This is a genomic window from Ferruginibacter paludis (assembly GCF_030409685.1).
Lineage (GTDB): Bacteria > Bacteroidota > Bacteroidia > Chitinophagales > Chitinophagaceae > Ferruginibacter > Ferruginibacter paludis.
This window is the reverse complement of the sequence record NZ_JAUFQJ010000014.1, coordinates 57,672-288,357: the sequence shown is the minus strand read 5'-3', so window position 1 is coordinate 288,357 and position 230,686 is coordinate 57,672. Positions and strand designations below refer to the sequence as shown.

Here is a 230,686-nt window from a genome sequence, read left to right as displayed (position 1 = left end):
CGCATTTCAAATTTTGAAATAGCGGCTTTGCCAGAAAATGAATATTTATTTCACCAGCACCAGCTTATTGGTTTGTTCAAACTGTTGTTCATTTGACGTGGCAATTATTTTCAGTAACAACAAGCCCTTATTCAAATTACCTGCATTAAAATTGATGGTGTACACGCCTGCCTTTTTGTAATCATTCACCAGCACAGCTACAGGACGTCCCAATACGTCGTAGACTTTTATGGAGACTTGACTATCGAAGTGAATCTGATATTGTATAGTACAAGTGGAAGTAAACGGATTTGGATAATTGATAAAGCTGTAGCCCTTCTTAATGGATTGCTCTTTGGCCAATAATTTCTCATAATCTGTGCCGCAGGCATTATTGCATGGTCCTAACGCCCATCCTTGCCGTAGTTTTTTATCGATCTCCTTTACTTTTACACATTGTGGTTTTCCATTGTGGCACATTACCACTCTTTCGTCCCGCCCTTTGCCCGGCCTGTCAACATCTTCGCAATCATAATTGTTGGTTACGTAACCGGCAGGTGGTATGCATTCACAAACACTGATGGAATTGCTGGCATCTCCAAAACCATCTCCATCCGCATCCCGGTAATAAGTAACAGGGGCATGAATGGTGGCGTTATTGTCATTGCAATCGGTACTGTTTTTTACGTAACCTGTGGGTTTGGTACATGCTCTTAACGAATCATTTAAATTGCCATGGCCATCGTTGTCCACATCGCGGTAATAGGTGGTATCGGCAGTGCAGTCATTGACTTCAATAAATGCAGAACCGTAATATGGATTGGCTCCGTTTTCACCGTTGTAGTCTTTTAGTTTTGTATAGGTTCCTGTTACAGGATCGAATGAAAATATTACGCCGAGACCGTTAGTTCCACCTTCGTGTGTCATGCCATAAAGTTTTCCATTACTCGCCTGCATAAGGTTGCCCTGTGGATTGCTGCCGTCAGGTCCATTAAAATTATTCAGGACTTTATATGCCGACGTAATGGGATCAATAGAAAAAATAACTCCTTTGTAAAATGGCGCTCCTCCGATGGGAGTGGTGCCATAAAGCTTACCATCCGATGCCTGTAACATACTCCCTACAGGACGATAACCATCGTAGTAATTAAACGAATGGAGCGTTTTATAATCGAGTCCAGAAGTGTCAAGGGAAAAAATAGAACCAGCACCCGATTGCTTATAAATTCGTCCGCTGGCCATGCCATAAAGCCTTCCGTCAAGCGTCTGTACCAGGCTGCCATAAGCACTGCCGCCTAAATAGTAAAAATAATCATAAAACTTTGTAAACGATGAAGTCGAAAGGTCAAAAGAAAAAATACCGCCGCAACAGGCTCTTCCACTATATGACATTCCGTATAACTTCCCATTGCTTGCTTGTATAAGGCTGCCATAAGCATTACCGCCAGTATTTCTGGTAAAATCCAAAAGCTTTATGTAGGTAGAAGAAGTTGGAGAATAAGAAAACATAACACCGTACTCACCATAATCACTGTTACCACCATAGGTCGTCATGCCATAAAGTTTGCCATCGCTTGCTTCAATCAGGCTGCCATAAGGGTGAGCTCCATTAATACCATTAAAATCCACCAACTTTGTATATGTAGAAGAAGCTGGTGTATAGGAAAAAATAACGCCGCGACAATTGCTGCCACCATTAGTTGTCATTCCATATAACTTTCCATCAGTTGCTTGCACCAGGCTACCACTTGGGTTTGCCCCATTAACACTGTCAAAATCCCACAGTTTTATATAAATAGATGTTGCAGGATCATACGAAAACATAACTCCATAGCCTTTGGCTCCTCCTTTGGAAGTCATACCGTATAACTTTCCATTGTATGCATGGTTGAAATTGGAGTAGAGGGGATTGGATGCAACGCTGGCAAGGATTAAAGTATTAGTAGCAGGAACAAACTTATTAATTTCGCCACCGCCATTTTCGCCTCCGTTAAATGTTACACCGTACAGGGTTTGTGCCTGCATAAAAAATATCCCAGCAAAGAGATAAGTTAAAGTGGATAAAATCTTTTTCATTGTATCTTTTTTAAATAATGTAATATGGCTATTAGCACATTTGATTTTCGAAAGAGAAGGTTGAATTGATTTTATAAAATTTCTTTTATGCAATCACCGGCTGGTGTAATATGGTAATTCACAGCCGTAGAAGCAATTCATTTCAGCACCATTAAATAGCAGAGAAGTAGCATGTTTTAATTGAATAAAATTATTTCACGTGAAAATGGAATGCTATGATAGTTGTCAAAAGGCGTGATGACGGACATCATTAAAATTTACAGGTACAACAATAGAATACAATGAGAAATGGCAATGGAAGCGTTTGAAGTCTTCAGGAAATCTAGTGACTGTTAAGGCAAACCAGTTGCTGATACCGAAATCAGTATAAACATTTATGATTTGAAACAGTATTACCGCTGTAATAGGTCCTCGTGTTTTTCGCCAGTATCAAAATTGCTTCAAAAAACTAACCTTTAGCAAAGCCTGGTCCTGTGTTTGTGTCTTTGCGGTCAGGTCCTGGAAATCGCGGTGGTTAAGCACTACATAGATATAAGATAGTGGGCGGTACTCCCATGAAAGACGAATATTGTAATTCTTGGAATCATTCTCAGCATTCACCTGGTAAAAGCCAATCAGCTGAACACGGGGATTAACGGCGAAGCGTCCTTCAATTGAATAGAGGTCAATTTTTGTAGACGTATTGAGTTCCCCCACCTTTAAAAAATTGTTGCGGTTAAAACGGCCCGATAAGGAAAAATGAGGTGATGGTGCATACTGCAATGTCCAGTCACCACTGCGCAGGCGGCCATTAAAATAAGTGCCCCACCAGTAGATGGTTTGCAGGTTTAATTTGCGTGCCGGATCAGTGCTTGCGTAAATTTTCTGACGGGTATATTTGTATGGTCCGGCTAAGATTTTTACTCCCAGCGGTTGAAAATTTTCTGTGAGAAACTGATACGTTGGCGTGGCACTGTAACCAAAATAAGCACCGCTCTGCAGGTTCAGCCAAACAGGATAAATCGTCCAGCTACGCTCCACTAATTTGCCTGTGCCCACCTGGTGATAAAACTCAGGGAATACACTTGGTTCATACGCCCGCAACCATTTTTTAAAGGGCAGGTGTTTGCCACGATACCACCAGAAAACACCGGGCGTAGTACCGATTACATTGGTACGGGATACAAAACCCATTTGCGGATCATAGTCTTTTGTAACGATGGATTCTGTCCACCACATTTTTAATTTGTTACTGATAAAGTAGTATTGTGCGTAAGCAGACATACCGCGTTTGCCGGTGTTGGTTGTGTTACTGGCTGACACCATCGTGCTTACGGAATGTGATTCTGCCAGGCGAAAAAATCCATCAACAGAAGCAACTGTATTGTTACCCTGCGGCTGATTTTTAACCGTAACCAAAGTGCCGATGCGGTTTTGTTTTCCAAAATTTTCTGAATAGCGGCCAACAAAAAAGTTGGTGCCCGGCGATGCCTCCAATTCTTTTTGCCGCATCATCATGGCGCCGTAATTTCTTTTGGAAGATCGGTATACAAAACGGCCACCATACTCCAACGGTATCTGGTTGCCGTTATCATCCAGCCCGATACGCCTGCTGAAAAAAGGTTGTATCCGCATCAAACCGCCCGACTCATCCGGGCTCTGACTTACACCGATGCCAAACAGGCTGGCGTTTTCTAAAAAGAATTGCCTGCGTTCAGGGAAAAAAACAGAAAACAGCGTGGTGTTGTTTACCTGCCTGTCTGCATCGGCCTGCGCAAAATCAGTATTGGCAGTAAGGTCCAACACAGCATTGGGATTGATGGCCCACTTAATTTCGCCACCGGCTTTTAGTTTGGCATCGCTTGCTATTTTAACGCCGTCAACTTTTTGTTTATCGTACGAAGTAATTAAATAGGGTTGTACCCTGATATTGGTTTTTGGTGGTGGCGGTTGTAAATTCCTTAACATGCCTGCATAATCCATGCGCATTGAAGTAAACGAGCGTGGATAGGGTGAAAAAGCTGTTACTTCATTCGTAAGCCGGCGATTGCGGTAAATATTAAAGCCCCAGTTTTGCACACTATCGGTAGTTTTTGGGTAACGCAATGTTTGCCATGGAATAGCAATCTCAGCTATCCAGCCAGAGTCCGTCCTGGTTGTTCGAACCTTCCAAAGTCCATCCCAGTCAAGATCATAATAGATATCATCAAACGACAACAAGTCCCGCTGTACGCCATAAGCATTCGTTGCAAGCGACATGGAATTTCGTTTGTCATTAAATCCATCAAATGATAGCATGACCAAATCATGCTGCAGTACATTGAAGTCGCGTTTAAAATCGGTAGCACGTATGGCATTTTTACCAAGCGAGTCCTGCGAGAAAACGCCGAAGTATAAAAACTGTTTGTTGTACAATACCTTAACCTGTGTTTGAAAGTTAGGTGCTGTGCCTTGCAATGGTTCTACCTGTATGAAGTTAGCAGAAGGTCTTGCCAGTTGCCACTCTGGCTCTTTCAATTGTCCGTCTATATGAAGGGTAGTTTGTATTTGCACCGCTTCCAGGCTCCGGCGCACCGAATCGGGTTTAAACATATCGTTGTCCTGGGCAAAAGAATAAAAAGAATTGAGTAGCAGCAGTATCGTTAGTCGTTTCATGTATTGTAATAAGCGGGCTAAGATATTGAAAATATCAGCAATCGCGGCAACCTGGCATGCAGACGGTAACAATACAGCCGCATAAATTACATCCCTGTTAAAAAAAATATAAAGCATACATGATGTTGTATTCGTACGAAAAAATTCCTACCTTAGTTTTGTGAAAGAGAAATCAGACCGGATAATCAGATCAAATGTTGGGTGCATGTAAACAAAAATAATCCAGCACTGATATAGCAGATCAAATGCAAATGGAATAAGACAGAGAATAATTAACCTTTCAAATTGTTGTATGGAATTTCTTTTTTCAACGCCGGTTGTTGCAGAAATGATCCAGGCATTCGCCTCGATGCTGGTTCATTCTTTATGGCAAGGCATGCTGCTGTCTATAATTGCAACCATTATTATTTTTTCAACCAGAAGCACAAGTCCGCAGGTACGGTATAATTTATTATTGGGCGCTTTACTTGTATTTATAATGGCTGTTGCCACAACATTTAGCCTGCAGTTGATCAAGGCAAAACAATTGATAGATACCACACCATTTACACCAGCAGTTCAAACACAAGTAACAGCACCCGCTTTGAAAAAGGTATTGACTGAAAACAAAATATCCTTAGTTGATGCGATGATTGCTTTTATTGATGCGAATGCCCGGGCAATAGTAATAGTATGGCTTTTGATAATAGCAGTACAATTTATACGGCTATTGGCCGGACTGCACAGGGTGTATAAATTAAAAGACAGGCAGGTGTTCAATGCAGGCGATTGGTGGAATGAAAGAATTGTTGAACTAAGCAGGCAACTGCACATAAACAAAAGAGTACAACTTCTTCAATCAGCGATTGTGAAAATGCCTGCGGTGATTGGGTATTTTAAACCGGTTATTTTATTCCCCGCAGGTATGCTTGCATCGTTGCCTCCGGAAGAAATAGAAGCCGTGTTATTGCACGAACTGGCACATATCCGCCGGCAAGATTTCCTGGTAAACCTGTTGCAGCAACTGGCTGAAATCATCTTCTTTTTTAATCCTGCTGTATTGTGGGTTTCATCTTTAATAAAATCGGAAAGAGAGAATTGCTGTGATGAAATAGCTGTGCAGCAAACGAAAAGCAAACAACAATACATCAATGCCTTATTATCTTTTGAAGCCTTTAATTTACCGCAGGCTGCAACATTGGCTACAGCCTTCAACGGTGAAAAAAATCACCTGATGAACAGAATAAAACGAATTATTTATAACAACAACAAAACCTTAAATAACATGGAAAAGAAATTTTTAGCAACGGGTATTATTGTAACCAGTGTATTGATTTTTTCATTCACATCTAACAACGCCCAAACACAAACTCCCGGTAATAATAGTGCGACTGGCATAACTATTCAAACAGACACGGTTCCTGTTCCTTCGGCAACTGATCAAATGATCAATGGTACCATCAATTCAACCCAAAACGGGAAAAAATACACGCTGGTAACAGAAAACAACCAGGTAAAAGAACTGTATGTGGATGGCAAAAAAATACCGGAGGAAAAAATGGACAATTATAAAAAAGTTACCGGTAAAATATTGACTGACACTAAAATTGAGCTGGAGCAAGCACAAAAAGAAATGGTCGAATCTGCGAAAGAAATAGAGCAATCCAAAAAGGAAATAGAAGAGGCAAAACTGGAAATGGTGCAATCTGAAAAAGAGATGGCTGAATCTGCAAAGGAATTAGAGCAATCCAAAAAAGAAATGGACGAAGCCGCAAAGGAGATGGCACTGGATAAAGTGCAGGCTGACAACGATATCGAGCAATCAAAACGGGATATTGCGCAATCGAATATTGAGATGGCCGAGGCAAAAATTGAAATGGAAAAGGCGGAAAAAGAAATGAAAGAAGATTTGAAGCAATCCAAACTGGATATGGAAGAGGCCGCTAAAGATATGGCGCAGGCAAAGAGGGACATGGAGCAGGCCGCAAAAGATGAAGTCCCGGCAAAAAAGGACGAAGAGCGGGCGAGGTTGTTGCAGGAAAAAATAATTGCGGGCCTTATCAAAGAGCATATTATTACAGATAAAAATGAACTGAGCTCTTATAAATTAAGCAATAATGAGTTGATTGTAAATGGGGTTAAACAACCAGATGAAATTTTCAAAAAATTTAAGGATCAATATATCAAAGAGAAACATTTTTCAATGTCGTACAATAGAGAATAGTACAATAACGAACAGGCTTGCTAAAAAATAAGCGCAGTGCTAACCGCCATTTATCAACTGGTTAACACTGCGTTTATTGTTGCTGTTTACAATGCAACACCCAAAACAACATTGGCATAAAAGCCCTGCGTATTTGTTTTGGGTCCGCCATTCAACGCAGTGGTATTTGTTTTCCATTTAGGGTTTCCAATGCCGGAAAAATAGCCTGCCTTAAAACCTACCACGGTATTATGCAAAAGTTTTTTATCGATTAACGGCATACAAGAAACATGCAAACCAACGTTGCTTACAAATCCGTTATAGGAAATATGTTGCTGGTTGGCGGTTCCGTTTAAATAGGAATTAAACGACTGAGTGCCGGCCAGCGTTTTTGAAATTCTTGCACCAAACCACGAGTAGCTGACGCCAGCGAAAGGAATGATAAATGTGGTAGAAGATCTTAGCAATGAAATGCCCAAGGATGTGCCGACCGTAGTACCACGCAATGAATTTTCTGCATTGCCATCATCTTTAGTGGCGGTATAGGTTTGATAGTTGGTTAATGTGGCCAACCTTATTTGCGGGAACACGGTAAAGAAGCCAGCACCTCTGGTGAAGTAGGTTTTATTCAATTTCATAAAGCCCGCCGCTGCCAGTTGCTGATTCAGGTTATCAAAATCGGGACTTTGAAAACCGAAGGCACTATGCAACACCATTCTCTTTGGTACCAATGGTTTTGTGCGCTCTTTGGCAGCTGCAATATCTGCCGGACTCGGGCTGTACACCAGACTGGTAGCTGAGGTTGCGTTAGGTGCCTCCGCAGGCATTTTATCCAGCAGCATCAAATAGGGTTTGTGCAGATGATGGATAAAAATGTTACTGGTATCGTTCGGGAATTCTTTGTAGTAAGCGTCATCGGGTAACAATACAATGGTAGTGCCTGTTCTTACATAATTGTTGCTGTTGTAATAATCTGGTGCGTTAAAACCCGGGATAGATTTACTTACCATTTTAGATGCTACACCGCCCAGATATTTTTGAAAATTACGCTGCGCTTTTTTTGTAGGTTTATCTAATTGATTGTAGGCATATTTTATAGCAATCCTGTTGATTAAACTTTGCTTCTTAATCATGTCGCCGATCCCCGCAAAAGGGTTGGGACGATTAAAATCATTGGTTGTTTGAATAGAAAAAGGCACTTCCGGCACCCAGTCTGCTGCGTTCACCACATTGTAACCCCAGCCCCCCTGGACCATCGCTTCGTATTCGTAGGCATAATACAAATTGCCCGGCTTGGGGCCGGCACTACAATATGTTTTAAAACGGATATCCGCTGGTAGTTCATTTATTTTTTGCAGGTTGTATAAATAAGAGGTCATTAAAAAAGCAATGGCACCACCCTGGCTATGACCCATAATTAAAAACTCTTTAGTGCCTTTGCTATAGAGCTCTTTTATTTTTGGCAGTATGTCTTTACTTAAATAAGCCGTGCTCAGTAACCAGCCAACATGCACGGCTGCATTAGGGTTGGCCGCCAGCTGGTAGTTGAAAACTTCTTTGTCGTTGATTTGAATCTTGCCTTTTGCCGGTACCATGGCGGCATAAAAATTTACCAGCCAACTCTCCGGCTTTACGGTGGTACCTCTTATGCTGATAACGGCGGCATTGTTGGGTGCGGTCCACAGATCCCATAAATTATCAAGACCAATTACAGCAGAACGATAGATCATTTGATAATCTTTTGGTGCTTCAAAGTCCTTTGCATATTTTTCATTGGCGGCGGTTCTTACATTCAATAACATTAATTGTCTATACTCTTCTTTATCAAAACCGGGCTTAAGATGCTGAGCGCCGGCGGTAAGCAAAAATACAACTGCGGCAAGGGTAAGCGTTGATTTTAAAATCAGGTTTGCAGTCCAAGTAATGAATCTCATAATAGTTGTTTGAAGTGTTTGGAATAAAAGATTTTTGCGGGGTAAAGACAAGTCTCGCACAGTGTGTACAATAGTTACTGTGCTAAATTTATTGGTTTAACCGGCGCTGCAGTTAACCTGGCCAATAATATTTTATCATTGTTCAGCAGCAGTTGGTTATTAACAATGCTCCAGTTATTTACCTGGCCCAGTGCCTCCGTGAATTCCTGTTCCCTGGTGGCTTCAATACAGGCCATGCGTGTTGTTACGAGCGGTGAAAAATGTATGAAGTTTACGCCTGTCAAGTCAAAAGTGCCGGTAAGGTTGTTACAGCCTGCATTGCCGGATACCCTGCTAACCTGGCCTGGGAAAAAAAGTAAGCGGGCTTTGCCTGAGGTTACCGGTGTGCTGTTCAGTTCTATAAGATTCCATTGGTTGGCATACAGCAGTTCGCTGCCACCTGTAAAAGCAGTTTGTTTTTTAGTGCTGGAACAATTGGATAACAGCATGAGCAAAACAATTGCAATAAAGCATCGGTTTAAATTTTTCATAATTAAAAGTTTAAAACAAATGGATGATGAGAGCTATGATTTAGCCGAAGTATTTACTGAATAGAGCACTCTGTTTTATTAAGCAGTACACTCTTCGTAAAATCGGTTTCCTGCAGATTTTTGAAGACCATTTTGCCGTTCCGCTCTTCCATTTCGCCATACCCTTCCCGGGCCGTATCGTTTTTAATTAAAAAGATGATTTGCCTTACAGAGGTCACTCCTTCCGATAAAAATTTGTAATCGGCAATCAGCGTGTCGCCATGCAATACCCCATCGATGTCCCCGGTATTACTATCCTTTTCATACAATTTATACATCAACTTGCCGGTGACTACATTCGGAAATTTTTCCAGTTTTAAGTACACGGAATCTTTGCCGCCCGGGTTTGAATAACAATAAGTGTTTGGAATCATTATTTTCATTTCCCCGGTTTTTGAACTGTCTGTTACTGCGGTTGCTGTTGCAGATTTTTTTGTTTCGCGGCATGACGTAGCGTTGACAAGAGTCGTCGTAATTAGTAGCAGCAATAGATATCTCATAGTGTGATTAGTTGTTTGTTTATTTTAAACCTGTTGCAATGCTGGAAAAATAAAAAGGCTAACGGGAAAAATTTACTACAATACCCATGCTGATTTTTTATTACATAGACTTTTGTTGAAGAACCAGGCATTGATAATTGTATGAGGATAGTTTATGGTTTAGACGTGTTCAGATATAAATCGCTATTTCATTCAAATCGTTACACAAAATTTAATCAATTAATAATTTGCGGGTATGAACAAGGCGAAATATAAATGTAGCGGTGGGCAATTTTTTGCACAATTTCTGCCAGGGCTGCGGTTTAAAAAAAATAAAATAAATACCAGCAGACATAGCAAGATTCGGGTTTTACAAAATGGCAGGGCATACTACTTTTATAAAAAAAATAGCAAGATGAAAACAAATTTTTTGATGAAGTCTTTAAACGAAAATGAATTCAGTTCCCTGTTTGATCTGATCGATGATCAGCTGGCTGAAACAGGCGCTGTAAGAATGATCGTGGATAAGGAACGCGGGTTTCCGTGCAGGGTAAGCCTGGATAATCCTGCCATAGGAGAAGAAATTTTATTACTCCCTTACCAGCACCATAAAACAAATTCACCCTATCAATCCAGCGGACCCCTCTTTGTAAGAAAGCAGGCAACAACAGCTGCAATGGCAGTCAATCAAATTCCGGTGATATTGATGAACAAGCCACTTTCTTTAAGGGGGTATGATGAAAAAGGTTTTATGAAAGAGGCAGCTGTTACAGAAGTTGACGCATTGAGTGATCAGATTGACATTATGTTTTCAAATCCTTCCATCACTTATATCCATATTCACAGCGCTAAACAAGGCTGTTATAATTGCTCGGTTGAAAGGGTGTAAGTATAACAGAAACCTGGTGTTTTGTACGACCATCGGAAACATTTTTTCATGCGGTTTAAATGAATGACGAATTTATTGCAGGCAGAGATTTATTGAAATTGTTGTCAGATGAATTCCATTCAATTGCAGTAATTTCAATTCAGTAAATTATCAGCCACATGAAATGTATGTTGTTCCTGCACTCTTTCTTTTTTAAAGTAATTACCTGTTGCGGTTTTATTATTTGTTTTATCGTTGTTGACAGCACCGATGTATCAGCGCAAACCAACACGGATGGCTTGTATAAAGTTTTAACGCTCATCGGCGAAAAACAGGCGGCACGTGACTTGCCGCAGGATCATGGTGTAACAGGGCTATATCAAAAATTACTGAAACTTACAACTACTGCCAGTGCGCTACATACCCAGGCACATCCTGATGATGAGGCTGCTGACCTGGTGACTTATCTTGGTCGCGGCACTGGCGCCCGTACTGCTTTGCTGTCGTTGAACCGCGGCGAGAGTGGTGGAAACGTGGTGGGTGTAGAAGCATTTGATGCATTAGGATTATTAAGAACAGAAGAATTTTTATTGGCGGCCAGTTATTATGGTTTGGATGATTTGTATTTTACAAAACTGCTTGATTACGGATTTTCAAAAAGGGTAGAAGAGGCCTACGATAAATGGGGTAAAGAAAATGTATTGCGGGAAATGGTAAAAGTGATCCGCATCAACAGACCATTGGTGATTGTGTCCCGTTTTTATGGGTCGGCAAGAGACGGGCATGGCAATCACGAGGCAGCGGGCGAAATAAGTCAGCAGGCTTTTTTACTCGCCGGCGATCCTTTAGCATTCCCTGAACAAATTACCAGTGAAGGGTTACGGCCCTGGAAGGCGCTTAAATTTTACCGCGGGGGCGTAGAGGAAAATGAGCATTGGAATATCGGATTGAATACCGGGGAATATAGTCCATGGCTGGGCAAATCGTATAAAAATTTTGCTGCGCTGGGTTATAGCTTTCACCGCTCGCAGTTTGGCGGGCAAATCAATGAAGTCAATGGCCCCACTGTTCAGTATTATGAACGGCTTTACAGCAATGTAACAAGCAATGAAAAAGAAAATAGTTTTTTTGATGGAATAGATACCACTCTTACCTGCATCTTTACCATAACTGGTGAAACGGCACCCACAGGAGTAATGCCTCTGCTGACGGACATTGCAACAGATGTGACTCAAGCCATTGCCGCACTTCGTATTAATACACCTGCAGCCATTGTTTCCCAGCTTACGGATGGCTTGTCGAAAACACGGACTGCCATTCGTTTACTTCCGCATCAGTCTGAAGCAGCTTTTTTATTGCAGGTTAAAGAGCGCCAGTTCACGGATGCTATCAATACTGCGCTGGGTATTCATTTGCAAGCCGTCGCCGTGCCGGAAAATACAAGCGATACCCGCAACTTCTGGGAACCACTTGCAACGATGGGGTTTGCTGTTGCTGGCAGAACTTTTAAGGTACAAATTGAGTTGGTAAACAACAGCACGGTGTCAATTGAACCTAAACAGATCCAGGTTAACGGCCCGGCCGGAACTGGGTTGATCGGTAGTGAGGCCATGTTCAATCTGTTGCAAGCCAACGAAAAAATAACGCAGACATGTGATGTAACCCTTCCTGAAAATGCACTTTATTCGCAACCCTATTTTTACCGCGATTCGCTGCAGCAGAATCAATATTTTTTAAAAAACTCAGCATACGAGTATTTACCATGGGGAGCCCCGGCAATGAATGTTTCAGCCAGTTATACCATTAACGGAGAAGCAATTGAACTACAAATGCCGGTGCAGGTAAGGCAGGTCAATCTGCCTTACGGTTATAACGACTATACGCTAAAAATAGCGCCGGCAATCGCCGTAAATATCCAACCCCGGCAAGGTATTGTTCCGCTGAGTAAGAAAGCTAAGAGCATCGATGTAACTATAGAACTGGTGAATAATTATGATAGTGTAATTACCGGAACCCTGGCTTTGCAGGTACCTGCAGGCTGGAAAACAGTTCCGCAACAAACACCTTTTACATTCAGCAGGGCAGGCGAAAGAAACAACTTTACAATAAAAATGTTAATGCCAGCCATCGAAGAAAAAAGCTACTCCATACAGGCGACTGCAACGGCTAACGGCAAAGCCTATACGGAGGGCTATGAGCTAATCAGTCACCGTGATATGGACCAGGCTGTACTCTATCATGCAGCTATCGCCAGCATAAAAGGGATAAATGTCACAGTCACGCCAGGCATACGTATTGGCTACGTAATGGGTGTAGGTGACGAAGTACCACGTTGCCTTGAACAGCTGGGAGCCGCAGTACAATTACTTAACACCAGTGACCTTTCATCGGGTGTGTTAAGCAGGTATGATGTAATTATGCTCGGCACGAGAGCTTACGCCGTTCGAGCCGATTTAAACACTTACAATCAGCGGCTGTTGGATTATGCCAACAATGGCGGACACTTAATTGTGCTGTTTCAAACGCCGGAATTTATGCCACGGAAAATGGCCCCCTATCCTGCGGTATTACCGGATAATTCAGAAGAGGTTTCTGAAGAAGATTCCCCCATTCAGCTGCTGGCTGAGCATCACCGGGTGTTGAATTATCCAAACAAAATTAGCTTGAAAGATTTTGAGCAGTGGCAGGAACAACGAGGCTCTAAATTCTTCTCCACCTGGGATACTGCTTATACGCCTATCATTGCTGCTTACGATAAAGGCCAGGCACCGCAGAGCGGCGGATGGCTGATGGCTAAAGTTGGAAAAGGTTATTATACGTATTGTGCTTATGCATTTCACCGGCAGTTGCCAAATGGTGTAACAGGCGCTTACCGTATTATGGCGAATTTAATTAGTTATGGAAAAAAATAAGTCCTCGTTGCACAAGACTGCTATTTTTTATCTCCGTTCAGCCACACAACTTTTTGTTCCGGCTGATGTTCCATGCCAATGATATCCCGGTATAAATCAGGTCGTCTTGCTTTTATATACCGATAGCCACCCGCTTCCGTTAATTTTTGCTGTGTAAAGGTAGCCGTTACAAAACTATCATCCAGCAAACGGCATTCGGCAAGCACATCGCCAAACGGATCAATGATCATAGAACATCCATTTTTTAACTGGTCATCATCCATACCAATCGGATTACTGAATACAACGTATACCGCATTGTCGTACGCCCTGGAAGGCAGCCACTTCATCAGCCAGCTGCGGCCTTTCATGCCATCGAATTCGAGCCTCAGAGAAGTAGGGTCGTTTTCACGGTTGAGCCATAATGCCGGATCAACAAAACCTGCACCCGGCCTGGTAGACGGCGTACACATGGTTACGTGCGGCATAAAGATAATGTCGGCCCCCAGCAGTTTGGTAGCCCTTACGTTTTCTATAATGTTGTTATCATAGCAAATCAAAATACCGCATTGCCAACCTTTGATTTCAAAAATGCAATACGCATCGCCCGGTGTTAAATGCGGATTGATAAACGGATGTAATTTTCTGTACTTGGCCACCAGCCCTTTTTCATCTACACATACATATGCTTTGAATAAGTTCCCCTGTTCATCTTTTTCAAACAGACCCGCTAAAATAACAATACCATGTTTTGTTGCTATCGCAGTGAGCGCAGCAATACTTTCACCACCCGGAATAAATTCTGCCAGCTCCAGCATTTGTTCTTTTGAAAGATGACGGGCAAAACTATAGCCTGTGACAGAGCATTCATGAAAGGCAATAACATCCGTCCCGCCGGCAGCTGCCTGTTGTGAAAGGGAATCGATAACAGACAGGTTATAACTTTTGTCACCGCTTTTATTTTCAAACTGGGCGGTAGATATCCTGAGATTATTCATGATAATGATTTTAGTTGTTGCACAAAATTATGCAGCAGGGGATTAATAAAATTGTACAATTCCGACACGGCACTTTAATTACATTTCAGCAAATTCCACAAAATTGGAAGCTAGTTTTTGCGCTTTGCCCAGGTATAGTTTCGGCGTAATACCAGTATGTTTTTTGAAAGTCTTGATAAGATGTGACTGATCAGCATAACCTGCGGCATACGCAACAGCAGTAAGGTTTTCACCCTTTTTTAATTGTTTTAGAAAGCAATGTAGTTGTACAATGCCGGCAAATTTTTTTGGAGCAATACCGACAGATTCAATAAATTTTCTTTCAATGTGCCGTTCTGAATAACCGGTTAATTTTACCAAATGGCGAATTGGAACAATACCCTTGTTTGATACAATACAATTAACGGCTGCGTTCACCATTGTAATGTCAATAAATGATTTTCTTACAAGAATGTCCATGAAAAAACTATTCAGCAGATGAACCGCCTTGCCGGGAGAAAAATTATCTGCTAATTTTTCCTGCAGGCTGATTGCCTTTTTGCCAAGCAGGTCTTCTGTTTGTACAATGGCATCCTGCATTTGGGCAATATGCGTTCCAAGCAACTGATATAAGCCGGTTGGTTGAAAAACTACAATTATCAGGGCTGTTTCGTTGAACATATGAATGTCCCTGAAATTAGTTAACTGACCGTATAAAAATGAACCCGGTAAATATTGCGGCAGCCCGTTATCGTTGCTAAAATCAGCCAGGTTGTTTCTAAGGGAAAGTACCATTGCGGGATTACCATCAGAAAACAAGCGCAGCTTTCGTATCTGCGACTGATTGCTTTCTAAAAAAAGGTAATGTTTTATTAAACCGGATAATTTGTCGGCAGGTGAAATTTGCATAATAAAGGATTTTCAGCCTACCCAAATATAGCGGATAGTTTTGGATAGAAAAATGCTGAAAAGCGAACCGGGAATTATGTGTAAGCTAATGCAGCACGGGAAGAAAATCAGGAGACCGCTGACAAAACAAACTTATTGACCACAATCATTTTTTTCACTAATAATTGTCATTGACAAACCTTAAAGCCATGTCTATTTTTGGTTTAACGTTTGACCATTGTTGGTAAATTCAATCTGACGGAATTCATAGTGCAGCATGATAAGGTAAACTGAATGGTGTGTGCCACGGAAAAGAGGATAAAGTTGGTTTACCCTGATAAATTTCTTTCGCAGAATTGTATAACACTGTTTTTACTTTTTAGCATTTTTTGCAAATGCCACATCAGCATGCTGATCGTTTTGCAGATTTTACCAATTACAAGTCAGCAAAGTTATTATTTGGTTGACCATGCGGTCACACACAATGATACACGGTGAAATCAATTTGGCAACAGCTCTTTTGGCTATTAGTTTTGGTATTGAACAGTTTCCGGAAACACTGTATTTTAAGTCTTATAAATCTTATCGATTCCCAACATCGGGTACTATTTTTCATCATTTAAAATCTATAAAATGAAACTCAAACTATGGATGCTTGCAGCAGTATTAAGCCTGTTTGTTTTGTCCTGCAAAAAGGAATTTACCAGCCAAGAAACGCTGTCTTCTAAATACAACCAGGCGGACGACGGATTGCTAAAAGACAATCCCCACCTTACCATTGCTGTCGTTTCCGACATACATTACATGCACCCGTCTTTATTGGTGAACAACGGCGCCGAGGGCGTAGCCTTTCAAAGCTACGTAGCCCAGGATCCTAAACTGGTGCAATTCAGTGATCCCATTTTCAGGAATGTATTGGCTGATTTAACAGCACAGCGGCCGGATATTCTACTTGTTCCGGGCGACCTTACAAAGGATGGCGAAAAGATTGGCCACCAGGCGATGGCGGCTTTTTTTAACCAGTTGCAAAGCGGTGGTACCAAGGTGTACGTTATGCCCGGCAACCACGATATTAACAATGCCAAGGCAAAGAAATACGATGGTAACAACGACTACCCCGTTGAGATGACGACAAAAACTGATTTTGAAACCATCTATGGCAATTTTGGATACAACAATGCTATTTCCAGGGATGCGAACTCATTAAGTTATGTGGTACAACCAAAAGCAGGATTACGCATCATTGCAATTGATGCCAGCAGGTATGAAGAGTACGGTCCCTCCGGCGACATTGCTGCCGGTAGAATTAAACCGGCAACCCTTGCATGGGCACTAACGCAATTAGCACTGGCAAAGCAACAACACATCACTGTCTTTGCCATGATGCACCACAATCTTGTAGAGCATTATGCAGGGCAAACACAGATAGACCCCGGTTATGTAGTGGAGGATAATATCAACATAGCCAATAGCCTGATGGACGCTGGAATAAAAATCATTTTTACCGGTCACTATCATGCCAATGACATCACCGCCTACACCCACAATGGAAAGGAACTCTTTGATATTGAAACAGGTTCGCTGGTAACCAATCCCAGCCCATACCGCATTATAACAATGAAAGAAAATACACTGGATGTAGATACAAAAACAGTACAATCTATTGCGGCTCCCTTGCCCGGTGGTTTAAGTTTTACCGCCTATTCAAATATGTTTCTTACCCAGCACCTGGATGGCTATTTTAATTATTACCTTACCACACTATTGGGTGCGCCAGCGCCGCTTGCTTCCTTTGCAGCACCATTGTTCAGAAACGCCACTATAGCCCATTTTGCAGGGGATGAAAAAATGCCGCCTGATCAACGTAAACAAATTGACCAGCTGGCAACCATGTCCCAGCAGCTGGCTGGTATTGCGACAACATTGTGGACAGACCTTGGTGTAAAGGATAATAAAACACCGATTAAATTTCAGTAAATACAAAGCGGGGTTTCCTTAAAGGGTTATGCATCATTATAGCATGACCCTTTTTTATTTGATGCAGATAAGTTCTTAGTCAGGCACCATACGGTATTTCCCTTTTACGTTTTGTATGTAATAGGTAACGGTTACTTTGGCGGTTTTAAATTCCGTCCACACTTTCAGGGGAACGCCTTCAAGAATGTGTTCTGTTCTGTCCTGTGTTGAGTATACCAGGTAGCCAAAATAATTATCACAACTGTAGTACGCCGCACTTAAAAACCAGGAGCTTTTACCGAAGGGAAGTTCATCGGAGAGTACGAAGGACGTGTTTTGTATTGCGCGGGTGGCCTCATTGTACGACCGGAAATTAGCCGGCAAATCATCGCATGTTTGGGCCTTTGCAGTTGCTTGAAATATCAGCGCCAGCACCAAAACTAAAAAAATATTTTTCACCTGGGAACGTTTTATTGATACACAGCCATTTCGTTTTAATGGCGTATTTTTTTAGCAGAACAAATTCAAAGCAGCACTGCACCATTTTTATTGGGCAGGTTAAAGACCACCGGCGTCAATTATTTGCTCTTCTTTTAAGCAGTGCCTTCAACGCACCTGTTGACCATAGTGCCCAAAGCACCAGCAGGGGTTGAAAGAATAACCTGGTTAATCTTTTAGCATCGGTATCGAGACCAAAAGCATTTACACCATTTACATATTGCGCAATGTTACCCGGAAAAATCAATACATAAAATATTGTCAGTGCGATACCAACTCTTACTCTTTCTTTTTTCCAAAAGATCATAGCAAGGCCCAACAGCAGTTCCACAACACCTGAGAGCAACACGACCAAATCTTTACTCATGGGTATCCAGTCAGGAACCTGCGCCTGGAATGCAGCCCGCTGAAATGTCATATGCCCGGCTGCGGCCAACACCATAAAAGTGCCGAGCATTACTCTTGCTATTTTTTGAAAACGTGTTGTTTCAATTTCTCTATTCACCGGTTGATTGTTTAATGGATGTTATTAAATTGTGTTGATATAAACGTAGTGTTTAATTTTCAAAAGCTTCAAATTATTTTTGTTTTGAGCGAGGGGTACACCGGTCGGCACCAAAGGTCAGACCGGTGTAATTACGAAACGGGAAGTAAATAAAAAGATATTTTCAGCAATATCGGTAATAGAGTAATCAAGCATTTGCTACCCACTTGCATCTGCATTTTATTATACTTATATTAGATACAGTATTTATTTTTTCATTTTTAAACAAAAGGAGGTAAGTATGAAATTTATGGTTACATGGCGTACACACGCCGACAAAAGACAGGCTGTTTTTAACGCCTTTTCTCAAATGACCGCCGAAGATGATAAAAGAGACATGGGCGACAAAATCAGGCTGATTGGCCGCTGGCACGACCTTAGCCAGTTTTCAGGCGTTGCTATCTGCGAATGTGATGATGCATTGGCAGTAGCAAGCTGGGCGCTTAACTGGAATAATGTGCTGGACCTGCAGACAGTAGTTGTACTGGATGACGAAGAAGCCAGGGCTGTTGGTAGAAACAAATTAGCAGCGGCTGCGCAGGTAAAACCAGCTCCGATTGCTAATTAAAGGGATTTAAAACTGGCATATTACGGATATTTTTCCGTACAGCATATCCTTGTTTTATGCCAGTTGTTTTTAACATGCTGCCAATACCTCTGCACCAAATAATCTCCGTTGCTTCTTTTTTGCCCATATAAATAAATTGTACCAGAAAATTTTAAAGTGCAGGTTGTGCAAATGAATAAAATTGTGCCGGCAAAAAATGCTGATCATGCATTACCATTATTTCCAAAAGCTCTGGCGGCTGGTTTGTTGTTCTTGTCATTTACTAAAAGAAATTCCGGTTCCTTATCATTAAAAAATTAAAGTTGAATGTGCGCTCGCTTATTCAAAGCCCGGCTATTGTGATCCAATGCGCTTTCTTTAAAATAGTGCTTGAGAAAACCATTAGTAAAGAATTGAACTGGGATGACTTTTCAACTAACTCTAAAGTTGCTGAGTTAACCGAAAGTACATATGCCTTTATTAAAAAAATAAGACGTTATTTGAAAATGCATTTCAGTTATCGATTCCGCCATCCGCGTCAATGAAAGTCCCAAAACGGCATGCGGTAAAAGTGTGCGACGCAACGATGCCGCCATAAAAAATACTGATGGTTACATAAAAAAAATTACCACGCTAAATCCCCAGTACTTCTTTCAATTTAGCATAGCCGGCTTTGCTTACAGGCAAACGTGCGCCGGTGGTTAGCAAAGCAAGGTGACTGTCTTTTTCGTACGGATCTATGCGGGTGATGAGTTGTGCGTTGACAATATAGCTGCGGTGTATGCGGATGAATTCCTGTGGTGGCAGCATGTCTTCAAAATGCTGCATGGTTTTCTTTTTCAGGAAGCTACCTTCGGCCGTTACGATTTTTACATAGTCGTCGGCGGCTTCCAGGTATTGTACCTGTGCTACGGGGATGATTTTTATTTTACCATTGTCTTTTACTACAACGCGGTTGCTTTGCGTGGCTGCCTGTAACGCAGTTTCTACAACGGCTTGTGCTGCGTTGTTGTGAGGTTGCTGCAGTTTTTGCATGGCTTTATCAAAGCGTTCTTTGCTGAATGGCTTTAATAAATAATCAGCGGCATGGGCATCAAACGCTTTGATGGCGTACTCTTCGAAGGCCGTGGTAAAAATTACCTGCGGCGGATTATCGATGAGCTCCAGCATTTCGAAGCCATTTATTTTGGGCATTTGTATATCCAGGAAAATTAAATCGGGCTGGTGTTGCTGGATGGCCTTCATGCCTTCGAAACCATCGTTGCATTCCTGCACCACTTCAATGTGCGGATAAGCCTGCAGGTATTCTTTCACCATCATTCTTGCCAGTGGTTCGTCGTCAATTATGATTGCTTTCATTTTGTTGCGGTATGCTGATTGTTGTAATAAATTGTTGTGCTTCTTTTTTTATCTGTAATAAATCGTGCCTTGCAAATAACAAAAATAAACGTCGCCGGATGGAAGACAAACCAAAGCCCGTTCCTTTTACCGGCGCTGAGGTAGTTTCGTCGAAAGGGTTTTGTACGCTGACTTCCAGCAAGTCGTTCACTTTTTTTGCCCGTATAAAAATAGTGACTTCGCCAATGGTATCATACAGTCCGAACTTGATGGCGTTTTCAACCAACGGCTGTAATAACATAGACGGAAGATGCATTTGCAAGGCAGCAGGTTCTGTTTCAATCTGTGTTTGCAGGCGGTAACCAAAGCGTACTTTTTCTATGTCGAGGTACAATTGCAGGTATTGCAGTTCTTCTTCAAAACTGGTCCATTGCTGCTGCTCTTTTTTTAATGTGCCGCGTAAAAAATCACTCAGCTGTTGTATCATGTGCCGGGCTTTTTCTGGCTGGCTTCCGGTAAGGGCGCTGATGGAGTTTAAACTGTTGAATAAAAAATGCGGCTGCAATTGCTGGCGTAATTTATTCAGTTCTGCTTCTCTTGCCAACCGTTCCATGGCCTGCTTCCGTTCGCTATCGGCTTGCTGATCCTGCTGCGAATACCAGAGCAAACTTAACACGGTACAACAACCGATGATCAAAAAAGCAATGGCAAACCGGATGAGGGAAGTATGGCCAAGCATTGTTAAATACGCCGTATCATTTTTAAACACCCGCCATAAAATGATGCGCAATAACAAGAGCCATAAAGAACTTAACCCAAAGCTGATGATGAGTGTGTACCAGTATTTTTCTTTTTTGGGAAGGTAGTACCTCATGTTGTTGATGATGAGCAAACAGAAGGCTTCGAGCAGTAAATTGCTGATGACAGAATCTGTGATGGCACGGGATACAGGGATGCCGAAATCCAGCAACACATTTACCTGCAGCGTGCTCCATATCCCAAACCAGGACAGGAAAGTGATAAAGAAAACCAGTACGCTTTTTTTCTGTGATGAGGTATTACGAGCCAATGGACATGCTGTTTAAACAAGTGAACTGATGCAGGCTTCGCTGGAACAATTGCGACGCCATTTTCTGTATGCTGCGAATGTACGCCTCTGCATTTGCTTCTTCTTTTATCGTAGAAAATATCTCTGCGCCATCGGTGGATTGTGCAAGCAAATGCAGCTCACATACATCAATGAATTTCCATTGCACGCCTATGAGACTTCCTTCTTTTAAGCAATCACCTTCTCCCAGTAATCTGGCTTTGTGAAACGCATGCAATTCATCATCTGCATAAATCAGGCGGACCTGTTCTTCAAATTGTGCGGTATGCGTACCCGATCCGCAAACAATTCTGAAAACCAATTTTGCAAGGAACCAATTCATGAGCTGTAGTTTTGTTATGGTCAATAGTGAATGGTCAATAGTCAATGGTGAGTTGTGAGCGCTCAATCGTCAATGGTCGTTGGTGATTTTGTTTTTGTGGGCCCTATTCACCACTCACTATTCACCATTCACCAACTCGCTAGTAGCTTCTAATCTCCACGCCACCGAATACCGCAGAACCTTTTAGTATCAATATTTTTCCGGGATTGATGGTGGCATCCGGATTGAATCTTCTCTTATCATCGATGCCATGAAAGACACCTTCGATGTCATTTTGCACAGACCAGTGTGGAGGTATTACCAGTTTTACACCGCCGAATACGGCTTCCAGTTTTAATATCACCGTTCCGTTAATATCGGCCTGGCTCAGGTCAATTTCTGCACCGCCAAATACGCAGGAGATGCGGCCACCCTGGAAATTTTTTGATACTATATTTTTTACTACGCCGCTGAACACGGAACGTACATTCAGGAAGTCTGAGCTGTCGATAGAACCTGCTACAACCGGCGATTGGGGAACGCCGTATACGTCGGTTGTGCTGGTTGTTTGTTTATTGATATTAATATCGGCATTAAAATCAACCCAGCTTTTTTTGTTGGGCCTTAGTATAAACAATATTCCCACGCCTATTATCACCAGCGGCCAGAAAAGAGGCTGCAAGCCAAGACTGGGAATAAAATCGCTTACCAAAAAAAAGCCGCCTACACCGACTAAAATTATCCACCCATTGTTTCTGAAATTATGTTTTACGCCGGAGTAAATACCTACCAGTATTAAAATCATTGGCCAGGAAAATAACCAGCCTGGCAGCCAGAAGCCCATGTTACGCAATAATAAAAAAGCACCCACGCCCACCAGTATCAATCCTGCTACTACTCTTCCTCCATCATAGTTTCTTGTTCCTTTACTGTTTTCCATTGTGTTTAATTTTATAACACAAATGTATAGTAGCGCAAATACTAATGAAAATGGCATTAGGCAATTGCAGGTGGAAAGGCGGTAAACGCAGGTATTTTGTAGGTGAACGCAGAAGGTTTAAAGCTTAAGGCTGAACGCTGAAGGCAAAGACAGAAAGCAGTAGGCAAAAGGCAGGAGACAAAAGGCTTAATGCTTAAGTAAAAAGTAAAAATTGGGGATGGTCTGTGCCTGGCCTTTTTTCGCCATTCCCAGAGAAGTATTCGTGTTATTTCTTTTCTCCGGTGATGATGCTTCTGTTGCCGGTGGTGTGGGTTTCTCGTATGTTTACAAAACCGGCAGCTTCCAGCAGCGGAGCCAGTTCTGTAATGGAATAACATTTGCCCCAGCAGGAAAACATCAGCAGAATAGAATACTCGGCCGTTGACAGCGGGCCTGATTTATCCGGGTTAACATGGGCATCATGAATCATGATTACGCCACCTTTATTCAGGCTGTTGAATGAGTTGTTGATCAGGATTTGGTTTTGTTCCAGCGTCCAGTCGTGCAGTACATGCGAAAATAAATGGATGTCGAAACCTGCGGGGATGGACTGAAACATATCGCCTTCGATGACTTTTACAGATGCTTCTTTTTCTTTATTTCGGATAGAAATTTCAGCAATTTTATCTACAGGTGATTTTTCTAAAATGCCACCGGTGAGGTTGGGGAAATGATCAATGATGGAACAAACATACACACCGGAAGCACCACCGATATCAAGCATTGTATTGTATTTACTGAAGTCGAATTTTTTTGAAATAGCCGGAGCCATTAATGCCGCACGGCTATCCATACCCGCTGTGAACATCGCTGCAAAATCAGGTCTTTCCATGGCTTTCGCCCAGTCCAGCTCATCTTTTTTAGCGCCCCAGCTTTGTGGCTTTCCGGTCTTCAATGCATCCAGCATTTTTTCAATAATCGGCCGCTCAAGCAGGTTGGAAAAATAGGGGATCAGGTTCCATGTTGAAGTAGATAACAAAAACTCGGACGTCTTTTTAGTAACTACATAGTGACCATTTTCGATGGATATCAGGCCCAGTGCAACAAAATAAGTAAGCATTACATCGGTGCACCGACGGTCTGTTTTAAAGTGATTGCAGATGCCTTCGAAATCCAGTTCGTATTTTTCAATGGCTGTAAAAAAATCGAGATGGCCAAGCGCAGTGATCAACAGGTCTGTAGCGTAAACGCTGTCTCTTAAACCAATCAAATCAGCAGGGTCAGTTTCTGGCAGGGCAATCGTATCGTTTGTCATTTCAGGCAATTTATTTTAGTTTACATAAGGAGCAAAAAGCAATGATTGTTTAAGACACAGACTTTAATATTTCCAGTATGGGCGCATCCACATGTCCAAACAAGGATACACCGGCTGCACCATTTTGCATCGCAATTTCAATGCCTTTTTTTATATCATCATTGCTTTTAAAATCGGGTAAATACAACCCGGCGTACAACGGAAATTTTCCGCCAATTCCTTTAACTCCTTCAGCTACTGCATCGCCGATCCATCCAATATCTTCTTTATAAAAGCCATGATAGATCATCGGGCAAACAGCATCCAGGTTCCAGTTCGTCCAGTCTTGCCGCACATTTCTTTTAGCCACTTCCGGTGTTGGGAAAACCGCTGCTGTAATGGGTTTCTTAAAATCATGGGCTACAGCAGACAGCCTGTTTACAATTCTTGTTATGTTATTGTAACGGAACCTGCGCCAGGATAAATTCTGTTCGGGATACATTACAGACAACGGATCAACGCCTTTTTGTAAACGAAAATTTTCCCGGCAAACATCACAGTAACAATAATCGTATTCAGGCAATTCTTTGGTTTGTTCAATCCCATAATTATCCCACAAATTCAATGGCAAAATAACATCGCAATAACGCACATAATCCAGGTGAATACCATCAACATAATCTTTGCTGAGTATGCTTTTCACATCAGCTTCCAAATACTGGTACACTTCTTCTTTGGATGGACAAAGCCAGCGGTAATAACTCACATAAGGCGGGTTTTCAGCGCAGGATTCCAGCTTGCGGTTTACCGCATACCATTCGGGATGTGCTGCCAGCAATTCCTTTTCACCACGGTTCATGGTCCACATCCAGCGATGAGCTGCGATGTTATTTTTCTTTGCCAGCCGGTAATGTTTTTCACTGTCGGCTTCAAAAAATATACCGCGGATACCTGCATCATGATAAGCTGCATACAAGGCATCAATGACTGCATCTGTATCTTTTGGATTGGGATTGATCCATACCCAATGCTTCCATTTCTTTTTATTCTTTTTTAAATATCCATCACCTGCGGTAGCGGTTAGGGAGAGCTGTGCGCTTGCTACACCTGCTACCAGCGCTGATTTTAAAAATTGTCTTTTGCTGATCATGGATTGATTGCTTTACTTATTTTACCATCCTGGTCTATCTGCCACCGTTCCCCAATACCGGCAGGCTGCAGGATTGCTATGTATTGAAGCCCTGTTGCCACCAGTTCGATATGGCAATTTAAGCCAGCACTTTCAATTGTTGAAGGAAAATTTAACAGCGGTAAATCGGTTGCGTATTGGAGATGTTGCTGCCGGTATTGCTGTTGTTTATAAAACAGTAACCACAAATATTTTTTGTATGTTTCGGCCGCAGGCAACGGCATATTTATTTTTGATGAACCTGCGTTTTGCGTGCTGAACTGCAGGTAACCCCAGCGTTCGGGCATGTGCATGTTGATTGGTCCCTGCTGCGACCAAACCCAGTTGTGTTCGGGCAGCGGACGTTTTGAAACAGAATCCACTTTCTTAATATAATTACCATGAACGATTTCAGTTTCATATTCAACCCTTGAAAAATTGATGCGCCAGAAACTTCCATCTGCAGGCACCTGTTCTTTAAAGCCGGTAGCAATGGAACGCAATGGAATGGCCATTTCAACAAACCATTTTTTATCAATGTCCCTGGTGTTATTAACAGAACCTTGCACGGATACAGCAGACTTCAATTGCTGTACATCCCAGTTGATCAGGGCGACGCCACCATTGCGGTAGGGTTTGGTTAAAAACAAATCGAAAATGGTATTAAGCGCATTTACTTCGATCTCAAAATAGTTGTGCATATCGCCATCCGGATCGATGAAAATTTCAAAATCATTGTCATTGAAAATGATGTCATCATGGTGTTTCAGTGTGGCCCAGGTGTTGGGCTCTTCCAGCTCAGCAGCGATGTATACATATTGCGTATCCCAAAGCATTTTAAAACGCGTTTTCAATGGAGGAACGGGTTTTTTATTGCCTTCAATGTCAACAAAATCATCTGACCACCCTGCCTTGCTCCACGATGCTTCTTTTAATTTGCCATCAATTTTCATAGGGTCTTTTGTTTTGTAAATGGTGTATTGCAGTGGGGTGGTAAATAACTGTTCGTAGCCCCTAAAAAGGTCCTGGGCATTGACGGGTTTGACAGAAATAGAAGTAATGATAAATGCAATGCAAAAAATACAGCGATTCAAAATCAAAGTGGTTTAAGGTTGGTGGTTCAACAATTAAATAATAATGGTAAGTTAATTCAATTGTTGATTCGCAACGCTTTGCTGCAGGAGTTTATCCCGCTTATTTTTTGTACATTAAGCCTTTAAAATAGCTCTTTGCTTTAATCCATCCAAATAGGTCGAGTTTCTTAAAAGACGAACTTCTTTTCCCCGCGTCATATTATTTAGCCAGTGTTGCTTCCATGTCAATCAACAACCCTTCTGGAGGAAGAATGCCTCCGGAAGATTCAAAGGCAACTTTATTTGGCCAGCTTTTTACTGCCATTTTTTCTGCAATTTTTCGGTCGCCGGTCTTTTCAAAAATTAATTGTTTAATGGTAGGTTCAGGCGCCCAAATTTTTGCAGTGGCAGGAATACCAAATTCATCCCATGAAGGGGTAATACCATATTTTTCTTTGAATGCATTTTCGCCGGGGCAAATAAAATAGATGGAGGTGATACCCGGCTGATATTGTTTTGTAATGACATTCTTAAGCAGGCTATATTCCACCTGTAACGGATCAATAAATTGTTTATGGTAATTATACCAGGCATTCATTAAAAAGAGAATGCTAAACCCGCCTGCAACAATGTTACTGGTGTTTTCTTTTTTAATCAGAGAAAAAATTGTTTCCGCTACAAGTAAAAATGCAATCATATCCAGAGCAAACAAGGTGCGGTTGGAAGAATAATTTTCCTGCACGATAAGAGAAGGCAGATCGGCGAACATGGCAAAAACAATCAGCCCCAATAAATACACCAGGTTATCTGCCGATGATTTTGTGCGCTGCGTGATTAGAGTAGCCGCCAGCCATCCGAATAAAACAGTTCCGTAAACAATCAGTCCCTCAACACTTTTTTCTGTAAAAATATACGTAAAATGAAAAGCCGTTGCCAGCGGCATTGAGAAAAAAAACAACAATTTATTCACTGGATTAGTGGCGAACGCCCCTCTGCTGCTGGCTGGCAATGCATACACATTCAGCGAGTATTTAAATGCCAGGTAATACACAATAAAGATTACCAGGGAAAAAGCAAAGCCGATATAAATGGTTTTGCTGATTTTTTTTGTGGCGATAAAATGAATAAAAAAAGGGATAAAAAAGCAGCCAAAACAATGTTGATAAATGAACAATGCAGTTACACCTGTAATAATGGATAGTGCTATCCGTTTAGATGATACTTCTACCAGTTCACCATTGTAGCTTATACCTTGATATAACACAAACCCAGACAGCAGCGCACTTAAACAGGCTATAAACATTTCCATACAGGCGCTCCATCCAATGTAAATAATAAAGGGTGGCATGCAGATAAGATAAACCATTGCCAGCAAGACAAGCTGTTTGGGTAAACCGTTTTTAACAACCAGGGTACTGATAATATAATACCAAACCGGCAAGCACAGCATCCATCCAAAGAAAGAAAAAAGGCGGGCATAAATAACCTGGTGAACAGTGTGTATGTGGCTGAATACCCATTCAAAAATTTTGTAGGTAAGTAATCTTCCCTGTGGAACAGATGTTTCAAAATTCAGCCTGGTTGCGGCATCCCAAAGCTGGTTGGCTTCATCTGTATAGAGGAACTCGGCAGTAAAAACCGGGTAATAAATAATAAGTAGAGCAGCTGTTAAAAACAATAGTAGAATAACACTCGTACGGTTCATAATGGAGATTCATTTTTTTACACTCAGCTGAAGTTAATTGTAACCAGCACATCATTTTAAGTGCCGATATTAACGGTGGTAGTAGTTTTACCTACACCGCCCTTGATATTGTAAAGCGCAATTTTATTCAAGAAGGTAATTTAATAATTAGAAAGTTACTACTGTATTAATTTCGCCACAAGCCTATTCCATGCCGTTATCAGACTTCGTATTACGGTCATAAATGACACCAGCAAAACGTTTTGGGGTGTTGCCAGTGTACCGCAGTCCGCACCAGCCACCTTTATGAATGTTTTCAAATGGACTGAACAGCACCAGCCAGCCAGCACCTGTCTCCAGGAAGAAATACTCAAAGGAAACGAATGTTTAAAAATTTTGTTGCGAAGTATTGGGGACTGAAAATTACGTTGATTGGCGGGAGAGATATCGAATAAAGTGCGGTGGTGAGTAAAATAATGCCCACTGAATTTTTAGAGAGCGTTTTCGCCGTTGCATAAATCCGGCACATAATTTACTCACCATTGTTTTTGATTTCACTATTTTTTAGCTAGAGAAATTTAGCGGATAAAATGCAAATGCTACGATGAACAACATTAGAACTATATCTTACGCCCAGCAACTTAGTTTTCAATTATTACTGATTTTATTAATCGGTATTTTCATTTCTGTTGGTCATGGCGTGCTGGTACCTATTTATTTTTCTATTCTTTTATCGATATTATTGTTACCCGTTACCAACCTGCTGCAAAAATGTTACCTGCCGGCAACAATGGCCAACCTTGTGGCGGTTATTTTAGCCCTTGCGGTAATCGCCACAATTGTCTATTTTATTTCAGCGCAGATGATTGGCTTTTTAAACGATGTTCCTGCCATAAGGGAACACCTGGCCGGGCATATTACTTCACTGCAAAAATGGCTTGAACAAAAAGTGCATATCAGCACTGAGGTACAAAAATCTTACATCGACGATATCCGGGAAGGGGTTCGGCATTCGGGCGGCCAGTATATTGGCCAAACTTTTCTTACGGTATCGCAAACAGTCATGTTTACAATTATAGTAGCTATTTATTCTTTTCTGATTCTTTGCTACCGGCAATTAATCAGGCGGTTTTTGTTTGCCGTTTTTAGCAGCCAGCACAAAGAACGGTTGCAGTTTGTATTGCTCCAATCAAAACAGATTATTCAAAAATACATGACTGGGTTGCTGATAGAAATGGCTATTGTAGCAGCCTGCAATTCAGCTGTGTTGTTGATTATCGGGGTGAAGTATGCTGTATTCTTGGGCGTCTTTGCAGCGGTGCTAAATATTGTGCCGTATATAGGATTGTTTACAAGCCTTGTTTTTACCGTGCTTGTAACCCTGGGTAATTCATCAAGCATGAATGAAATTATCTGGATCATTGTCGGTATGGAAACGATCCATTTTTTAGATGCGAATTTTTTGATGACCAAGATTGTCGGATCAAAAGTAAAGATTAATGCACTGATGACGATTGTGGGCGTTGTAATTGGCGGTTCTATGATTGGGTTGCCCGGTATCTTTTTAGCGCTACCCACCATTGCCATTGTGAATGTGATTTTTTCCCAGATAGATGCATTGAAACCGTGGTCAATACTGCTGAGCGATGACAATGAAAATATTCCTGAAAAGCGCATCTTGCGGCATCTTAAAAAACTAAGTGATAAAAGAAAGGCGGCTGTTGTACTTACTCAGGCAAATAAATCTAACGCCACGGATCATTAGCAAACGGCTATTGAAACCAAACGCAAATATCCACCGTTGAATGACCGTACCGGTTGACAGCGCCATCCAATCAAAATTTGACATATACTCAATGAACTCATTTAAAAACTGTCCCACTGATCTGCACTCCGTAATTTTGCATTTCAAATAAACAGCTTGTATGAAATCCTGTCTACTTTTTTCACCATTATTTTTATTGATATTGCTTGTTACACCTTTTTACAATGCCATAGCGCAAAAAAAGAGCCTTGATCAAAAGGTAGATTCTGTTTTACGCCTGATGACACTGGATGAAAAAATAGGCCAAATGAACCAGTACAACGGCGACTGGGCGGCAACTGGTCCTATAACGAAAGACGGCGATAAGCAGGAGCAGATAAAGAAGGGCATGCTGGGTAGTATGCTGAATGTTACCGGTACAGATCATACAAGAACACTGCAGCAATTGGCAATGCAGTCCCGAATGAAAATTCCCCTGTTGTTTGGGCAGGACATAGTACACGGTTACAGAACGATTTTTCCCATACCGCTGGCAGAAGCGGCCAGCTGGGATCTTCCGGCCATTGAATTGTCTGCACGGGTGGCGGCAACAGAAGGCGCTGCTGCCGGCATTCACTGGACCTTTGCGCCGATGGTAGATATAGCAAGGGACCCACGCTGGGGCCGCGTAATGGAAGGCGCAGGTGAAGATACTTACCTGGGCAGTTTAATTGCCGCAGCAAGGGTGAAAGGTTTCCAGGGAAAAGGATTGGGCAATACAGATGCCATGATGGCCTGCGCCAAACATTTTGCCGCTTATGGTGCAGCAGTGGCAGGCAGGGATTACAATAGTGTTGACATGAGCAACCGCCAGTTACTGGAAACTTATTTACCCCCATTTGAAGCGGCCGCAAAAGCAGGCGCTGCCACCTTCATGAATTCCTTCAATGATCTGAACGGCGTACCGGCCAGTGGAAATGCCTACCTGCAAAGAACCATTTTAAAAGGCCAGTGGGGCTTTAAAGGTTTTGTGGTGAGCGACTGGGGAAGTATTGGTGAAATGATCAACCATGGTTTTGTAAAAGATAATTATGAAGCCGCTATGGCCGCTGCCAATGCGGGCAGTGACATGGATATGGAAAGCCGCAGCTACATTCAAAATTTAGCCAAATTGGTGAAGGAAGGTAAAGTGAAAATAGCGGTGATTGATGATGCCGTAAAAAGAATACTGAGAAAGAAATTTGAGATGGGCCTGTTTGATGATCCGTTCAGATTTTGCAATGAAGCAAGAGAAAACGAACAATCCAATAACCCTGCCCATATCACTGCGGCAAGAGAAGTGGCAAAAAAAAGTATCGTGTTACTGAAAAATGAAAAGCAGTTATTGCCGCTCAGTAAAGATGTTAAAAACATTGCGCTGATTGGTCCGTTTGTAAAAGCAAAATCTGATAACCTCGGATTCTGGAGTTACGACTGGCCGGATGATACTGCCCGCATTGTTACATTGTGGGAGGGTGTGAAAAGCAAGCTGGCTGCCGGTTCCAATGTATTGTATGCAAAAGGTTGCGAAATAAAAGATACCAGCCGTGCAGGTTTTAGTGAAGCCGTTGCAGCCGCCATGCAGGCGGATGTTGTAGTGATGACTGTAGGCGAAGCAAGAGACATGACCGGTGAAGCAAAAAGCAGAAGTGTTATCCGCCTGCCGGGTGTGCAGGAAGAGCTGGTGAAGGCCATCGTGGCAACGGGTAAGCCCGTTGTGGTACTGATGAGTGCCGGAAGGCCGCTGGTGTTTAACTGGATCGCAGACAACGTTCCCGCCATTGTGTATACCTGGTGGTTGGGTACCCAGGCGGGTAACGCCATCGCCGACGTATTATTTGGTGATTACAATCCTTCTGCAAAATTGCCCATTAGTTTCCCCAGAACAGAAGGACAAATTCCGATCTATTACAATTATTACAACACCGGCCGCCCCGCTAAAAATGATAGCGATTTAAACTATGTTTCATCTTATATCGATTTGCCCAACAGCCCGAAATACCCGTTTGGCTTTGGATTGAGCTATACCAGTTTTTCATACGGCGATATTGAATTAAGCAAACCCGTTTTTAAACCAACAGAAAAACTGGTAGTAAAATGTACGGTTATCAATACGGGTAATTATGACGGTGAAGAAACCGTGCAATTGTACATCCGCGATTTGGTAGGCAGCGTTGTAAGACCGGTAAAAGAGTTGAAAGGGTTTAAAAAAATACAGCTGAAAAAAGGAGCCTCCACAACGGTTGAGTTTATCCTTACTGCAAATGACCTTCGCTTTTACAATGACAAACTACAGTATATTTTTGAACCGGGCGATTTTAAAGTGTTTGTTGGTGGAAGTTCTGCGAGTGTGAAGGAGGCGGGTTTTACTTTGGTCAAGTGATGAGCAGATTGTTTAATGATGCAACTTAAAACCTGCGCCAGCTGAGAAGAAAGGAAAAGAACAAAAGAAATTATTTACGTGTTCTTTTTATTATAAATTAAGCCTCCAACGATTGAAGCTGGTGCAAAAATAATAATAGCGAGCAGTTGTGTCCAATGATTACCGGCTGATTTGACTAATGAGAAAGTGGCAAAACCTGCAATAATAAAAGCGAGGATATAATTTATTATAAGGCTTTTTGTTCGGGAAATCATTTGTGTAACAAGCCCGGCGATGAAGGAAGTTACTGCTCCATAAATCGCTGTTAGTATTACAAAAGTAGTTGTTGGATCAGCATGCGGTTTTTGTCCTGAAAACTTAAAAAGCGCCAGGGCTGTAATCACAAAAATTATATAACCTGCGATGACACTTACAATTTTTCTTCCCATTTTTTGTACTTTGTTTATTATGCGGGTTGCTATACAATTTACGGCAACGTTTTGCTTTGTGCAACTAAAAATAAATGATTGTATCAATGCAATCAAAAGCAGCTGCTAAATGAGTTCATCGTGCAATTATCGCAGCTAAATTCAATGCTATAAGTATAGTGGGTGAATTTTTTGGATTGTGGTATTAGTAACGCAAGGCATCAGGGCAGGAGCCCTGCGCCAGGAGCTTGCATCCCAACCCAATGTTGTGTGTTCGTGTTTCTAGCCGTCGAATAAGTTATTTTGATTAGTCCCTTCGATTTTGTCGGGTGGAATAACTTCTAGCACTTGTAATGCTTCGTAGGTTACAATAGGTTTTAAAGTGTTGTTATTTGTAGTGTAAGTTATTTTTAAATCAACTTTCAAATAGTCATTGGGCTGAATAACAATTTTTCTATTATGGTAATCTTCCAGCCATTCCTTGTGAAGAATTTTTACTTCAATTTGTTTCCCTTGTCGAATGAGTTTCCAACTTGCTTTGTCTGAAAGCAAATCCAATGTCTTAACTTTTAGAGTTTCAATTCTCTGTTGTTCCAAAGTCTGACCACCAAGTTCATAAAGCAACTTGGCCATGTTTACAGAACTACCATTTCCAATCCTTGCATTTCCCACCTTCGATTTATATTCAAAATATTCTTCTTTTTTTAACCCACGACCTTCAATACTTAATTCATTGATAGCATTTAAAATAAAATAGTTATTGACTTCTAGAATGATGATTGTCGTTGTGGGTAGTTTCTTAATTTCACTATTAATGTCGTTAGTAACCTTTTGCAAACTCTCAACCGATTGAACCTCGTTAGTCTCGGTCGCTTTTATAAGTCGCTTTTTAATATAAACTAAAAGGTGTCCAAATAACTTTCCTGGATTTAATATGTCTTTTAAAATGTCGTCGGGTATTGATTTTAAAATCTGATTAACCTTGGACTTTATGGAAGAATATTCTAAGTCAATGAGTTCATACTCCAATTTAGCACTCGGCAAAATGCTATATAAAATTTGCTGGTCAATAGACAACAATCTTTCATACATTTTTCCAATCTGTCAAAACGCTTCAACAGGATTTTTTTGTCCCGAAAATATCAGGTCAAGTTCAAAGTCAAAATCCTTTGTTGATTTACTCATTGCAATAAAAGTTTTTGGTTTCGTTAACTGTCACGATAAAATGACGCACAACGCTCTGCTTTGGGCATCTAACTTAACCTATTGCGTCAATCCAACCAAACACATTATATTGCTGGATAAAGTGTAAATCTTATACGCACCAATAAAGCTCCCCAAAACCAAAAAAGCACAAGGGGGCGATGCAACGATGTTCCACATTGCTTCTTAGCGTGGACCAAAAAATATTTACAAACTCTGCATCAGCAAGGTGTTAAAGTTAGCCAGCGAAGAAATTTTTAAATCGGCGGCATTGAACTTTTCATTTTTTCTGTCGTGCGGGGCCGGTACTACCACGCATTTCATGCGGGCGGCTTTGGCAGCGATGAGGCCGTTGAAAGAATCTTCAAAGCAAATACACTGCGTTGGCCGACTTTCCAGCGCTTCGGCACAATTTAAATATACCTGCGGGTGCGGTTTGCCATAGGGCAGGTCTGCAGCAGATGCAATAGACTGTAAAAAATTGCGGATGCCCAGCTTATCTACCACTACATCAATCAATGGCTGTCCGGAGGAAGTAGCCAGACCGATTTTGAAATTGCGCTCAATAAAAAAATTGAAGATGTGCTCCACACCGGGCATCGGTTTGGCTTTGGCGGCTACCTTTTCTACCACGCTTTTTAAGATGGCGCTTTCTGCATCGGCCATGTGGCGGCCTTCAATTTTATAATGGTTAAACCACCACTCAACGAACTCTTTGGTACGCATGCCTGTGGTGGTGGCATACTGTGCGGCGGTTAACTGAAAGTTATAACGGTTAAAAACTTCAACTGCTGCTTCGCCCCATAAGGGTTCAGAGTCTACGAGCAGCCCGTCCATATCAAAAATTACGGTGTTTAATTGCATAGCGGTAAAGATATTAACTTATTAGCGGAGCATAAAACGGGAGCCGTCACCTGCCCTCGTCACTGATGGGTTGACAACCCCATGAATTACCTGGAGGCATGCTGCAAAACCCAATCGTTAAAGATGATTTTAAGGCAGTTATAAAAATGATAATTCCGTATATTGCAGGGGAGATTGCGGCTAAAAAAATTACATGACAACATTTTTTACGAAGTTTAAAGAGAGCAGATTTGTTAAGGGAATCGTATATGCTGTTATTGGAACCATTACCTACCCTGGCATTAATATTTTTAATAAGCTGCAGATTACGGGCATGGAGAATTTGCACAAACTGCCCAAGAAAAATGTGCTCTTTGTGAGCAATCACCAAACCTATTTTGCCGAAGTAATTACTTTTATACATATTTTCTGCGCCGTAAGCTGGCGAAAAAAGCATGGCCTGGGAATACCTTATTACCTGCTGTGGCCATTTACAAAAATTTACTATGTGGCGGCCGAAGAAACCATGAAGAAAAACTGGATCAGCAGAATACTGAGCCTTGGAGGTGCTATTACCGTAAAGCGTACCTGGGTAAAAGATGGAAAAGAAGTGCGCAAAAGTTTAGACCCCAGCGATACCCGTAAAATTGAACGGGCGCTGAACGACAACTGGGTCATTACGTTTCCACAGGGAACAACCAAACCGTTTGCACCCGGGCGCAAAGGCACGGCATTTATTATAAAACACCATCAGCCCATTGTAATACCGGTTGTAATAGGCGGCTACTGGCGTGCCTTTGATAAAAAGGGTTTGAAATTTAAAAAGAGAGGTACCCGGCTAACCATTACTTTTAAAGCCCCGCTGCAAATTGACTACAATGATACCAGTGAAAACATACTGGAACAGGTGATGGATAGTATTGAACAAAGCAAACAATATATGCTGAAAGGCAGGCACCACGTAACCAATTGAACCCAGCGATTAACTATGCATGTACCATACCCAAAAAATGTTTGCTCCTTCATTCTGTCCCTGTTTTTTATTTTACAAACGGCCACTGCGCAGGTAAGTTTTACAGGTAAGGTGATTGATGAAAACAGCGACGCTGCTATACCAAATGCTACCGTGTATTTCAACAATACTACCATTGCTGCCGAAACAAATGCGCAGGGCGAATTTAGTTTTCACAACATCCGTTTTTTTAATACTGATGTTGTGATTATCAGCCCGGGATATGAGTTGTTTTCGTTTAAACCAGCCGCGGCAAAAATGGGGAGTAACAAATTTGTGTTTAAAATGCGCAAAAAAAAGGCTGGTAGTTTACCAAAAGATGCTATGGAAACGGCTAACACGCAGGCTTACCGGCAAGCTTTCCTGCAAGGGTTGCTGGGGATTACAAATGAAGCAGTTCAAAGCACGGTGAGCAATTTAAAAGATGTTTATTTTGAGAGGGATACTTCCTTCGAAGGATTTATTGCCACAGCAGATACCACACTGATAATTGTAAATAAACTTTGCGGATACAAAATGTATTATAACCTTGTGAGTTTTTATTATGATACATATACCAGGCAATCCTATTTTTCAGGGTATTGCCATTACGAGTCCCTGGCAGATGGCAGTCAATTTCAAACCGCCCGCAACCATTGCTATTTTGGAAGCAGCCAGCATTTTTATCGCAGTCTTATAGCCAACAAATTGTACCAGGAGGGGTTTGGTGTATTTGTAAAGGACACTGTACCTGCAGCCGGTGCCCGGCATCCCGGCGATGAGGATCTCTACAGACCACTAACTGCCACCCAGGTTTTGTGGATTGACAGCACCAATAATTATTCTATAGGCATAAAAGACAAGCTTATTATTCAATACAACAACAATCCGGCAACAAAAAATTACCTGCGGACTGTATTGGAGTATATAGATGGGGATTTAAAAAAAGGGATAGAAGCAAGCATAGAAATTAAACATGCGCCGGTGGAATTGACAACCATTGGTGTGCCTGTGGATGACAGTGAATTGGAATACGGTGGTTTTTGGAGCTATGAGAAACTGGCCAATACTTTGCCGCTCGACTATCAACCTGATCCGAAGCCTTTAAAATAGTACAACGTTCCGGCATTGCGCATGCAGGCCATTTTTAAATTATTGATTATTGCAGCCTGCTGCTACATGAAGCCATATGAGATGTATAAACTGTAAAATCAACCTGCTTTTTTTTATTGCCTTATTCGCAGGTGCATTGAGTGCCGTTGCACAAACCGTTATACGCGGTAAAGTGGTGAATGAGGCCACCGCTCAGCCTTTGCAGGGTGCCAGTATATATTTCAACAACACATCTATCGGCACCAGCAGCAATGCAGAAGGTGTTTTTTCAATTCCGTTGCCGGCAATGGAAAATGCTGAGTTGATTATTTCCAGCGTGGGATATGAACGACTGGTGTATAAACCGGATGCTTCAACAATTCAGCACAATACGATTGTATTTAAACTGGCACAAAAAGCCGAACAGTTAAAAGATGTATTGATATTAACAGATGCCGTAAGAAAAAAATACCTGGCGATTTTTGAAAAGGAATTTTTAGGTATTACGGAAGAAGCAAGTCGCAGCAGTATTCAAAATAAAAAAGACATTTATTTTACCAACGGCGGCAGTAAAAATTCTTTTAAAGCTTACAGCGACACACCTTTGGTGATAACAAACAGAATGATGGGCTACAAAATAAGTTTTGAGCTGGTGGAGTTTTTTTATGATGAACAAAGCGGTCGCACCTCATATTACGGCTATACCCGCTTTGACGAAATGGGGGTTAAAAACAAATGGAAAAAGAACCGGCAGCATTGCTACTATGGCAGTACCATTCATTTTTACCGGGCGCTTATTAGTAACCGGTTAAAGGAAGAAAATTATCATATTTATTTGATAAAGCCGGTGCGGATGACCAATGATACCAGCAAAAAAAGCAGCAGGGAAGAGATGGATATGGCGTACGAAGTAACAGCAGCACAAATCATATCAGCTGATACCAGTAACACCAGTAATTATAACGTCGTTATTCCCGGCAAGTTGATGGTACAATATGGAAAAAATCCTTCTTCAAAAAGTTACTTAAGCAAAAATACTTTTTTGCAGGGCGGGCTTCCGGTTGGGTTCCGGGCCTACGTAACTGTTACGTCCCCAGCCATCAGTCTTAACAATGCGGGCATCATTAACAACCCAATGGATGTACTGTATGCGGGCTACTGGATATACGAAAAGGCAGCGAATATGCTGCCTTACAATTATGTGCCGGAATAATTTATTTACGCAAACAGCGCTTTTAATTCTTCTGCCTCCGAGGCTTTCATTTTGCCACCCAGTACCAGTCTTAATTGCCTGCGTCTTAATGCGCCTGCATACAATTCTATTTCTTCTGCCGTTTCAGCAATCAGCTGGTTTACCGGTTTGGGTTTGCTGTTGGGGTCAAGGGCTACGAAGGTAAAATAGGCTTCGTTACTTTTGTATTTATATTGATGTAATGCATCTTCTCCCCACACTTTTAAATGCACTTCCATACTGGTTTTAAACGCTCTGCTTACCTTGGCTTCAATATGCACTACATTGCCGAGCCGGATAGGGTTTTCAAAAGAGATGTTATCAACCGAAGCGGTTACAACCGGAGACCCGCAGTGTTTCATTGCTGCCAGGGCAGAAGCGATGTCCATCCAGTACATTAATCGTCCACCCATCAGGTTGCCAAAAGTATTGGTATCATTAGGTAATACCAGTTCCGTCATCACTACCAGCGATTCGCTTGCTTTTTTGTCCATGTAAAAATTTTGGCAAAGATAAGTTGGAATGGCTGATGTCGGATATAGGATGTTGCAGCATACATTGTTAAAAGGTTTTTTGATCCGGGCATTGAACCATGGTTGGGCTTCATTGGCGTCGCACCCTTTAACTGGTTGCTGCTATTTGGCTTCAGCTTCCTGGTTGAAAACTATGCACTGAATTCAGCGGCTTTGTAAATTTGTTATGTAAGTAAAAAATAGCACGCTGCTGACCAGTAAAATAAACAGCGAACGAAAGCAGCTATCTTTTACTGATCTTATTTAGTGTTATCGCCCGCTGGCTTTTGCATTTAAAGCGATTGACTGAATTGCCCCGCAAAGCCGCATGTTTAGTGCTTCTTCCGTGATGACGTTTGCGCCACATTCTGAAACTCGATGCCTTCATTTCTTTGCGCATCAGCTCAATCACATCTTTCTCTTTTAACCCAAATTGTACTTCAATGGCTTCAAAACTGGTGCGGTCTTCCCATGCCATTTCAATAATGCGGTCTGTTTCAATAACGGTAAATATTGTCGCCGGTGCTTTTTCATTGATGCCGGGCCGGTGATTATTTTGCGCTAATTCATGTATGTTATTCATCCAGTTTTTTTAAAAAGTTTTCCGCTGTTTCAATATGCCTGTTTCTTTTTTCTGCCGGCATTTTATCCAGGGTTTTTATCAGCAGGCCAAGGCGGGGGTTTTGTAAAAAGAAGCCCCGGTGCACTTGCATAAAACGCCAGAACAATCCATCCCAGGTTTCCGTCCATTCACCTTTTTTATAATCGCCCATCTTTAATAAATAATTGCTGCCACTGATGTAAGGCTTGGTTGTCATCAGCCCACCATCAGCAAACTGTGTCATCCCATACACGTTTGGCACCATCACCCAATCATAGGCATCCACATACATTTCCATAAACCAGCGGTATACTTCATCCGGATCAAATTCGCAGAGCAACATAAAATTGCCCATCACCATCAGCCTTTCAATATGGTGGCTGTAGCCTGTCTGCAATACCTTTTTTATTACGTTGTCCACGGGTACAATACCCGTTTCACCTGACCAAAAACTGGCGGGAATTTTCCTGGTAAATCCCCAGTAGTTGTTGGTACGCTGGTGGCTGCCTTTCCGCTCGTACACAATGCGTACAAACTCACGCCAGCCAAGGATTTGGCGTATGAATCCTTCCAGCGAATTCAGTGGAATGTTATATTGGGCTGCGGCCTTGATTACCTTGTTTATAATTTGCTGTGGCAATAATAAACCTATGTTCAGCATGGGCGTTAGTACGCCATGGTGCAGGTAATGTTCATCCGCAACAATCGCATCTTCATACACGCCAAATTTTTCAAAACGCTGTGCTAAAAATTCATCCAGCCATTTTTCAGCATCCTTAAAATTGACGGGATAAATAAAATTTTTTCCATCACCATAGTTGGATAAAAAATGAACGGATACATATTTTTTTGCTTCCTGCACATAGCCATCTTCCTTTGCCGGATTGACAATGGGCGCCTTTTCTGTTTTCGGAAATCGCTTGCGGTTGTCTGCATCAAAACTCCATTGACCGCCTTCGGGTTGCCTGTTGGCATCCAGTAAAATATTGCGTTTTTTACGCTGAGCTATATAAAATGCTGTTAGAAAATAGGTTTTGCTTTTATCAAAATAATCTTTCACCTCATCCATTGTATTGATGAAACAGGGTGTTGGATAATTTACAATTTGGATGGCATATTTTTTACAGGCTGATGCCAGTCGTTTGCACAACCAGTCATCTGTAACATCGGCCACATGGATGCTGGTAATTGCCTGGTGATGAAGCTGCGCCAGTAACTGTCTTATGTCTGATAAAGGGGAATCAGCTTCGATGTATTCCACTTTAATTTCCTGCTGCTGCAAAAAATCAGCATAACATTTCATACTCGCCCGGTGCAATATTATCTTTTGCTGATGAAAATTATACTGTTTAAAAAACAAGGTTTCTTCAACCAGTACAACCTTGCGGCCGGCATTAACAGCAGGATGCTGTTTAAAAAGCTGGTGCGGAAATATGATGGTGACTGATTGCATATTGCAGTAGCTTTCAAACAAAATGGTTGCCACATTGTTTGAGGAAGCAAACATTTTATGATGGAAACTTTAAATGGGAAAAATATATTACTGGCCGGGGCCACCGGCGGCATTGGATCAAAACTGGTGAAGCTGTTAGCAGGCAGTGGTGCCAATTTATTTCTTGCGGCACGTAGTCAGGAAAAGTTGCAACAACTTGCTGCAGCGAATAATATTTCACCGGAAAGGATCGCGGCACTGGACATATCAAATGCTGGTGCTGTAAATGATTTAAGGGAAAAATATTTTTCACAGATGATTTCCATCGATATCCTCATCAATGCAGCGGGCATCGGTATTATAAAGCCAATGGATGTATTAACAGAACATGATTTTCTGCAATCACTCAACACCAATTTAGTTGCATCCTTCCTGTTGGTAAAAGCTTTTTTGCCTGCTATGAAAGAAGTAAAAAAGGGACTCATCATCAACATACCAGGAATATTGGGCAAGGTGCCCATGGCCGGTGCTGCCGCTTATTGCGCCAGTAAATACGGCCTGGTTGGCATGATGCAAAGTGTAAGGGAAGAAGTAAAAAGAACAGATATCCGCATCACCAATTTATTCCTGGGCGGCGTGGACTCTCCATTTTGGGATACCATTGATTTAAAAGTTCAAAGGGAAAAAATGGTACAGGCACACGAAGCGGCAAAAGCCATCTGGTTTTTATGCCAGCAGCCTGCGAGTGGCGTTATCAATGAAATGGTTTTGCAGCCTTTTAATCACCAGGTTATATAATTACCGATAACTGTTTAAAAACTCTGCAATTAAAATAATATGCCGTTAAACATACGGCGCACTGAACCAGGTCAGGTAAACGGTGAAACAGTATGCTGTATATTTGGTAAATTTTTTCCATTTTTATGAACGGCAATCACTTTATTTCTTTCGATAATACTGAGTATGCTTTTGCGTACAAAAAAAACAGCGAACTAACAAATGCCCATTTTCTTTTCAGCGCTATGGGCAAGCCATGGCTCGTAAACCTTGGCCTGAAATTCACTCCACTCGCAATTAAATGGAAATTGCCTTTTACAACGCCGGTAATCCGCAATACTATTTTTAAACAGTTTGTAGGTGGCGAAACGCTGGCAGAAACTTCTGCCGTTGCAAAAAAATTAGGCGAGTATGACGTGCAAGTAATTTTAGATTATGGTGTTGAAGGTGGGGATGATGGAGAGCATGGATTTGATCATTCCACTGAAGAATTTATACGGGTGATAGAATATGCTGCAACGCAGGCTAACATTCCTTTTATGAGTGTTAAGGTAACAGGGCTGGCCCGGTTTGGATTACTCGAAAAAATGGATCAGCTGATGTCGGAAGCATCCGGTACACTGATGCGACGTTATTTATCTGTAATAGAAAATTTACCCGCCAACGAAAAGGAAGAGTGGCACCGGGTTAGGGTTAGACTGATGCGGCTTTGTGAAGTGGCGGCGGAAAAAAAAATTGGCGTATTGATAGATGCAGAAGAAACCTGGATACAGGATCCGGTAGATGCCCTTACCATTTTGATGATGGACGCCTTTAATAAAAACAGGGTGGTGGTGTACAATACCTTGCAACTATACCGCCACGACCGGCTCAAATTTTTACAGGATAGTTATGAAGCCGCTGCCGAAAGAAATTTTATCCTCGGTGCAAAGCTTGTAAGAGGAGCTTATATGGAAAAAGAAAGATTGCGGGCGGCGGAAATGAATTATCCTTCTCCCATCCAACCAGATAAACAAAGTACTGACCGGGATTATGACGCGGCCGTACAATTTTGTATCGAACACCTCGATATCATTGCCGTAATTGTGGCGTCGCACAATGAGCTAAGTAATTTGTTGACCACACAGCTGCTGCAACAAAAAAATATTCCGCTTAATCATCCGCATGTGCATTTTTCCCAACTGTTTGGCATGAGTGACAACATTACTTTTAACCTGGCAAAAGCGGGCTGTTCGGTTAGTAAATATTTACCATTTGGCCCCATCAAAGATGTTATACCATACCTGATGCGGAGAGCAGAAGAAAACTCATCCGTGGGCGGCCAAACAGGCCGTGAGTTGGGGTTGATAAAGAAAGAAGTAGCAAGGAGGAAGGCCTTGTAATTGTATTGCTTTGCAACAATGAAATTAAGGCCACGAAGTATTCTGTGGTTTTGCATAACAAATCATCGGCAAAAAAAATTACAGAGCATATAAATCTTTTGCAGTTCTGAATGTATTGCAATGGGCATCCACAATTATTTTTACATCCGCACTATAACCGCCGCCCATAGAAACGGCACATGGAATATTGTGCTGCAGCAAGCTGGTAAATATAAATTCATCCCGTTGCTTACACCCATCCGGAGTTACCTGTAATTTACCATAGCGATCTGTATTCAAAATATCAACACCGGATAAATAAAAAGCAAAGTCTGGCTCTGTTTTATCGATGAGTGCAGGCAGGGTTTCTTTTAATAAGGTAAGATAGGTTGCATCATCCATACCATCTTTTAAAGGCAGGTCCAAATTACTTTTTTCTTTGTGAAAAGGATAATTGTGTTCACCATGCATGCTGAAAGTAAATACCCTGTTTTCGGCTTCAAATAATTTTGCCGTACCATTGCCCTGGTGCACATCCAGGTCAATAATTAAAACTTGTTTCGCCAGCTTTTTATGCAACAAATAATTGGCTGCAATTGCGATATCATTCAGCATGCAAAATCCTTCGCCATGATCTGCAAAGGCATGGTGGGTGCCGCCGGCTACATTTAACGCCACTCCATTTTGCATGGCGTAATAACAACATTCAATCGTTCCCTGCGCAATCATCAATTCCCTGGTGGTTAATGCAGGTGATTGCGGAAAACCAATATGACGCTGCTCTTTAGGTGATAAGTTTTGGTTATGCAACCGATCCAGGTAATCTTTCTCATGCGTCCATAGTACAACTTCATCCGGGCAAATAGAAGGTGAAAAAATATTTGCTGATGTGATTGTTCCTTCATGTATTAACTGGGCTGGTATCAATTCATATTTCAGCATCGGGAAACGGTGACCTTCAGGTAAAGGATGCGCATAAATTGGGTCGTATGCGATTTTTAAAATTTTATCCTGCATTAAAATGAGATGATGGTTTGCTTCACCAATGCAAAAACGTTTTCACCCGCTTTTGGTTCAATGGTAAATGTGCCGGTAAATTTGCTGAAGGCGGGCAACACGGCGTATCGCATGCCAAAATAAAAGCAGGGAAAACTTAACGATTGCTTACCCAAGCCACGGATAGTTACAGCAGGATGTATATGGCCACTGAAAATATAGCCGTGATCCGGCACGGTACAATCCACCACATCATGTACAAAAACAAAATCGCCGATTAGTAATTCGCAGGTATGTATGGTAATGTCTGCCAGTGCATACCATTCCTTTTTTAAAATATCATGATTGCCTTTTACCAGGTGAATGGGTAAAGATGCAAAGTCCTGCCTCCATTTTAAAAAGAACTCATGTTCCTTATTGCTTTCGCTGTGAAACATATCCCCGATGATGATAACCTGTCGCGGTTTGAAAGATTGCAATTGTGATACGAGCCGTTGCATATCCTCTTTAAAAACTGCCTGCGGAATGGCAATACCAGCTTTTCGGAAGTGACCGGTCTTGCCTAAATGGAGATCAGATAAAATCAATATTTTTTCTTCTTCCCAAAAAATACATCGGTCAGCCGACAGCAAAAAGGTATTGTTGTATATACGGTGTGGAATTACAAATGACATTGCTGCAAAGTTAACCCGATAACAGGTTTCTGAAAAAAGAATGGTTTTGAAATGAAAGAATAAGTGTATACTTTGGGTAAAAATTTATAGTATGAATGAAACTAACTCAACTTCTGATGTTTTGGATTTTGCCGGCGAAAAGCGGGAACTTCCTTCAGGCTTAAAGACACTAACCATTTTAACTTTTATTGGCTGCGGTCTCCTCTTACTTTATACACTGTTAGCGCCAATGCTCAACAAATTTTTACTTGGCATTATGGATAAGGCGGCTAGCTCCGGTCAGGAAATGACTGCCAAACAGTTGGAAGATATGCAAAAAGGCAGGGCTGCCATAGAGCTAATGCAGAACAATCTCGTTCCTATTTTGGTGATAAGCATTGTCTCATTGGTGCTTTGTTTTGTTGGTGCATTATGGATGCGCAAATTGAAAAAGGACGGATTTTGGATTTATTCGGCCGGAGAAATTTTACCAGTGATTGGAAATTTTATTTTGTTAGGAACCAAACAGTTCACGGGTGTAACCAGCGTAATCCTGGGCGTTGGTGTTCCCATATTGTTTATTATACTATATGCAAGGCAAAGAAAATATCTTGTGGTATAATCGCCAGAAGATGACCTGCTAAAGTTATATTTTTTCCAGCTGGACCTGCATTCTTTTTATCCTGTCTTCGAGTTGCTCAGATGAAAGATTTTCTCTCATGCTGTCTACTTTTAAAGGGAAACAAAAAGGAGTAAGCCTGGCCGGAAATTGTATTTTAATATTGCCTTTTTGTATGCGTTCCAGCATATTGCGCAAACGCACTTCTTCCATCTGCTGATCCAGCACTTCCTGGTAGGCTTGTCTTAATAAAATATTCTTCGGATCATATTCGGTAAACACATTGAACAGCAGACTGGCACTGTTTTGCAGGTGTTTTGTTTTTACATACTCGCCCGGCGTTCCCTGGAAAATCAGGCCGCCGATAACGGCAACATCCCTGAATTTTCTTTTGGCCATTTCAACACTGTTTACAGAACGCTGAATGTCTGCAAACAAATTATCAAGACTAAACAGTTCATACACGTTGGTATCATCCACCGGTATCGGCTGATCGCTTAATAATTCAAAGCCATAGTCATTCATAGCAAAGCTAAAAGTGATGGGCGTTATCCGGCTGATGCGATAGGCCAGTATTGCCGCCATGGCTTCATGTACAAGCCGGCCTTCAAAAGGATATACAAATAAATGAAAGCCGTCTTTTGTTTCTATGTGTTCTACCAGCAGTTCATTTTCTTTTGGAATATGCGACAAACTTTCCTGCAAATCGAATAGGGGTTTCAGCACCGATAACTCCGGGTTATCCTGTCTTTCTTTTTTTACAAGCGTGCGGCCATTCATCTCAAAAGCTTTGTCAAATGTTCTGCGCAGCATCAGTCCAAGGTTGGCGCTTAGTGGCATACGACCACCATTCCAACTGGGGACAATTGATTTTTTGGAGGTCGATTTTTTTACAATCGCCGTCATATCTTTTATCATCACATATTCCAGGTTTCTGCCGGCTAATGTAAACACATCACCCGGTTGCAACCTCGAAATAAAATACTCTTCGATTACACCCACATAACCGCCGCTCATGAATTTTACTTTTAGCATGGAGTCACTTACAATGGTACCGATGTGCATGCGGTGCCGCATGGCCATGCGCCGGTTGGTGATACGGTAAACGCCCTCTTCCACTTCTATTTTTTTGTACTCATCATATTGCTGCAAGGCCGCACCACCTGCGGTTAAAAAGAACAACAATTCCTGCCATTCATCTTCAGTAATTTGATTATAGCAATGCGTCTTTTTTATTTCTTCAAAAATTTCAGCAGGTGCAAAACCGTCTGACACTGCCAGCGTGCACAGGTACTGGGCCAGCACATCGAAGCACAACAGCATGGGTTCCCGGCTTTCAATAAAGGTTTCGCTGATGGCTTGTTTTAAGGCAGCGGCTTCTACCAGCTCCAGCGAGTGCGTGGGCAAAAAATAAATTTTACTGGTGGCATCCGGCTGGTGACCACTGCGACCTGCTCTTTGTAAAAATCGGGCCACCCCTTTTGGCGAGCCGACCTGTATCACCGTGTCCACGGGACGAAAATCAACGCCCAAATCAAGGCTGGCGGTGCATACCACTGCTTTTAATCTGCCGGTATGTAAATTATCTTCTACCCATAAACGCAGATCCTGTTCAATACTGCCGTGGTGCAATGCGATGGCGCCTGCTAATTCGGGTGCTACATTCAGCAAAGCCTGGTACCAACGTTCCGTCATGCCGCGGGTGTTGATGAAGATGAGGGTTGTTTTATTGTTTTTGATAATCGGTACCACTTTGTCTACCAGCTTCAACCCAAGGTGACCAGCCCAGGGATATTTTTCTATTTCATCCGGAATGATGGATTCTATCTCTATCTTTTTGTTGACTACGGCTTTGATAATTTTTCCTGCAGCTCCCTCTTTGGATTTTAAAGAAGCCAGAAGCACTTCTTTTGCCTGTTCCAGATTACCGATGGTTGCAGAGATGCCCCAGATGGAAAGTTTTCTGTCTTCAGTTGTTGGTTTGTTGAGCTTCTTTGCTTTTACCATTACTGCGCCTTCATTTGTATTTTCAAGAACCGCTTCCGGCACTTCAATTTTTTTGGACTGTTTTTGCCGGTGACAGGCTAATATCCTTGATACTGCCAGCTCTACCTGCACACCACGTTTGCTGCCGAGCAATTCGTGCCACTCATCTATGGCCAATATTTTTAAGGTGGCAAAAACTTCTGCGTAACCTTTTTGTGCAAGTAACAAATGCAGACTTTCGGGTGTTATAATGAGCACTTCGGGCATCTGCCTTTTTTGTTTTTGCCGATCGCTCATGGTAGTGTCGCCATTGCGGATGCCTACTTTCCAGCCCATGCCGAGCTCCATAATAACTTCTTCCATGGCACGGCCAATGTCTTTTGCCAGCGCACGCAGGGGCGTTATCCAAATCAGTTGAAGCCCGTTTTTTATTTTCGTTTGATAGTTATCCGGATGATGATTGATGAAGTCAATCACTGCGCCTAAAAACACAGAAAAAGTTTTACCGCAACCCGTCGGCGCATTCACCAGCCCGCTTTTACCCTCAATAATTTCCTGCCAGGTTTGCTCCTGGAAAAGAAACGGATGATGGCCTTTTGCAGCCAGCCAGTCGCTGATAATATTATAACCTTTGGTGGATAGTAGTTTCAAAAAATAGTCTCCTTTTTGTTATTTGTGTGGTTGGAGTGGTGAAAATTATTGTCCCGGCTAAGAAGCTTTGTGGAACTGCATCCGATAGCTATCGGATGGCGTCACACCTTGTACTTTTAAAACTTTGCTGAACTTCAGCTTACTGGTTGAATCAATTATATAAAAACGATGCTCTGATAAAATCGCCAGCTTTAAACATGTTATTCACTGGATTTATTTTAGAGAAAATTTAAGCGAATAGAATACTATTTGTAAACCTAAAATGTAATGGTTGTTTGTAACAAATCTGATACAATCGATCCTGTTGCTGTTTGTTTTTCTTCAAATTTTTTATTCTTTAAAATAAAGCTTTGTACCAGTTTCGTATCGGGATGCACAATGAAATATTCCTTCACTCCGTATTGTTCGTACACATCTTTTTTTTCGCCTAAATCAATATGTTTGTTTCCAGGTGACAATACTTCAATGGCAATATCCGGTGCGCCTTTTAAACCATTGGCTTCAATTAAATGCAGGTTATCGTTGGAAATAAAAATTAAGTCTGGCTGAAAAATATTGCTTTTGGAAAAATGCACGTCGTAAGGCGCAATCCTGACCTTCCCCAATTTGTTTTTCTTAACATACACAGCGAGTGCAATATTGATGTCGTTCAATACTGCCTGGTGAACATCCAGTGGTGATGGGCTCATGATTAGATTATTATTGATTAACTGGCAAAGTGTTCCTTCCGGCAAACTTTCCCAAACATCATAAATAGTCTTTGGCGGATGGAGGATGGTATTCATGATCATTTATTTATTGTAAGTTACAACAGGATTTTTACATTTTATTATACCCTTGCTATTACAAAATTGGTTGCTTATGCTTTAACCGCCGACGGGGCTTATAGCCGCCGTCGGGGTTGTTGAAGTGTGTACTAATTTGAACCTGACTGCCGGATCAATGCTGGCAAATTTTGCATCTGCTTCGCTTTGGTAAAAGCTTAATTGAAATACAAATGTTCAACGGAGCATCGCCACTGAAGTTCAACCAGGGGTAGTGGCTGGTGACAAAATTATTTTACAAAGTTTTTAAATATTCAATCACCGAGCGACGTTCTGTGTCGGATAATTTATCGCCAAAATAGTGGCCCTGGTTGCTGTATCCTTTTTGCGTTGTGTTGTAGACTTCGCTGTTGCCGGGGGCATCTTTTACCTGGTATTTATAACCGGGTATTTCATAGTTGTAATCTATTTTCGCAAAATCCCTCTGCCAGTATTTAGGTCGTTTTTTACTGTTTAACAATGTTTCCAGATCGGGCACAGAACCATTGTGCAGGTAAGGTGCGGTGATCCAGACGCCATCCAGCGGAGGGGCAATATAGCCACGGTAAGGCACCAGCTTTGCAGGATGATCGCCGCTGCTGAACCAGCTGTTGTTAAACCAGTTGACCATTTGCGGGTTGCTGTAATTAGCGGTATACAAAGCAGAATCCGTTTTAATGATCGACTCGGGAATTAACAGGTTGGGATAGCTTGCACTATCGCCATAACTGCCATGGCATTTTTTACAGGTGGCCGAAAAAACAGCTTTGCCCTGCGCAGCCATCGCGGCATCAATGGGCTTTGGATATTTAGGTGCTTCGATGGAATTGATAAAGGCCAGCACATCATTGAAATGGCTGTCTACCTCAGCGGCTTCGGCTGTATCCGAAACGGTTAATAAATTACTGCCCATTAAAAATCTTCCAAAATCACCCCGACCAAAACCATTGTAAAACATGGCGTTCTTTTTTTTCAGCAACCACCAGGCGGGTACATCGGTGGGTATCATTTCTGTAGGTAATGTAAAAGAGTTTTTATCGCTCCATCGCAGGGTTTGCGGATCCCTGTGCGACACAAGCAATGCTGCCAATGCATCGGCCAGGTTAACCCCTTTTGTAGTAGTAATCAATTCCGGGGAGACTGCTTTGATGGCCTGAATAAAATTTTTAGCGGCATCGTATTTTTTGGCTTCTTCGCCTTTCAGGTTCTGCAAAAACTTTTCGGCAAACAACGCTGTGCCTTGCCGGTTCTGGGTAAAATCACTCAGCGAGTTACCGAGGCCAACAATCAGTCTGCCATCGAACACCTGCCCATGACATTGCAGGCAATTGGGTGCTGCTACCAGCACACCATTGGGCGCCTTAACTGCGGTAAAACTGTAGTTCAGATTCTTATTGTAGCCATCCCTTTGTAAAAAATTGGTAGTGTCTTTGCCGGTGCCCAGCATAAATAAATTAAAAGGAATGCCACTTTTCAGATAATCGCCGGTAATTAAATATTGATAGCCTTTTGCAACATCGCCTGTTCTTTGTTTGCTTGGTGCAATAAATTCCGGGTTTTCATTCAGGCGATTGGTAAGGCTTGCAAATGCAAAACCGGTGATAACCATCGCCAATAAAATGCTTAACTTTTTCATAGTGTTTTCCTTATCTAATTTATGCAATTATTGGTGCGTGCATATAAAAATTTTAAAGGTCAGTCGCTTCCACAACGCCCTGCTGATTGTATATTTTCAGCATTTCTTTCAGGTCTTCCAGCGTATTAATTTCGTCTGCTTTTTTATCGGTTCGCCAACGGCTCATGCGGGGGAAACGCAATGCTACACCGCTTTTGTGACGGTTGCTGGCTGCAATGCCTTCAAAGGCAATTTCGAAAACCAGCTCTGGTTTTACGGTACGTACCGGGCCAAACTTTTCAATGGAATTTCTTTTTACAAATGAATCTACCTGTGCAAATTCCTTATCAGTCAATCCGCTGTAGGCTTTTGTAAACGGCACCAGTTTGTCGCCGTCTTTTACGGCGAATGTATAATCGGTGTACAGGTTGCTTCTGCGGCCGTGGCCTTTTTGCGCATAGATCATTACGGCATCAATGGTGAGCGGATCAATTTTCCATTTCCACCAGTCACCTCTTTTGCGGCCCGACTGGTAGGGTGAACTTTTTCTTTTGATCATGATGCCTTCGCTGCCCATATCCCTGGATTTTGTCCGGGTAACGCCCAATTCTGCCCAGGTGTTAAATGAAATAACAGGAGAAATATGCAGTGCCGGATAATTGGTTTTGGCGATCACCCGCTCCAGCAATTGCCTGCGTTCTTCCATGGATTTATAGCGGATATCTTCACCTTCAAACTCCAGTAAATCGTAGGCTATAAAACCAACGGGTGCTTCGGTTAATTGTTTTTTGGTAATTGTCTTTCTGCCAATCCTGGTTTGAAGGGCGGCAAAAGGCAAGGGCTTAAAAACACTTTCGTCTGCCGGTGCAGCAAGACTGATAATTTCACCATCTATCACTGTGCCATCCGGCAGCTGGTCTTTAAAATGATTGTACTCCGGAAACTTTTCTGTCATCAATTCTTCGCCCCGGCTCCATACAAAAAAATCTTTGTTGCGCTTGATGATCTGCCCGCGGATGCCATCCCATTTCCACTCTGCCTGCCATTGATCTTCTTCGCCCAGCTTATCTAAATCTTCATCAACGGCATAAGCAAGATAAAAAGGGTAGGGCTTTGAAAAGTCCGTTGCAGCAACGGTTTCACTGAGCAAATCATCGAACGAGGTGGTGGCAGGATCCCAGTTACCAGATATGCGGTGCGCTATGATGGAAGACGAAACTTTCACCGTTTTTGCGAGCGCATTTACCATCATTGTCTGTGACACACCAATTCTGAAGCCGCCGGTGATGAGCTTGTTAAAAACAAATTTTTCATTGCGGTCCATTTGTTGCCAGCTGCTGGTAATAAAATCTTTTTTTACCTGCTCGGCTTCTTTTTCAATGCGGATAAATGTTTGTAAGTAATAAGACAAAGTATGTTCATTGCCGGTTTCATTCTGTGTTTCCTGTTCGGGTAATAAGAGTGCAATGGTTTCACCCAGATCACCAACGGTATGGTAACATTCATCAAACAACCAGGGTTCAATGGCGGCAATTTCCAGGCACCAGCCCGCAAGAATGGTGGAGTTGATAATGCGCTTGGGACGCCTGCCGCTAAAGATGGCAATTACCCATACCTTATCCTGGTCTGAAGCCACTTCAAAATAATCCTGCAAAGCCTGCAGCTTATCATTTGTTTTGGTGCTGGTACCGAGTATGTTTACAAGTTTTGCGAATTGTTTCATGGTTGTTCCCGTATTCCCTAAAAGGGGGTAATTTGTTAATGTTTACGCTGGCAGCCGGTTATTATTAATTATTAATTTTTAATTATTAATTCCTCATTCTCCCCGACCGTTTTACTCTCTTCCTCCTCACCACCATACTCTGTTTTTACTTCGCCGGCTTCTATGCCCTGTTCATTTAAAAACCTGCTGAAGGCAGATTGAAAGCCATGTGTGGCATATACTTTTTGTGCGCCGGTTGCTTTTACTGCCTGTAACAACCCATCCCAATCAGCATGATCGCTCAGGGCAAAACCTGCGTCGGTATTGCGTCTTCTTGCATTGCCCCTTACCTGCATCCAGCCGCTGCAAGTGCCTACGCTGTAGGGATAAAAATTTTTCATCCAGGGCGTACCATCTGCGCTGGGTGGCGCTATTACAATATTACCAACCAGGTCTTCTTTGGGCGTGTCGGGTTGAACCCGTTTTACTTCAGGTAATTTCCAACCGCTGTTTACCAGAGCCTGGTGTACGTTCCAAACGGCGCCGTGCACGTACACCGGCAAGCCCATTTCGGAGAGCGGCATTAGTACTCTTTGTGCCTTACCAAGGCTATAGGCAATCAGTACACTGGTTTTTTTATTTTCTTTATTCTGTGCTACCCAGTTTTTAATATCTTCAAAAATATCCGGTTGCTTTTTCCATTTGTAAATGGGCAAGCCAAAGGTTGATTCCGTTATAAACGTGTTGCATTGTACCGGCTCAAAGGCACCGCTGATGCCGTCATCTTCTGTCTTGTAATCGCCACTTGCAACCCATACTTCACCTTCATATTCAACACGTATTTGTGCTGAGCCAATGATATGTCCTGCAGGATGCAGTGAGACTTTCACGCCGTTCATAAAAACCGGTTCATTCCAATCTACCGATTCATACAAGTTATCTCCCAATCGCAGCTGCAGCAATGGTTTGGTAAGATGGTGGCACAGATAATACTTGCTTCCCCAACGAGCATGGTCGCTGTGCGCATGGGTGATGATGGCCTTATCCACAGGCTTCCAGGGATCAATGTAAAAATTGCCCTGTCTGCAGTAAAGGCCTTTGTCGGAGAATTCGATTAACGGCATTTTTTTAATGGATAATTTTTTTAATGGATAATTGATAATGAAATGCAGCGTTTGCTGCTTTTTGGCTCTTCATTCCAATTCAAGAATGCAACCATTTATCTTGTTTACTTCAATCCGGAGGCTGAAGATCCACAAGGGTATTTTGCTGAACGGAGCGTCGCCAATATGGTTCCACATTGCTTGCTCGCCCGGGCAATATTTCTTTCTTATAACAACGACCTGTTTTACTTAGATGCCTTGTTACTTCTGCACCTTTCACTGCAATACTTTACCTCATCCCAATTTTTCTGCCACTTTTTTCGCCAGGTAAAAGGGAGTTTGCAAACAACACAAATTTTAGCAGGAAGATTCCCTTTTTTATGCGCCATCACATATACAAATACATTCAATACTAATTACAAACAAAGCGGATATATGTTTGGCTGACGATGGCCGGATATGCAAAAAGCCTGTTAATACAGGCTTTTACTAATTTATTTATTGATGCCTGTTACCAGGCTTTGGAAATGGTGCCGTTCATGATACGTACAAAATACAGGTGCTTGTTTTCGTAGTAGTCAGTAACAGGTGAATCTTTTTTCAACATCACCGGGCGGAAATTATAATCCGTGATCAACTTAAAAGATTTGTCGTTTAAATGGCTGATAACATTGCCCGGAAATTTGGTGAGCAATTTGGTAAAAAGCCAGGTGCACTCAAAGCCTTTAAAAACCATGTCGGTAGCCCGGGCTTTGTATTTTTTTGCATACACGTTATTTACCATTTTGCTGTAGTCATCCCATTTGGTATTAAAATAAGGACTGGTAAAAAACACCGGGAAATCTACCAGGGCATCTTTATTCATCAGGGCTTTAAAGCTGTCCCAGTTGGGCATGCCCAGCAACGTGATGGGGTAAGATTCGTGCAGTTCGTAACAGGCCATGGTTAATTTGGTGGCGAAAGTTTCATCCAGTGAGCCGCCGATGATGACTGTTTGGCGGTTACTGTCCAGCCTGTTTTTTAATAAACCAGGTGAAACGATGCTGTCAAAATTCAGGGTCTGAATATCCAGCAGGGGCTTGCCATCCTGCGCATTGATCATTTTGAAATAAGCCGCTACTTTATCTTCCTGCGGTCCTTTCTGACGGCATAAAAATATTCTGTCCGTACCATGGCTTTGTACCAGGTAACTGAATATAGCTTCACAATGTGCTTTTAGTGTAGAGTTTACAATCACTAAAGAAGGGTTGGCAGTAACGCCGCCATCGTTTGGATAGGTGGCCGAAATAAAAGGAATGTTTTTGCTCAACGCAAAATCTGCCAGTTGCCTGAAATCCACATCTTTTACCGAGCCAATGATGATGTCCAGCGTATCTAATTTTTTATCTGAAATTAAGCGGGGAATTGTTTTAGTGTACGATTTGGTATCGTAAATAAAGGCTTCTACATTCTCATTCGGCAGCTTCATTGAGTCCAGTGCAATCTGTGCACCATGCACAAATTCAAGCCCGGGCGTAATAAATTTGGGGATGGCGTCTGTAAAGCGGATGGTACCGGTATTGGTGAAAATCGTATCCAGGTAAAGCGGGGCAAAAATGCCAACGCGGTAAATTCTGGTAACGGGCTGCACTGTATTTTGTGCGGTTGCAGGTAAAATAAAACAGCTGAAAACAACAGACAAAACAACAAGTGTTGTCCACGTTTTTTTTACCTTTTCTTCTTTCATAATATTATATGTCTGATTTCTTTAGGGTTGTTACTTGTTGTTTTACAACGCTGGATGAAAAAGTATTTTTATTCGTTCTGATTTCTAAAGTCTGCAAACTAACGATCCTAATTCTATAGCTAATCCGCTGCCTATCCCGAATTAAAAAAATCAGGCATCCAAATTTTATTCCCACTCAATCGTAGCCGGTGGCTTACTGCTGATATCATATACCACCCGGTTAATTCCCTTTACGTTATTGATAATCTCGTTAGAAATATCGGCTAAAAATTCATACGGTAAATGCGCCCAGTCGGCCGTCATCCCATCTACAGAAGTTACTGCCCTTAAAGCAATCGTAAATTCATAAGTTCTTTCATCGCCCATTACCCCAACACTTTTTACGGGTAGTAAAATGGTACCGGCCTGCCATACACTCGCATAAAGGTTTGCTTTTTTCAATCCATTGGTATAGATCGCATCTGCATCTTGCAATAACCGTACCTTTTCCTCGGTAATATCGCCCAATATCCGGATGCCCAAACCCGGTCCGGGAAAAGGATGGCGAAACAACATATCATGTGGTAAACCCAGTTCTACTCCCACTTTCCTTACTTCATCCTTAAACAAAGCTCTTAAAGGTTCTACCAGCGAAAGCTTCATGGTGGCAGGCAACCCGCCTACATTGTGGTGACTCTTAATAGTTACCGAGGGACCATGCACGGAGGCAGATTCAATTACATCCGGGTAGATGGTACCCTGGCCTAAAAAATCAATATTTTCAATGCGTTTGGCTTCTTTGTCAAATATTTCAATAAAGCCGCCGCCGATGATTTTTCTTTTCTCTTCCGGGTCGGTTTTGCCGGCCAGCTTGGTATAAAAATGTTCTTTTGCATCCACGCCTTTTACATTCAGGCCCAGTTGCTCATACATTTTGAGTACGTCTTCAAATTCGTTTTTACGCAGTACGCCATTGTCTACAAAAATGCCAAATAAGTTGGTGCCGATGGCTTTGTGAATGAGGGTGGCGGCTACCGTACTGTCAACACCGCCACTCATCGCCATGATTACCCTTTTATCGCCAATCTTTTCTTTTAATGCGGCCACGGTATCGCTGATAAAATGTGCCGGTGTCCAGTCCTGGGAACAGCCACAAATATCTACCAGGAAATTCTTCAAAATGATTTTACCCTCGGTACTATGGTACACTTCGGGGTGAAACTGGAGCCCGTACAAGGGAAACCCTTCAGTGGTACGAACAAACGCAGCCACCGGAATACTTTCTGTTGTACCCAGTATATCAAAACCGTCCGGTAATTCTTTTACCGTATCACTATGGCTCATCCAAACCTGGCTGTGCGGCGATACGTTTTGCAATAAAATATTATCTTTTACTTTTTCCAGTTTGGCCCGGCCGTATTCTCTTTTGTCGCTCTTTTCCACTTTTCCTCCAAATAGTTTGGCCGTAAGCTGTGCTCCGTAGCATACGCCCAATACAGGTACCCTTGATGCGATGGCAGCGATATTTACTACCGGCGCATTTTCTTCGTTTACCGAAAAAGGCGAGCCTGATAAAATCACCCCTTTCAATTCGGGACCAAACACAATTGGTTTATTGAAAGGGGTGATTTCGCAATAAACACTGGCTTCCCTTACGGCTCTTGCAATTAACTGGGTGTATTGAGAACCAAAATCTAGTATTAAAATTTTTTCCGTCATTTGCGTGCGAAGGTAAATAATTCCATTATCTGCCCAATATAATTACGGCCGGCCCGGGGTAAATTATTTTGGTCCGTGCCGGGGATACGCTGATGAACATCGTTGCATCGCCCTCTTTTACGGCATACCTTTTTGGTTCTTTCCCCATTATACAGGTAAAAACAAGCCACTACTGTTCCTACAATCCAAATCCTATCTTTGTCGCCGATGAAAAAAGCCTTGTTCCAGTTGCATGCAGCCGTTTTTTTAGCCGGGTTTACCGGCATATTGGGCAAACTGATTGGTTTAAATGAAGGCTTGCTCGTTTGGTACCGCATGCTGCTGACGGTGCTCACATTGGGCGTGATCTTATTTTTGAGAAAACAGCTGCAACGCATTGCGTTTAAAGACGCCCTTAAAATAGGCGGCGTCGGCTTAATAGTGGCCCTGCATTGGGTAACATTTTATGGCAGTATTAAATATGCCAATGTTTCCGTGGCCCTTGTCTGTTTTTCGGGCTCTGGCTTTTTCACTTCTTTTTTTGAACCCCTTATTTTTAAAAGAAGCATTAACCCCCGGGAGGTATTGCTTGGCCTGCTTGCCATCGCAGGTATTTATATCATCTTCGATTTTTATCCCCAGTTTAAAACCGGTATTATTTTCGGCGTTTTATCAGCCATTGGCAGTTCACTGTTTCCCATTTTTAATAAAAAATTGCTGGTAAGGTTTAGTCCGGCCACCCTTACGCTGTACGAACTGGGAGGCGGGTTTCTGTTTCTATGCCTGTTTGTGCCGGTGTATCTAATCCGTTTTCCGGCGGACTATTACCTGCCTACGCCGTCAGACTGGGTGTGGCTGCTGGTACTGGCCTGGCTTTGTACCGTACTTTGTTTCGATCTTCAGCTAAACGCATTAAAAAAAATATCTCCCTTTACCGCCAACCTCACTTATAACCTGGAGCCTGTGTACGGCATCATTCTGGCCTTTCTTTTTTTTCATGAAAATAAATCGCTTTCCAGGCACTTTTATGCAGGTGTTGGGTTAATTTTGCTGGCAGTTATTTTACAAATGTGGAGACTTTGGTATAATAGCAGCCGGATTTTGCGGAGGTAAAAAATATTTTTTGAAGGTAAATGCACTGATTGCAGTGTACGTTTAAAAAAAATCAATTCTTATCTGCTAAAAATCAAATTTCTTCCTTACCTTCGCCGTCCAAAAAATTAGTACAATGGCTAGAGTATGTCAGGTTACAGGTAAGAAGCCTATCACAGGTAATAAAGTATCGCATTCAAACATAAAAACCAAGCGCAGGTTTTTGCCCAATTTGCAAACCAAGCGTTACTTTTTAGCTGAAGAAGATAAATGGGTGGTGCTGAAAGTTTCTTCAGAAGCTATCAGAACGATCAACAAAAATGGTCTGTTTTCAGTTGTTAAAGAACTAAGAGCAGCAGGCGAAAAAATTTAAACCCACCCATTCTCTTTTGAAGGAGACGGGTAACAAAATAAATAACAATGGCAAAGAAAGGTAACAGGGTTCAGGTTATTTTGGAATGTACTGAGCATAAAACCAGTGGCAAACCAGGTACCAGCCGCTACATCACAAAAAAGAACAAAAAGAATACGCCTGAGCGTTTGGAGTTGAAAAAATTCAACCCGATTTTAAAGAAAGTAACTGTACACAAAGAAATCAAGTAAATTTCTTCTTGTGCAAATACGAAATGTGAAAATGGGCTGTGCAAAAAGTACTTATCATTTTCAGATTTTTAAATTTTCAAATTTTCAAATTAAATAGTCATGGCAAAAGCAGCTTCAAAGAACGCGAAAATTAAGGATACCAAGGCCGCAGCAGATGCAAAAAACTGGACAAAAGTGATTCGTGCGGTTCGTAGCCCTAAAAGCGGTGCTTATACTTTTAAAGAGTCAATCGTCCACAAAGACAAGATCAAGGAATATTTAGCTCAATAGTTTAAATGCACCTGGATTTACTATATTCAAGCTGTTCTGGTTAATATCGGAACAGCTTTCTTAATTTTACCCAAATCCAATTGGATTCGGGTAGTTTTATTTTTATAATAATCACAAATCAATATCCCTAAAGGGATTACAGGTATGGGACTTTTTGATAAACTCTTCGGTAAAAAGCAACAGCAGGAAACGCTGGATCAGGGATTGCAAAAAACCAGGGAAGGTTTTTTCAGCAAAATAACCAAAGCTATTGCCGGCAAAAGCACTGTGGATGAAGAGGTGTTGGATAACCTGGAAGAAGCATTGGTAAGTGCAGATGTAGGTATTGAAACGACAGTAGAAATTATCAATCGCATAGAAAAGCGGGTAGCAAAAGACAAATATCTTAACACAAACGAATTAAACTCCATCCTTAAACAGGAAGTAGAAGATATACTGGTGGCTTCGCCATCGGATACCAGTTACGAAAATTACGAATTACCTGCAGGCCATAAACCACATGTGATTTTGGTAGTAGGTGTAAACGGTGTAGGAAAAACAACTACCATTGGTAAGCTGGCGCATAATTTTTCAAAGGCGGGTAAATCGGTGTTGCTGGGTGCCGCAGATACTTTCAGGGCGGCTGCGGTAGACCAGTTAACAATATGGAGTGAGCGAACCGGCGTGCCGATTGTAAAAAAAGAAATGGGTAGTGATCCGGCATCAGTAGCTTACGATACGGTGATTAGCGGCGTAGCCAAGGACGTGGATGTGATCATCATTGATACGGCAGGCCGTTTGCACAACAAGGCTTACCTGATGGATGAGCTGACCAAGATAAAAAGGGTGGTTCAAAAAGTAATACCCGAAGCGCCCCACGAAGTGATGCTGGTGCTGGATGGAAGTACCGGGCAAAACGCACTGGAACAGGCTAAACATTTTACCGCCGCAACGGATGTGACTGCCTTAACAATTACTAAATTAGACGGCACGGCGAAGGGTGGTGTAGTGCTGGCAATTGCCCACCAGTTTAAGATACCGGTTAAATTTATCGGCGTAGGCGAAAAGGCAACAGATCTGCTGGTTTTTGATAAACACCAGTTTGTAGAAGGATTGTTTGCACCTGTTGCCTAAAGAACTATTTCCCCGTTTCCCAAAGGGATTATTGTTAAGAATATTTCATTGCGGGTAACATAAGTTAAAAAGTGGTTCCGGTAAAAGGGCCAGTTTTTAATTTTCACTTTTTATTTTTTAATTCTCTCCCATGGTAGAAGTAGGTAAATACAATACATTAAAAGTTATACGGGCGGTAGATTTTGGGGTGTACCTGGATGACGGGGCAGAAGGTATTTTATTGCCTAAAAGATTTGTGCCAACTGCAACCGCAATTGGAGATGAATTGAAAGTTTTTTTGTACCATGATGGTGAAGACAGGTTGATTGCAACTACGCAGGAACCGAAAGGCATATTGGGTGACATTGTAAAGTTAAGGACAGTGACAGTTACTCCCCACGGTGCATTTTTAGATATGGGTTTGATGAAAGATATTTTCGTTCCCAAAAGCAAACAAATATTCGAGATGCGGGTAAACGGTGAATACCTGGTGAAGATTTACCTGGACGAACAAACCGGACGCATTGCAGCTACAGAAAAGCTGGAGCCGTATTTAAGCAATGAAGAATTAACCGTAAAGGAGCTTGAAGTAGTAGACCTGATTGTATACCGCCGTACTGATATTGGTTATGTGTGTATCATCAACAACCAGCACACAGGTGTATTGCATTTTAATGAAATTTACCGTAACATAGGTGTAGGAGATAAATTTAAAGGGTTCATCAAAAAAATATATCCCGTAAGCAATGACAAAGATGATCGTTTTCGCATTGATGTGGCTGCAGGCAAACCAGGCTATAACAGGGTAGAAGATGAAGCTGGAAAATTGTTGCGCCTGTTGAGGGAAAACGATGGCTACCTGCCTTACAATGACAAAAGCAAGCCGGAAGATATTTATGATTTTTTCGGTATGAGCAAGAAGACCTTTAAAATGACAACCGGAAATTTGTATAAAGAAAGAAAAATAGCTTTCGAAAAAACGGGCATCAAGCTCCTGGAAGAGTAGCTTGATGGGTCACCCCAAAAAGGGTGGCTCACCCGGATATTATGCCGGTTAAGGAATAAGCCAGTTTGCAGTAAAACTCCCATCTTCCAGATAAGTAAATGTGGCCCTGCGGTGGCCGCTGCTGTTAAGCCACAACCATTCCATCCATCGCACCCTCGTGATTACAACGCCAAAATTTTTTCTGCCATCAGTACTTTCTTCAGGCGTTGGATCATTTGTTTCAAATACAGCAGGCAGACCACTTAGAGGGAATTCAACCACGGAGGAAGGCCGTTCTCTTCCTGAATAATTTTTTCTGTTGTTCATGGTAGTGCCATCCCAGCTTTCAGCTGCAATGCCATCATCATGGTGCAATGTTACATCCCCGCTGAGTCGTATTTGTATGCATTTTGCGGCATCGTAAAACAACCAGCTGATGTTATTTTGCAGGGCAAGTTCTTTCCATTTGCCACTCCTTTTATCGGTATAAAAGGCGAGTTGTTTTTGAGGTGGCCACACTTTTCGCAATACCACCGTGCGCATGTTTACGCCATCTGTATTGACATTGGCCACAACAGGATTGTGCAGCGCATCTTTATAACTAAGTGCTCCTTTTTCCAACCGTTTCCACACCTCCTGTTCCAGTTCCTTAAGGGTAAAGCTTGTGTCGTTTATCAATACCGTATTCATGCTTGTCACAACAGATTTTTCAGGCCTTTGTTGCACGCAGCAAATGAATTTGTTCAATGATTACTGTAAAAAATCCCGCCACCAGTAACCTGAGTTTTTGATAGTACGTAATTGTGTCTTCAGGTCCACATGTACCAAACCAAAGCGGGGATGGTAGCCTTCACTCCATTCAAAATTATCCATCAGCGTCCAGGCAAAATAGCCCCTGATATTGACACCTTCTTTTTTTGCTTTTAATACCGCCTGCAGGTGTTGTTTAAAATAGGCAATCCGTTCCGCATCATCAATAACCCCATGTTTAATTTCATCTTTAAACGCGGCACCATTTTCTGTTATGATGATTTCTTTTACGCCTCCATACAACCATATTTTTTTTATAGTGCGGTAAAAACTATCGGCGTTAATTTCCCAGCCCATGGCAGTAACCGGTAATTTTCTGGAAGTTGGTTTTACCTGGGTTGCCTGTACTATCGGTACATAACTATTGTGCTTAACCATTACCGGAAAATAATATTGCAGCCCGATAAAATCAAAATCAAAATGCAGCCGCTCTGTATACTTCCAGGTTTTATTATGCAGTTGTAATTTTTCTAAAAATTTAAATGAATCATCTACGGGATAACCCTTTCCCAGTGCAGGTTCAATAAACAAACGGTTCATTAAAATATCAATGCGGTTAGCAGCGGCCAGGTCTTCTTTTCTGTCGGAATAAGGAATGATCTGTGAGCAGGAAAAGGTAGTTCCAATATGGGCAGCCTCCACCATTCGGCGAATGATTCTTCCTCCTTCTGCCTGCGCCATAGCTGCATGATGAATGGCGGGTATAAAATTACTGAGCCCTTTTTTACCCGGCGCATGCTTGCCCAGCATATAGCCGAGGGACGTAAATCCAAACGGTTCATTTAAAATGATCCAGTGCTTAACCTTATTGCCATAAGCCTCTGCGCAAACAGATACAAAACGGCTGAACCATTTGATGATTAAATAATTCGTCCAGCCGCCCCTGTTTTCAAGCTCCTGCGGAAGATCCCAGTGGTAAAGGGTTATATAGGGTGTAAGTCCGAGTTTGATGCACTCATCAATTACCCGGTGATAAAAAAGTATGCCTTCTTTATTGATTTTACCGGTGCCGTCCGGCAGTATTCTCGCCCACGAAATGGAAAAGCGGAATACGGAAAATCCAAGGGCTTTCACCAGCAACAGATCATCTTTGTACCGGTAATAAAAATCGCAGGCCGTGGTAAGTTTGGCGCCGCCTTTTATATTACTGCCGCTCCGCGAAAAAGTGTCCCAAATGGTTTTGCCTTTTCCATTAATGTTGGTGGCACCTTCGTTTTGAGCCGCTGCAATGGCAACACCCCAGCTAAAATTTTTGCCGAAGTCTTTGGCTGTAATTATATGGTTGCTATTGTCTGTCATCATTCTTACATGAATTGTAAAATTGAACTTTTAAAAAAGCGTTCCATATTATCCTTTTGTTATTTTTGAGAAGGTGAGCTAATTCCACCGGTTAAAAATTACGCAAACAGGCTATTGCGAATGCCAATTAATCTCTATAGTTTTAAAGGCTGATAATTCAACCTGCGAAATCCCCTCCTCTTTACTGCAATGTTTTTTTAAATGGGTACCAACTCATGATGGTTTTTAAATTTCATGCTGCTGTAATACCTCTGTAAACTATACTCCATGCGGTATTTCTCTTTTACAAAAAATTACAATGATGTGTTGGTCACCCTGTTGTTCCTGATTTTTCTGGGCGCTGGTTATTTTTATTTGTATGTGCCGCAAAATGAAAAAGGTGTACAGGAACAACGTTTCAGGTCGTTGCAGAATATTGATAAAAATATTCATGCCAAGATAGACAACAGTATTGCGCTGATGCATAACCTCCTGGTAGCATACAAAGACAGTATTGCTAAAAGACCTGCACTGCTTGCATATATCAAAGGATACAACTCCAGCAATTTTACCTTGTCTGTGCCCGATAGTCAGTATACAAAAGATAATCCGGACAGTAATTTCAACATCATTGTAAACAACAACAGCCGCCAAATTACATTGCTGGCAACGGTGCAATCCGGTAATAAAAAAGATGACAGCCTGCATTACAGCATGCAGATGAAATTTACTTTTGAACAGTTCATAAAAAACCTGTTACCGGCCAATGTGTTTGATCAATACATCGTTTTCAGCGACGGGCAGGTGGTGTATGAAAATTTTTCTTCCGGTATCGGTTTTTTGAATGATAGCTTATCCGGCAAAAAAGGAGGCATCACCAGTTCGGCCGTCAAAAGCCTGAACGTAAGTGGCAAAGATTACAAGCTGTTTTTTCAGCCGGTAAGTTTTACTGCCGACAGGCAGTTGGTGGTAACCGGTCTGTTATCCAACAAACATTACCAGCAGGAAAAAAATCAATTACCCTCACAGGGCGTATTGCTGCTGCTGACAGTTGTACTCATTACCATAGTTGCCTATCCCTGGATAAAGCTGTACCAGATGGGCAACACAGACAGGCTTACTGTAACGGATGGTATTGCCACGATTGTTGTTTCCATGCTGCTGATGTCGCTGTTATTTTTTATGCTGGTTAAATACAATCTTTTTTTCAAGCCCGATAACAGCCCTGATTCCAAGGCAGTGCTGGCCACGCAAATTACCGGTGCGTTAAAAGATGAAATTGACAGCGTATATGAAAAAATTACATCGTACGACAGCCTTGTGTCGTCGGATACGGCCCGGTACAAAAAGGACATTGTTAACTTAAGCAATGCAGAAACTATTGCAGACGCGTCAGGCAACAAAAATGAAGCGCTGAAAAAGCTGGCCATTATTGCCCAAACCGGCAGTATTAACCAGGTTTATTGGTTAGGCAAAAATGGTGATGAAAAAATAAACTGGATTAGCAGCGATAAAAATGCGCCACATGGGAATTTCAGCCAGCGGGCTTATTTTAAAAACATTTCCCAAAATAAGCCTTATCATCTCCAGCACGCGGCTACTCAGCCGTTTTATCTTGACCAGATTATTTCCTGGACCACCGGTACTTTTACCTCGGTCATTTCCATTCCCTCAACAGTGCCTGGCACAACGGTTGCGGCTATGTCTTTTAACATGCAAAGCCTTCGCCAGCCTGTGACACCGGTTGGCTATACATTTGCCATGATTGATGAAGCAGGCAAAGTTTTATACCATTCCGACTCTGCCAGGAACCTGAATGAAAATTTACTAAGTGAATTATCCGAAAATGAAAAATTGCGCAGCTGCATAGAAGCCAGGACCAGCGATGCTTTTACCAGCAGTTATTTTAGCAGGGACTATTCAGTTAGTGTGCAACCTGTAAATAACCTACCCTATTTTATTGTAATTTTTAGTGATAACAGTTTTAAAGAAACCAGGGATGTTGAAATTTACAGTTTTACTTTTTCAATGATGCTGCTGTTGTTTTTATTTTTGGTGTTCCAGCTTTTTAGCGTGTTCCTTGTGTCTTCGCAGCGCTCATTTTTCAAAAGGCAATTATTTGATACCAGTTGGGTTGGCCCAAAAATATCTTCTGTAAACCAGTACAATGTTGCAGCGCTTACCAATTGCATTGTACTTGTCCTGATGGTTATTTTTTTCAATTTCAGTTCCGTTTTAACCTATTTTTTTATACTTTTTTTCTCTGTGATATTTACTTCTCTTTTTTTAAATTCATTGTTTGCATACAGGTATAAAAAATCAGGGCAACGTGAAAACTACCGTTTTAAAATAACTACCATCCGCTGGCTTTACCTGTTTATCACGTTGTTAAATCTTGGCGCTCTCCGGGTGCTGGATGGCAAGAATATGATGGTATTTACGCTCTATGAATTATTGATATTTTTCGTTGGCTGGCTCTTGCTGCGGTGCGGCAGGACGGCGGTATACTTTTTATACAGCCGGTCTATGCGTAGGATTTTCGCTGGTAATTATGCGCATAGTTTTACCTTAATGGCTTTAACAAGGCTGCTGCTTACCAGCGGTTTGCCGATACTGTTTTTTTATGTTACGGCTTACAATTTTGAGCAGCATATCGGCACACGTTACGGCCAGTTACAATACGCAAAGCGTTTGCCTGCCACACTTACAAATGACCAGTTGGTAAAAGTAAATCAACACAACAATGTTGGGGGCGTTTGTTATTATTATGACGACGCATGGATTAAAAACATTGCGTATAGAAAATTGCCTTTGGAAGCAGGCTATACAAAAGAGGAAAAATTTACAGCGACCCTGTTATCCATGTTCAGAATCGACATCAGCGACAAAGCAGTGCTGGAAGATAAAATGTATATGACTGGTGCGGCCGATAGCTCCTTTTTTTACAGTCCGCTTTTAAAAAGGGCAGGAAAAGATGACAGCGTTACCGTTACCACGCTTGCAGCAAATCGTGGCGATAGCAGTCTTTCAATAACAGCAGCCAACCTTAATTACAGGCTGCCAAAACTGTACGGCGAAAAATTTTACAATGGCTGGCTATTTTGGATTTGCCTGTTGCTGCTGCTGGTGATGTTTTACTTTATTATTTACAATGTGCTGAAAAAATTATTTTGCCTTGATCTTCCCGATCTCAGTTTGTGGGGAACAATAGATGACTCAATTTTGAACAATGAAAAAGTAAATAACCTGTTGTTTGTTATTGGGCTGCCAGGCTCAGGCAAATTGTCGCAGGTGCTGGAGAAAATAGCCGACGGAACATTAGCCAATGGCAACACACCCTTTGTTTATAAAGAAAGTGATCCTCAAAACAATGTGGTTATAGCAGACCTGATCAATATTCCTGATATAGGAAACGACAGGGAAAAAGATGATGCATGGAAACTCTTCACTGCTAAACTAACGGATGCGAAAAACAAGCTCATTATAGTAAATCATTTTGAATACAATATCCAGGACGCCGTAACCAACCGTATTAAACTGAATTTGCTGGAACAAATCATGCTGCAAAACACCAGCAAGGTAATCATCCTTTCTACCATTCACCCCGTTGCATTTCTTGATTCGGTACTGGATCAGTCTGTTGCTGAAAAAGGTATACCGGGCCAGGATTTGGAAAGATGGCATGTGTTGCTGGGGCATTACCGCATTGTAGTTTTTCCACTGCAAAGCTCGGTAGCAGAAGCTACGGAAGAATATAAAGTGATCCTGAAAGAAACAGCGCATACGCATTTCTTAAATAAAATGAGAGAATGTGCAATGACTGTTGCCCGCTCGTTGCCAGAAAATGAAAGAGCCCAAAAAGCAGATGAAATGGTTTTTAAACTGCAGGTGATGTCGCATTATTTTTATATGTATATCTGGCAATCGTTAACCAAGGAAGAAAAGTTTTTACTCTATGATCTTGCTGAAGACAACCTCGTCAATTCTTTTGATGATTACAACCTTACCATGTTATTGGCAAAGGGTGTCATCATCAGAACAGACGGCACATTAAAGCTTTTCAATAAAGGCTTCCGCAATTTCATTTTAACGGCTATAGGCAATTCAGAAGCCATGAAAATTAAGAGGCTCATCAAGGACAATGGCAACTGGAGCAGGTTAAAAAAACCGCTGATGATGGTTATCGTAGCCATTCTTGTTTTCCTGCTGATCTCCCAGGAAGAAGCTTATTCCAAACTAATTACCTATATAGCCACGCTGGGCGCTGGTATTCCTGCCCTTGTTAAATTGTTTTCTATTTTTGACAACAGCAATTCAAAGTCTTAACATTACACGCCGGTTATATGGTTGGGTCCATTAATTTACAAGGTTTTTACAATAGGCCGTTAAAAGTACTCCGCCTAAACTGCTTACCTTTGCCAACATTTATATGAAGACAAAATCGTTACATAAGGATAAGGTAAACATCATTACGCTGGGGTGCAGTAAAAACATGGTGGATAGTGAAGTGCTGAGTGGTCAGCTCATTGCCAATGAAATTGATGTGGTGCATGAAAGCGGTAAAAAGGACCACAACATCGTAATAATAAACACGTGCGGTTTTATTGAAAAAGCAAAGGAAGAAAGCATCAATACCATTTTAGACCAGGTGGAATTAAAGCGCCGCGGAAAGATAGATAAAGTCTATGTAACCGGGTGCCTCAGCGAACGATATAAAAATAATTTAGAGACGGAGATACCGGAAGTGGATGCCTATTTTGGTACAATGGAATTGCCCGGCATGCTGAAACAATTTAATGCTGATTACAAAGCTGACCTGATAGGCGAGCGGTTACTGTATACGCCGCAGCATTATGCGTACATGAAAATCAGTGAGGGCTGTAACCGCACCTGTTCGTTTTGCGCCATTCCGTTAATGCGTGGTCAGCATGTTAGCCGAACAATAGAATCGCTGGTAGATGAGGCCAAACGTTTGGTGGACAGAGGCGTAAAAGAGGTAATGCTGATTGCCCAGGAATTAACCTATTACGGGCTGGATATTTATAAAAAAAGAGAATTGCCAAAACTGTTGCATGCGCTCGCGGATGTAAAAGGTTTGGAATGGATACGCTTGCATTATGCTTACCCGTCTAAATTTCCGATAGAAATTATTGATGCCATTAAAGAAAGGGAAAATATTTGCAATTACCTGGATATGCCTTTGCAGCATGCAGCCAATAACATGCTGCAACTAATGAAGCGGCAGATAACAAGGGAGGAGATGGAAGATTTGATTGGCGAGATACGCAACCGTATTCCGGACATATGTTTACGCACTACGTTGATAGCGGGCTTTCCCGGCGAAACAAGGGATGATGTGGAAGAATTAAAAATATTTTTGCAGAAGATGCGGTTCGACAGGATGGGCATATTTACCTACAGCCACGAGGAGGGAACCAGCGCCCACAGCATGATTGACAATATACCCGCAGAAGAAAAGGAAGAACGTGCGCAGGAAATAATGGAAGTGCAGCAGGAAATAAGCCTTGAAAAAAACCAGGAAAAAGTGGGGAAGGTTTTTAAAGTGCTGATTGATAAAAAAGAAGCCGGACGATATTTGGGCCGTACCGAATTTGACAGTGTGGAAGTAGACAATGAAGTGATTATTGAGAGTAAAAAGAAATTAACTATTGGTGAATTTGTAAACGTAAAAATTACCAAAGCATACGATTATGACATTGAGGGAGAAGTAGTGGTTGCTTAATAATTTTCGAACGATTTTTTACACGCTTTAAAATTTGTTATTACAGCAGTAATTTTATTTTTAAATGAATACAACAGCGCAGTTTATTCCTTACCGGCAAACTGGTTTTTTTTCTTCAATGGTTGCTGATTATATAAGTGAAGCACCACGGCTGCAGCCATTTTACATGCACCCTGTTTCATTGGATGGCATTAAAGCATCAATTGAGCAACGCAAATCATTCGCTACCGATAGGGCATTGCTGGTTGACATTCTGAACGAACAATATGAAACAACTCCGCTTACAGAAAAGCAAAAAAAATATATCCATCAGTTAAGCAGCGACAATACATTTACTATTTGCACTGCCCATCAACCTAATATTTTTACAGGGCCTTTATATTTTATTTATAAGATACTGCACGCCGTTAAACTTGCGGAGGAATTACAGGCAGTAATACCCGAAAATAATTTTGTGCCTGTTTATTACATGGGTAGCGAAGATGCTGACCTTGATGAACTGGGGCATGTTTTTATAAACGGCGAAAAGTATGAGTGGGCCACCAAGCAGACTGGTGCGGTAGGCCGGATGATAGTTGATAAGACGCTGGTGCAATTGATAGAAGCCATCAGCGGCCAGTTACTGGTCCTTCCATTTGGTGCTGAAATAACCGGCTTGATGAAAGATTGTTACCAGCCTGGAGTAACCATTGAGCAGGCTACTTTTAAACTGGTAAATGCACTGTTTGCAGAATACGGCGTATTGATTTTATTGCCGGATAGTGCCGAAGTAAAAAGGCGTTTCGCGCCAGTTATAGAGAAGGAACTGATGGAAGGATTTTCTCATCCTGCAGTACAGCAGACCGTATCACAGTTTCCGGAAGAATACAAGGCGCAGGCTAGTGGCAGGGCCATTAATTTATTTTACCTGGTGGATGGTAAAAGGGAAAGAATTGAACAAGCAGGCGATGATTTTTTGATTGTGAATATGCAGCTGAAATTTAGTAAAGCTGCTATGCTGCAAGAACTGCAGGAACATCCTGAACGCTTTAGTCCCAATGTAATTTTAAGGCCGGTGTTACAGGAAACAATTTTACCCGACATCGCTTTTATCGGCGGTGGTGGCGAGATTGCCTACTGGCTTGAATTGAAAAAAGTATTTGAAGCGGTGCAGGTTCCTTACCCCATGCTGATTGTTCGCAACTCGTTTATGATTGTGAATACTGTTATGCAGGCCGCTACAAAAAAATTACAGTTAGAATATGCGGGCTTATTTGCGACAGAACTGGAGCTGGTGAATCATTTGGTGAAACGGGACAGCACTATACAGTTAAGCCTGGAAGAAGAAAAAGAAAATATGATCGCTCTATATGATCAGATAAAAAAAATCGCCGGCGATATTGATACCTCTTTAAAAACACATACCAATGCGTTACAAACTCAGGCGTTGAAAAAAATTACGGCACTGGAAAAGAAAATGTTCCGTGCACAAAAAAGAAAATTTGAGGCGCAGCAAAGACAGCTGGAAAAATTAAAAAAAGAATTGTTCCCCAACAACAGCCTGCAGGAACGTGTGGATAACCTGATGCCTTTTTACGCCAGCCATGGCAAAGAGTTTATCAAAATGATTTACAGCCATTCAAAAGGATTGCAGCAGGAGTTCGGCGTGATACTCGAATAATGGTGTTCCTCCAGTCGCTTCTGTAAAAGTTCAGCAAAGCTGTCAGGTACAAGCGTGCGACGCCACTGAAGTTGATGCGTGTTTCCCTGCCTGGTACAAAAAATAAAAAATTATTTTTCGAAGGTATCAAACTCATTTGTAAAGCCGAGGTACTTTACATTTTTTACGCTTTCCATTACGATATCGTCCTGGTATTCTTTGTATGCTTCCAGTTTCCCTGCAATGGATGGATCGTGCAGGGCGAGAATTTGTGCGGCCAGAATGCCGGCATTTTTAGCGCCATTTAAAGCCACTGTAGCTACCGGTACACCATAAGGCATTTGCAAGATAGATAAGATAGAATCCCAGCCATCGAGTGAATTGGAAGATTTAACAGGAACACCTATTACTGGCAAAATAGTTTGGGCGGCTACCATGCCTGCTAAATGTGCGGCGCCCCCGGCTCCTGCAATGATTACCTTCAATCCTCTTGACTTTGCCTTGCTGGCATATTCACGCAACCGTTCGGGTGTGCGATGGGCAGATACAATGGTTAGCTCGGGTTCAACTTCAAACTGGCGAAGCATTTCCGCTGCACCTTTCATAATTTCAAGATCGCTTTCGCTGCCCATGATAATACCAACAAGAGGAGTCATGTTTTATAATTTTACGCAAAGAAAAGGTAAAATTATAAATAGCGCCATTGATATTTTAAAAAAATCGCTGTTGAAACATTGGATTGATGTTTGAAACAATCACATGCTGATAACAATTACAGATCAATGCAATATATTATTACCAGCCATGTATTGTACTTTTATGCACAGGCTAAACCACTTATATTTGTTTTCTTTATTAATACTTAATATATAATGCTAAACTCGTTTACCAGGATTTGCTATTGTGTTACCTTTTCCCTTTATGTATTAATTTTCTCCGGTTGTAAAAATAAATCTACAGCACCCTCCCCCGCCAAAAGTGAAAAAACAATTCCAATTGTGGATATTATTATAGCAGCGCCGGAAACTATCAGTAATGTGGTGGAGGCCAATGGAACAGTGATAGCAGAAGAGTATGTAGAGTTAAGACCAGAAATAAGCGGCCGGCTTACTTACTTGAATGTACCGGAAGGTAAAAACATTGCCAAAGGAACCGTTATAGCAAGGGTAAACGATGCAGACCTGAAGGCACAGATTGCCAAAAGCAAGGTGCAGCTTGATCTGGCACAAACAACCGTAGACCGGTACAAAAAATTACTGGATATCAATGGTCTTAACCAGGCGGACTATGATGCGGCTGTAAACCAGGTAAACAGTTTAAGAGCAGACATTGTTTATTCACAGGCGCTGGTTGACAAGACCGTTATACGGGCTCCCTTTAGCGGGGTGGCGGGCTTAAGGGGAATTAGTCCTGGGGCCTTTGTATCACCCAGCACAGTAATCGCCACGCTTCAGCAAACAAACAAGGTAAAGATTGATTTTACGTTGCCGGATATGTATGGCAATATCATAAAAAAAGGAATGTTGGTTACAGTTGAAGTAGATGCTGCATCCAAAGACATTCGCAAAGCTATTGTTGTGGCCACCGAACCGGGTGCCAATACAGACACCCGCAATTTAAAAGTACGGGCATTGCTGCAGGGCGGTACTGCCAATCCGGGTGCTTTTGTAAAAGTGCATATTGATGCCGGTCAAAGCCGTACGTCTATTAAAGTGCCAACCAATTGTATTATTCCTGATGATAAAAACAACCAGGTGGTATTGGTAAAAAATGGAATGGCCAGTTTTGTAAATATAAAAACGGGTATACGCGAAGCAAGTATGGTTGAAGTGGTACAAGGTATTAAAGCAGGAGATTCTGTTGTGGTAACGGGCGTTTTATTTGCCAGGCCAAAAAATCCCGTTCAGGTAAGAAGTGTTAAAACCCTGCATGATGTGAGTGATACCAGTGCGGCGAAATAGATAATCTGTTTAATGTATAGCAACGAATTTTAAAATAATTTACCCCGTTTTACTGCATGAATATTTCTGAATTTTCTTTAAAGCGGCCTGTTTTTGCCACGGTATTAAACCTGATGATCATCCTTTTTGGTGTAGTAGGCTATACCTTTCTGGCCATCAGGGATTATCCCGCCATTGACCCGGCTATTATTACTGTAACCACTTCTTATACCGGAGCCAACCCGGATATTATGGAGAGCCAGGTTACAGAACCATTGGAAAAACAGATCAATGGGATACCAGGTATTAAAACCATTACTTCATCGAGTACCCTGGGTAACAGCAATATTACGGTTGAATTTGAACTGGGTGTTGACCTGGAAGCTGCGGCAAGTGACGTACGTGATAAAGTAGGCCAGGCAAGCCGGAGTTTGCCGCAGGATATTGATGCACCGCCGGTGGTTACAAAATCAGATGCCAACAGTGATTTTATTTTAATACTGGCTGTACAAAGTAAAACCAAAGGTCTGCTGGAATTAAGTGATTACGCTGAAAACGTGTTGCAGCAACAGTTTCAAACCATCAACCAGGTTAGTGCGGTAAATATTTTTGGTCAAAAAAGATATGCCATGCGTATCTGGATTGATCCTGATAAAATGAACGCCCAGGGTGTTTCATTCAGTGATATCAGAACATCGCTGAACAATGAGAATGTGGATTTACCGCCCGGAAAAATTTATGGCAACAATACGGAATTAACCATTAAAACGCTGGGCAGGTTAACGAGTGAAAAAGATTTTCAAAACCTCATCATTAAAGAAGACAGCACAGGTATTGTAAGATTGAGCAATGTTGCCAGAATAGAATTAGGTCCGGAGAATTTGGAACAAAGCTGGAAATACAATGGCGTAAATGCTGTTGGTATTGTATTGATACCACAGCCCGGCGCCAACAATATCCAGATCGCAGACGATTTTAATAAGAAGCTGGAGTCCATCAAAAAATCAAACAAGTCGGATATTGAAATGAATGTGTTGCTGGACAACACTACCAATATCCGCAAGTCGATAAAAGAAGTGGAAGAAACGTTGGGTATTTCTTTTGCCCTGGTGGTGTTGGTAATATTTTTCTTTTTCAGAGACTGGCTGATTGCGATCCGTCCATTGATAGACATTCCGATTTCGTTAATTGCCACTTTCTTCATCATGTATTTTTCCGGATTTTCTATCAACATTTTAACCTTGCTGGGCATCGTGCTGGCAACCGGTTTGGTGGTGGACGATGGGATAGTAGTAACAGAAAATATTTTTAGTAAATTTGAAAAAGGGATGCCCATTAAACAGGCAGCATTGGAAGGCAGTAAAGAAATATTTTTTGCCGTAATCTCCACCTCAATTACACTCGCCATAGTTTTTTTACCTGTAATATTTTTAGAAGGATTTATCGGCCGGCTCTTCAGGGAGTTTGGCGTTACGCTGGCGGCAGCCGTATTGATCTCTGCACTGGTTTCATTAACCATTACACCGGTTTTGAACGTAGTGTTGAGCAGAAAAAAGGCAGGTCATGGCAAGTTTTACAATAAGACGGAACCGTTTTTTACGGCAATGGAAGATGGCTATGAACGATGGTTACACGCATTTTTAAGAGTTAGATGGATGGCCTGGGTATTGATAGCAATCTGCGGCGTGATAATTGGTCTCGTTATCACTAATTTAAAAAGTGAGCTGGCGCCTCTTGAAGACAGAAACAGTATTCGTTTTACTGTGACCGGAGCAGAAGGTGCCAGCTATGGAAGCATGGTGAATATTGCAGATAATATCGCCAATTACCTGTACGATTCTATACCTGAAAGGGACTTTGTTTTTGCACGTACACCCGCTGGCCCAATCAACAGCAGCCAGCCAAGGTTGGGATTGGTTGATCCGGATCAGCGAAGCAGGAGCCAGGCACAGATAGCAAGTGACCTTCAAAAAAAATTAGTGCGCTTTAACGATGCAAGAATTTTTGCTGTACAGGAGCAAACAATCGCAGTAGGCGCTGGCAGTAAGGGCGGATTACCTGTTCAGTTTGTATTACAGAATCAAAACTTGGATAAGTTAAAAACGGTGATTCCGAAGTTTTTAGAAGAAGCAAGAAAAGATAAAACTTTTGCCAACGTGGATGTAAATCTGAAATTCAATAAACCGGAGATTCAGCTAACGCTCGACAGGATGAAAGTGAAAGATCTTGGCTTATCATCCCAGGATGTGATTGCTGCTTTGCAAGCTGCCTTCAGTGGGGGCCGCCTGGCTTACTTTATAATGAATGGATTTCAATATTCCGTAATTGCCCAGGTGGATAGAGGTGACAGAAGTGCACCGGACGACATCTCAAAATTGTACGTACGTAACAATAAGGGTCAGCAGATACCCATTAGCGCAGTGGTGAAATTGGAGGCCAGCAGCAGCCCTGCTACCTTGTTCCATTTCAACAGGTATAAATCTGCTACCATATCAGCTTCGCTTGCGGATGGTAAAACCGTAGGTGACGGTGTAAAGGCAATGGATGCCATTGCAAAGAAATTGCTGGATGAAAGTTACCAGACTTCGCTGACCGGGCCATCAAGGGATTATGCCGAAAGTTCCTCCAATATTGCATTTGCTTTTAGCCTTGCATTGATGCTTATCTACCTTATTCTGGCTGCCCAGTTTGAAAGTTTTGTAGATCCGCTTACCATTATGATTACTGTACCATTGGCGTTGGCCGGTGCTTTGCTAAGCTTATTTATATTTAATCAAACCTTAAATATTTTTTCTGAGATAGGAATGATTATGCTGATAGGGCTGGTGACTAAAAACGGGATATTGATTGTAGAATTTGCCAATAAGAAAAGGGAAGACGGGCACGATAAAATGGAGGCGATACTGCATGCTGCCCAGCAAAGGTTGCGACCCATTTTAATGACAAGCCTTGCCACTTCATTGGGAGCATTGCCGATTGCATTGGGTCTGGGCGCTTCATCCACTAGTCGGGTGCCGCTTGGTATTGCGGTGGTAGGAGGAATTATCTTTTCTCTGATTCTTACCTTATTTGTTATACCCGCCATTTATACTTATCTATCCGGCAAACACAAAGGCACGGACAAAGCGTATTCAACAACGGCTGTACTTGCTGAAGAAACCGGAAAAAATGAAAGTGATACAAAACCCGAAATTGGATAAACCACAAAAGAATGAAGCAAACAGTTGTATCTATTTTTTTATTTTTCAGCATGCTTTGTGTAAAAGCACAAAATATATTGCGCTTACCCGATGCTGTAAATATTGCCCTTAAAAATAGCCTGGATATACAGTTAAATAAAAACCTGGTAGAAGCCAATACCGTACTCAACAATTACGGCGTGGCGGGCGGCCTTCCGCTGGTTACCGGATCATTGACAGACAATGAGCAAATTGCCAGCATCAATCAAAAGTTAAATACCGGCGTGTCTATTCAACGCGATGCAGCTGCTACCAATAACTTTGCATTGGGTGTTACGGGCAGCATTTTATTATACAACGGCAATAGGGTGATTGCAACAAAGGCCCGGCTGGCAACATTGGTAAAACAAAGTGAACAGCAATTGAATGCACAGGTACAAAATATCCTGGCGGATGTTATGGTTGGGTATTATGATATCGTGCGCCAGCAGAGTTACATGAAGACGATCGAAAAATCAATTGATGCATCCAATCAGCAATTGCAAATTGTGCAAGCCAGGCAATCAGTAGGGCTGGCGAATAATGCAGATCTTTTCCAGGCGCAGATTGATCTCAACGCCCTGGTGCAGGCGCAGCAATCGCAGCAATTAATTATCGACCAGGCTAAAACAGAATTACTCAGGCAACTTACTGTTAATTCGGATTCTTCCATTGCAATACAGGATACTATTATAGTCGACAGAAATATACAATTGGATAATGTGTTGAATAAGCTGAATAAAAATGCAGACATTATCGCAGCACAGGACCAGGTACAAATAAACGAACTGCTGGTGAAGGAAACTGCGGCTTTGCGCTATCCATCCATCAGGGCAACAACAGGCTACAATTTCTCCAGGAATAAGGCTGCTGCCGGCCAGATATTATTGAATCAGAATTATGGTCCATCAGTTGGTGTTAGCATTGGTATACCTATTTACAACGGATCAATTTACAAACGCCAGCAAAAGGTAGCGGAAATAAATGTAAATAATGCTGTACTGGATAAGCAAATATTGATGCGGGATTACAGTGCGCAAGTAGTTAAATCTTTTCAATCGTACACATCTACATTAAAACAGTTGGAAACAGAACAGCAGAATTACAATTTATCCAATCAATTGCTGGAGCTGGCTTTACAGCGTTTTCAATTTAAGCAGGCCACCATTGTTGATGTAAAAAATGCACAACAAAGTTTTGAAGCCTCCGGCTATCGCCTGGTAAATCTGAATTATGCAGCAAAAACTGCCGAGATTGAATTGAAGCGCCTGGCTAATGAATTGAATTTACAAATACAATAATTGCTGAAACGCATTTTATTAGTTTCAACCTGGTATTCTTCTTACATAATACATCACCAAAAATTGTGAACTTTAAAATAATCCCGCTTTAGGTGACAGGGGCAGTTACTACTTTCAATGTATTTTTTATCCTGTTTGCCTGGTGCACCAGTTCCTGTTTTTCTTTACTCAGTATTGTGACATGCCCCATTTTACGGCCGGGTTTGGTTTGTTTTTTTCCATAAATATGTACAAACACATTTTCCAGTTTAAGAATATCATTTAATCCTTCATAACTTGCTTCACCACTATGGCCTTCTGCACCAAGCAGGTTTACAATAGCTGCGGGCAAAATGGCTTCTGCACAACCCAGCGGGTAGCCTAACATTACTCTCCACAACATATCAAACTGCGAAGAATAGTTGCCTTCAATGGTGTGATGCCCGCTGTTGTGTACCCTTGGGGCAGTTTCGTTTACCAGTACATTGTCATCCTTGTCTATAAATAATTCAACGGCAAAAATGCCGGCACTGTTTAAATTTTGTACCAGCTTGGTAGCAATTGCTTCAATTTTCCACAATACTTTCTCTGTCAGTTCCGCGGGACTTAGCTGGTACTCCAGCAGATTTAAACGCTGGTCAAAAACCATATCCACAGCAGGATACATGGCATGCTCACCCTTATCATCCACCGCAATGATTACGGCAATTTCCTTCTTGATCGGCACCATTTTTTCCAGCACCGAAGGAGCATCAAAACCTTTATCAAGGTCTGCAGCAGTTTTAATTACCTGCACGCCCCTTCCATCATAGCCGCCCATTGCCAGTTTATGCACGGCAGGCAAATAGCCGGCATGTTGTTGCAGTTCCGCTGCATTTGTGGTAATGATAAATTCGCTGCTGGGTATCTGGTGTGCTTTATAAAATTGCTTTTGCAGTATTTTATTTTTGATGATTTTTAATGCAGCGGGTGAAGGATATATTTTAACACCTTCCTTTTGCAGCACTTCAAGTGCATCTTCATTTACGTTTTCAATTTCAATGGTAATGGCATCCATCCCTTTTCCAAAATTGTACACGTCATCAAAATTGGTGATGTCGCCCTTGGTAAACTGGTGGCAAAGGTGCGCTGCGGGGCATGCAGCATCATTTTCCATTACAAAAGTATCTACAGGGTAATTGGCTGCAGCCTGTAATAACATTCGTCCCAATTGTCCGCCGCCTAAGATGCCAATTTTTTTTGTACTCATGGCTGCAAAATAAATCATTCCTGTCATTTTTATTAGTTGATATTTTTAAGGAAATATCCTATGGCGTTTAATTTTTCAGGGAACAGTTCCGGTGCAGGCATGTGATAATTTCAATCAAAATAGTTAACTTTATAAAGCGATTATGCAGCCGGATTATCCACATAAAATATTTTCTGACAAACGCATCAGTTATACATTGCTGATGGACGCTCTTGCTATGGGTTCGTGTTGCTGTTTATAATTTTTTTATAACAGTAATTTTTTATCAGTAAAATAGCAAGATGGACACTACTATTCAATCCGCCACAGTTATAGATTCCACAACAGATTTTTTGCCATTACTCGGCACCGATTACATAGAATTTTACACGGGAAATGCAAAGCAGGCAGCCCATTTTTATAAAACTGCTTTTGGTTTTCAGTCGCTGGCATATGCAGGTCCGGAAACGGGCACGATGGACAAAGTCAGTTACGTGGTAAGGCAAAACAAGATAACATTTGTATTGACAACACCGCTGCGGCCGGGCAACGCCATCGCAGATCATATTTATAAACATGGCGATGGTGTAAAAGTACTCGCACTAAAAGTGGAGAATGCCACGGCGGCATATAGTGAAACCATTAACCGGGGGGCTAAACCATTTCAGGCACCCGTTATCCTTAAAGATAGTTCAGGTGAAGTTACGATGAGTGGTATTCACACTTATGGCGAAACCGTACATGTATTTGTTGAAAGAGAACAATACAATGGAATTTTCATGCCCGGTTTCAGGGAATGGAAAACGGATTATAACCCGGCCCCAACGGGGCTTTTACATGTAGATCATTGTGTGGGCAATGTTGGGTGGAACCAGATGAACACCTGGGTGAAATTTTATGAGGCAGTAATGGGTTTTAAAAATATTCTCAGTTTTGATGATAAAGATATTTCCACGGAATACTCTGCTTTGATGAGTAAAGTGATGAGTAATGGTAATGGCTATGTGAAGTTTCCAATCAATGAGCCTGCACAAGGAAAGAAAAAAAGCCAGGTGGAAGAATACCTTGATTTTTATAATGGTGAAGGCGTTCAGCATGTAGCCATTGCAACAGACAATATTATACACACTGTGACCCAATTAAAAAGCCGGGGCATCGAATTTTTATCCATACCTCAAAGCTACTACTCCAATATACTCGATAGGGTAGGTACGATTGATGAAGACCTGGAACCGATAAGCAAACTTGGAATATTGATAGACCGGGATGAAGAAGGGTACTTGTTGCAAATATTCACCAAACCAATTCAGGACCGGCCAACCTTATTTTTTGAAATCATCCAGAGAAAAGGCGCCAGGAGTTTTGGAAAAGGCAATTTTAAAGCGCTGTTTGAGGCGTTGGAAAGGGAGCAGGAGGCAAGAGGAAATTTATAACACCAACATAGTATTTAAAATACATCAGTTGTGAAAGTATGCTTATCAATCATTATTCACTCTCAGCAAATGGGTTACAAATATTAATTCAAGGACCTTAGGCCCACTTTTGCCGTTTTTTATATTTTTTTCAGCCTAAAAAACATAAAACGGTTGTTTTAATTGTCATCTTAACTTTTGTAATGATTTTAAGTAATGTCAATTTGAAGGCAGTATATAAAGGTCTATTTTAGTAGATGTTTAAAAATATAACCGTTTTGTAAAGTATTTCTAATTTTTTGTAATTATAAATTGGTTTAGGCGGACAATTAATATTTCTGTAGGTTTTAACAACCAAAATAAAATCAAAATATAGCAGTGTTTTTTTTGCAATGTTTTAACATTTGTATTGTAAAAACTTTTATCTTCGGCTCATTATTCACAAAACGACGCTGCTATATGTCAAAAAAACTCTTATTGGGGATATACGCATTTATATGCTGTATACTCCTCTCTTCTCAAATTTATGCACAACAAAAAACAGTAACTGGTGTAATTACCAATGCTAAAGACAATTCTCCAATTGTAATGGCGACAGTAAGTGTAAAAGGAACCAAGGTTGCTGCTGTAACAGGTGCTAATGGAGAATTTTCCATCACCGTGCCTTCAGGTAAAAATCTACTGGTTGTCTCTTCAGTAGGATATGAAGAAGATGAAGTAAGCATCGCTAACACTTCATCTGTAAAACTTTCATTGAAAGAAAGAACAAGTGCCCTGAATGAGGTAGTTGTAACCGGCTATAGTGCCCAAAGAAAAAAGGACATTACAGGATCTGTAACTGTGGTAAATGCTAAAGAACTGGTTGCTAATCCAGGATCAAACGTTGAAAGTTTGCTTCAGGGTAAAGCATCTGGTGTAACTGTTGGTACATCCGGTGTTCCGGGCGCTGGCGCGTCTATCAGGATCAGGGGGTTTACTACCTTTAATCAAAATGAACCATTGTATGTGGTGGATGGTGCCAGGGTAGGTTCTATCAGTGATCTTAACCCCAATGACATCGAATCTTTGCAGGTGTTAAAAGACGGTTCTTCGGCTGCTGCTTATGGTGCAGCTGCCGCCAATGGTGTAATTATTGTTACCACAAAAAAAGGTAAAGGAAAATCTAAAGTTACCTATGATGCCTATTATGGATCACAGTCTCTGATTAAGAAATTTGATCTTTTAAATACGCAGGAATATGGTCAGTATCTGTTGAAACTGCAACAGGGAATCCCAGGTCAAACTGCTACTACATTTAATCTTGGCCAATATAACGGCGGGCAAACAACAACATCCACTCCAGTAATTCCCGAATATATTTTAGCAGGAACAGCAAGTGGTGTACAGGCTGGGGATCCTGCTGCCGATCCATCTAAATACAAATTAGATTTGAATGATGTAAATGGAGACGGTACTTATTTAATTGTAGCAGCTAATAAAACAGGTACGGACTGGTTGGGTGCCGTTACGCAGGCCGCTCCCATGCAAAGTCACAACGTGTCTGTTTCCGGCGGCAGTGAAACGGGTAATTACCTTTTAGGCCTAAACTATTACAATCAGGATGGTATTGTTGATTTCACAGGGTACAAAAGATATTCGGTTAGGGCTAATACCAATTTTATTATAAAAAATAAAGTTCGTGTAGGGGAAAATCTCCAGGTTAGTTACATAGACAAGCATGGCTTTAATAATCAGGATGAAGGCAATGCGATCTCAATGGCCTATCGCATGCAACCAATTGTACCTGTATTCGATATCAAGGGAAATTTTGCAGGTACACGTGGATCAAACCTCGGTAATGCTGAAAATCCCTACGCAAGTCTTTACCGCGGCCAAAATAATAAGGATAGAAAAGTCGGTATTATAGGATCTGCTTATGCTGAGTTCGATTTCTTAAAATATTTCACCGCTAGATCAGTAATTGGTATGGATTACGGAACAAGTTACTATTATAACTTTGGCGTTCCTTCCTACGAAAACGCTGAGGGTCGCGGTGGTGTTGGTACGTTTAACGAAGGTCAAAACTTCGGCTACCAGATGACCTGGTTTAATACAGTAAGTTTTAAAAAGTCGTTTGGTAAACACGATATCAAAGCCCTGGTAGGTACTGAAATGGTTGAAGGTGCAGGTCGCGTGCTGGATAATTCCAATAACACCTATTTTTCTTTTGACAGAAATTTCTGGCAGATCAATTCAGGGTTAAGTACGACTCCTGCGGGACATAGTTACGAATATCGTTACAGGAAGTCCTCCCCTGTAATTGCTAAACTGGATTATAACTACCAGGATAAATATCTTTTGAGCGGAAGTTTCAGAAGAGATGGATCTTCAAACGTTTTTGGTCCAAACAATAAGTATGGTAACTTTAGTTCGTTGAGTGCGGGCTGGCGTATTTCTGAAGAGGCATTTCTTCACAATAAATTCAACTGGTTGAATGATCTTAAGTTACGGGTTGGTTATGGTATTCTTGGAAACGATAATACCAAGGATTTCGGTTTTATCACGGCTTATAAATTTGACAATAATGCAGGTTACCCTATAGACGGAAGCAATACTGGTTTTACGCAGGGCTTAAGGTTATTTGCGATAGGAAATCCGAGCATTAAATGGGAGCAGTCTGCTACTACCAACGTTGGTATAGATGCAACGATGTTTAACAACAAACTAAATATTGTTCTCGATTTATATACCCGCAAAACAACTGATTTATTGTATGAGAAGCAACTAGATCCGATTTTATTTGGTAGCGTTGATCGTCAGCCAACCAATATTGGTGAAATGACCAATAAAGGAATTGATCTTGCTGTTAACTATCGCACTACTTTAGGAAGAGAATTTAAGATTGATGCGGGATTGAGTTTTTCTTTGTATAGAAACAAAGTAGGATCCATAGGGGATCCATTCCTGGAAGGTAACAGATCCCGTATTGATCCCTTCAACCGATCTGTTACAGGCAGACCAATGTCTAGCTTCTTTGGCTATATCATTGATGGATTCTTCCAAAACCAGGCAGAGGTGGATGCATCTCAACAATCAGATAAAGGTATTGGCAAATGGAGATACAAGGACCTCAGCGGTCCGGGTGGTAAACCAGACGGGTTGATTACTCCAGATGACAGAACTTTCATGGGTAGTCCGCATCCAAATTTTACAGCAGGAATTAACCTGAATGCTTCTTATAAAAACTTTGATATCGCTACATTCCTTTACTGGAAAAACGGTGGACAGTTAATAAATTATGTTCGCTACTGGACTGATTTTAATACTTTCCAGGGTAACAGAGATAGGAGAGTATTATACGACAGCTGGACACCGGAGCACAGAGATGCCAAACTACCAGTGTTGGACGGTGCTGACGGAAGTAGTGGACAGGTTCCGGTGAGTTATTATGTTGAACCAGGAGGCTATTTAAGACTTAAGAATTTATCAATAGGGTATACATTACCTGCAGAATTATTGCGGAAAATTGGCGTCGACAAATTGCGTTTTTATCTACAGGCTCAAAATCTCTTTACAGTTACAAAGTACACTGGATTGGACCCTGAACTTACAACTCAGCAGGTGGGAAAGGCTGATTATAGACAAGCCAAGTCTGACGCCAACAGTTTAGGTGTTGATTATGGTAACTTTCCAACCCCAAGAATTGTATCTCTTGGCTTAAACCTGACATTTTAATTAAAAGATTTAAATCATTAAGTATATGAAAAGAAGTAAAATGCGTGTGCTGGTGTTAGGCTGTACCGTAATAGCGGGCACACTAATACTACAGGCATGTAAAAAAAGTTTTTTGGATGCCCAACCGTACGGACAGTATAGCTCCGACCTGGTAAATAACAAAAAGGGATTGGAAGCTAAACTGGTGGGTGTATATGGCGTTTTAGATGGCCAGGGGGTAACCAGTACGTGGGCGCCATCCGCAAGTAACTGGGCGACAGCCGGAGTATGCGCAGATGATGCGTATAAAGGTACAGATGCCAATGACCAACCGCAGATGACGGAAGTTGAGCAATATAAGTCTCAGCCGGCAAACCCTTATTTTTATGATAAATGGATTGCAGTATACGAGGGTATTGCAAGGGCAAACGTTGTTATCAAAGATGCGAATGACCCCAACCTGGTTTTGGCTGATGCTGATAAAAAGAACATCGTTGCGCAGGCTCGTTTTTTAAGAGGGCACTACCATTTTGAAGCCAAAAAGATGTGGAATAAGGTTCCGTATATTGACGAAACCACTACTAGTTATACCAATGCCGATCAAATATGGTCAAAAATTGAAGACGATTTTAAGTCTGCATACGATAATCTTCCTGAAGTACAGGATGCAGCTGCAAAAGCTAACAAATGGGCAGCAGCATGTTATCTCGCCAAAACTTACATGTACGAAAAGAAATTTACTGAAGCAAAGGCTTTGTACGATGTGATTACTGTAAGTGGCAAAACATCAAATGGCAAAACTTATGGTTTACAGGATGCATACTGGAAATGTTTTGATGCCAATTATGATAACAATGAAGAAGAAGTATTTGGAGTAGCCATGGCAGCTTCCGGTTCAGTAGATCAGAGTGGTGAAAGCTCCTTAGGGCTTGCATTTCCCTATGGCGGCGACTTTGGATGTTGCGGTTTTTTTCAGCCGTCTCAAAATTTAGTAAATGCTTATAAAACAAGCCCTGCCGGTTTACCTTTATTTACAACATTTAACGATGCTGATCTTAAAAATGACCAAGGCCTTAAAGATGCAGATCCTTATACAAACGACATTACAACTCCGCTCGATCCAAGGTTAGACTGGTCAGTTGGTAGAAGAGGTGTTCCTTATTGGGATTGGGGTCCTCACCCCGGTTATTCCTGGATAAGGGATCAGAACTATGCAGGTCCTTTCAGCCCTAAAAAGCACGTTTTTTCTAAAAAAGATGAAAATACACTTACATCTTCCGGCTGGAAAAACATTACAGCAAAAGACATATACCTCATTCGTTATGCAGACGTATTACTAATGGCTGCAGAGGCTGAAATTGAAGTAGGTTCTTTGGCAAAAGCGCAGACTTATATCAACCAGGTACGTGCAAGGGCTAAAAACCCTGCAAGCTGGGTACAAGGAGCGCCTGCTAACTATGTAATTAATGAATATAGTACTCCGTTTGCTTCACAGGCTGAAGCGAGAACAGCTGTGCGTTTTGAAAGAAGATTGGAATTGGCTGAGGAAGGCCATCGTTTCTTTGACCTGGTGCGCTGGGGTATTGCAGCGGAAACATTGAACGCTTATTTAGCAAAGGAAAAACTGAAAAGAACTTACAAGTCAACAGCCAGTTTCACTGCTGGAAAAAATGAATATTTCCCTATTCCGGCAAGTATCATTGATGTAGCTGCCAAGTATGGTAATACGCTTACACAGAATCCCGGCTATTAACCGATCGTGATCTGGAATTATTAAAGAATATTTAGACTAAAAAGGCAGAGTTAATTCTCTGCCTTTTTTATATACCAGAATTTACTACATTTCCATAAAATTGCCATATGCGATCGCTTACTTTTTTACTTGTCTTTTGCGGTATTTGTATGCTTCTTTCATGCCATAACAGGACTCTTTTCGTGGAAGTATCCCCGGGGCATTCGAATATTCACTTCAATAATTTAATACAAGAAAATGATTCTATTAATCCGATAGATGTTACTAACATTTACAACGGCGGCGGTGTGGCGATAGGCGACTTTAATAACGATGGTTTGCAGGACATTTACTTTAGTGGCAATCTTGTTTCAAATAAACTCTACGTTAACCAAGGAAATTTAAAGTTTGAGGACGTTACAAAAAAGGCGAATGTTACCGGTGAAGGTCGCTGGTGTCGGGGCGTTGCGACGATTGACATAAATAATGACGGGCTGCTTGATATGTATGTCTGTGTGTCTATGGAAAAAGATCCGTCTAAAAGACAAAACATATTGTATATAAATAAAGGTATTGATAAAGACGGGGTTCCTCACTTTACTGACATGGCGGAAGCATATGGCCTCAATGATACTACGCATTCCACTATGGCCAGTTTTTTTGACTACGATAACGATGGCGACCTCGACATGTACCTGGTGGTGAATGAAATTTTAAAAAATGATAACCCGGGTTCCTTTCGTCCAATCATTACCGATGGGTCCCATCCAAGCACAGGTAGATTATATCGAAATGACTGGGATCCAAACCTGAAACATCCGGTGTTTACAAATGTGTCAAAACAGGCAGGAATAACCATTGAAGGCTATGGCCACAGCGTAAATATTGCTGATTTTAACAAAGACGGATGGAAGGATATTTTCGTCACAAACGATTTTAATTCCAGTGATATTTTATACATCAATAACCATGATGGAACGTTCAGTGATAAAGCCAGTGTTTATTTTAAACATACATCTGCCAATGGAATGGGACAGGATGTGATTGATATCAATAACGACGGACTTTCAGATGTGGTAGAGTTGGATATGAATCCCCAGGACAATCTCCGGAAGAAAATGATGATGTCTGCCAACAGTTATCAAAACTATCAAAACAGTGATCGTTACGGTTACGAATATCAATATGTACGCAATACGTTACAACTTAACCAGGGGCCAAGGATTAATCAACAAGATTCAATAGGAGACCCTGTTTTTAGCGATATTGGTTTTTTTGCAGGCATAGCCGAAACAGACTGGAGCTGGACGCCGCTGGTGCAGGATTTTGACAATGATGGCCTCCGGGATATTGTTATTACAAATGGTTTTCCAAGGGATGTTACCGATCATGATTTCATTGCCTTCCGGCAACGGTCATTTAAAATTGCCAGTACCGAGTACACATTATCCCAGGTCCCCATGGTTAAAATTCACAATTATGCCTATCACAATAATGGTAACACCAACTTTACCGATGAAACCAGTAACTGGGGTCTTGAAAAGCCAACTTTTTCCAACGGAGCCGCCTGCGCAGATCTTGATAATGATGGTGACATGGATATGGTTATAAACAATATCGATGATGAGGCACTTGTGTATGAAAATACATCAATGAACAGGAAGGAAAACAACAATCATTACCTGGCTGTAAAGCTTGTGGGAGATTCACTTAACCGCAATGGAATAGGCGCCTGGATTGAGTTGCACTACGGTGGTAAACAACAGGTTGTTGAGCAAACTCCTTACAGAGGGTATTTATCTTCTCACCAGTTGGAGGCTCACTTTGGCTTAGGCAATATTGCCAAGATTGATTCAGTGATTGTTAAATGGCAGAATGGCACAATGCAGGTTTTAAAAAATGTAGCGGTCGACAAAACCATCACCATTAATAAAAAAGACGCCATTGAAAAATTTGATTGGGCCCAACCTGTTATTGCCCAGCATACTTTTTTTACGGAAATTTCAGATGCTGTCAATGTACATTACCAGCATAAGCAAAATGATTTTATCGATTTTAATGTGCAAAAATTATTACCTCATAAGTTCAGTGAATATGGACCTGCACTTGCATGTGGCGATGTGAACGGGGACGGATTGGACGATATTGTAATCGGGGGTTCTGACAAACAAGCGACCACGCTGTTACTGCAACAGCGGAACGGCTCCTTTTTACAAAATAAATTATCTGATAAAGCCGACAGTACCGGTACACGATCAATGGATATGGGGATTGTTTTATTTGATGCAGATGGTGATGGTGATCTGGATTTATTTGCAGCCAGCGGCGGTTACGCAGACCAGGCCGAAACCTATCCCTACCAGGATAAATTTTTCATTAATAATGGCAAAGGCAAATTCACTGCCGACTCAATGGCTATTCCAAGGAACTTTACAAGCAAGTCGTGTGTAAGGGTTGCTGATTATGACAACGACGGCGACCTTGATTTATTTATTGCCGGCAGGGTTGAACCCTGGAAGTACCCGATGCCGGTATCCAGTTTTATTTACCGCAATGACTCTGAAAAAGGTGTTGTGAAATTTACTGATGTAACCTCCACTGTTGCGAAATCTTTAATTAAAGCGGGACTTATTTGCGATGCAGTTTGGACCGATTTTGATAATGATGGCTGGCAGGATCTGATATTGACCGGAGAGTGGATGCCAGTGACATTTTTAAAAAATACCAGGGGGATATTCACAGATGTTACTTCCTTCTCCGGGGTTCAAAATAAAAAAGGCTGGTGGACGAGTATCGTGCCGGGGGATTTTGATAATGACGGCAAGATGGATTATATAGTAGGTAACCTGGGATTAAATTCCTTTTATCGTGCCACTGAAAATTATCCCGTAAAAATTTATGCAAAAGACTTTGATAACAATGGAAGTTTTGATGCAGTACCGACCTTGTTTTTACCATCTTCCCAACTGGATACTATTAAACGGGAATTTCCGGCACACACCAGGGACGATATGGTAAAGCAAATGATTATGTTCAGATCGAAATTTCAAAATTATAAATCATATGCAACAGCAACTATTGATTCGATGTTTTCAAAAGCAGAGCTCAAAAACGCATTAATATTAACTGCTGATTATTTTGCCAGCAGCTATTTAAAAAATATGGGTAATGGCAGGTTTCAATTAATTCCATTGCCAGCCCAAGCCCAGTATTCGTGCATTAATGGAATGCTTGTGGATGATTTTAACGGAGATGGTAATCTGGACGTGCTGATGAATCAAAATGATTACAGTACCGAAGTTTCGGTTGGCAGGTACGATGCCGGTAACGGGCTTTTATTAACGGGTGATGGTAAAGGAGATTTTTTCCCGGTATCCATTTTAAAAAGTGGCTGGTTCATTCCCGGCAATGGTAAAGCACTTGTAAAATTAAAAACCGCTTCAGGTAAAACTATCATAGCTGCCAGCCAGAATAAGGGTAAGTTGAAAGTTTTTGAGTGGAAGTCAAACCAAAAAGTGATCGCCCTGAAACCGCTGGATGTAAGTGCTCTTATCACGTATAAAAATGGAAAAAAGCAAAAGATGGAAACCAATTATGGAGCTTCCTTTTTATCCCAGTCCGCAAGGTTCCTGAATATCGGCGATGATGTCCTGTCTGTTCAAATTACAGATTCCAGGGGGAAGGTTTATACTGCCAATTTGCAATCCTTGTGAATAACACAAAGTCAATAACTAAGGCTAATATGGAATTTTGACTGCTTTATTGAGCACCTAAAATTGAAGCTATCCTCACTCATAGATATCATTGAAGCATCACTCATGTAATATAAATTTTAAACCGAAGCAATATCAGGCTTCCATTAATTATATGTATTCGAATTTTGTATTATTACCAACAATCCCTAAATGAAATACCTTTCAATGTATAAGTTGGAAAGAACTCGGGATTAAGGAAATCTATACCATTCGATGGTAAAATAGTGCTAGTTGTATTTACTACGTATTAATGAAAAAGACTTCGTCCATGTAATAATACAAACTTCTTATATCTTTTAAATTTTACAGGTTTAAAAAAGCACTATCCAGAATTGGCGGCATTTTGCTTGAAATAAGCCATCAAAAGATTTAATAAAAATTTTTAAACGGGCAGTTAGGCTGATTGTAATCAGTATTATAATATATCAACCCGAATTTTGCAATAATCGGATAAAATAATACCAGTAATGTGCATTTTTATTTTTGAAATTGTTAAAAAAAACACCCACATTTGCCTCATCATTAACCAAATACGCTGCTATATGTTAAAAAGACTTCTCCCGGGAATATATGCGCTGATGTGCCTTATATTTCTCTCCTCACAAATTAGTGCACAGCAAAAAACAATTACAGGGACGGTCACCAATTCAAAGGATAATACTCCTGTTGCGCTGGCTACTGTAAGTGTAAAAGGATCTAAAGTTGCCGTGAGTTCTGACGCCAACGGGCAATTTTCTATCAGTGTGCCAGACGGTAAATCAACCCTGGTTATTTCTTCAGTAGGTTATGGCACCGAGGAAGTGAGTATTTCCGGTAAATCTAATGTGCTTGTCACATTGAAGGAAAATACATCATCCCTCAATGAAATAGTAGTAACAGGTTATACTGCTCAAAAAAAGAAAGAAATTACAGGAGCCGTATCAGTAGTTAATATTAAAGACCTGAAACAAACACCTGTGGGTACTGGCGAAGAAGCGTTGCAGGGAAGAGCTTCTGGTGTTACAATCATTTCCTCTGGCCAGCCTGGTGCAGCAAGTGATATCCGGATCAGGGGTATTACCGCTTTCGGTAATAACTCTCCTTTGGTTATTGTAGATGGCGTACGCGGTGATTTGCATAATATTAATATACCTGACATTGAGTCAATGCAGGTGCTAAAAGATGCTTCTGCAGCGATTTATGGTGTTGCCGGTTCAAATGGTGTTATTATTATTACTACAAAGCGTGGTAAATCAGGAAAGGCAAAAGTTAGTTACGATGCATACTACGGTCGTACAACGCAAGGTAAAGGATACGAGATGGCAAACAGCCAGGAAGAAGCAAACGCTATCTGGCTGCAGCAGCGTAATTCAGGTATTGCCAATCCCAGCAGTAACCAGTTCGGTAAGGGCCCCAATCCAGTTATTCCGGATTATATAACGCCTACTGCAGGAATGACCGGTGATCCCAAAACTGATCCGGCGACCTACAACATCAATTCCAATCAAATTACAAAGGCAAATAAAATAGGGACCAACTGGTATAATGAAATAACCAGGAATGCTCCTGTTCAAAACCACAATATCTCTGTCAGTTCTGGTTCAGAAAGGAGTTCTTACTTCTTTTCACTGGGTTATCTTGACCAACAAGGTATTGCCAAGTTTCAATACAATAAACGATATTCTTTAAGAGCGAATACACAATTTAATATAAAGGATAAGGTTCGCATTGGTGAAAACGCGTACATTTTCTATAAACAAAATCCCACTTACGGCAACCAGGGAGAAGGAAGTCCGTTTACTACGGTCTATCGTGAGTCTGCTGTTATCCCGGTGTATGACATCATGGGTAATTTCGCCGGTACCAAATCCAATGATTTCGGTAACGCCCGTAACCCATACGCAGATATCTATAGAACGAAAGACAATAAAGGTTCAGAGGTATCCATACAAGGAAATGTTTATGCAGAAGCGGACATCTTAAAACATTTTACAGCACGTAGCAGCTTTGGAGGCACGCTGTCTAACGGGTACAACTATAGCTTTGGTTATGTAGGGTATGAAAATGCCGAAGGAAATACCGGATCTAATTCTTTTAGTGAAGGAGCTAATTACGATAACCAATGGACTTTTACCAATACGTTGGCGTATAACAACACCTTCGGAGATCATAGTGTTAAAGTGCTGTTAGGCACTGAAGCGGTTAGTTATTTTGGACGCGGGGTAGGTGCCGGGAGAAGTAATTATTTTTCAGAAAATCCTAATTATTGGACAATCGGAACAGGAACAGGAGCACAGTCAAACTCTGGTTATGCCTATCAAAGTTCTCTTTGGTCGCAATTTGCACGCCTTGAGTATGGTTATAAAGGCAAATACCTCATCAACGGAAGTCTTAGAAGAGATGCATCGTCAGTATTTGTAGACAGTGTTAGAACAGGATATTTCCCTGCAGTATCAGCAGCCTGGAGAATTTCCGAAGAGAATTTTTTCAAAGGCATTACTTTTATTAATGACCTTAAAATCAGGTATAGTTGGGGTAAACTGGGGTCTATCAGTAACGTAAATGGTACCAATCCGTTTAATTTGTATGGAACAAGGTTTGGCCGTTCTTTCTATTCTGTAAATGGTAGCAGTACTTCACCAAATGGTGGTTTTTACAGAAGTAATATTGGTAACCCCGCAACAACCTGGGAAGGCGATATCATCTCTAACATTGGATTTGATGCGGTATTCCTGAATAATAAATTTGATTTAACGGTCGACTACTATAAAAAGAAAGTGAGTGGCTTGTTATTTACTGCGTCAGGTATTCCTTACGACAGGGTATTTGTGGGTGATGCAGATCTTCCAAAAGTAAATATCGGCGATATGCAAAATACGGGTATCGACGGTAGTTTAACTTACCATGGTGCGGTGGCCAAAGATTTCCATTTTGATATCACGGCTACATTTACATCTTATAACAATAAGATTGTAGACATACCGGGTTTACCTTACTTTAACGGCCCTGGCATTAGAAATATAACACCAACACGTAACCAGGAAGGTCATCCCGTAGGTGCATTTTATGGATACCAGGTGCTGGGATTATTCCAGAGCGCAGATGAGGTTGCAAAGGCACCAACGCAAATTGATGCAGCTCCTGGTTTGTTTAGATATAAAGACGTTGATGGAAACGGCAAAATCGATGATAACGACCGCACTTTCATAGGTAATCCAAATCCTGATTTTACGTATGGTCTGAATATTGGCTTCAATTATAAGAATTTTGATTTTTCTACCTTCTTTTTCGGAATGAAAGGAAATGATATTTTTGATAATACAAAAACCTTTACGGATTTTCCTGATTTCTTTAAAGGCGGTATGAGAAGAGAAGCAGCTGTCAATTCATGGACACCTACCAACCCCGGTGCCACTGTGCCTAAATTGCGTACTACAGGTGGATTCAGTTCTGACGCAGTTGCAAACAGCTATTTTATCAGTAAGGGGTCTTACCTGCGTAATAAGCAAATGCAGATCGGCTATGTATTGCCTGGCAGGTTGCTGTCAAAATTTGGAGTTGAGCGTCTGAGGATTTATATCCAATCTGCTAATATGTTCACCATTACCAAGTACAAAGGACTGGATCCGGAATTACAAAGTACTTCTTCAAATAATGGAAAAACAATCGATAATACAACTCAGTTTGGTATCGATCAGGGGAACTATCCACATACGCCATCTTACCTGATTGGTATAAATCTTAATTTCTAAAATTGACTCAATTATTTTTTTATGAAAAGTATCAAATATAAATTTTTAATTTCCACGGCTATCGTTGTAATAGTACTGGTGGCGTGTAGTAAGGAGTTTTTAAATAAGCCTCCGTTAGGAACGCTCAACCCTTCGATTGTAGCCACAGAAGCTGGTGTTCAAGGCCTGCTGATCGGTGCGTATTCGTTGGTGGATGGAAATGGATCCTCTGGTGATGGTAACTATGGGTCGGCTGCGTCTAACTGGGGGTATGGTGGCGTAGCAAGTGACGACGCATACAAAGGTTCTGATCCGACGGATGTAAACGACTTTGCACCCTTCGAAAAATTCATCTCATTAACACCAACCAATGGAGCTGTTCCACAAAAATGGAACCTGTGTTACAATGGTGCACAGCGTTGCAATGATGTGATTAATACATTGGCAATTGCCCCGGGTATATCAGCAGCTACCCAAACCACTATCACAGCACAGGCCCGTTTTTTAAGAGCCTTCTTTCACATGGAGTTAAAGAAGGTGTTCAACAACATTATCTATGCTGATGAAACGGTGTCTCCCGCCAACACTGATGTTACCAATGAAACTGATGTTTGGCCAAGGATTGAAGAGGATTTAAAATATGCGATAACAAATTTGCCTGAAACATGGAGTGAGGTTGGAAGAGTTAATAAATCTGCAGCGAAGGCGTTTTTAGCGAAAGCATACATGTTCCAGAAGAAATTTACAGATGCTTATCCTATTTTGCAGGATCTTATAGCTAATGGAAAAACTTCTGGCGGAACGAAATATGCTTTACTTCCACATTTCTATTCGAATTTTAATCCTGCCCAGAAGAATAGTTCAGAATCGGTGTTTGCTGCGCAAACCTCTGTTCAGGATGGCTCTTCAGTTGATTGGGGCGGTTCTCCTAATGGTAACTACGGTGATATCTTAAACTTTCCTTACAATGGTGGTCCGGGTGCATGCTGCGGTTTTTATAACCCTTCACAGGATCTTGCTAATGCATTCAAGACAGATGCTAACGGACTTCCGCTACTTGATGAGTCATACGCAACTGGTGCAAAAGTAGGAGACCCTACTGCTCCTTACACAGGTACATTAGATCCCCGTATTGACTGGACAATCGGCAGGAAAGGTATTCCTTACCTGGATTGGGGCAACCATCCGGGAGACGCATGGATAAGAAACGTTTTGAATGACGGGCATTTTAGTCCTATGAAAAATGTTTATGCGGCCTCTCAGAAAGGTGCATTCACAGACGTGGGAAGTTCTTATTGGGGACCAACCGAATTGGTAGCCAATAATGTTAACCTGATACGATATGCAGACATATTGTTGTGGGCTGCCGAATGTGCCGTGACTGCCGGCGATATTCCTACTGCGATGGGATATGTAAACCAGGTTAGATCAAGGGCAGCAAACCCAACTGGATGGGTGTACAAATATCCTGTAGTGAATGGCGTTGCTGATGTTACCTCCTATGATGCTCCTACTGCTACTTTTAAAGATCAGACTACTCCAGCTTCTAATTATAAGATTGGTTTGTACACTGCAGCGACATTCACGTCGGAGAATGCAATTAAAGCCATCCAGTTTGAAAGACGTCTGGAACTGGCAATGGAAGGTCATCGTTTCTTTGACCTGGTAAGATGGGGAATTGCAGCGCCGACAATTAATACTTATATCGCAAGAGAAAAAGATGCCAGACCGTTAAAACAGGATGCGAATTTTGTTGCAGGTAAAAATGAATACTTTCCAATACCGTTGGGCACGATTGACAACTTAAATTCAGACGGCAAAATCAGGGTTAAACAAAATCCTGGTTATTAATACTTATTGTGCATTTTAAATAATAGAAAAGAGACAGGCCAACCCCTGTCTCTTTTTTTGTAATTTTAACAACTTATATTAACCTTGCTGAAAAGTAATTGTATGAAACCGAACTGTGGAATTGCTTTTTTATTATCTGTCGCCTCTTTCTGTTTTTCCTGCAAACAAAAAACTACCCTTTTTCATTTAGTTTCAGCAGATAAATCGGGGATATACTTTAATAACAAAATAGTTGAAAACGATTCCATAAACCCAATTGACATAACCAATATTTATAACGGTGGTGGCGTGGGAATAGGAGACTTTAATAATGATGGTTTGCAGGATATTTATTTTACAGGAAACCTGGTATCAAATAAATTGTACCTGAACAAAGGCAAAATGCATTTTGAAGATGTTACAAATGCAGCTGGCGTAAATGGAAAGGGTAAATGGTGCAGGGGAGTGTCCGTAATAGATATTAATAATGATGGCCTGCAAGACATGTATATATGTGCCTCCATGGATAGAGATCCGGAAAAACGAAAAAATCTGCTTTACATAAACCAGGGACCGGATAAAAATGGGATCCCGGCATTTAAAGAAATGGCTGCAGCATATGGCTTAGATGACACTACCCATTCTACCATGGCAGCTTTTTTTGATTATGATAACGACGGCGACCTGGATATGTACCTGGCAGTTAACCAGATTTTAAAAACAGTCAATCCTGCTATTTACAGGCCTAAGATAACAGATGGTACATTCGCCAGTACCGGCAGGCTGTATAGAAATGACATGAATGCTACCTTAAAACATCCTGTATTTACAAATGTGACCAAAGAAGCCGGGCTTACTATTGAAGGATACGGGCATGGGGTTTCCATCGCTGACATCAACAGGGATGGGTGGAAAGATATTTTTGTAACAAACGATTTTAATTCTAATGACCTGTTGTATATAAACAATCATGACGGAACTTTTACAGATAAAGCATCATCCTATTTTAAACATACCTCGGCAAATGGTATGGGACAGGATATTATCGACATCAATAATGATGGTTTATCTGATCTGGTAGAACTGGACATGAATCCTGAAGATAATTATCGAAAAAAAATGATGTTGAGCGCCGGCGGTTATCAAAATTACCAGAATAGCGATTATTTTAATTATCAGTATCAATACGTAAGAAATACCCTGCAGGTGAACCAGGGCCCAAGGATAAACAGAAACGATTCTATTGGCGACCCTGTTTTTAGTGACGTTGGCTATTTTGCCGGCATAGCAGAAACAGATTGGAGCTGGTGCCCGTTGGTGGCCGATTTTAACAATGATGGCTATCGTGACCTGGTAGTTACCAATGGATATCCCAAAGACATTACAGATCATGATTTCATCGCTTTTCGTCAACAGTCATCTGCAATAGCTTCCAAGGAATTTACCCTGCAGCAAATTCCCCAGGTTAAACTGCATAAATATGCATTTCAAAATAGCGGAAATCTCACTTTCAATAATGTGTCATCCAGCTGGGGTCTTACTAACGTATCTTTTTCAAATGGGGCTGCATACGCAGACCTGGATAATGATGGCGATTTAGATATGGTTATTAACAATATCAATGATGAGGCTTCTGTTTATGAGAATACATTCAGGGATTTAAGACCAACAGAAAGCCACTATTTAGGTGTACAACTCACAGGTGATTCGTTGAACAAAAACGGATTAGGGGCGTGGATAGAAGTTTATTATGGAGGTGGTATGCAGCAGGTTTATGAAGAAACACCGTACCGTGGATATTTATCATCTGTACAAACAAATGCTCATTTCGGCCTGGGTAATTACATGGCCATTGATTCAATTGTTATTAAATGGCCGGGTAACAAAAAACAAGTATTGAAAAATGTAAAGACCGATCAAACAATTACAATAGACATAAAAAACGCAACAGATACCTACTCGTGGACTCAAGACATATTTGCACGGAACAATTTATTTAAAGACATAACTGATAACCTGGGTATTCATTTCGTTCATCAGCAAAAAGATTATGTTGATTTTAATATTCAGAAATTATTGCCTCATAAACTTTCAGAGTATGGCCCCTCACTCGCTGCCGGAGATTTAAATGGCGATGGCCTGGATGATATTGTTGTTGGCGGTAATTCTATGGCTGGTGCAACTATTTTACTGCAAAAAAGCAATGGCGCATTTTCGCGAGATACTTTGCCCAAACCCCTTCAAGATATAGCTATGCAGTTTCAGGACATGGGAACTACATTGTTTGACGTGGACGGCGACGGCGACCTGGACCTTTATTTATCTCATGGTGGTTTTGAAAGCAAAGCTAATACAGCAGCCTACCAGGATAAATTGTATATCAATAACGGTAAAGCGGGCTTCACTCTTGAATCTCTTGCATTGCCTCAAAACTTCACCAGCAAATCCTGTGTAAGGGCAATTGATTATGATAAAGATGGTGATCTGGACCTTTTCATTGCAGGAAGAGTTGACCCGTGGAATTATCCCAAACCGGTCTCTAGTTTTATTTACAGAAATGATTCCAAAGACGGGCACGTAAAATTTACCGATGTGACTTCGCTGGTGGCTAAAGATTTAAATAATATCGGCCTTGTATGCGATGCAGTTTTTACGGATTTTGACAATGATGGGTGGTTTGATTTAATACTGGCAGGAGAATGGATGCCGGTAACTTTTTTAAAAAATGACAAAGGAACTTTTAAAAACATAACGACAACTACTGGTATTGCAAACCAAATAGGGTGGTGGAACAGCATCGTTGCGGGTGATTTTGACAATGACGGTGATATAGATTATGTAATTGGAAACTTAGGAAAGAACTCATTTTATAAAGCAACGGACCAAACACCCGTTTCAATTTATGCCAAAGACTTTGATAATAATAATAGTTATGACGCATTTCCATCGATATACCTTCCGGTAAGCCAGCAAGATACCACCAAAAAAGAGTTTCCGGCACAAACCAGGGATGACGCTGTAAAGCAAATGATAGGGATGCGATCCAAATTTCAAAATTATAAATCATATGCTGTTGCCACCATGCAACAACTGTTTTCGAAAGACCAATTGAAAGATGCTTTAATTTTAAGGGCAAATAATTTTAATTCTTCCTTTGTACGGAATGATGGCGGAGGCAAATTTACACTTGTGCCATTGCCAGTTCAGGCGCAGCTATCAGCCTTAAATGGCATGGTAGCAGAAGATTTTGATGATGATGGAAACCTTGACCTGGTTATTAATACCAATGATTACTCAACTGATGTAACTGTTGGCCGTTATGATGCATTGAATGGATTACTCCTGAAGGGTGATGGCCAGGGAAATTTTAAACCACAGTCTATTCTGGAAAGTGGTATATATATTCCGGGCAATGGAAAGGCATTGGTAGAATTGAGAAGTGTAAATGGAAAATACCTGCTTGCTGCTGGCCAAAACCGGGGCCCGCTAAAAGTATTTGAACTAAAGAAAGATGCTCGCTTTATTTCTTTGGAGCCGGGCGATGAAAGTGCAGCGATCTTATTTAAGAATGGTAAGAAACAGAAAAAAGAATTGTATTATGGCTCGTCTTTTCTTTCTCAATCTGCAAGGTTTTTAAAAGTGAATGCCAATATGACCAATGTAACAATTACAGGCAGAAACGGAAAAACGAGGGTGGTAGCCACCATGCCATGAACAATCTTATGTACACCCGTTGCCGTTTTGATAATCACCTGATACTATAGACGGACCACCAATACGGCGTGGACATTTGCTGGTATTTAAAAGCTGGTAATTTAAGAATTTTAATTGTCGAAAATGATTTCATTATATCAGGATATTTTTAAAATCAGGTGTTTTTTATGGGTGTTAACTTTCCTTGTTATGCTTTCCTGTACTGATTTTAAAAAGAATCACGCACACAAAAACACACCGGATGCTGATATCGCCAGAGGAAAAGTTTTAGCCGGCACCTATTGTAAATCATGCCATCTGTTACCAGATCCTTCATTGCTTAATTCCAATAGTTGGGCAAACGGGGTGTTACCGCAAATGGGGCCCCGGCTGGGAATTTTTTATTATGGAAATAAAACATACCCTTCCAGCAAAAATGATCCCGCGTTACCGAAAAATTTTTATCCCGAAAAGCCATTAATCAGCACACAGGAATGGCAGTATATTATTGACTATTATACTGCATTGGCACCCGATACGTTAACTCAGCAAAAAAGCAATGCTGTTGTAAAAGATGGAGCTCAGCTATTTACGGTTGCAATGCCTGAATACAGGCGGTACATACCCACTACCACTTTCGTTCAGATAGATACTGTATTTAACCCACATCGGATAATGATGGCGGATATGGCCACAAAAAAAGTGTATAGTTTCAATAATCAATTGCAGCTTACTGATTCCATACCGGCCTTAAGCCCGGTTGTTGATTTAGAAAGAAATGAAAAAGGTTTTATAACGTGTAACATAGGTATAATGAATCCAAATAATGGTAAGTTTGGAAGCGCTGCATTTATAGTTACCGATGTAAAAGGAAAGTTGAAAACCGACACCAGCATCAGCTTTAGCAACCTGGCAAGACCTGTACAAGTTACCACTGCTGATTTTAACAACGATGGCCACAAAGATTACCTGGTTTGCGAATATGGAAATTTGGTTGGCGCTTTATCATGGATGGAAAATAAGGGAGGTGGTAAATTTGAAAGGCATGTAATAAGGGAAGTTCCCGGAGCCATAAAAGCGTATGTACGGGATGTAAACCAGGATGGATTGCCTGATATTTGGGCATTGTTTGCACAGGGTGATGAAGGCGTTTTTCTGTTTACCAATAAAGGTAAGGGCAAATTTGATCAGGAGCAGGTATTGCGCTTTCCGCCCATATATGGTTCGTCTTATTTTGAAATGGCAGACTTTAATAAGGATGGTAAACCAGATATTGTTTACACCTGTGGGGACAACGCGGATTACTCCATCGTATTAAAGCCATATCACGGAATCTATATTTTTTTAAATGATGGCACCAATCACTTTAAACAAACCTGGTTTTACCCAATGCATGGGTGTTTTAAAGCCATTGCGAGAGATTTTGACGGAGATGGAAATCTGGATATTGCAGCAATTTCTTTTTTTGCCGATTATGTAAAGCAACCGGAAGAAACTTTTATTTACCTTGCAAATAAAGGTAACCTCGATTTTCAACCATACAAAATACCCGGCACATCTGCCGGAAGATGGCTAACGATGGATGCAGGAGATTTAGACGGTGACGGAAAAACAGACCTGGTGTTGGGAAATTTTTCCATTGCACCAACTTCAATTAGGTCAGCTGCCAATTGGAAGGAGGGCCCCCCATTCGTTGTACTAAAAAATACGATTAAAAAATAACAGCATATACCAATTACATTTTGTCCAAAATATACAATTAAATGAAAAGCTTATTCAAAAAATCCGGTTGCTATATATTTCTCCTTATTTTGATTACCGGTTGCCATCAAAAGAAAGCGGTACCAAAAATTTCCGATGCTGAAATACTGCATCAGAACGAGGATCTCCTTACGCAGATTATAATCTACGATGTATTTACGCCACCGGTAGCCAGCAGGATATATGTGTATTCTTCACTTGCTTCCTATGAGGCCATAAAATACAGTAAGGAAGGAACTCCTTCAATAGCGGAAAAATTAAAGGGTTTTGGTAAAATACCTGCACCTGAAAAAGGTAAAAAGTACGACTTTACGCTTGCTGCTACCAAGGCCTTTTTTACGGTGGTTAGAAATGTAAAAGTCTTTTCGGTGGATTCGCTAAAAAGCTATGAAGAAAACGTATACACGAATTTTAAAGAAAGCCTGGATGATTCAGTTTATGAACGTTCTGTTGCACTGGGGGATACGATTGGCAAAGTAATACTGGCCAGGGCAAAAACTGATGGCTATTTGCAGTCGAGGGGAAAGCCTAAACATCTTGGCAGCGAAGAGGCCGGCAAATGGAGACCCACACCGCCGGATTATTCAGATGGAATAGAGTGGTGCTGGAATACAATGAAGCCCATGGTGTTAGATTCTGCTTCTCAGTTTATGCCGCCAAGGCCGCCTGCATTTAGCACCGATACCAACAGCGTTTTTTATAAAAATACCCGGGAGGTTTACAATATCGCAATAAATTTAACGGAAGAGCAGAAGGCAACGGCCCGTTACTGGGATGACAATCCGTTTGTAATTGAACACTCCGGACACATGATGTTTGGTAATAAAAAAATTACACCGGGCGGCCACTGGATGGGGATTACTGCAATTGCCTGTAAACAAACACACGCGGATCCGGTAAAAACGGCACAGGCCTATGCGCTTACTGCCATTGCCATGTACGATGCCTTCATATCCTGCTGGGATGAGAAATATCGCAGCAATGTTATCCGGCCAGTCACTGTAATAAATGAATCAATAGACCAGGGATGGACACCTTATCTGCAAACACCCCCTTTTCCTGAATACACCAGCGGGCATAGTACCATCACCCGTTCGGCTGCAGTTGTGTTAACAAAATTATTCGGCGATAATTTTGCTTTCCAGGATACCAGTGATCTTCGTTATATCGGCATGCAACGTCACTTTAATTCATTTGTACAGGCAGCGGATGAAGCTTCCATCAGCCGTGTGTATGGGGGCATCCATTACCGTAATAGTGTGGATGAAGGTGCTAATGCCGGAAGAAAAGTAGGAGAATATATAGTGGAGAAAATTATAAAATAAAGAGCAGTGTTTTTTACAGGGTCTGTATCAACGTAATTCAGGCCCTTTTTTTACGCGGATAAAGGATTGTAAATATTGTTGCATGAAAACTATTCTGCAGAACATCGTTTTCACTATATGCGTTTTTTATCTTAACAACATAACAGTTCCTTTGCGGATTATTTTTTTATTGGATGCAGTACGTATTTCAACATAGTAAACATAAGCTCCCGTGGCCTGAAGCTCAGATTTGTATCTGCCATCCCAGTAGCTGTTGATATTGGTACTTGAGTAAAGTAATGTACCCCATTTATTAAAGATGAGTAACTTAAATTGTTTGTAATTATTTGCAGCTGTTACCTGGAACTTATCATTTCTGCCGTCATCATTAGGGGTGAACGCGCTGGGTATAAAAATATCTCTAAATACTTTTATTTTGGCAGATGAGGTACCAGAACCACATCCAACCGTTGAATTTGCGTTCAATGTGTATACGGCATCTTCTGTAGGGTACACTGTGGGAGTTACCAAATGACTGTCATTAATGAATGTAGCTGGTGACCAAAAAAAATCAACCAGCGTTCCTGTAACGGTGGCATTCAATATTACAGAATCGCCCAGGTTTATGTTATGATCGGGCCCTGCATTAACATACAGGTTTTGGAGCACCGTTACTTTAACCCAGGCAGAATCCCTGCACCCAAAAGCATTGCTGATGGCAACGTTATATATAGTGGTGTTATTGGGGGATGCTATTGGATTTGCAATAGTGGAGCTGGATAAGCCGTTGGACGGTGTCCATTGATATTGTTCGCCACCTGCAGCGGAAAGAACCACAGACTTTCCCTGGCAAATTGATGCTTCGGGCTTGTTGATGGAAATGGTAACTCCCGGAAAAACCCCCAGGTAGAAACTATCTAATGTGCTGCAGCCAGAATTATAGGATTGTGCCAGCTGGTATAAACCAGTGTCGGCAAATTGCACATTTGGAACAATGGATAAACTGTTATCAGACAGGTATCCATTTGGCCCGGTCCATAAAGCCGAGGTGGCAATGTCTGACCGATAGGGGAGGACCACATCTTTTCCAAGGCATCCACGAATACTTTTTGGAGCTAAATGCGCAGGCAGGGGATGAACATTGGTCACGATAAAGTTAGAAGTTATCCAACATTTTGCAGAACCCATATTGGATCTTTCTGCCAGCAATATCCTGTACAGCACCATACCTGAATCCCTTCTTGGAATCGAATAAGCTGAATAGGTAGCCCCGGTGATATTTTTCCATGTTTTACCGCTATCAATACTATTTTGCCATTGCGTTACAGGGTCAGTAAATCCGGGCTCAAAAGACGCACCTAATATAAATGGATTTGAATAGCCTGCACATACATTTACAGGCTCAGCACTGGTATCCAGTGTAGCCCTTATCGCCGGACCACACATTGCAAATGTTATGTCATCTATTGCAAAGGCGCTTCCACAGCCATATGCGGGAGTTGTTTGCATGATAATTTTTACATCGTTGATATTGGCCGGCATTACAAAGGATACCCCATATTGTTTCCATACTTTATCGGCTGTAACGGGTATATTACCGGTACTGCTACTGGCTAAAATAGTTCCCGACAGCGTTTCAACGGTAAAATTTATATTAGGCAATACTGCGGTACCCCCGCAGGTAATTGGCTGCATTACGTTTGTAATCCATGCGGCAAATTGATAATTGGTATTACCACACAATTCATGAACAGTATCGGTGTAAATTACTCCTGGTGTACTTTCTGCATTTACTACCATATAGGCACCCCCCTCATCCTGGGTGTGGTCGCCTGCTAATAAAAACCATGTATGGTCACCACAGCCCAGCAAAAAATTGGTAACACTGTACGTTCCTTTACCAGGGCAACCGCCGGAATAATCAAAGGATGTGGCTGAAGCAGGCAATTTTGAGCTCTTTACACCAAATGTAACATTTACAATGGGGTCACCCAGGTTACCGTTGCAAAGTTGCGCTTGTAAACCAAATGGGACAAAAAGCAGGCAAAAAATAGCAAAGCAAATTTTGTCAGTCAGGTATACTCCCCGGTTGCAAGTCAATATTATTTTCAATACCTGAGTGTTTAACAATATGGAGCTAATTCGTTTTTGATAATAACGTTCTTCAAAAAGAAGAGATCGTAAAATGGTCCCTCCTGAATATGCTATGAAATTAGGTACTTATTTTTTATTCTCTCGCTTTACCCAGTACTAATTTCCTGCAACTTACTGCCTGTATTTATTGATTTTTATGCATTGCGATGAAGGGTAGATTTACAAGAATGATGCTAAGCAGGTCCGGAGAAGATTGCACCAGGAAACATGTAGCCAAGGCACTTTGCAGCCGGAGTGTTTATCTGCTGTTTTCTATGGGGTATAAAGAAGAATAAGATTATTTTTCTTCATTTAATTATGGGGAAGCCTGGCAGCAAGACAAAATATTGCTCAAAAAAATAGTCCTTCCGTAGAAACGGAAGGACATTAACGATTGCTTGCCATATGAAAATCTTAAAAAAGTAGAATTGATCTCTTCAATATCTCACTGCACATTAGGGCTTGTTATCTTTTTCTCCCGGCTTTTTGTATGTGCCCTTATTTCTTTTGTAAAAGTAGTCTGTACACCTGTGTGTAAAAAACTATCTTATAAGATGTTTAATGACCGTTAAGTATATACATATCAAGGAAAAGGCCTGTTGTGTTTGATTCACACCATGTTTTTTTAATGATGGCCAACATAAATGTGGTGCCTGAATTTGTCCTGCGAAAAAATTCTACCGACCGTTTGCAGACAGTATTCCAATAAACGGCATGGAGGAATTGCAGCAATCGGTTCACAAAGCAAATACTATTATTGCTTAATTGCAGGCAAATCATCTTATATAAATCGAAAATAGTAGCCGGAAAATGCGCAAAAAATGAGGTTATGGTTCTCGAGATAATACCATGGCAGTATGCGTGAACTGGTGTTTATCCTCACAAACTGCATTGAAATTATTGAGAAATACTAAGGTGATGAACAGGATGCCCGGTCTTCACAAAAAATAGGCATCCCTATTTTTTTCCGGTATAAGCTTATATATACATTAAGAAAAGGCAATCATGCAGAAAAAAGGAATGACCACAAAAAAATAGTCCTTCCGTAGAAACGGAAGGACTTTAACGATTGCTTGCCATATGAAAATCTTACAAAACTGTTAAAATTATTTTATTATTAAATTGTTACACTTTATATTTGCGTAGTACTAACGATTGATTGCCTTTTTCTCGAAATTACCGCTTAACAACAACGCCCATATTTCTTTTGTAAAAGTAGTATGGGCGTTTGTATATAAAAAATTAAATTGACTGCAATTTAATGATGGTTAAACTACTTTTAAATTTATAAAGTATTGTAGTACAGAATTTAGCACCTACTTTTATCATGATATCCAAAAGCTTTTCTTTTTTATTATAAAAAAAATTATTTTGATTTAATTTACTAGAATAAGAAAGATATTTCCATTTTATAGGTAAAATAAATGTATTATATATTATTTAATATAAAAGTCGGAAGCGGCAGTGACTGATAAAGAATAAAAAAGCAGGCTGTGGAATAAGGCATAAACAGCGGTGTAAATGAAATTACTCTTCCATATTATCTTTTAATTCTTCCGATATCTTCACCAATAACTTGTCAATTCGCTGGCCATCCATGTCAACAATTTCAAATTCAAAACCCCGCCAATCGAATGTATCGCCGGTTTTAGGAATTCGTTCCAGTTCATGCAATACAAAACCCGCCACGGTATCAAATTCATGTTCACCTTCATTCATCCATTCTGTCTTTTCAAAATGGCTTAAAAAATCGTAAAACGTAATCTGGGCGTCAACCAGGTAGGTTCCGTCAGCACGCTCAGTAATTTCATACTCTTCCTGGCCGGTCTGCGGTACGTCTCCTACAATAGCTTCCAGTATATCATTCAGGGTAATCATGCCTTCCAGTGTGCCATATTCATTTACTATAAAGCAACTATGAATTTTTGTTTGCTTTATCTTTTCAAGCAATTGGTAAGGGCTGTTATTTTCGGGTACAAACAGTGCCGGTTTGATAAGTGCTTTCAATGGGGTTGCCGGTGCGGCTTTCAACAGGTCTTTAATATAAATAAGCCCCTTGATATCGTCTACCGTTTTCTCGCAAACAGGGTAAGTCGAGTAAGTAATCTGGTCAAATTTTTCAGTAACTGTTTGTACCGTGTCATCAATATCAAACCAAGCAATTTCAGTACGGTGCGTCATTAAAGAAGTAATATTACGGTCACCCAAATGAAATACCCTTTCAATGATTTCTTTCTCCTCTGTTTCAATAGTGCCGTGTTCGCTTCCCTCGCTTATCATAGCTTTAATTTCATCTTCCGTTACCGCATTATCGCTGGCTACTTTAACGTTGAAAATTTTAAAGATGATGTTGGTGATGGTATTCAGTAACCATACAATGGGGTAAACTATGGTAGAAAGGATGTTCATTGGTCCCGCTACCAGCCGGGCAATTTTTTCCGCCCTTAGCATTCCCATTCTTTTAGGTACCAGCTCTCCTAAAATAATTGACAAAAATGTCACCAGCATTACTATCAATACCGTAGAAATAGTAGTAGCATAGGGCTTAAGCAAATCAAATTTTTCCACAAATGGCTTCAAGTGCATACTGAATTTCTCGCCCGAGTATACACCCGTCAAAATGGATATTAATGTAATGCCAATTTGAGCGGTAGATAAAAATTTCTCCGGATTAGCTGCCAGGTCCAATGCGGCTTTTGCCTTCTGATCTCCTTTATTACCAAGGCTTTCCAGTCTTCCCTTGCGGGCACTCACCAAGGCAATTTCACTCATTACAAAAAGCCCGTTTACAATAATAAGGGCCAGTAAAATAAATATTTCTGTCATAAAATTTAACTAAAACCGCCGTTTGAGAACAGCGGTAGTTGATGCAAATATCTACATTCTAATCTAAAACACGGATTTAAACGTTAGGCAAACTGCTTATGGTGTTGGAATACAGCATTATTTTTTTGATAGCTGCTTAGCATTTACATTTGCCCGGTCGTTATGGATAAACAGAAAATTGCCATCATTGGTGCCGGCCCTGCTGGACTTACAGCAGCCTACCAGTTAGCCAAAGCGGGTCAGGAAGTAACTGTTTTTGAAGCTGATGCGCAGTATGTTGGAGGCATATCAAGAACCGAAAATTACAAGGGGTATTTATTTGATATCGGTGGTCACCGTTTTTTTTCCAAAAACAAAGAAGTGGAAGATCTATGGACAGAAATTTTGCCCAACGATATGCTGGAAAGACCAAGAAGCTCCAGCATTTTTTATAAACACCTTTTTTTTTCTTACCCGTTAAATGCCATTGAAGCATTGCGTAAACTCGGGGTAGCTGAATCGATACACTGTGTATTGAGTTATCTAAAAGCAAAAATGTTCCCGGTAAAAAAACCACTCAATTTTGAAGACTGGGTCAGCAATCATTTTGGCAGGCGGTTGTACAGCATTTTTTTTAAAACCTATACAGAAAAAGTTTGGGGTATACCCTGCAGGGAGATATCTGCAGATTGGGCTGTTCAACGCATTAAAGGATTGTCGTTGAGCAGAGCCATTATAAATGCCGTTATAAAGCCGTCCGCTGGAAGTAAGAGGCCCATCATTAAAACGCTGATTGATACCTTCCGCTATCCCAGGCTTGGGCCGGGAATGATGTGGACTGCCTGTGCTGAAAAAAGTAAAGCGATGGGAGCAAGCATCCTGATGAATGCAACAGTTAATGCAATTTCGTTACAGCAAAACAAATGGCAGCTTACAACTTCAACAGGTGCTACTTTCGGAGGTTTTGATTATGTTTTATCCTCTGCTGCAATTGCACAATTGCTGCCGGCAGTTGCGCCGGCGTTACCAGCTGCCGCATTACAGGCAGCCAAGCAATTAAAGTACCGCGACTTCATCACCGTTATTTTAATTTTAAAAGATGAGCATACATTTAAAGAGAACTGGATTTATGTGCATGATCCTGCAGTAAAAGCAGGCAGGGTACAAAATTTTAAATCCTGGAGCCCGGATATGGTACCAGATAAAACCATGGCTTGTTATGGCCTGGAATATTTTTGTTTTCAAGGAGACGGGATGTGGCAAAGCAGTGATGCCGAATTAATTATGCTGGGCAAAAATGAAATTGAAAAAATTGGACTTGCGCAGGCATCGGCGGTGAAAGACGGATATGTGGTGAGGCAAAAAAGGGCTTACCCTGTGTACGATCACAGCTATAAAGAAAACATAGCGCTGGTAAAGGAAGCATTGCGTCAATACCCGGGTTTATATTTAATGGGCCGCAACGGAATGCATAAATATAATAACCAGGACCATAGCATGATGACGGCGATGCTTGCAGTGAAAAATATTCTTGCGGGAGAAGAACTATATGATTTATGGAAAGTAAACCAGGATGCGGAATACCACGAAGAGGGCGAAAGTGCAGCCCACAAAGGAGGCAGAATGATACCTGAAAAATTATAATTGTATGTTTAGGATTTTATCCCAATCCAAATTTTTGATTAAATATTCTGCCTGCTAAATAACCAACCCCAAGACCAATAAGCGTACCACCTAAAATATCTGTCGGATAATGAACCCCGATGTACAACTGGGCATACGCAACTCCAAATGCCCAAACAAAAAACAACCCTGGCCAGGTTTTGAACTCCCGGGATAAAGTGATGTAAAAAAACATCGCCATACCAAAATGATTGGCAGCATGCGACGAGACAAAGCCACTGCTTTGTGGCAGGTAAATGCCTTTAAATAACCGGATCCATCCGCCTACTGCGGGGTCATTGCAGGGCCTTAACCGCACGATGTGTTCCTTTAACAAATCACTGCTGATGTAGTTGCAAACAACAACGGTAGCCAGGGCAAGCAGTATCCATTGCCACCAGGTTTTTTTATAATTGATGATTATAAATAAAAACAAAAAAAGATACAGTGGCAGCCAGGTATTGGGATTGCGCATGGCTGGAAGCAAGCCATCTAAAAAGCTGTTATGCCACTGCGCATTGATGTGATGTAATACCATCCGGTCCCACTGCTGTATTGATTGCATTTGTTAATTAATTATAGCCAAAAATAATTAATCTATTTTTGCAGGCAGTTTAATTTTATTACAATGAGTTTTTATAAAAAGTTACCAGGGTTGGTTAGATGGATTATTGCCGTGCTGCTCGTTTTTTTATTTGTAATGACTGCTTACCGTTTTTTCTTTTTCTTTAAATATAACCCGCCGGGAAAACCTTTTTCGGGATCTGCTTTTTTAATGGGGCTAAGGTTTGATATAAAGTTCGTTTCTATTTTAGGAGTGGTAATGCTGGCGCTGTGCGGCCTGCCTTTTGTAAATCCATTGCGGAATAAAATCGCAAAAAAAATATGGATGGTGTTATTGTCTGTGATATTGATAGTAGTGCTGTTGTTTTATGTGGTGGACTATTTTTATTATGATTACCTGCAGCAACGCTTAAACGCTTCTATACTCAATTATTCCAGTGATGCCAGCATATCAACACACATGGTGATGGAATCTTATCCTGTGTTCAAGACACTGTTTGTTGTGTTACTCATTGCCTTGTATGCTTTTTATATATTTAACCGGATGCTAAAAAATCATCCGGCGACGGAATTGCCTAAACGAAAATTTTCTATCTTTTATATTCTTTTTTTCTTGTTGCTCGCATTGGGTGTATTTGGTAAACTGGGGCAGTTTAACCTGCGCTGGAGCGATGCGTTTTCACTAAGTGATAATTTTAAAGCCAACCTTTCACTCAATCCGTTTCAGAGTTTTTTTAGTACGCTTAATTTTAAAGATACAAGGCCTGATATAAAAAAAGTACGTGCTGCTTACCCCGAAATAGCCAGGTACCTGAACGTGCAGCAACCAGACAGTGTTCATTTAAATTATGAAAGAAATGTAGTTACAAATAATGTGACCGGTAGCCACCCCAATGTGGTAATTGTTATTTGTGAAAGCTTTAGTATGTACCGCAGCAGTATGAGCGGTAACCCGTTAAACACAACACCTTACTTTAATTCGCTTTGTAAAAACGGTGTTTTTTTCGACCGCTGTTTTACGCCTTCTTATCCTACTGCCCGTGGCGTATGGGCCACGGTTACGAGTCTTCCGGATGTACTGGGCGATAATAACCGTTCTGCAAGCCGCAACCCTGAAGTTGTCAACCAGCAGCTTATCATCAACGATTTTAAAGGGTATGATAAATTTTATTTTTTAGGCGGCGATCCTTCCTGGGCCAATATTAAAGGCGTGCTACTGAACAATATTGACAGCCTGCATTTATACAGCCAGGAAAATTTTAAAGCAAAGAAGTTGAATGTATGGGGCATTGATGATAAGAATTTGTTTTTAGAAGCCAACAACACATTGGCCAAGCAGCAACGTCCGTTTTTCGCCATAATTCAAACAGCCGATAATCACCGGCCTTATTCAATACCAGCGGGCGACCTTGGCGAGTTTAAAAAAGTAAATTATACAGATGACAGTATTCATAAATATGGCTTTGAAAATATTGATCAGCTGAACGCTTTCCGCTATACTGATTTTTGTTACCAGCAATTTTTTGAAGCGGCTAAAAAGGAAAAATATTTTGACAACACCATTTTTGTTTTTGTAGGCGATCATGGCATCGCGGGCAACGCTAGTGCGCTTTATCCTTCCAGCTGGACGGAGCAGCGGCTTACACAGGAACATGTACCCTTGCTTTTCTATGCCCCCAAATTATTGCAACCCAAACTGGTTCATACTGTGTGTTCTCAGGTAGATATCGTTCCTTCTGTTGCTTCTTTATCTAACCTTTCTTACCACAACAATTCCATGGGCAAAAATTTATTTGATACAATTGACAATGCAGCGAAATATGCATTCATCATTGATCATGACACAAAAAACATAGGCGTGGTAAACGACCGCTATTTCTATTTAAAAAATTTAAGTACTAAAAAGGAAACGATTGTTTCTGTAACAGATAATAACCCGGTGCCGGTTACGGCAACTACAGACAGCATTAAAAATAATATGGCGAAACTAACAACGGCATATTACGAAACTGCACGGTACCTGTTATTCAACAATAAAAGAAAATATTAGCATATTCAAGCTGGTTTCGGTATCTGTCCAATAAATAACAACTGTAATTATGTTCACCCGGTGGCGCTTTCCCAAAACAATCCAATGGATAATAAACTTGTTTATTATCTACTTATCCATATTTACGGGCTTTCGCGTTATTACATTAATTTGCTTTAAACCTGCTGCCACAAAGGTTGCAGACCTGTTACCCTCTTTTTGGCTGGGCTTACAATACGATTTGCGCTGGATTGGTATTGTGCTGCTGCCAATAGCATTTATATCCTTGTTTCCCAAATTTTCTCCTTTCTATTCTGAACGGTGTAAAACCGGCTGGGCCATTTACCTGGCAGTAGTAACCTTGTTGGTGTTATTTTTTTTCGGTGCCGATTTTGGGCATTTTGCCTACGTAAACACCCGGTTAAATGCAAGCGCTCTAAACTTTGCAGAAGATGCTAAAATATCTTTTGAAATGTTATGGCAAAGTTACCCGATGGTTTGGATTTTTGCCGCCTTGGTAGGCGCCGTGGGCATGATGGGCTGGATGTTTTCCAGAACACATGTAAGCGTGGAGGAACGCAATATCAACATACATAAATTTAGTTATAACCGCCGCTGGCATGGCGCAGCCATTATTTTATTGCTTTGGTTTTTGTTTGGCTTTTTAGCTTTTAAACCACTGCGCTGGCGGGATGCATTTTCGCTGAACGATAATTTTAAAAGTTATCTGGCATTAAACCCACTGCAGAATTTTTTCACCACGCTGCAGTTTCGCAAGCCGGCGCTGGATGAAGGAAAAGCCAAACAGTATTATCCCGTCATCAGCGATTTTTTACAGCTGAATAAAACGGGTGCGCCTGCAACTGGTTACGAACGCACCATCAACCCCGGCAGCCGCTCGCTCGAAAGCCAGCCGAATATTGTGCTGATAATTTGCGAAAGTTTTAGCATGTACAAAAGCAGCATGAGCGGCAATCCCTTAAACAGTACGCCCTTTTTCAATGAGCTAACGCAACAGGGCATTTTTTTCGACCGTTGCTTTTCGCCCACGTTTGGAACTGCACGTGGCGTGTTTGCTATCCTGACCGGCATACCGGATGTACAGCTCTCCAAGTTTAGCAGCCGCAACCCCCAGTCGCTCAATCAGTACAGCATCATCAATAATTTTGAGGGCTATGATAAATTTTATTTTCTAGGTGGCAGCAGCGACTTTAATAATTTTCGTGGGCTTGTTTCCACCATTAATGATGTGCATATTTACGAGGAAGGAAAATTTAGTGCGCCCAAGTTAAATGTGTGGGGTATCAGCGATAAAAATTTATTTTTAGAGGCCGACAAAGTGATGAAGCAACAAAAGAAGCCTTTTTTCACCATCATACAAACATCAGATAATCACCGCCCTTATTCTATACCGGAAGAAGATAGGGATTTTGTAAAACGTACGGTACCGGTTGAAGAGTTGCACAAATATGGCTTTGAGTCCCTGGCAGAATTCAACGCATTTTGTTATACCGATTATTGCTACAGTAAATTTATAGAAGCCGCAAAGCTGTCGCCCTATTTTGACAATACCATTTTTATTTTTATGGGCGATCATGGCGTGGAAGGCGATGCCGACGCCATGTATCCCAAAGCCTGGACTGATCAGCGGTTGAATGATGAGCACATTCCTTTGCTGTTTTATGCGCCGGCATTGCTGGTGCCGCAAAAAATTACTACAACGGCTTCGCAAATTGATGTATTGCCCACGTTGGCGGGAATGATACACCAACCCTATACCAACAAAACACTTGGAAGGGACTTATTGCATTCAAAAACAAAAGAAAATGCTGCCTTTATTATTCACCATGACGAGGGGAAAATTGGTATTGTAAATGACGATTTTTTTTACATTAAAAACTTATGGATCAGCCAGGAAGAACTGGTTCCCGTTCGCAATGACGCACCGTTGCTTTCGCCCCAAGAAACAGATTCTGTCAAGCGGCATTTGTCTCAATTAACCAGTGCCATGTATGAAACCGCAAGATGGATGCTGGTGAACAATCATGCGAAACAGTGACCTTGCTTTTATTTAAGTTACAAATAGCAACAGTGTATGCAACCTGGAAGTGCTGACCGAAGAACAAAGCGTACCAGAGGGCGATGCAAGGATATTGAACAATGGTTTGTTGACTGGACAAAGAGTTTTTGTTTTTGTCCGAACAGCTTGCCCTGATTGCACTTCAGTGGCGTCGCACACTTATACAACATATTTTTATGGCAGCTTTATTGAAGCGTGGGTATGATTGCGGTGCTTACACTTTTTTTGCAATCATAATTAAGCGGGGTGATTTTTTTACGTCGTATTTACCAAAGTTATAATCGCCATACACTTCCTGTATTTGCAAACCCTGGTAGGCAAACATGTCTGTAAAATCACCAAGCGAAAATTTGGCTACTTTTTCCTGGTAAACCAATGGTTCAGGGAGGGCCTCATCTTCTACCGTTATTTTTTTATAGAAATGTGTTTCATCAAACCATTTGGTGATGAAATAATTTACGCCATCGATTTCCTTGTCAAACTGGTGCACCAAATGGTCTTCTGCATAATGAACGTTTAAATAATCCAGCACAAAACGACCTTCTTTTTTTATTGCCTGGGCAATGGTTCGTATGGCATTGTCGTGTTCCCGCTGTGTGGCAAAATAGCCAAAGCTGGTAAAAAAATTAAAGGCATAATCAAAGTAGTTGATGCGGAAAGGGAGGCGCATATCATGCAAATAAAAATGCAGGTTACCGGCCTCGTGCTGCAAAGCTTCTTTAATACTGTCTTCGCTTAAATCAATACCAATTACTTCAAAACCTTTTTCAGCCAAGTGTATAGAATGCCTGCCCTTACCACAGGCTACATCCAGCATATAGGCACGGGCAGTTGGTTTCAGGTGATCAATTAAAGCATCAATAAACCTGGCGGCTTCCTGTTCGTCCCTGTTAAAGTAGAGCTGGTGGTAATAAGGCGAGTTAAACCAATCTTTAAACCAGGGGTGCGATTGCATAGTAATGATTTGTTAACCGAAAAATTTAATGAGCAATGCGGTGATAGCGTAGATGACCGTTACCAAAAAAATTCCTTTGGCAGTTTTATCTATCCTGGCATTTACATACAAAGTAAACAACAGGGCGTTGGCGAACAGCGACACACTTATCCAGGCGGTTATCAGGTTATGATTAAGGGTCATCCACTGGTACATTTCCTTCAGCGAAAACATGCGGTATTTCAGCAGCTTGAAAATGCCAAAGCCTGCAACGGGACCAAGCAGGCCCAGCACAATGCCAAGGCCATAATTATCTTTTTTAAATATCATTTTATTTTCCAGGTTTTTTCAAGCTGTGCTTTTAAAGGATAGTTGGTAAGGTCGAAAATAACAGGTACAACACTGATGTAATTATTTTCCAGCGCCCATACATCGGTGTCTTTTCCTTTATCAAAATTTACAAAGGCACCCGTTAGCCAGTAATAGTTTTTGCCATGCGGATCTTTGCGTTGTTTAAAATCTTCTTCGTATTTGGCATACGCCTGTCTGCAAACTTTTACACCTTTTATCAGTTCCATCGGTATATCAGGAATGTTCACATTCAGCAGTAAATGCTTGTCCATTTTTTTCTTTAGTAACGACTCTACAATTTGTCTTACATAATGCCTTGCCGGTGCAAAATCGGCCTCGTAGTTATAACTCATCAGCGAAAAACCAATACTTGGAATGCTCTCAATACAAGCTTCCATGGCCGCACTCATGGTACCGCTATAAATTACATTGATAGAATGATTGGCGCCATGGTTAATGCCACTCAGGCAAAGGTCAGGCTTGCCATGCAGTATTTTATCTACGGCAAGTTTAACACAGTCTACAGGCGTGCCGCTGGTATGCCAGGCTTCCACCCCTTCAAATAAATCGCTCTTGCTCATTCTTAACGGCTGACCAATGGTGATAGCATGCCCCATGCCGCTTTGGGGTTTGTCGGGTGCCACCACTACAATTTTGCCAAGGCCTTTTACCGCCTCTACCAAATTGCGTATACCCGGCGATGTTATACCATCATCGTTGGTGATAAGTATAGTTGGAAGTTTAGTTTTTTTAGCAGCAGCCATCGTTTGTTTCTTAATTGATAATTTATAAATGGATAATGGATATTTTTCAATTCAGAATTATTTAATGGATAATTAATGTTGTCATTATCAAATATCCATTCAATAATTATCCATTAAAACTAGCTTGTTCTAAACAGCGGCCTTGCAATCGCTTCGCGGAAGGGCCATGGAATAGAGGCCAGAATCAATATAATAGCCAGGCCAAAAAAGATCAGCATTTTTTTGTGTTTTGCCACATCTGTGCCGGCTTTTTTAACGGTTGCCCTGCCCACATGCACCAACACCCATGCTACCAACATCATGGTTAAATGTTCCATGGTAAAAAAACGGGTATAAGGATCTTTCATGTTATTGCCCAAATCTTTCAGCCTGGCAAACCAGCCATTATTGAAATACAAAATCAACCCTACCAATAACTGTATATCACAGCTGATCATAAAAAACAAGTTGCTGCGGTTATCATTGGCAGTAAAAGAGCGCTTGCCAAAATAACCTGTCAGGCCGTTGATTAAAGTCCAAACCCCAAATAGTACCACTGCCCAGCGCAGTAAATTATGAATTACCAGTATTGCTTGCATAATATTCGTTTTTTTACAAAAGTAAGGGCAAACCCCTTCATCTATAAAAATTTGTTCAATAGTTTAAAGAAGATAAAAGCGGGCAGGAGCAGTGCAAAAATTGCGGACTGATTGCAATGCGATTTTTAAACGATGGAGCAAGTGTTTTGTTGTTTGCAGTAAAATTTTTCAGTAAGTGACTCCCGTATTAGTGGGGCTTATAAACGCAATGTATTTGCCTGCGGCAGGGTGGGTACCTTCTATTCTTAAATTTTGCTGTGGAATGTATTCGAAGGTCTCCCTGTTAGCATCAAACATGGTCGGCAATTCGTTCACGGTAATTTCGCGGGTTAACAAATATACAATACCCCTTTTACCTGGATAACTGGTAACAATATGTACCTCACTCTCTATTTTTATATTACTACCTCCAACAATAAAGTCAACGGTGGCTTCAAAACAATCTGCACCTAAAGGGTTGGTAAGTTTAAAATCCTGTATAAAATCACGCAGTGGCGGGCAGGCATACTTCATAGGTCGAAAGTAGAGACATATTTTTAAAAAGCAAAATATTTTAACGCAAAGGACCCTACGAAAAAATTTCACACAACGGCCGATGAAAAAGTTTTACATAGCGGGCACAACTAAAGCAAAGTAACAAAGTAATTATGCGTTGTTTTCTTTGATCCTCTGTTCGCTTTGTGTGAAATGGCTTCGTGTGAAACAAAATCGATTTATCTTTAGCTCCTATTAAATACGTTGCAATGACTAAGCCTGCTATATTTTTTTTCTCTTTATTATTCCTGGCGCTATCGATAACAGCACAACAAAAATCGCGGCCTGTTACCAGCGGCAACCCCTTATTTCCCGGCTGGTATGCCGATCCGGAAGGGGTGATTTTCGGAAAGCAATACTGGATTTATCCCACCACTTCAGATAAGTATGACAAGCAGGTTTTCTTCGATTGTTTTTCATCCCCCGATTTAATTACCTGGAAAAAGCATGACCATATTTTAGATACTTCGGCTGTACACTGGGCCAGGCGTGCTCTGTGGGCACCAGCGATTGTAGAAAAGGGCGGCAAATACTATTTATTTTTCGGCGCCAACGATATTCAAAACAACAATGAAAAAGGTGGTATTGGCGTGGCAGTGGCCGACAAGCCCGAAGGCCCGTTTAAAGATTATCTGGGCAAGCCACTGATAGACCAGTTTTATAATGGAGCCCAGCCCATTGATCAGTTCGTGTTTAAAGATGTTACCGGACAGTATTATATTATTTACGGCGGCTGGCAGCATTGTAACATTGCCCGGTTAAAAAGCGATTTTACTGGCCTGGAAACTTTTGAAGATGGTACCACCTTTAGGGAAATTACTCCCGGTGGCTACGTAGAAGGGCCCCTGATGTTTATCCGTAAAGGGCAGTATTACCTGATGTGGTCGGAGGGCGGATGGACAGGCCCGGACTACAGCGTAGCCTATGCTGTAGCCAAATCGCCTTTTGGTCCGTTTAAACGGATAGGTAAAATATTACAGCAGGATCCCTCTATCGCTACCGGCGCAGGACATCATTCAGTGATACAGGTTCCCGGTCAGGATAAATGGTACATTATTTACCACCGGCGGCCGTTGACGGAAACTGACGGCAATTCAAGGGAAACCTGTATTGAGCGAATGTATTTTGATACACAGGGACTGATCAAAAAAGTAACAATCACCAAAGCCGGCGTTGAAAAAAACAGGCTGAAATAAAAGTAATTCCATAGGCATTTAAATAGGCATTTCCCCCAAAAATAAACCGCCCGGATGCGGCACCCCTGCCCGTATGTTTTAAAGCATATCAAAATATGATTATCATCACAGAATAATTTTTTGATAGCGGCTAAATTGCAGCCGTTCTGACTTGCCCTGGCAAGGAGAGTTGTGTATTGTTGCAGGTATCCGTTAATCAAATACCACTCAGCAAACACAGATCAAACATATTCAGTTGTCTAAGACGTTATACCATGAGCAATTCAATACTTCCTTTATTAAAAAAATATGATGTACCAACGCCAAGGTACACCAGCTACCCCACCGTACCCTACTGGGATTTTTCTACCATCAATGAAGCAAGCTGGAAACAGGCTGTGCTGGAAACATTCGCTGAAGAAGCTGGGGAATTGTGCATTTATGTGCATCTTCCTTTTTGCGAAAATCTTTGTACTTTTTGCGCCTGCACCAAGCGTATTACTGTTAATCATTCCGTTGAAGATCCTTATATAGCAGCCGTTTTAAAAGAATGGCAAATTTACCGCTCGCTGCTGTCTGCCGCGCCGGTCATTAAAGAAATACATCTTGGCGGCGGTACACCCACTTTTTTTAGTCCGGAAAACCTGGTGCAGCTGATTAACGGCATTACAAAAGATGCGGTGGTAAATGCGGATCACGAATTTAGTGTTGAGGTACACCCCAACTATACAACAGAAGAACATTTGAAAAAGCTGGCAGAGGTGGGCTTTAACCGCATCAGCCTCGGCGTGCAGGATTTTGACCCCGTTGTTCAATTCGCCATCAACAGGGTGCAATCTTTTGAGCGTACCAAAGAAGTGGTTGACTGGGCAAGAAAATACAATTACAACAGCATCAATATCGATTTGATTTATGGCCTGCCGCATCAAACCGTACAAAGCGTGCAGTTTTCGGTTGAGAAAATTACAAGCTTAATGCCTGACAGGATCGCTTTTTATTCCTATGCGCATGTGCCCTGGAAAAGCAAGGGACAAAGAAGATACACAGAGGCCGACTTACCAGCTGCAGAACAAAAGTGGGAGATGTATAATAGGGGTAAAGAATTACTGGAAGCAGCAGGTTTTATAAGTATCGGCATGGACCATTTTGCTTTAAAGGATGATAAATTATTTACCGCTGCGGCGAGCGGGCAACTGCACCGCAATTTTATGGGTTATACCACCACCCAATCAAAACTCATCATTGGCTTGGGCGTTTCCAGCATAAGCGATTCATGGACTGCTTTTGCACAAAATGAAAAAGAAGTGGAAGCCTATGAAGAAAAAATCAACCAGGGAATATTACCGTTGGTAAATGGTCATTTGTTAAACGAAGAAGACCTGGTGATCCGTAAAAAAATACTTGAGCTGATGTGTGAAAGTAAAACCAGTCTGCACAAAGAATTGGCGAATGCAGATTTTAAATTGCATGTTTTTTCGGCATTGAATGCACTGGAAGCCGACGGCCTGGTAAAGATCACAGGCGATGATATACAGGTTACACCGAAAGGAAACTCATTTATCAGGAACATCAGTGCAGCGTTGGATATAAAACTATGGAAAAATGAAAGCACGGCAAAGACGTTTAGCAAAGCGATTTAACAAGTAAAAAATAAAAAATCAAAAGTAAAAACAAATGGGTCGGGGAGTTGATAGAAAGAACTGATTTCACCCGGCGAAATAAAAGCTTTATCAGCATCAAAAAAAGGTAGCGCAAAGAAATAAATCAGACATCAGACATAAAAATATATCGGTCATAAAAAATCACATCATCCATAATGACAAACCTTCAACCACACAAATTTCATATCCCGGTAATGGGCCTCGCTTTTACTGTTGACTCTCCAATAAAAGTTGCCCGTTTTGGTATCTCGTCTGTTATATCAATTGTAGAAGACCGCTTGATGGAAATGATGCGTAAACAATATTATCCTCTCATCAACCAACCCTACTTTGAGATCAGCAATCATGAAACAGATTTTCGTGCAAAGCGGGTTACCGATTACCTGAACCTGGTAAATACAATTGTACACAACCAGCTGGAAGCACTAAAAAAACTGCCTTTTGAAAAAGGGTCAGAAATAGTGCAGTATTTTGAAATGTTGCCCGATGACAACAAGCTGAAAGAACAATACCTGCAGATGCTGGCTTGTGAAAATGCAGAAGAAAAAGTAAAACTCGAAAATTACCTGAGAAGCCATATTTTGGCCGGCAGTATTGATGTAAACATCATGACGAAATTAGACCGCGAAAATGCCGGTAACACCGGTGCGGCTGCGGAAGACAGTTCAGATGCAGTAGCAGCGCTGAGAGGCTATGCGAACAGTAATCTTAAAAATTCATCCATTGTTTTTTCCGCAGGCTTAAATCCGCGGTTATACAATTACCTGGAAAAATGTTCCGCCTTTGAAGTAAATGAAGACGGCGGTTTTAATAAAAAAGTAATCATCAAAGTAAGCGACTACAGGTCGGCGCTGATACAGGGTAAATACCTGGCGAAGAAAGGAGTATGGGTAAGCGAGTTCAGGATTGAATCAGGCCTGAATTGTGGCGGGCATGCATTTGCCACAGATGGATTTTTGCTCGGCCCGATACTGGAAGAATTTAAAACAAAAAAGCAGGAACTGATTGATACATTGCTCGAAATTTTTAATGCTGCTGTACAAAAGAAAACAGGTAAAATATTTGTGTATCCACCTAATCAAATTATCAGTGTCCAGGGTGGCATTGGAACGGCAGGTGAAGATCATTTTTTACATAGCTATTATGGCGTAGAAAGTACCGGTTGGGGCACGCCTTTTTTACTGGTGCCCGAAGCAACTACTGTGGATGAACATACCATGGAGCTGTTGTGCAAAGCAAAAAAGGAAGATGTTGTATTAAGCCATAACTCTCCGCTGGGTGTGCGTTTTCATTACCTGAAAGGCACTACCAGTGATATCGAAAAACAGCAACGAATTCAAAAAAATAAACCGGGCAGCCCCTGTACAGAAAAACACCTGGCATTTAATACCGAGTTTGGCCCTGAACCCATTTGTACCGCCAGCCGTAAATACCAAAAGCTGAAAATCGCCGAACTGCAATCCATGGCGCTGCCCGAAAAGGAATACCAGCAACAACTGACAGGTGTATTAGCTAAAGAATGTTTATGTGTTGGATTGAGCAACGCCGCAACCATTAAATACGAACAGTTGTTTGTAAAAAATATGGATGCGGTTACTATTTGCCCCGGGCCGAATATCGCTTACTTCAACAAGGTGGTGACGTTGCAAACTATGACGGATCATATTTACGGTCGCACCAATATTATGGATGTTGCAGACAGGCCCAACCTGTTTGTAGCAGAACTGGGTCTTTACCTCAACTTTATAAAAGAGCAACTGGAAAATGAAAATGGAAAAGAGCCAGACGTCAAGAGAAAACGATACTACACTGAATTTTTTAAGAACCTCCATGACGGAATCAGTTATTATAAACAATTACCAGCCACACCGGAACTGAATTATACAGCCTTTATGCAGGCCATGCATGCGGCAGAACAAAGTGTAGGCTTGCTGGAAAATGAGCTGCAGGAACTTGCTGCGGAGAAAGGATTGGTGCAGGCCTGAGCGGGGAAATTTGAGTGCTGTAACAATTAGACAAATAGGTGCGAGCCTTTTGTGCGATTGCATGTCAATGTTATTTAAGTTGTTTAATTATGGTTAGGAACCCAGAAGCCTGCAACAATTTAAGATTTACCGGGAGAGAACGTATACGTGTTGATACACAAAACAAAAATGAGAGTTGATCTTATTGAAAGCTACTTCTGCAACCAGGCTAGTTCTGTATATTTCAAATTCAGCCTTATTAAAATACTTCCCCCAAATTTAAAAACACCCCTCTCGAACCATTCATGCCAAAGCCATAATCAATACAAAGATTGGTGTTGGAAAATTTGTTGAGCTTTACCCGCAGACCGGCACCAAAGCCCGGGGCGAGTACTGCCAATTGGGTAGCAAGGTTTTTTGAAAAGGATTGCACGTTGCCAAATACCACACCGCCGAGCAGGCCGTTACTTGCTATGCCAAAACGATATTCTGCTTCTGCATAAATCATGTCTTTCGCCCGGAAACGGCTCTGGATATAGCCGCGGCCGGTATTGTAAAAATCATCCCAGCCGGTGCTGGGCAGCAACAGATAGGGAGGCTTTGATTTAGCCAGAGTGAGCCAGTTAAAGCTCCACAGGGCAAGAATATTTTTGTCGCTGCCAAATAATTTAAAATATTTGCGAACGTCCATTTGCAACGACTGCCAGTTGTTATCGCTGCCCATAAATCTAAAATTGGGCCGGTATACAATATTGGCATAAGCGCCATTGCCCGGGTTGATCTGGTTGATGCGGGAGTCGTATAATAGTTTGAGCGCAATACCCGAAGCGGTTTCTGTCTGGCTAACACCATATTTTTGAAAAGAAGTTCTTACACCGGCGGGTGGATTTACTTCGGAGATGTTCCAGATATGGTCATAATAAATACCGGCACCAGCATACAGGTTCCGGTAAATTTTTGCCTGGATGGTTTGGTGCAGCTTGACATAATTATAATTTAAGGTATAGGCATCATCGTCTGTTGTTCTTGCGCCAAGTCCGTACGTTGTGGATGGGTATTTGATGAAACGGTAATCCAGCACGATGTTTAGTTGATTGTGCTTCGTCCAGAAATTAGCCAGCATGGGAAAAAGTATCTGGTGGTATTGGGTATAAGCAACGCTGGTAAGTATGCTGGAAATTTTTTGGTCGCGGCTGGTATCGGTATAAAAAGCGAGTCCTTCGCTTACAATAACTGCAAAACCCGTTTGCAGCGTATAGCCCGCCATGGGGAAAAAGCTGTTGTATATTTTATTTTTTTGCTGCCCTGTTTCGTCGTCAACAGCTGGGTTACTTTTAAATATTTTTTTAACTACATCTTTAATATCCTGTTGCGCCGGTGTGGCAGGTAAAGTGTTGTTGACCGTATAGGCTGAACGCTGCTCCGCACTGTCTTGTAACTGTTGCGCAGTAAGCAACGTGCAAACTGCAAGGCAAAGAAAAATTATTGGTATACTTTTTTTTAGAAACATTCTTTTTATTTCAATCCGGCAATTTTTGAAGTTGATAATAATGGCGCAAATAGTGCGGCCAGGCTTTAACAAATACTACCTGTTTCTCAGCAACGCTGCTACCAAACTACTCCATCCTGTTTGGTGCGAAGCGCCAACACCTCTTGCCGTATCGCCATGATAGTATTCATAAAATAAAATAAGGTCTTTATTTTCAGGTCGCTGATAAAACCAGCTTTCATCACCATTTACGGGGCGCATACCATTGCTGTTTACCTGGAATATAGAAATGATTCTTTCCGCCAGCCCGTCGGCTATTTGCTGCAAAGATGCCATATTGCCCGAGCCGGTTGGGTAGGGTAATTGTAAATTTTCTCCATAAAAAAAGTGCCGCTGTCTTAATGTTTGTACCAGTAGAAAATTAAGTGGCATCCATACCGGTCCACGCCAGTTGCTGTTGCCGCCAAACATGCCATTATCACTTTCACCGGGTACATAGCCGATGGAAAAATCAGTGTGATTGAATTGTAAATGAAAGGGATGTTGCTGATGATATTTTGACAAAGCCCTGATACCGCCTGGTGACAAAAATTCGTTCTCATCGAGCATTACGCCAAGCAGTTGTGATAACCTTTCCTTGTGTGATAATGACAGCAGGATATCACCCTTTTCGCTTACCTGTTCGCTGGGTAAAAAAAGGTTGTTTTGCAGCCGGTACTGCTTAATGTAATTCATTCGCTTTTTAAAATCGGGTAACTTTTGCAACGCCTCGTTAGTAATGATACCGGCGCCAAACAAAACACTCAGGCCAACAAGTGACCTTACTTTCAGTTTAATACTGCTGCCGTCTTCTGTATGCAGACTGTCGTAAAAAAACTGCTCATCTTCATCCCACAACGCTTCGTTCAGCGACCCAGCAATCAATACAAAATGTTCATAAAATTTGGTCACTACATCTTCGTAAGTAATATCCGTCTGCGCTATCTCCAGCGCCATTTCCATCATGTTCAAAGCATACATACCCATCCAGGCAGTTGCATCTACCTGCTCCAGAAAAGTCCCGGGGGGCAGACTGTTACGGTCTATCACACCGATATTATCCAGGCCTAAAAATCCACCTGTAAAAACATTGTTGCTGTTGGCGTCTTCCCGGTTGGCCCACCAGGTAAAATTCAGCATCAGTTTTTGAAAAATGCGTTTTAAAAAGGCGATATCAGTAGTGCCGTGAATTTCTTTTTCAAGCCGGTAAACCTGCAATGCAGCCCAGGCTTGTATCGGCGGGTTCACATCACTGAAATTCCATTCGTAAGCCGGTACCTGGGCGGTGGGGCTCATGTACCATTCTCTGCACAATAATATCAATTGGTTTTTTGCAAACACAGGATCAACCATGGCCAGGGGAATACAATGAAAACAAAGATCCCAGGCGGCAAACCAGGGATATTCCCATTTATCGGGCATAGATAAAACATCGGCTATTTTCAAATGCTCCCAGCCTGCATTGCGGCCGTGTTTTCTTTCTTCAGGCGGATGAATATTATGAGCATCACCGTTTAACCAGCGTTCAATATCGTATTGATAAAACTGCTTGCTCCACAATAACCCCGCAAAGGCCTGTCGTTGTATAATTGCATCATCTGTTGAAGCGTTTTTGGACAACAGCTTATCGTAAAATTCATCTGCTTCTTTTTTCCGTTCGGAAAAAGTCGTATGAAAGCCGGCGTCAAAAGGTTGCTGCAATTCATCTTTACTCAGTCTTAAAACAACTGTTTGTGATTCACCTGCCGGAATATTCAAACGATATACCGGTGAGTATTTTGTACCCCTTTCTTTATCCTGTAACAGTTGTTGTAAATCACTTTGCTCATAAACAATGGCGTCATGAAAAGCATCTTTTACCAAGGGGGAAGTGTTGGCGTAACCAAATACTTTTTGCGTATTGGTTTCATTTTCTGTCATCAGCGTTTCGGCAGTAAGCTGGTGGTATAAAAAATAGCTGCCTAATCTTTCGTGCGTAGCTTTTACAACACCAGCTGTTGGCAGCGGAGACTGTTTTTTCAACAGTGGCTTTTCATCTGTATCTCCAAACAACCAGCGGTTACGAAACCACAAAGTGGGCAATACAACGATAGGTGATGTGTTGTTACCATGGTTGATGATTGTTATTTCAATGCAGATATCTTCTGAATTATTTTTTGCATATCGTATGTTAACATCAAAATAATCATTGTCATTAAATATTCCGGTGTTCAGCAATTCAAATTCTGGTGCTGTTTTGGGTAGACTTCCATTGACTTCCACCAGCTGTTCGTAAGGAAACGCCGCCTGCGGATATTTGTACAAATAATGCATGTACGAGTGCGTTGGTGTATTGTCAAGGTAATAATACAACTCCTTTACATCCTCGCCGTGATTGCCTTCTATATTGGTCAATCCAAATAATCGTTCTTTTAAAATCGCATCTTTTCCATTCCACAAGGCGATAGCAAAACACAAATTCTGGTGCATATCACAGATGCCGGCAATGCCATCTTCGCCCCAGCGGTACACCCTGCTGCGGGATTGTTCGTGCGTAAAATAATTCCAGGCATCCCCATTGGCGCTGTAATCTTCCCTAACGGTTCCCCATTGCCGTTCACCCAGGTAAGGCCCCCATTTTTCCAGCGGCACTTCTTTTAATGCATTGGCATTTAACCGCCGCTGCTCTGCAGTTATATTTTGTTCTGACATGTATTTATTTTGTTTACCAGCAGTTGTTTTTCATGGCATCAACGTTGCGTCGCCCTCTTGTACTGCAAACCATTTTTGAACTTTATCCGCATTATTTAAACTGTGCTTTTTATTCTCCATCTTCTTCTCACAGTTCCCCCTTTATAAGGCATTAGCCTCCTGTTGAAAATCCTTCAAATACCGTCATGCCACCATCAATAAATATGCTGGCTCCGGTAATATAATCACTGTCATCACTTGCTAAAAAAACCGCCAGTTTGCCGATGTCTTCCGGTACACCAATGCGGTTATACGGTATCAGCGTCATCAGGCTGTTGTAGGCCTCAGGTGTATCCCAGGCTGATTTATTAATGGGTGTTTTAATGGCGCCGGGGCAAATGCTGTTCACACGAATTTTTTGTCCGCCATATTCCTGCGCCAGGCTTTGCATCAGCATCTTAATACCACCTTTACTGGTAGCATAATTCGCATGACCGCCCCATGGTATTAACTCGTGCACGCTGCTCATGCAAATGATTTTACCGAGGGCAACAGAACGATCGGCCACCATGCCCCTGCGCAAAAATTCTCTCACAGCTTCCCTTGCACATAAAAATTGCCCGGTCAAATTAATGTCTATCACCAGTTGCCATTGCGCCAATGTCATTTCATGAAATTTGGCATCTCTTTGCAAGCCCGCATTGTTTACCAAAATATCAATGGTACCAAACTGTTGCACGGCCTGCTGAAACATGCTGATCACCTGGTCTTCTTTGCTAACATCCGCCTGTATCGCAACGGCATTGCCCCCGGCTGCTTTTATCCGGTCAACTACTGCATTGGCTGCATCAGGATTTACTACATAATTTACTACCACATTGGCACCAGCTTCGCCCAGAGAAATGGCTACTCCTTCTCCGATGCCTGAATTGGCGCCCGTTACAAGTGCTGTTTGTCCGCTAAGTTTTTTTTCTGCCATAAGTTTTATTATTTTTTTAGAAGGATTTACTTGTACTTTATTTTATAAACAAGAATGATGCATGCAAAAATGAGTGTGACCGTATTGGCTACAAGAACGGGCATATTACCACTAAACAATCCAAACAGCAACCACAACAAGGTACCCAGCGCAAAGAGCGAATACATAAACAATGAGATGCCGCTGGTATCTTTTGTTTGAATGGTTTTAATAGCCTGCGGTAAAAAGGAACCGGTGGTGAGCGCCGCGGCAATAAAGCCTGTAATGGTAATAATATTCATTTGTGAAATAATTTTTTGCTGATATACGAAAGAGGTATAAGCCGCTTTCAATGTACAGCAGAATTAGGTTAATGACTAGTTATTGCAAAAATATAACAGATGAAGAAGTGGCTGACATGAGTGCGCACGATTAGCATAAACGTAATATTGATTAAAAGAGTAGTGATGAATAGCTTCTTATATCTTTGAGTCAACAAATAGCAAGCCATGAAAAAATTTTTTCTGCCAGGCATTTTATGTGTACTCTCTGCAATCGCTTACGGTCAGTTGGGAGTTCAGTATGATCCAACGATTCAGGCCACTAAAAACCTGCAGTACTTTAAGCCAAAAGGCGATTTGTTTGTGGGTGATTGCATCCCGTTTTCAAAAGATGGTACTTACTATTATTATTGGTTACTCGATTCGGCCCATCATAAAAGTTTAAATGGATTGGGTGGCCATCAATGGGTATTGAGTACCACCAACGATTTAAAAAACTGGAAGCAATATCCCATTGTACTGGGGATTGACGAACCCTGGGAAAAGTCGATCTGTACCGGTTCGGTAGTATTTTACAAAAATACTTATTATGCGTTTTATGCTACCAGGCTCATCAACCGTGAGGGTAAGGTGAACGAACAATTAAGTTACGCCACCAGTGCTGATGGTATTCATTTTCAAAAGCAACAACCCAATCCATTTTATACCTCAGCGCCAGGTTACAGCAAAAGGGAGTTCAGGGATCCAAAAGTTTTTGTAGATGAAAAAACGGGTGAGTTTCATTTGTTTGTTTCCAGCTGGCAGCAGAACACGGTGATGCAAAATGCGGGAGGTTGCCTGGTACATCTTACCTCAAAAGATTTAAAAACCTGGAACGTGCTGCAACCCGTGTTAACGGGGCAATCCTCCGTGCCGGAATGCCCGGATTATTTTTTGTGGAATGGCTGGTATTACCTGGTATACAGCCATGATAGTGAGACCTATTATGTAAAGTCACGAAGTCCATATGGCCCCTGGATTGAGCCGCCTTACCAGGCTTTGAATGAGTCGTGGGCCAATGTGGTAAAGACTGCTTCGTTTAAAAACGGCCGTCGTATTGCAGCCGCGTGGGTACCTTCCCGCAAGGACAACCTGGATGACAACGATGAAATCTTTGGGGGCAATTCCATATTCCGCGAAGTGATGCAATTGCCGGACGGTACATTGACTGCCAAATTTCCGGCAGAGATGATACCTGTAACAGCACCGGCAATGCCCTTTAAAATTGAAGCGGCATTGAATGCAACGAATGCAGGTAAAGACGCCGTGCAAGTCAACGCACCCAATGGTGTTGGCTCTGCCAGTATAAAAGATATTCCTGCCAGATGCCGCATAACATTGGAGATAACTCCGCAGGGACCTACTCAAGAATATGGCTTGTATTTGCGCTCGGACGATAAAGCCGATATTGGCTACCGGCTTAATTTTAGTGCCAATAACGCAATGGTTGATTTGGGTAACACCAACATAAAGGCGGTGAGCGGGTTAAGTAAAACAATTAAAGTGGACATCATTTTAAACGATGATATCATAGATGTTTGTATTGATAACCGTCGTTGCATTGTAAATCGTATGCCCGAACAAAAAGGACGTGTTGTTTGGTTATATGCCAAACATGGTGCAGTTCAATTTAAATCAATCAAAATAAATCCTATTGTAGACAACAATTAAAAAATTGATATGCTTTTAGGTTTCGATATTGGCGGTACCAAGTGCGCCGTTGTGTTGGGTACACTCGATGCAACAGGGCAGTTGATGGTAACAACTGCTACAACAGTTGCAACAGACAGACCCGCTTATGAAATGATCCGTTATTTATTTGCAGTGGCAGAGGAGCTGCTTGCCAAAAACCAGCTATCAATTGATGTTGTTGAAGGCATCGGTATCAGTTGTGGTGGCCCGTTGAGCAGTAAGAAGGGGCTCATTTTATCGCCGCCTAACCTGCCTGGCTGGGATAATATACCCATCGTTCAAATGACAGAAGAGCGATTTAATAAAAAGGCGTTTTTACAAAATGATGCCAACGCCTGTGCAGTGGCTGAATGGAAATATGGTGCAGGAAGAGGTTACAATAACCTAATCTTTTTAACCTTTGGTACAGGCATGGGTGCCGGGTTAATATTAGATGGAAAATTATATTCCGGTATTTCAGACCTGGCTGGTGAAGTTGGTCATTTACGCTTGTCGGATACAGGACCTGTCGGTTTCGGCAAATCAGGGTCTTTTGAAGGCTATTGCAGCGGTGGCGGCATTGCACAACTCGGCCAGATGAAAGCAAGGGAAAAAATACAGATGTGCGAGCCTGTAAGTTTTTGCAGTGGCATGGCAGACCTGGCAAACATTACCGCAAAGTCAGTTGCGGAAGCGGCCATGGAAGGCGACCCTGTGGCAATTGATGTGTATACAATATGCGCCAGACAATTGGGCAAAGGGCTTGCATTGTTAATTGATATTCTAAATCCGGAACTCATCATACTCGGCAGCATTTATGGAAGATCGAAGTCGCTGCTGGAGCCCGTGATGATGGAAGTAATACAAAAAGAAGCTATCCGGGATTCTGTTGATGCCTGTAAAATTGTGCCTGCCGGTCTTTCGGAAAATATCGGTAATATGGCGGCGCTCTCTTTGGCATTGATGAGCAAAGAAAAATAGGCTGCTCATATAGAATTAAGGTATTGGTGAATCGTCAATAGTGAATCAATGTCGTTTACTTAAGGAAATTCAGTTCCGGGGAAAAGGTGGTCGACCTTATTAAAAACTGATAACTATAAAAAGGTCGACCACCTTCATTCGCTAAGTAAACGACATTGAATAGTGAATGGGCGATGGCCTGACTTCTATCTTTTAAATGTCATAATTACTATTATTAATTTTGTTTGTCTTACCTTTCTTTTTTATCCTGAAATACAAATAACGATAAGCCATATTTTAAACCCTTAATCATCATAAATTTCCATTAAAACCGGAAATAAGAATGACAGGTGTTTAACTCATCAAAACCGGAACATTTTTTATGATTCTTACATATTCCCGCCAGGGTTTTATCCTGTTTTTCGCAATGCTTTTGCAAACGCTGCAAACCAATGCACAACAAACAGCATCCAAAACAAATTTTAATCAGGGCCCAACCTGGACTTCAGATAACGGTAATGGCACCTTTACCAATCCATTGTTTTACGATGAATTTTCTGACCCGGATTTAATAAGGGTAGGGGATGATTATTACCTCACCGGTACTGCCATGCATGCCATGCCGGGCCTTCCGGTTTTGCATTCAAAGGATCTGGTAAACTGGGACTTTGTTTGTTATGTTGTAGACAAACTCGATTTTGGCCCGGCGTACCGGCTGGAAAACGGACTGGATATTTATGGCCAGGGTATATGGGCACCCTGCCTGCGTCATCATAACGGGCAATTTTATATTTTCACCAATGTAAATGGTCAGACAACTCAACTCTTTACTGCAACCAACGCTGCCGGTCCGTGGACACAGACTAAAATGAAAAAATCATTTCATGACTTGTCTGTTTTGTTTGATGATGATGGTAAGGTATATGTTGTATGGGGATATGATGAAGTGCACCTCGCAGAGTTAACAGCAGACCTGACCGACACCAAACCCGGCACAGAGCAAGTGATTGTTCCCAAAGGAAGCGGTGCCGGCGAAGGTTGTCATTTCTATAAAATCAATGGCAGGTACTATATCACCAACACCAATTACGATCCGCTGTGTTACCAGGTTTGTCTGCGTGCTGATAAGCCAACAGGGCCGTACGAAATAAATGTGATGAGTGCCAAAGAAAACCTGGGTGTAGGCACGGGCTGGCAACACAAAAATATCCGCAAGGGGCCGCCTTTTGAGCTGATGCCCCCGGTTAAAAATTTTGTAGGCAGCATCCCGATGCACCAGGGCGGCATTGTACAAATTCAATCCGGTGAGTGGTGGGGATGGTCTATGCTGGATCATAATTCGGTAGGCCGCGTTACGGCATTGTCACCTGTAACATGGAAAGATGACTGGCCGTATTTTGGACTGCCGGGCAATTTAACACGTTCACCCAGAACCTGGATAAAACCCAGTACCGGATTTTCATCACCGCCGCATGCACCCTATCAACGATCTGATGATTTCGCCGCAGGTAAGTTGCAACCCATCTGGCAATGGAACCATGTGCCGGTTGATAAAAAATGGTCGCTGGTAAAACGCAAAGGATATCTGCGGTTGCAATCGCTGCCGGCACCGGATTTTTGGACAGCCCGTAATTCCCTCACGCAGCGGGCCATAGGCCCCGAGTCTGTAGCAACAACATCGATTGAAACCGGCGGATTAAAGAGCGGTGATGTAGCAGGACTGGCATTGTTAAACCTGCCTTATGCGTGGATAGGCATTAGCAAAGAAGACGGTACAACTAAAATAAAAATGTTTGATCATCAAACCGGGAAGGTTACTATTGCAAAAGCAACAGCCTCCAGGTTATGGCTTCGTGTGCACTGCGATTTTGATACGGAAAAGGCGGTGTTCAGTTACAGCAGCGACGGAAATATTTTTCGTGATTTGGGCGATACAATCATCATGGTATTTCAGCTCAGAACATTCCAGGGCGTTCGGTTTTCTCTTTTCAATTTCAACACAAGCAACATTGAAGGTGGCTACGCCGACTTTGATGATTTTATTGTACAGGAGCCCCGGCCACATGGACTCACGCAGCCCATTCCTTATGGTAAAGTCATCACGTTAACCAGCCTTGCAGATAGTACTCTTTTGGTAAACTGGAAAGATTTTGTGCGGCCTCTGCCAGGCAAAGATCGTTTTGCAGAAGGCGGGCATGCCCATTTTCGGGTACTTGACCGGGGTAATGGGCGCATCGCGTTACAATCTTTAGTTGACAGTGGTTTTGTTACCGTGAAAGGCTTGGGTGGTATGGCAGAAGTAAGGATTGAAAAGGAAGAGAAAGGTGAAGCATCCCTGTTTCAATGGCAGGATATGTTACGCGGCGACCTGATGCTAATGTCAATTGCGACACACAGGTATCTTATTGCTGATCCCAATGCCAAAAGTCTTACCTCGGCAGATGCAGCAGGTACAAGGCCGGACAGAAAAGATGGCAGTTGTTTTACATGGAAAATTATTGAGTAATAAATATTGATTAAAAATGATGAGAAAGTTGAACGCAACGGTGGGTGGCTTACTGCTTTTGTTGGCAGGACAGTTAACAATTCAGGCGCAGGCGCAAAAAAAACTAACAGGTAAAAATTACACTGCCTACCTGTTCGCTTATTTTACAGGCAATCAAAAAAGCGAAGAGGCCATCCATTTTGCATTGAGCAATGATGGGTACAATTTCAGGGCATTAAATAATGATCACCCGGTGATTGCTTCGGAAAAAATCAGTTCGTCCGGCGGCGTGCGGGATCCACATATTTTACGGGGTGAGGATAGAAAAACTTTTTATATGGTGGCAACGGATATGGTTTCGGATAAAGGCTGGAATTCAAACCGGGCCATGGTTTTATTAAAATCAACAGACCTTGTCAACTGGACGTCCAGTGTGGTGAATATTCAAAGCCGCTTCCCCGGAAATGACAGCCTGCTTAGGGTATGGGCGCCGCAAACCATCTATGATGCCAAAGCCGGGAAGTATATGATCTACTGGTCGATGAAATATGGCAGTGGTCCTGATAAAATTTATTATGCTTATGCCAATACTGAATTCACCAACCTTGATACATCGCCTGAACAATTGTTTTACAGCCCCACCAACAGTTCGTGTATTGACGGCGAAATAATTTTTAAGGATGGCAAATATCATTTGTTCTTTAAAACTGAAGGCACTGGCGATGGAATTAAAATTGCTGTATCGGATCAGCTGACAAAGGGATATACATTGCAGGATAAATATGTGCAGCAAACCAAAGACCAGGTAGAAGGTGCGGGCGTCTTTAAACTGAACAATGGAGAAGGATACATCCTGATGTATGATGTGTATGTAAAAGGAAAATACCAGTTTACAAAAACAAAAGACCTGGAACATTTTACCGTGGTGGACCAGGCGGTAACGATGAACTTTCATCCCCGCCACGGAACGGTAATGCCCATTACAACACAGGAGGCAGAAAGATTAGTTGGTAAATGGGGAACTGCAGCAGATATCATCGGTTCAGCCAATGCCAGCAAAATCAAAAAGATCAATATAAAGGCAGACACTGCAAAAAGTACTTTATTCCTGTCTGTAAAACCGGGAACAAATTTAGATGCCTTTAACCCATCTTTTATTGCTTTTCCGGGGGCGAAAATAGCACCGGCTGGGCTGCAGAATTTCACAAAAGGGCCGGTTGAATATCAAATTACAATCAAAGGACAGGCGCCGAAAAAATGGTTTGTATCGGTAGCAGAAAACCACAATCCTGTCCTGGATGGTTTTTATGCGGACCCTGATATTTTGTATTCTCACAAAACAAATAAATTTTATCTCTATCCTACAAGTGATGGTTTTAACAACTGGTCGGGCACTTATTTCAAAACATTTTCATCAACCAATTTAGTTAATTGGAAAGATGAAGGTGTGATACTGGACTTGAACAAAGATGTAAGCTGGGCCAAACGAAATGCCTGGGCGCCTTGTATACAGGAAAAGAAAGTGGGGAACAGCTACAAATATTTTTTCTATTTTACCGCTGCACAAAAAATTGGAGTAGCTGTTGCAGATGATCCTGCCGGGCCATTTGTTGACTCGGGTAAACCACTTATTGATAAGTTGCCGGAAGGCATTAAAGGTGGGCAGCAAATAGATCCCGATGTATTTGCAGACCCGCAAACAGGCAAGACCTATTTATACTGGGGCAATGGTTATATGGCCTGCGCCGAACTCAATGACAATATGATTTCGTTGAAACAGGAGACCGTAAAAGTAATTACGCCAGACAATACATTCCGCGAAGGCAGCACTGTTTTTTTCAGAAACGGACAATATTATTTTCTTTGGTCAGAGGACGATACAAGAAGTGAAAATTATAAAGTACGGTATGGTACAAGCAGTTCTCCCACCGGGCCGATATCTATACCAGCAAAAAACCTGGTGATAGCAAAAGATACGGCTGCAGGTATTTACGCTACAGGGCACAATAGTGTTATACAAATTCCGGGTAAAGACGAATGGTACATTGTTTATCACCGTTTCAATTATCCCAATGGAATTAAGATGGGCGATGCGGCAGGTTATAACCGGGAAGTATGTATTGATAAACTGCAGTTTAATATAGACGGATCTATAAAGCAGATAACACCCACACATAAAGGTATTAAAGCGGTTATGTTACATTGATGTGCTTTAAAATAATGTTCAAAATCCATCAAATCGTACCTTCTGAAGAAGCTTTTGTTTGCGACAAAAAAAATTGATTGTATGACAAAAAAATTATCACTTTTTTGCTTCTTATTCTTCAAAATAATGCCTGTTTGTTTTGCCAACAAACCCGATTCAGTTTACCTTCTTTCTTATACCACCAGCAAAAGCAATAATACCAACGGATTACATTTTGCCTGGAGCCAGGACCTTACAAAATGGGAAAGCGTCGGCAATGAATTTACTTTTTTATGGAGTGATTATGGCCGGTGGGGTACTCAAAAAAAGATGATCAATCCCTATGTAATATTGGGCAGGAACAATGAATGGGAATGTGTGTGGCAATTGAATGAACAGGATCATGCATTTGCACATGCTTCATCCAATGATCTTGTTTACTGGGGCAGGCAGAGTTATCCCGTTTTAAATAAGGGTGTTAATTGCCTGCAGCCAATCATCTGGTATAACGCTTCAGCTGACAATTATACCGTTGTCTACAAAAGCAATGACGGTAAATGCTATGCGGTTTCAACCACTGATTTTAAATCCTATACACCAGCTGCCGAAGTTGCCCCAGCTGCTTATAATGATGAAAGTATTACTGCGATAATTGATGGGGTAACTGTAAAAGGTCAGATGCATAAAGTAGCATGGGCCGTGGTTCAAAAACTCAACCAAACATACGAAGCATCCTCTTTTAAAAGGACGGAAAACAGTGAGACAACAGTACAGCATGCACAACGTTTTGCAGAGTTGAAACTGGTGGATGTAAAACTGAGTTTACTTCCCGCAAAAGCAAAAGCCATCAGTGATATGTTGCTCGGTATTTTTTTTGAAGACATTAATTATGCCGCAGATGGAGGGTTGTATGCAGAGCTGATTCAAAACCGTGATTTTGAATATTCGCTTGCAGATAAGGAAGGAAATGATACAGCCTGGAACAGTACCAATTCATGGTCTGTAAAAGGTACTGGCACAGCATTTACTATTGATTCCGTTTCGCCGGTTCACAAGAATAATTTACACTACGCAGTTTTAAAAACCGTAACTACGGGAGCGGCTTTAACCAATACTGGCTTTGATGGTATCAATGTAAAGAAAGGAGATCAGTACAACTGTTCCCTTTTTGTAAAAAGAAATATTGGTCGTGGAAATTTATTGATAAAGCTCGTTGGTAACAATAATGTGGTGCTTTCGGAAGCTGTTGTTAATGCATCCACTTCATCATGGAAAAAGATTTCGGTTGTACTTACCTCCAGCGCAGACGCAAAGGATGCATATATTGCATTACTACCATTGTCAGCAGGAAGCCTGTCGCTTGATATGGTTTCGCTGTTTCCCAAAAATACATTTAAGGCAAGACCCAACGGGCTTAGGGCTGATCTTGCCCAAACCATCGCCGATATACATCCACGTTTTGTGCGCTTCCCGGGTGGTAGTGTGGCGCACGGTGATGGCCTCGGCAATATCTACCGCTGGAAGAATACCATTGGTCCGCTGGAATCAAGGAAACCACAACGGAATTTATGGGGCTATCACCAGAGTGCGGGCCTTGGCTACTTTGAGTATTTTCGTTTTTGCGAAGATATTGGTGCAGAGCCTGTGCCGGTGCTTGCCGCAGGCGTTCCATGCCAGAATTCAGCAGTTGGCGGTGGCGGCCAGCAGGGCGGTATACCGATGAATGAAATGGATGAATATGTGCAGGATATTCTGGACCTGGTAGAGTATGCAAACGGGCCAGTTACAACAGAGTGGGGGAAGAAGCGTGCTGCAGCCGGTCATCCAAAACCATTTAATTTAAAATACATCGGAATCGGCAACGAAGATTTAATTACAGATATTTTTGAAGAACGCTATACAATGATCCTTCGTGCAATGAAACAGCAGCATCCGGAAATAACCGTCATCGGTACGGTGGGCCCGACCTTTGAAGGAACGGATTACGAAGAAGGCTGGCGGCTTGCAGATAAGCTTTCCATTGCCGCAGTGGACGAACATTATTACCAGTCGCCCGGGTGGTTTATCAACAACCAATCCTTCTACGATAAATATGACCGCACCAAATCAAAAGTATACTTGGGCGAATATGCGGCTCATCTTCCCGGCAGGCCAAGCAATATTGAAACGGCGCTGGCAGAAGCCTTATATCTAACTGCACTGGAACGCAATGGCGATGTGGTTACCATGTCATCGTATGCACCGTTACTTGCCAAAGAAGCCCACACGCAATGGAAGCCCGACCTGATTTATTTTGACAATGCGGTAGTAAAAACAACAACAGATTATGAGGTGCAAAAGTTGTTTGGACAAAATTCGGGCAATGAATATCTGCCTGCGGAGGTAATTATTTCCAGCAGCCAGGATGCTGTAAAGAAACGGATCGCCACGTCAATTGTCCGAGACACAAAAACGGGCGATGTAATTGTAAAAATGATTAACCTTTTGCCTGTTGCAACAACAGTTACGATTGATTTAAAAGGAATCAATATTGCGAATACCAGCGCAATAAAAACAGTGCTCGCAGGTAAGCCGGCCGATACGAATAGTCGCCCGATTGTATCGTCTATCAGCATCGGGCAAACCTTTACAGCTTCGTTGGCTGATTATTCATTTACTGTTGTCCGTATTAAAACAAGGGAGTAATCACTTTAAATTTCTATTCAGGTGCATCGGCTGCTTTTATAGGGTACAGCCACAGGATATCCGTTCGCTTTTCATCTTTAAATGGTCATGCCGATATCTATCCCCTTTATTTTCCGGTATAAATCTGTGGCATAATTATCTGTCATACCGGATACATAATCCAGCACACCCATTACCATCTCATACTTGCTTCCTTCTGCATATAAAAACTGGGATGGTATCAGTTTAATGGCTTTCGTTTCAGATTTCGACCGGCTGCTTTTATCTTTAATGATGGGTGGAACAAAATGCATCAACAACTCATACATCACATTATAACCTGCATTTTCGATCTCTAAAACCGAGCGGTGATTGTAGATGTTTTCAATAGAAAAATCTGTTATCAGTTGCAACGCCGGGCATTCTTTTTTTACCTGGTTAAACAAAGGTGTTATAAATGATCCGTCTAAAATGGCTTCAAAGTGATCTTCATAAATGGCTTTTGATTTCATGGTTAAAGAATAAATAGCCTTGGCCCTTAAATAAGATACCTGGTCGTTTTTATCTCTAAAATTGTCCAGTCGCTTTTTTACTTTGGCAATATTGTCTATGCCGATAGATCCAATTAACGCAACCAGTAGATCCCTGCATTCATCATGACCAATAATGCCCAGTCGATGCGCATCTTCCAGATCGATGATATTGTAGCAGATGTCGTCGGCTGCTTCTACCAGCCAAACAAAGGGATGCCTGAAATAGATTAGTGGATCTGTTTGATCCAGGATCATGGAGGTGGCCGTTGCTACATCGCTAAACGTTTTTAATTCTGACTGAAAGAAGCCGAATTTTTTTCTGTGTGTGAAGGCTTTGCAGGATCCTTCAGATTCACAGGGATATTTTGCAATGGCTGATAAGGTGGAATAGGTAAGCATCATACCCCCTTCTGTTTTTCCATTCTGCTGGTGCGTTAGCACCCGGATGGCATTCGCGTTGCCTTCAAAATTGATAAAGTCCAGCCATTCCTTTTTTGAAAAATGAGATTTTAAGCTGCTTTCATTTTTTATAAAAAAGTTGGAGATGGCATCTTCACCTGAATGACCAAAAGCCGGGTTACCGATGTCATGGCAAAGGCAGGCGGAAGAAATTACATTGGACAAACCATAATTAAAAAAGCCTTTGCTCTGATCTGACAATGAACTCGCATATTTTTTTATGATAAAGTCGCCGATCAGCGTACCCAGCGAACGGCCGACTGAAGCTACTTCCAGCGAATGCGTGAGCCTGTTGTGTACAAACACACTGCCGGGCAATGGAAATACCTGTGTTTTATTTTGCAGCCGCCTGAAGGAAGAGGAGAAAATAATCCTGTCAAAGTCTCTTTGAAAATCTGTACGTACATCAATATTGGCAGACTGCATCACAGCGCCGGTTCTTGTGTCGGAATAAAGTTTATTTAGATCCATGGTTAAAGCTGTAAATCCGGTCATTTAGTTTTATTTCCTGGTGCTTTAATAACCGGGTAAATGAAAAGGAAACTTTTTAACGGAGGCATAAAAAAACCTCACATTTCTGTGAGGTCTTTGTGGGAGCACACGGGTTCGAACCGCGGACCCTCTGCTTGTAAGGCAGATGCTCTAAACCAACTGAGCTATGCTCCCTTTACCGTTTTTTCGGATGGCAAAGATAAGGGTAAAATGTTTGTACCAAAATTTTTTTCGCTTCTTATTTTATTTTTTTTGCAAAATGGTTACTCCTGCCTTTTTAATGAAGCTATTTCTGTGCGGTAGGTGTCGCCTACCGGCAGTTCCAGGTTATTAGGTAACCCAATTTTACGGTATTGTAAAAAAGTAATTTTATCAATGGCAACAATATAACTGCGGTGAATCCGGATGAATTGTTTTTTAGGTAGCTTCTCGAGGATTTTTTTCATCGAAATCAATGTGAGGTATGACTGTGTGCCGGTCACTACTTTTACGTAATCATCCAGGGCTTCCATATAGATGATGTCAGCAAAAGGTATTTTAACCATCTTATAATCCGCATGAATGTATAAATATTGAGATGGTGCTTCTTCCTTGTCTTTACTGGTTTCCCTGGCGATGGCTTTTGCGACTGCTTTTTCAAAGCGGGCCAGGTTAAATGGTTTCAATAAATAATCAATGGCATCTACTTCAAAACCCTCTACAGCAAATTCTTTATAAGCCGTTGTAAAAATTACCATGGGTTTTTCTGTTAAATCTTTATAGAGCTGAAAGCCATTGATGTCGGGCATCTGGATATCCAGGAACAACAGATCAACCTGGTTTTTTTGCAGATAAGCCAATGCATCAATTGCATCAGAAAATGTCATCAGCAACTGCAGGTTGGGCAACTTCGAAATGTATTTTTTTAATACTTCCAGTGCCAGTGGTTCGTCGTCTATGGCTACACAGTTTATCATGCTAAGTCTAATTGTAAAAATACACCATACAAATTGTCGTTTTCATCTATGGTGAGGTTATGCTTTTTAGCATATTGCAAGTGCAGTCTTCTCAACGTGTTATTGGTGCCGGTAAATGTACTTTGCTCTGCTGTAACTACCATTACCTTATTCTTTACAGTTAGCGTAAGCTGGCGTTCGTTTATAAGAATATGAATGTTGATAAAACAAGGCTCGTGATTGCTTACGCCGTATTTAAATGCATTTTCAATAAAATTAATCAATAGCAGGGGAGCAATGCTATTGGTGCCTGCTTCGCCGGTTATAGTAAAGTCTACGGTTAGTTTATCATTGCTGCGCAGTTGCTGCAGGGTGATATAATTTTCCAGGTAATCGAGTTCCTTTTGCAATGGAACAGTGGCCGTGTTGGCATCTTCTGTTACATACCGCATGATGTCGGATAATTTTAATATCGCTTCCGGGGTTTGATCGTGTTGGGTAATGGCCAACGCATAAATATTATTCAACGTATTAAACAAAAAATGCGGGTTGATCTGTGCCTTTAAATAAGACAATTCAGCATCCAGTTTCTGCACCCTCATTTCCTTGTTCTTTTGCTCCATCTGCCGGTAGCGGCCGGCAAGGTGAATGATACTGCTTAAAAACCAGATGATTAAAAAATGAAGAAAGCCGAAGACACTTCCTATCGTGTCCGGACCTCTTCGGGGCACACCCAAGCCTGCATCCGGGAGTGGCATTTTGGGTGGCATAAATTCAGCTCTTACATACGATGGTAAATAAATAGCAATGAGCATAAAAATGAACACTATCAAAAAGTAAGGCATTTTCTTTTGCCGGTAATACAATTTCGGCAGCAGTAAAAACAGGTTTAAATAAAAGAAGACAATAAGAAGACTGTTGCGCAGAAAAAAGAACAAAAAGCTGGGCTCCGGTCTCGGATTGCCTGGATGGTGAAAGTTTTTTAGATGCTCCACATCATTTGAATGAGATACATTCAGTAAAAGAAACGGAAACAAAAAAAAAGCCATCCAGCCGGAAATATGAATTAATACAGTGAGCAGTTTTTTATTCATTCAATAATTTTAATAAATAAGTCTTTCATCCGATAACGTTACAATAACAATCAAATTGATTGTGTAAAAATAGGGAATGAAATGATTGAAGTAAATTTGAAAAAAGGTAAAACGTACTAAAGAACCGGCCAATATTTACGCCCGGCAATTTTCACATTTCCTTGCAGTTTTACTGATTTAGTTTTGGTTTTAACTGAATATACATTATGCTTCAACTAAAATGCCTGCTGATTGGTAACCAGCAATCTGGTAAAATACTTTTTGAACACGTTTCAAAAGTACCATGGTTATCCTTTATTTGTAAGCCTATCAATGCAAGAGAGGCACGGCATTACCTGCAGGAATTTACAACCGACATTATTTTTTGTGACATGGCCACCATTTCAGATGCTGAAATGGAAAACTTTTTAACTGACCATTCCAGTAATGCGCTCATCATTGTGGTTGATTCCAAAACTGCTTTGTCAGCTTCAGACATTGGCAGCAATATATTTAGTTTTCTGGAAAGACCTGTTTCATTCGACCAGTTTTATTATGCAGTCAGCAGGGCAAAAGAATTTTTGTATCCGCCAACGCAACAGGAATATACACCCGCCACCGATTTTGTTTTTGTAAAATCTGAATACAAGTTTTATAAAGTGAAATTTGATGATATTCTTTTTTGTGAGGGCATGAAAGACTATACGCAGGTATACCTGGTTGATAAACCCAAGCCCATTATCACGCTGCAAAATTTAAAAACATTTGTAAGTAAATTGCCTGCCCATGATTTTATAAGAGTGCACAGATCATACGTAATTTCCTTAAGCAGCATTGATGTAGTGAGTAAAAATGAAATTGTTATTGGTAACAAATTTATTCCCATCGGCGAAAGCTACCGTAACTCACTGTTCCAGATAATTCACCAGGCTTCTTAAAATAGCTAACGTAAAAAATAAAGAACGGAGTGAAACACTTTCACTCCGTTCCTTATCCTCTCACGGTAATCACTCTTCACTATTTATTCTGCTATTCCCAGTTTTTCCAACTCTGATTTAAAGATGGACGGCTTCTGGTGTGTTTTTATTTTAGTAAGCACCAGGTCGGCAACTTTTTCAGCGTCGGCCTGAGAGGCAAAACTTTTTTCGCCCGCTATGCATGGTATGATAGATTGTTTTATAAAAATTTTATTGTCAACAGTGATAGCATAGCCCCATCCATCGCCGGTCTTAAATGCATATGATCCAACAGGCATAAAATCTTTGCTGTTGGCAGGGAAAGCGGCCACAGCATTATCCTGACAACTGTAACATGCACTAAGAAGGCAAAACACTGCGATATAAAAAAAGGTAGATTTCATTTTACTGCTTGACAACTATGAATAATTTTTACGCTGAAATTTTTCTCTCCATTAATCATTGGCATTGTATGCGTCAGACGGAAAGAACTCACGAATATCATCAAACGGAGTGCTGCTGCTTCTTCCGGTTAAAACAAAACCACGGTCATTTACTGAAAATGCTGCAGCCCCGGTTCTTGCCACACCTTCGTAAGCAGTTTTCTTAGTCCATACATCGTTTGTAAAATCGTACTCCCAGGTGTCACCCAATACTGCACCATTTTCTCCTGTGGTGATATACCCCTTGCCATTCATTACAAAGGCAACTGCATTGGTTCTGATAATAGCATAAGCATCATCATAGGCATCGGTACTAACATTGCTGATCTTTCTTTTTTCTGTCCATACAGGTGTTGCGGTGGGATCAAAAACCCATAAATCATTTACGCCGGAGGTACTGCCGTTATTGCTTCCGGTGCATACATACGCTTTGTTATTGTATACAAAAGCAACCGCGCCTGACCGTTTGGATCCACCCATACTTAACTGTTGCGTCCAGGTGTCTGATGCAGGATCATACTGCCAAAAATCTTTCAGGTAATTGCCATCGTAGCCGGTAGAAATATAACCCTTATCCAATATACTGAAAGCTACTGCGTCATATCTTGCCCCGCCGGTAAAATCATTCTTTTGTATCCAGCTGTTGGTTGCGGGGTTGTACTGCCAAACGTCTTTCAATCTGTCTAAACCATTGTAACCTGTGCAGACATAACCTTTGCCACCTGCCGCAAACGCCACGGCTGAACTTCTTGCAGCACCCGGTAAATCAGCCCGCTGGTGCCAAAAATTTTGTGCAGGATCGTATGCCCAGAGATCGCCCAGGCGGTTGGTACCATCATAGCCCGTACCAATATATGCGGTGTCACCAATTACAAATGAAACAGCCTCACTACGTGTAACGCCCTCAAAATCTGATCTTTTAACCCAGTTACCACTGGTATCAGTGGTAGTGCTGGATGTTTTTGTGCAGGAACCAATCAACAAAGAAATACCTGAAATACTCAATAACGTAAGCCGCTTTAGTTTGTACATGCTGTATAATTTTTGCCGAAAGTATTGCGGAAGCAAACGTTAAAATCGTTAAAAAGTATTTACGGGTATTAATCATCTACAAAGCCATGTAAATGGTATATCAATCAATAAAAATCAACTATCAAACGGTTAACCGCACTGCTTGCCAAAATGCAGCCAGAAGCAGTGCCAATAAAGATGTTGGTAGATGATCTGCGGCTATTAATCCATATTAACAATACTACAGCGCCATCAGGGAATAATATTGCCAACAATTAAAAATGAACTGAGTATTATGAAGCAAAGACCCCGCTATTTTACCATTTTTTTGTTGCCGGCCTGCCTTTTATTTACAGGATTTATTATCAGTTCCTGCGAAAAACAGGATATTACTTTTGGAAGCGGTTTTATTGACAATACCATTACAAACCTTGTGCTGGTTGATACGGTTACGGTGAACGTGTCTACTGTATATGTAGATTCATTTGTAACCTCGGGTACAAAGGCTATTTTAGCGGGAAAGTATAAAGATGAAAAATTCGGAACCATTGCATCGCAGTCCTTTGTTCAACTGGGCTTACCATCCAATACCACTTACGATATTCCGAACGGTTCAGTCTTTGATTCATTGGAGGTGATCTTAAAATTAAACAAAAGTTTTTATGGTGACACACTGGTACCCTATCATCTCGATGTTCATCAGCTAACCCAGCAAATAAGCTTTTCAGCTGCACAGTACAGTTTCTATAACAACAATTCCTGGCCATATTCAAACAATGTACTTGGCAGCAGCGAAATAGTCATTGCTCCTTCAACAAGAGATACGTTGGCAATAAAATTATCTCCATCGCTAGGGCAGGATCTTTTTAACAAACTGCAAAACAAAACTACCGAAGTGCAGACGGTTGATCAGTTTGTAAATTATTTTAGAGGCCTGGCGTTTGTTGGGGGAAGCAACAACAACTGTATCGTTGGATTTAAAGACAGTCTTACCATGCGGTTACATTATAAAAAGCCAGGCGTATTTGCTGAAAATGCCACCATTGATTTTGGCGTCAATCAAACTAATTTTCAGTTTAATAATATTACCGCCGACAGGTCAGGTACAGCCATTTCGACTTTAGGACCATCCAATAAGCAACTGGTTTCATCAGCTACCGGTAATGCTGGGTATAGCCAATACATTTCAGGAGCTGTTGCAAGAATTAGTTTTCCGTATATCAAAGATTTATACCAATTACCGGATTTTTTAAAAATTGTAAAGGCGGAGCTGCAGGTTAAGCCGGTTCAAAATAGTTTTTTAGGCTATTACAGTTTACCACCCAGCCTGCGCTTATCTGCTACCGACCAGACAAACCAACTGGGTATTGATCTTACAACAGTTGTTGGATCATCGGCCGTTGTTCAATATGGCAGTCTTTACATAGATAATTTATATGGCACCAGCACGGCTTATACGTATGATGTAACCAGTTACCTGCAGGCGCAGTTGCCTAATACGGAAGGTAGTAAAAATGGCTTGCTGGTTTTACCGCCCAATGCCACCGTAATTTTTAACAGGCTGCTGATTGCCAATGCTGCAAACGGCGCCAATAAAACCCAGGTAAAAATTTATTATGCGGCTGTTAAATAAAAAAAGAATGTCAGAGAATAAAAGAGTTAGTCTTATTGCAATTTGTTTAATGATGTCCGCAATTGCGCAGGGGCAGAATAACAGTTCGCCCTATTCTGTGTTGGGTATCGGCGATATTGAAACCAGCTATTTTAACAAGTATACCGGCATGGCTAATGCAGGCGTTGCGTTGGGCGATGAGCGTTATATTAACAACAGCAATGCAGCTTCGCTTACGCAGTTGCGGGAACATTTTTTTGCCTTTGAGACCTCTATGCGTTTTAAGCAGGTAGTGTACACAGGAGCGGGCGTTGTTGCACCTGATAATAAAACAACGGATTTTGCGGTGCGCAGGGTAAACCTGGCGGCTAAGCTTACAAAAAACTGGGGCAGCAGCATGGGCCTGATGCCCTTTAGTACAGCAGCTTTTAACTTTTCAACCAGTAAAAATATACAGGGAACATTGTTGAATGTAGATGCCAGCTACCAGGGCCAGGGTGGTGTTAACCAATTTTATTGGTCCAATGGTTATAAGGTTACAAAAAATACTTCTATTGGTGTTACCTCGTCTTTATTGTTTGGTTCTATCAATCAAACAGAAGATATCCTGAGCAACGACTTAACATCTGATTTGGTTACCAAAAGCAATCTTTATTTACGTAATTATTATTTTAATTTTTCATTACAGACCAAATTAAAGCTGGGTAAAAAATGGCAATCAACCTATGGGATGACTTATACTCCCAAAACGTCTTTGTATGCAGAACATTCCCTGATTGTTACAGATGGCAATACACAGATTAAAAATGAGATACTTAAAAATGATTTTTTTACATTGCCCGAAACCATCAATGCCGGCTTTGCTCTAATCAATAAGGGCGTCTATACTTATACTGTCAATGCACAAACACAAAACTGGAGTTCACTCAAATATGCCGGCAGCGGCTACCAACTCGTAAACAGCAATAAGTTGTCACTTGGCTTTCAGCATTCACAAAGGGCCAGAAATCCTTATGGTGTGGAATATGAAAAAGGCTTTTTTCAAATGGGCTTATATGCCGGTAACTCCTACCTGAAAATGGATGGCCACCAGATAACTGATTTTGGTGGAAGTATAGGCTTTTCAAGAAACTCAAAAAGCAGTCCGCTGGGCTATGTTATATCGCTGGAAGCGGGCAGAAGAGGCACCACAGCTACCAGCCAGTTAAGTGAAAATTATTTCAATATCAATCTTACACTATCGTATTTGGAATATTTATTTGGAGGCAGGAAATATTACTGAGAACGAGCCCCGGCAAGCCTTTAATCAATACTGAAAAATAAAATCCGTAAACTCATTTATGAATTTACGGATGATGTAATAAAGCGTTTGAAGCCTAATTCAATTGCAGCGCCGGCAACCGGTAAGCCTGTGAATCGTACACAAACAACTCATCAATTTCTACCGTCCAGTAATTGTATAAAGAAGATTGCTCCAGGTAGTTTTGTACTTCTTTTTTATCAGCGGCATTAATGATCATCCAGGAACGTTGCGTTTCCATGCTGACAGCATAGTAATCGATGATATTTTTATCAATCAGTCCGTTGATGTAAATGCGGTGTGTTGGTACCAGTTTCATAAATTCTTCATCCATATAAAAACGGATGGTAACCTGGAATTTGCTGAGTTTTTCGTCGTTTATATTTTCCATTCCACAATACTGTTTGTCCACTCCTTTTTATGCGGAGCAGTTATTTTAATGTAGTTATCCGTATAGCCTTCTGCCATGCCATTTTTATCAGGGTTTTCAAACAGCACTTTTCTTGTTTCCCCAATGTGCTGATTGGTAAAATGCTGCAGCTTGCGGTAACTGAGGTTACGCAGCTGTTTGTTTCTTTCGTTACGAACGAAAACAGGTACTACTTGTTGCATATCCATTGCTAAAGTATTGGCCCTTTCCGAGTAAGTAAATACATGCAAATAGCTAATATCAAGATCTATCAAAAAGTCGACCGTTTCTTTAAAGTCTGCATTTGTTTCGCCGGGAAAGCCCACAATTACATCCACCCCAATGGCACAATGCGGCATCAGTGCCTTTATCAGGCCAACACGTTCCGCATATAATTCTTTTTTATAACGGCGGCGCATCAGCCCAAGTATTTTATTACTGCCACTTTGCAGGGGAATATGAAAATGCGGCATGAATCTTTTACTGTTGCTCACAAATTCAATAATCTCGTTGGTCAATAAATTGGGTTCGATAGAAGAGATTCGGTAACGTTCAATGCCTTCAATGGTATCCAGTTCCTGTATCAGCTCAAAAAAACTTTCTTCTTTCTTTTTTCCAACAAAACTACCCTTGCCAAAATCGCCCAGGTTAATACCAGTTAAAACAATTTCTTTGGCACCTTTTGCAGCAATGGCTTTAACTTCTGTTACCACGTTATTGATCGGGTTGCTCCTGCTTTTGCCCCTCGCCATCGGGATGGTACAAAAAGAACAATTGTAGTCGCAGCCATCCTGTACTTTTAAAAAAATACGGGTACGGTCATTAATGGAATGTGCCGCCGTAAACTCATTTACATCAGCAATATCGCAGCTGCATATTTTAGTACTGTCGCCTTTGGTAAAATCTTTTAAATGCTGCGAAATATTAAATTTTTCTGCAGCACCCAATACAAGGTCAACACCGGGTATGGCTGCTATTTCAACGGGCTTTAGCTGGGCATAGCAACCTGTAATCACTACGGTGGCTTCCGGTGCTTTTTTTTGTATACGGCGCACCAGTAACCGGCATTCCTTGTCTGCATTATCAGTAACTGAACAGGTATTGATTACGTACACATCAGCAATTTCCGTAAAGTCTTTTTTTACAAAACCATCGTTTTCCAGTAACCGCCCTATAGAAGATGTTTCTGAAAAATTTAGCTTGCAGCCAAGCGTATGTAGCGCCACTGTTTTATTCATACACTGCAAAGATACAACAGGATGTTTTATTGCATAAGTCAGGTCGTTTAAATTGGTTTGGGCGTTTCCGCTTCGGCGGGCCGGTCCGCCGCGGCGGGTCCGCCGCGGCGGATACAAGTCCGGCACAGGGCGGGCGTACCAGGCCTTCTCCGGGCTTTCCGCTGCAATCCCTAACGCGACCTCCTGCAAAGTTTACACAAGTTCAAAAAGGTGTAAACTTTGATGCAAGAGTAAACTATGTAACCGTTAGTGAGTAAATTGCGGCATGTTTAAAAAATACCTTCCTTATTTTGTTTTGCTGGCCGCTGGATTTTTACTTTGGTGGGTTAAAACGCACCAGGCCAGCAGTTACCCCAAACTAAAAAATAACAATACAGAAATAACTGTTCCGGCCATAAAACCCGTTGACGATTTTAACAGGAATGCACAACGGATCATCTATAGCAAACATGCCCATTGCCGCATGGATTGCAGGCATATTGATGAGAGTGAAGTAAAGGAAATATTAGCCACGGGCACAGTAAACGTTAACAAAATTGAAGAAGACCCAAGGGGAAAAACCTACCCGCTGGAGGGCATCACGCACGATAAACAACATGTTCGCATAGTTTTTGCTCCCAGGGAAAATAATACGGTAGAAGTAGTAACTTGCATAGACCTTGATACGGAATGGCCTTGTAATTGTAAATAGATTTTTTCACATTTAGCATGCATAAAACTGTGTAAGTTTGTGCTTTAACGATTGAGGATATCATGAAAATAAAATCTTTTCTTGCAAAGCCATTTGCTGGTTATATAAATAAGCAAATAAAAAAAAGTATGGAAACGGCTGTAGACGATCAGCAATCCATCTTTAACGACCTTGTCAAAACAGCCTCCAAAACCGTATTCGGAAAAGAACACGGCTTTGCCGACATAAAAACGCACGAAGATTTTGTCCGCCAGGTTCCCATCAGGGACTATGAAGAATTTAAGCCCTATATTGAAAAAATAAAAGAAGGCAAACACAACATTTTGTGGAAGGGGCAGCCCATCTATTTTGCCAAAACCAGTGGCACCACCAGCGGGATAAAATATATTCCCATAACAAAAGATTCTATTCCCAACCATATCAACACGGCCCGAAATGCACTGCTGATGTATATGTCAGAAACTGGCAATACAAAATTTGCCGATGGTAAAATGATTTTTTTAAGTGGTTCGCCTGAACTGGAACGCATTGGCGGCATCCCGACAGGCAGATTAAGTGGTATTGTAAATCATCATGTACCAAAATATTTACGTGCCAACCAGTTACCCAATTACGAAACCAACTGCATTGAAGAGTGGGAGGCGAAGCTGGATAAAATTGTGCAGGAAACCATTGAACAAAATATGACGCTCATTAGTGGCATACCACCTTGGATGCAAATGTATTTTGACAGGCTTGCGGAAAAAAGCGGTAAAAAAATAGGCGACCTGTTCCCCAATTTTAGCGTCATGGTACAGGGCGGTGTAAACTTTGAACCTTATAAAGCCAAGCTGAACGAAAGCATTGGCCGCAAAATAGATTGCATAGAGTTATACCCTGCGAGTGAAGGCTTTTTTGCTTTCCAGGATTCGCAGGAAGCAGAAGGATTGTTGCTGAACACTGACAGTGGAATATTTTTTGAATTTGTACCTGCAGGTGAAATCTTTAATGAAAACCCCACCAGGCTTACATTGAAAGATGTGAAAGTGGGCGAGAACTATGCACTTGTTATCAGTAACAATGCCGGTTTGTGGGCATACAATATTGGCGATACCATTAAGTTTGTCTCTACTAATCCTTACCGCATATTGGTGACCGGCAGAACCAAACATTTTATTTCTGCGTTTGGCGAACATGTAATTGGCGAAGAAGTAGAAGCAGCGTTAATGAAAGCCGCCAATGAAGAAAACATCCATATAACAGAATTTACTGTAGCTCCGATGATATCAGCCAATGGCGGTAAAAGTTATCATGAATGGTTTATAGAATTTGAAAATGCACCAACTGATTTAAATGCATTTGCCCGGAAAATAGATGACAACTTACGCACAAAAAATGTGTATTACGATGATTTAATTGCCGGTAATATTTTACAGCAATTAAAAATAGCACCTGTAAAAAAGAATGGTTTTATCGACTATATGAAAAGCGTTGGTAAGCTGGGTGGACAAAATAAAGTGCCAAGGCTAAGCAACGACCGTAAAATTGCGGAAGAGTTGCAACCGTTTATATTAAACAACAGGATTGCTTTTGCCTGATGACGCTCAATGCCAATGCGGAAACTAAAGCTTTGGTTAACAACAACGCCAATAAAAGTTTTGTAAATTTTAGCACATTTGATTTATAAAATGTTATACATTTGCATCTGCTGAATAACAAAATCAACAAGTGAAGCAAAACAGACCATATAATACTCACAACCAGGCGGCTGAAATTATTTTTTCAGCGATGAATGCATTGGTTACATGCCCCCGACGTAGTCCTGGATGCTGATAGGCCGAGCACTTGAAACCTGCCCCTGTCAGTGAAAAAATCTCCAAAAAACAGGTTCTTACAAATTCTTATTTACACAACAGTTCAATTTTATACAATTGGAAACGAATAACATCATAGTTAGGGTTGCCACTTCAAGCGACAGCCATTATGCTACCACTATTACCAGCGAAATGGAATCTTCTGCAAAGGCCCGTGGTACGGGCATAGCCAAACGTTCTCCTGAATACATCGAAAAAAAGATCAATGAAGGCAAGGCTGTAATAGCCGTAACCACCGACGGCGAATGGGTTGGCTTCTGTTACATCGAGGCGTGGGGTCACGATCAGTTTGTTGCCAACAGCGGTTTAATAGTTGCACCAGCGTTTAGAAAAAGCGGCGTTGCAAAACAAATCAAGCGCAGGATATTTGATTTGAGTAAAGAGAAATATCCCACTTCAAAAATATTTGGTTTAACCACCGGCCTTGCCGTGATGAAAATCAACAGCGACCTGGGATATGAACCGGTAACATATTCTGAACTGACAGATGACGAAGAGTTTTGGGCAGGCTGTAAAAGCTGTGTGAACTACGATATTTTGATGAGCAAGGAGCGCAAAAACTGTATGTGTACGGCGATGCTGTACGATCCTGCAGATCATTATGAACCTGAAGAAACAAAAGAAGATTTTAAACAGCACTCAAAATTATACGAGCGTTTTATGCATGTAAAGCAAAGCCGTTTGTTGAAGCTGTTAAAGAAAAAAGATGGCGGCGGCAGTTTGCCAAAATCTTTATTGAAGTATTTTAATTTGTTATAAATAAATTTTAAATAATGGATCAAGCAGCAACGGATTTAAAAAATGTGGCCACGGCCGGAACGGCACAAAAACGTAAAATTGTACTCGGCTTTAGTGGCGGATTAGATACTTCTTTTTGCGTAAAATATTTAACCATTGATAAAGGGTACGAGGTACATTCGGTAATTGTAAACACCGGTGGTTTTACACCGGAAGAATTAAAGACGATCGAACAGCATGCCTACACGTTGGGCGTTACAACGCATACTACAGTTGATGCAGTAAAAGATTATTACGATACCATTATTAAATTTTTAGTGTTTGGCAATTGCTTAAAAAATAACACCTATCCGTTGAGCGTAAGTGCTGAAAGATTAAGCCAGGCCTTGCATATAGCCGCCCACGCCAAAGCATTGGATGCAGATGGTGTCGCACACGGCAGCACGGGTGCAGGTAACGACCAGGTTCGTTTTGATATGATTTTTCATATCCTGATTCCCGGAGTTGAAATCATTACCCCGATAAGAGATTTAAAGTTAAGCCGCGAGCAGGAGATTACTTACCTGAAAGAAAAGGGCGTAGAAATGAATTTCGCCAAAGCGGTGTATTCCATCAATAAAGGTTTGTGGGGGACGAGTGTAGGGGGTGTGGAAACATTAAAAAGCAAAGGCGTTTTACCCGAAGAAGCCTGGCCAACACAGGTAACAAAAACAGGTACCGAAGAAGTGAAATTGGGTTTTGTAAAAGGAGAATTAAAAAGCGTTAACGATAAAAGCTTTGATCACCCGACAGAAGCCATTCAATACCTGCAAAGCATTGCGGGCGCTTATGGTATTGGCCGCGATATACATGTTGGTGATACCATCATCGGCATTAAAGGACGTGTTGGTTTTGAAGCAGCCGCTCCAATGATTATACTAAAGGCACACCATGCATTAGAAAAACATGTGCTTACCAAATGGCAGTTAAACTGGAAAGATCAGCTGGCATTATTTTATGGCAACTGGTTGCACGAGGGACAGATTATGGACCCGGTGATGAGAGATATTGAGGCCTTTTTTGAAAGCAGCCAGCAAACGGTTACAGGGGATGTTTTTGTACAATTAAATCCTTACCGTTTCCAGGTAATTGGGATTGAATCTGCCAATGATTTAATGAGCGATAAGTTTGGTAAGTATGGTGAAATGAATACCGGCTTTACAGGTGAAGATGTAAGAGGATTCAGCAAAATTTTCTGTAACCAGACTTCTATTTATCACAAAGTAAAAGAAGCCAACAATGGCCAGTAAAATAAAAGTTGGCATTGTTGGTGGTGCAGGTTACACAGGCGGCGAGCTGCTTCGTTTGCTGATCAATCATCCGCAGGTTGATATTGCTTTTATAAACAGCAGCAGCAATGCCGGCAACCCCGTCAGTAAAGTGCACGCAGACCTGATTGGCGAAACCGATTTAACCTTCAGCGCTGATTTGAGCGATAATATTGACGTGCTTTTTTTATGTGTTGGTCACGGTGACGCCAAAAAATTTTTATCAGAAAATACCATTGCAGATCACATCAAAATAATTGACCTCAGCCAGGATTTCAGGCTAAGTAATAAATCCATCATTGGTAACCGCAGCTTTGTTTACGGTCTGCCTGAATTAAACAGGGAAGCTATCCGCACGGCAAAAAACATTGCCAATCCCGGCTGTTTTGCAACAGCTATTCAGCTGGGTTTATTACCTCTCGCGAACGCTGGTTTATTAAATGAAGTTTATACGACCGGCATTACCGGATCAACAGGCGCGGGACAGGCATTAAGCGCTACATCGCATTTCAGCTGGCGGGCAAATAATATCCAGGCTTATAAAACGCTGGAGCATCAGCACCTTGGCGAGATTGGACAATCTTTGTTACAACTGCAGAAGAATGACGATATTGATATTAGTTTTGTTCCATGGCGGGGAGATTTTACGAGAGGTATTTTTATAAGCTCCACTTTAAAATGCGATTTGAGCATTGAAGAATTAAACATTTTGTTTGAAGGTTTTTATGCAACGCACCCCTTTGTTGCCATCAGCAAAGCTCCTGTATTTTTAAAACAGGTTGTCAATACCAATAAGTGTGTTATTCAGCTTGAAAAAGTGGGTACTAAACTAGTGGTTCATTCAGCCATTGATAATTTGCTAAAAGGCGCCAGTGGCCATGCTGTACAAAATATGAATTTGTTGTTTGGCCTGGAAGAAACCGCTGGCTTGAAATTGAAAGCCGCGTGGTTTTAGTGACGTTGCAGGTTATAGATTATAAATTAATTATGCATAGTTGTACAGAATTAAAGATTTCGGTAGCACTAATTCAATGTGCGGTTTATTTAGCTGCGGATACGCTTTGTGTCCGACGATAACACTGCCCGTAAATACTTTTAGGCAGAACGATGTGTTTTTAATTTTTAATTCTTAAACTTCAACAAAGACAATGAATCTATTCGACGTATATCCCCTCAACGACATCACCATTGTAAAAGCAGCAGGCTCTTATGTTTGGGACGATAAAGATCAAAAATATTTAGACCTTTATGGTGGCCATGCGGTTATCTCCATCGGTCATACACACCCGCATTATGTGCAGCGTTTAGAAGACCAGTTACATAAAGTTGGCTTCTATTCCAACTCCATAAAAATTCCTCTGCAGGTAGAACTGGCAAAGAAATTAGGCCAAGTTTCCGGCAAGGAAGACTACCAGTTATTTCTCTGTAATTCAGGTGCCGAAGCAAACGAAAACGCGTTAAAGCTGGCTTCGTTTTACAACGGTAGAAAAAAAATAATCGCTTTCAAAAAAGCATTTCATGGCAGAACATCTTTGGCTGTTGCGGTTACCGATAACCCATCCATCGTAGCGCCGGTAAACCAAACTGATAATGTTATCTTTCTTCCCTTTAATGATGAAGCCGCACTGGAAGAAGCTTTCAAGCAGGATGAAATTTGTGCTGTGATCATAGAAGGCATCCAGGGTGTGGGGGGAATCAACGTAGCGTCGGATAGTTTTCTTCAAAAAATAAGAAGTCTATGTGATAATTATAATGCAGTCTATATTGCCGACTCAGTGCAATGTGGTTATGGTAGAACAGGCAAGTTTTACAGTCACGACCACAGTGGCGTAAACGCCGATATATACACAATGGCAAAAGGCATGGGTAATGGTTTTCCGGTGGCTGGAATTTCTATAGCCCCAAAAATCCATGCAAAGTATTTTATGCTGGGTACTACTTTTGGCGGCAATCATTTAGCCTGCGCAGCAGCACTGGCCGTGCTGGAAGTAATGGAAAAAGATGCGTTAATGACAAATGCTGAAACAGTTGGAGATTACCTGATTACTGAATTAAAAAAACTACCGAAAATAAAAGAAGTAAGAGGCCGTGGGTTAATGATTGGGATAGAATTACCCGAAGAATTAAAAGACGTGAAAAAGAACCTGTTGTTCAAACACAAAATATTTACCGGTGAAGCGAAGCCTTATGTGATCAGGTTATTGCCTGCATTGAATATTAGGAAGGTGGAGGCTGATATTTTTTTAGAAGCGTTTAAGGATGAGCTTAAGGCCCAAGGCTGAAAGCTAAAAGCTAAATGCAGTGTTTAAAGAATGGTCAGTCGACAAATCGGCACAGGCTCTAAGCTATCTTTTTTAAATAAGATGAGAGATTATAAAAAATATGACGTTTGGGTTAAATCGCACGAGCTTGTTTTGTTTATTTACAAAGAAGTTTTGGCATCTTTTCCAATAAACGAGAAGTATGATCTTCTATCTCAATTAAAAAGGGCGACTTATTCAATTCCCTTAAATATTGTAGAAGGATGTGGCCGTAGTACTGACAAGGACTTTGTGCATTTCCTTGATATTTCTTTAGGTTCGGCTCAGGAAACCGAATATTGTTTACTGCTTGCTTTTGATTTGCAATATATTAATAACGAAATTTACCAATTGTCAAATAGCAAAGTAAATTCTGTTAAGGCAATGCTTATAAATTTAATAAAATCAATAAGGAAATAGCTATTAATTAACCATACTGTTTGCTATTAGCTTAAAGCTCTTTGCTTTCAGCTTTTCGCCTTCAGCTTTCAGCTTTAAGAATGAAAAATTTTATTTCTGTAAACGATGTACCGGATATCAATGCGCTTGTTGCAAAGGCATTGGCTTATAAACAAAATCCATTTGCAGACAGAACCTTGGGTGCAGACAAACGCATTGGCTTGTTGTTTTTAAACCCAAGTCTGCGTACCCGTTTAAGCACACAGGTAGCCGCTAAAAACCTGGGTATGGAAGCCATTGTTTTTAACGTAGATAAAGAAGGCTGGGCACTGGAATTTGAAGAAGGTGCTATCATGAGTGGTAACACAGTAGAGCATGTAAAAGATGCGGCACCAATCCTCGGCCAGTACTTTGATATTTTATGCATCCGCACATTTCCTTCTTTAAAAAACAGGGAAGATGATTACAGCGAACTGGTGATGAATTCATTTGTGCAGTATGCCGGCGTGCCCATTATTAGTTTGGAAAGTGCCACGCTACATCCATTGCAATCACTTACAGATATTCTTACCATAAAAGAAACATTTGCTGCATCACATAAACCCAAGATTGTATTAACCTGGGCGCCACATGTAAAGCCTTTGCCGCAATGTGTTGCCAATTCATTTGCCCAATGGGTAAATTCCTGGGGCGAAGCTGATTTTGTAATTACACATCCGGAACATTATGAATTAAGTGAGCAGTATACAAAAGGGGCAACTATTAATACCAACCAAAATGACGCATTGAAAGATGCGGACTTTGTGTATGTAAAAAATTGGAGTACTTACAATGACTATGGAAAAATTTACAGCAATGACCCAGCATGGATGCTGACAGAAGATAAAATAAAACTGACCAATAATGCAAAAGTGATGCATTGCTTACCAGTTCGCCGCAATGTAGAATTGAGCGATGAAATATTAGACAGCGCAAACAGCCTGGTTACAAAGCAAGCTGGTAACAGGGTTTGGGCAGCGCAGGCGGTAATTTCAGAAATATTAAGCGGACTTTAATGGAACAGCTTTTTGTTATAAAAATAGGAGGTAATGTAATCGATGACGAGAAAAATCTCGCTGCATTCCTGCAAAATTTTGCCTCCATCAAAGCAAAGAAAATATTGGTGCATGGCGGCGGAAAAATTGCTACAAAAATTGGAGAGCAGTTAGGCATTGCATCCAATTATGTAAATGGCAGAAGGATTACAGATGAAGCTACCATTGATGTTGTTACGATGGTGTATGGCGGCTTGGTGAATAAAAAAATAGTGGCTCAATTGCAATCAATGCAATGCGATGCGATTGGCTTAACAGGTGCTGATGCCAATATCATCCCCGCGGTAAAGCGGCCTGTAAAAGATATTGATTATGGATTTGTTGGGGATGTAGTTAAAGAAAAAATCGGTGTAAAAAATCTGAAAGTATTGCTTGGCAATAGTTTTACACTGGTTATTGCGCCATTAACACACGATGGAAAAGGGCAAATGTTGAATATCAATGCGGATACGGTTGCGTCATCACTTGCAGTTGCTTTATCAGCCAGTTATGATGTAAGGCTGATTTATTGTTTTGAAAAAAATGGGGTGCTGGAAAATGTAGCCGATGATCATTCAGTGATTACCTTAATCACCAAAGAAAAATACCAGCAACTGCTGGAAGACAAAAAATTATTCGACGGCATATTGCCAAAAATTGACAATGCATTTGCAGCCATCAACAGTGGCGTAAAGGAAGTATTGATTGGCCATGCAAATGATTTATTGCAAAATATTACACCCGATACAAAAGGAACTTTAATAAAATGATGACAACAACCGAACTATACAACGAAGCGGTGGGGTTGCTAAAGCAATTGATTGCGACTCCGTCTTTTTCAAAAGAAGAAAATGATACCGCAGAAATTATCTGTGCTTTTTTTAAAAAGCATGATGTTCCTTTCGCCAGGGTGGGTAATAATATCTATGCAAAAAACAGGCATTATGATGTTAACAAACCTTCCATCCTGTTAAATTCTCACCATGATACCGTATTGCCGAATAAAGGATACACAATGGACCCTTTTACTCCGGTTGAAAAAGACGGTAAATTATTTGGTTTGGGCAGTAACGATGCCGGCGGTTGCCTGGTGTCGCTAATGGCCACTTTTTTACATTTTCACAACCAGCCGGATACCACGCATAACGTGGTATTTGCGGCAAGTGCCGAAGAGGAAATCAGCGGGGTAAATGGTATAGAACTGGTATTGCCTTACCTGGGTAATATCAATTTTGGTATTGTGGGCGAACCTACAAAACTGGAAATGGCGGTTGCCGAAAGAGGCCTGATGGTAATTGATTGTCTTGCTATTGGCCGTGCAGGCCATGCGGCCCGTGCTGAAGGAGAGAATGCCTTGTATAAAGCAGTCGACGATATTAACTGGATAAGAAATTATAAGTTTGATAAAGTGAGCAGCCTGCTGGGCGAATCGCGGCTAACCGTGACCGTTATTGATACAGACAACAAACAACACAATGTTGTACCGGCCCAATGTAAATTTGTGATTGATGTACGGGTGAATGAATTGTACACTTTTGATGAAATACTGGATGCATTAAAGGCAAACTTAAAAAGCCAGTTTAAACCCCGTACAACGAGAATGAAATCAACTTCCATTCCATTGGATCATCCATTGGTATTGGCGGGTATTAAATTGGGGAAAGGATATTATGGTTCCCCAACTACATCTGATAAAGCGTTGATGCCATTCCCGACTTTAAAAATGGGGCCGGGTGACAGCGCCAGAAGTCACACTGCAGATGAATTTATTTACCTGGCAGAAATTCAGAATGGTATTGAAACGTACATACAATTGATTGAACAAATTTTATAAATTAATTTTAATTTCTTAATTTTAAATTATAAAACAAAAATTTTAATTTAAAATCTATTTATTATGTTGGAAAGAATTGTATTGAATTATCAGATGCTGGTAAGCAATATGGGGCAATTGATCGAAATAAGTGGATTCAGGAATGATTACTTATCACAAAAAATCGGATTAAAGCCAGCAAATTTTTCAGTTAAGAAGCAGAAAGGCAACTGGACGACAACAGAAGTATTAAAGCTATTATCCATTATCCAAAATAAGGAAGTAGAAGATTATATAGACGTTTTGAAAATGAAGGAAATTAAAAAGGGGAATTTTATTTCTTCTGATGAATTTGAAAAAAGAATGAAATGGTGATATACGTTGAAGAGTTTTTTATAGAACAACTTCAAAAATGCCCATCTTCCTTTCAACAAAAGTTCAGGGTTGCTTATCAGCAATTAAAGGTTGTTGATTCACCGACAGACGTAAAAAACATCCATAGCACATCTGCTAAAAATTATTACAAATTGTATATAGATGAAAGTAGAATTGGTATGAAGGTTAAAGATTCTACACTTCATATTCTTTGTTTTTTATACAATCAATATTTTGACTAATACAACAAAAACAAACTAATTGAAACTCTGGCAAAAAGATAAAGCATCCTTAAAGGAAGTGGAAAAATTTACGGTAGGCAATGACCGTGACCTTGATATTTACCTAGCACCTTTTGATGTGCTGGGTTCGCTGGCACATACAAAAATGCTGGAGTCGGTTGGTTTACTAACGAAAGATGAGTTGGTAGTGTTAGAAGTGGCGTTAAAAGAAATTTATGCCCAAATAACTAAAGGAGGTTTTAAATTAGACGATGGGGTAGAGGACATTCACAGCCAGGTGGAACTGATGCTCACCCAAAAACTGGGCGATATTGGTAAAAAAATCCATAGCGCCCGCAGCCGCAACGACCAGGTATTGGTGGACTTAAAATTATTTCTGCGCAGTGAAATTGAAAAGCTGGTGTACAGCACAAAAGAATTTTTTGATCTGCTGATTACGCAGAGCGAAAAATATAAAGACGATTTGCTACCCGGTTATACGCATTTGCAACTCGCTATGCCTTCCTCTTTCGGTTTATGGTTTGGTGCTTACGCAGAGAGTTTAACAGATGATTTGCTTACGCTGGAAGCAGCTTATAAAATCGTCAACAAAAATCCGCTAGGTTCAGCCGCAGGGTATGGTTCTTCTTTTCCCATCAACCGCACCATGACTACGCAGTTACTTGGATTTGAAAATTTAAATTACAATGTAGTATATGCTCAGATGGGTCGCGGTAAAACGGAACGCATTGTAGCATCTGCATTGGCCAATATTGCTGCAAGTCTTTCCAAACTCAGCATGGACGCCTGTTTATACCTCAATCAAAATTTTGCCTTCATCAGTTTCCCGGATGAATTAACTACCGGCAGCAGTATCATGCCGCATAAAAAAAATCCGGACGTGTTTGAATTGATTCGTTCGCATTGCAACCGCATACAGGCTTTGCCAAATGAGATTATGTTGATGACAACTAATCTACCTTCCGGTTATCAGCGTGATTTACAATTACTGAAAGAACACATCATTCCTGCGTTTGAAAATCTGCAAAACTGCCTGCGGATGGCCGGGCTGATGCTGAGCAATGTTGAAGTAAAGCGGAATCTTTTACAGGATGAAAAATACAAGTACCTCTTTAGTGTGGAAGAAGTAAATAAACTGGTGCTGCAGGGTACACCTTTCAGGGATGCCTATAAAAAAGTGGGGCTTGATATTGAGGCCGGCAATTTTAATTATACTCCCGTAACAGCTCATACACACGAAGGTTCGATCGGCAATTTATGCAACCAACAAATTCAGCAGATGATGGACCAGGTGATCACAAAATTCAATTTCAGCAAAGTGCATGAGGCTATTGACGAACTGCTTGCCTGATATACGCTTCCCATAAAATAAACAGCCTTCTTTTGTTCATACGGTAATCGGTATCGCAAGGAATAATATCTTTGCAAAAATTATCGCTTTGCCGGTGAAAGACTATCTTTTATTTATTGATACAGAAACTTCCGGCTTACCAAAAAAATGGACTCTTCCTTACAGTGTTCCCAATAACTGGCCGCATGCTGTACAAATCTCCTGGCTGATATTTACAAAGGCTGGCGAAAAGATTAAAGAAGAAAATCACTACATCAATAACAATGATTTTGACATCTCGCCCGGGGCATTAAATATTCACGGCCTCACCAAACAGTTTCTGCAACAATCGGGTATGCCCCGCAAAGATTTATTGCTACTACTTTCAAAAGATCTGCAACAATACGAACCTATGGTTGTTGGACACTTTACAGAGCTTGATTACCGGGTCATTGGCGCTGATTATTTCAGGGAAGCCTTGGAAAATCCTCTGGAGAAATTAAGCACTTTTTGCATCATGAAAGCTACCCAGCATTTGCAGCAAAACCCTGATAGCAAATTTTTACGCCTGGGCAATTTATACGAATTACTTTTTAAGCACCCATTGTTAAGTCAGCACAATGCAATGGTAGATGCTACTGCAACAGCAGAATGTTTTTTTGAACTGGTAAAAAGAAAAGAAATTTGCAGCTTTACACAACCACCTATTCAGTTTAAACAGGATGAAAAAAATCGGAAAAAATCGGTTTGGTTAATTGCTGTACTGTTTCTTTTAATAAGTGCCTTTTTAATAGCCAGTCATTATGGATAACCGGATTAGTTTTCTTAAAACAGTAGTGCCTTTTAATTTATTGCCGCAAGACGTACTTGAGCATACTGCGGGGTTATTGGGCGAAGTGCACTATCCTAAAGACGCCACCATCTATCACCAGGAAACTACACGATTAAAAGGGGTTGATATTATAGCAGCCGGCGAATATGAAACTTTTTTTTATGACAGCAGCCACAATAAAAGACTGGTAGAAATATTTAAACCGGGCGATTGCTTTGGTGGTATTTCAGAACTATTGAACGGACGAAAATCATTAACTACTGTTATTGTAAAGAAGGACACGGTGGTGTATACCTTGCCCAGGAAGGCTTTCAACGCGTTGTGCCGGGAGCATGAAGCTTTTTACCAGCATTTTACGGATTCATTCGGCAAAAGAATGCTCAACGAAGAGTTTGCGCATTTTTATAAAAACCCTACCAACTTCGAAAAGAGTTTTATCTCATCAGAACAATTGTATTCGCTTCGCATTGAGAGCATAGAGTACAGGGAAATTATATGGTGCCGGGCAGATACGCCGGTGTACCAGGCGGCCATTGTGATGGGCCAGCAAAAAATAAGTTGCCTGTTTGTAAAAGATGAACAAAGCAAAATAATTGGCTTTGTAACGGATATTACCATCAGGGATAATGTGGTTGCCAAACAAGCCAGTTTCGAAAGCCCCGTCAGCAGTATTATGGATAGTCCGGTGGCTTCCATTAATGTGCATGCTTTTGTTTATGAAGCCGTGCTGAATATGTTCCGCACAAAAAAGCGTTACCTGCTGGTTGAAAAAAATGGCGAATACATTGGGTTTATCAGTCGTAATAAATTGATGAGCGAACAAGGCCAGTCGCCACTCGTGTTCATTCAATCGGTAAAGCAGGCTTTATCAATAGATGAGCTGAAACGCAAGTGGGAAGCGGTTCCGCGGCTGGTGACCCAGTTGCTCGAACGCGGCGTGCATGCAGCGATTGTTAATCAGGTCATCACAACAGTATCGGATACAATTGCTATCAAAGTGATTGAAACGGTCACCAGACAAATGGGCCCCGCACCGGCAAAATTTGTTTTTATGGTGCTGGGCAGCGAAGGCCGTAAAGAACAAACGTTGAAAACAGACCAGGACAATGCCATTATTTATGAAGACAAAGCCAATGAACACAGGGAAGAGGTAAGGGAATATTTCCTGGAATTTGCAACGATGGTTTCCGGGCATTTAAATACGATTGGGTTTAGCTATTGTACCGGCGGTTATATGGCCCAGAACCCAAAATGGACGCACTCCTTATCGCACTGGAAAAATAATTACGTGGCCTGGATGAATGAAAGTTTACCCGAAACAGTAATGCAGATAGCAACTTTTTTTGATTGCCGTTACATTTACGGAGATGAACATATCATGAAAGAGCTGGAAGCTTTTCTGGATGAACAGTTGCAGAATCCTATGGACAGGCTGTTTCATTTTATGGCGAAGAATGCACTGCAGTACGAGCCGCCTCTTACGCCTTTCTTCAAAAGTATCCGAACATTTAAAGTAGATAAAAAAGAAGTATTTGATATTAAAAAAGCCATGACGCCCATCGTTGACCTGGTAAGGGTATACGCATTGAAAAACCGCATCTTTGAACCCAACACCGGTGAAAGATTAAAGGCATTAAAAGACAAACAGGTGTTCACTGAAAGTGAAGTAACAGAGCTGCTACAGTCATACTATTACTTAATGGGACTCCGGCTTAAAACACAGTCACAGCATATTATCCACGATCACCTGCCACCGGATAATTACATTATGCCTCAACAATTATCAAAAATAGACCAGCTTACTTTGAAGGAAATTTTCAAAACCATTGAAAATTTTCAGTTGCGTATCCGTATGCAGTTTACCGGTAATTTGTTAGGGTAGTACCGTACAAAAAAAATTGGCTCATTTTTAATTTATAGCATCATTCTTGCAAGTTGTCCGCCTTTGCAGATTAGAACTTTTTTCTGATCTGAAATGAAGGTGATTACGTTATAATTTGACTATTGTTACCTGAATTTATTTGCAAATAAATCCTGTAACACACTTAGATATATATAAAATACAACACTGATGCATTTAAAGATTTAAAGATGTAATTTGCCAAATCAAATAATCCATTGATAAAAACCGTTATATTATTTTCCAATTTTCTCAGGCATAAAAAAATTAAATTATGGCAGATGCCATTCAAAAAAAACGAATTGCACTTTTTGGCTCCACCGGTTCCATCGGCACCCAGGCCCTCGAAGTAATTCGTGCCAATCCCCTGATATTTGAGGCGGAAATTTTAACTGCCCAAACAAATGACGAGCTGCTAATAAAGCAGGCGCTTGAATTTAAACCGAATGCCGTGGTAATCGGCGATGAATCTAAATACCAGAAGGTAAAAGATGCGCTGGCTTCAGAAAATACAAAAGTTTTTTCCGGTGTAGGCGCATTGGAGGAAGTGGCTGATTTTGATACGTATGATATGATGCTGGCGGGTATTGTAGGCTTTGCAGGTTTAAAACCCACCTTAAAAGCCGTATCAAAAGGCAAAGCTGTTGGGCTGGCAAACAAGGAAACCTTAGTAGTAGCGGGTGAAATTGTAATGCAAAAAGCAATGGAAAACAGGGCGCCTGTAATTCCGGTCGATAGTGAACATTCTGCTATTTTTCAATGCCTGGTTGGTGAAGGAAGAAACAAAATTGAAAAGATAATTTTAACTGCAAGTGGCGGACCTTTTCTAGGTAAGAAACCGAATTTTTTAGTAAATGTAAAAAGGCATCATGCCCTGCAACATCCCAACTGGGCGATGGGTGCTAAAATCAGCATCGACTCGGCAACACTGATGAACAAAGGGCTGGAGATGATAGAAGCTAAATGGCTGTTTAACCTGCAACCCGAACAAATCCAGGTGGTGGTGCATCCGCAAAGTATCATCCATAGCATGGTACAGTTTGAAGATGGCAGTATCAAGGCGCAGATGGGATTGCCCGATATGAAGTTGCCCATTCAATATGCCATGACTTTTCCACAGCGCATTGCCAACGATTTTCCAAGACTGGATTTTAAGAAGTTTAGTACGCTGAATTTTGAAGAGCCGGATGTTAAGACTTTCAGAAATTTATCCCTGGCGACAGAAGCACTTTTTAAAGGTGGTAACATGCCCTGCATATTAAACGCAGCCAACGAAATAGCCGTGTGGGCCTTTCTGCGCAACCTTATCGGCTTTTTGGACATAACGGCTGTTGTGGAACAAGCCATGGAAAAAGTACATTTTATACAAACTCCCACACTTGAACAATATTTTGAAAGTGATGGCGAAGCCCGTAATTTTGCGGCGTCTTTGATAAAGATGTAAAACCTGGAATGCGTTCACAACACAGCCTTTTACAATCACCAATTTTATACACTTAAATAACTTCCCGATGCAGTGTGCACGGGGGCAATATGACACTATTAGCGATTAACTGGGTAAGCGTGGGTTCAAAAACCGCACAACTAATTTTATCCCTTTCCATACTGGTTATTTTACACGAGTTCGGTCATTACATCACCGCCCGGTGGTTTAAATGCAGGGTAGAAAAATTTTATCTTTTCTTCGATCCATGGTTCTCACTGGTTAAAAAGAAAATTGGCGACACCGAATATGGTATCGGCTGGCTGCCGCTGGGTGGCTATGTAAAAATCAGTGGCATGGTAGATGAAAGCATGGACAAGGAAGCCATGAAATTACCACCACAGCCCTGGGAGTTTCGCAGTAAACCAGCCTGGCAGCGACTGATCATTATGTTGGGAGGAGTAACGGTAAATGTATTGCTTGCATTTTTTATTTACGCTATGATATTATTCGTTTGGGGCGAGCAAAAAATTGTAAACAATTCATTCAAAGGCGGTATTTATTGTGCGGATAGTTTATTGCTGAAATACGGTCTTAATAACGGAGATAAAATCATCGCTATTAACGGGCAGGAAATAAAATATTTTGATGACGTGCCTGCCAAAATGATTACCGCAGCCAATGTAACGGTTGAACATGAAGGTCAGCAAAAAACACTAGTGATGCCGGTTGATTTAATAGGGCAGCTGGTGGAAATGAAAAAGCAGGGCGTAGGCTTTATCGACTTTAGAAGAAATGCCATCGTAGGTGATTTATCTGATAAAATGTTTGACACTATGAATGCAAAAAAAGCGGGCCTGCAGCGGATGGATAAAGTGGTTGCCGTAGATGGTGTGCCAATCACTTTTATTGATGAAATGGGTAAACTGGTAGAGAAAAAGAAAAATGACAGCGTAACAATTGAGGTGGATAGAAACGGTCAGAAATTAGCATTGCGAAGCGGTGTAAACGCAGATGGTAAAATGGGATTGCCGTGGCTGACCTTTAATGACCTGGATAGTTTAGGACTGCTGAAAATAGACGAAAAAAAATATTCACTGCTGGCATCATTTCCTGCTGGTGTTGCTAAAACATGGGAAAAGCTAAGTGGTTATGTTGACCAGTTTAAAAAAATGGCCAACCCTAAAACCGGCGCCTACAAAGGCATGGGGGGCTTTAAAACCATTGGTTCTGTTTTTCCTACGCCGTGGGATTGGCAAAGCTTCTGGAGCATTACCGCCTTCCTGTCAATTGTACTCGCATTTATGAACTTATTGCCGATACCCGCTTTGGATGGCGGACATGTATTGTTCACGTTGGGCGAAATGATAACCGGTAGAAAGCCAAGTGAAAAGTTTTTAGAATATGCACAAATAGTGGGCATGGTGCTGTTGCTGGGGCTGATGTTGTTTGCAAATGGCAACGACTGGTTTGGCTGGGGGCGAAGCAAGTAGTTTTGAGTTATAGGTTGTAGGTTATAAGTTTTCCGGAACGGAGATAAAAATTATATAAAAGAGAACGTCGTTTTGATGTTCTCTTTTTTTTGTAAAAAAATGGCAAAATATTCTAAAAAGATGATTACAATTTAATTGCCACAGTTACAAAGGATAAATACATTCTTCATTTAAAAAGCAGATCATGAAAAAGTTTATCATCACTCCGGCTACCTTGTTAATAGGGACCATGTTATTCTTAACAGCCTGTTCCAAATACTCTCCGACGGATACCTCCACTTCCACCACAGTAACACCTGCAACGTTAACCACTGCGTTAACTTCTGGTACATGGATACTGAGCTCCTTTGTTCAAAGAACAGAAGATAAAACATCCAAATTTGCAGACTATGTTTTTGTTTTTGCAGCCAATGGTACGGTTACTGCCACCAGTAAAGGCGTGGAAACACAAGGCACATGGAGTTATACACCTGCAGTTACTTATTATGGTTCTACATCCAAATCTGCCATTGCATTAAATTTAGGCACAAGTGCGCCCTTGGATTTATTAACCAAAACCTGGAATTTTGTTTCCGTAAACTCAACCACCCTAAAAGTGGACAGTCCCGAATTGGCTGAAGGGGAACACGTGCAGTTTAGCAAGAAATAGACAGGACTATCTGATGGCTGATTTTTTGATGTCTAATTTCTTTTGGTCTGTAATTTTTGGGATTTTCTGAAATTTTAGCAATGGGAAGAAATTCATTTATTTAGCTAACCCGCGAAATCAAAAGCTTCATGGCGGAAAATATCCTGACATCAAAAATCACGAATTCGGCTTCAATTTATCGTAGATGCGTTGTGGAAAAAAATTAGTACAAAGTACTGTTACATAGACGGACCATGGTTAACGCAGCATGAAGTCAGACATCAAAAAATCAGATATCAGACATAAATTAGAGTTCTATTCCAATTTTTTTCATCAGTATAGAGGCATTCAAACTTTCACAAACGCCCGTTTTTAATTTGTAGTCAAAATACAACTCGTCCTTGCTTACCTGCGCATCAAAATGATAGTTTAATATATTTTCAGGGTAGGTGTCTTTCAGCCTGGCCAGTTCAACATCATGTGTTGCAATAATGCAGGCTGCCTGGTGCCTGATCAGTTGTTTTACCAGCGCTACCGATCCTGTATGCCGGTCTAAGGAGTTGGTACCCCTTAATATCTCATCCAGTAAAATAAATATGTTTTCACCGGCATTTACCCGGTCGATGATAGCTTTTAATTTTTTTAATTCAGCATAAAATGTACTCGTACTTTCTTCAAGGTTATCTGCAATGCGCATACTGCTGATGATCTGTACCGGCGATAATGTAAAGGATGCAGCACATACAGGCGCACCTGCCATTGCCAGCACGGTGTTAATACCAATGCTGCGCAGGTAAGTGCTCTTTCCGGCCATATTACTGCCCGTTATCAGCATCAATTCGCCCTTGTGCGTTATGCTGATATTGTTGTTCACTCTTTTGACAGCGCTGATGAGCGGGTGGCCAATACTTTCGCCTTCTATAAAAAAATGCTCCGTTTTAAAATCCGGAAAGCACCAATCGGGATTATTAAAAATAAGTCCTGCAAAACTATGCAGGGCTTCCAATGCACCTATAGCATCAAACCACTCTCCAATATTTTGCCGGTTGCGCTGCTTCCATTTTTCCAACGCCATGGCTTGTTGTACATCCCACTGAAAAATAATGGCCAGCGGAACAAACACTACCGGGTTTAGTCTGATGTCCAGTCTTTCTACAATTTTTTTCAATTGTTTTAACTGAACAGATGCTTTGGTATTTTCAATAATGAAATGTTGCTGCAGTGTATTTAGCAGTGGTGACTTAAAAGTCGTTTGTTCAATCAGCTGTACGCTGTTGGCAAGTACAGATAATTCATCCGCCATTTTGCTTACCTGCTCATGCAGTGGAGCAATTTTTTTTGCCATGGCATAAGCAATGATGGCGGAGCCGAGTAAAAAAAGATTTCGTACATGGTCTGAAACAACATCCCCGATATTCAGGATAAGTATGCTGATCATAACAGCAGGAACGGCGTATTGAATTATTTTCCAAAAATGGTTGCCGATAAAATGTGGTGTGGCTTGCAGCCAGTCATGCAATCTTTGTTGCGTACCGGCGGTAATTTTTTGCTGGCGGCCGTATGCTTCCAGTTGCTGGCGCCACTCAGTTACGGTAGCCAATTCTTTTACAGCTTCCTGCCTTTGCACGATGGTTACTACATCCGCAGGTTCTAAAAGCCATTGTGCTAAGGTAGCACTTCCCATATCAGAAGTAGTGCGGTTAGCGTATTGAAACAACGATGCCCTTCCAAAAATATCCAGGTCATTTGCATAGGGATGTTCTTTCGGCATGTACCCTTGGCCATCAGCAAAGGAGTAATAATTATGTGCCAGTGATTTTATTTCGTCCTCATTAATTTGTACCAGGTGAAGTGTGTTTTCTATGGCCAGTTTATTGCGCAGATCTGTAAACAATAACCTGGTAAAAACAATACCTAACACCAACGTAGCGGCACCAACGTAAGCGAGGCCAGAAGGCAGTAGAAGATAAATGGCTAAGCCAAGCATCAGTACAACAGCAAAACGTGACCAGCCCAGCCATCTTTTTTTTTGCAACTGTTGCTGTAATTGCTGTTGTAGCGTTGTTATCCTGTCCTTGTAATATTTTTCTGGAGGCATTGTAATTTTTGTTAAAATAAGAAGTGCAAATGTATTGCACAACAGTTTTACATGTGGTAACAAAATAGTTTTCGTAAATTTGCTGTTCTTTATTAGCAATGATCAATTTTTAATTATTAATAAAGGAACGGGGCTGACCGGTTTTGACAGCATAGATCTTTGTAAGTGTAAGCATGTAGTGCGTTGGATAATTAGCACTTAAATCTGAATACCCAAAACTTCAAATGGCAATACTCAGTATGCCATGGCTGCTTAATCTATTAGATTAGCACCCATTAGGGCCGTTGAACGGGCTGGCCGGTTGCCAAGTTCCTCCGCCGACTCAAAAAGAAAACAGGTTGCTGCAATGAAATGATGTGATCATTGCTTAAGACCATTCATCTAAGGTTAAAGTTGGTTTGTGTTGCCCCGGCTTTTTCCCTACAATTAATGCAGCAATAAACATGTAGAAAGCTTATGGCGAATATGTTTGGACCAGGGTTCGACTCCCTGCAGCTCCACTTTTTAAATCCTGAAACCTTTTACTGATAAGGATTTCAGGATTTTTTGTTTTAAAGGTAGCAAAAAGGGTAGCAAATAAACCCGTAAAAAGTATACAATCTCAATTTCTCACAGCTGATGTAGATAAAACCATAATGTCAAAAAAAAAATAGCGCCCACATTTTAAATAAAAGGAACTTTCTTTAGCCCTTCCAGAAAAATCTTATCGCTTTAAACGGTCCTTATTCGTCAATAACAAAGTCTCTCTTGACAAATGCAAACAACCTACCTGCGGGCGACGTAACTCTTGTTACCCGGCAAGAGCGGATATCAAAAAGTTTGAACCCCGGGAACGCTTATTGCGGAGCTGAATAACGAAATAAAAATAGCAGAAAAGCTTAAGCTGCTGCTGTGGCATAGGCAGTTGCGGAGGGTTGAAAGGTGACGCCCGAAAGCCAGTGCACTATCACCGTAGAGACGCACTGAGATAGCGAAAAACCCTACTAGTCAAAGGATAGCGTAAATCGATAATGTAAAATCCAGTAAATACTATGGGTTACTTCGATAAATTCCGAGTAGCCCATTTTGTTAACACCTGTGGATAAAAACACCGTTGTCCGCATTTCTATAACATATATCATTGATATACAGTTGTTTGTGTGTATACATGAATCTAACTGGTTATCATTTGGCCATCCTTTAGGCTCACTTCCTAATTTCTTTCAGTGTTATTTCAAATTCTTATTTATACCTTTACTATAGTAAAATAATTTATATGGAAGATAAGAGCATTATTGAATCTATTCAGCTTAAAATTGACGAATTGGAGCAAAAGCCAGATGTATTGTTATATAAGTCTTTAGTAAATGCACTAGGAGCTTTAAAGGGCGCGTATAATATTAACGATAAGAAACAAGCAAATGCATTAGTTACGCCTGGTAACACTGTTCCAATTGGAGAGCCAGGTGGGATCTCTAATAAGATGAAAGTTGCGAGTATTTTAAAAGAAGCCGGCCATTTTCTGCACATGAGGGAAATAGTTGAAAGGGCTATCAAAAAGGAACCGAATGAGGATGAAAAAGTTGTAACAAAGAGAACGCAGCAGGCAGTATATTCTCTTAAGAGTGATAAGGTGATTGTTAGCTATCAAGTTGGCGAAGGAAACCTTAATATTTTTTGGGGCTCAAAAGCCTGGGTAGACTCTGAGGGCTCAATTAAAAAAGAACACACGTACAATGAAAACCAATTATCAGGTAGAATGAAAGAAAGTATCGAGATATAAAAATACAAAAACCATCAGCAAAGTAGTTTGAGCGCCAAATGCTGATGGTTTTTAAAAATTTAATAGGGTCCCGTAGTTCAATGGTCAGAACACCGCCCCGCTAAGGTGAAAATGAAGGTCCGACCCCTTCCGGGATCACTATTTTATTACTGTAAAGATAACAATCACAGCTTACATAGACAAGTATGTGTAAAAATAAAGAACTGACCAGACGAAATGCAAAAAAGAAGAAGTATTAAAGTAAAAAGATAATGAAGGTAAATAGATTCAAGGCATATGGAAACTCAAAATAAAATTATTGTAAACATTGTTGGCAATGTAACAACTTCTCCAAAAGGTATCAATATTCTAATGCAGTTTTATTTTGACGCCTCTAAATATTACAATACAGTGATAGAGGTGGATTTATCTAATATGACATGGATTGACGCAAACCTAGCCGCTTTATTTGAAGCCCTTATTTTTAAACTAGAAACAGAAAACAACTTAACACTCACAACAAATTTTGATTACGCATTCTCAAAATTTCATGTGTTATTCCGAAATGGTTGTTTGCAAGATTCAAATTACAGCTTTGAAGATGTAGAGAAAACAACAATCCCAGTCAAAAAATTTTTACCTACAGAATTACAAGATTTTTCTGAATACATCCAGCTACAACTCATGGCTAATAGAGGTATGAATTATATCGAGAAAAAAATAAAACATCAAATTCATTCTGATTTGTATGATGTTTTCCAAAATATTTTAAGGCATGCAAGAACAGACTTACCCGGATTTATTTGTGGGCAATATTATCCCAACAAAAAACGTTTTATGTTAACCTTAGTTGATTTGGGCGTAGGCTTTCTTGTGCCAATAAGAGAGCACGAAAAGGGAGCAATTAATACAGATATAGAAGCAATAAAATGGGCGGTAAGCGGAGGCAGCAGTAAGGTTGTAAATGCGGCATGCGAAATCGGAGGACTGGGTTTATCAGGAATATTTGATTATTGTATCAATAACAATGGGATATTTCAGATTTACACTGGTAAAGGCTTTTGGAGTAGTAGTTTGGCGGCAATGGGGATTGAGGGCTATAAACTATCTCATAACTTCAATGGGAGCGTACTCAACCTAATATTTGCAGTTGATTACAAAAATTAACACCCGGCTACGGAAAAAAAATGTAGATTTGTATGTTTTTTGTATATTAGCTTGCAAAGGATTACTGTAAACATGACACAAACTCTCAACATATTATCCGTCATTAATAAGAAAAGTGCTGATTCTATGGAAGATGCAGCATTGGTTTTGCCTATTGTAGAAAATGCTATAGCCACGCAAACAAATATTGACCTTTCGTTTGAAGGTATGGATATCTGTTCTACTATATTTCTGAATAACTTCTTAGGAAAATTATATCTTCATTTCGGAGCCAAAGTTGACGAATATGTGAAGTTTGTAGGTTTTGATGACGAAAATGAAGCTATTCCAAATAAGATCCAAAGATTGAAAAGGCGGGCTCTCAACCCAGATGCTTTTCATGAAATTTACAATAATGCGATAGGTAAAGCATAATGGCTTTTCTAATATCTGATATTCGAAGAACTTCTCCACAAAATGGGTGTAGGTATTTTTTTGATTCGAATGTTTGGTTAGCGGTTTTATATGACTTTTATAATAAGCCATACTTTGACCCGTATACCAAATTTTTTAATGAAATCATTAGAAACAGAACAGCGCCAACTGCGACCATTGCCATGCCATCTTTGTTAATTTCAGAATTAATAAATAGGATTATGAATGACATTTATTATTATGAATATTGCCTACACACTCCAATGGCAGACGGAGAAAAAAAACATACTCACTATAAAAAAAATTACAGACAGTCTGCTGATTACTTGTTAGACCTGGAAGATGCCTGTGTGTCTATTAGAGATTACAAGGACAAAATTTCATTTATCTCAGATTCTTTAAATGAATATACCTGCGATACTTTAATAAAAAACATTCCACGACATTTAGATTTCAATGATCACGTTTTTACGAAAGTTGCCCTTAAACAAAATTTAGTACTAGTAACTAATGACTCTGATTTTAGAGTTGAAAATATATCAATTCTAACAACTCAAACATCCCTGCTGAAGCTTGCATAAAAGCACCTATTTGCAAACTGGGACACTACTATTTTTTCGATTTCGGTACAAAGTAAAATTAGATTATTGAACAAAAAAAAATAGGCGCGGATCCAATCCGGGCCTATTCAATAAAATTTTCAACTGCTTTTCTTTGGAACTTTTAAAGGTCCATTCTTTTTTTCCCAGGCGTCTATATGGTTTTCGAAAGCTTCACCAACAACGTCCTTAATACTGATCCGGTCCCAATAAGCAATAGCGTCGACTTTGTCCGCCGTTTCGGTTTTGACAATATAAGTTTTGCGCTTGTCTCCTGGGATCGTTCCTCGCTCTACACTGGGCGCCTTGGTGTTGTCTTTGTCTTTCCTTTTTGGCCGGCCTACGGGCAGCGGCTTATTTTTCTTAGTATTCATATCAATTATTTTTAAGCAATATCGGATTTAAGTTTCTCTTTGCGAATATGCTCAGCTATCTTTTCTCCGTATTCCTTTTTTAAGAGCTTCTCCATTTGCTCGTCTGCTGTCCTAGTGCTTTTCGTCAATTGCATCTCTAAAAGTGCTAGCGCCTCCTCCTCCTGTAAAAACTCCATAAATCCCACTATACGTCTAGACATCTCAGAAATTGCTTTTACGGACCTTCCCGTGAAAGCCTTATTAACCTTAGGATTACTCAATCCCACCAAAAGATCGAGAAAGGCATCTTTAATTACAAACGCTTCGTCCATCGGCTCATTAGGACCTCCCATTAGTCCCTCAAATACAAGCCATTCCATAGAATATCTTTTACCCTTAGCCCCGTCGGGGTATTTCAAAGCAAGGAATGTTTCAATTGTCTCAGCGGCTGTCGCGTTTTTAGCCAGGGGTGATGTTTCAATCTGTGTACTAGTCATAAAAATTTGTTTTTAATGTTTGTGGATAATAGACGCAAGCTATGTAATATTTAAATGTAAACATAGTAAACATTTAAATATTTTATGCACATTTTTGAGTAACGGTGTTTGGCCGCGTGCTATTCACCTGGATAATTATTATGTATCGCTAAGGGAGAGCTTCGTCCTTTTCGAACAAATATTCTTTTTCTAGTTTAACGGCTGCAATCATTTGCCGGATCTCAGCTTCATAGCCTTTCTGTCTTTCCAAATAAAATTTTATTTTGGGTAACCATTGGCTTATCATAGCCGGATGTGTGGTTAAAATCTTAGCAAGCTTACTCCTTAGATTTCGGTCTATTTTCTTTCTGTATAGGCCTTTTATAGTAGCGGGATCGTAGCAGCAAAGATAGAGGGCGACAAATTTCATTTTATATTCCGTCCGGTCTTTATTGCACATAGTTGGCAGACTTTCGTAAAACTCAAATCCGTAATAATCTGAAAAGACAGCAATCAAAATACGCACATCCTCAGCCTCTGTTAAAAGCTTTGGCGCCTCTATTTGGCAGAGGGCTATTTTTGAAATACCGGGTAGAACTTTGGCTACCCATTTACCAACGTATTCGTATTGCTGATTAGTCATATTTATAGTATTTTGTTTAAAATTTCATCTCCGGCATCCCTGTGGTCTAATTTCTCAAACATCCGATCTAACTCTTCTTTGATAACCTCGTTTAATTCTAGCCTTGCTGTTTCGTTTAGATTTTTTTCCTCTGCAATCGATTCAACGCAGAAACTATACACTGCTTCTTTTGTCTTAAAAAACTTTAAGAATTTTTCCAGGCCGTAATAAATCCAAAGGTCGGCGCCATCTATAAAATACCTGTTTTCCTGTGTAGTCATAATGTTATCTTACTTTAATGCCGGTTGTATCAAATTTGCGAAGCAGGGCGTTTGTGTCAACAATTAGCCCGGTATTATTTGCTATTATATTCAAAGCGTTTAACTGAAACTTGGCCTGGGCTAATTGCTCGAATGCGGTAATACGAAGCCCGCCAAACTGGCCAGCCAATAAATCCGCCTGCTGTTGAGTAATACCCTTAATAGCGCCCTGCAGGCTGTTGCCATTACCCGCAGCTGAGTTATTAAAGTTTATACCTGCAATTTGCTGCAGCTGGTCGAATTGCTGCCCTGCCGCTTGTATGGTGGCATTATACGACGCCTGCAGCTGGGCTATTTCTGCGGTGGTTAATATACCATCCGACTCAGAAGCTGCAGCAAAGTCCGCATAAAACTTTTTTAGCGGTTCCTGGATAGCTGAATATTTCAAAGAGTTTAAAATAGATTGCTTCATTAGATCCTGAAAGTTGTCAGCAAAATCCGCTGTTGCCCTTTTACCGGATTCAAATCCTTGTACAATGGAATCGAGAATGGAATCCGAAGTAGTACCGGTAAAAATCTCTTGGGCGGCTATTCTGTTTGCCTCAATCTCAGCTTTAATATCTACCCCCTCTGATTTTATCTTTTCAAGTTGGGTAAACAACTCTTTCGCCTTTGCGTCTAGTTGCCCGCTCATAAATAATTGCTCCAACTCGTCGAAAGATTTACCTCCCAGGCTTTGAAAATCCTGTACAACTTTTGTTGATCGGCCAATTCCTAAAAAGCCGCCTGATTTTTCTGTATGCTCCCCGGCTACGAATTGTTGCTTTTGAATTAGTGCTAAAATTTTTTGGTAGTCGTTTGCATTTGCAGTAAGTTGATCGGCTAATAACTTGCTTTCATCTGCCAGGCCCTGCAATTTTAATTTGTTGAGCAAAACTTGCTGCCTCGCCCGTTCCCGATAAAGCTCATTAACGGCGAGCTCGCCAAACATAACTGTCTGTTGAAAACTGGCAACTTCGGCATTGGCTTTTCGCTCACTCTCACGGCTTTTTGCACCTATAGAGAAGATCCCTGTAATCGCTTGTACCGTGGAAGCAATTCCGCCAATAATGTTACCGGAGGCAAAATTTCCAATTGCGCTGGCAGCGCTCCCGGCTATATTGCTGAGGCTGCTCATTGTATCCAGGGTATCGGCTAAACCTCCGTTTGTACTGCGTACAGCGTTTGCTAAATCGCCAAAAATACCGGCAATACTTTTCGCCTTGTCGGCAATGTCTTTAAATTGCTCTGCAGTTAAACCGAATACGGTACGAGTGGCTTTCTCGGCCTCTTCCAGCCGATTTATATACTCTAGTATTTTGGCCCGCTCGTCATCAGATATTTTTAAAGTGTTGCCCTGATTATCCGTAGTTGTGCCGGCTGTTAAAAGTTGCTTAGCCAGGCCAATTTCTTTTTTGATACGGTCATGAGTGAGCGCTAAAATATCCTCATTCATTTTTTTATAAATCTCGGTATGTTGAAAAGCATCCTCCTCAACTGCTCTCAATTCATCCGCTCTTTGATCTTCTAGGACCTGCGTTTTTTGCGATTTTAACGCGGCGCTGGTATTACTATCATTTTGCAGAGTCGCTTCCAGGCCATCGTACTTTTTATTTATCTCTGCTTTCTTTTCATTGTATGAAATCGCGGCTTCGAGGAGTGCTTTATAGTCTGCTATTTGTTTTAGAAAGGCCGCGGCGGCGGCTTTATTATGCTCTATCGTTTGCTCTTTGTCAATGGCCGCTAATTTTAAAGCCTGTTCAAGATTTGGTTTAGCGCCAACGGGTATAGCCTTTTCAATATCCGCTTTCTGCTGTTTTAAGAAATCGAGATACGATGTAGCGCCTTTCAATTGAGCATTATAAAGCTCTTTCGCTTTAGCCTCGCCAACTTCTAATTTCGCTTTCTCAAAATCTTCGAAATACTTTTGCTGCAGCTCGAGACTCTTTTTGTAATCCTCCGCGTTTTTCCTAAAAGTGGCGTTCTGCAGTTCCAGCGCCCTATCGGATACCAGGCTATCGATAGAAACAGAGGCTACTTTATTATTCGGATTTTTTTTGTTGAATTCCGCTGCCTTGTTGTTAAACTCGGTTACTTTTTTTATAGCAAGGTCATAGCGTTCATTTATTTTATCGAGCTCTGTTTGCTCTTTAGTAAGCCCGGATTGAGACGCCCCTCGGTGCAAATTTTCTATATCCTGCAATAAAGACTTTTGCTGATTAAGCAATTCATTCAGGCCTTTAATTTGGTCTGAAACTTTTTTGCTGTCCTTTTCAGTATCTCCAAAAAAGTTCCATTTCTTATCGTTAACAATCTTACCTATTGCATCATTGCCGTCTTTTATGATATTGAGGAAATAATCAACAGATGCTTTTCCTTCATTTTTCCGGGCTGTGTTTCTATCACGTATACCCTTGTCTATCTTAGCCTGGGCAGCATCTGCAGCGGCGTCGCCGGTTTTTATTGATAGTTGAATGTCTGCCAAACCCTCAAATCGCTCTGCTTTAATTTGCTTCGAAATTTGTTCCTGGTAAAGCGCTGTTGCCGCCGCAACTCTTGCTTTTTGAAACATTAATTCGATGTATGCGGGGGCATTTTTTACAAGAGCGGCCTCAGCCTCATTAATATCTTTTACAAGGCCGGTCGTTTTTCCGATCGACGTGTTATAGGCGTCAACAACTTTATTTTTAGCGATAAATCCTTTCTTTGCTAAATCAATTTCACTGGTTAACCTGGCAACCTCTCCGGCGGCGGTGCCTGCTCCGTCGGCAGCTTTTGCGAAAATATCACCGGCTGATTTTGTTTGCTCATTAAGTAATTTTTGCGCCGTAGTTAATTCTTTCGCTTCGTTACGAAATGCAAAATAAGCGGCCGCTATCGCAACAATGCCCGCAACAATTAACGCCGCCGGGTTGGCGAGCAGTGCGGCAGCCAATCCCCGGGTAGCTACCGTAGTTTCTACAGTTGCAACAGTTTCAGCCTCTAAAGCAGCTGTATTAATTCCGACAGCAACGCTGTTTACTTCGACGGCGGCTGTCTCCAAAGCGGTGTTAATTGCTACACCTTTGTGAGCCAGGCCAAGCAGGTAAACATTCAAAGCGCTCGTTTTCGACAGCACGTTTGAAACCTCTTGAATACCATTCATAAGAGCTAATGCACTCGCCGCGTTCTTAGTTACCTCCTCATATTCTTTCGTGTCTGTGGTGAATAGGCCAATAACGCCGGTAGCCGCCTCAAAGCCGCCGATTATTGCACGCAAACCAGTTGCAAAGGCTTCCACGCCCGCAGTACTGTTTGTTGCCTGCTCTACGCCTGTCTTAACGGATAACAAATTTTCCTTTAATTCGGCTGCTTCTTTTTTCCAGTTCTCAAATAATGGCGAGTTTGGATTTCGGACCATTAGCTCTTGCAATTTTCTTAACTCCGATTGCACCGTTTGTAACCGCTCACCAACGGCATTTATTTTGCCTGGGTCAAGTCCTGCAATTTCAGTTTTTAAAGAGGCGATATTTTTAGCCATTGTAACGCCCTCGGGGCTATCGCGCTGGGCTTGTGTCAAAACCTCGTAAGCCCGGCTAAGGTCCGCAAGAGCTATTTTTTTGTCTTTTATGCTGCCCGTGCCGCTGGATAGAGAAGCTTCATAGGCTTTCTGATTATTTGTTAATTGCGCAGTTTGGTCCGTTACCTGTTTAATACCCGCTATCAGGAAAGCCGATGTTTGAGCGTAATTCTCTTGCGAAATTTTACTTTGGTTGAAAGCAGCGTCTAGTTCTTTTTGCCAAAGTGTCAGGTCTTGCAATTTCAACTCTAGTGCTATCAGATCCTGTATAAATTTTTGTGTCGGTTGATCGATTTCGCCAAATGCTTTTTTAAGCTCCTCAATTACCTGGGGCGCTATAACATTCGTGACGTTGACAGACTGGCTTGCGGCTTTCGTAACAATTGCCGGCGCTGTTACCGGTAAGTTTGAAAGTGCTACAATTTGATTCGAATAATCAGAAACAACATTTTGCAAAGTCTTTAGATCGCCTTTCGTTTGCTCAATGTATTTATTAAGGTTAGAAACCTCCGCGACGCTCTTGCCATCTGCGAAACCTGGGGCTGTTAATTTTGCCAACTCAGTTTGGACGTCTATTACCTGCTGCTTAGCGTTTTTAAAGCCGTCAAGCGCCGTCTGTAGAGCGCTGATTGAATTTGAAACATTGTCAACGGCCTTGGAGGTGCCTGTAAACGCTGCGTCCTGGGCTTTCGCCATCTCGGTAGCTTTTTTAACGGTACCTTCCAGGCCGTTGATAATAACCTGGACGCTTTGCTCAAAAGAATCCGTAGAAATGCTCGCGTCCCAATGCAATGCGCCATCGTCCCCATTAACCTTTACTGCCATTTTATTTCTGTTTAGGGCAGGCTACTTGCCAGCCGGTTTAATAAATTTTAAAAGCGCCTTTTTTTATTCATGCTCTTCGTCTACCGTTCCTGTTTCCTTTAAAAAATGCAAAAAACTGCCACTAATACTATCTCCCTTCGAAGTGCGGTCCGTTCGCTCTACAAGGCCAAGATGACGAGCAATAATATTAGCATTAAAGGCCCCGACAAGACTACCCTCGAGTTTCTGATTATAAATAAACTCCTCAATATTTTCTACAACTTGTTTAAAATCGGGTCGCTCTTTGTAAAGCTGCCATGTTGTAAAATGGATATCCAAGAAATGACAGAGCGCAGACAGAGTGTAAGGACGCTGACAAGGAACTTTTACCAGCTTACCCGCTTTATCTCCGGATTTAATGGGCTCAACTCGGAACCAAGGGAGTCTATCAACATGGTCGAAGTATTCGCCCGCGGCTTCGAGTAGGATCGAAGGATCGGAGAATATTTTTTCGCGGCCATGTGAAGAGCGGAGCTTCCAAAACGCATTTTTTTTAGCACCCATATAAATAATCTATTTTAAAAACCCCAAAGCGTAAGGGTTTAAGGATAAATTGCCGTCTGCGTTTTCGTGCAAAAGATCTGCAGCAGTATTTCCAATTAGAGAGTGATTAATCTCAAATACTGTTTTTTCTAACATGAATTTTCTAAGAGCGGAATAAGCACTTTGGACTTTTAATAAGTGGATGTAAAACTCATTTTGAGTTTCGGTTGTAATTATATCTTCGTATTTAAATCTTATCGCTGCAGTGCCCTCGGCGCTAAGCCCGATTATGCCGTCTTTAATCTCTATAAACGTTAGATCGAGCAAATGAAGTCCCCTGCTATTTGTAAACTCGTCGGCAAGTGTATCCGCTACCTTTTGCAACGCTAGCTTTAACTCATCTAAATTTTTCGCTGCGATGCTGTCCGTTGCTGAGATGATGGCTTTTGCTGTTAATTTTGCGGAATCCAGTTGCATTCTTATTATGCCTTCGTACTTAATCTCAGTTCTAGTTGTACCGTTCTTAACCATATCTAGCCAGGTTTCCTGACTAAACACGAATGTCGGATCTAGGGCCTCATAAATTTCCATTACCCTGTTAGTTGCCGAAATCAAAGCATCATATCGTTTAAGATTAGCTTCGAAATTTAATTTATCAAATCTTAAGACAGTTCCTATAAAGTTGTCACCGCTATCAGGGGTATTACCAACACTGTCTATTTTGATGTTTTTTTTCTGGTTCATTTTGCTTATTTTTTATTTGAGGTTCAAATTATTTGTTTTTCGCAACGGCTTCCATTGCCGCCCATTTTTTAATGTCGTCCTGGGTGAGTGATAAATCCTCTTTTTTTGCGGCGCCGATTTGTTGCTTAACAGCTTCGACAATTTCCGCACGGTGCTCCGCCGGATACTTAGCTAGAATTTCGTCAGTAGTCATTTTGTAATTTTTGGTTTATTGTTAAGAAAGTAATTTGCCTATTCTGAAAAGAGTGTTTTGGTAAAGCTAAAACTGTCTTTACGCGGACTGTGAAAGATTGAATAACAAGGGACCGATTATTACAGGTTATACAGGGGGCATTTCAAATTATTTGCCACCTGTTTTGCTACCTTTTACCCGCACCATTGCTTTTCAGCTTTAAAAAAGCCTCTTTGATGTGGAGTAGTAAGGAGTTGAACCTTTTAATTAATTCATATTCGCCATTGCCTTATTTGCTAAATTTCCTACTCTGTGGCGTCTTTGAACTTCGGTAAATTTTTCAATTTTTATAAAAGTGATTTTGCCAAGCGAGTTGCGTTCGAAATATAAAAATAAATCTAGCCCAGGCTCAACCACGATCCCCGCTTTTTGGCCGGATAAGCCGGGCAGAGTGTCAAGCCATTCACATTTAAGTTTGTCACTCCATTTCAGAAAATCGTCGAACGTCTTAGGCTCTTGCATGTCGAATTATTTTTAAGGTTTGAAAAACGCTAAACACGAAAACACCATTTTCTTACATTTCTGTAATGCCCGTATTTTATAGGTATTAAAAGCTGTAGAAAGACAGTAAAAGGCTAATAATTAAAAATTAAAAGGTTCATATATTTCGTGTTTGTCGTGTTTGTTTGCCGCCGTAATCCTTTGCTATATTATATTTACAAAAAACACGATTAATTTTTTTGGTGTTTGTCGGTGTTTGCCGTGATTGTTTTAAGGACAAACACGCTATTTCCGTTTTTGGCGGAAACAAACGCGCTCGGCACGCGCTCATAAGCCCTTTGATAGCCGTATAGACTAAATTTTCTATTGCCTTTTGTAGGTCGCCACCCTTTAGTATTTCTCAGAATTTCATGTATAAATTTTGTACTGTTTGTGGTCATATCTTTCAGCGTGCATCCTAAAGCCTCACACCAAACCTCGGCCACACACACTACATTTTTAGGGATAGTGCCCGGGGCTTGTAATTCGTCTCCCTGCAAATAAGCCCGTCTTTCATAGGTATTGAGAGTGTCCCAATTATCCGGTATCGGCTTTTTTAAGTACTCTTGAATATGCCCAGCTCTTGGGTCTTGCACTGTATGGGATTCTCGAATTACCTCCGCGAGTTCTTTGGCCTCTTCGGACAAATCAATAGATTCGTTTTCGTTATAATAATGAAGCGCCTCCGCCCAAACTTGGTTTACAACTGCAGGCGTTAAATCGGTAAATAGGTTTTTAGCTGGTTTTGTGACGGACGTAGCTACAGGCAAAAAACGTCTGTCCCCCGTAGGGTCCGATAAGAAGTCCTCTTTATTGGTTGTACCAAAGAAAACACACTGCCTCTGAAATCTGACCTGTTGTTTGCCGTAAGCAGGTCTGTATATGTCCTCCCGGCTTGTTAAAAATCTTTTTATGGCATCTTGGTCTGCTTTTTTAAAAGATGCCATTTCGGCTATCTCCATTAACCAAACACCACGAAGGCTCTCCATACCCTCCTTTGTGTGGATATCCCCCAGGCAATCCGAAAACCATTCTCCCCCGAGCTTGGCAAGTATGGTACTTTTACCGGTTCCCTGCTTGCCTACCATGGTCAATACTGTATCGAATTTTACACCGGGTTCGAATACTCGAGCAACACAAGCGATAAAACTCTTTCGCGTAACGGTACGGGTGTAAAAATCATCTTTGGCACCCAGGTAATCAATTAGCAGAGAATCCAGGCGCTGGATTCTATCCCATTTTTGTTTGTTGAGGTAGTCTCGGACCGGGTGTGTTTTATATTCAGTTCTTATTTTCGAAAGTGCTTTTTGCAAATGTGTGAAGGGCATTTTATAAACTTCCAGGTAGTGAGCCAAGCAGTCTGCGTCGTCGTCCGTAAAATCATTTGTCTGTTTTGTTACATTTCGCCATGGTAAATTTCCCTTTGCTATCAACAGCCCTTCAAACTCGTTAAAATAAAGCTTACCTCTGAGCTCGGTATCGTGTTTAAGCACTAGGTATATGTTATTGATTGAGCTTGTATAATTCCCGCGTTTGTCGGTGTCTAACCGTTCCAGCCAGTCGGTATTTGATACCTCTACTTGTGTTTTAGTACCTGCAGTTGTCTCAATATTCTCCAATTCTTTAAATTCAGAAAATGCTTGTTTTGCATCGATTATTCTCTCAATACCGATAAGCACTTTTACTTTTGAATCTTTTGTACATAAATCTTGCATTGCTGTAAAGGAGGGGAGGACCTTGCCGGTAGCCCCTTCGTCCATCAAACCGAATTTATGCAGTCGGACCAAATCGAATGCATTGCATAGTTTACCGCTAATAGGATCCGTGCCGTGGTGGCTATAAGCAAATTTGTCATCGTACACGATCAATCCAGCCGCGGCGCTGCCCTCTTTATAAGTGTACCTATCAGGCGTGTCGCATGGATCGTATATATCACTCAGGTAAGTCGCTATTGCTTCGTCAATGTTGTAGGTACGGCAGAAAGCGCCTATGTTCCCATCTTTCAATAACGGGTCGCCTTGTCTAGCAATATTGCGCTGCAGTAATTTATCGACGCGTACAGATACCGGCCAGGCGCTCGAGTCTCTCCAATCGTGGTAAGTTTTTAAAATAGCATCGGCACACATCGGCGGGCCATCCTGATATTTAAAAATGTACTCGGCATCTTTTGACGTGCTTGGCCAAAACATTAGGCGCTCTGGCTGAAACCCGGTATTATCAAACTGCTCAATGTCCAACCAGCCGGCAATCCGGCGGGCGATAGCCTGGTATTCGTCCGGCCGTACCGGACGATCTAGCAAAAGAATTAATCTAAATCTGGGGCTCTCAGGCGAGCTGCTATGCGTGCTATAAATCAGGGCGGCGTTACCATACATTAACTGCAGATCCTCCCAAAAATCGCCTTTCGCGTAATCGAGATCGAGTGTTATTAATTGGCGGTGTTTAACGCTAGTGGGGTTACGGCGTCCGCCTGCAATGTACCCCCCAACAAAGCCGCCTACGTCTTTAATTTCAAGCTGTCTCGGTTTCTTTGCGAGGGCGTATTCCGCTTGCGTTTCTGCGGTATAATGAGTTTTCTCGAGTCGTTCGATTAACTCGCTCCAAAGCATTTCCTTATTTTTCCAACTAGTCTCCTCGCGGCTGCGTCCGGTAGCTATTTCAAATTTCAGATCGTATTTCAATTGTAGAGGCATCTTGAATTTATTAGAGGATATTGTGACTAGTCTTTGAGAGCTTCAACGACGGCTTTCAGATCAAACCTAACGGCTGAGCCAATCGTCATAAATGGTATACGCTTCTTTTTTCTCCATCTGATTATAGTCTGAGGTGTTACTTTCAAAAACTCGCTAAGTTCTTTCTGTGAGATAGGAGGAGCGGACGGGTTTTTATCCAGCTTTTTGCTGTCCGGATTGATACTCTCAGCACGCTCTTCTCTCAAAGCCTGCTTAATAAGCTCCTTTAAATCAGCCAGGGGAATTTGTGTGAGAATGATTTTATCCATTGTATACCTCCCTGTTGTTTGATACATATTCGGTTAATGACGACCTGGTAATTAAAACGTTTCGTCCAGAAATAACAGCAGTTAATTTTCCAGCCTTTCGAAGCTTGGCAATTTTCTTTCTACCGCAGCAGAGATAACCGCATGTTTCAGAAAGCGTGTAGAGGTGATCCAACGGAGCTGTTTGCTGACTTGCTATATTTAATTCTGTCATACTTTCTACAGGATTTTTCATTTGCTTTGCTTTTGAGCCACAAGGTATCTTGACGAGTCATAAGAGGCCGAACGGAGACGAAACAACGGGGCCGTTGTTATTTATGCGGGGTAAATGGCGGTGTATAGCGGGTATTTGCGGAGTTTAGTATATAAAAAAAGGCCGTGTAAAAACACAACCCTGAATAAATTAAAATGTTTGCTTTCGGTAGCAACTATGTAAAAAGAGATTAATTTTTTGAAAGCTTAAATGCTGCTTCGGCCTGGGCAATACTGTCGTTCAACTCTTCCAAGCTATCAATATTAATGCCTCTCGCGAAACTAACCGGTATTTTTTTAGTCGTCAAAGCCTCTATAAATAAATCTTGTAAATGCTGGGTCCTGTCACGCTTAATATTTTTAAGACTGTACTTGTCATTTAGCATTACGAAGAGATCATTAACGCGGTTTTTGAAGTCCTCAACAATGGTTTCACCAGCTTTATCTAGCTCGTTATTTTCAGCCGCCGGCCTCTCTCTTTTCGGCTTATTTTTTTGGAAGCTGACAAGCCTCAGTGCTTTGTATGCGGCTACTTGTTCATCGGAAAATCGCCACACTCTACCGAATTTGTGGCCCTCTAGATGGCCCTTTTTAATAGCCTTTATAATAGTATCAGGATCCAATTTTAAATGTGCTGCCAATTCTTGCATTGTATAATTTGCCATAGGGTAAGTCTTAGCTCCAATCGCTTGGAATGTCAATGATAAGGCCGTTATTTTTAAGCTCTTCTATTTGCGTTTTTAATTTTTGTTCGTTGGATGTTAGTGCCGGGGATCCTTGGCAAATTGCGAACAATCGTTTTTCCAGTCCATCCGGAATAGCGCTTTCGGATCCGGATTCTACAATGATATTTTTCTTACCAGGCATGCTTTATACTGCTTTTAATTTAGGAGGTAATTTGCCCCAGGCTTTCGCCATAACTGTTTTGGAATGATCTTCGGTAAAGCTGATATACCTTTGGAAGCTCCGATAATCAGAGTGCCCGCTTATACGCATAACCTCCTCTGCACTTATACCCTTTTTAAGTGAAAGTGTGCAAAAACTCTTTCGGGCTACGTGGATTGTTATGAGTTTATATTTTGGAAAGGTTTGCTCCTCCTTTTTAACACCGCGAAATCTAACTATTTGTACGGGTGAATCAATGCCGGCCAATTCGCAAACCTCTTTCAAATATTTATTTGTTTTTTGGTTTGATATGACAGGCAGGGGCTTGACTAAATCCCGGTATTTATTTAATATTGATTTGGATACAGGGGTTAACGGTACCATTAACGGTTCCTTTGTTTTCTTTACTGTGAATCTTATCTCACCCGGACCTATGTGCTCCCTTTTTAAATTGAATAAATCCGAATACCTTAACCCGGTGGCAGTCGAAAAGCAAAAGACGTCCCTTACCTGGTCAAGCTTTTGTTTTCCAGAAAGATCTAAATTATAGAGAGCGTTAAACTCCGACTGAGTGAGGGCGATAACTTCTAGGCTTTTCTCTTTTTTTATTTTGAAGTCTTTGTACTTTTCAGAGATTGCAATGCCTTGCGTTTTCGCATAGGATAGAAATGTCTTGACGGTACTTAAATTTTTAGCCGTAGTAACGTTGTTTAACTTCTGGTCCGAAATTAGAAAATTTTGAAACTCCATAAAAAAATTATAGTCAACCGTGTTGAAAGTAATTTTCTTTTTTCTTGCAATCTGGAAAGCTTGTAGATGATTTTTTAGCGTCTTATAAACAGCCAGGCTCCCTGGTTCCCTAGTTTCCCTGTGGTCTGTAATGTATTTATCAATGAATTCAAAAAGCTGATTTGTCGGCGCCTCTTTTTTTGTTAAGGGGCTTCTGTTTTCTTTTAGTGAGGTTACTACCATTTCGGCAGAGTAGGTGACTCTATTAAGCTCGAATCGTTTTTCAATATCTGCAATGTCTTTACGAATTGCGTTCAATCTGTTATTTATTTCGTCTACTTCTTTCGCCGCCGGGAGTAAATCGTAGTCTATGCCAGGTAGTAATTTCTTGGCTGTTTTCCGGTCTAGGTATAAGGCTAACTGTTCTACATCGTTCCAATTCTCAACGTGAAGTTTTTCTCTAGTTCTAAAATATTTCCTTTGCCCCGAGATTTGATAAACTAGCTCAACGGGAGCCAGGCCTTTACTATCCTGCTTATCATTTCTTAAAGTGAATCGAATAGTACCCATAAGTAAGCGATTGAATGTAAATTAAAGTTGCTACCCCTGTAAATGTTAGGTAGCAATAAAGGTAGCAAATAAATTGTTAACAAGAAAGAATTAAAATTAACCCTACACTATTAAATGGCTTAACTGTAGGGGGTTTAACGATATCATAGTATACACGGTTAACATTCCAAATAGTCAGGGTTCGACTCCCTGCAGCTCCACCTGAGGGGAAACTGACAAGTTTCCCCCTTTTTCGTCTATTATAAGCAGTTGCTTTTCCTTTAAAATACACGTGTTGTGGGACAAGGCATCAGTTATGCCCATCGTGCCAAGTTGATTTTTTAAAATCTTCGTAAGTTGTTCTATGCTCCCCCAGCAAGATACTGGACAATAATAGTTTGTGTGGCGCAGAGAAATGTATAGTTTTAAAGCATACTCAAAAAGGCGGCCCTTGAACCCTGTGTTTATTATTCTTATTTTATTACCACGGTTTAATTGACGCGTTATAAATGATAAAGAATATCACTTTTTTTTGTACCATGCTAACTGATTAATGATTTGTTGTCAATTTCACTCATCGTTGCAAGGGCTTTTGCATCCCACCAAGTCTAAGCGCTTCTTCAAACTAGTAAACAACGGCACTGCCGGAATACCTTGCGCAAGTATCCCGTTGGTGAATGTGCTGTTGCGGTGGAGCAGGGATCACCCTCTGCAATCCTCAGCCAAATAAGTAATTGGTGTTATCAAGACTGCTCCTCTGTTTTTTATCAGTTTTATTTTTAATAATTCAAACTGGTATTGAAACAATAAACCCGCTCCCCTCACTATCTTTTGTTTCCACTTTCAGCTCCCCCCCATGTGCTTTTACAATATCATAACTTAAGCTTAATCCTAGCCCTGTTCCCTGTCCGGATGGTTTGGTGGTAAAGAAGGGTTGAAAAATTTTGTCTATTATGTTCCGTGGAATACCATTGCCATTGTCTGCAACTTTTATTTCCACCTTTCCATGCATCTTTTTTGTACTTATTGAAACGGTTGGTTCATAGTTTTCAATTCCTGATCTCTTTTTTTCATCTACAGCATAGAATGCATTTGTAATTAAATTTAAAATTACCCTGCCAATATCCTGTGGAATAATATTGATATTACCGATGCATTCGTCAAAATTTGTTTTTAATGCAACATTGAAAGATTTATCTTTTGCTCTTAACCCATGATAAGCAAGTCGTAAATATTCATCAGCCAGTTTATTGATATCAGTTGGTTCAATCGTAGCATTGCTGTTGCTACGGCTGTGCTGAAGCATTCCTTTTACGATATCGCCTGCCCGTTTACCATGGTGATTTATTTTTTCGAGGTTTTGTTTCAAATCCCCGGCTATTTCTTTTGCTTCCTGTATATTTCCTTTGTTAATTTCCTCGTTCATTTCATCGACCAGCTCGGCACTTACTTCACTAAAATTGTTGACAAAGTTTAAAGGATTTTGAATTTCGTGTGCAATGCCTGCGGTAAGTTCTCCAAGGCTCGCCATTTTTTCTGACTGAATTAACTGTGACTGTGCCGCCTTCAGTTTACTAAGCGTTTCTTCCGCCGTTAATTTCTGAGCGGCAATCACTTCGTTTTTGTGCTGCAGATCTTTATAAGTATGGTTAAGCCGGTTGCGGCTGCGGCTGATTACCCATAAAATAATTGCGAGGGAAAAGAGCGCCGCCAGTGCGGAAAAAATTAACCATTGTTGCTGCAGTGTTTTACGCTGAAACGCAATTTCTTTTTTTGAAAATTCGTAGCTGGTTTTTTCTATCGCTACTGCACGCTGACTTGCCAGGCTATTGAGGCTGTCTGAATTTGTTTTATATATCCTGTAATAGGCGATGGCTTTTATCCCATCACCCATGCCTTCATAAATGGAAGAAACTATTTCACTGGCATCTCTTATCAGCTGCACCTGGCCCATTTTTTCGGCTCTTTGCAGTGCCTCCAACCCATCAGCCAGCGCCTCTTTCAACATCCCCTGCCGGTTGTAGGCTTTTGCCAAACCAATTAAAGCATTGCAAATATGCGTGCCATTATCTTTTTGTTTTGAAAGCGCCAGTGCATTGTTAAAAAGGTAAACTGCTTTTTGCAAACTGTCTGTCGCGTAGTAAATTTCTGCAAGGGACAAGGAGGTAGTTAACAGCATTTCCTGGTCGTTAATTTGTAAGGCCAGCTTGTTCGCAATAGAAAGGTTATGCAGCGCCTTAACGTTGTCTTTCATTTGCAGGTTTGCTTCACCTATGCCGTTATAAGCGAGGCTCATGCTGCTGGTATCGAGCATAGCTTCTGCCACTTTAAGTTTCTTTTGATAATCATTTTCGGCTTCCACAAAATTACCCTGGTGAAAATGTACAATAGCTATGTTATTGAGTGTGGCACCAATCAATGCTTTGTTGTCGGAAGCTTCTGCGGTCTTAAGCGATTCATAAAATTTGTTCAGCGCCTCTGCATAATTACCCTGGTTAAGATGTATCATGCCAATCCTGTTCAGTACAAGTGGCAATACATCCCGGGGACTATTTTTTTGTGCAAGCAGCAACGCTTTTTCATAATAACCCAGCGCTTGTTTATAAATTCCTTTAGTTTGAAAAGCATCTCCCAGAATAATAAAGGTATTCGTTTCACCTTTAAAGTATCCGGCTGAATGGCTACGTTCGGCGTTGCCCGCAAGCAGGGCAATTGCACTGTCAGGATAGCTGTAAGAATAAATATAAGCGAGGTCGTTCAACGTATTTACATAAGCAGTATCAGACAGGTAGACCTGCCGCTTTTCAAATTGTTTTAATTTTTCTTTTAACTGAAAAACATCTGCATCATTTTGTGCTGTTACAAAAACCGGAGTACCCATTGCAATCAGTACAGCTAAAACTGTTATTTTAAATAATAACTTCATAACTAAAATTGGATGGGTACTGATGTAAAACTAATACTGATCAAACATTCTTTAAAACATATCATTCAAAACGCTTAAAATTGTTTTTCCTGAACCAGTATACAATTTGTATTGCGCCTGAAAAATAGAACAGCAGTTGATCTTACAGATGATAACCGGAATGACAAGATTTTTAATTGGGAATAATCAAAAAAAATGTTAGGTTTAACTATAAATATGAAGATATGGAAAATTCGATTAGTAATTTCTCAGAAAACACAACTGGCTTCGCTGAATCAGAAAACCAGCTTTTAGATTTTTTTCGTGACGCTGTTAATTTAGCCGGTCCGGGTGATGAAGAAACAGATGAGGGTGAACCAGAAGTGAGTGACGAGGATGCTCCGCCACTTGACCCGACAATTGTTCATTCGCCTGTTCCACCGCAAACTGGTGGAAAACCGCCACTGCAGCCGTAGGGGTTCTATAGTTTGATTCATTTAATACTTCACATTTATTCTGTGGCGCAGCTATGCTTCACTGATAAGATTGCTATCGCTGTTTAATTCCTCCATTTATACGACGTTTTTTTATTACAAACAATTGCAGCTGATATTTTCTGATAGCAAACAAGCTGTTTATTTTTGCGGCGCCAACTGTTGTTATCAATTAATTTGGGTGCACGTTTAAACACTATTTTTTATGAATAAAAAAACAATTTACCGCTTTGCCAGGCCTTTTAAAAATTACTTTGTAGGATTGATAATGCTTGTATGTTGCTTACCGGTGCATGCGGGCGGTTATAGCAATTACTTTGCATCCGGGGATGTTATCAAAAAGCATAAAAGCGATGACAAAGCCAGGCTGTTTTTAATAACAGTAATTGATTCAGATGATGAAATTATTGGACAAAGATGTGAAACAGACCTTGAAGAAATAACAGCCAGCTTTGAAGATTTTTCTTCGTGGCTTGATATGGTTACTCTAGTTCCAAAAGTAATTAAAGGCAAACAATATAGTAAAGCTTCAGTAAGCTATGCTATCAATATCTGGCTAAAATCAATGGCGCCAACCAAGGCAGATATCGTGGTATTTTATTTCAGCGGTCATGGATTTCGGTTTCAAAACGATACAAGTGTTTATCCCCGGATGTGGTTAAAAACACCCGATGATCAAAATACGGCCACTGCCAACCTGAGCCTGGAGGAAGATATATTTAACCCCATCGTAAAAATGGGAGCCGGCGTTAATATTGTTTTAAGCGATTGCTGCAATTCGGTTCCCGGAGCCAGGGCCGGTTCCGCAGAGAAGATGACCAAACGTAAACGACAGCCGCCGAAACCCGATGAAATGGAAAATGACACGAAGGATTTTGATAACCTTTTTATGCCAGATAACCCGCTATCCATCATCGCTACGGCCTCAGACTCCACAGAACTTGCCGGCGGAACCCCAACAGAGGGAGGATTTTTTACGCATTTCTTTCTGGAAGCACTTGATGAAAGTATATACGATGACGAACTGCAACCTACATGGGAAAGCATTCTGAATTTTACCAAAGACGAGGCCCGCAAGAAGGCCCTTGCCTCTGAGTGTCCGGAGAATAAGCACAATGAAAGTGGAAGATGTATTCAGATAGCAAAATATAGGATCCTGGAAGAAACAGCAACACCAAAATAAAAATTTCCCTGTGTTTTTTACTTTCATAAGAATGCAGGAGTACCTGACGCAAGTACATCTTCAAACAACTAAACTTTTCCATTGTCGTAAGGTTTGCGTCAAGTTGCCGCGGTTTGAGGCGGTAGTCATTTATCTTTTGTTTTACCTTTTCACCGGATTTTTAAAATACAAAAGACTTAACCCGGGTCATCGTTTATCCATTATTGAAGTTGGAATTTGCCTCATTAAATAAATAAAAAAATGAGACAATTATTCATCACTTCAAACATGTTGGCAATGGCAACAATGAGCAGCTTAAACGCACAAAATCAACAGTCAGATTTTTATATAGTAAAAGCCTGCGAAGATCATTCAGCTGTTATAATGGAGCTAATTGATATAACCGGATTACAACTTAAGTCAATGAAGTTGAAGCACATTACAAGAAAAACTCCAACGAAGCTAACAAGGTATTTTTTACCACGAACAGGTTTAAATCTTTTATTCTTTTCTGAAACAGTATGTAAAAATATTCCGGTTAAAAAAGAAGCATTACCCTCCCGGATAGCAGAGCCTCAATATGCCGCGTTGAATTATACCTGATTTCCGGCATTACAAGCAAGTATGATCTTTTGTAAATGCAATCAAGGGATAAACTGGATTTTGAAAATAGCATATAATTCGGCCGTACAATTCTAACCAGCGGACGAATAATTTGTTTTTAAAACCATCCTGCACGTGAGCAGTTTTAATTGAATCACCCCTGATAAATAACACCCTGCTTTGGGACAGTTTTAAGCCCTGTTCGTCCCTGCTATTGTTGTTGTCTCGTCTACTAACAGTATTTTTATTCAGTCATTGTATAAAACTCCTTCAATAAGATATTGACCAGGCAATATACACTCAATGATATGAATGAATATTTCCAAAGATGCAGGCTGAAAACTCGCCTGTACCTGCACGTGAAATGAATATCAGGAAGTGCAAAAAAAGTAAAGCACTTTGTTGATACCTGACCGCCCCTACTGAAAGCTCCGAAACTTACGTCTGCTTCCAACAAGAATTACTGTCACCATGTCTATTATCTGAGTGTTTGCCAGCGGCTATTATATGATAGCCTGAATACGCATAGCCAGATATACCCCTTTCTTTTAATCAAACCAAAATACACCCCCAATGAGCTTAGTATTTACAAACCACACACCGGCAGTACGTCAACACAGAGATGCAGCATGTAACAAGCGTATTGGCAAACTACTCAGAACAATGCTTTTGTTAAGCATCTTTTTTTGTACGTCGGTGACATTAGAAGCCCAAACTATGTGGGCACAATCGAGAACAGGGGTTGCTTCTGCTGCTTCCCAATTCAAAGTGAGTTTTAATATAACAAATGGTTCCCTGCATATTGAAACGTTTGCCCAACACCCGGATTACTGGATGCAGGCGGCCAGCCACTATATGGCATATCTTCGGAGTGCTACCCTTTCATTTACTACTGATCGCGTTAACTGGACGCCTTTTTTTCAGTTTGGCAATAGTCAGAGCACAGTTGCCTACACCACATTTCTCCCACCTTATAACCAGTTGTCTAATATCATGCAGGTAGACAATGCGCAAATACGATACGTTGATTTGTACCTGGATAACAATATGAAAAACATCAAAGCCATAAAGATCGATTTTGAAATGTGGGGCGAAATTTGTTGCGGCAATCATGACTGGTATATTGGCTCTGATACAAAGGACATTGCCATTCCGCAGTTTACGGCAATCAATACGCCGACAGTTGATTTTGCTACGGTTCAAAACAATGGCGTTTTTGAACCGAAAGCTATATTTAGCTATACCAAAACAAGCCTCGGTGACATTGACAGGATCAGCAATATGGTTATAAACGAGTCCAGCCCGCCACAAGATAAACGCCTGACAGGCTACCTGGCCGTGGCTACCAGCGGATCCAACCAACTCCCCGCATTGAACGTTGTAAAAAATTATTATTACCAGCAGCTGGCGTATAACGAAAGATGGTACAATAGCTCAATAGCTGTTGCTGTACCTGCTTTTACCTTTCCAAAAACCGCGGCAGCTGCCTATGATCCAGTTGCTCAAAAGGTAACATTTTCATGGACCATCGACCCGGTAAGCGGCACCAATTTTATCAACGACAAATTTAAAATACAGGTAGCCAACAACGCCAATTTTACGGATGCAAGAGAAGTGAGTTATGATTATGATCCGTCCCAATCATCATTTAGTTATGTAGTCGATAAAGACCTTTCGCCACAGATGTATTTTAGGGTAGCGAGGGCGCATACGGGTTTCAACTGGGAACTGGCAAAGCAGGCCAGTACACCTGTTACTTTCACCACCATTCCATTAACGGCTACGGCTGTTTTACAAAATAGCAAAACAGCCATGCTTACATGGAACCCGTTGGCGACAGCCTGGTTACCCGGGGCAGCATTCGTGATAACCCGTATCAACAACACAGCAAAAACGCAAAGCGAAATCCGATTGAATAAAGCTGATTTTGATAAGGGTACTTACAGCGATGTGCAAATTTCAACCTGCAACAGTTATAATTATACCCTGCAGGTTTTACCACCTGTTGGCTCCAGTTTTACTGCCTTCGCCCCGGTGCAAATTCCCAATGAAATATTGCCAACCGAAATTGGATCGCTGATAAAACTGGATGTTTCAAAAGGCTATTTCCCCGACAGAACAGAACTGCGTTGGTCAACCAATGGCAGCTTTGATAACTTTATTATAAAGCGTGCTGTTTATGGAACTACCAATTTTGTACAAATGGCAACGGTGCCCGGCTCAACCAACAGCGAGTACCAGACGGATGATGCAAAAGGCACGCCCGGTGTGTATTATACCTACCAGGTAATAGGTGCTGTAAAGTGCAACAACACAACGGTGTTCTCAAAAGAAACATTGGCTGGTGTTGGCTTCAGAAGTCCTACCGGTAATATTTATGGCCGTGTTACTTATGATAATGGCCAGGCAGTTCAGGATGTTTCTGTACGCCTGCAAAGCAACGACCAGGTGCAATTGGGTAAAAGCATTTACCTGAATGGCACCACAAATAGTTTCCTGCAACTGGACAGTACAACTGCGCCATTTTCCGACTCAGCCTTTACTGTTGAAGCATGGATAAAACCTGATGTTGCCAGCCCCGTAAACCAAATGCTGTTTTACAGGAACAACCAGTATGCATTGGGCTTTGATGCTGCGGGTAAATTATTCTTTTCTTACAAAGGCATTATTGCAGCAGGAACTTATGCCAACGCAACCAACACATTTGTTCACGTTACCGGCATTCATAAAAAAGATTCGTTGTTTATTATGCTGAACAGTACCGTGATTGGTAAAATACCAGCGGCATATAGTGCATCGGTTCCCGACAAGAAAGTGTACATAGGCCGTGGCCAGACTGCACAGCAATTTAAGGGATACATTGATGAAATGCGTGTGTACAACATTGCTATTTCACAGGCTGATGCCATTAAAAATCAAACGCGATTATTTAGCGGCGATGAAACGGGTCTTGCAGCATACTGGCGATTTGATGAAGCGATCAAAGACCAGTTTTACGACCTGTCGTTTCATGGAGAAACTTACAACAGAAATAACGGGATTATGAGCGCAGCTGATGTTACGCGGTCGGGTATTATACCAACCGCCGACCAGCTTGCACTTAAATCATTTACAGATCTTTCAGGCAATTATTTTATTGCCGGCATTCCCTATACCGGCAATGGTACAACTTATACCATTGTGCCATTAAAGGGTACACACCAGTTTGATCCGGTTTCTGTTAACAGGCTTATCTCTCCCTCATCCACCCAATTTACGGTTGATTTTAAAGACAAGTCGTCTTTCGCTGTTTCCGGATTTGTGTATTATAAAAACAGCACTGTGCCGGTGCCTGGTGTTCAATTTAAAATTGATGGACAGTATGCGCAACAAAGCAACGGCACCATTTTAGAAACGGATGAAAATGGGCGGTTCAGCATCCTCGTGCCAGTTGGTACACACGAAGTAAAAACGGTAAAAGCCAATCACGGTTTCGCCAATGATGGAAAAATTACTGACCGCAATGGCTTTAATTTAAACTACCAGGACAATATTGCCGGGCTTAGTTTGACAGATACCACCACCATTCGTTTTATAGGCAGGGTTGCAGGTGGAGCTATTCAGCAGGATTTGCCGCTTGGTCATTCCGTGTCGGTAAACAATCTCGGCAAAGTGGTGAGCATAACCTTGTTATTGCCTACAGGTAATAAGTATTTATTAAACACGGCTGCGACAAGCCAAAACGTTACACTCAATCACCTGTTGCCTTCCAATGTAACAGACTCATCAAAAATTCATAAAACAAAAGTTACCTACAATGCCAACAGCATTGTTATTACACCGGATTCTTTAACCGGTGAATTTGTGGCCGATCTTATGCCGGTTAAATTTCTTGCAGCTACAGTAAATGTTACGGGGTGGGGCGATATATTAAACGGCAAACCTGTATTGCTGGACTTTATCGATAAATTCAGTGTGCAAAGCTCCGTCCGCCATTATACTGATTCAACATTAAACAGTCAAAACACCTACGATACCAATAACTATTATGACAGCCTTACTTATAACGCATCCTACAAATTTATCAAACGCGTTACGCCTTCGGTAGAAATTTTACAACAGGATAATGACGGTAAGGGCTTGCCGTATTTTGGAAACCTGGAGTATGAATCCGTATCGCTTACGGGTCAGAAAGAGAACGTTGTTGTAGTAGACACAACCGCCACAGGCAAGGCCATCTATAATTTTGGCAACCCTGTGTTCATTCAAAATCAACAATACACTTTTGGCATCAAAGCCTTTGAACAATACCCGTTTTATGCCAGTGTGGTAAATGGCGTGCCGGTAATACAGCAGGTTGGCGGCAAAAATGTATTGGATAATGTACCTACCAGCGATGGTTTTGTATCTGTATTAAACAGGATCCGCAATGGTACAGTGGCACCGGATACCTTCAGGCTGGATGACAAAGGCATGGCGGAATATAAATTTACCGCAGGCGACCCAAGCCCGGCAACGCAGGGCATAAAAGATTTTTCCACCAGTATTCGTTTTGGAGAAGCAACCACCATCAACTGGACATGGTTCGGCGATCCGCAACTGAAGGGCTTTGTAATTGGAGGAAAACTGACAGGTACTGATTTTGTAACAGCCGGGCCAGATAAAGTATTGATGGTACTCCGTGATCCTCCAGGTTCTAAAAGTTTCTCTTATGCAGAAAAGGGATCTACCATTACCAATTCAACCACGTATAGCGGTAAGGTTGACCAGGTGGGCGACCTTGACCTGACACAAAAACTAGGTGCTGAGTTGGTAACCTTTACCGGCTTTGGTGTGGGAGTCATTAACTCCGCTGTAGCATCTACCGGTGCCAGTATTGGCATTCATCATGAAGAACATTATTCCAACACAAGTACAAAAGAGTCATCCACCACGCTCACAACAAAGTTTCAAACCAGCGACGATCCGTTGTTTGTTGGCCCGGTAGCGGATGTATTTATAGGTTATTCAACCAACATCACCTACGGGCAAAGCAACAACATCACCATCATCAAAAGAACTAACCTGAAGGCTTCTGATATTTTATTGTTTCAGTCTTCGCCTACCAGCACCTACATTGTTATTCAGAGGGCCGGCATTAATGTGGGTGAAACATTCGGAACCTTATTTGCTTTTCCACAACAGCATATTGAAAAGGTATTGATTCCGAATCTTATCAATATAAGGAACATTGCCCTGTTACCAGCTACCACTTCGTTAGCGGATGCCCAGTCCCTGGCTGACAGCAAGCAAAAAGCAGTGTACATTTCCAAACTTGCTAATGACGATCCCAACTTTGGTAAATCAAATAATGATACCACGGCGTTTGGCCCAACTGCCAAAACCGATGCGTTTGATAATGGAAAAAGCTACCGGATATTGTTCCCTGCGGGCTCTCTATACCGCACGGATACCATCATGATTTTGAACCAGTATGTATCCAACTGGGAAAAAAGAATGGCGGATAACGAGAAAGCAAAATTGGAGTCTTCGCTGATTCAAAACTATTCTTTCCACGCAGGAAGCCCGATAGAATATTCCACCACTACCACCATCAACGAAACAAAAGAAAATGCTTTTAATTTTATCATTGCGTACCAGGGCGGCAATTCCAGCACTGTAAAAATTAATGGTATTGGAATGGAATTTAAATACACGGAATCGATAGGAACCGACCAGGGCGGCAGTGTCGGCAGCAGTACAGAAACAAGTTCAACATTGGGCTTCAATCTTATTTCCGAAGGCACGGATGATTATTTTAGTATCGATCTGAACAAGGCAGCCGATAACAGCCTCGTGTTTCATACCAAAGGTGGCGTAAGTGGTTGCCCTTATACCGGGGCCACTATCTCTAAATATTATCAGCCAGGCACATTAATTGATCAACCTACACAGCGCATTGAAGTACCGGTTTTATTAGTGGACAACCCGGTTGTAAATGATGTTCCTTCCAGCCGCAAAGCCACTTACAACCTTACATTGCGCAACGAATCAGAAGCCAAACTTCCGGCAACATTTGTAATCGGTTATGTTGACAATGATTCCATAAAAGGCGCTACCATTGCTGTGGACGGCAGCCCGATAGGTGGCGCAGGCCGTGCGGTGTATTTACAATATGGCGAAAGCATCACTAAAGTATTGACCATAACAAGAGGGCCGAATGCAATGGATTATAACAACATCCAGATATTGCTGCACTCCAGTTGCCAGTACGATCCTACCGGCTACCGGTCGAACATTGCTGATACCGTACTTGTTTCAGCGCACTTTATTCCTTCCTGTTCAGATATCAATATCAAATCACCAAAAGATAAATGGGTGCTTAATTCCGAGTCGCCGGTCAATGCGCAGGGAAGGCGTTACCTGCCCATTATCGTTGACCAGTTTGATGTGACCAACAGTTTGTTTGATCACATAGAATTGCAATACAAGCCCACATCTTCGAGTACCTGGATTACCGCGATGAAGTTTTATTCGGATTCAGTTAAAATGAAAGCCGCACAGGGCGAGAAGCAATTCATCACCAACGCATCCGGCATCATTTACAATTTTGTAATGGACGATGGATCTTTCAACGACCAGAATTATGATGTGCAGGCGGTTAGTTATTGTAAAGTGGGTGCTGGTTTTGTTACAACGGAATCTAACCTCATCACCGGTATAAAAGACACGTACAACCCACGTTTGTTTGGTACACCACAACCGGCAGATGGCGTGTTAAGTGTAAACGACGATATCAGGCTGAACTTTAATGAAACAATTGCAGCCGGTCTTTTAACCAACAGCGATTTCCAGGTTACCGGCATCCGCAATGGCGTAAAAGGTGATCATGCAGTGAGTGTTAAATTGGATGGCACCACAAATTATCTCGCTACAGAATTTGAAAAATGTTTCACAGGAAAAAGCATTACCACTGAAATGTGGATACTTCCTTCAAAACAAGCCGACCAGACTTTATTCAGTCATGGTAGTGCTATTGAGTCATTGGAACTGTCATTGACAGCCGATAATAAAATGCAGGTTACGGTCGGTAGTACCATCATAAAAAGTCCTTCCGCATATGATTATAAACCTGGCGAATGGGCGCATGTGGCCATGATATACAATGATAAGAGCAAAACCGTATCCGCCTTTTATAATTTTGTTGAGATGATACATGCTGCACCTGTGAACCCATATACCGGCACGGGACACATCGAGTATGGCCGCAGTATCAGCAAGCAGAACAGTTACTTTGCCGGCAAGATGCATGAAGCCAGGATATGGAATGACACACTCAATTCCGTCAAACTGCAGGTGAATAGTTTAAGCATGTTATCAGGTGCTGAAAATTCATTGCTGGCGTATTACCCGATGAATGAAGGAAAGGGCTCGGTTGCATTCGACAAAGCACATGGTTCCAACGCGGCACTGAATGGATTGTGGAGCACACCTGCCGGTAAAGCCATCAGCCTCAACGGTAACGGCTATGCTAAATTGAACACTTCCTTTGCACCGGTGCTGGCTGCCATGGATTATACCATTGAACTATGGTTTAAAGGAGATGCCACGCAAACAAACAGCACGCTGGCCAGTAATGGCAAAGGTGATGGCACAGAGTTCGGTGGTTCGCTCAACCTGTTCAACCTTGGTTTTGAAAGCGGCCTGCTCACATTCCAGAACAATGGATTTAAAATACAGGCCACCGGCAATTATCTCGACAATAAATGGCATCATGTGGCAGTTGCGGTAAACCGTAATTCAGGCAGTGCACAGCTATTGGTAGATGGTGTACTGAACCAGTTTTCTGACGCTAAAAATCTGGGTGGAATTGCTGCAGCGGTTACCTATCTCGGTGTCAGAACCTGGTATAGCGCAGATGCTACGACAGTGCCAAAATTTGATCGTTATTTTAAAGGGTATATTGATGAATTCAGGATATGGAACACTTACATGAACCAAACGCTGGTATCCAAAAATAACAATGTGCGTTTGATGGGTAATGAGTTCGGACTGATGGCATACTACCCGTTTGAGAACTATGAAATGTTCCAGGGCAATACCAGTTTGTATTTTTCGCCGAAGGATTTAAAAATACAGGAAGACGTTAATGCCATTGTACCTGATGCAGTTTTGCTGAATGCTGTAGCCAGCGATGAGGCGGCCCCAATGAAAGACCACGGCCCGGTTGCTAACCTCAATTTTGATTTTGTGGTAAACAACGATGCACTCATCATCAACATGCAGGAGCCAAAACAATCCATCGATAAAACCGTCATCACCTTTCAGTCAAAGAATGTACGCGACATGAATGGTAACAAGATTTTATCGCCTGTTACCTGGACAGCTTATATAGATCAGAATCAACTGAAATGGAGTGATAAGGAAATCAACCTGGTGAAGGAAGTGAATGCGCCCTTGAGTTTTGAAAGCCACCTGGTAAACAGTGGTGGAAGTTCCCAGCACTTTACATTGTCAAACCTGCCATCCTGGTTGAAAGCAGATCCGCTGACCGGAACTGTTGATCCTAAGGGCAACCTGACCATTGAGTTTACGGTAAATGACGGATTGAATATTGGCAGCTATGAAGAAATTATTTTCATGCGCAATGACAACAACGAAACAGAAGCGCTGAAATTAACCCTGCAGGTAAACGGAAAAAAGCCAAACTGGGTTGTTAAGCCCAGCGACTACCAGTACAACATGAATGTGTACGGAAAAATAAGGCTCAATAATCTTTTCTCTATCAGCAAAGGTGATATGCTGGGTGCGTTTGTAAACGGCAAGTGTGTAGGCGTAGCCAACAATACTTATAATGCATCCAACAACCTGTGGTATGTTTATCTTACCATGTTCAGCAATGACCTGGCAAACAACAATGTGGAGTTCAGAATCTGGCAGTCAAGCACCAGCAAGACTTTCAGGGCAACACCATCTACTGTTGTCAACTTCGCCAGCAATGCCATTATGGGGTCACCTTCCCTGCCTGTAATTTTTGATGGCAGCAGCATGTTGTACCAGGATATGGTCATCAACGAAAATTGGAACTGGGTATCCTTTAACCTGGGCATACCAGTCAATACTCCGGTAAGTACAACTTTGGCCAATGGCTTGTGGACCAGCAATGATTTAATTAAGAACGACCTGACCGGATTCAGTAATTATACAAGCACAGGCTGGACTGGATCTTTAAAGAGCCTTGACAATATTTCGCTCTTTAAATTAAAAGCCACCAATGCCCAGTTACTCACATTAAACGGCATACCGGTAAACGTTAGCACTACGGCCATACCATTGAAAGGCGCCCGCTGGAATTACATCAGCTATCTGCCGCAGGTGAATGCTACCATTAAAGAAGCATTGGCCGGGTACAAAGCACTTGACCAGGACGTGATTAAGTCGCAGACAGGGTTTGCTATGTACAGTGCACAAAACGGATGGATCGGAAGCCTGAATTATCTGGAACCGGGTAAAGGGTACATGTTATACAGAACACGGGCAAATGATACGGCTTTTTTCTATCCGTCAATCATCGGAAGTCTTTCAGGCGGAAGACCCATAACTGGCGGTGTGATCGCTAATCCTGATCAAAGACCGGTACCGGGCAACTTCAGCAATGCCAACAACATGACCATCATTGCCACGGTGGCTGCCGACTTTGATTTCAGAAAGGGTGACAGTGTTATAGCATTTGTAAATGGTGAGTTGCGTGGAAAAGCGAAGCCTATTCTTAATCCGGAAATAAACAAGTTCAGTTACTTCTTTAATATAGGGGGCGAAGCCGAACAGCCGTTGGTGTTTATGATAGAAAGGGGAGGCAACATTGTCGCACAATCCAGTACCATTGTCAATTACAGCAACAATACCATCATGGGTACGTTGAACCGGCCACTGGAATTACATTTTGTTAAACAGGCAGGTGCGGTCACCGTGTATCCAAATCCGTTCAACAATATTACCAACATCAGCATCAATTTAAGCGGACTACCTGCGAATGAGACTCATGAAATCCGCCTGTCGGTGGTTGATGCAACAGGAAGAGTAATATTGACAAAACCAGTTCAAAAAGTGTCAGGCACTGGTTACACCACCAACTGGAACGGAAGAAATGCAGGCGGTATGATGAGCAGCGCCGGAGTGTACTTTATTCACACGATCATTGATGGTGTGCCGCATATTGATAAAGTAGTTAAACAATAATTGATAACACAGATCCGGGTTTGCAGCAGTGGCGTACAGACTGCCCTGCTGCAAACCTTCTTAAAACTATGTAGCATGAAAAGGATATCAGTTGTGCTGTTGATTTCCCTCGTCCTGGCAAACTTCGGGTGCAGTAAAAAATCGGCAGATATGCCGGTACAGGAAGTTGTTACTTTTCCAATGCCAGACTGGAAAGCAGATGATACCGGCAAGTACCCGGCCACCATGACCGCCGTAATTGCTTTGCCTTCGGCACTTGCTGCCAATGCGATGGAAAATGATCAACTGGCCGCCTTCATCAATGATGAATGCCGGGGGGTAGGGGTAGTGGTAAAGGTGGATAAACAGAATCTGTTCTTTGTGCTGGTGCAAGGCTTAACCGATGAGACAAATAAAATTACCATCAGGTATTACAGCAATAAAACAGCTTACATGTACAAGTCGGAGCCTGTAATCACTTTTTCGGCAGATGCAACTTATGGAACAGCTGAAGATCCGCAAATAGTAGCGCTTACCCAGGTAAAGAAATAATGAATGCGACCGGGGGATTTAGTTTTGATCCTGATGGAAATAGCAATATAGTTTAAGAAGCTGTTACCTTCTTAAAAAGCAGGCCTTACATACATTGACGGTAAACGTTATCAATACTTATTAAGCAGATTTGCGACTACCTATAAAGTATAAAAGCCGCAGCAAGATTTTGATTGAACGCCGGTAATTTTTTAACCCTTGATTTTTCAGGGGTTTTTTTGTGGGCAGCCGGTGAAGCAGAAGTATCCAGGCACTTCCTTAAGGGGTTAGCCGGTGGTACAGACGACTTCTGATGCAAGCAGGTTTCAAATTTAAAAAGCTTAAATGACGGAGTTAGTCTTAAAAATATTTACCTTGAAACCGAAGACAGCCATATATGAAATCATAAATACATCATCTAACGGCTTGCGCATTTTACAATTATAGCTGACCACCAACACTAAATCTAAATACTGAACCATCATGAAAAAAAAATGGCTTGTACTAACGCTTTTTTTGTGCAGCACATTAGCCGCTGCTATTGCGCAACAACATGCGCCGCAACTTTTTGCAGATAGCCTTGTAAAACCCAGGATGCGTATTATCATCGACAATGATTTCGGCGGCGATCCCGATGGCTTGTTTCAACTGGTGCATCACCTGCTGTCGCCTTCTGTTGAAATACGGGGTATCATAGGGTCTCATTTAAGAGCAGGAGATGGTTTCGATCCTTCCAAAGAAACTGCAGCCAATGCAAAAAAGAAAATAGAGGAAGTACTAAACATCATGAATGCCGGCAAAAGTTTTAATGTATACCAGGGGTCAAACGTTGCGCTGGAAAACGATAGTACGGCACAACCATCAGCTGCAGCAAGTGCTATCATTAAAGAAGCCATGCGGGACGATACCAAGCTTCCTTTATACGTAGTATGCGGTGCTGGTTTAACTGATCTTGCAAGTGCATATTTAAAGGAGCCGGCCATCGCAAGCCGTTTAACCTTGATCTGGATTGGTGGGCCGGAATATGCCGAACTGGCTACGCCGCCGCCGGGCTACACAAGCCTTGAATACAATCTGGCAATAGATCTTAAGGCCGGGCAGGTAATTTTTAATCAGTCAGCCATTAATGTCTGGCAAATTCCAAGAAACGTTTATCGCCAGGTTATGCTGCCTTACTCATCATTGTTGCTCAAGGTAAAAATACAGGGCAGGATAGGAGCGTATCTAACTACGAATATTGAACGCGTTATGAAGATGGGCCTTAAATATAATTTCAATGTTGGCGAAACCTACATTATTGGTGACAGCCCACTGGTGCTGTTAACTGCGTTGCAATCTTCGTTTGAGGCGGATCCTTCATCAAGCTTTTATGTACTGCGTCCGTCTCCGTTGATTAATAGCCAGGGTTTGTATCAAGTAAATCATAAGGGAAGAAATATACGGGTGTATACAGCATTGGATACGGGATTGTTGCTGGAAGATTTTTTGTCCAAATTGGTCTTGTTTAATCAAAATAAATAAACGATTAGTAACGGATATGTGAAATTGACCAACACTTTTAAAGCCTGCAGCTTAGCATTTCTGCTTATCTTCAAAATAAATTACCTGTAACGATTAAAAAATTGCAAATGAAAAAAATAACTCTTTTTACTTTAGGCCTGTTGGCCATTGCTAACGCTGCCATCAGCCAGCTGGTAACCGGCGAAAATATTGCGGTAACCAGCACCAATTCCGGCAAAGTGCGGGGATATATTAACAACTCAGTGTATACCTACAAAGGCATTCCGTATGCGGAAGCCAATCGCTTTGAATCACCGCGGCCACCCAAACCGTGGGATGGTGTTCGCAGTTCAATGGTATACGGCCCGGTTGCGCCTTTACTCGACCCCATTACATCGGTTCAGGATGAAGGAGAGTTTATTTTTCATCACGATTTTGGCTATACAAGCGAAGATTGTATGCGGTTAAATATCTGGACAAAGGGTATTGATAACTCAAAGAAAAGACCGGTTATGTTTTGGATTCACGGTGGCGGTTTTACAGCCGGTTCATCGCAGGAGCTGCCTTCTTACGATGGTGAAAATCTTGCGAAAAATGGAGATGTTGTAGTGGTGTCTATTAATCACCGGTTGAATATATTGGGCTTCCTGGATCTTTCTGCATATGGGGAAAAATACAAACACTCAGCCAATGCAAGCATACTGGATATTAAAGCCGCATTGGAATGGGTAAGGGATAACATAGCCAATTTTGGCGGCGATCCAAACAACGTCACCATCTTCGGTCAGTCAGGCGGAGGGGCAAAAGTTAATACCTTAATGGCCATGCCATCTGCAAAAGGGCTGTTTCACAAAGCCATCAACGAAAGCGGTTCGTTCAGATCGAATATGCTTGAAAAAGCAACTACCCGGTTAATTACGGCAGAAGTATTAAAGGCATTGAACCTGCAGGCTGGCCAGGCGGATAGCCTGCAGCATATACCGTTTGCACAGTTAAGCGAAGCAGGTAAAAAGGCCCTTAAAGTGGTAGCTGATAAAATGAAAGCAGATGGTAAACCAGCACCGGGCTTTGGTTTGAGCTGGGGACCCAGCATCGATGGAGAAGACCTTCCCTACCAGCTCTTTTCAAAAGAAGCGTTCGAATTATCAAAAAATATTCCATTGCTGATTGGAACTACAAAAAATGAATTCGCCCCTTTTGCAAACGGCGCCCTGAACAATGCGTCGCTTGAAAAAATAAAGGAAGTAATCAAAACCCAGCGGGGCGATAAAGCAGAAGCCTACCTGGCCGCCGTTAAGAAGGCATATCCCAACGATACAAAGCCAATCGATTTGCTGGATGTTGATGTAATGTTTCGCCCGGGCGCAGTTAGCCAGGCCAATGAAAAATCCGCATTGAATGCGGCACCTGTTTATATGTATTTGTTCACCTGGCAATCGCCTGTGATGGATGGTAAATACAAAGCCATTCACTGCATGGAAATTCCTTTTGTATTCAATAACATTCAACGTTGCAATGAGATGACCGGTGGTAATAAAGATGCCTATGTTTTAGCCGATAAAGTTTCCAATGCATTTATCAATTTTGCAAAAACCGGAAATCCGAATCACAAGGGATTACCCAACTGGCCTGCCTATACAACGGCAAGCACTGCTACCATGCACCTGGATAATACCTGCGAAGTAAAGCCACAAATGGATAAGGAGTTATTTGACCTGGTAAAGTAAGTACGGTTAATTTTGTAAGGAGATTAAAGGCAATATCTTATTGTCGCAAAACATCCGGATGCAGCACGTAAAAGGTTTGCCAATCATTGTACAGACTATGTTGAAGATAGTTTAAGGCGCAAGGGTTGGCAATCCTTTTTTTAAGATGCCTGCTAATTGAAGGCATATCGTTTTCTTTTTTACCCCATCATTGGAAGAATTGCCAAAAGGTATTCTGCGGTTTATATCCGGCAAATTTATTGCTGTCGTATTCTATAAGACGCTCGCTCGCTATTTTGTGTAATGCTGAATTGGATCTCGTATAGTGATTTTAACAGAGCACGCATACAATTGAAGAAATGCGCTTTTAAACTGCAGCTGCTCAACCCAGCAAATTGCAGCAACTAATTTAAACTGAATACGCATGGATTATTTAAGGGAAATCATAATCAATTTTGAATTGCATTCGGTTGAGGGAATCAATAGCTGTTTTAAAAAGGGCGTAAATCCCAATGAGATGGCGGATGGTAAACCGCTTATCTACTCCTTAATCAACATGTATACACGCGGACCACTTTTTAAAGAATGCATCCGGGCCTTTGTAGAGTATGGAGTAGATTTCGAAGACAAAATATTACTGTCGGTTTTACTGGATGATGCAACTGCGCTGAATATGCAATTAAATGAAGATAAAGCTGCACTGCTAAAAAGATATCCCTTTGACTGTACTTTTACACCACTCCGGGAAGCTTCCCTGTTACACATTTGTGCTGAATACAACCACTTAGCCTCTGCGAAAGTATTGGTGCAACATGGTGCCGATTTAAATGCAACGGCTGGACTTGACGAAAATGGATTTGGCGGACAAACTGCCATTTTTCATACAGTAAACCAGGACGCCAATAAAAGCATTGATGTGTTACAATATTTGATTTCTAAAAAGGCCGACCTCTTACACACGGTAAAGGGGCTGGTATGGGGCAAAGGCTATGAATGGGAAACTTTTATTCCTTCGGTAAACCCAATCAGCTATGCTATGATGGGATTGCTGCGCCAGTTCCAGCGTACCGAGGCGCATATTTATACTGTTGTTTCCCTGTTGATGAAGGCTGCTTACGGAACTGAATATTATCCTCCCAATGTGCCCAATAAATACCTTAATATTTGAAAAATAACTTTGCTGAACTGTTTTTACAGATTTATTTTTTGTATTCGGAAAGTTGCTTAAGGCATATATAAAAGCCTTTAGGATTGGTTCTGTAATTTTTTATAAAACCATCGCTTTGCCAGCTCGGCAGAAATAATATAACAGCTGATGATCAACAGCATCCATCCATAAAAAGATAAAGGCAGGTGAACAAAACCGAATAAACCCGCGAAAGGCATCAAGGGTATAGATAATACAAACAATACAATCAGGCTGGTAGCAATGGCCAGCCATTTACCAGGTAAACTTTTAAAAAATGGCAGCCTGGTTCTTACAACTAATACAATCAAAGTGGCGGAAATAACAGACTCTGTAAACCAGCCCGTCTGAAATACTTTTTCATTTTCTTTCATTAATAAAAGCAATACGCCAAAAGTAAGGTAATCATACACGGAACTTAGCAGGCCAAACACAATCATAAAACGTTTGATAAAATGAATGTTCCAGCGCTGCGGTTTGCTTACGGAAGCCGTATCCACCCGGTCGGTAGCAATTGCCATTTCCGGAAAATCGGTTAATAAATTGGTCAATAATATTTGTTTAGGTAATAAGGGTAAAAAAGGGAGAAACAAGGAAGCGCCCGCCATACTAAACATATTGCCAAAGTTGGCGCTGCTGGCCATAAAAATATATTTCATTGTGTTGGCAAACGTTTTACGGCCAGCAACAATACCCGTAACCAATACGTTCAGATCCCGGTTTAATAATACGATAGATGCGGCCTCTTTCGCTACGTCTACAGCCGTGTTAACAGAGATGCCCACATCCGCAGCATGCAATGCCGGTGCATCATTGATGCCATCGCCCATAAACCCAACTACATTGCCTGATCTTTTCAAAAACAAAATGATACGTTCCTTTTGATTGGGTTCAACTTCTGCAAAAATATTTGTTCGTGGAGCTTTCTCAAACAAAGCCCTGTCGCTCATTTCTCTCATTTGCGCACCCGTAAGAATCACCGGGTTTGCCATGCCAACCTGCTTTGCAAAACTTGCCGCTACCAGTTCATTATCTCCCGTAATTATTTTTAGTGATACACCTAAATTATGCAAGTTGGCAATGGTTTGCTGTGCATCCTTTTTAGGCGGGTCAAACAAGGTAATAAAACCCAGGAAAATCATATTGATTTCATCGGACCGGGTGAAATTTTTATCAGCCGATCCCTTTTTATAGGCCACACCCAATACCCGCAAACCTGCAGCGCTCAATGTGGTATATTCTGTACGAATGGCTTCCAGCTTATCTTTCATGGGGATAGCGCCTGCTGCTGTTTCAGCTTCATCACAAATAGTAAGAATAGAATTTAATGCTCCCTTCGTAATGGCGAAATTATCAGTGGCGTTCTTCACCTGTATGGTTAATCTCTTCCTGATAAAGTCATACGGTATTTCTGCCTGTACTGTAAAGCCTTTTCCATCACCCGTGTAACTTGAACGGATGGCTTCATCAATCGGGTTTTTAAATCCTTGCTGCATCGTAGCATTTAACCATGCAAATTGTAATGTTTTTTCTGAGTGATTGCCTTCAATATCCAGCGCATCCTTCAGTGTTACTTTGCCTTCCGTGATGGTACCCGTTTTATCGGAGCATAAAATATTCATGCATCCAAAATTTTCGATAGACGAAAGCCGCTTTACAATTACCTGTTGCTTCGCCATAGCCCTGGCACCGACAGAAAGATTTACACTGATGATGGCGGGCAACAGTTGAGGTGTAAGTCCGACAGCCAATGCAAGAGAAAATAGAAAGGAATCTAACGCAGGTTTATGCAGCAATACATTAATGGCAAAGATGATGATCACCAGTACCAGTGTAATTTCCATCAGCATGTATCCAAACTGGCGGATACCTTTTTCAAAATCTGTTTCCGGAATTTTTGTTCCCAGCTTATCTGATATTTTACCGAATTCAGTCTGCTTGCCCGTTTTAATAACTAACGCTTTTGCCTTGCCGCTGATTACATGCGAACCCATAAATAGTGAATTGCTTCTTTTGGAAAGTGGCGCATCAATGGCCGCTATGCCCACCGATTTTTCAACCGGGTATGTTTCCCCGGTAAAAGCGGCTTCATCAATAAACAGTTCTTTAGATTCTATCAGTAAACTGTCGGCAGGGATCACGCCTCCTGCGGATAAAACGATGATATCTCCCGGCACTGCGTTTTCAACCGGCAGTTCCATTTCTTTTTCGTCTCTTACGATCCTGCATTTTATCTGCACCATTTTTAATAACTCTTCCACGGCATTGGCGGCTCCTTTTTCCTGCCAAAAACCGAGTATGCTGCTTACCAAAATAATCAGCAGAATAATGACCGTGTCTGAAATGTCACCCAGTGCCATTGACAACAAAGCAGCAGCTATCAGCAAAATCGTGATCGGGCTTTTAAACTGTAACAGAAAAAGAATAATAGCCGATGAATTTGATTTTGCCTTGAAACTATTTTTACCATATTGTTTAAGCCTCGCATTGGCTTCTGGTGTTGATAGTCCTTTTGAAGAACAGGAAATATTTTTGAAAGCATCTTCAGGTTTAAGCGCCCAGAAAGTGTCTGTCGAAGGGTTTGTAGAATTTGGCTGCATGCGTAAAGTTACCTTAAAATTATTTTCGTTCCCTTAAATCTCACTTCATGCAGTTTAAAACTCAGCCTGGTGTGCACTGACGAAATTTAGGAAACTGCTTTAACTTAGTGCAATTAATCATTGCATAAAATAAGGGAATGCCTGCATCAAAAAAGAAATTGCCCCTGGCAGCCGACGGACGTATCTGGATCAGTACCGCTGAGGGAAAGTTGGTCGGTAAAGGCCGCATTGAACTGCTTGAAAAAATTAAACAATATGGCTCTATCCGGCAGGCTGCTATGGCGATGGAAATGAGTTACCGGCAGGCCTGGCAGTTAATAGATGACATGAACACTAAGGCACAAACGCCCCTGGTAATTTCAACGCGGGGTGGCAAGGGTGGTGGCAATGCAACTGTAACAGAAAAAGGCGAACAATACATTGCGCTCTTCAACAGCTTCAATAAAAAATTTCAGCAATTGCTTGCACAACAAACACAGCATTTTATTTTTTAAAATGCCATTTTGGTATTATGTTTGTTTTCGTTATACCTCAACAGGTATAACGAAACTTGTTCCAAGTCTTCCTCCAATTATACCAGGACTATAAAAGATAAACAATGAAATTTGTTGCTGGAATTGCTATAAGTTATTTTTTTATGACGCCGATTTTGGCGCAGGACAGCAGCCAAATAAATAAAAACTACGGTGATTCAACACATGCTGCAGTATTAAATGAAGTAGTTGTTACGGCTTCCAGGATACCTGAAAGTATATTGCAATCGCCGGTGAGTATCGAAAAGCAAACGGCAGTCTATTTTAAAAACTCGGCTTCTCCTTCTTTTTTTGATGCACTTGAAAATGTGAAGGGCGTGCAGATGATTACGCCCAGCCTGGGTTTTAAGGTAATCAATACCAGGGGATTTGCCAACACTACCAATGTACGTTTTGCACAACTGGTAGATGGAATGGATATACAGGCACCGCATTTGGGTGCGCCGATTGCCAATGCACTTGGTCCCAATGATCTTGATATAGAAAGTGCAGAAATTATTCCGGGGGCGGCATCTGCCTTATACGGAATGAATACAATCAATGGCCTGGCCAACTTCATTACCAAAGATCCTTTTACAAGCGAAGGGGTAAGTATACAACAGAAAACCGGTGTCAATCATTTATATGATGCCAACAGCAGCGCTTCCATTTTTACCGAAACCAGCCTTCGCATTGCGCACGCTTTTTCTAATAAATTTGCCTTTAAAATAAACGCCACTTTTACAAAGGGAAATGATTGGGTAGCGGATGATCGCACCGATTTAAATGCAACAGCCAATTCCAGTGCAGGGCTGACTGGCGCAGATAATCCTGCCGTTGATCCTGTAAACGGTTATGGCAATGAGTCATCCAACAGGCGAACACTTGTGTTGCGGGGGAAAAGCTACGTCGTGGCCCGTACTGGATATTATGAAAAACAGGTCGCGGATTATCACCTGCAAAATGCCAAAGCAGATGCAGCACTGGTATATAAAATCAATAAAAACAGTACCCTTACCTACACTTACAAATTTGCCATACTGGATAATATTTACCAGCGTGCCAACCGGTTCCGGCTGGCGAATTACCGGGTGCAACAGCAAGGGTTTACGTTAAAGACATTGGCCGTAACTGCCCATGCGTACTGGAATGCAGAGAATACCGGAGATTCTTATAACCTGCGCTCCATGGCAGAAAATATGGACAAGGCTTTTAAGAGCGATGACAGCTGGTTTAGCAATTATTCCAGCCGGTTTAACGGTACAGTCTCAGCTGGTACCCCCATACCGCAGGCTTTGCAGATGGCAAGGTCATTTGCTGATTCGGGTAGATTTGAACCCGGCAGCAATGCCTGGAAAACGACTTTTGATAAATTAAAAAACATCAACAACTGGGATGCCGGTGCAGCGCTTCGTGTTAAAGCCAACCTGGTAAATATCGACGGGCAGATCAATATAACAGACGCGTTTTTACCCGGCCTGAAAAAGAGTGCCCTGATAGAATTGCTGGCTGGTTTTGATTACAGAACGTATATCGTTGTGCCAGACGGCAATTACTTTATCAACCCTGTAAAGCAGGATCCGTACAGCAACCTGGTGTACAGTAAAACCGGTGGCTTTATCGCGGCAGCAAAACAACTGTTTAACAAACAATTGAAATTGGGTGCTACTTTAAGGGTGGATAAAAATGATTATTTCCATACTACTTTTAACCCACGTTTTTCAGCTGTTTATGCTACGTCCGAAAAAAATAGTTTCAGGATATCGTTCCAAAGCGGTTACCGTTTTCCCAGCTTGTTTGAAGGGTTTAGCAATGTCAACAGCGGTGGTGTAAAAAGAGTGGGTGGGTTAAAAGTAATGTCCAATGGTGTTTTTGAAAACTCCTGGTTAAAGTCATCTATTGATGCATTTAAGGCAGCTGTAATTAAAGACGTAAATACCGGGGGACTTACCAAAGCCGCAGCCATTAAAAAGAACCAAACCATGTTAATGAAGAACAGCTACACTTACCTGGTGCCAGAGCATATTAAATCGTTTGAGATTGGTTATAAAGGCCTTTTTCTTGAATCAAAATTATTGGTGGATGTCGATTTTTATTACAACCAGTACCATTCATTTATCGCCCAGGTAGAAGCAAGTATTGCCAAAACAAACATTGCAGATTCAATCGCTTTTTATTTGAATGACAATAAATTGCAGGACCGCTACAGGTTATGGACCAATTCAAAAACCACCGTGTTCAATTATGGTGGCAGCCTGGGTGTAAAATATAACCTCTTGCGCAACCTGCTCATCAATGCCAATGTTGCTTACGCAAAGCTGGATAGAAAAACCGGTAATGATGGTTTGGAGGATGGCTTTAATACACCCAAATGGATCACCAATATTACACTATCGTCGGATCATCTTTATAAAGGCATTGGTGCTGGTATTACTTACAAATGGCAGAGCAGTTATTACTGGCAATCTTTTTTGGTAAACGGCCAGGTGCCTGCTTACGGCAGTATGGATGTGCAAATGAACTACCAGTTTAAAAAGCCAGGGGTAAGCGTAAAACTGGGTGCCACCAACCTGTTGAATCGTTATTACTATTCTTTCCTTGGCGGACCTTCTATTGGCGGACTTTATTACTCAACGGTAACGTATATGTTCTAGCACATTCAGCCGGTATAGTTTTTCGGAGTAATTTTTATTGTATTCTCCAGATGAAATGAAATTAAAATGTGGCATAATCTGTCACTTTAATCGCTTTCATATTGCAACGCGAAGTATTTTGCCAGTTCAATTTTACACGCACCGGGAACCGGGGGCTATCTGGTAACTGAAATATAGCAGGGTTGTCTACAGTCATCCTCGAAGTATCGGCTCCATTTGTAAAATGAAAAACCAGGCTACCACATGCACACGGGCATTCCAGCAAACACGGGCAATACCGCAAATCAATGCCTGTAATCATGCCTTCATTGGCATACACCACAACTTTTTCTTTTTTGCAGGAATATAACAGGCCCGCTAATGCCAGCAATAGAATATATTTCATAGCTTTTACAGGCTGACAAAAATACAATCAAATTGGTTGCATGGATTTTTTAAACAGGTTTGTCCATCTTTCAAAACCTGGCAGCCACTTGGCGAAACAAAAATAAAATTCATCCAACAAAAAAATACCTGCTTGCTATTTGCCTGATTATTTGTTTTTTTGAGTTGCCATAAGGGAATTTGAATAAAACCACCGCAGCTTACAATTCGGCTATATATGATACGTCATTCCGTTATTTTTACCTTAACCTGCTTAAAAAATAGTGCCGAAGAAAAGGCATTCTTAGCAGCAGCTGCAACGCTATCCAACATACCAGGAGTGCTTAATTTTGAAATGCTTAAACAAACAAGTAAAAAAAATAGTTTTGATTTCGGCTTTTCAATGGAGTTTGAAAGCCAGCAATCGTATGATGCGTATTCCAGCCATCCGGGTCATCAACAATTTATTCAGCAATATTGGGTAAAGTACGTGCAGGATTTTCTGGAGATTGATTATGAACCATTGCAATAATAGCCCTCAAACAAAATAAATGTCAGTCAGGCAATATGCGTAATTTGTTGCCTGTAATAAAATAGACTATGGAACCCGAAAAATTAAGAAGCGCCAGCTGGTTTGGGCGTAAAGACAAGGACGGTTTTATATACCGTGCCTGGATGAAGAACCAGGGTGCACCACCAGACATGTTTGATGGCAGACCAGTGATTGGCATCTGCAATACCTGGAGTGAATTAACGCCCTGTAATGGACACTTTAGAGAGTTGGCCGAAGCAGTAAAAAAAGGCGTGCTGGAAGCAGGTGGCTTTCCCGTAGAATTTCCCGTAATGTCGCTGGGTGAAACACTGATTAAACCTACTGCCATGTTGTACCGCAACCTGGTAAGCATGGATGTGGAAGAATCTATCCGGGCCAACCCGGTAGATGGTGTAGTGTTATTGTGCGGGTGTGATAAAACAACGCCTTCGCTGGTAATGGGCGCCTGCAGTGTGAACATTCCCACGTTGGTTATTTCCGGCGGCCCCATGTTAAAGGGCCACTGGAAAGGAAAAGACATCGGCACGTCCGACATCTGGCGTTTTGATGCGGCACATAAACTGGGACAAATTACAACCGAAGAATTTATGGAGTCGGAAGCCTGCATGGCCCGTACGCAGGGGCATTGCGCCGTGATGGGTACAGCTTCTACTATGGCGGTAATGGTAGAAGCACTTGGACTTTCGCTGCCCAACAATGCTTCTATACCAGCAGCGGATGCCAGGCGAAAAGTGTTCTCGCAACTCTCCGGGCGACGCATTGTAGAGATGGTAAAGGAAGACCTTACCATGTCAAAAATTTTAACCCGTAAAGCTTTTGAAAATGCCATCATGGTGAATGCTGCCATAGGGGGGTCGACCAATTTTGTCATTCACCTGCTGGCTATCGCAGGTCGCATTGGTGTTGATTTAAACATTGAAGATTTTGATAAGTATTCCCAGGGAATACCGTTGCTGGCCAACATCCAGCCATCGGGTGACAATTATATGGAAGACCTGTATTACTCTGGTGGTTTACCTGCGGTGATCAAAGAAATGAAATCTATTATTCACAATGATGCGATTACTGTAAATGGTAAGATGATGGGTGACAACTGTGCGGCAGCAGAAGTGTATGACCGCAATATTATCAGCACCATGCAGGAGCCATTCAAGCCCGAATCAGGCATACTGGTAGTAAAGGGAAACCTTGCACCCGATGGTGCGGTGCTGAAGCCATCGGCAGCCACACCGGCACTATTAAAACATTCCGGTAAAGCGGTGGTGTTTGAAAATATAGAAGACTACCACGCACGCATAGACGATCCTGCACTGGACATAGATGCAACCAGCATTATGGTGTTAAAAAATGTAGGACCAAAGGGCTATCCCGGCATGGCGGAGGTAGGCAATATGACCCTGCCAAAAAAATTACTGGAACAGGGTGTTACAGACATGGTACGTATTTCAGACGGCCGGATGAGCGGCACAGGTTTTGGAACAACCGTGTTGCATGTGTCGCCGGAAGCCGCAGTGGGCGGCCCGTTGGCGCTGGTAAAAAACGGAGACATCATCAGCCTGGATGCGCATGAAAGAACATTGCAGTTGGAAGTGAGTGAAGAAGAACTGGCTGTTCGCAAAGCTGCCTGGAAACAAACAGAAACGATGCAGACAAGGGGCTATGTGCACTTGTATCAAACGCATGTAGAGCAGGCACACCTGGGTGCAGACATGGATTTTCTAAAAGGCGGCTCGGGCAGTAAGGTAAGCAGGGATTCGCACTAAAGAGTTATGAAGAAAGTTATAAGTTGTAAGTTATAGGTTTTAAGTTGGCGCATACGGGTTCGAAGCTGTATGCATCTTTTCCGGCTAATAAGTGTAAAGACCCATATTGATATTGCTCTTGTGACAACTAAAAAGAATCAAAATGTAAGACTCTGCAACTTATAACTTAAAGCTTATAACCTACAACTCTTAAAAACTTATGACTTATTACTTACAACTTATAACTCAAAGAACATGTCTTTTAAAAACAAAACAGCAATTGTAACAGGGGCAGGGCAGGGCATTGGTCTGGAGATATGTAGCAAACTTGCACAGAAAGGCGCCAATGTAATTTTAAACGACCTGGATGAAACCCTTGCTGATAAGGCCGTACAAAAAGTTATAGATGCAGGCGGTGCAAGTTGCATTGCCTTTTCGGGAGATGCGGGCGAGCCTGGATTTATACAACGTATGGTAGATACCGCAGTTTCCAGGTTTGGTCAGCTCGATATTGTAATAGCCAATGCCGGCATCACTTTGTTTGGTGATTTTTTTACTTATACCCCGGAAGCATTCTTCAGGGTAATGCAGGTGAACCTCGGTGGTACTTTCTTTTTAGCGCAGGCAGCAGCCAATCAAATGAAAAAGCAGGCTTCTGGCGGATCTTTATTATTTACCTCTTCTGTTACCGGGCACCAGGCACATAAGGATTTGGCAGCATATGGCATGAGCAAGGCGGCACTGGAGATGCTGGCAAAAAATTTAGTGATAGAATTATCGCAATTTAAAATCAATGTAAATACCATTGCGCCCGGTGCCACGCTAACCGAGCGCACGATGGATGACCCGGAATACGCAGCCACCTGGAGTCGTATAACGCCTATGGGCCGGGCCGCCACTGTTACCGATATAGCAGATACGGCACTGTTCCTGGTATCAGAAAAAGCAAAGCATATTACCGGGCAAAGTTTAGTGGTGGATGGCGGATGGACCTGTATCAGTCCTTCACCATTTTAAATTTTGGCAAGCAATATTTCAATAATTTTAGTTGGAAAAATCTAACCTGTGAAGACGCTTGCGTCTTGCTTATTTCTTTTCATGCAAAACCAGTTGCGATTCAACGATGATCTTGTAATACACTTCCTTTTGCCCGGTTTCGTCTTTATTTTTATTCATTAGTTCCAGCAAAATTTCAGTAGCTTTTTGACCCTGTATATATGGGTATTGTTCCACTGAAGCCAGCGGTGGATAAGCACTGTAGCTGCTGATGGGTAAATTGGCAAAACTTACAAAACAGATATCCTTGTTTATTTTTCGTTTTCTTTTTTGCGCATACTGGATGGCATCCAGTGCCACGTAATCGTTGAAGGTAACGATGGCAGTGGGTTTTCGTTTCGAGCTCAGCAGTTCTTCCATGGCAAGTTGTGTACCTGTTAAAGAAAGATCGCTGTTTACAACAAGCGATGGATCAAACTTCAAACGGCTTTTTGTCATTGATTGCTGGTAGCCTTCTTTTCTTTCCTGGCTGGCCAGTAATTTTTCAGGACCATTGATCATGCCGATTACCCGGTGCCCTTTTTTAATGAGGAATGAAACCGCCTGCAATGTCCCGGAAATCATGTTGGAACTTACATAATGGATATCGCTCATTTTAGGAATGCGATCGAAAAACACTACGGGGATGCCGTATTTTTTCAGGCTTTCAAAATGTTCGTAATTGACCGTGTTTTTAGAAATGGAAATGATCACACCATCCACCCGGTGCTGTTTCATGGTTTCCAAAATCTTTTTTTCTCTTTCTTCACTATCATGCGACTGGCCAAGGAGTACTGTGTATTTATTCTTTTCAGCCGTATCTTCAATGCCATTTATAGAGGTGGAAAAAAAGGCTTCCGCCAGTTCAGGAATGATAACCCCGATAGTAAAAGTTTTTCGCTGCTGAAAAAAAATCGCTGTTTGATTGGGCTCGTAATGCAATTCTTTGGCCAGTTGCTGTACACGCAATTTGGTGCGTAAGCCAATGTTTGGGTGATCGTGTAAAGCCCTTGAAACTGTTGAAAAAGAAATGTTCAGTTGTTTCGCTATTTCTTTAATCGTTGTTGGCTTTTGCTCCATGGCCCTAAAGTAAATCGTTTTTTATACATGTGGTTAAAACAGTAAAACGTTTGCGTAGTTTTCTCCGCAAACCTTTGCATAATTTAACGCTTTATGCAAAGGATTTTTCCTGGACGAATAATGTGCATTTTACAGCACATTACTCTACGTGTAGCAGACATCCATTGCATAATAACAATTGCAATAATTTAAAACCAATCAATCAATGACAAAGTTCGTATTTGTTCTGTCAGGCATTTTTACTGTAATGATAGCAGCGGCCCAAAACAAAACAATTGTATATAAAGAGAGCCAGGAAGATATTGTAAATCCTGAAAGAGGTTTTTACATTCCATCCGGAACAAGGGCCAGCAATTTTGTTGTATTGGACGCAGAAAAATTGAAGGCGTACCGCAATAACCCACAGCGCAGTTCCAAAGCCAGTTACACGGTGAAGGTAAGTTTAATTTACCGCGGCTATGAACTGGATACTTTTAAAAATCAACCTTTGTCAGCTGCCTTTTTAGCCAATCTGCAAAAAGATTTTGATGCGGTACGTGCAGCGGGGGTAAAGATGATTCTGCGCTTTGCATACACCAATACTTCGCACGAAGGCAATTGCGGGGATGAGTATAAAATATGTCCTCCTTATGGGGATGCGCCACGAAACATCACGCTCAATCATATACAACAATTGAAGCCGTTGCTGCAACACAATGCGGATGTAATCGCCGTGCTGCAGGAGGGTTTTATCGGTATCTGGGGTGAGAATTATTTTACTGATTATTTTGGCGATGCATCCAACAGCGGCATTGGAAAAGTGCTTGACAGCAGCTGGCGTCACCGCAATGAATTGCTGCAGGCCTTGCTGGATGCCTTGCCCAAAAGCAGGATGGTACAGGTTCGTACGCCACAGATAAAACAAAAGTTTGTATATGGCCCGTCGGCACCAACTACGAGCGCACCACTTCAATTAACAGCAGCGTTTAATAATTCCGATGCATCAAGGATTGGTTTTCACAATGATTGTTTTTTATCGGGAGAAGATGATTACGGTACTTTTTACGACTATGGAAGTTCCAGTCAGCAAAGACAACCGGCAAACGCAGTACTTAGAAAATACATTGAAGTGGATACAAAATTTACAGTTGTTGGCGGTGAAACATGCGATGATAGTTTTAGTCCGCAGAATGATTGTGCCCCTGCCGGCCATGCAGAAAAGGAAATGCGCAGCATGCATTACAGTTACCTGAATGCGGCTTACAATAATGATGTAAACAACGACTGGGATAGCAGCGGCTGTCTTGACAACATCAAAAGAAATCTTGGCTACCGTTTTGTTTTACGCAAAGCAATATTACAACAGCAATTGAGTAAAGCATCTCCGATAGCAATTGATTTTACGATAGCCAATCTTGGCTATGCGGCTGCATATAACCCCAGGCCGGTAAAGATTATTTTGCGTAACATCACAACAAAAAAAGAATATGCCATTGTCTTAAAAGCAGATCTGCGTTTATGGTTTAGCGGAACCCACCACATACAGGAAAAGTTGCAACTACCTTTGGGTATCAATCCCGGTAATTACCAGTTACTTTTATTTTTACCCGATGCTGCTGAAACCCTTGCTGGTCGGTCCGAATACGCTGTGATGCTGGCCAATGAAAATATGGTTGAGAAAGCAACAGGCTACAATGATCTTCACCACACAATCCGCATAAAATAAATTTACCATCACTGCTGATAGTTTGCACAAAATCGCTTTTTACCCTTAGGGCCAGGGTATATGTGCTTCTTGTAATCTGCGATTACGCAGGCAATTGCTATGCTTTGCAAACGTTAAAATAATCCATTTGTATTACCGCAATAATTGCCGCCTTTAGTTGTGATAAATCTTGAAAATTTGATTTATGACCAACAGGGAAATGACCTTTTTGCCGGGCGATTCAATGCCCGAAATTTACCTTTCTACATTATTTGATCGCTTTCTTATTCAAACAAGATAATGTTGAGAAGTTAAGCAAACGTTTTACCTGTTTACACAAACGATTGCAATTTTAAAAACCACCAATGTAGTGGTTTTGCCATTTTTTTAAGAAGGTATTATCCTCCAAATTAGCAACACCAATAATAACAGCATTTTTTGTCTGACGCCTTGCGAAGCCGCTGCTATTTACCACAGAAAAATATTGCTTAAATATTATAAACCAAAAACTGAATTGCAATGAAATGTTTTAAAAGAAATTGGCTGTTTATCATACTGCTCTGTTTTAATATTACAGTGCTGGCCCAGCAACGCACAGTAACTGGTGTAGTAACCGGTGATAAAGAAGGAAAAGCGCTGGCTGGTGTTACTGTGGTTGTTAAAGGTGCAGCAACTGCCACCAGTACCAATACGGATGGTGCTTACAGCATCAAAGTCCCTAACGGAAATGCATCGCTCGTTTTTTCATCTGTGGGATATGTCAATTCAGAGATGGCTGTAAAAAACCAGTCTTCCATTGACATTACTTTAGTGGCAGTCAATAAACCGCTGGATGAAGTAGTGATCATCGGGTATGGCACGCAAAAGAAAAAAGATCTCACCGGTGCTGTATCCTCAGTAAAAGCAAAAGACCTCGTAATATCTTCTGGTCCTGAAATTGGCAATATGCTGAAAGGCAAAGTCGCAGGACTAACCATTCGTCAAAACAGTGCGCAGCCCGGTGGCGGACTGGATATACTCATCCGGGGAGCAGGCTCTGTCAATGCCAGTAACGCACCGCTGTTTGTGGTGGATGGTTTCCCGATTTCTGATTTGCAGCAGCCAGAAAGTGGCGGCCGCTACCAGGCCGGTACACAGAGTATTTTAAACTCTTTCAACCCGAACGATATACAATCCATTGATGTATTAAAAGATGCCAGTGCCACATCCATTTACGGATCAAGGGCTGCCAATGGCGTTATCCTGATCACTACAAAAAGAGGTGCTGAAGGCGCTGTTAAAGTGCAGTATTCCAATAATTTTTCTTTTCAGCATTACAACAATCCTTTTGATGTACTGCCTTTGAATGAATGGATGCAGGTGCGCAATGAAGCCGGGCAAGAGCAGTGGGATTTTGATAACAATGTGATTCCTTATGGCACGCGTACACGAGCTGAAGCAGAAGCCAACCCGGTGAACGGATTGTACAAAAAACTGTATACACAAAATGCCATCAACAATGTGGGAAGGGGTACGGATTGGTTGTCGCTCGTTACACGGGATGGTGCAACAGCGCAGCACAATATCAGTGTTTCGGGTGGTACCAAATCTACCCGGTATTTGTTATCGGGGAATTATTACGATCAGCAGGGTATTGTAAAGAATTCGGGTTTTAAAAGATATTCAGTCAGGGCCAACATCGACCAGGACATTAACAAGTTTATCAAGATGGGTATGAATTTAACTGCCAGCAGGATAGACAACAACAACAGCCAGCTGGGTGGTGATCAATACGAAAACTCAGGAGTGATAAGGGCTGCGATTCAGCAGGGGCCGCATATACAGGCCATTGATGAAGATGGTAACTATCCGTTGAATCCGCAGCTGGCTCTGCAACCCAACCCATATTCTTTATTAACCATTACCGATCAAAGCAGGATAGAAAGAATGCTGGGAAATGTTTTTATAGACATTACTCCCATAGCCGATTTGGTGATTAAATTAAAAGCCGGCATGGACAGGGGCTATACCAAAAGACAAAGCTATATCCCCACGACTACATTGCATGGAGCGCTGGAACATGGAAGGGCTTCTGTTAGCAACGGAGATAAAGATGATTATTTACTGGAAGCAACAGCCAACTATTCCAAAACATTTTTAACGGATCATAAAATAGAATTGCTGGCGGGTGTATCACAACAAACATTTGTAAACCGTTTAAGCAGCGGCGGCGCAACGGGTTTTATTACGGACGCTTTTTTATGGAATAACCTCGGCGCAGGAAGCATACAATTGCCAACGAATTCTGCAGGCTCCAAAAACCTGATCGCATCTTATTTTGGCCGCATCAATTACAATTTTAAAAGCAGGTATTTATTAACAGCAACCGTACGTACAGACGGAGCAAGTGTATTCGCCGTTAATAACAAATGGGCTACTTTTCCATCAGCAGCCTTTGCCTGGAACGTAGCAGAAGAATCTTTTTTCAAGCCGCTGAAAAACGTAGTATCTCAATTTAAATTAAGAGTGAGTTATGGTCAGACAGGTAATGCCACCATCAACAGCAATGCCTTTGCTGCTTATGGCGCTTACCCCGCCTGGTTATCAGGAAGTGATTCAAGAATGATCGGCGTTTCTTTATCAAGACTGGAGAATCCGAATTTGAAATGGGAAACAACAACCGGCACCAATCTCGGCCTGGACTTCTCATTGCTGGACGGAAAAATTGACGGATCGGTAGAAGTATATAACAATGTGATTTCTGATTTGCTTGATACAAAAACTTTGAACTCTTACCAGGAAGTAAATACCATCATCGCCAATATTGGTAAAACGCAAAGCCGCGGTTTTGAAATCACCATCAATACCCGCAACATATCTACCGCTAACTTTCAATGGCGCACCATGTTTGCACTTTCCAGGTACAAAGACAACTGGAAGGAAAGAGCTCCCGACTGGAAACCTACCGTGTATGAAAATGCAAATGACCCGATAAGATCCGTATACAGCCGGCTTTCTGATGGTATTTTACAAGTAGGAGAAAAAGTACCTGCCTCCCAGCCCGAGCTTAAGCCCGGCATGATCAAGATTAAAGATGTGGACGGGTTTCAGCGGGATGTGAATGGCAACCCGGCAGTGGATGCCAACGGCAGATTTTTAAGAACAGGTAAAGCAGATGGCTTGATTGATGATGCTGATACAAGACTGTTGGGTACCTCTGACCCAAGTTATATGGCTGGCATTACCAACATTCTTACTTACAAAAATTTCTCTTTGAATTTTGATTTCAATGCTTTGTTTGGCCGTCGTCTGGCCGATCCAAATTATACCGCTTATGGCATCAGTGCTTATGGTGTGTATGCCGAAGGATACAATGCATTGCGGTCTGTAAAAAACAGGTGGACACCAGCCAATCCATCAACCACACAGCCAAGTTCTTTCTGGGGTTTTTCACCTTACAGTGTAGGAGATTTCTTTTTACAGAAAGCCTGGTTTGTAAGATTGCAAAATGTGTCGCTGGGATACAACCTGCCGCATACAATTTTAAAACGCGTTTTTTCATCAGCCCGTATTCATGTGGATGCGCAGAATCTTTTCGTGATCACTCCCTATACCGGTGTTGATCCTGAAACAGATTCCTATACTGCCGCCTATCCGTACATCAGAACATTTACTGCGGGATTAAATTTTACATTTTAATAAAATACTTAAAAGATAAAACAGATGAAACTATATAAATTATTACTGCTCCCATTATTACTGCTGTTAAACAGTTGTACCAAAGACCTTGTGCCGATTGATTATGCGGAGATTAACCCCAGTATTTTTCCCAAGTCTGCAGCCGACCTGGATGCGATGGTGAATGCGGCTTATTATCCTTTAAGAGGAGCATGGTCTGATGGTATTTTTTCTACTTCAGAAAGGGGCGTGATGTTTTTAAGCGATGCCACTACGGAAATTTTGCATGGTAAATATGGCGACCAGATGCTGGCTTCGTTGCAAAACTATAAACCAACTGACGAGTTGTTTACGCGGTACTATGATGATTTTTATAACAAGATTAGCCGCATGACTTTAACGATTGATTTAATAGAGAAATCAACCGTGAGTGATGACCTTAAGAAAAAAGCCATTGCACATGTGCGTTGCGCAAGAGGTTTATTGGCGTACACTTTATTTGATTTATACGGTCCATTGGTAATTGCTCCACTGGAAATTTTACAGAATCCGTTGCAGGAAGCACCATTGGCAAGGTTGAACAATGCAGATATGGTAGCATTTATTGAAGCCGACCTGGAAGCAGCCGCCATCGACTTACCTGCACCCCAGGATGGTGAATATGGCCGCTTTAATAAAGCGCTCGCAAAAATGATTGATATCAGGCTGAACCTGCATGAAAAAAACTGGGCGAAAGTAAAAACACTAAGCGATGAAATCATTGCCTACAATGCCTATTCACTGGATGCTAATTATGCGGCCATGTGGGATCTGGATGGCGCCAAAAATAGCCATGAAGTAATATGGGCGATACCCTGCGATTATGCAGGCACGAGCGAAAATCAATGGCAACTGATGGTATTGCCGGCAACCTTTGCACCCAAGGGTGGTTTTGGAACGATCACCAGCACCTGGTGGTTTTACGACCGCTTTGAAGCGAACGATAAAAGAAAGCAAATGATGATTACAGAATTTACCGGCACCGATGGCATTACCTATAACAGGGCCAGCCCGGGAGCGATACTGGACTGGGGGCCGATTCCATTAAAGATGAACCAGGATGCAGACAGAACAACCGGTCTTACAACAGTAGATATTGTGATGTACCGCTATGCTGATGTGTTGCTGTCAAAAGCCGAAGCAATTGCCAATGCAGGTACGCCGACAGAAGAGGCAATGGAATTGATCAATGTAGTAAGAAGAAGAGCAGGACTTGCTGATAAAAAATTATCAGACTACAGTTCGTTATCTGCATTTAACGATTTGATTTTACTGGAAAGAAGCCACGAGTTTTGGTGCGAGAATGGCCAGTACCGTGCAGACCTTATTCGCCATGGCAAATTTGTAAGCCGCTGCCAGGAAGTAACACAGTCAACTTATACAGGACCTAACAAAGTGGTGTATCCCTTTTCTTTAAAAGCAGTTAGTGAAGGCAAGGGTAAGTTTATTCAAAACCCGGGGTATAATTAAACCAGCACAGTGCATAAAAGGAGCAGGCCTTGCGAATTGAAGGCGTCGCACAAAGCTGAAAAAGTACAAGGGAGTGACACAACGATGCTGCTATGAAATGCGATAGTTGGTAGCAAACTTTTTAATAAATACGTGCACATAAAATTGAGTATGAAAAAGAAAAACTGGTATAGAATATTTTTTTCCGGTGTGGTATTGTGCTGTTTGCTAAGCTGCAAAAAAAGTAAAACAACTCCACCACCGGTTGTTGACAATACCATTACCTACGATATTTCGGCAGCGATTTTTCCCAATCCTGAAAGAGGGTTTATGCATAACATGGATGTGCACTCTGAGGGAACGCCGCTAAGTACAACTTTGCTTGCTTCCATGCGTGCACAGAATGTATCCATGGTGTTGCGCTTTTTTTACCTGGAAGCGTTTAAAGACAAAGCCATCAGTGCCGTGGAACTCGGTTTAATACAGGGTGACCTGGATAAAATAAGGGTGGCCGGCCTGAAGGCGATACTTCGTTTTGCATATACCGATAGCATTGGCGGGGCAGATGCACCGTATGCGATTATTGCCCAACATATAGATCAGCTAAAGCCCATTTTTGAAGCCAATAAAGATGTGATTGCTTTTGTGCAGGCTGGTTTTATCGGCGCGTGGGGCGAATGGCACAGCTCAACCAACGGGCTTGCCACGGCCGACAATGAACGGCAGGTATTGAACAAACTATTGAGTGTTTTACCCCAGGATATTATGGTGCAGGTGAGAACACCCACAGCCAAACAGCAAATATTCAACAGCAATTTACCTGTAACGGCAGATATTGCCTATACCAGCGAAGGAAGGGCAAGGGTAGGTCATCACAACGACTGTTTTTTAACCGGCGGAACCAATTATGGAACCTATACCAACGTAACAGCAGAGAAACAATACATCAGCGATGACGCATTGTATGTTCCTACCGGTGGAGAAACTTGTCCGCCGGAAAACGGGTATGACCCCACTTGTAATGAAGGCAGAAATGAGATGAAACTGTTGCGGTGGACTTACCTGAATTTAGATTGGTATCCTGCAACCATCAATGAATGGAAAAATTCCGGTTGCTTTGATGAATTTCATACCTACCTCGGTTACCGGCTGGCGTTGGTAAGCGCTAAATTTCCTGACCAGGTTACTGCCAACGGTACGCTTGCTGTTGCCATCAGTATTATCAACAAGGGCTATGCGCCGCTCTATAATAAAAAGAATACTTACCTGGTGCTGAAAGACAAAACCTCCGGCACCTTGTATGAGGTGGCACTGGCTGCAGATCTGCGTACCTGCAAGCCAGCTGCTACACTGGCTGTCAGTGAAACGCCTGCGCTGACGGGCATTCCGGCAGGAACGTATGATATGTACCTGCGCATTTCAGACAATGCAGCCAACTTAAAACCGAGAATAGAATATGCTGTAAGACTAGCCAATACAGATACATGGGTAGAAGAAAATGGCGGCATGAATAACCTGAAACATCAACTGATAATAAAATAAAAACCAAACACTAAAAAATAAAAGTATGAAAAGAAATATCATTTATTTATTTGGAATGCTTGCCCTGGTGCTTGCTGGCAGCTCGTGTAAAAAAGACAAGGCGGGCAGTGGTTTAAAAGCCGTTTTTAGTTATGTGGCGGATGGCTATAAAGTAAACTTTACCAATTTTTCCAGCGGTGCTAAAGAGTATGTTTGGGATTTTGGAGATGGCAGCAATGTTACTTCAACCGGCAAAACGCCCCAGCATGTGTTTACAAAAAAAGGTGATTTCCTGGTGTCGCTCACTGCAAAAAATGGTACCGAAAGCAATACGTTTATTGACACCGTTAGTATCATCGGACCCAATATAAAAATTGACGGTGATTTCAGTGACTGGCAATACGTGCCTTACACGCATGAAAATGCGGCTACCTATGTAAGCAGCATGACTGGCATCAAAACCTTTGCATCCAGCCAGGCAATTAATTTTTACCTGGAAGGCACAACGGATATGAATATGGAGATTATTGATTTGTACATGGACACTGACAATAACCCCGCTACAGGTTTCAGTACCTGGATGTACCCTGCCGGTTCGGGTGTAGAATATTTGTGCGAAGGAAGTCCTGTTGGCGGCTGGGGAGATGTACTGCAGCATGCAGGCGGTCCTGGCGACTGGAGCTGGAACTCTGTTGCAGGCTTTAGTGATGCCATGCATTTTTCAGCAATCACTGTTAAAGGCGGTAAGAAAATTATTGAATTCTCCATTAAGAAGAGTTCGCTGGGAGCAATGAAGAACTTCGTGAATTTCTGTATTGTTGAATCCACTTCCGGCTGGGCTGAAGTGGGAAAAATGCCTGAAGCCGCCAATGCAGATTCTAAATTTTTAGCGGTTCCTCTTTAGGGTTAACGGATAAAAAGCAATAACCGAATTTAATTGACGCCTAATGCGACGCAAGTCATTAAGCAATTGATTTTTCAATGCCTGATGGCTTGTTTGTTTTTATAGACCTGAATGAAAAGAGTAGAAGTTATGAATGCTAATTAAGTACTGCCGTTCGCTCATTGATTGACATTGCTAACTATTTACCAGTTACATTTACTCCGGTAAAAAAACAATCATGAGCAAATCAGATCAATGGGTAATTATTACCGTAGTAGCAATATTATTGTTGCATATAGTTGTTTGGATAATTGGGTATCGTACCAATAAACTAATTCTTTTTACTGCTGCGGTAAACCTGCTGTCAGGCGCCTCCATCATTATTTACTGGTCCGTAAGGCAACTGATGGTTACGCAACACTATATTGAAACGAGAGAGGTAATTGTTTTAGCGTTTGAGATAGTTGTAATCGCATGTGCGGTGTATACAATTGTTGCTGGTCAAAAAAGTAATTTGCTGAAAGTATCGCAGTATGCATTTTTCGGAATTCATGTTACCGTACTAATAGCCGCATTCATTTTTTTACTGACTTTTAAAATGAATAAGCTGATGTAATTGACAGTTCATTTCAATTGAATGCAGTCTTTCTTTTATTTACGTACCTCATCAATATCCATTCTGCAACCAGCAAATTCAACACCCAGCCCAGCCAGGCGATGATCCGGTAACGGTCCATCGGGCCGAGGTTGGTGAAATCAGCCAAAATTACTTTCCATATACGTAATGATATCGCCGATAAAGTCAATGCATAACTCCTGATCATAAAAGCCCTGTGAGCAGTAAAATCTTTTTTAAAGGCTTTGAATACAGCCAGCGATGTAAATATCATCCACAACACCGATAGGGATACAAATGCAATGCGGGAGTATATTCCACCATTCGCGTAAAAACTCATTATTAATCCAGCTGGCCCGGTAACAAATAAAATATTGATTACGTATGCATAACCAAGCCGGCGGTGCAGCCTTGGTTTGGTTGTTAGTAGTTTTGTTGAAAACTGGCTGAAACCTGCCATCAATGCAAACATGCTGCTGAACACATGTATATAAAACGAAACCCTCCACACATCAATTAAAATATACGCCTGTTTCAATTGTAAGAAAGCGGCATTTATATCCAGCGATGTATATTGTAAAACAATTTTCAGCATCAGCCAGCTAAATATCGCCAGCATGAACAAGGCTATTTTTGCGGGTATGTTTTTGCAGGTTGGTTTCAATATCCTATTTTGTACACGCAAAAATAGGATATTGATGTAAGGAATGGATATACCTGTCACTTGTATTCGCTCCCAAATCTATAAAGCCATGATACGATTGAAAAGAATCTGCAGCATTTTTTTATTTATCACAGCAGCATTACTGTTTGCCTGTAAGTCCAAAAACATCAATGCGAAATCAGCTGCAGAACCGGATGGCGCAGAAGCTTCCATGCTTGCGGCAAGCACAAACGTTATAGGTTCTTATGCCGGAAATTTTGGCGACAACATGATTACATTGCTTATTACAAAAGTTACCGGCGATAGCCTGGAAGGCAGGTCGGTTGTGGGTGGTAATGACCGGCCTTTTAAAGGCGTGATGGCAGCTGAGGATGGTGTTATTACTGTTATTGCCAAAGAACCCGGCGAAGAAGTGCATGATGGAATATTTAAATTTTCGTTCGATAACAAAGCACCCGGCGTGTTAAAGGGAACCTGGGATCCATACCAGCCGACAAATGAATCAGGATCGAAAGAATATACACTGCAACGCCGGACTTTTGTCTACAGGACTGAAGTTGGTAGCTATCCGCAGGGCTCCCAACGGCTGCTGAAAGAGGAGGATGTAAACAATTTCAATACGGAAGAACTGGAGCAGATGCGCAACGAAATTTTTGCAAGACATGGATATTGTTTTAAAAAGAAATACCTGCGCCAGTTATTTGAAAATAAAGAGTGGTACATCCCCATTACAACTGAGGTAAAAAACATGCTTACGGATGTAGAAAGAAAAAACATCACGCTGATAAAAAGATTCGAAAAGTACGCAGCAGAATATAGCGATGAGTTTGGAAGATAAGTGATGAAGCGACGCCAGCTAAAATTCAATTCAAAATATTTTCATCTTACATTGATAAATTAATAAAATGGAAACAATTGATACAACCAAAATTCCCGTTGGCGTAGTCGGACTTGGTTTGATGGGTTGCAGCATTACCACCTGCCTGCTGATGGCCGGGCATCCCGTAGTTGCGGTGGCGCCGTTGCCGGCTGATCTTGAACATGCGGCTAAAAGAATTCAGGATCACTTGACTCGCTCGGTAGAACATGGCTTAGTTAAACAGCAGCCCGGGTATTACCTGCAGCAATTAATTATCACGGAAGACTACAGCTTGCTGAAGGATTGCGGGGTAGTAATTGAATGCACGCTGGAAAGCGAAATCATCAAACAATCAGTGTACAATAAGATTGAGGCAGTTATTGGCAGCGATGCCATTTTAACGAGCAATACATCCGCAATACCTATCAGTATTTTGCAAAAGCTGACCCTGCATCCGGAGCGTTTTTTTGGATTGCATTGGGCAGAACCATCTCATACAACCCGTTTTCTTGAAATTATTTGCGGTGAATTAAGTGATCCGGTAAAGGCTGAATTTTTATACAACCTGTCGCATCAATGGGGTAAGGAGCCTACCCTGGTAAGAAAAGATATCAGGGGTTTTATTACCAACCGCCTGATGTATGCCATGTACCGGGAAGCTATGAACCTGGTGGAAAATGGCTATGCTACAGTGGAAGATGTGGACCGGGCCTGCCGCAATAATACCGGTTACTGGATGACGCTGGTAGGCGTGTTTCGCTGGATGGACCTCACAGGCGTGCCGGCATATCATACCGTAATGAAAGATCTTTTTCCAACCTTACACAACGGTACCGAAGTGCCGGAACTCATTGATAAAATTGTACGGGAAGGCGGCAAAGGAGTTGCCAATGCGCACGGCTTTTATAACTATACGCCGGAAGAAGCGAAATTATGGGAGGAAACATTCACAGAATTCAGCTATGAGATACGACAGCTGGCGTTGAAGTACCCGGCGGATGTGGTTGAAAAAAAACTAAAGGCTAAAAATAATAAATAAGGCTGTTTAGTTTTACTAAATAATATACAGGATTTTCCGTGTCTCTTTTTTACAATAACTATATGTTTACTTCATTAACCCTTCACCTTGTTTGTATACGTATGCATAAATCAGGAAAGGTTTGAAAAGAATTTTTGTCGCAGTGCCCTGATATTTACAGGTTGTAGTGCGTTTGCAGGATTTAACCTGTACGCCTGCAACGATGAAATTTCGAAACCGCCACAGCTCTTTTTTAAAACAGCTTCGGCTATTTGATTAAATGATTTTGCTTCAGGATAAACCTCTTGTTATTATTCCTGCATCTTCTGTCCATCAGGACGGACGCGGTTTTAATGACGAATATAAGTGTTATGGATTTCCTGCAAAGAAAACAGAGATGTAAACAAACAGGCCCCTGCACTGGCGGGGCACCTGCTTGTCTATAGGCTATCATTCAACAAAGTTCCTTTCTGATAGTATTAAAACAACCTTGGGTCAAATACACAGTGCGGACCTGCAAAGAAGTTACCCATATGGGCTTTTCGATGCAACGCAGCGGTTTTGCGATTGTTTACTGTTTTGGAGGTTGCAGGGTTACTTTCTGCCGGTTCAGCCGGGGTAGTAAATACTGCTTTTATTCTTACGAATTGTTTTAAGGTGAATGTTTTCATTTGTTTAGTTTTTAAAGATGAATGTTAATGCCCTGTTTTACGGCTGCTGCTTTAAGCAACTGCCTGCAGGCAGACAATCGTTCAATTGTTTAACACGCAATACATAGCCTGCTGCACATGCAGGGTGTACAAGCGTACAATCGGGGTACACTGCCTGGCCGTTCGGCTAAGCAGTGTACCTGGTAGCAATAATCGTATGGAAAGGTGTAACTGTGTTACAGTATCCTTACACTTTTACCGGCTTCAAGGGCTTCAGTAACAAGGTGCATTCCTTCCTGACCAGGTGAAGAAATAATTACAAGGTCAATTGACCCATCCTGCAGAATCGCGTTTTTGTCCTGTACAAATTCTGCATCAGGGTAATATGCGGCGAATGAATGGCTGGTATTTGCCAATACTTTTTTTATGTGGAAATTGTTCGATTCGTTTTTACTGTCCAATTGAAAAGGCCTGGCTGCATCCCTGCATTCTATCAATCCCACATTCATTACGTTTGCCATAATTTATTTGTTTAACGTGTAATAATTACACAAAGATACGTACTTTTGTTTAAACGATTAAACACGCAGCTTGCTCCGTTGCCATCTGCTTGCATAATCCATTCGTTATCAGTTTAATTTATTCAAAAAAAGCCCATTGGTTAACGTAGAATTAACAGCCGGCTGGTTGTTGACTTTGCATAACTTTTACAAATTACCATGCAAAAGAGGGTTTCATTAAAGGATATTGCGGCAAAAGCAGGTGTGTCTGCTGCACTCGTTTCATATGTGCTAAATAACCGCCTTTCGGGCAGGATTAGCGTAGCTACAGCCCAAAAAATAAGGGATATTGCAGGACAGTTAAATTACAGTACCAACCAGCTGGCGAAAAGCCTTAAAACAAATAAAACCAATACCATTGGGCTTATAGTGGCAGATATTTCTAACCCGTTTTCTGCCAACCTTGCCCGCATTATTGAGGATGAAGCGGAAAAATGCCAGTACACAACCATCTTCGGTAGCTCCGATGAAGATCCCGGCAAATTTGACAAATTGGTACACACCATGCTGAACAGGAAAGTAGATGGCCTCATCCTTTCTCCGCCAGCAAAATCAGAAGCTGTGATTGAAAGCCTGCAGCAAAAGGATATTCCGATTGTTTTGCTGGACCGGTATTTTCCCGGCATCAAAACCAGCTATGTAATCATTGATAATTTTGCTGCATCAATGGAAGCTGTTCATCATTTACTATCTACGGGACGAACAAGAATTGGCATGATTACCTACGACAGCGAGTTACAACATTTACTGGAAAGAAAAAACGGTTATATCAGGGCATTAGAAAACAATGGTGTGCGGGTGGAAAAAGAATGGCTGCAGCTGGTTGGTATTGAAAATAACCAACAGCAAATTGAAGATGCTGTCCGCGCCCTGCTTTCAGCTACCCCGGCGGTTGATGCCGTTTTGTTCGGATCAAATAAAATCGCAACAAGTAGTTTAAAATTGATTAATTCGCTTTCGTTGCGGGTACCGTGCGACCTGGCAGTAATTTGTTTTGACCATACCGAAATGCTTGACCTTTTCTATTCACCTGTTACCTATATTAAGCAACCCCTTGAAGAAATTGGAGAATTGGCGGTTAGCTACCTGCTCAGTAATTTGCTGTATAATGGGACAATCAGTACCAGTCAGCTGAAAGCTTCACTGGTTATACAGCAATCTACCTCGCGGCCTGATGAATTGTATCAGGCAAAGTAAGCCCCTGCTGTACAATGCGGTATTTGGTTCAATTAACTATTGCGGCTTGTCGCTTCTTGCACCCTGTTATCCAGTGTTTGCCAAACTGATCCGTAAAAGCGCCTGTGCGGCCCAAAAAAATTATAATGAGGTGGCCGGCCAACGCTGCCTACGTCAGCTTTATAAAATGCATGGCATCCCTGCAATTACAGCTGAAAGTTTTATAGAGGGAGTTAAACTTGCCATTCGTAAATAATTGAAACTTGTAAACGTTGCCTTAGCGAAAATAAGCACCGCTGTTAAATACCAACCGGTGCAAAGCATATAACCTGAAGGTGTAATTACAACTCACGCTATTGCTTGTTAGTTATCGGCAATCATCAGGGCAAAATAAAATTTAGCGCCTTTGCCTGGTTCACTTTCAAGCCACATTTTACCCATGTGTTTTTCAATTATATTTTTTGATATGTATAATCCCAGTCCCATCCCTGGAAAGGTATGCGCTTCGGAAGTGTCAAGTACCCGATAAAAACGGGAGTATAAGTTGGGTTGCTGCAAGCGGCTTATGCCAATCCCGAAATCCTGGACACACAAAATGATCTTATTGTTTTCAATTCTGGTGCTGATAATAATCTTATCCGCCGCCGGTGAGTATTTAATGGCGTTGGAAATAAGGTTGGTAATAACCTGGCCTATGCGGTCTCTGTCGCCGTTGATCTCAACGGTAGTGGTGAGCTTAATGGCAATAGTATGTTTGATGGTTGTCAACTGCATTTCCCCCGCAACCTCTTTTACCAGTTCATTAAAATCAAACAGTTCATTGTCAAACTGCAATTCTCCGGCCTTCGACTTAGTAATGTCGAGCAGGTCAGCAATCAAACGGGTAAGTTTATTGATTTGGTTATTCATCGTTTCCAGGTATCCATCTACCTGGTTATTATTATCCTGTTTTGTAGTAAACATCAACAGCTGGGTAAATCCTTTGAGGCTGGTTAAGGGCGTTTTTAATTCATGACTTACCATGCTGATAAATTCATCTTTTTGTTCCAGCTCTTTTTTCTGCAATTCAATATCCGTAGAAGTGCCAAACCATGCAATGATATGTCCTTCTTCATTTTTGTAAGGCAGGCCTTTTCCATAATGCCAATGATAACTGTCGTCAGGAGCGTATTTAAAGCGGTATTCAATATCCAGTGGCTGGCCAGTTTTGATGGCATGTTGCCATTGCGCAATTGTCTTTCCTCTATCTTCAGGATGGATTACCTGCATCCAGTCGTTCATAAAAAATTCGCTGGCATCTACGCCGGCATATTCATAGAACCGCTGGTTAAAATAATTGATTGTTCCGTCCGGCAAAGCAGTCCATGCAATCACCGGTATATTGTCAGCTAAGAATTTAAAATTCTCCCTGCTGATGAGTAAATCTTTTGTTCTTTCCTTAACCTTCAGTTCCAGTTCGTCGTTCATTCTTTCTACATAACTGTTCGCCTTCAAAAGCTGCTCGTTGGTTTCTTTTAGCCGCTGTTCGCCTTCTTTTTGCAGGGAAAGATCTGTCAATATCATATTCAATGCCATGCCTTCATCCAGTTCAAGTGTGCTGAGCGAAAACAAAAGAGGTATGCAATGACCATCACTTCTTGTGATGATTATTTCACCTTTATTATGCGCCTGCCACCCGTTGTGTATTGACTCGGTGAACACCTTTTTATATTCCAGCGGTACAAATTGTAGGAAGGGATGACCGATTACTTTAGATAAAGGTAATGCCACCATTTCAGCAAAGCGGGAGTTGGCATATAAAATTAAACCATCAATGTTGAGTGTAAGCGCACCTTCATTCATTTTTTCAATAAACATGCGATAGGTTTGATCTGCACTTTTTACGGTGTAAATCTGGCTCCCATTTTCT

The 230,686-nt window shown here is 41.4% G+C and carries 172 protein-coding genes, 2 tRNA genes and 1 other RNA gene (1 of these 175 running past the window's edge); 94 read left to right on the top strand and 81 right to left on the bottom strand.

Going from position 1 to position 230,686, the window contains the following annotated elements:
• Positions 1 to 45 precede the first annotated feature (45 nt).
• On the bottom strand, positions 46 to 2,055 hold the full coding sequence (locus tag QWZ08_RS20725) for a choice-of-anchor tandem repeat GloVer-containing protein (protein ID WP_290339463.1): 2,010 nt from the start codon (positions 2,053 to 2,055) through the stop codon (positions 46 to 48).
• 429 nt (positions 2,056 to 2,484) lie between these two features.
• Positions 2,485 to 4,806, bottom strand: a complete 2,322-nt coding sequence (locus tag QWZ08_RS20720; protein WP_290339462.1) for a carbohydrate binding family 9 domain-containing protein — start codon at positions 4,804 to 4,806, stop codon at positions 2,485 to 2,487.
• Between the two features lie 175 nt (positions 4,807 to 4,981).
• Here QWZ08_RS20720 and QWZ08_RS20715 point away from each other — a divergent pair, with 175 nt between their 5' ends.
• Positions 4,982 to 6,892, top strand: a complete 1,911-nt coding sequence (locus tag QWZ08_RS20715) for a M56 family metallopeptidase (protein ID WP_290339461.1) — start codon at positions 4,982 to 4,984, stop codon at positions 6,890 to 6,892.
• Positions 6,893 to 6,978: 86 nt separating this feature from the next.
• Here QWZ08_RS20715 and QWZ08_RS20710 read toward each other — a convergent pair whose 3' ends face one another.
• From QWZ08_RS20710 to QWZ08_RS20700, 3 genes are all read right to left on the bottom strand, one after another.
• A complete protein-coding gene (locus QWZ08_RS20710) occupies positions 6,979 to 8,805 on the bottom strand; it encodes a lipase family protein (RefSeq protein ID WP_290339460.1) in 1,827 nt (608 codons plus the stop codon).
• A gap of 74 nt (positions 8,806 to 8,879) precedes the next feature.
• Complete coding sequence (locus QWZ08_RS20705) at positions 8,880 to 9,335, bottom strand: META domain-containing protein (RefSeq protein ID WP_290339459.1); 456 nt, start codon at positions 9,333 to 9,335, stop codon at positions 8,880 to 8,882.
• A 53-nt stretch (positions 9,336 to 9,388) separates the two neighbouring features.
• Positions 9,389 to 9,874 carry a hypothetical protein gene (locus QWZ08_RS20700; protein ID WP_290339458.1) on the bottom strand — a complete coding sequence of 162 codons (486 nt, stop codon included), beginning with the start codon at positions 9,872 to 9,874 and terminating at the stop codon, positions 9,389 to 9,391.
• A 394-nt stretch (positions 9,875 to 10,268) separates the two neighbouring features.
• Between QWZ08_RS20700 and QWZ08_RS20695 the strand changes: the two genes are divergently transcribed.
• Positions 10,269 to 10,742 (top strand): DUF1203 domain-containing protein, encoded by a 474-nt coding sequence (locus tag QWZ08_RS20695; RefSeq protein ID WP_290339457.1) that lies wholly within the window; start codon positions 10,269 to 10,271, stop codon positions 10,740 to 10,742.
• 158 nt (positions 10,743 to 10,900) lie between these two features.
• Positions 10,901 to 13,633, top strand: coding sequence for a PIG-L family deacetylase (locus QWZ08_RS20690; RefSeq protein ID WP_290339456.1), 2,733 nt, complete (start codon positions 10,901 to 10,903; stop codon positions 13,631 to 13,633).
• Between the two features lie 20 nt (positions 13,634 to 13,653).
• Here the strand turns inward: QWZ08_RS20690 and QWZ08_RS20685 are convergent, their stop codons facing one another.
• Positions 13,654 to 14,610 carry a nitrilase family protein gene (locus QWZ08_RS20685; RefSeq protein ID WP_290339455.1) on the bottom strand — a complete coding sequence of 319 codons (957 nt, stop codon included), beginning with the start codon at positions 14,608 to 14,610 and terminating at the stop codon, positions 13,654 to 13,656.
• A gap of 78 nt (positions 14,611 to 14,688) precedes the next feature.
• Complete coding sequence (locus QWZ08_RS20680; protein WP_290339454.1) at positions 14,689 to 15,498, bottom strand: helix-turn-helix transcriptional regulator; 810 nt, start codon at positions 15,496 to 15,498, stop codon at positions 14,689 to 14,691.
• 612 nt (positions 15,499 to 16,110) lie between these two features.
• Here QWZ08_RS20680 and QWZ08_RS20675 point away from each other — a divergent pair.
• Positions 16,111 to 17,454 (top strand): metallophosphoesterase family protein, encoded by a 1,344-nt coding sequence (locus QWZ08_RS20675; RefSeq protein ID WP_290339453.1) that lies wholly within the window; start codon positions 16,111 to 16,113, stop codon positions 17,452 to 17,454.
• Between the two features lie 75 nt (positions 17,455 to 17,529).
• Here the strand turns inward: QWZ08_RS20675 and QWZ08_RS20670 are convergent, their stop codons facing one another.
• Together QWZ08_RS20670 and QWZ08_RS20665 are read right to left on the bottom strand one after the other, a co-directional pair.
• Complete coding sequence (locus QWZ08_RS20670; protein WP_290339452.1) at positions 17,530 to 17,892, bottom strand: hypothetical protein; 363 nt, start codon at positions 17,890 to 17,892, stop codon at positions 17,530 to 17,532.
• Positions 17,893 to 18,007: 115 nt separating this feature from the next.
• The gene (locus QWZ08_RS20665) at positions 18,008 to 18,436 is read right to left on the bottom strand and encodes a DoxX family protein (protein ID WP_290339451.1); all 429 of its coding nucleotides are present in this window, start codon (positions 18,434 to 18,436) and stop codon (positions 18,008 to 18,010) included.
• A 280-nt stretch (positions 18,437 to 18,716) separates the two neighbouring features.
• Here QWZ08_RS20665 and QWZ08_RS20660 point away from each other — a divergent pair, with 280 nt between their 5' ends.
• Complete coding sequence (locus tag QWZ08_RS20660; RefSeq protein ID WP_290339450.1) at positions 18,717 to 19,043, top strand: DUF3303 domain-containing protein; 327 nt, start codon at positions 18,717 to 18,719, stop codon at positions 19,041 to 19,043.
• Positions 19,044 to 19,655: 612 nt separating this feature from the next.
• Here the strand turns inward: QWZ08_RS20660 and QWZ08_RS20655 are convergent.
• From QWZ08_RS20655 to QWZ08_RS20620, 8 genes are all read right to left on the bottom strand, one after another.
• Positions 19,656 to 20,381, bottom strand: a complete 726-nt coding sequence (locus QWZ08_RS20655; protein WP_290339449.1) for a LytR/AlgR family response regulator transcription factor — start codon at positions 20,379 to 20,381, stop codon at positions 19,656 to 19,658.
• Positions 20,362 to 21,429, bottom strand: a complete 1,068-nt coding sequence (locus QWZ08_RS20650) for a sensor histidine kinase (RefSeq protein ID WP_290339448.1) — start codon at positions 21,427 to 21,429, stop codon at positions 20,362 to 20,364. The genes QWZ08_RS20655 and QWZ08_RS20650 overlap by 20 nt, the downstream gene beginning before the upstream one ends.
• Positions 21,419 to 21,790 (bottom strand): DUF4288 domain-containing protein, encoded by a 372-nt coding sequence (locus tag QWZ08_RS20645; protein ID WP_290339447.1) that lies wholly within the window; start codon positions 21,788 to 21,790, stop codon positions 21,419 to 21,421. The genes QWZ08_RS20650 and QWZ08_RS20645 overlap by 11 nt, the downstream gene beginning before the upstream one ends.
• Positions 21,791 to 21,929: 139 nt before the next feature.
• Positions 21,930 to 22,709, bottom strand: a complete 780-nt coding sequence (locus QWZ08_RS20640) for a LiaF transmembrane domain-containing protein (protein ID WP_290339446.1) — start codon at positions 22,707 to 22,709, stop codon at positions 21,930 to 21,932.
• Positions 22,710 to 22,974: 265 nt separating this feature from the next.
• Complete coding sequence (locus QWZ08_RS20635; protein WP_290339445.1) at positions 22,975 to 24,003, bottom strand: methyltransferase; 1,029 nt, start codon at positions 24,001 to 24,003, stop codon at positions 22,975 to 22,977.
• A 49-nt stretch (positions 24,004 to 24,052) separates the two neighbouring features.
• Positions 24,053 to 25,132: a family 10 glycosylhydrolase gene (locus QWZ08_RS20630; protein ID WP_290339444.1), complete on the bottom strand. Its 1,080-nt coding sequence runs from the start codon at positions 25,130 to 25,132 to the stop codon at positions 24,053 to 24,055.
• Positions 25,129 to 26,244 (bottom strand): carbohydrate-binding family 9-like protein, encoded by a 1,116-nt coding sequence (locus QWZ08_RS20625; protein WP_290339443.1) that lies wholly within the window; start codon positions 26,242 to 26,244, stop codon positions 25,129 to 25,131. The genes QWZ08_RS20630 and QWZ08_RS20625 overlap by 4 nt, the downstream gene beginning before the upstream one ends.
• 199 nt (positions 26,245 to 26,443) lie before the next feature.
• Positions 26,444 to 27,928 carry a hypothetical protein gene (locus tag QWZ08_RS20620; RefSeq protein ID WP_290339442.1) on the bottom strand — a complete coding sequence of 495 codons (1,485 nt, stop codon included), beginning with the start codon at positions 27,926 to 27,928 and terminating at the stop codon, positions 26,444 to 26,446.
• Between the two features lie 583 nt (positions 27,929 to 28,511).
• Here QWZ08_RS20620 and QWZ08_RS20615 point away from each other — a divergent pair.
• A complete protein-coding gene (locus tag QWZ08_RS20615) occupies positions 28,512 to 29,672 on the top strand; it encodes an AI-2E family transporter (protein WP_290339441.1) in 1,161 nt (386 codons plus the stop codon).
• 160 nt (positions 29,673 to 29,832) lie between these two features.
• Positions 29,833 to 32,073: a glycoside hydrolase family 3 N-terminal domain-containing protein gene (locus QWZ08_RS20610; RefSeq protein WP_290339440.1), complete on the top strand. Its 2,241-nt coding sequence runs from the start codon at positions 29,833 to 29,835 to the stop codon at positions 32,071 to 32,073.
• 74 nt (positions 32,074 to 32,147) lie between these two features.
• On the opposite strand, the gene QWZ08_RS20605 is transcribed toward QWZ08_RS20610, so the two are convergent.
• The 3 genes from QWZ08_RS20605 to hxpB form a co-directional block, all read right to left on the bottom strand.
• On the bottom strand, positions 32,148 to 32,501 hold the full coding sequence (locus tag QWZ08_RS20605) for a hypothetical protein (RefSeq protein WP_290339439.1): 354 nt from the start codon (positions 32,499 to 32,501) through the stop codon (positions 32,148 to 32,150).
• A 261-nt stretch (positions 32,502 to 32,762) separates the two neighbouring features.
• Positions 32,763 to 33,572 carry a hypothetical protein gene (locus tag QWZ08_RS20600; RefSeq protein ID WP_290339438.1) on the bottom strand — a complete coding sequence of 270 codons (810 nt, stop codon included), beginning with the start codon at positions 33,570 to 33,572 and terminating at the stop codon, positions 32,763 to 32,765.
• 318 nt (positions 33,573 to 33,890) lie between these two features.
• Complete coding sequence (hxpB, locus tag QWZ08_RS20595; protein ID WP_290339437.1) at positions 33,891 to 34,547, bottom strand: hexitol phosphatase HxpB; 657 nt, start codon at positions 34,545 to 34,547, stop codon at positions 33,891 to 33,893.
• A 193-nt stretch (positions 34,548 to 34,740) separates the two neighbouring features.
• Between hxpB and QWZ08_RS20590 the strand changes: the two genes are divergently transcribed.
• The 3 genes from QWZ08_RS20590 to QWZ08_RS20580 all read left to right on the top strand — a co-directional run bounded on the left by QWZ08_RS20590 (position 34,741) and on the right by QWZ08_RS20580 (position 37,822).
• Entirely contained in the window at positions 34,741 to 35,499 is a 759-nt protein-coding gene (locus tag QWZ08_RS20590; RefSeq protein WP_290339436.1) for a lysophospholipid acyltransferase family protein, read from the top strand.
• Positions 35,500 to 35,514: 15 nt separating this feature from the next.
• A complete protein-coding gene (locus QWZ08_RS20585) occupies positions 35,515 to 36,630 on the top strand; it encodes a carboxypeptidase-like regulatory domain-containing protein (protein ID WP_290339435.1) in 1,116 nt (371 codons plus the stop codon).
• 76 nt (positions 36,631 to 36,706) lie between these two features.
• Entirely contained in the window at positions 36,707 to 37,822 is a 1,116-nt protein-coding gene (locus QWZ08_RS20580) for a carboxypeptidase-like regulatory domain-containing protein (RefSeq protein ID WP_290339434.1), read from the top strand.
• Positions 37,823 to 37,827: 5 nt separating this feature from the next.
• Here the strand turns inward: QWZ08_RS20580 and QWZ08_RS20575 are convergent, their stop codons facing one another.
• The 3 genes from QWZ08_RS20575 to QWZ08_RS20565 all read right to left on the bottom strand — a co-directional run bounded on the left by QWZ08_RS20575 (position 37,828) and on the right by QWZ08_RS20565 (position 40,460).
• A complete protein-coding gene (locus QWZ08_RS20575; protein WP_290339433.1) occupies positions 37,828 to 38,334 on the bottom strand; it encodes an acyl-CoA thioesterase in 507 nt (168 codons plus the stop codon).
• A 262-nt stretch (positions 38,335 to 38,596) separates the two neighbouring features.
• Positions 38,597 to 38,935 (bottom strand): TIGR03643 family protein, encoded by a 339-nt coding sequence (locus QWZ08_RS20570; protein ID WP_290339432.1) that lies wholly within the window; start codon positions 38,933 to 38,935, stop codon positions 38,597 to 38,599.
• The gene (locus QWZ08_RS20565) at positions 38,928 to 40,460 is read right to left on the bottom strand and encodes a cryptochrome/photolyase family protein (protein ID WP_290339431.1); all 1,533 of its coding nucleotides are present in this window, start codon (positions 40,458 to 40,460) and stop codon (positions 38,928 to 38,930) included. The genes QWZ08_RS20570 and QWZ08_RS20565 overlap by 8 nt, the downstream gene beginning before the upstream one ends.
• 3 nt (positions 40,461 to 40,463) lie before the next feature.
• Between QWZ08_RS20565 and QWZ08_RS20560 the strand changes: the two genes are divergently transcribed.
• Together QWZ08_RS20560 and QWZ08_RS20555 are read left to right on the top strand one after the other, a co-directional pair.
• On the top strand, positions 40,464 to 41,183 hold the full coding sequence (locus tag QWZ08_RS20560; RefSeq protein ID WP_290339430.1) for an SDR family oxidoreductase: 720 nt from the start codon (positions 40,464 to 40,466) through the stop codon (positions 41,181 to 41,183).
• A gap of 125 nt (positions 41,184 to 41,308) precedes the next feature.
• Positions 41,309 to 42,544 (top strand): proline dehydrogenase family protein, encoded by a 1,236-nt coding sequence (locus QWZ08_RS20555; RefSeq protein WP_290339429.1) that lies wholly within the window; start codon positions 41,309 to 41,311, stop codon positions 42,542 to 42,544.
• 78 nt (positions 42,545 to 42,622) lie between these two features.
• Here the strand turns inward: QWZ08_RS20555 and QWZ08_RS20550 are convergent, their stop codons facing one another.
• Together QWZ08_RS20550 and pdeM are read right to left on the bottom strand one after the other, a co-directional pair.
• Positions 42,623 to 43,540, bottom strand: a complete 918-nt coding sequence (locus QWZ08_RS20550) for a histone deacetylase family protein (protein ID WP_290339428.1) — start codon at positions 43,538 to 43,540, stop codon at positions 42,623 to 42,625.
• Positions 43,540 to 44,193, bottom strand: coding sequence for a ligase-associated DNA damage response endonuclease PdeM (gene pdeM, locus QWZ08_RS20545; RefSeq protein ID WP_290339427.1), 654 nt, complete (start codon positions 44,191 to 44,193; stop codon positions 43,540 to 43,542). The genes QWZ08_RS20550 and pdeM overlap by 1 nt, the downstream gene beginning before the upstream one ends.
• A gap of 91 nt (positions 44,194 to 44,284) precedes the next feature.
• Between pdeM and QWZ08_RS20540 the strand changes: the two genes are divergently transcribed.
• A complete protein-coding gene (locus QWZ08_RS20540) occupies positions 44,285 to 44,794 on the top strand; it encodes a hypothetical protein (RefSeq protein WP_290339426.1) in 510 nt (169 codons plus the stop codon).
• Positions 44,795 to 44,818: 24 nt separating this feature from the next.
• Here the strand turns inward: QWZ08_RS20540 and QWZ08_RS20535 are convergent, their stop codons facing one another.
• The 8 genes from QWZ08_RS20535 to guaA all read right to left on the bottom strand — a co-directional run bounded on the left by QWZ08_RS20535 (position 44,819) and on the right by guaA (position 56,075).
• A complete protein-coding gene (locus QWZ08_RS20535; RefSeq protein ID WP_290339425.1) occupies positions 44,819 to 47,428 on the bottom strand; it encodes a ligase-associated DNA damage response DEXH box helicase in 2,610 nt (869 codons plus the stop codon).
• A 257-nt stretch (positions 47,429 to 47,685) separates the two neighbouring features.
• A complete protein-coding gene (locus QWZ08_RS20530) occupies positions 47,686 to 48,213 on the bottom strand; it encodes a Uma2 family endonuclease (protein ID WP_290339423.1) in 528 nt (175 codons plus the stop codon).
• A gap of 274 nt (positions 48,214 to 48,487) precedes the next feature.
• On the bottom strand, positions 48,488 to 49,867 hold the full coding sequence (locus tag QWZ08_RS20525) for a c-type cytochrome (RefSeq protein ID WP_290339422.1): 1,380 nt from the start codon (positions 49,865 to 49,867) through the stop codon (positions 48,488 to 48,490).
• 52 nt (positions 49,868 to 49,919) lie between these two features.
• Positions 49,920 to 51,569, bottom strand: a complete 1,650-nt coding sequence (locus tag QWZ08_RS20520; RefSeq protein WP_290339421.1) for an ATP-dependent DNA ligase — start codon at positions 51,567 to 51,569, stop codon at positions 49,920 to 49,922.
• 71 nt (positions 51,570 to 51,640) lie between these two features.
• Positions 51,641 to 52,672, bottom strand: coding sequence for a ligase-associated DNA damage response exonuclease (locus QWZ08_RS20515; RefSeq protein ID WP_290339420.1), 1,032 nt, complete (start codon positions 52,670 to 52,672; stop codon positions 51,641 to 51,643).
• A gap of 224 nt (positions 52,673 to 52,896) precedes the next feature.
• On the bottom strand, positions 52,897 to 53,040 hold the full coding sequence (locus tag QWZ08_RS28250) for a DUF2256 domain-containing protein (RefSeq protein ID WP_353960499.1): 144 nt from the start codon (positions 53,038 to 53,040) through the stop codon (positions 52,897 to 52,899).
• A 122-nt stretch (positions 53,041 to 53,162) separates the two neighbouring features.
• Entirely contained in the window at positions 53,163 to 54,377 is a 1,215-nt protein-coding gene (locus QWZ08_RS20510; protein ID WP_290339419.1) for an ABC transporter substrate-binding protein, read from the bottom strand.
• 165 nt (positions 54,378 to 54,542) lie between these two features.
• Positions 54,543 to 56,075, bottom strand: a complete 1,533-nt coding sequence (gene guaA / locus QWZ08_RS20505) for a glutamine-hydrolyzing GMP synthase (protein WP_290339418.1) — start codon at positions 56,073 to 56,075, stop codon at positions 54,543 to 54,545.
• Between the two features lie 207 nt (positions 56,076 to 56,282).
• Here guaA and QWZ08_RS20500 point away from each other — a divergent pair, with 207 nt between their 5' ends.
• The 6 genes from QWZ08_RS20500 (at position 56,283) to QWZ08_RS20475 (ending at position 60,117) form a co-directional block, all read left to right on the top strand.
• Complete coding sequence (locus tag QWZ08_RS20500) at positions 56,283 to 57,167, top strand: DMT family transporter (RefSeq protein ID WP_290339417.1); 885 nt, start codon at positions 56,283 to 56,285, stop codon at positions 57,165 to 57,167.
• A 115-nt stretch (positions 57,168 to 57,282) separates the two neighbouring features.
• Positions 57,283 to 57,519 (top strand): 50S ribosomal protein L28, encoded by a 237-nt coding sequence (gene rpmB / locus QWZ08_RS20495; RefSeq protein ID WP_290339416.1) that lies wholly within the window; start codon positions 57,283 to 57,285, stop codon positions 57,517 to 57,519.
• Between the two features lie 47 nt (positions 57,520 to 57,566).
• On the top strand, positions 57,567 to 57,749 hold the full coding sequence (gene rpmG, locus QWZ08_RS20490; protein WP_290339415.1) for a 50S ribosomal protein L33: 183 nt from the start codon (positions 57,567 to 57,569) through the stop codon (positions 57,747 to 57,749).
• Between the two features lie 99 nt (positions 57,750 to 57,848).
• Entirely contained in the window at positions 57,849 to 58,019 is a 171-nt protein-coding gene (locus QWZ08_RS20485; protein ID WP_290339414.1) for a DUF4295 domain-containing protein, read from the top strand.
• Between the two features lie 144 nt (positions 58,020 to 58,163).
• Positions 58,164 to 59,132, top strand: a complete 969-nt coding sequence (gene ftsY / locus QWZ08_RS20480; protein WP_290339413.1) for a signal recognition particle-docking protein FtsY — start codon at positions 58,164 to 58,166, stop codon at positions 59,130 to 59,132.
• Positions 59,133 to 59,262: 130 nt separating this feature from the next.
• Positions 59,263 to 60,117 carry a CvfB family protein gene (locus QWZ08_RS20475; RefSeq protein ID WP_290339412.1) on the top strand — a complete coding sequence of 285 codons (855 nt, stop codon included), beginning with the start codon at positions 59,263 to 59,265 and terminating at the stop codon, positions 60,115 to 60,117.
• Positions 60,118 to 60,165: 48 nt separating this feature from the next.
• Here the strand turns inward: QWZ08_RS20475 and QWZ08_RS20470 are convergent, their stop codons facing one another.
• Positions 60,166 to 60,786, bottom strand: coding sequence for a PNPOx family protein (locus QWZ08_RS20470; RefSeq protein ID WP_290339411.1), 621 nt, complete (start codon positions 60,784 to 60,786; stop codon positions 60,166 to 60,168).
• Positions 60,787 to 60,846: 60 nt separating this feature from the next.
• Positions 60,847 to 62,208 carry a GH1 family beta-glucosidase gene (locus QWZ08_RS20465; protein WP_290339410.1) on the bottom strand — a complete coding sequence of 454 codons (1,362 nt, stop codon included), beginning with the start codon at positions 62,206 to 62,208 and terminating at the stop codon, positions 60,847 to 60,849.
• Between the two features lie 264 nt (positions 62,209 to 62,472).
• Here QWZ08_RS20465 and QWZ08_RS20460 point away from each other — a divergent pair, with 264 nt between their 5' ends.
• The 3 genes from QWZ08_RS20460 to bshC all read left to right on the top strand — a co-directional run bounded on the left by QWZ08_RS20460 (position 62,473) and on the right by bshC (position 69,587).
• Positions 62,473 to 66,510, top strand: coding sequence for a cache domain-containing protein (locus QWZ08_RS20460; RefSeq protein WP_290339409.1), 4,038 nt, complete (start codon positions 62,473 to 62,475; stop codon positions 66,508 to 66,510).
• A 103-nt stretch (positions 66,511 to 66,613) separates the two neighbouring features.
• Complete coding sequence (rimO, locus tag QWZ08_RS20455; RefSeq protein ID WP_290339408.1) at positions 66,614 to 67,927, top strand: 30S ribosomal protein S12 methylthiotransferase RimO; 1,314 nt, start codon at positions 66,614 to 66,616, stop codon at positions 67,925 to 67,927.
• A gap of 64 nt (positions 67,928 to 67,991) precedes the next feature.
• Complete coding sequence (gene bshC / locus QWZ08_RS20450; RefSeq protein ID WP_290339407.1) at positions 67,992 to 69,587, top strand: bacillithiol biosynthesis cysteine-adding enzyme BshC; 1,596 nt, start codon at positions 67,992 to 67,994, stop codon at positions 69,585 to 69,587.
• Between the two features lie 110 nt (positions 69,588 to 69,697).
• Here the strand turns inward: bshC and purE are convergent, their stop codons facing one another.
• Positions 69,698 to 70,222, bottom strand: coding sequence for a 5-(carboxyamino)imidazole ribonucleotide mutase (gene purE, locus QWZ08_RS20445; protein WP_290339405.1), 525 nt, complete (start codon positions 70,220 to 70,222; stop codon positions 69,698 to 69,700).
• A gap of 342 nt (positions 70,223 to 70,564) precedes the next feature.
• On the opposite strand from purE, the gene QWZ08_RS20440 reads away from it, so the two are divergent.
• The 3 genes from QWZ08_RS20440 to QWZ08_RS20430 are packed head-to-tail and all read left to right on the top strand — an operon-like array spanning position 70,565 to position 76,025.
• Positions 70,565 to 71,527 (top strand): efflux RND transporter periplasmic adaptor subunit, encoded by a 963-nt coding sequence (locus QWZ08_RS20440; RefSeq protein WP_290339404.1) that lies wholly within the window; start codon positions 70,565 to 70,567, stop codon positions 71,525 to 71,527.
• A 56-nt stretch (positions 71,528 to 71,583) separates the two neighbouring features.
• Complete coding sequence (locus tag QWZ08_RS20435) at positions 71,584 to 74,706, top strand: efflux RND transporter permease subunit (protein ID WP_290339403.1); 3,123 nt, start codon at positions 71,584 to 71,586, stop codon at positions 74,704 to 74,706.
• Between the two features lie 11 nt (positions 74,707 to 74,717).
• Positions 74,718 to 76,025: a TolC family protein gene (locus QWZ08_RS20430; RefSeq protein ID WP_290339402.1), complete on the top strand. Its 1,308-nt coding sequence runs from the start codon at positions 74,718 to 74,720 to the stop codon at positions 76,023 to 76,025.
• 88 nt (positions 76,026 to 76,113) lie between these two features.
• Here QWZ08_RS20430 and QWZ08_RS20425 read toward each other — a convergent pair whose 3' ends face one another.
• The gene (locus QWZ08_RS20425) at positions 76,114 to 77,271 is read right to left on the bottom strand and encodes a 5-(carboxyamino)imidazole ribonucleotide synthase (RefSeq protein WP_290339401.1); all 1,158 of its coding nucleotides are present in this window, start codon (positions 77,269 to 77,271) and stop codon (positions 76,114 to 76,116) included.
• Between the two features lie 263 nt (positions 77,272 to 77,534).
• Between QWZ08_RS20425 and hppD the strand changes: the two genes are divergently transcribed.
• The 9 genes from hppD (at position 77,535) to QWZ08_RS20380 (ending at position 100,143) form a co-directional block, all read left to right on the top strand.
• Positions 77,535 to 78,665, top strand: a complete 1,131-nt coding sequence (hppD, locus tag QWZ08_RS20420) for a 4-hydroxyphenylpyruvate dioxygenase (protein WP_290339400.1) — start codon at positions 77,535 to 77,537, stop codon at positions 78,663 to 78,665.
• 438 nt (positions 78,666 to 79,103) lie between these two features.
• A complete protein-coding gene (locus QWZ08_RS20415) occupies positions 79,104 to 82,358 on the top strand; it encodes a SusC/RagA family TonB-linked outer membrane protein (protein ID WP_290339399.1) in 3,255 nt (1,084 codons plus the stop codon).
• A 25-nt stretch (positions 82,359 to 82,383) separates the two neighbouring features.
• Positions 82,384 to 84,090: a RagB/SusD family nutrient uptake outer membrane protein gene (locus QWZ08_RS20410; protein WP_290339398.1), complete on the top strand. Its 1,707-nt coding sequence runs from the start codon at positions 82,384 to 82,386 to the stop codon at positions 84,088 to 84,090.
• A 182-nt stretch (positions 84,091 to 84,272) separates the two neighbouring features.
• Positions 84,273 to 87,782 carry a VCBS repeat-containing protein gene (locus QWZ08_RS20405; protein ID WP_290339397.1) on the top strand — a complete coding sequence of 1,170 codons (3,510 nt, stop codon included), beginning with the start codon at positions 84,273 to 84,275 and terminating at the stop codon, positions 87,780 to 87,782.
• A 584-nt stretch (positions 87,783 to 88,366) separates the two neighbouring features.
• Positions 88,367 to 91,555, top strand: a complete 3,189-nt coding sequence (locus QWZ08_RS20400) for a SusC/RagA family TonB-linked outer membrane protein (RefSeq protein ID WP_290339396.1) — start codon at positions 88,367 to 88,369, stop codon at positions 91,553 to 91,555.
• 21 nt (positions 91,556 to 91,576) lie between these two features.
• Positions 91,577 to 93,385: a RagB/SusD family nutrient uptake outer membrane protein gene (locus QWZ08_RS20395; RefSeq protein ID WP_290339395.1), complete on the top strand. Its 1,809-nt coding sequence runs from the start codon at positions 91,577 to 91,579 to the stop codon at positions 93,383 to 93,385.
• A 102-nt stretch (positions 93,386 to 93,487) separates the two neighbouring features.
• Complete coding sequence (locus tag QWZ08_RS20390; protein ID WP_290339394.1) at positions 93,488 to 97,078, top strand: CRTAC1 family protein; 3,591 nt, start codon at positions 93,488 to 93,490, stop codon at positions 97,076 to 97,078.
• Between the two features lie 123 nt (positions 97,079 to 97,201).
• Positions 97,202 to 98,779: an FG-GAP repeat domain-containing protein gene (locus QWZ08_RS20385; protein ID WP_290339393.1), complete on the top strand. Its 1,578-nt coding sequence runs from the start codon at positions 97,202 to 97,204 to the stop codon at positions 98,777 to 98,779.
• 41 nt (positions 98,780 to 98,820) lie between these two features.
• Positions 98,821 to 100,143, top strand: coding sequence for a vanadium-dependent haloperoxidase (locus QWZ08_RS20380; protein ID WP_290339392.1), 1,323 nt, complete (start codon positions 98,821 to 98,823; stop codon positions 100,141 to 100,143).
• A gap of 126 nt (positions 100,144 to 100,269) precedes the next feature.
• On the opposite strand, the gene QWZ08_RS20375 is transcribed toward QWZ08_RS20380, so the two are convergent.
• Positions 100,270 to 102,234: a gliding motility-associated C-terminal domain-containing protein gene (locus QWZ08_RS20375; protein ID WP_290339391.1), complete on the bottom strand. Its 1,965-nt coding sequence runs from the start codon at positions 102,232 to 102,234 to the stop codon at positions 100,270 to 100,272.
• A 1,548-nt stretch (positions 102,235 to 103,782) separates the two neighbouring features.
• The gene (locus QWZ08_RS20370; protein ID WP_290339390.1) at positions 103,783 to 105,081 is read right to left on the bottom strand and encodes a hemolysin family protein; all 1,299 of its coding nucleotides are present in this window, start codon (positions 105,079 to 105,081) and stop codon (positions 103,783 to 103,785) included.
• A 162-nt stretch (positions 105,082 to 105,243) separates the two neighbouring features.
• On the opposite strand from QWZ08_RS20370, the gene QWZ08_RS20365 reads away from it, so the two are divergent.
• Positions 105,244 to 106,704, top strand: a complete 1,461-nt coding sequence (locus QWZ08_RS20365; RefSeq protein WP_290339389.1) for an NAD(P)/FAD-dependent oxidoreductase — start codon at positions 105,244 to 105,246, stop codon at positions 106,702 to 106,704.
• 16 nt (positions 106,705 to 106,720) lie between these two features.
• Here the strand turns inward: QWZ08_RS20365 and QWZ08_RS20360 are convergent, their stop codons facing one another.
• Complete coding sequence (locus tag QWZ08_RS20360) at positions 106,721 to 107,287, bottom strand: phosphatase PAP2 family protein (RefSeq protein WP_290339388.1); 567 nt, start codon at positions 107,285 to 107,287, stop codon at positions 106,721 to 106,723.
• 63 nt (positions 107,288 to 107,350) lie between these two features.
• Between QWZ08_RS20360 and QWZ08_RS20355 the strand changes: the two genes are divergently transcribed.
• On the top strand, positions 107,351 to 109,336 hold the full coding sequence (locus QWZ08_RS20355) for an LTA synthase family protein (protein WP_290339387.1): 1,986 nt from the start codon (positions 107,351 to 107,353) through the stop codon (positions 109,334 to 109,336).
• 49 nt (positions 109,337 to 109,385) lie between these two features.
• The gene (locus tag QWZ08_RS20350; RefSeq protein WP_290339386.1) at positions 109,386 to 111,374 is read left to right on the top strand and encodes an LTA synthase family protein; all 1,989 of its coding nucleotides are present in this window, start codon (positions 109,386 to 109,388) and stop codon (positions 111,372 to 111,374) included.
• A gap of 235 nt (positions 111,375 to 111,609) precedes the next feature.
• On the opposite strand, the gene QWZ08_RS20345 is transcribed toward QWZ08_RS20350, so the two are convergent.
• The 5 genes from QWZ08_RS20345 to QWZ08_RS20325 all read right to left on the bottom strand — a co-directional run bounded on the left by QWZ08_RS20345 (position 111,610) and on the right by QWZ08_RS20325 (position 114,535).
• Positions 111,610 to 112,350, bottom strand: coding sequence for a class I SAM-dependent methyltransferase (locus QWZ08_RS20345; RefSeq protein ID WP_290339385.1), 741 nt, complete (start codon positions 112,348 to 112,350; stop codon positions 111,610 to 111,612).
• Positions 112,351 to 112,362: 12 nt separating this feature from the next.
• On the bottom strand, positions 112,363 to 112,659 hold the full coding sequence (locus QWZ08_RS20340; RefSeq protein ID WP_290339384.1) for a hypothetical protein: 297 nt from the start codon (positions 112,657 to 112,659) through the stop codon (positions 112,363 to 112,365).
• Positions 112,656 to 113,444 carry a 5'/3'-nucleotidase SurE gene (gene surE, locus QWZ08_RS20335; protein WP_290339383.1) on the bottom strand — a complete coding sequence of 263 codons (789 nt, stop codon included), beginning with the start codon at positions 113,442 to 113,444 and terminating at the stop codon, positions 112,656 to 112,658. The genes QWZ08_RS20340 and surE overlap by 4 nt, the downstream gene beginning before the upstream one ends.
• Before the next feature lie 119 nt (positions 113,445 to 113,563).
• Positions 113,564 to 114,022 carry a hypothetical protein gene (locus QWZ08_RS20330; RefSeq protein WP_290339382.1) on the bottom strand — a complete coding sequence of 153 codons (459 nt, stop codon included), beginning with the start codon at positions 114,020 to 114,022 and terminating at the stop codon, positions 113,564 to 113,566.
• A gap of 168 nt (positions 114,023 to 114,190) precedes the next feature.
• Positions 114,191 to 114,535: a hypothetical protein gene (locus QWZ08_RS20325; RefSeq protein ID WP_290339381.1), complete on the bottom strand. Its 345-nt coding sequence runs from the start codon at positions 114,533 to 114,535 to the stop codon at positions 114,191 to 114,193.
• 230 nt (positions 114,536 to 114,765) lie between these two features.
• On the opposite strand from QWZ08_RS20325, the gene QWZ08_RS20320 reads away from it, so the two are divergent.
• The 3 genes from QWZ08_RS20320 (at position 114,766) to QWZ08_RS20310 (ending at position 119,377) form a co-directional block, all read left to right on the top strand.
• Positions 114,766 to 115,752, top strand: coding sequence for a glycoside hydrolase family 43 protein (locus QWZ08_RS20320; RefSeq protein ID WP_290339380.1), 987 nt, complete (start codon positions 114,766 to 114,768; stop codon positions 115,750 to 115,752).
• Between the two features lie 254 nt (positions 115,753 to 116,006).
• A complete protein-coding gene (hemN, locus tag QWZ08_RS20315; protein WP_290339379.1) occupies positions 116,007 to 117,371 on the top strand; it encodes an oxygen-independent coproporphyrinogen III oxidase in 1,365 nt (454 codons plus the stop codon).
• A gap of 176 nt (positions 117,372 to 117,547) precedes the next feature.
• A complete protein-coding gene (locus QWZ08_RS20310) occupies positions 117,548 to 119,377 on the top strand; it encodes a hypothetical protein (protein WP_290339378.1) in 1,830 nt (609 codons plus the stop codon).
• Positions 119,378 to 119,615: 238 nt separating this feature from the next.
• Here the strand turns inward: QWZ08_RS20310 and QWZ08_RS20305 are convergent, their stop codons facing one another.
• The 4 genes from QWZ08_RS20305 to QWZ08_RS20290 all read right to left on the bottom strand — a co-directional run bounded on the left by QWZ08_RS20305 (position 119,616) and on the right by QWZ08_RS20290 (position 124,814).
• Entirely contained in the window at positions 119,616 to 120,866 is a 1,251-nt protein-coding gene (locus tag QWZ08_RS20305; protein WP_290339377.1) for a BamA/TamA family outer membrane protein, read from the bottom strand.
• A gap of 75 nt (positions 120,867 to 120,941) precedes the next feature.
• Entirely contained in the window at positions 120,942 to 123,575 is a 2,634-nt protein-coding gene (locus QWZ08_RS20300; protein WP_290339376.1) for an MGH1-like glycoside hydrolase domain-containing protein, read from the bottom strand.
• 151 nt (positions 123,576 to 123,726) lie between these two features.
• Positions 123,727 to 124,533, bottom strand: coding sequence for a glucose 1-dehydrogenase (locus QWZ08_RS20295; RefSeq protein WP_290339375.1), 807 nt, complete (start codon positions 124,531 to 124,533; stop codon positions 123,727 to 123,729).
• A gap of 26 nt (positions 124,534 to 124,559) precedes the next feature.
• Positions 124,560 to 124,814 carry a SemiSWEET transporter gene (locus tag QWZ08_RS20290; protein ID WP_290339374.1) on the bottom strand — a complete coding sequence of 85 codons (255 nt, stop codon included), beginning with the start codon at positions 124,812 to 124,814 and terminating at the stop codon, positions 124,560 to 124,562.
• A gap of 207 nt (positions 124,815 to 125,021) precedes the next feature.
• Between QWZ08_RS20290 and QWZ08_RS20285 the strand changes: the two genes are divergently transcribed.
• From QWZ08_RS20285 to QWZ08_RS20265, 5 genes are all read left to right on the top strand, one after another.
• Complete coding sequence (locus tag QWZ08_RS20285) at positions 125,022 to 126,503, top strand: family 43 glycosylhydrolase (RefSeq protein WP_290339372.1); 1,482 nt, start codon at positions 125,022 to 125,024, stop codon at positions 126,501 to 126,503.
• Between the two features lie 9 nt (positions 126,504 to 126,512).
• On the top strand, positions 126,513 to 127,484 hold the full coding sequence (locus tag QWZ08_RS20280; protein ID WP_290339371.1) for an ROK family protein: 972 nt from the start codon (positions 126,513 to 126,515) through the stop codon (positions 127,482 to 127,484).
• 361 nt (positions 127,485 to 127,845) lie between these two features.
• Positions 127,846 to 129,969 (top strand): glycoside hydrolase family 43 protein, encoded by a 2,124-nt coding sequence (locus QWZ08_RS20275; RefSeq protein WP_290339370.1) that lies wholly within the window; start codon positions 127,846 to 127,848, stop codon positions 129,967 to 129,969.
• Positions 129,970 to 129,985: 16 nt separating this feature from the next.
• The gene (locus QWZ08_RS20270; RefSeq protein ID WP_290339369.1) at positions 129,986 to 132,154 is read left to right on the top strand and encodes a glycoside hydrolase family 43 protein; all 2,169 of its coding nucleotides are present in this window, start codon (positions 129,986 to 129,988) and stop codon (positions 132,152 to 132,154) included.
• An 81-nt stretch (positions 132,155 to 132,235) separates the two neighbouring features.
• The gene (locus QWZ08_RS20265) at positions 132,236 to 134,818 is read left to right on the top strand and encodes an alpha-L-arabinofuranosidase family protein (RefSeq protein ID WP_290339368.1); all 2,583 of its coding nucleotides are present in this window, start codon (positions 132,236 to 132,238) and stop codon (positions 134,816 to 134,818) included.
• Between the two features lie 77 nt (positions 134,819 to 134,895).
• Here the strand turns inward: QWZ08_RS20265 and dgt are convergent, their stop codons facing one another.
• The 4 genes from dgt to QWZ08_RS20245 form a co-directional block, all read right to left on the bottom strand.
• Positions 134,896 to 136,284, bottom strand: a complete 1,389-nt coding sequence (gene dgt, locus QWZ08_RS20260) for a dGTP triphosphohydrolase (protein ID WP_290339367.1) — start codon at positions 136,282 to 136,284, stop codon at positions 134,896 to 134,898.
• Between the two features lie 96 nt (positions 136,285 to 136,380).
• Positions 136,381 to 136,455 (bottom strand) — tRNA-Val (locus QWZ08_RS20255).
• 89 nt (positions 136,456 to 136,544) lie between these two features.
• Positions 136,545 to 137,237, bottom strand: coding sequence for a LytR/AlgR family response regulator transcription factor (locus tag QWZ08_RS20250; protein WP_290339366.1), 693 nt, complete (start codon positions 137,235 to 137,237; stop codon positions 136,545 to 136,547).
• A complete protein-coding gene (locus tag QWZ08_RS20245; protein WP_290339365.1) occupies positions 137,234 to 138,310 on the bottom strand; it encodes a sensor histidine kinase in 1,077 nt (358 codons plus the stop codon). The genes QWZ08_RS20250 and QWZ08_RS20245 overlap by 4 nt, the downstream gene beginning before the upstream one ends.
• Positions 138,311 to 138,516: 206 nt before the next feature.
• Here QWZ08_RS20245 and QWZ08_RS20240 point away from each other — a divergent pair, with 206 nt between their 5' ends.
• The gene (locus QWZ08_RS20240; protein WP_290339364.1) at positions 138,517 to 139,227 is read left to right on the top strand and encodes a LytR/AlgR family response regulator transcription factor; all 711 of its coding nucleotides are present in this window, start codon (positions 138,517 to 138,519) and stop codon (positions 139,225 to 139,227) included.
• An 83-nt stretch (positions 139,228 to 139,310) separates the two neighbouring features.
• On the opposite strand, the gene QWZ08_RS20235 is transcribed toward QWZ08_RS20240, so the two are convergent.
• Together QWZ08_RS20235 and QWZ08_RS20230 are read right to left on the bottom strand one after the other, a co-directional pair.
• The gene (locus QWZ08_RS20235) at positions 139,311 to 139,649 is read right to left on the bottom strand and encodes a DUF4907 domain-containing protein (protein WP_290339363.1); all 339 of its coding nucleotides are present in this window, start codon (positions 139,647 to 139,649) and stop codon (positions 139,311 to 139,313) included.
• A gap of 51 nt (positions 139,650 to 139,700) precedes the next feature.
• Positions 139,701 to 140,720 carry a Kelch repeat-containing protein gene (locus QWZ08_RS20230; RefSeq protein ID WP_290339362.1) on the bottom strand — a complete coding sequence of 340 codons (1,020 nt, stop codon included), beginning with the start codon at positions 140,718 to 140,720 and terminating at the stop codon, positions 139,701 to 139,703.
• 274 nt (positions 140,721 to 140,994) lie between these two features.
• On the opposite strand from QWZ08_RS20230, the gene QWZ08_RS20225 reads away from it, so the two are divergent.
• Together QWZ08_RS20225 and bamG are read left to right on the top strand one after the other, a co-directional pair.
• Positions 140,995 to 142,332: a DUF4270 family protein gene (locus QWZ08_RS20225; RefSeq protein WP_290339361.1), complete on the top strand. Its 1,338-nt coding sequence runs from the start codon at positions 140,995 to 140,997 to the stop codon at positions 142,330 to 142,332.
• Between the two features lie 7 nt (positions 142,333 to 142,339).
• The gene (gene bamG, locus QWZ08_RS20220; protein ID WP_290339360.1) at positions 142,340 to 143,593 is read left to right on the top strand and encodes a BamG family beta-barrel-assembly machinery protein; all 1,254 of its coding nucleotides are present in this window, start codon (positions 142,340 to 142,342) and stop codon (positions 143,591 to 143,593) included.
• A gap of 94 nt (positions 143,594 to 143,687) precedes the next feature.
• Here the strand turns inward: bamG and QWZ08_RS20215 are convergent, their stop codons facing one another.
• Both QWZ08_RS20215 and mtaB read right to left on the bottom strand, forming a co-directional pair.
• Positions 143,688 to 144,002 carry a hypothetical protein gene (locus tag QWZ08_RS20215; RefSeq protein WP_290339359.1) on the bottom strand — a complete coding sequence of 105 codons (315 nt, stop codon included), beginning with the start codon at positions 144,000 to 144,002 and terminating at the stop codon, positions 143,688 to 143,690.
• Positions 143,990 to 145,447 carry a tRNA (N(6)-L-threonylcarbamoyladenosine(37)-C(2))-methylthiotransferase MtaB gene (gene mtaB / locus QWZ08_RS20210; RefSeq protein ID WP_290339358.1) on the bottom strand — a complete coding sequence of 486 codons (1,458 nt, stop codon included), beginning with the start codon at positions 145,445 to 145,447 and terminating at the stop codon, positions 143,990 to 143,992. The genes QWZ08_RS20215 and mtaB overlap by 13 nt, the downstream gene beginning before the upstream one ends.
• Positions 145,448 to 145,523: 76 nt before the next feature.
• Between mtaB and QWZ08_RS20205 the strand changes: the two genes are divergently transcribed.
• The 18 genes from QWZ08_RS20205 (at position 145,524) to QWZ08_RS20120 (ending at position 163,676) form a co-directional block, all read left to right on the top strand.
• Positions 145,524 to 145,949 (top strand): DUF4258 domain-containing protein, encoded by a 426-nt coding sequence (locus QWZ08_RS20205; RefSeq protein ID WP_290339356.1) that lies wholly within the window; start codon positions 145,524 to 145,526, stop codon positions 145,947 to 145,949.
• 62 nt (positions 145,950 to 146,011) lie between these two features.
• Positions 146,012 to 147,526 carry a GH3 auxin-responsive promoter family protein gene (locus QWZ08_RS20200; protein ID WP_290339355.1) on the top strand — a complete coding sequence of 505 codons (1,515 nt, stop codon included), beginning with the start codon at positions 146,012 to 146,014 and terminating at the stop codon, positions 147,524 to 147,526.
• 333 nt (positions 147,527 to 147,859) lie between these two features.
• Complete coding sequence (locus QWZ08_RS20195) at positions 147,860 to 148,561, top strand: GNAT family N-acetyltransferase (protein ID WP_290339354.1); 702 nt, start codon at positions 147,860 to 147,862, stop codon at positions 148,559 to 148,561.
• Positions 148,562 to 148,575: 14 nt separating this feature from the next.
• Positions 148,576 to 149,829 (top strand): argininosuccinate synthase, encoded by a 1,254-nt coding sequence (locus tag QWZ08_RS20190; RefSeq protein WP_290339353.1) that lies wholly within the window; start codon positions 148,576 to 148,578, stop codon positions 149,827 to 149,829.
• Positions 149,819 to 150,802, top strand: a complete 984-nt coding sequence (gene argC, locus QWZ08_RS20185; protein WP_290339352.1) for an N-acetyl-gamma-glutamyl-phosphate reductase — start codon at positions 149,819 to 149,821, stop codon at positions 150,800 to 150,802. Before QWZ08_RS20190 ends, argC begins: the two co-directional genes overlap by 11 nt.
• 193 nt (positions 150,803 to 150,995) lie before the next feature.
• Entirely contained in the window at positions 150,996 to 152,129 is a 1,134-nt protein-coding gene (locus tag QWZ08_RS20180) for an aspartate aminotransferase family protein (protein ID WP_290339351.1), read from the top strand.
• A gap of 30 nt (positions 152,130 to 152,159) precedes the next feature.
• Positions 152,160 to 152,567, top strand: a complete 408-nt coding sequence (locus QWZ08_RS20175; protein WP_290339349.1) for a four helix bundle protein — start codon at positions 152,160 to 152,162, stop codon at positions 152,565 to 152,567.
• 80 nt (positions 152,568 to 152,647) lie between these two features.
• Positions 152,648 to 153,601, top strand: coding sequence for an N-acetylornithine carbamoyltransferase (locus tag QWZ08_RS20170; protein WP_290339348.1), 954 nt, complete (start codon positions 152,648 to 152,650; stop codon positions 153,599 to 153,601).
• Complete coding sequence (gene argB, locus QWZ08_RS20165; protein WP_290339347.1) at positions 153,601 to 154,389, top strand: acetylglutamate kinase; 789 nt, start codon at positions 153,601 to 153,603, stop codon at positions 154,387 to 154,389. Before QWZ08_RS20170 ends, argB begins: the two co-directional genes overlap by 1 nt.
• Positions 154,386 to 155,453 (top strand): M20 family metallo-hydrolase, encoded by a 1,068-nt coding sequence (locus QWZ08_RS20160; RefSeq protein WP_290339346.1) that lies wholly within the window; start codon positions 154,386 to 154,388, stop codon positions 155,451 to 155,453. The genes argB and QWZ08_RS20160 overlap by 4 nt, the downstream gene beginning before the upstream one ends.
• A gap of 63 nt (positions 155,454 to 155,516) precedes the next feature.
• Positions 155,517 to 155,807, top strand: coding sequence for a hypothetical protein (locus QWZ08_RS20155; protein WP_290339345.1), 291 nt, complete (start codon positions 155,517 to 155,519; stop codon positions 155,805 to 155,807).
• Positions 155,801 to 156,049, top strand: coding sequence for a hypothetical protein (locus tag QWZ08_RS20150; protein WP_290339344.1), 249 nt, complete (start codon positions 155,801 to 155,803; stop codon positions 156,047 to 156,049). The genes QWZ08_RS20155 and QWZ08_RS20150 overlap by 7 nt, the downstream gene beginning before the upstream one ends.
• Positions 156,050 to 156,068: 19 nt before the next feature.
• Entirely contained in the window at positions 156,069 to 157,400 is a 1,332-nt protein-coding gene (gene argH / locus QWZ08_RS20145) for an argininosuccinate lyase (protein WP_290339343.1), read from the top strand.
• A 94-nt stretch (positions 157,401 to 157,494) separates the two neighbouring features.
• Positions 157,495 to 158,190, top strand: coding sequence for a 3'-5' exonuclease (locus QWZ08_RS20140; RefSeq protein ID WP_290339342.1), 696 nt, complete (start codon positions 157,495 to 157,497; stop codon positions 158,188 to 158,190).
• The gene (locus tag QWZ08_RS20135; RefSeq protein ID WP_290339341.1) at positions 158,183 to 160,093 is read left to right on the top strand and encodes a DUF294 nucleotidyltransferase-like domain-containing protein; all 1,911 of its coding nucleotides are present in this window, start codon (positions 158,183 to 158,185) and stop codon (positions 160,091 to 160,093) included. The genes QWZ08_RS20140 and QWZ08_RS20135 overlap by 8 nt, the downstream gene beginning before the upstream one ends.
• A 292-nt stretch (positions 160,094 to 160,385) precedes the next feature.
• Complete coding sequence (locus QWZ08_RS20130; RefSeq protein WP_290339340.1) at positions 160,386 to 161,555, top strand: 1-deoxy-D-xylulose-5-phosphate reductoisomerase; 1,170 nt, start codon at positions 160,386 to 160,388, stop codon at positions 161,553 to 161,555.
• 119 nt (positions 161,556 to 161,674) lie between these two features.
• On the top strand, positions 161,675 to 163,027 hold the full coding sequence (gene rseP, locus QWZ08_RS20125) for an RIP metalloprotease RseP (RefSeq protein ID WP_290339339.1): 1,353 nt from the start codon (positions 161,675 to 161,677) through the stop codon (positions 163,025 to 163,027).
• Between the two features lie 184 nt (positions 163,028 to 163,211).
• On the top strand, positions 163,212 to 163,676 hold the full coding sequence (locus tag QWZ08_RS20120; protein WP_290339338.1) for a hypothetical protein: 465 nt from the start codon (positions 163,212 to 163,214) through the stop codon (positions 163,674 to 163,676).
• Positions 163,677 to 163,962: 286 nt separating this feature from the next.
• On the opposite strand, the gene QWZ08_RS20115 is transcribed toward QWZ08_RS20120, so the two are convergent.
• Positions 163,963 to 165,753: a MutS-related protein gene (locus QWZ08_RS20115; RefSeq protein ID WP_290339337.1), complete on the bottom strand. Its 1,791-nt coding sequence runs from the start codon at positions 165,751 to 165,753 to the stop codon at positions 163,963 to 163,965.
• Positions 165,754 to 165,882: 129 nt separating this feature from the next.
• Here QWZ08_RS20115 and ssrA point away from each other — a divergent pair.
• The 6 genes from ssrA (at position 165,883) to QWZ08_RS20085 (ending at position 169,656) form a co-directional block, all read left to right on the top strand.
• Positions 165,883 to 166,256, top strand: a transfer-messenger RNA (tmRNA) gene (ssrA, locus tag QWZ08_RS20110).
• Positions 166,257 to 167,008: 752 nt separating this feature from the next.
• On the top strand, positions 167,009 to 167,515 hold the full coding sequence (locus QWZ08_RS20105) for a hypothetical protein (protein WP_290339336.1): 507 nt from the start codon (positions 167,009 to 167,011) through the stop codon (positions 167,513 to 167,515).
• Positions 167,516 to 167,581: 66 nt separating this feature from the next.
• Positions 167,582 to 167,653, top strand: a tRNA-Ser gene (locus QWZ08_RS20100).
• 138 nt (positions 167,654 to 167,791) lie between these two features.
• Complete coding sequence (locus tag QWZ08_RS20095; RefSeq protein ID WP_290339335.1) at positions 167,792 to 168,661, top strand: hypothetical protein; 870 nt, start codon at positions 167,792 to 167,794, stop codon at positions 168,659 to 168,661.
• A gap of 72 nt (positions 168,662 to 168,733) precedes the next feature.
• Entirely contained in the window at positions 168,734 to 169,075 is a 342-nt protein-coding gene (locus tag QWZ08_RS20090; RefSeq protein ID WP_290339334.1) for an STAS-like domain-containing protein, read from the top strand.
• Entirely contained in the window at positions 169,075 to 169,656 is a 582-nt protein-coding gene (locus tag QWZ08_RS20085; protein WP_290339333.1) for a PIN domain-containing protein, read from the top strand. Before QWZ08_RS20090 ends, QWZ08_RS20085 begins: the two co-directional genes overlap by 1 nt.
• A 119-nt stretch (positions 169,657 to 169,775) precedes the next feature.
• On the opposite strand, the gene QWZ08_RS20080 is transcribed toward QWZ08_RS20085, so the two are convergent.
• The 16 genes from QWZ08_RS20080 to QWZ08_RS20005 form a co-directional block, all read right to left on the bottom strand.
• Entirely contained in the window at positions 169,776 to 170,048 is a 273-nt protein-coding gene (locus tag QWZ08_RS20080; protein WP_290339332.1) for a hypothetical protein, read from the bottom strand.
• 11 nt (positions 170,049 to 170,059) lie between these two features.
• Complete coding sequence (locus tag QWZ08_RS20075) at positions 170,060 to 170,524, bottom strand: hypothetical protein (RefSeq protein ID WP_290339331.1); 465 nt, start codon at positions 170,522 to 170,524, stop codon at positions 170,060 to 170,062.
• A 148-nt stretch (positions 170,525 to 170,672) separates the two neighbouring features.
• A complete protein-coding gene (locus QWZ08_RS20070) occupies positions 170,673 to 171,146 on the bottom strand; it encodes a hypothetical protein (RefSeq protein ID WP_290339330.1) in 474 nt (157 codons plus the stop codon).
• Between the two features lie 2 nt (positions 171,147 to 171,148).
• Complete coding sequence (locus tag QWZ08_RS20065) at positions 171,149 to 171,406, bottom strand: hypothetical protein (protein ID WP_290339329.1); 258 nt, start codon at positions 171,404 to 171,406, stop codon at positions 171,149 to 171,151.
• A 4-nt stretch (positions 171,407 to 171,410) separates the two neighbouring features.
• Positions 171,411 to 175,808, bottom strand: coding sequence for an AAA family ATPase (locus tag QWZ08_RS20060; protein ID WP_290339328.1), 4,398 nt, complete (start codon positions 175,806 to 175,808; stop codon positions 171,411 to 171,413).
• 63 nt (positions 175,809 to 175,871) lie between these two features.
• Positions 175,872 to 176,351, bottom strand: coding sequence for a terminase small subunit (locus QWZ08_RS20055; protein WP_290339327.1), 480 nt, complete (start codon positions 176,349 to 176,351; stop codon positions 175,872 to 175,874).
• Between the two features lie 9 nt (positions 176,352 to 176,360).
• Positions 176,361 to 177,074 carry a hypothetical protein gene (locus QWZ08_RS20050; protein ID WP_290339326.1) on the bottom strand — a complete coding sequence of 238 codons (714 nt, stop codon included), beginning with the start codon at positions 177,072 to 177,074 and terminating at the stop codon, positions 176,361 to 176,363.
• 28 nt (positions 177,075 to 177,102) lie between these two features.
• Positions 177,103 to 177,267, bottom strand: coding sequence for a hypothetical protein (locus tag QWZ08_RS20045; RefSeq protein WP_290339324.1), 165 nt, complete (start codon positions 177,265 to 177,267; stop codon positions 177,103 to 177,105).
• Between the two features lie 246 nt (positions 177,268 to 177,513).
• A complete protein-coding gene (locus tag QWZ08_RS20040) occupies positions 177,514 to 177,768 on the bottom strand; it encodes a hypothetical protein (protein WP_290339323.1) in 255 nt (84 codons plus the stop codon).
• A 209-nt stretch (positions 177,769 to 177,977) separates the two neighbouring features.
• The gene (locus QWZ08_RS20035) at positions 177,978 to 180,479 is read right to left on the bottom strand and encodes a virulence-associated E family protein (protein WP_290339322.1); all 2,502 of its coding nucleotides are present in this window, start codon (positions 180,477 to 180,479) and stop codon (positions 177,978 to 177,980) included.
• Between the two features lie 26 nt (positions 180,480 to 180,505).
• Positions 180,506 to 180,787, bottom strand: a complete 282-nt coding sequence (locus QWZ08_RS20030) for a helix-turn-helix domain-containing protein (protein WP_290339321.1) — start codon at positions 180,785 to 180,787, stop codon at positions 180,506 to 180,508.
• On the bottom strand, positions 180,780 to 181,019 hold the full coding sequence (locus tag QWZ08_RS20025) for a helix-turn-helix domain-containing protein (RefSeq protein WP_290339320.1): 240 nt from the start codon (positions 181,017 to 181,019) through the stop codon (positions 180,780 to 180,782). Before QWZ08_RS20025 ends, QWZ08_RS20030 begins: the two co-directional genes overlap by 8 nt.
• 208 nt (positions 181,020 to 181,227) lie before the next feature.
• Positions 181,228 to 181,701, bottom strand: a complete 474-nt coding sequence (locus QWZ08_RS20020) for a helix-turn-helix domain-containing protein (RefSeq protein WP_290339319.1) — start codon at positions 181,699 to 181,701, stop codon at positions 181,228 to 181,230.
• A gap of 10 nt (positions 181,702 to 181,711) precedes the next feature.
• A complete protein-coding gene (locus tag QWZ08_RS20015) occupies positions 181,712 to 181,903 on the bottom strand; it encodes a hypothetical protein (protein WP_290339318.1) in 192 nt (63 codons plus the stop codon).
• A gap of 3 nt (positions 181,904 to 181,906) precedes the next feature.
• Positions 181,907 to 183,220, bottom strand: coding sequence for a site-specific integrase (locus QWZ08_RS20010; protein ID WP_290339316.1), 1,314 nt, complete (start codon positions 183,218 to 183,220; stop codon positions 181,907 to 181,909).
• 766 nt (positions 183,221 to 183,986) lie between these two features.
• Entirely contained in the window at positions 183,987 to 186,125 is a 2,139-nt protein-coding gene (locus QWZ08_RS20005; RefSeq protein WP_290339315.1) for a tetratricopeptide repeat-containing sensor histidine kinase, read from the bottom strand.
• A 224-nt stretch (positions 186,126 to 186,349) separates the two neighbouring features.
• Here QWZ08_RS20005 and QWZ08_RS20000 point away from each other — a divergent pair, with 224 nt between their 5' ends.
• From QWZ08_RS20000 to QWZ08_RS19965, 8 genes are all read left to right on the top strand, one after another.
• Entirely contained in the window at positions 186,350 to 186,580 is a 231-nt protein-coding gene (locus QWZ08_RS20000; RefSeq protein WP_290339314.1) for a hypothetical protein, read from the top strand.
• Between the two features lie 223 nt (positions 186,581 to 186,803).
• A complete protein-coding gene (locus QWZ08_RS19995) occupies positions 186,804 to 187,781 on the top strand; it encodes a caspase family protein (RefSeq protein WP_290339313.1) in 978 nt (325 codons plus the stop codon).
• Positions 187,782 to 188,021: 240 nt separating this feature from the next.
• Positions 188,022 to 188,363, top strand: coding sequence for a hypothetical protein (locus tag QWZ08_RS19990; protein WP_290339312.1), 342 nt, complete (start codon positions 188,022 to 188,024; stop codon positions 188,361 to 188,363).
• Between the two features lie 573 nt (positions 188,364 to 188,936).
• The gene (locus QWZ08_RS19985) at positions 188,937 to 198,560 is read left to right on the top strand and encodes a LamG-like jellyroll fold domain-containing protein (protein ID WP_290339311.1); all 9,624 of its coding nucleotides are present in this window, start codon (positions 188,937 to 188,939) and stop codon (positions 198,558 to 198,560) included.
• 75 nt (positions 198,561 to 198,635) lie between these two features.
• A complete protein-coding gene (locus QWZ08_RS19980; protein ID WP_290339310.1) occupies positions 198,636 to 199,091 on the top strand; it encodes a hypothetical protein in 456 nt (151 codons plus the stop codon).
• Between the two features lie 462 nt (positions 199,092 to 199,553).
• Positions 199,554 to 200,591 carry a nucleoside hydrolase gene (locus tag QWZ08_RS19975; protein WP_290339308.1) on the top strand — a complete coding sequence of 346 codons (1,038 nt, stop codon included), beginning with the start codon at positions 199,554 to 199,556 and terminating at the stop codon, positions 200,589 to 200,591.
• Positions 200,592 to 200,698: 107 nt separating this feature from the next.
• Positions 200,699 to 202,297: a carboxylesterase/lipase family protein gene (locus QWZ08_RS19970; RefSeq protein WP_290339307.1), complete on the top strand. Its 1,599-nt coding sequence runs from the start codon at positions 200,699 to 200,701 to the stop codon at positions 202,295 to 202,297.
• A gap of 403 nt (positions 202,298 to 202,700) precedes the next feature.
• On the top strand, positions 202,701 to 203,444 hold the full coding sequence (locus tag QWZ08_RS19965) for an ankyrin repeat domain-containing protein (RefSeq protein ID WP_290339306.1): 744 nt from the start codon (positions 202,701 to 202,703) through the stop codon (positions 203,442 to 203,444).
• A gap of 77 nt (positions 203,445 to 203,521) precedes the next feature.
• Here QWZ08_RS19965 and mgtA read toward each other — a convergent pair whose 3' ends face one another.
• On the bottom strand, positions 203,522 to 206,062 hold the full coding sequence (gene mgtA, locus QWZ08_RS19960) for a magnesium-translocating P-type ATPase (RefSeq protein WP_290339305.1): 2,541 nt from the start codon (positions 206,060 to 206,062) through the stop codon (positions 203,522 to 203,524).
• Positions 206,063 to 206,199: 137 nt separating this feature from the next.
• On the opposite strand from mgtA, the gene QWZ08_RS19955 reads away from it, so the two are divergent.
• Together QWZ08_RS19955 and QWZ08_RS19950 are read left to right on the top strand one after the other, a co-directional pair.
• Positions 206,200 to 206,556, top strand: coding sequence for a winged helix-turn-helix domain-containing protein (locus tag QWZ08_RS19955; RefSeq protein ID WP_290339304.1), 357 nt, complete (start codon positions 206,200 to 206,202; stop codon positions 206,554 to 206,556).
• A gap of 104 nt (positions 206,557 to 206,660) precedes the next feature.
• On the top strand, positions 206,661 to 209,228 hold the full coding sequence (locus tag QWZ08_RS19950; RefSeq protein WP_290339303.1) for a TonB-dependent receptor: 2,568 nt from the start codon (positions 206,661 to 206,663) through the stop codon (positions 209,226 to 209,228).
• 61 nt (positions 209,229 to 209,289) lie between these two features.
• Here QWZ08_RS19950 and QWZ08_RS19945 read toward each other — a convergent pair whose 3' ends face one another.
• A complete protein-coding gene (locus tag QWZ08_RS19945) occupies positions 209,290 to 209,613 on the bottom strand; it encodes a hypothetical protein (RefSeq protein ID WP_290339302.1) in 324 nt (107 codons plus the stop codon).
• A 216-nt stretch (positions 209,614 to 209,829) separates the two neighbouring features.
• Here QWZ08_RS19945 and QWZ08_RS19940 point away from each other — a divergent pair, with 216 nt between their 5' ends.
• The 3 genes from QWZ08_RS19940 (at position 209,830) to QWZ08_RS19930 (ending at position 212,903) form a co-directional block, all read left to right on the top strand.
• Positions 209,830 to 210,123: a Dabb family protein gene (locus tag QWZ08_RS19940; protein WP_290339301.1), complete on the top strand. Its 294-nt coding sequence runs from the start codon at positions 209,830 to 209,832 to the stop codon at positions 210,121 to 210,123.
• 68 nt (positions 210,124 to 210,191) lie between these two features.
• The gene (locus QWZ08_RS19935) at positions 210,192 to 211,907 is read left to right on the top strand and encodes an IlvD/Edd family dehydratase (protein WP_290339300.1); all 1,716 of its coding nucleotides are present in this window, start codon (positions 210,192 to 210,194) and stop codon (positions 211,905 to 211,907) included.
• A 234-nt stretch (positions 211,908 to 212,141) separates the two neighbouring features.
• Entirely contained in the window at positions 212,142 to 212,903 is a 762-nt protein-coding gene (locus tag QWZ08_RS19930) for an SDR family NAD(P)-dependent oxidoreductase (RefSeq protein ID WP_290339299.1), read from the top strand.
• Positions 212,904 to 212,972: 69 nt separating this feature from the next.
• Here the strand turns inward: QWZ08_RS19930 and QWZ08_RS19925 are convergent, their stop codons facing one another.
• On the bottom strand, positions 212,973 to 214,001 hold the full coding sequence (locus QWZ08_RS19925) for a LacI family DNA-binding transcriptional regulator (protein ID WP_290339298.1): 1,029 nt from the start codon (positions 213,999 to 214,001) through the stop codon (positions 212,973 to 212,975).
• A 205-nt stretch (positions 214,002 to 214,206) separates the two neighbouring features.
• On the opposite strand from QWZ08_RS19925, the gene QWZ08_RS19920 reads away from it, so the two are divergent.
• The 6 genes from QWZ08_RS19920 (at position 214,207) to QWZ08_RS19895 (ending at position 223,850) form a co-directional block, all read left to right on the top strand.
• Entirely contained in the window at positions 214,207 to 215,706 is a 1,500-nt protein-coding gene (locus QWZ08_RS19920; RefSeq protein ID WP_290339297.1) for a DUF4832 domain-containing protein, read from the top strand.
• Between the two features lie 498 nt (positions 215,707 to 216,204).
• On the top strand, positions 216,205 to 219,363 hold the full coding sequence (locus tag QWZ08_RS19915) for a SusC/RagA family TonB-linked outer membrane protein (protein ID WP_290339296.1): 3,159 nt from the start codon (positions 216,205 to 216,207) through the stop codon (positions 219,361 to 219,363).
• A 24-nt stretch (positions 219,364 to 219,387) separates the two neighbouring features.
• The gene (locus QWZ08_RS19910) at positions 219,388 to 220,851 is read left to right on the top strand and encodes a RagB/SusD family nutrient uptake outer membrane protein (RefSeq protein WP_290339295.1); all 1,464 of its coding nucleotides are present in this window, start codon (positions 219,388 to 219,390) and stop codon (positions 220,849 to 220,851) included.
• Positions 220,852 to 221,001: 150 nt separating this feature from the next.
• Positions 221,002 to 222,372 carry a DUF4832 domain-containing protein gene (locus QWZ08_RS19905; protein ID WP_290339294.1) on the top strand — a complete coding sequence of 457 codons (1,371 nt, stop codon included), beginning with the start codon at positions 221,002 to 221,004 and terminating at the stop codon, positions 222,370 to 222,372.
• A gap of 25 nt (positions 222,373 to 222,397) precedes the next feature.
• Positions 222,398 to 223,255, top strand: a complete 858-nt coding sequence (locus QWZ08_RS19900; RefSeq protein WP_290339293.1) for a PKD domain-containing protein — start codon at positions 222,398 to 222,400, stop codon at positions 223,253 to 223,255.
• Positions 223,256 to 223,472: 217 nt separating this feature from the next.
• Complete coding sequence (locus QWZ08_RS19895) at positions 223,473 to 223,850, top strand: hypothetical protein (protein WP_290339291.1); 378 nt, start codon at positions 223,473 to 223,475, stop codon at positions 223,848 to 223,850.
• 13 nt (positions 223,851 to 223,863) lie between these two features.
• On the opposite strand, the gene QWZ08_RS19890 is transcribed toward QWZ08_RS19895, so the two are convergent.
• Positions 223,864 to 224,469, bottom strand: a complete 606-nt coding sequence (locus QWZ08_RS19890) for a DUF2306 domain-containing protein (RefSeq protein WP_290339290.1) — start codon at positions 224,467 to 224,469, stop codon at positions 223,864 to 223,866.
• Between the two features lie 133 nt (positions 224,470 to 224,602).
• Here QWZ08_RS19890 and QWZ08_RS19885 point away from each other — a divergent pair, with 133 nt between their 5' ends.
• Both QWZ08_RS19885 and QWZ08_RS19880 read left to right on the top strand, forming a co-directional pair.
• Positions 224,603 to 225,352 carry a YARHG domain-containing protein gene (locus tag QWZ08_RS19885; protein ID WP_290339289.1) on the top strand — a complete coding sequence of 250 codons (750 nt, stop codon included), beginning with the start codon at positions 224,603 to 224,605 and terminating at the stop codon, positions 225,350 to 225,352.
• Between the two features lie 67 nt (positions 225,353 to 225,419).
• Positions 225,420 to 226,412, top strand: coding sequence for a 3-hydroxyacyl-CoA dehydrogenase family protein (locus tag QWZ08_RS19880; RefSeq protein WP_290339288.1), 993 nt, complete (start codon positions 225,420 to 225,422; stop codon positions 226,410 to 226,412).
• A gap of 458 nt (positions 226,413 to 226,870) precedes the next feature.
• Here QWZ08_RS19880 and QWZ08_RS19875 read toward each other — a convergent pair whose 3' ends face one another.
• Together QWZ08_RS19875 and QWZ08_RS19870 are read right to left on the bottom strand one after the other, a co-directional pair.
• On the bottom strand, positions 226,871 to 227,062 hold the full coding sequence (locus tag QWZ08_RS19875; RefSeq protein WP_290339287.1) for a hypothetical protein: 192 nt from the start codon (positions 227,060 to 227,062) through the stop codon (positions 226,871 to 226,873).
• A gap of 215 nt (positions 227,063 to 227,277) precedes the next feature.
• Positions 227,278 to 227,562 (bottom strand): Gfo/Idh/MocA family oxidoreductase, encoded by a 285-nt coding sequence (locus QWZ08_RS19870; RefSeq protein ID WP_290339286.1) that lies wholly within the window; start codon positions 227,560 to 227,562, stop codon positions 227,278 to 227,280.
• Between the two features lie 198 nt (positions 227,563 to 227,760).
• Between QWZ08_RS19870 and QWZ08_RS19865 the strand changes: the two genes are divergently transcribed.
• Positions 227,761 to 228,798, top strand: coding sequence for a LacI family DNA-binding transcriptional regulator (locus QWZ08_RS19865; protein WP_290339284.1), 1,038 nt, complete (start codon positions 227,761 to 227,763; stop codon positions 228,796 to 228,798).
• Positions 228,799 to 229,140: 342 nt separating this feature from the next.
• On the opposite strand, the gene QWZ08_RS19860 is transcribed toward QWZ08_RS19865, so the two are convergent.
• Positions 229,141 to 230,686 carry the 3' portion of a PAS domain-containing sensor histidine kinase gene (locus tag QWZ08_RS19860; protein WP_290339283.1) on the bottom strand. It continues 140 nt past the right edge of the window, so 1,546 of the gene's 1,686 nt are visible here — the last part of the coding sequence; its start codon lies beyond the right edge, outside the window — the gene reads right to left on this strand; the stop codon is at positions 229,141 to 229,143.

Excerpts from the sequence above, each read along its gene's own strand:
- QWZ08_RS20655 (WP_290339449.1), bottom strand. The coding sequence starts at position 20,381 with ATGAAAGCAATCATAATTGACGACGAACCACTGGCAAGAATGATGGTG.
- QWZ08_RS20705 (WP_290339459.1), bottom strand. The coding sequence starts at position 9,335 with ATGAAAAATTTAAACCGATGCTTTATTGCAATTGTTTTGCTCATGCTG.
- QWZ08_RS20615 (WP_290339441.1), top strand. The coding sequence starts at position 28,512 with ATGAACAACATTAGAACTATATCTTACGCCCAGCAACTTAGTTTTCAA.
- QWZ08_RS19885 (WP_290339289.1), top strand. The coding sequence starts at position 224,603 with ATGATACGATTGAAAAGAATCTGCAGCATTTTTTTATTTATCACAGCA.
- ftsY (WP_290339413.1), top strand. The coding sequence starts at position 58,164 with ATGGGACTTTTTGATAAACTCTTCGGTAAAAAGCAACAGCAGGAAACG.
- QWZ08_RS20425 (WP_290339401.1), bottom strand. The coding sequence starts at position 77,271 with ATGATTTATTTTGCAGCCATGAGTACAAAAAAAATTGGCATCTTAGGC.
- QWZ08_RS20575 (WP_290339433.1), bottom strand. The coding sequence starts at position 38,334 with ATGGACAAAAAAGCAAGCGAATCGCTGGTAGTGATGACGGAACTGGTA.
- QWZ08_RS20120 (WP_290339338.1), top strand. The coding sequence starts at position 163,212 with ATGAAAAAGTTTATCATCACTCCGGCTACCTTGTTAATAGGGACCATG.
- QWZ08_RS20675 (WP_290339453.1), top strand. The coding sequence starts at position 16,111 with ATGAAACTCAAACTATGGATGCTTGCAGCAGTATTAAGCCTGTTTGTT.
- QWZ08_RS20305 (WP_290339377.1), bottom strand. The coding sequence starts at position 120,866 with ATGTTTCTAAAAAAAAGTATACCAATAATTTTTCTTTGCCTTGCAGTT.
- QWZ08_RS20380 (WP_290339392.1), top strand. The coding sequence starts at position 98,821 with ATGAAAAGCTTATTCAAAAAATCCGGTTGCTATATATTTCTCCTTATT.
- rpmB (WP_290339416.1), top strand. The coding sequence starts at position 57,283 with ATGGCTAGAGTATGTCAGGTTACAGGTAAGAAGCCTATCACAGGTAAT.
- QWZ08_RS20550 (WP_290339428.1), bottom strand. The coding sequence starts at position 43,540 with ATGCAGGATAAAATTTTAAAAATCGCATACGACCCAATTTATGCGCAT.
- QWZ08_RS19970 (WP_290339307.1), top strand. The coding sequence starts at position 200,699 with ATGAAAAAAATAACTCTTTTTACTTTAGGCCTGTTGGCCATTGCTAAC.
- QWZ08_RS20160 (WP_290339346.1), top strand. The coding sequence starts at position 154,386 with ATGATGACAACAACCGAACTATACAACGAAGCGGTGGGGTTGCTAAAG.
- QWZ08_RS20680 (WP_290339454.1), bottom strand. The coding sequence starts at position 15,498 with ATGCAAATTTCACCTGCCGACAAATTATCCGGTTTAATAAAACATTAC.
- QWZ08_RS19865 (WP_290339284.1), top strand. The coding sequence starts at position 227,761 with ATGCAAAAGAGGGTTTCATTAAAGGATATTGCGGCAAAAGCAGGTGTG.
- mgtA (WP_290339305.1), bottom strand. The coding sequence starts at position 206,062 with ATGCAGCCAAATTCTACAAACCCTTCGACAGACACTTTCTGGGCGCTT.
- dgt (WP_290339367.1), bottom strand. The coding sequence starts at position 136,284 with ATGACCGGATTTACAGCTTTAACCATGGATCTAAATAAACTTTATTCC.
- QWZ08_RS20635 (WP_290339445.1), bottom strand. The coding sequence starts at position 24,003 with ATGACAAACGATACGATTGCCCTGCCAGAAACTGACCCTGCTGATTTG.
- QWZ08_RS20270 (WP_290339369.1), top strand. The coding sequence starts at position 129,986 with ATGATGAGAAAGTTGAACGCAACGGTGGGTGGCTTACTGCTTTTGTTG.
- QWZ08_RS20030 (WP_290339321.1), bottom strand. The coding sequence starts at position 180,787 with ATGGATAAAATCATTCTCACACAAATTCCCCTGGCTGATTTAAAGGAG.
- QWZ08_RS20245 (WP_290339365.1), bottom strand. The coding sequence starts at position 138,310 with ATGAATAAAAAACTGCTCACTGTATTAATTCATATTTCCGGCTGGATG.
- QWZ08_RS20620 (WP_290339442.1), bottom strand. The coding sequence starts at position 27,928 with ATGAACCGTACGAGTGTTATTCTACTATTGTTTTTAACAGCTGCTCTA.
- QWZ08_RS20015 (WP_290339318.1), bottom strand. The coding sequence starts at position 181,903 with ATGCCTGGTAAGAAAAATATCATTGTAGAATCCGGATCCGAAAGCGCT.
- QWZ08_RS20690 (WP_290339456.1), top strand. The coding sequence starts at position 10,901 with ATGAAATGTATGTTGTTCCTGCACTCTTTCTTTTTTAAAGTAATTACC.
- QWZ08_RS20540 (WP_290339426.1), top strand. The coding sequence starts at position 44,285 with ATGAATGAAACTAACTCAACTTCTGATGTTTTGGATTTTGCCGGCGAA.
- QWZ08_RS20130 (WP_290339340.1), top strand. The coding sequence starts at position 160,386 with ATGGCAGATGCCATTCAAAAAAAACGAATTGCACTTTTTGGCTCCACC.
- QWZ08_RS19915 (WP_290339296.1), top strand. The coding sequence starts at position 216,205 with ATGAAATGTTTTAAAAGAAATTGGCTGTTTATCATACTGCTCTGTTTT.
- QWZ08_RS20105 (WP_290339336.1), top strand. The coding sequence starts at position 167,009 with ATGGAAGATAAGAGCATTATTGAATCTATTCAGCTTAAAATTGACGAA.
- QWZ08_RS19950 (WP_290339303.1), top strand. The coding sequence starts at position 206,661 with ATGAAATTTGTTGCTGGAATTGCTATAAGTTATTTTTTTATGACGCCG.
- QWZ08_RS20590 (WP_290339436.1), top strand. The coding sequence starts at position 34,741 with ATGACAACATTTTTTACGAAGTTTAAAGAGAGCAGATTTGTTAAGGGA.
- hppD (WP_290339400.1), top strand. The coding sequence starts at position 77,535 with ATGGACACTACTATTCAATCCGCCACAGTTATAGATTCCACAACAGAT.
- QWZ08_RS20350 (WP_290339386.1), top strand. The coding sequence starts at position 109,386 with ATGTTCACCCGGTGGCGCTTTCCCAAAACAATCCAATGGATAATAAAC.
- QWZ08_RS20045 (WP_290339324.1), bottom strand. The coding sequence starts at position 177,267 with ATGACTACTGACGAAATTCTAGCTAAGTATCCGGCGGAGCACCGTGCG.
- QWZ08_RS19905 (WP_290339294.1), top strand. The coding sequence starts at position 221,002 with ATGAAAAAGAAAAACTGGTATAGAATATTTTTTTCCGGTGTGGTATTG.
- QWZ08_RS20070 (WP_290339330.1), bottom strand. The coding sequence starts at position 171,146 with ATGACTAATCAGCAATACGAATACGTTGGTAAATGGGTAGCCAAAGTT.
- QWZ08_RS20325 (WP_290339381.1), bottom strand. The coding sequence starts at position 114,535 with ATGAAGTATGCCTGCCCGCCACTGCGTGATTTTATACAGGATTTTAAA.
- QWZ08_RS20020 (WP_290339319.1), bottom strand. The coding sequence starts at position 181,701 with ATGGCAAATTATACAATGCAAGAATTGGCAGCACATTTAAAATTGGAT.
- QWZ08_RS20385 (WP_290339393.1), top strand. The coding sequence starts at position 97,202 with ATGATTTCATTATATCAGGATATTTTTAAAATCAGGTGTTTTTTATGG.
- QWZ08_RS20515 (WP_290339420.1), bottom strand. The coding sequence starts at position 52,672 with ATGCCGTTAATCGAATTCTCCGACAAAGGCCTTTACTGCAGACAGGGC.
- QWZ08_RS19985 (WP_290339311.1), top strand. The coding sequence starts at position 188,937 with ATGAGCTTAGTATTTACAAACCACACACCGGCAGTACGTCAACACAGA.
- QWZ08_RS20360 (WP_290339388.1), bottom strand. The coding sequence starts at position 107,287 with ATGCAATCAATACAGCAGTGGGACCGGATGGTATTACATCACATCAAT.
- QWZ08_RS20475 (WP_290339412.1), top strand. The coding sequence starts at position 59,263 with ATGGTAGAAGTAGGTAAATACAATACATTAAAAGTTATACGGGCGGTA.
- purE (WP_290339405.1), bottom strand. The coding sequence starts at position 70,222 with ATGACTCCTCTTGTTGGTATTATCATGGGCAGCGAAAGCGATCTTGAA.
- QWZ08_RS19990 (WP_290339312.1), top strand. The coding sequence starts at position 188,022 with ATGAGACAATTATTCATCACTTCAAACATGTTGGCAATGGCAACAATG.
- QWZ08_RS20005 (WP_290339315.1), bottom strand. The coding sequence starts at position 186,125 with ATGAAGTTATTATTTAAAATAACAGTTTTAGCTGTACTGATTGCAATG.
- QWZ08_RS20530 (WP_290339423.1), bottom strand. The coding sequence starts at position 48,213 with ATGAATACCATCCTCCATCCGCCAAAGACTATTTATGATGTTTGGGAA.
- QWZ08_RS20060 (WP_290339328.1), bottom strand. The coding sequence starts at position 175,808 with ATGGCAGTAAAGGTTAATGGGGACGATGGCGCATTGCATTGGGACGCG.
- QWZ08_RS20115 (WP_290339337.1), bottom strand. The coding sequence starts at position 165,753 with ATGCCTCCAGAAAAATATTACAAGGACAGGATAACAACGCTACAACAG.
- QWZ08_RS20205 (WP_290339356.1), top strand. The coding sequence starts at position 145,524 with ATGTTTAAAAAATACCTTCCTTATTTTGTTTTGCTGGCCGCTGGATTT.
- QWZ08_RS20225 (WP_290339361.1), top strand. The coding sequence starts at position 140,995 with ATGAAGCAAAGACCCCGCTATTTTACCATTTTTTTGTTGCCGGCCTGC.
- QWZ08_RS20565 (WP_290339431.1), bottom strand. The coding sequence starts at position 40,460 with ATGTTTGCTTCCTCAAACAATGTGGCAACCATTTTGTTTGAAAGCTAC.
- QWZ08_RS20525 (WP_290339422.1), bottom strand. The coding sequence starts at position 49,867 with ATGAAAAAGTTAAGCATTTTATTGGCGATGGTTATCACCGGTTTTGCA.
- QWZ08_RS28250 (WP_353960499.1), bottom strand. The coding sequence starts at position 53,040 with ATGGCGCATAAAAAAGGGAATCTTCCTGCTAAAATTTGTGTTGTTTGC.
- QWZ08_RS20275 (WP_290339370.1), top strand. The coding sequence starts at position 127,846 with ATGATTCTTACATATTCCCGCCAGGGTTTTATCCTGTTTTTCGCAATG.
- QWZ08_RS20415 (WP_290339399.1), top strand. The coding sequence starts at position 79,104 with ATGTCAAAAAAACTCTTATTGGGGATATACGCATTTATATGCTGTATA.
- QWZ08_RS20035 (WP_290339322.1), bottom strand. The coding sequence starts at position 180,479 with ATGCCTCTACAATTGAAATACGATCTGAAATTTGAAATAGCTACCGGA.
- QWZ08_RS20320 (WP_290339380.1), top strand. The coding sequence starts at position 114,766 with ATGACTAAGCCTGCTATATTTTTTTTCTCTTTATTATTCCTGGCGCTA.
- QWZ08_RS20430 (WP_290339402.1), top strand. The coding sequence starts at position 74,718 with ATGAAGCAAACAGTTGTATCTATTTTTTTATTTTTCAGCATGCTTTGT.
- QWZ08_RS19895 (WP_290339291.1), top strand. The coding sequence starts at position 223,473 with ATGAGCAAATCAGATCAATGGGTAATTATTACCGTAGTAGCAATATTA.
- QWZ08_RS20555 (WP_290339429.1), top strand. The coding sequence starts at position 41,309 with ATGAACGGCAATCACTTTATTTCTTTCGATAATACTGAGTATGCTTTT.
- hxpB (WP_290339437.1), bottom strand. The coding sequence starts at position 34,547 with ATGCAATTAAACACCGTAATTTTTGATATGGACGGGCTGCTCGTAGAC.
- QWZ08_RS19945 (WP_290339302.1), bottom strand. The coding sequence starts at position 209,613 with ATGAAATATATTCTATTGCTGGCATTAGCGGGCCTGTTATATTCCTGC.
- QWZ08_RS20150 (WP_290339344.1), top strand. The coding sequence starts at position 155,801 with ATGGTGATATACGTTGAAGAGTTTTTTATAGAACAACTTCAAAAATGC.
- QWZ08_RS20570 (WP_290339432.1), bottom strand. The coding sequence starts at position 38,935 with ATGAATAACATACATGAATTAGCGCAAAATAATCACCGGCCCGGCATC.
- QWZ08_RS20395 (WP_290339395.1), top strand. The coding sequence starts at position 91,577 with ATGAAAAGTATCAAATATAAATTTTTAATTTCCACGGCTATCGTTGTA.
- QWZ08_RS20720 (WP_290339462.1), bottom strand. The coding sequence starts at position 4,806 with ATGCTTTATATTTTTTTTAACAGGGATGTAATTTATGCGGCTGTATTG.
- QWZ08_RS20085 (WP_290339333.1), top strand. The coding sequence starts at position 169,075 with ATGGCTTTTCTAATATCTGATATTCGAAGAACTTCTCCACAAAATGGG.
- rpmG (WP_290339415.1), top strand. The coding sequence starts at position 57,567 with ATGGCAAAGAAAGGTAACAGGGTTCAGGTTATTTTGGAATGTACTGAG.
- surE (WP_290339383.1), bottom strand. The coding sequence starts at position 113,444 with ATGGCTGCTGCTAAAAAAACTAAACTTCCAACTATACTTATCACCAAC.
- QWZ08_RS20390 (WP_290339394.1), top strand. The coding sequence starts at position 93,488 with ATGAAACCGAACTGTGGAATTGCTTTTTTATTATCTGTCGCCTCTTTC.
- QWZ08_RS20190 (WP_290339353.1), top strand. The coding sequence starts at position 148,576 with ATGGATCAAGCAGCAACGGATTTAAAAAATGTGGCCACGGCCGGAACG.
- QWZ08_RS20500 (WP_290339417.1), top strand. The coding sequence starts at position 56,283 with ATGAAAAAAGCCTTGTTCCAGTTGCATGCAGCCGTTTTTTTAGCCGGG.
- QWZ08_RS20215 (WP_290339359.1), bottom strand. The coding sequence starts at position 144,002 with ATGGAAAATATAAACGACGAAAAACTCAGCAAATTCCAGGTTACCATC.
- QWZ08_RS20290 (WP_290339374.1), bottom strand. The coding sequence starts at position 124,814 with ATGAATATTATTACCATTACAGGCTTTATTGCCGCGGCGCTCACCACC.
- QWZ08_RS20645 (WP_290339447.1), bottom strand. The coding sequence starts at position 21,790 with ATGAATTGGTTCCTTGCAAAATTGGTTTTCAGAATTGTTTGCGGATCG.
- QWZ08_RS20095 (WP_290339335.1), top strand. The coding sequence starts at position 167,792 with ATGGAAACTCAAAATAAAATTATTGTAAACATTGTTGGCAATGTAACA.
- QWZ08_RS20170 (WP_290339348.1), top strand. The coding sequence starts at position 152,648 with ATGAAAAATTTTATTTCTGTAAACGATGTACCGGATATCAATGCGCTT.
- QWZ08_RS20485 (WP_290339414.1), top strand. The coding sequence starts at position 57,849 with ATGGCAAAAGCAGCTTCAAAGAACGCGAAAATTAAGGATACCAAGGCC.
- QWZ08_RS19900 (WP_290339293.1), top strand. The coding sequence starts at position 222,398 with ATGAAAAGAAATATCATTTATTTATTTGGAATGCTTGCCCTGGTGCTT.
- QWZ08_RS20640 (WP_290339446.1), bottom strand. The coding sequence starts at position 22,709 with ATGGAAAACAGTAAAGGAACAAGAAACTATGATGGAGGAAGAGTAGTA.
- QWZ08_RS19920 (WP_290339297.1), top strand. The coding sequence starts at position 214,207 with ATGACAAAGTTCGTATTTGTTCTGTCAGGCATTTTTACTGTAATGATA.
- argC (WP_290339352.1), top strand. The coding sequence starts at position 149,819 with ATGGCCAGTAAAATAAAAGTTGGCATTGTTGGTGGTGCAGGTTACACA.
- QWZ08_RS20600 (WP_290339438.1), bottom strand. The coding sequence starts at position 33,572 with ATGTATGAAAGATTGTTGTCTATTGACCAGCAAATTTTATATAGCATT.
- QWZ08_RS19935 (WP_290339300.1), top strand. The coding sequence starts at position 210,192 with ATGGAACCCGAAAAATTAAGAAGCGCCAGCTGGTTTGGGCGTAAAGAC.
- pdeM (WP_290339427.1), bottom strand. The coding sequence starts at position 44,193 with ATGTCATTTGTAATTCCACACCGTATATACAACAATACCTTTTTGCTG.
- QWZ08_RS20400 (WP_290339396.1), top strand. The coding sequence starts at position 88,367 with ATGTTAAAAAGACTTCTCCCGGGAATATATGCGCTGATGTGCCTTATA.
- bamG (WP_290339360.1), top strand. The coding sequence starts at position 142,340 with ATGTCAGAGAATAAAAGAGTTAGTCTTATTGCAATTTGTTTAATGATG.
- QWZ08_RS20080 (WP_290339332.1), bottom strand. The coding sequence starts at position 170,048 with ATGAATACTAAGAAAAATAAGCCGCTGCCCGTAGGCCGGCCAAAAAGG.
- QWZ08_RS20510 (WP_290339419.1), bottom strand. The coding sequence starts at position 54,377 with ATGAAAGAAGAAAAGGTAAAAAAAACGTGGACAACACTTGTTGTTTTG.
- QWZ08_RS20300 (WP_290339376.1), bottom strand. The coding sequence starts at position 123,575 with ATGTCAGAACAAAATATAACTGCAGAGCAGCGGCGGTTAAATGCCAAT.
- argB (WP_290339347.1), top strand. The coding sequence starts at position 153,601 with ATGGAACAGCTTTTTGTTATAAAAATAGGAGGTAATGTAATCGATGAC.
- QWZ08_RS19965 (WP_290339306.1), top strand. The coding sequence starts at position 202,701 with ATGGATTATTTAAGGGAAATCATAATCAATTTTGAATTGCATTCGGTT.
- QWZ08_RS19995 (WP_290339313.1), top strand. The coding sequence starts at position 186,804 with ATGAATAAAAAAACAATTTACCGCTTTGCCAGGCCTTTTAAAAATTAC.
- QWZ08_RS20465 (WP_290339410.1), bottom strand. The coding sequence starts at position 62,208 with ATGATGACAGACAATAGCAACCATATAATTACAGCCAAAGACTTCGGC.
- QWZ08_RS20685 (WP_290339455.1), bottom strand. The coding sequence starts at position 14,610 with ATGAATAATCTCAGGATATCTACCGCCCAGTTTGAAAATAAAAGCGGT.
- QWZ08_RS20285 (WP_290339372.1), top strand. The coding sequence starts at position 125,022 with ATGAAAAAATTTTTTCTGCCAGGCATTTTATGTGTACTCTCTGCAATC.
- QWZ08_RS20630 (WP_290339444.1), bottom strand. The coding sequence starts at position 25,132 with ATGATCAGCAAAAGACAATTTTTAAAATCAGCGCTGGTAGCAGGTGTA.
- QWZ08_RS19870 (WP_290339286.1), bottom strand. The coding sequence starts at position 227,562 with ATGGCAAACGTAATGAATGTGGGATTGATAGAATGCAGGGATGCAGCC.
- guaA (WP_290339418.1), bottom strand. The coding sequence starts at position 56,075 with ATGACGGAAAAAATTTTAATACTAGATTTTGGTTCTCAATACACCCAG.
- QWZ08_RS19890 (WP_290339290.1), bottom strand. The coding sequence starts at position 224,469 with ATGCTGGCGATATTTAGCTGGCTGATGCTGAAAATTGTTTTACAATAT.
- QWZ08_RS20135 (WP_290339341.1), top strand. The coding sequence starts at position 158,183 with ATGGATAACCGGATTAGTTTTCTTAAAACAGTAGTGCCTTTTAATTTA.
- QWZ08_RS20295 (WP_290339375.1), bottom strand. The coding sequence starts at position 124,533 with ATGGCAGAAAAAAAACTTAGCGGACAAACAGCACTTGTAACGGGCGCC.
- QWZ08_RS20310 (WP_290339378.1), top strand. The coding sequence starts at position 117,548 with ATGACAAACCTTCAACCACACAAATTTCATATCCCGGTAATGGGCCTC.
- QWZ08_RS20610 (WP_290339440.1), top strand. The coding sequence starts at position 29,833 with ATGAAATCCTGTCTACTTTTTTCACCATTATTTTTATTGATATTGCTT.
- QWZ08_RS20365 (WP_290339389.1), top strand. The coding sequence starts at position 105,244 with ATGGATAAACAGAAAATTGCCATCATTGGTGCCGGCCCTGCTGGACTT.
- QWZ08_RS20345 (WP_290339385.1), bottom strand. The coding sequence starts at position 112,350 with ATGCAATCGCACCCCTGGTTTAAAGATTGGTTTAACTCGCCTTATTAC.
- QWZ08_RS20695 (WP_290339457.1), top strand. The coding sequence starts at position 10,269 with ATGAAAACAAATTTTTTGATGAAGTCTTTAAACGAAAATGAATTCAGT.
- QWZ08_RS20265 (WP_290339368.1), top strand. The coding sequence starts at position 132,236 with ATGACAAAAAAATTATCACTTTTTTGCTTCTTATTCTTCAAAATAATG.
- QWZ08_RS20340 (WP_290339384.1), bottom strand. The coding sequence starts at position 112,659 with ATGATATTTAAAAAAGATAATTATGGCCTTGGCATTGTGCTGGGCCTG.
- QWZ08_RS20700 (WP_290339458.1), bottom strand. The coding sequence starts at position 9,874 with ATGAGATATCTATTGCTGCTACTAATTACGACGACTCTTGTCAACGCT.
- QWZ08_RS19910 (WP_290339295.1), top strand. The coding sequence starts at position 219,388 with ATGAAACTATATAAATTATTACTGCTCCCATTATTACTGCTGTTAAAC.
- rimO (WP_290339408.1), top strand. The coding sequence starts at position 66,614 with ATGAAGACAAAATCGTTACATAAGGATAAGGTAAACATCATTACGCTG.
- QWZ08_RS20075 (WP_290339331.1), bottom strand. The coding sequence starts at position 170,524 with ATGACTAGTACACAGATTGAAACATCACCCCTGGCTAAAAACGCGACA.
- QWZ08_RS20010 (WP_290339316.1), bottom strand. The coding sequence starts at position 183,220 with ATGGGTACTATTCGATTCACTTTAAGAAATGATAAGCAGGATAGTAAA.
- QWZ08_RS20025 (WP_290339320.1), bottom strand. The coding sequence starts at position 181,019 with ATGAAAAATCCTGTAGAAAGTATGACAGAATTAAATATAGCAAGTCAG.
- QWZ08_RS19875 (WP_290339287.1), bottom strand. The coding sequence starts at position 227,062 with ATGAAAACATTCACCTTAAAACAATTCGTAAGAATAAAAGCAGTATTT.
- QWZ08_RS19955 (WP_290339304.1), top strand. The coding sequence starts at position 206,200 with ATGCCTGCATCAAAAAAGAAATTGCCCCTGGCAGCCGACGGACGTATC.
- QWZ08_RS20065 (WP_290339329.1), bottom strand. The coding sequence starts at position 171,406 with ATGACTACACAGGAAAACAGGTATTTTATAGATGGCGCCGACCTTTGG.
- QWZ08_RS20605 (WP_290339439.1), bottom strand. The coding sequence starts at position 32,501 with ATGGGAAGAAAAATTGTAAGTGTCATCGCAGGTTATATAATTTTTGTG.
- QWZ08_RS20240 (WP_290339364.1), top strand. The coding sequence starts at position 138,517 with ATGCTTCAACTAAAATGCCTGCTGATTGGTAACCAGCAATCTGGTAAA.
- QWZ08_RS20200 (WP_290339355.1), top strand. The coding sequence starts at position 146,012 with ATGAAAATAAAATCTTTTCTTGCAAAGCCATTTGCTGGTTATATAAAT.
- QWZ08_RS20585 (WP_290339435.1), top strand. The coding sequence starts at position 35,515 with ATGCATGTACCATACCCAAAAAATGTTTGCTCCTTCATTCTGTCCCTG.
- QWZ08_RS20175 (WP_290339349.1), top strand. The coding sequence starts at position 152,160 with ATGGTCAGTCGACAAATCGGCACAGGCTCTAAGCTATCTTTTTTAAAT.
- hemN (WP_290339379.1), top strand. The coding sequence starts at position 116,007 with ATGAGCAATTCAATACTTCCTTTATTAAAAAAATATGATGTACCAACG.
- QWZ08_RS20055 (WP_290339327.1), bottom strand. The coding sequence starts at position 176,351 with ATGGGTGCTAAAAAAAATGCGTTTTGGAAGCTCCGCTCTTCACATGGC.
- QWZ08_RS20470 (WP_290339411.1), bottom strand. The coding sequence starts at position 60,786 with ATGAATACGGTATTGATAAACGACACAAGCTTTACCCTTAAGGAACTG.
- QWZ08_RS20330 (WP_290339382.1), bottom strand. The coding sequence starts at position 114,022 with ATGCAAGCAATACTGGTAATTCATAATTTACTGCGCTGGGCAGTGGTA.
- QWZ08_RS20280 (WP_290339371.1), top strand. The coding sequence starts at position 126,513 with ATGCTTTTAGGTTTCGATATTGGCGGTACCAAGTGCGCCGTTGTGTTG.
- QWZ08_RS20000 (WP_290339314.1), top strand. The coding sequence starts at position 186,350 with ATGGAAAATTCGATTAGTAATTTCTCAGAAAACACAACTGGCTTCGCT.
- QWZ08_RS20410 (WP_290339398.1), top strand. The coding sequence starts at position 82,384 with ATGAAAAGAAGTAAAATGCGTGTGCTGGTGTTAGGCTGTACCGTAATA.
- QWZ08_RS20355 (WP_290339387.1), top strand. The coding sequence starts at position 107,351 with ATGAGTTTTTATAAAAAGTTACCAGGGTTGGTTAGATGGATTATTGCC.
- QWZ08_RS20370 (WP_290339390.1), bottom strand. The coding sequence starts at position 105,081 with ATGACAGAAATATTTATTTTACTGGCCCTTATTATTGTAAACGGGCTT.
- QWZ08_RS20040 (WP_290339323.1), bottom strand. The coding sequence starts at position 177,768 with ATGCAAGAGCCTAAGACGTTCGACGATTTTCTGAAATGGAGTGACAAA.
- QWZ08_RS20435 (WP_290339403.1), top strand. The coding sequence starts at position 71,584 with ATGAATATTTCTGAATTTTCTTTAAAGCGGCCTGTTTTTGCCACGGTA.
- QWZ08_RS20710 (WP_290339460.1), bottom strand. The coding sequence starts at position 8,805 with ATGAGATTCATTACTTGGACTGCAAACCTGATTTTAAAATCAACGCTT.
- QWZ08_RS20155 (WP_290339345.1), top strand. The coding sequence starts at position 155,517 with ATGTTGGAAAGAATTGTATTGAATTATCAGATGCTGGTAAGCAATATG.
- QWZ08_RS19975 (WP_290339308.1), top strand. The coding sequence starts at position 199,554 with ATGAAAAAAAAATGGCTTGTACTAACGCTTTTTTTGTGCAGCACATTA.
- QWZ08_RS20725 (WP_290339463.1), bottom strand. The coding sequence starts at position 2,055 with ATGAAAAAGATTTTATCCACTTTAACTTATCTCTTTGCTGGGATATTT.
- QWZ08_RS19925 (WP_290339298.1), bottom strand. The coding sequence starts at position 214,001 with ATGGAGCAAAAGCCAACAACGATTAAAGAAATAGCGAAACAACTGAAC.
- QWZ08_RS20520 (WP_290339421.1), bottom strand. The coding sequence starts at position 51,569 with ATGAAACAATTCGCAAAACTTGTAAACATACTCGGTACCAGCACCAAA.
- QWZ08_RS20580 (WP_290339434.1), top strand. The coding sequence starts at position 36,707 with ATGAGATGTATAAACTGTAAAATCAACCTGCTTTTTTTTATTGCCTTA.
- QWZ08_RS19930 (WP_290339299.1), top strand. The coding sequence starts at position 212,142 with ATGTCTTTTAAAAACAAAACAGCAATTGTAACAGGGGCAGGGCAGGGC.
- QWZ08_RS20660 (WP_290339450.1), top strand. The coding sequence starts at position 18,717 with ATGAAATTTATGGTTACATGGCGTACACACGCCGACAAAAGACAGGCT.
- QWZ08_RS20560 (WP_290339430.1), top strand. The coding sequence starts at position 40,464 with ATGATGGAAACTTTAAATGGGAAAAATATATTACTGGCCGGGGCCACC.
- QWZ08_RS20180 (WP_290339351.1), top strand. The coding sequence starts at position 150,996 with ATGAATCTATTCGACGTATATCCCCTCAACGACATCACCATTGTAAAA.
- QWZ08_RS20460 (WP_290339409.1), top strand. The coding sequence starts at position 62,473 with ATGCGGTATTTCTCTTTTACAAAAAATTACAATGATGTGTTGGTCACC.
- QWZ08_RS20050 (WP_290339326.1), bottom strand. The coding sequence starts at position 177,074 with ATGAACCAGAAAAAAAACATCAAAATAGACAGTGTTGGTAATACCCCT.
- QWZ08_RS20230 (WP_290339362.1), bottom strand. The coding sequence starts at position 140,720 with ATGTACAAACTAAAGCGGCTTACGTTATTGAGTATTTCAGGTATTTCT.
- QWZ08_RS20090 (WP_290339334.1), top strand. The coding sequence starts at position 168,734 with ATGACACAAACTCTCAACATATTATCCGTCATTAATAAGAAAAGTGCT.
- QWZ08_RS20715 (WP_290339461.1), top strand. The coding sequence starts at position 4,982 with ATGGAATTTCTTTTTTCAACGCCGGTTGTTGCAGAAATGATCCAGGCA.
- QWZ08_RS20235 (WP_290339363.1), bottom strand. The coding sequence starts at position 139,649 with ATGAAATCTACCTTTTTTTATATCGCAGTGTTTTGCCTTCTTAGTGCA.
- bshC (WP_290339407.1), top strand. The coding sequence starts at position 67,992 with ATGAATACAACAGCGCAGTTTATTCCTTACCGGCAAACTGGTTTTTTT.
- QWZ08_RS19880 (WP_290339288.1), top strand. The coding sequence starts at position 225,420 with ATGGAAACAATTGATACAACCAAAATTCCCGTTGGCGTAGTCGGACTT.
- QWZ08_RS19980 (WP_290339310.1), top strand. The coding sequence starts at position 198,636 with ATGAAAAGGATATCAGTTGTGCTGTTGATTTCCCTCGTCCTGGCAAAC.
- QWZ08_RS19940 (WP_290339301.1), top strand. The coding sequence starts at position 209,830 with ATGATACGTCATTCCGTTATTTTTACCTTAACCTGCTTAAAAAATAGT.
- QWZ08_RS20250 (WP_290339366.1), bottom strand. The coding sequence starts at position 137,237 with ATGATAAACTGTGTAGCCATAGACGACGAACCACTGGCACTGGAAGTA.